This window comes from Cobetia sp. 10Alg 146 (assembly GCF_029846385.1).
GTDB lineage: Bacteria > Pseudomonadota > Gammaproteobacteria > Pseudomonadales > Halomonadaceae > Cobetia > Cobetia marina.
Map to the genome: position 1 here is coordinate 57,672 of NZ_JARWKT010000005.1, position 228,379 is coordinate 286,050.

At 63.0% G+C, this 228,379-nt stretch carries 206 protein-coding genes, 2 other RNA genes and 1 pseudogene (2 of these 209 only partly in view); 100 read left to right on the forward strand and 109 right to left on the reverse strand.

Features of this window, described 5'->3' with window-relative positions; genetic code table 11:
• Positions 1 to 677, reverse strand: the 5' portion of a protein-coding gene (rph, locus tag QD172_RS10295) for a ribonuclease PH (RefSeq protein ID WP_077379897.1). The gene continues 70 nt to the left of window position 1, outside the view; the window shows 677 of its 747 coding nt (coding positions 1–677); its start codon is at positions 675 to 677; the stop codon falls past the left edge of the window.
• 198 nt (positions 678 to 875) lie between these two features.
• Here rph and QD172_RS10300 point away from each other — a divergent pair, with 198 nt between their 5' ends.
• The 3 genes from QD172_RS10300 (at position 876) to QD172_RS10310 (ending at position 3,149) form a co-directional block, all read left to right on the forward strand.
• Positions 876 to 1,739, forward strand: a complete 864-nt coding sequence (locus QD172_RS10300) for a YicC/YloC family endoribonuclease (RefSeq protein WP_077379895.1) — start codon at positions 876 to 878, stop codon at positions 1,737 to 1,739.
• Positions 1,740 to 1,763: 24 nt separating this feature from the next.
• Positions 1,764 to 2,621 (forward strand): DUF3883 domain-containing protein, encoded by an 858-nt coding sequence (locus tag QD172_RS10305; protein WP_176493848.1) that lies wholly within the window; start codon positions 1,764 to 1,766, stop codon positions 2,619 to 2,621.
• A 99-nt stretch (positions 2,622 to 2,720) separates the two neighbouring features.
• Positions 2,721 to 3,149, forward strand: coding sequence for an organic hydroperoxide resistance protein (locus QD172_RS10310; protein WP_279855715.1), 429 nt, complete (start codon positions 2,721 to 2,723; stop codon positions 3,147 to 3,149).
• Positions 3,150 to 3,245: 96 nt separating this feature from the next.
• On the opposite strand, the gene QD172_RS10315 is transcribed toward QD172_RS10310, so the two are convergent.
• Entirely contained in the window at positions 3,246 to 4,826 is a 1,581-nt protein-coding gene (locus tag QD172_RS10315) for a BCCT family transporter (RefSeq protein ID WP_077379885.1), read from the reverse strand.
• 341 nt (positions 4,827 to 5,167) lie between these two features.
• Positions 5,168 to 6,745, reverse strand: a complete 1,578-nt coding sequence (locus QD172_RS10320; RefSeq protein ID WP_279855717.1) for a BCCT family transporter — start codon at positions 6,743 to 6,745, stop codon at positions 5,168 to 5,170.
• A 294-nt stretch (positions 6,746 to 7,039) separates the two neighbouring features.
• On the opposite strand from QD172_RS10320, the gene QD172_RS10325 reads away from it, so the two are divergent.
• Positions 7,040 to 8,041 (forward strand): GlxA family transcriptional regulator, encoded by a 1,002-nt coding sequence (locus tag QD172_RS10325; RefSeq protein ID WP_255304485.1) that lies wholly within the window; start codon positions 7,040 to 7,042, stop codon positions 8,039 to 8,041.
• 115 nt (positions 8,042 to 8,156) lie between these two features.
• Here QD172_RS10325 and QD172_RS10330 read toward each other — a convergent pair whose 3' ends face one another.
• Positions 8,157 to 9,344, reverse strand: coding sequence for an MFS transporter (locus tag QD172_RS10330; protein WP_077379879.1), 1,188 nt, complete (start codon positions 9,342 to 9,344; stop codon positions 8,157 to 8,159).
• Between the two features lie 546 nt (positions 9,345 to 9,890).
• Between QD172_RS10330 and gmk the strand changes: the two genes are divergently transcribed.
• The 4 genes from gmk (at position 9,891) to QD172_RS10350 (ending at position 14,020) form a co-directional block, all read left to right on the forward strand.
• Positions 9,891 to 10,547: a guanylate kinase gene (gene gmk, locus QD172_RS10335; protein ID WP_077380016.1), complete on the forward strand. Its 657-nt coding sequence runs from the start codon at positions 9,891 to 9,893 to the stop codon at positions 10,545 to 10,547.
• Positions 10,548 to 10,893: 346 nt separating this feature from the next.
• On the forward strand, positions 10,894 to 11,145 hold the full coding sequence (gene rpoZ / locus QD172_RS10340) for a DNA-directed RNA polymerase subunit omega (RefSeq protein WP_077379876.1): 252 nt from the start codon (positions 10,894 to 10,896) through the stop codon (positions 11,143 to 11,145).
• Positions 11,146 to 11,256: 111 nt separating this feature from the next.
• On the forward strand, positions 11,257 to 13,422 hold the full coding sequence (locus QD172_RS10345; RefSeq protein ID WP_077379874.1) for a bifunctional (p)ppGpp synthetase/guanosine-3',5'-bis(diphosphate) 3'-pyrophosphohydrolase: 2,166 nt from the start codon (positions 11,257 to 11,259) through the stop codon (positions 13,420 to 13,422).
• Between the two features lie 208 nt (positions 13,423 to 13,630).
• Entirely contained in the window at positions 13,631 to 14,020 is a 390-nt protein-coding gene (locus QD172_RS10350; protein WP_077379872.1) for a RidA family protein, read from the forward strand.
• Between the two features lie 214 nt (positions 14,021 to 14,234).
• Here QD172_RS10350 and QD172_RS10355 read toward each other — a convergent pair whose 3' ends face one another.
• Positions 14,235 to 15,122: an NAD-dependent epimerase/dehydratase family protein gene (locus QD172_RS10355; RefSeq protein WP_077379870.1), complete on the reverse strand. Its 888-nt coding sequence runs from the start codon at positions 15,120 to 15,122 to the stop codon at positions 14,235 to 14,237.
• Between the two features lie 71 nt (positions 15,123 to 15,193).
• Between QD172_RS10355 and QD172_RS10360 the strand changes: the two genes are divergently transcribed.
• Entirely contained in the window at positions 15,194 to 16,159 is a 966-nt protein-coding gene (locus tag QD172_RS10360; protein WP_077379868.1) for a hydrogen peroxide-inducible genes activator, read from the forward strand.
• Positions 16,156 to 18,297 (forward strand): ATP-dependent DNA helicase RecG, encoded by a 2,142-nt coding sequence (gene recG / locus QD172_RS10365; RefSeq protein WP_077379866.1) that lies wholly within the window; start codon positions 16,156 to 16,158, stop codon positions 18,295 to 18,297. The genes QD172_RS10360 and recG overlap by 4 nt, the downstream gene beginning before the upstream one ends.
• An 80-nt stretch (positions 18,298 to 18,377) precedes the next feature.
• Here the strand turns inward: recG and yccS are convergent, their stop codons facing one another.
• Positions 18,378 to 20,630 carry a YccS family putative transporter gene (gene yccS, locus QD172_RS10370; protein WP_136939522.1) on the reverse strand — a complete coding sequence of 751 codons (2,253 nt, stop codon included), beginning with the start codon at positions 20,628 to 20,630 and terminating at the stop codon, positions 18,378 to 18,380.
• 202 nt (positions 20,631 to 20,832) lie between these two features.
• Here yccS and QD172_RS10375 point away from each other — a divergent pair, with 202 nt between their 5' ends.
• Positions 20,833 to 21,249 carry a DUF2780 domain-containing protein gene (locus tag QD172_RS10375; protein WP_077379862.1) on the forward strand — a complete coding sequence of 139 codons (417 nt, stop codon included), beginning with the start codon at positions 20,833 to 20,835 and terminating at the stop codon, positions 21,247 to 21,249.
• An 83-nt stretch (positions 21,250 to 21,332) separates the two neighbouring features.
• On the opposite strand, the gene QD172_RS10380 is transcribed toward QD172_RS10375, so the two are convergent.
• The 3 genes from QD172_RS10380 to QD172_RS10390 form a co-directional block, all read right to left on the reverse strand.
• Positions 21,333 to 21,689 carry a hypothetical protein gene (locus tag QD172_RS10380; protein WP_077379860.1) on the reverse strand — a complete coding sequence of 119 codons (357 nt, stop codon included), beginning with the start codon at positions 21,687 to 21,689 and terminating at the stop codon, positions 21,333 to 21,335.
• A 178-nt stretch (positions 21,690 to 21,867) separates the two neighbouring features.
• A complete protein-coding gene (locus QD172_RS10385) occupies positions 21,868 to 22,143 on the reverse strand; it encodes an HU family DNA-binding protein (RefSeq protein ID WP_024952843.1) in 276 nt (91 codons plus the stop codon).
• A gap of 274 nt (positions 22,144 to 22,417) precedes the next feature.
• Entirely contained in the window at positions 22,418 to 23,602 is a 1,185-nt protein-coding gene (locus tag QD172_RS10390) for an FAD-dependent oxidoreductase (protein WP_279855719.1), read from the reverse strand.
• 79 nt (positions 23,603 to 23,681) lie between these two features.
• Here QD172_RS10390 and QD172_RS10395 point away from each other — a divergent pair, with 79 nt between their 5' ends.
• The 4 genes from QD172_RS10395 to phoR all read left to right on the forward strand — a co-directional run bounded on the left by QD172_RS10395 (position 23,682) and on the right by phoR (position 27,533).
• Complete coding sequence (locus QD172_RS10395; RefSeq protein WP_271302765.1) at positions 23,682 to 24,401, forward strand: chorismate lyase; 720 nt, start codon at positions 23,682 to 23,684, stop codon at positions 24,399 to 24,401.
• Positions 24,402 to 24,431: 30 nt separating this feature from the next.
• A complete protein-coding gene (ubiA, locus tag QD172_RS10400) occupies positions 24,432 to 25,313 on the forward strand; it encodes a 4-hydroxybenzoate octaprenyltransferase (RefSeq protein WP_176493844.1) in 882 nt (293 codons plus the stop codon).
• A 227-nt stretch (positions 25,314 to 25,540) separates the two neighbouring features.
• Positions 25,541 to 26,230: a phosphate regulon transcriptional regulator PhoB gene (gene phoB / locus QD172_RS10405; RefSeq protein WP_077379851.1), complete on the forward strand. Its 690-nt coding sequence runs from the start codon at positions 25,541 to 25,543 to the stop codon at positions 26,228 to 26,230.
• A gap of 7 nt (positions 26,231 to 26,237) precedes the next feature.
• Complete coding sequence (phoR, locus tag QD172_RS10410) at positions 26,238 to 27,533, forward strand: phosphate regulon sensor histidine kinase PhoR (RefSeq protein WP_279855721.1); 1,296 nt, start codon at positions 26,238 to 26,240, stop codon at positions 27,531 to 27,533.
• Between the two features lie 105 nt (positions 27,534 to 27,638).
• On the opposite strand, the gene cysZ is transcribed toward phoR, so the two are convergent.
• The 6 genes from cysZ to QD172_RS10440 form a co-directional block, all read right to left on the reverse strand.
• Entirely contained in the window at positions 27,639 to 28,367 is a 729-nt protein-coding gene (cysZ, locus tag QD172_RS10415) for a sulfate transporter CysZ (protein WP_084207711.1), read from the reverse strand.
• A gap of 186 nt (positions 28,368 to 28,553) precedes the next feature.
• Entirely contained in the window at positions 28,554 to 29,279 is a 726-nt protein-coding gene (phoU, locus tag QD172_RS10420; protein WP_077379844.1) for a phosphate signaling complex protein PhoU, read from the reverse strand.
• A 256-nt stretch (positions 29,280 to 29,535) separates the two neighbouring features.
• Entirely contained in the window at positions 29,536 to 30,381 is an 846-nt protein-coding gene (gene pstB, locus QD172_RS10425) for a phosphate ABC transporter ATP-binding protein PstB (RefSeq protein WP_077379842.1), read from the reverse strand.
• The gene (gene pstA / locus QD172_RS10430) at positions 30,378 to 32,177 is read right to left on the reverse strand and encodes a phosphate ABC transporter permease PstA (protein ID WP_084207710.1); all 1,800 of its coding nucleotides are present in this window, start codon (positions 32,175 to 32,177) and stop codon (positions 30,378 to 30,380) included. The genes pstB and pstA overlap by 4 nt, the downstream gene beginning before the upstream one ends.
• Positions 32,174 to 34,204, reverse strand: a complete 2,031-nt coding sequence (locus tag QD172_RS10435) for an ABC transporter permease subunit (RefSeq protein ID WP_279855722.1) — start codon at positions 34,202 to 34,204, stop codon at positions 32,174 to 32,176. The genes pstA and QD172_RS10435 overlap by 4 nt, the downstream gene beginning before the upstream one ends.
• Before the next feature lie 139 nt (positions 34,205 to 34,343).
• Entirely contained in the window at positions 34,344 to 35,342 is a 999-nt protein-coding gene (locus QD172_RS10440; protein WP_077379835.1) for a phosphate ABC transporter substrate-binding protein, read from the reverse strand.
• Between the two features lie 367 nt (positions 35,343 to 35,709).
• On the opposite strand from QD172_RS10440, the gene QD172_RS10445 reads away from it, so the two are divergent.
• Positions 35,710 to 36,135 (forward strand): acyl-CoA thioesterase, encoded by a 426-nt coding sequence (locus QD172_RS10445; RefSeq protein WP_077379833.1) that lies wholly within the window; start codon positions 35,710 to 35,712, stop codon positions 36,133 to 36,135.
• Between the two features lie 139 nt (positions 36,136 to 36,274).
• Here the strand turns inward: QD172_RS10445 and QD172_RS10450 are convergent, their stop codons facing one another.
• From QD172_RS10450 to hexR, 3 genes are all read right to left on the reverse strand, one after another.
• Complete coding sequence (locus QD172_RS10450) at positions 36,275 to 37,375, reverse strand: TRAP transporter substrate-binding protein (protein ID WP_279855723.1); 1,101 nt, start codon at positions 37,373 to 37,375, stop codon at positions 36,275 to 36,277.
• A 192-nt stretch (positions 37,376 to 37,567) separates the two neighbouring features.
• Entirely contained in the window at positions 37,568 to 39,790 is a 2,223-nt protein-coding gene (uvrD, locus tag QD172_RS10455; protein WP_136939512.1) for a DNA helicase II, read from the reverse strand.
• Positions 39,791 to 39,934: 144 nt separating this feature from the next.
• Positions 39,935 to 40,801, reverse strand: coding sequence for a transcriptional regulator HexR (hexR, locus tag QD172_RS10460; protein ID WP_043331730.1), 867 nt, complete (start codon positions 40,799 to 40,801; stop codon positions 39,935 to 39,937).
• A 166-nt stretch (positions 40,802 to 40,967) separates the two neighbouring features.
• Here hexR and QD172_RS10465 point away from each other — a divergent pair, with 166 nt between their 5' ends.
• Entirely contained in the window at positions 40,968 to 41,186 is a 219-nt protein-coding gene (locus tag QD172_RS10465; RefSeq protein ID WP_077379827.1) for a hypothetical protein, read from the forward strand.
• A gap of 483 nt (positions 41,187 to 41,669) precedes the next feature.
• On the opposite strand, the gene QD172_RS10470 is transcribed toward QD172_RS10465, so the two are convergent.
• Complete coding sequence (locus tag QD172_RS10470; protein ID WP_077379825.1) at positions 41,670 to 43,037, reverse strand: sodium-dependent transporter; 1,368 nt, start codon at positions 43,035 to 43,037, stop codon at positions 41,670 to 41,672.
• A gap of 401 nt (positions 43,038 to 43,438) precedes the next feature.
• Positions 43,439 to 44,266 (reverse strand): DUF72 domain-containing protein, encoded by an 828-nt coding sequence (locus QD172_RS10475; protein WP_279855724.1) that lies wholly within the window; start codon positions 44,264 to 44,266, stop codon positions 43,439 to 43,441.
• Positions 44,267 to 44,599: 333 nt separating this feature from the next.
• Here QD172_RS10475 and QD172_RS10480 point away from each other — a divergent pair, with 333 nt between their 5' ends.
• Positions 44,600 to 45,292, forward strand: a complete 693-nt coding sequence (locus QD172_RS10480) for a YitT family protein (RefSeq protein ID WP_191236412.1) — start codon at positions 44,600 to 44,602, stop codon at positions 45,290 to 45,292.
• Here QD172_RS10480 and rluF read toward each other — a convergent pair.
• The 22 genes from rluF to argC form a co-directional block, all read right to left on the reverse strand.
• Positions 45,289 to 46,548, reverse strand: a complete 1,260-nt coding sequence (rluF, locus tag QD172_RS10485; protein WP_279855727.1) for a 23S rRNA pseudouridine(2604) synthase RluF — start codon at positions 46,546 to 46,548, stop codon at positions 45,289 to 45,291. The two genes, QD172_RS10480 and rluF, sit on opposite strands and share 4 nt — an antisense overlap.
• 163 nt (positions 46,549 to 46,711) lie before the next feature.
• Complete coding sequence (glmS, locus tag QD172_RS10490; RefSeq protein WP_077379814.1) at positions 46,712 to 48,559, reverse strand: glutamine--fructose-6-phosphate transaminase (isomerizing); 1,848 nt, start codon at positions 48,557 to 48,559, stop codon at positions 46,712 to 46,714.
• Positions 48,560 to 48,570: 11 nt separating this feature from the next.
• The gene (locus tag QD172_RS10495) at positions 48,571 to 49,350 is read right to left on the reverse strand and encodes a DeoR family transcriptional regulator (protein WP_077379812.1); all 780 of its coding nucleotides are present in this window, start codon (positions 49,348 to 49,350) and stop codon (positions 48,571 to 48,573) included.
• A 208-nt stretch (positions 49,351 to 49,558) separates the two neighbouring features.
• The gene (glmU, locus tag QD172_RS10500) at positions 49,559 to 50,929 is read right to left on the reverse strand and encodes a bifunctional UDP-N-acetylglucosamine diphosphorylase/glucosamine-1-phosphate N-acetyltransferase GlmU (protein ID WP_279855729.1); all 1,371 of its coding nucleotides are present in this window, start codon (positions 50,927 to 50,929) and stop codon (positions 49,559 to 49,561) included.
• A 326-nt stretch (positions 50,930 to 51,255) separates the two neighbouring features.
• Entirely contained in the window at positions 51,256 to 51,678 is a 423-nt protein-coding gene (locus QD172_RS10505) for a F0F1 ATP synthase subunit epsilon (protein ID WP_054556360.1), read from the reverse strand.
• A 29-nt stretch (positions 51,679 to 51,707) separates the two neighbouring features.
• The gene (gene atpD / locus QD172_RS10510; RefSeq protein WP_077379807.1) at positions 51,708 to 53,081 is read right to left on the reverse strand and encodes a F0F1 ATP synthase subunit beta; all 1,374 of its coding nucleotides are present in this window, start codon (positions 53,079 to 53,081) and stop codon (positions 51,708 to 51,710) included.
• Between the two features lie 56 nt (positions 53,082 to 53,137).
• A complete protein-coding gene (gene atpG / locus QD172_RS10515) occupies positions 53,138 to 54,004 on the reverse strand; it encodes a F0F1 ATP synthase subunit gamma (RefSeq protein ID WP_065392631.1) in 867 nt (288 codons plus the stop codon).
• 67 nt (positions 54,005 to 54,071) lie between these two features.
• Positions 54,072 to 55,616 (reverse strand): F0F1 ATP synthase subunit alpha, encoded by a 1,545-nt coding sequence (gene atpA / locus QD172_RS10520; protein ID WP_065392630.1) that lies wholly within the window; start codon positions 55,614 to 55,616, stop codon positions 54,072 to 54,074.
• Between the two features lie 16 nt (positions 55,617 to 55,632).
• Complete coding sequence (locus QD172_RS10525) at positions 55,633 to 56,175, reverse strand: F0F1 ATP synthase subunit delta (protein ID WP_077379805.1); 543 nt, start codon at positions 56,173 to 56,175, stop codon at positions 55,633 to 55,635.
• Between the two features lie 13 nt (positions 56,176 to 56,188).
• Complete coding sequence (locus QD172_RS10530) at positions 56,189 to 56,659, reverse strand: F0F1 ATP synthase subunit B (protein WP_065392628.1); 471 nt, start codon at positions 56,657 to 56,659, stop codon at positions 56,189 to 56,191.
• A 64-nt stretch (positions 56,660 to 56,723) separates the two neighbouring features.
• Entirely contained in the window at positions 56,724 to 56,972 is a 249-nt protein-coding gene (gene atpE, locus QD172_RS10535; protein ID WP_011508579.1) for a F0F1 ATP synthase subunit C, read from the reverse strand.
• A 100-nt stretch (positions 56,973 to 57,072) separates the two neighbouring features.
• Positions 57,073 to 57,936 carry a F0F1 ATP synthase subunit A gene (atpB, locus tag QD172_RS10540; RefSeq protein ID WP_077379803.1) on the reverse strand — a complete coding sequence of 288 codons (864 nt, stop codon included), beginning with the start codon at positions 57,934 to 57,936 and terminating at the stop codon, positions 57,073 to 57,075.
• Positions 57,937 to 57,945: 9 nt separating this feature from the next.
• Positions 57,946 to 58,350 (reverse strand): ATP synthase subunit I, encoded by a 405-nt coding sequence (locus QD172_RS10545; protein WP_077380014.1) that lies wholly within the window; start codon positions 58,348 to 58,350, stop codon positions 57,946 to 57,948.
• Positions 58,351 to 58,742: 392 nt separating this feature from the next.
• Complete coding sequence (locus tag QD172_RS10550) at positions 58,743 to 59,708, reverse strand: ParB/RepB/Spo0J family partition protein (RefSeq protein WP_084209564.1); 966 nt, start codon at positions 59,706 to 59,708, stop codon at positions 58,743 to 58,745.
• Positions 59,709 to 59,726: 18 nt separating this feature from the next.
• Positions 59,727 to 60,494 (reverse strand): ParA family protein, encoded by a 768-nt coding sequence (locus tag QD172_RS10555; RefSeq protein WP_077379799.1) that lies wholly within the window; start codon positions 60,492 to 60,494, stop codon positions 59,727 to 59,729.
• 148 nt (positions 60,495 to 60,642) lie between these two features.
• The gene (rsmG, locus tag QD172_RS10560; RefSeq protein ID WP_279855730.1) at positions 60,643 to 61,293 is read right to left on the reverse strand and encodes a 16S rRNA (guanine(527)-N(7))-methyltransferase RsmG; all 651 of its coding nucleotides are present in this window, start codon (positions 61,291 to 61,293) and stop codon (positions 60,643 to 60,645) included.
• A complete protein-coding gene (mnmG, locus tag QD172_RS10565) occupies positions 61,290 to 63,212 on the reverse strand; it encodes a tRNA uridine-5-carboxymethylaminomethyl(34) synthesis enzyme MnmG (RefSeq protein ID WP_077379795.1) in 1,923 nt (640 codons plus the stop codon). Before mnmG ends, rsmG begins: the two co-directional genes overlap by 4 nt.
• 1,389 nt (positions 63,213 to 64,601) lie before the next feature.
• Positions 64,602 to 65,348 carry an amino acid ABC transporter ATP-binding protein gene (locus tag QD172_RS10570; protein ID WP_077379793.1) on the reverse strand — a complete coding sequence of 249 codons (747 nt, stop codon included), beginning with the start codon at positions 65,346 to 65,348 and terminating at the stop codon, positions 64,602 to 64,604.
• Positions 65,349 to 65,442: 94 nt separating this feature from the next.
• The gene (locus QD172_RS10575; protein ID WP_084209562.1) at positions 65,443 to 66,114 is read right to left on the reverse strand and encodes an amino acid ABC transporter permease; all 672 of its coding nucleotides are present in this window, start codon (positions 66,112 to 66,114) and stop codon (positions 65,443 to 65,445) included.
• A gap of 157 nt (positions 66,115 to 66,271) precedes the next feature.
• Positions 66,272 to 66,979: a transporter substrate-binding domain-containing protein gene (locus tag QD172_RS10580; RefSeq protein ID WP_279855804.1), complete on the reverse strand. Its 708-nt coding sequence runs from the start codon at positions 66,977 to 66,979 to the stop codon at positions 66,272 to 66,274.
• Between the two features lie 260 nt (positions 66,980 to 67,239).
• Positions 67,240 to 67,593, reverse strand: coding sequence for an iron-sulfur cluster insertion protein ErpA (gene erpA / locus QD172_RS10585; RefSeq protein ID WP_077379786.1), 354 nt, complete (start codon positions 67,591 to 67,593; stop codon positions 67,240 to 67,242).
• A 146-nt stretch (positions 67,594 to 67,739) separates the two neighbouring features.
• A complete protein-coding gene (gene argC / locus QD172_RS10590; RefSeq protein WP_077379784.1) occupies positions 67,740 to 68,783 on the reverse strand; it encodes an N-acetyl-gamma-glutamyl-phosphate reductase in 1,044 nt (347 codons plus the stop codon).
• A 254-nt stretch (positions 68,784 to 69,037) separates the two neighbouring features.
• Between argC and QD172_RS10595 the strand changes: the two genes are divergently transcribed.
• The 6 genes from QD172_RS10595 to QD172_RS10620 all read left to right on the forward strand — a co-directional run bounded on the left by QD172_RS10595 (position 69,038) and on the right by QD172_RS10620 (position 76,045).
• The gene (locus QD172_RS10595; RefSeq protein ID WP_103751499.1) at positions 69,038 to 70,789 is read left to right on the forward strand and encodes a chloride channel protein; all 1,752 of its coding nucleotides are present in this window, start codon (positions 69,038 to 69,040) and stop codon (positions 70,787 to 70,789) included.
• A gap of 189 nt (positions 70,790 to 70,978) precedes the next feature.
• Entirely contained in the window at positions 70,979 to 71,410 is a 432-nt protein-coding gene (gene hemJ, locus QD172_RS10600) for a protoporphyrinogen oxidase HemJ (RefSeq protein ID WP_084209561.1), read from the forward strand.
• 14 nt (positions 71,411 to 71,424) lie between these two features.
• Complete coding sequence (locus tag QD172_RS10605) at positions 71,425 to 72,264, forward strand: hydroxymethylpyrimidine/phosphomethylpyrimidine kinase (protein WP_279855733.1); 840 nt, start codon at positions 71,425 to 71,427, stop codon at positions 72,262 to 72,264.
• A 251-nt stretch (positions 72,265 to 72,515) separates the two neighbouring features.
• Positions 72,516 to 73,808, forward strand: a complete 1,293-nt coding sequence (gene hemL, locus QD172_RS10610; RefSeq protein ID WP_077379776.1) for a glutamate-1-semialdehyde 2,1-aminomutase — start codon at positions 72,516 to 72,518, stop codon at positions 73,806 to 73,808.
• Positions 73,809 to 73,936: 128 nt separating this feature from the next.
• A complete protein-coding gene (locus QD172_RS10615; RefSeq protein WP_240499628.1) occupies positions 73,937 to 75,514 on the forward strand; it encodes a bifunctional aminoglycoside phosphotransferase/ATP-binding protein in 1,578 nt (525 codons plus the stop codon).
• 120 nt (positions 75,515 to 75,634) lie between these two features.
• Entirely contained in the window at positions 75,635 to 76,045 is a 411-nt protein-coding gene (locus QD172_RS10620) for a hypothetical protein (RefSeq protein ID WP_077379774.1), read from the forward strand.
• Between the two features lie 149 nt (positions 76,046 to 76,194).
• Here QD172_RS10620 and QD172_RS10625 read toward each other — a convergent pair whose 3' ends face one another.
• The 7 genes from QD172_RS10625 to QD172_RS10655 form a co-directional block, all read right to left on the reverse strand.
• Positions 76,195 to 77,301 (reverse strand): hypothetical protein, encoded by a 1,107-nt coding sequence (locus QD172_RS10625; RefSeq protein ID WP_084209559.1) that lies wholly within the window; start codon positions 77,299 to 77,301, stop codon positions 76,195 to 76,197.
• 266 nt (positions 77,302 to 77,567) lie between these two features.
• Positions 77,568 to 78,056, reverse strand: coding sequence for a hypothetical protein (locus QD172_RS10630; RefSeq protein ID WP_077379769.1), 489 nt, complete (start codon positions 78,054 to 78,056; stop codon positions 77,568 to 77,570).
• A 356-nt stretch (positions 78,057 to 78,412) separates the two neighbouring features.
• Positions 78,413 to 79,249, reverse strand: a complete 837-nt coding sequence (locus QD172_RS10635; RefSeq protein WP_077379767.1) for a CsgG/HfaB family protein — start codon at positions 79,247 to 79,249, stop codon at positions 78,413 to 78,415.
• Positions 79,250 to 79,276: 27 nt separating this feature from the next.
• Complete coding sequence (locus tag QD172_RS10640; protein ID WP_077379765.1) at positions 79,277 to 79,690, reverse strand: curli assembly protein CsgF; 414 nt, start codon at positions 79,688 to 79,690, stop codon at positions 79,277 to 79,279.
• A gap of 78 nt (positions 79,691 to 79,768) precedes the next feature.
• A complete protein-coding gene (locus QD172_RS10645) occupies positions 79,769 to 80,272 on the reverse strand; it encodes a CsgE family curli-type amyloid fiber assembly protein (protein ID WP_077379763.1) in 504 nt (167 codons plus the stop codon).
• An 11-nt stretch (positions 80,273 to 80,283) separates the two neighbouring features.
• Entirely contained in the window at positions 80,284 to 80,967 is a 684-nt protein-coding gene (locus QD172_RS10650; RefSeq protein ID WP_077379761.1) for a LuxR C-terminal-related transcriptional regulator, read from the reverse strand.
• Between the two features lie 582 nt (positions 80,968 to 81,549).
• The gene (locus tag QD172_RS10655; protein WP_279855735.1) at positions 81,550 to 82,200 is read right to left on the reverse strand and encodes a LuxR C-terminal-related transcriptional regulator; all 651 of its coding nucleotides are present in this window, start codon (positions 82,198 to 82,200) and stop codon (positions 81,550 to 81,552) included.
• A gap of 482 nt (positions 82,201 to 82,682) precedes the next feature.
• Here QD172_RS10655 and rdgB point away from each other — a divergent pair, with 482 nt between their 5' ends.
• The 4 genes from rdgB to rlmJ all read left to right on the forward strand — a co-directional run bounded on the left by rdgB (position 82,683) and on the right by rlmJ (position 87,124).
• Entirely contained in the window at positions 82,683 to 83,303 is a 621-nt protein-coding gene (rdgB, locus tag QD172_RS10660; RefSeq protein ID WP_279855736.1) for an RdgB/HAM1 family non-canonical purine NTP pyrophosphatase, read from the forward strand.
• Positions 83,303 to 84,502 (forward strand): radical SAM family heme chaperone HemW, encoded by a 1,200-nt coding sequence (gene hemW, locus QD172_RS10665; protein ID WP_279855737.1) that lies wholly within the window; start codon positions 83,303 to 83,305, stop codon positions 84,500 to 84,502. The genes rdgB and hemW overlap by 1 nt, the downstream gene beginning before the upstream one ends.
• A gap of 84 nt (positions 84,503 to 84,586) precedes the next feature.
• Positions 84,587 to 85,249, forward strand: coding sequence for an OmpA family protein (locus tag QD172_RS10670; RefSeq protein WP_077379755.1), 663 nt, complete (start codon positions 84,587 to 84,589; stop codon positions 85,247 to 85,249).
• Between the two features lie 240 nt (positions 85,250 to 85,489).
• A complete protein-coding gene (rlmJ, locus tag QD172_RS10675; protein WP_279855739.1) occupies positions 85,490 to 87,124 on the forward strand; it encodes a 23S rRNA (adenine(2030)-N(6))-methyltransferase RlmJ in 1,635 nt (544 codons plus the stop codon).
• A gap of 134 nt (positions 87,125 to 87,258) precedes the next feature.
• Here the strand turns inward: rlmJ and QD172_RS10680 are convergent, their stop codons facing one another.
• The 6 genes from QD172_RS10680 to rpmH all read right to left on the reverse strand — a co-directional run bounded on the left by QD172_RS10680 (position 87,259) and on the right by rpmH (position 95,087).
• Complete coding sequence (locus QD172_RS10680; protein WP_279855740.1) at positions 87,259 to 89,103, reverse strand: ABC transporter transmembrane domain-containing protein; 1,845 nt, start codon at positions 89,101 to 89,103, stop codon at positions 87,259 to 87,261.
• Complete coding sequence (locus tag QD172_RS10685) at positions 89,100 to 90,998, reverse strand: ABC transporter transmembrane domain-containing protein (protein ID WP_279855741.1); 1,899 nt, start codon at positions 90,996 to 90,998, stop codon at positions 89,100 to 89,102. Before QD172_RS10685 ends, QD172_RS10680 begins: the two co-directional genes overlap by 4 nt.
• 136 nt (positions 90,999 to 91,134) lie before the next feature.
• Complete coding sequence (gene mnmE / locus QD172_RS10690) at positions 91,135 to 92,553, reverse strand: tRNA uridine-5-carboxymethylaminomethyl(34) synthesis GTPase MnmE (protein ID WP_279855742.1); 1,419 nt, start codon at positions 92,551 to 92,553, stop codon at positions 91,135 to 91,137.
• 215 nt (positions 92,554 to 92,768) lie between these two features.
• The gene (gene yidC / locus QD172_RS10695; protein ID WP_077379744.1) at positions 92,769 to 94,433 is read right to left on the reverse strand and encodes a membrane protein insertase YidC; all 1,665 of its coding nucleotides are present in this window, start codon (positions 94,431 to 94,433) and stop codon (positions 92,769 to 92,771) included.
• Positions 94,434 to 94,551: 118 nt separating this feature from the next.
• Entirely contained in the window at positions 94,552 to 94,941 is a 390-nt protein-coding gene (gene rnpA / locus QD172_RS10700) for a ribonuclease P protein component (RefSeq protein ID WP_077379742.1), read from the reverse strand.
• Between the two features lie 11 nt (positions 94,942 to 94,952).
• Complete coding sequence (gene rpmH / locus QD172_RS10705) at positions 94,953 to 95,087, reverse strand: 50S ribosomal protein L34 (RefSeq protein WP_043331656.1); 135 nt, start codon at positions 95,085 to 95,087, stop codon at positions 94,953 to 94,955.
• 839 nt (positions 95,088 to 95,926) lie between these two features.
• On the opposite strand from rpmH, the gene dnaA reads away from it, so the two are divergent.
• The 4 genes from dnaA to gyrB all read left to right on the forward strand — a co-directional run bounded on the left by dnaA (position 95,927) and on the right by gyrB (position 102,413).
• A complete protein-coding gene (dnaA, locus tag QD172_RS10710) occupies positions 95,927 to 97,414 on the forward strand; it encodes a chromosomal replication initiator protein DnaA (protein ID WP_077379738.1) in 1,488 nt (495 codons plus the stop codon).
• 148 nt (positions 97,415 to 97,562) lie between these two features.
• Entirely contained in the window at positions 97,563 to 98,666 is a 1,104-nt protein-coding gene (gene dnaN, locus QD172_RS10715; RefSeq protein WP_077379736.1) for a DNA polymerase III subunit beta, read from the forward strand.
• A 224-nt stretch (positions 98,667 to 98,890) separates the two neighbouring features.
• Positions 98,891 to 99,976: a DNA replication/repair protein RecF gene (gene recF / locus QD172_RS10720; RefSeq protein ID WP_084209550.1), complete on the forward strand. Its 1,086-nt coding sequence runs from the start codon at positions 98,891 to 98,893 to the stop codon at positions 99,974 to 99,976.
• A 19-nt stretch (positions 99,977 to 99,995) separates the two neighbouring features.
• Positions 99,996 to 102,413: a DNA topoisomerase (ATP-hydrolyzing) subunit B gene (gyrB, locus tag QD172_RS10725; RefSeq protein ID WP_084209549.1), complete on the forward strand. Its 2,418-nt coding sequence runs from the start codon at positions 99,996 to 99,998 to the stop codon at positions 102,411 to 102,413.
• 149 nt (positions 102,414 to 102,562) lie between these two features.
• Here gyrB and QD172_RS10730 read toward each other — a convergent pair whose 3' ends face one another.
• From QD172_RS10730 to glyQ, 5 genes are all read right to left on the reverse strand, one after another.
• Positions 102,563 to 103,492 carry an alpha/beta fold hydrolase gene (locus QD172_RS10730; RefSeq protein WP_279855744.1) on the reverse strand — a complete coding sequence of 310 codons (930 nt, stop codon included), beginning with the start codon at positions 103,490 to 103,492 and terminating at the stop codon, positions 102,563 to 102,565.
• 156 nt (positions 103,493 to 103,648) lie between these two features.
• The gene (luxS, locus tag QD172_RS10735; RefSeq protein ID WP_077379728.1) at positions 103,649 to 104,161 is read right to left on the reverse strand and encodes an S-ribosylhomocysteine lyase; all 513 of its coding nucleotides are present in this window, start codon (positions 104,159 to 104,161) and stop codon (positions 103,649 to 103,651) included.
• Between the two features lie 138 nt (positions 104,162 to 104,299).
• On the reverse strand, positions 104,300 to 104,929 hold the full coding sequence (gene gmhB / locus QD172_RS10740; protein ID WP_077379725.1) for a D-glycero-beta-D-manno-heptose 1,7-bisphosphate 7-phosphatase: 630 nt from the start codon (positions 104,927 to 104,929) through the stop codon (positions 104,300 to 104,302).
• 377 nt (positions 104,930 to 105,306) lie between these two features.
• Positions 105,307 to 107,376 (reverse strand): glycine--tRNA ligase subunit beta, encoded by a 2,070-nt coding sequence (gene glyS / locus QD172_RS10745; protein WP_279855746.1) that lies wholly within the window; start codon positions 107,374 to 107,376, stop codon positions 105,307 to 105,309.
• The gene (gene glyQ, locus QD172_RS10750; protein ID WP_103751491.1) at positions 107,373 to 108,335 is read right to left on the reverse strand and encodes a glycine--tRNA ligase subunit alpha; all 963 of its coding nucleotides are present in this window, start codon (positions 108,333 to 108,335) and stop codon (positions 107,373 to 107,375) included. The genes glyS and glyQ overlap by 4 nt, the downstream gene beginning before the upstream one ends.
• 170 nt (positions 108,336 to 108,505) lie before the next feature.
• Between glyQ and rfaD the strand changes: the two genes are divergently transcribed.
• From rfaD to QD172_RS10765, 3 genes are all read left to right on the forward strand, one after another.
• Complete coding sequence (gene rfaD, locus QD172_RS10755; RefSeq protein WP_077379721.1) at positions 108,506 to 109,462, forward strand: ADP-glyceromanno-heptose 6-epimerase; 957 nt, start codon at positions 108,506 to 108,508, stop codon at positions 109,460 to 109,462.
• A gap of 138 nt (positions 109,463 to 109,600) precedes the next feature.
• Positions 109,601 to 110,620, forward strand: coding sequence for a lipopolysaccharide heptosyltransferase II (gene waaF, locus QD172_RS10760; protein WP_271302748.1), 1,020 nt, complete (start codon positions 109,601 to 109,603; stop codon positions 110,618 to 110,620).
• 2 nt (positions 110,621 to 110,622) lie between these two features.
• A complete protein-coding gene (locus tag QD172_RS10765) occupies positions 110,623 to 111,528 on the forward strand; it encodes a hypothetical protein (protein WP_279855748.1) in 906 nt (301 codons plus the stop codon).
• 149 nt (positions 111,529 to 111,677) lie between these two features.
• Here the strand turns inward: QD172_RS10765 and QD172_RS10770 are convergent, their stop codons facing one another.
• From QD172_RS10770 to QD172_RS10780, 3 genes are all read right to left on the reverse strand, one after another.
• Positions 111,678 to 112,811: a glycosyltransferase family 4 protein gene (locus tag QD172_RS10770; RefSeq protein ID WP_279855749.1), complete on the reverse strand. Its 1,134-nt coding sequence runs from the start codon at positions 112,809 to 112,811 to the stop codon at positions 111,678 to 111,680.
• A gap of 2 nt (positions 112,812 to 112,813) precedes the next feature.
• On the reverse strand, positions 112,814 to 113,671 hold the full coding sequence (locus QD172_RS10775) for a glycosyltransferase family 2 protein (RefSeq protein ID WP_077379712.1): 858 nt from the start codon (positions 113,669 to 113,671) through the stop codon (positions 112,814 to 112,816).
• Between the two features lie 156 nt (positions 113,672 to 113,827).
• Positions 113,828 to 114,616 (reverse strand): 3-deoxy-D-manno-octulosonic acid kinase, encoded by a 789-nt coding sequence (locus tag QD172_RS10780; protein ID WP_279855750.1) that lies wholly within the window; start codon positions 114,614 to 114,616, stop codon positions 113,828 to 113,830.
• Between QD172_RS10780 and QD172_RS10785 the strand changes: the two genes are divergently transcribed.
• The 3 genes from QD172_RS10785 to waaA are packed head-to-tail and all read left to right on the forward strand — an operon-like array spanning position 114,615 to position 118,533.
• Positions 114,615 to 115,778, forward strand: coding sequence for a glycosyltransferase family 9 protein (locus QD172_RS10785; protein WP_279855752.1), 1,164 nt, complete (start codon positions 114,615 to 114,617; stop codon positions 115,776 to 115,778). The two genes, QD172_RS10780 and QD172_RS10785, sit on opposite strands and share 2 nt — an antisense overlap.
• The gene (gene hldE / locus QD172_RS10790; RefSeq protein ID WP_191236429.1) at positions 115,778 to 117,208 is read left to right on the forward strand and encodes a bifunctional D-glycero-beta-D-manno-heptose-7-phosphate kinase/D-glycero-beta-D-manno-heptose 1-phosphate adenylyltransferase HldE; all 1,431 of its coding nucleotides are present in this window, start codon (positions 115,778 to 115,780) and stop codon (positions 117,206 to 117,208) included. The genes QD172_RS10785 and hldE overlap by 1 nt, the downstream gene beginning before the upstream one ends.
• A 2-nt stretch (positions 117,209 to 117,210) precedes the next feature.
• A complete protein-coding gene (gene waaA, locus QD172_RS10795) occupies positions 117,211 to 118,533 on the forward strand; it encodes a lipid IV(A) 3-deoxy-D-manno-octulosonic acid transferase (RefSeq protein WP_279855753.1) in 1,323 nt (440 codons plus the stop codon).
• Between the two features lie 177 nt (positions 118,534 to 118,710).
• On the opposite strand, the gene QD172_RS10800 is transcribed toward waaA, so the two are convergent.
• Positions 118,711 to 119,487, reverse strand: coding sequence for a DeoR/GlpR family DNA-binding transcription regulator (locus tag QD172_RS10800; protein ID WP_077379702.1), 777 nt, complete (start codon positions 119,485 to 119,487; stop codon positions 118,711 to 118,713).
• A gap of 307 nt (positions 119,488 to 119,794) precedes the next feature.
• On the opposite strand from QD172_RS10800, the gene QD172_RS10805 reads away from it, so the two are divergent.
• Both QD172_RS10805 and QD172_RS10810 read left to right on the forward strand, forming a co-directional pair.
• The gene (locus QD172_RS10805) at positions 119,795 to 121,063 is read left to right on the forward strand and encodes a NupC/NupG family nucleoside CNT transporter (protein ID WP_077379699.1); all 1,269 of its coding nucleotides are present in this window, start codon (positions 119,795 to 119,797) and stop codon (positions 121,061 to 121,063) included.
• 279 nt (positions 121,064 to 121,342) lie between these two features.
• A complete protein-coding gene (locus QD172_RS10810) occupies positions 121,343 to 122,197 on the forward strand; it encodes an outer membrane protein OmpK (RefSeq protein ID WP_077379697.1) in 855 nt (284 codons plus the stop codon).
• A gap of 119 nt (positions 122,198 to 122,316) precedes the next feature.
• Here QD172_RS10810 and QD172_RS10815 read toward each other — a convergent pair whose 3' ends face one another.
• Both QD172_RS10815 and rpiA read right to left on the reverse strand, forming a co-directional pair.
• A complete protein-coding gene (locus QD172_RS10815; RefSeq protein WP_279855754.1) occupies positions 122,317 to 123,024 on the reverse strand; it encodes a DUF3157 family protein in 708 nt (235 codons plus the stop codon).
• A 13-nt stretch (positions 123,025 to 123,037) separates the two neighbouring features.
• A complete protein-coding gene (gene rpiA / locus QD172_RS10820) occupies positions 123,038 to 123,709 on the reverse strand; it encodes a ribose-5-phosphate isomerase RpiA (RefSeq protein ID WP_279855755.1) in 672 nt (223 codons plus the stop codon).
• A 256-nt stretch (positions 123,710 to 123,965) separates the two neighbouring features.
• On the opposite strand from rpiA, the pseudogene ilvA reads away from it, so the two are divergent.
• Positions 123,966 to 125,501, forward strand: a pseudogene (gene ilvA, locus QD172_RS10825) (threonine ammonia-lyase, biosynthetic); the annotation flags it as partial.
• A gap of 681 nt (positions 125,502 to 126,182) precedes the next feature.
• On the opposite strand, the gene QD172_RS10830 reads toward ilvA, so the two are convergent.
• The 3 genes from QD172_RS10830 to QD172_RS10840 form a co-directional block, all read right to left on the reverse strand.
• Positions 126,183 to 126,911 (reverse strand): 5-formyltetrahydrofolate cyclo-ligase, encoded by a 729-nt coding sequence (locus tag QD172_RS10830; protein ID WP_136939481.1) that lies wholly within the window; start codon positions 126,909 to 126,911, stop codon positions 126,183 to 126,185.
• A gap of 22 nt (positions 126,912 to 126,933) precedes the next feature.
• A non-coding RNA gene (gene ssrS / locus QD172_RS10835) (6S RNA) lies at positions 126,934 to 127,116 on the reverse strand.
• Between the two features lie 88 nt (positions 127,117 to 127,204).
• Complete coding sequence (locus QD172_RS10840; RefSeq protein WP_077379686.1) at positions 127,205 to 127,567, reverse strand: cell division protein ZapA; 363 nt, start codon at positions 127,565 to 127,567, stop codon at positions 127,205 to 127,207.
• 259 nt (positions 127,568 to 127,826) lie between these two features.
• Between QD172_RS10840 and QD172_RS10845 the strand changes: the two genes are divergently transcribed.
• From QD172_RS10845 to QD172_RS10860, 4 genes are all read left to right on the forward strand, one after another.
• Positions 127,827 to 128,468 (forward strand): UPF0149 family protein, encoded by a 642-nt coding sequence (locus tag QD172_RS10845; protein WP_077379685.1) that lies wholly within the window; start codon positions 127,827 to 127,829, stop codon positions 128,466 to 128,468.
• Positions 128,469 to 128,623: 155 nt separating this feature from the next.
• Positions 128,624 to 129,964 carry a Xaa-Pro aminopeptidase gene (pepP, locus tag QD172_RS10850; protein ID WP_141391859.1) on the forward strand — a complete coding sequence of 447 codons (1,341 nt, stop codon included), beginning with the start codon at positions 128,624 to 128,626 and terminating at the stop codon, positions 129,962 to 129,964.
• 4 nt (positions 129,965 to 129,968) lie between these two features.
• Complete coding sequence (gene ubiH / locus QD172_RS10855; RefSeq protein WP_077379683.1) at positions 129,969 to 131,216, forward strand: 2-octaprenyl-6-methoxyphenyl hydroxylase; 1,248 nt, start codon at positions 129,969 to 129,971, stop codon at positions 131,214 to 131,216.
• A gap of 157 nt (positions 131,217 to 131,373) precedes the next feature.
• Positions 131,374 to 132,702, forward strand: coding sequence for a UbiH/UbiF/VisC/COQ6 family ubiquinone biosynthesis hydroxylase (locus tag QD172_RS10860; RefSeq protein ID WP_279855757.1), 1,329 nt, complete (start codon positions 131,374 to 131,376; stop codon positions 132,700 to 132,702).
• A 139-nt stretch (positions 132,703 to 132,841) separates the two neighbouring features.
• On the opposite strand, the gene QD172_RS10865 is transcribed toward QD172_RS10860, so the two are convergent.
• The 3 genes from QD172_RS10865 to gpmI all read right to left on the reverse strand — a co-directional run bounded on the left by QD172_RS10865 (position 132,842) and on the right by gpmI (position 137,253).
• Complete coding sequence (locus tag QD172_RS10865; RefSeq protein ID WP_279855758.1) at positions 132,842 to 134,239, reverse strand: S41 family peptidase; 1,398 nt, start codon at positions 134,237 to 134,239, stop codon at positions 132,842 to 132,844.
• A 169-nt stretch (positions 134,240 to 134,408) separates the two neighbouring features.
• The gene (locus QD172_RS10870) at positions 134,409 to 135,698 is read right to left on the reverse strand and encodes a peptidoglycan DD-metalloendopeptidase family protein (RefSeq protein WP_279855760.1); all 1,290 of its coding nucleotides are present in this window, start codon (positions 135,696 to 135,698) and stop codon (positions 134,409 to 134,411) included.
• Positions 135,691 to 137,253, reverse strand: coding sequence for a 2,3-bisphosphoglycerate-independent phosphoglycerate mutase (gene gpmI, locus QD172_RS10875; protein WP_084209532.1), 1,563 nt, complete (start codon positions 137,251 to 137,253; stop codon positions 135,691 to 135,693). The genes QD172_RS10870 and gpmI overlap by 8 nt, the downstream gene beginning before the upstream one ends.
• A 457-nt stretch (positions 137,254 to 137,710) precedes the next feature.
• On the opposite strand from gpmI, the gene QD172_RS10880 reads away from it, so the two are divergent.
• The 11 genes from QD172_RS10880 to QD172_RS10930 all read left to right on the forward strand — a co-directional run bounded on the left by QD172_RS10880 (position 137,711) and on the right by QD172_RS10930 (position 146,292).
• Positions 137,711 to 138,130: a rhodanese-like domain-containing protein gene (locus tag QD172_RS10880; protein ID WP_077379673.1), complete on the forward strand. Its 420-nt coding sequence runs from the start codon at positions 137,711 to 137,713 to the stop codon at positions 138,128 to 138,130.
• A gap of 64 nt (positions 138,131 to 138,194) precedes the next feature.
• Positions 138,195 to 138,707 carry a protein-export chaperone SecB gene (gene secB / locus QD172_RS10885; RefSeq protein ID WP_279855761.1) on the forward strand — a complete coding sequence of 171 codons (513 nt, stop codon included), beginning with the start codon at positions 138,195 to 138,197 and terminating at the stop codon, positions 138,705 to 138,707.
• A 200-nt stretch (positions 138,708 to 138,907) separates the two neighbouring features.
• A complete protein-coding gene (locus tag QD172_RS10890) occupies positions 138,908 to 139,654 on the forward strand; it encodes a 16S rRNA (uracil(1498)-N(3))-methyltransferase (RefSeq protein ID WP_141391831.1) in 747 nt (248 codons plus the stop codon).
• A 203-nt stretch (positions 139,655 to 139,857) separates the two neighbouring features.
• A complete protein-coding gene (gene gshB / locus QD172_RS10895; RefSeq protein ID WP_077379666.1) occupies positions 139,858 to 140,829 on the forward strand; it encodes a glutathione synthase in 972 nt (323 codons plus the stop codon).
• A 111-nt stretch (positions 140,830 to 140,940) separates the two neighbouring features.
• Positions 140,941 to 141,846, forward strand: a complete 906-nt coding sequence (locus tag QD172_RS10900; RefSeq protein ID WP_077379664.1) for a TonB family protein — start codon at positions 140,941 to 140,943, stop codon at positions 141,844 to 141,846.
• 15 nt (positions 141,847 to 141,861) lie between these two features.
• Entirely contained in the window at positions 141,862 to 142,419 is a 558-nt protein-coding gene (locus QD172_RS10905; protein ID WP_077379662.1) for a YqgE/AlgH family protein, read from the forward strand.
• The gene (gene ruvX, locus QD172_RS10910; RefSeq protein ID WP_077379660.1) at positions 142,412 to 142,867 is read left to right on the forward strand and encodes a Holliday junction resolvase RuvX; all 456 of its coding nucleotides are present in this window, start codon (positions 142,412 to 142,414) and stop codon (positions 142,865 to 142,867) included. Before QD172_RS10905 ends, ruvX begins: the two co-directional genes overlap by 8 nt.
• Positions 142,868 to 142,949: 82 nt before the next feature.
• On the forward strand, positions 142,950 to 143,498 hold the full coding sequence (gene pyrR / locus QD172_RS10915) for a bifunctional pyr operon transcriptional regulator/uracil phosphoribosyltransferase PyrR (RefSeq protein WP_127736567.1): 549 nt from the start codon (positions 142,950 to 142,952) through the stop codon (positions 143,496 to 143,498).
• Positions 143,495 to 144,547 (forward strand): aspartate carbamoyltransferase catalytic subunit, encoded by a 1,053-nt coding sequence (locus QD172_RS10920; RefSeq protein ID WP_077379658.1) that lies wholly within the window; start codon positions 143,495 to 143,497, stop codon positions 144,545 to 144,547. Before pyrR ends, QD172_RS10920 begins: the two co-directional genes overlap by 4 nt.
• On the forward strand, positions 144,544 to 145,809 hold the full coding sequence (locus QD172_RS10925) for a dihydroorotase (protein WP_084209528.1): 1,266 nt from the start codon (positions 144,544 to 144,546) through the stop codon (positions 145,807 to 145,809). The genes QD172_RS10920 and QD172_RS10925 overlap by 4 nt, the downstream gene beginning before the upstream one ends.
• 297 nt (positions 145,810 to 146,106) lie before the next feature.
• On the forward strand, positions 146,107 to 146,292 hold the full coding sequence (locus tag QD172_RS10930) for a 4-oxalocrotonate tautomerase family protein (protein ID WP_136939473.1): 186 nt from the start codon (positions 146,107 to 146,109) through the stop codon (positions 146,290 to 146,292).
• Between the two features lie 237 nt (positions 146,293 to 146,529).
• Here the strand turns inward: QD172_RS10930 and serA are convergent, their stop codons facing one another.
• The gene (gene serA, locus QD172_RS10935) at positions 146,530 to 147,780 is read right to left on the reverse strand and encodes a phosphoglycerate dehydrogenase (RefSeq protein WP_077379652.1); all 1,251 of its coding nucleotides are present in this window, start codon (positions 147,778 to 147,780) and stop codon (positions 146,530 to 146,532) included.
• Between the two features lie 312 nt (positions 147,781 to 148,092).
• On the opposite strand from serA, the gene xseB reads away from it, so the two are divergent.
• The 5 genes from xseB (at position 148,093) to QD172_RS10960 (ending at position 153,962) form a co-directional block, all read left to right on the forward strand.
• Positions 148,093 to 148,377, forward strand: a complete 285-nt coding sequence (xseB, locus tag QD172_RS10940; RefSeq protein ID WP_077379650.1) for an exodeoxyribonuclease VII small subunit — start codon at positions 148,093 to 148,095, stop codon at positions 148,375 to 148,377.
• The gene (locus tag QD172_RS10945) at positions 148,377 to 149,303 is read left to right on the forward strand and encodes a farnesyl diphosphate synthase (protein ID WP_167593069.1); all 927 of its coding nucleotides are present in this window, start codon (positions 148,377 to 148,379) and stop codon (positions 149,301 to 149,303) included. The genes xseB and QD172_RS10945 overlap by 1 nt, the downstream gene beginning before the upstream one ends.
• A 12-nt stretch (positions 149,304 to 149,315) precedes the next feature.
• Complete coding sequence (gene dxs, locus QD172_RS10950) at positions 149,316 to 151,238, forward strand: 1-deoxy-D-xylulose-5-phosphate synthase (RefSeq protein ID WP_279855763.1); 1,923 nt, start codon at positions 149,316 to 149,318, stop codon at positions 151,236 to 151,238.
• Positions 151,239 to 151,426: 188 nt separating this feature from the next.
• Positions 151,427 to 152,050 carry a glutathione S-transferase family protein gene (locus QD172_RS10955; protein ID WP_176493810.1) on the forward strand — a complete coding sequence of 208 codons (624 nt, stop codon included), beginning with the start codon at positions 151,427 to 151,429 and terminating at the stop codon, positions 152,048 to 152,050.
• 607 nt (positions 152,051 to 152,657) lie between these two features.
• Positions 152,658 to 153,962, forward strand: a complete 1,305-nt coding sequence (locus QD172_RS10960) for a DUF4172 domain-containing protein (RefSeq protein ID WP_176493809.1) — start codon at positions 152,658 to 152,660, stop codon at positions 153,960 to 153,962.
• A 154-nt stretch (positions 153,963 to 154,116) separates the two neighbouring features.
• Here QD172_RS10960 and QD172_RS10965 read toward each other — a convergent pair whose 3' ends face one another.
• Positions 154,117 to 154,815, reverse strand: coding sequence for a hemolysin III family protein (locus QD172_RS10965; RefSeq protein WP_279855764.1), 699 nt, complete (start codon positions 154,813 to 154,815; stop codon positions 154,117 to 154,119).
• A 135-nt stretch (positions 154,816 to 154,950) separates the two neighbouring features.
• On the reverse strand, positions 154,951 to 155,586 hold the full coding sequence (gene ribA, locus QD172_RS10970) for a GTP cyclohydrolase II (RefSeq protein WP_077379640.1): 636 nt from the start codon (positions 155,584 to 155,586) through the stop codon (positions 154,951 to 154,953).
• Between the two features lie 339 nt (positions 155,587 to 155,925).
• Between ribA and hemE the strand changes: the two genes are divergently transcribed.
• The 7 genes from hemE (at position 155,926) to QD172_RS11005 (ending at position 163,375) form a co-directional block, all read left to right on the forward strand.
• On the forward strand, positions 155,926 to 157,023 hold the full coding sequence (gene hemE, locus QD172_RS10975; RefSeq protein ID WP_077380000.1) for a uroporphyrinogen decarboxylase: 1,098 nt from the start codon (positions 155,926 to 155,928) through the stop codon (positions 157,021 to 157,023).
• 56 nt (positions 157,024 to 157,079) lie between these two features.
• A complete protein-coding gene (locus tag QD172_RS10980; RefSeq protein ID WP_279855767.1) occupies positions 157,080 to 157,451 on the forward strand; it encodes a VanZ family protein in 372 nt (123 codons plus the stop codon).
• Positions 157,452 to 157,710: 259 nt separating this feature from the next.
• A complete protein-coding gene (gene speE / locus QD172_RS10985; protein ID WP_077379636.1) occupies positions 157,711 to 158,574 on the forward strand; it encodes a polyamine aminopropyltransferase in 864 nt (287 codons plus the stop codon).
• Between the two features lie 413 nt (positions 158,575 to 158,987).
• Positions 158,988 to 160,013: an amino acid ABC transporter substrate-binding protein gene (locus QD172_RS10990; protein ID WP_077379634.1), complete on the forward strand. Its 1,026-nt coding sequence runs from the start codon at positions 158,988 to 158,990 to the stop codon at positions 160,011 to 160,013.
• Between the two features lie 229 nt (positions 160,014 to 160,242).
• Positions 160,243 to 161,433 carry an amino acid ABC transporter permease gene (locus tag QD172_RS10995; protein ID WP_136939467.1) on the forward strand — a complete coding sequence of 397 codons (1,191 nt, stop codon included), beginning with the start codon at positions 160,243 to 160,245 and terminating at the stop codon, positions 161,431 to 161,433.
• 10 nt (positions 161,434 to 161,443) lie between these two features.
• Positions 161,444 to 162,568 carry an amino acid ABC transporter permease gene (locus QD172_RS11000; protein WP_279855768.1) on the forward strand — a complete coding sequence of 375 codons (1,125 nt, stop codon included), beginning with the start codon at positions 161,444 to 161,446 and terminating at the stop codon, positions 162,566 to 162,568.
• A 78-nt stretch (positions 162,569 to 162,646) separates the two neighbouring features.
• Positions 162,647 to 163,375: an amino acid ABC transporter ATP-binding protein gene (locus QD172_RS11005; protein ID WP_043331784.1), complete on the forward strand. Its 729-nt coding sequence runs from the start codon at positions 162,647 to 162,649 to the stop codon at positions 163,373 to 163,375.
• 144 nt (positions 163,376 to 163,519) lie between these two features.
• Here QD172_RS11005 and QD172_RS11010 read toward each other — a convergent pair whose 3' ends face one another.
• Positions 163,520 to 164,056, reverse strand: a complete 537-nt coding sequence (locus tag QD172_RS11010) for a hypothetical protein (RefSeq protein WP_077379628.1) — start codon at positions 164,054 to 164,056, stop codon at positions 163,520 to 163,522.
• Positions 164,057 to 164,346: 290 nt separating this feature from the next.
• Between QD172_RS11010 and QD172_RS11015 the strand changes: the two genes are divergently transcribed.
• A complete protein-coding gene (locus QD172_RS11015) occupies positions 164,347 to 164,775 on the forward strand; it encodes a host attachment protein (RefSeq protein ID WP_077379624.1) in 429 nt (142 codons plus the stop codon).
• Positions 164,776 to 164,922: 147 nt separating this feature from the next.
• Here QD172_RS11015 and QD172_RS11020 read toward each other — a convergent pair whose 3' ends face one another.
• Positions 164,923 to 165,870 (reverse strand): LysR family transcriptional regulator, encoded by a 948-nt coding sequence (locus tag QD172_RS11020; protein WP_084209519.1) that lies wholly within the window; start codon positions 165,868 to 165,870, stop codon positions 164,923 to 164,925.
• Positions 165,871 to 166,151: 281 nt separating this feature from the next.
• On the opposite strand from QD172_RS11020, the gene QD172_RS11025 reads away from it, so the two are divergent.
• A complete protein-coding gene (locus tag QD172_RS11025) occupies positions 166,152 to 166,928 on the forward strand; it encodes a ferredoxin--NADP reductase (RefSeq protein WP_077379620.1) in 777 nt (258 codons plus the stop codon).
• A gap of 206 nt (positions 166,929 to 167,134) precedes the next feature.
• On the opposite strand, the gene glnK is transcribed toward QD172_RS11025, so the two are convergent.
• The 3 genes from glnK to QD172_RS11040 all read right to left on the reverse strand — a co-directional run bounded on the left by glnK (position 167,135) and on the right by QD172_RS11040 (position 169,242).
• Positions 167,135 to 167,473, reverse strand: coding sequence for a P-II family nitrogen regulator (gene glnK / locus QD172_RS11030; protein WP_024951507.1), 339 nt, complete (start codon positions 167,471 to 167,473; stop codon positions 167,135 to 167,137).
• A gap of 150 nt (positions 167,474 to 167,623) precedes the next feature.
• Positions 167,624 to 168,871 (reverse strand): ammonium transporter, encoded by a 1,248-nt coding sequence (locus QD172_RS11035; protein ID WP_077379618.1) that lies wholly within the window; start codon positions 168,869 to 168,871, stop codon positions 167,624 to 167,626.
• 32 nt (positions 168,872 to 168,903) lie between these two features.
• A complete protein-coding gene (locus QD172_RS11040) occupies positions 168,904 to 169,242 on the reverse strand; it encodes a P-II family nitrogen regulator (protein WP_065392452.1) in 339 nt (112 codons plus the stop codon).
• A 437-nt stretch (positions 169,243 to 169,679) separates the two neighbouring features.
• On the opposite strand from QD172_RS11040, the gene QD172_RS11045 reads away from it, so the two are divergent.
• Positions 169,680 to 170,054: an accessory factor UbiK family protein gene (locus tag QD172_RS11045; protein WP_077379616.1), complete on the forward strand. Its 375-nt coding sequence runs from the start codon at positions 169,680 to 169,682 to the stop codon at positions 170,052 to 170,054.
• A gap of 85 nt (positions 170,055 to 170,139) precedes the next feature.
• On the opposite strand, the gene QD172_RS11050 is transcribed toward QD172_RS11045, so the two are convergent.
• The gene (locus QD172_RS11050; protein ID WP_077379614.1) at positions 170,140 to 170,418 is read right to left on the reverse strand and encodes a hypothetical protein; all 279 of its coding nucleotides are present in this window, start codon (positions 170,416 to 170,418) and stop codon (positions 170,140 to 170,142) included.
• 204 nt (positions 170,419 to 170,622) lie between these two features.
• On the opposite strand from QD172_RS11050, the gene QD172_RS11055 reads away from it, so the two are divergent.
• The 3 genes from QD172_RS11055 to QD172_RS11065 all read left to right on the forward strand — a co-directional run bounded on the left by QD172_RS11055 (position 170,623) and on the right by QD172_RS11065 (position 173,117).
• Positions 170,623 to 170,781 carry a hypothetical protein gene (locus tag QD172_RS11055; RefSeq protein ID WP_279855770.1) on the forward strand — a complete coding sequence of 53 codons (159 nt, stop codon included), beginning with the start codon at positions 170,623 to 170,625 and terminating at the stop codon, positions 170,779 to 170,781.
• 163 nt (positions 170,782 to 170,944) lie between these two features.
• On the forward strand, positions 170,945 to 171,226 hold the full coding sequence (locus QD172_RS11060; RefSeq protein ID WP_279855771.1) for a hypothetical protein: 282 nt from the start codon (positions 170,945 to 170,947) through the stop codon (positions 171,224 to 171,226).
• 352 nt (positions 171,227 to 171,578) lie between these two features.
• Entirely contained in the window at positions 171,579 to 173,117 is a 1,539-nt protein-coding gene (locus tag QD172_RS11065; RefSeq protein ID WP_084209516.1) for a YifB family Mg chelatase-like AAA ATPase, read from the forward strand.
• A 28-nt stretch (positions 173,118 to 173,145) separates the two neighbouring features.
• Here QD172_RS11065 and QD172_RS11070 read toward each other — a convergent pair whose 3' ends face one another.
• The 4 genes from QD172_RS11070 to QD172_RS11085 form a co-directional block, all read right to left on the reverse strand.
• Positions 173,146 to 174,177: a DUF4105 domain-containing protein gene (locus tag QD172_RS11070; RefSeq protein WP_279855772.1), complete on the reverse strand. Its 1,032-nt coding sequence runs from the start codon at positions 174,175 to 174,177 to the stop codon at positions 173,146 to 173,148.
• A gap of 10 nt (positions 174,178 to 174,187) precedes the next feature.
• A complete protein-coding gene (locus tag QD172_RS11075) occupies positions 174,188 to 175,339 on the reverse strand; it encodes a histidinol-phosphate transaminase (RefSeq protein WP_191236444.1) in 1,152 nt (383 codons plus the stop codon).
• Positions 175,340 to 175,427: 88 nt separating this feature from the next.
• Positions 175,428 to 175,958 carry a hypothetical protein gene (locus QD172_RS11080; RefSeq protein WP_279855773.1) on the reverse strand — a complete coding sequence of 177 codons (531 nt, stop codon included), beginning with the start codon at positions 175,956 to 175,958 and terminating at the stop codon, positions 175,428 to 175,430.
• Positions 175,946 to 176,956 (reverse strand): alpha/beta hydrolase, encoded by a 1,011-nt coding sequence (locus tag QD172_RS11085; RefSeq protein ID WP_279855774.1) that lies wholly within the window; start codon positions 176,954 to 176,956, stop codon positions 175,946 to 175,948. The genes QD172_RS11080 and QD172_RS11085 overlap by 13 nt, the downstream gene beginning before the upstream one ends.
• Before the next feature lie 282 nt (positions 176,957 to 177,238).
• On the opposite strand from QD172_RS11085, the gene QD172_RS11090 reads away from it, so the two are divergent.
• Both QD172_RS11090 and QD172_RS11095 read left to right on the forward strand, forming a co-directional pair.
• A complete protein-coding gene (locus tag QD172_RS11090) occupies positions 177,239 to 179,419 on the forward strand; it encodes a malate synthase G (RefSeq protein WP_279855776.1) in 2,181 nt (726 codons plus the stop codon).
• Positions 179,420 to 179,698: 279 nt separating this feature from the next.
• Positions 179,699 to 180,115, forward strand: a complete 417-nt coding sequence (locus QD172_RS11095) for a PaaI family thioesterase (RefSeq protein WP_077379595.1) — start codon at positions 179,699 to 179,701, stop codon at positions 180,113 to 180,115.
• A 27-nt stretch (positions 180,116 to 180,142) separates the two neighbouring features.
• Here the strand turns inward: QD172_RS11095 and QD172_RS11100 are convergent, their stop codons facing one another.
• Positions 180,143 to 180,562, reverse strand: coding sequence for a DUF423 domain-containing protein (locus QD172_RS11100; RefSeq protein WP_084209510.1), 420 nt, complete (start codon positions 180,560 to 180,562; stop codon positions 180,143 to 180,145).
• Between the two features lie 115 nt (positions 180,563 to 180,677).
• Between QD172_RS11100 and thiS the strand changes: the two genes are divergently transcribed.
• The 4 genes from thiS (at position 180,678) to QD172_RS11120 (ending at position 183,702) form a co-directional block, all read left to right on the forward strand.
• The gene (thiS, locus tag QD172_RS11105; RefSeq protein ID WP_077379591.1) at positions 180,678 to 180,878 is read left to right on the forward strand and encodes a sulfur carrier protein ThiS; all 201 of its coding nucleotides are present in this window, start codon (positions 180,678 to 180,680) and stop codon (positions 180,876 to 180,878) included.
• 67 nt (positions 180,879 to 180,945) lie between these two features.
• Entirely contained in the window at positions 180,946 to 181,779 is an 834-nt protein-coding gene (locus QD172_RS11110; protein WP_077379589.1) for a thiazole synthase, read from the forward strand.
• Positions 181,780 to 181,840: 61 nt separating this feature from the next.
• Positions 181,841 to 182,665 (forward strand): tRNA (guanosine(46)-N7)-methyltransferase TrmB, encoded by an 825-nt coding sequence (gene trmB / locus QD172_RS11115; RefSeq protein ID WP_279855778.1) that lies wholly within the window; start codon positions 181,841 to 181,843, stop codon positions 182,663 to 182,665.
• 128 nt (positions 182,666 to 182,793) lie between these two features.
• A complete protein-coding gene (locus QD172_RS11120) occupies positions 182,794 to 183,702 on the forward strand; it encodes a putative RNA methyltransferase (protein WP_240704346.1) in 909 nt (302 codons plus the stop codon).
• Between the two features lie 240 nt (positions 183,703 to 183,942).
• Here QD172_RS11120 and QD172_RS11125 read toward each other — a convergent pair whose 3' ends face one another.
• Positions 183,943 to 184,872: an AEC family transporter gene (locus tag QD172_RS11125; protein ID WP_077379585.1), complete on the reverse strand. Its 930-nt coding sequence runs from the start codon at positions 184,870 to 184,872 to the stop codon at positions 183,943 to 183,945.
• Positions 184,873 to 185,100: 228 nt separating this feature from the next.
• On the opposite strand from QD172_RS11125, the gene QD172_RS11130 reads away from it, so the two are divergent.
• Together QD172_RS11130 and QD172_RS11135 are read left to right on the forward strand one after the other, a co-directional pair.
• On the forward strand, positions 185,101 to 185,694 hold the full coding sequence (locus tag QD172_RS11130; protein ID WP_077379583.1) for a hypothetical protein: 594 nt from the start codon (positions 185,101 to 185,103) through the stop codon (positions 185,692 to 185,694).
• A gap of 58 nt (positions 185,695 to 185,752) precedes the next feature.
• Positions 185,753 to 186,412: an SCO family protein gene (locus tag QD172_RS11135; protein WP_176493802.1), complete on the forward strand. Its 660-nt coding sequence runs from the start codon at positions 185,753 to 185,755 to the stop codon at positions 186,410 to 186,412.
• Positions 186,413 to 186,836: 424 nt separating this feature from the next.
• On the opposite strand, the gene QD172_RS11140 is transcribed toward QD172_RS11135, so the two are convergent.
• The gene (locus QD172_RS11140; protein ID WP_077379579.1) at positions 186,837 to 187,544 is read right to left on the reverse strand and encodes an FKBP-type peptidyl-prolyl cis-trans isomerase; all 708 of its coding nucleotides are present in this window, start codon (positions 187,542 to 187,544) and stop codon (positions 186,837 to 186,839) included.
• Between the two features lie 133 nt (positions 187,545 to 187,677).
• The gene (locus tag QD172_RS11145; RefSeq protein ID WP_279855779.1) at positions 187,678 to 188,283 is read right to left on the reverse strand and encodes a TIGR02444 family protein; all 606 of its coding nucleotides are present in this window, start codon (positions 188,281 to 188,283) and stop codon (positions 187,678 to 187,680) included.
• Between the two features lie 128 nt (positions 188,284 to 188,411).
• Between QD172_RS11145 and QD172_RS11150 the strand changes: the two genes are divergently transcribed.
• Both QD172_RS11150 and QD172_RS11155 read left to right on the forward strand, forming a co-directional pair.
• Positions 188,412 to 190,346, forward strand: coding sequence for an ATP-binding cassette domain-containing protein (locus tag QD172_RS11150; RefSeq protein WP_084209506.1), 1,935 nt, complete (start codon positions 188,412 to 188,414; stop codon positions 190,344 to 190,346).
• Positions 190,347 to 190,349: 3 nt separating this feature from the next.
• Positions 190,350 to 191,138: a pseudouridine synthase gene (locus QD172_RS11155; RefSeq protein ID WP_279855780.1), complete on the forward strand. Its 789-nt coding sequence runs from the start codon at positions 190,350 to 190,352 to the stop codon at positions 191,136 to 191,138.
• 10 nt (positions 191,139 to 191,148) lie between these two features.
• Here the strand turns inward: QD172_RS11155 and QD172_RS11160 are convergent, their stop codons facing one another.
• Complete coding sequence (locus QD172_RS11160) at positions 191,149 to 192,366, reverse strand: patatin-like phospholipase family protein (RefSeq protein ID WP_279855781.1); 1,218 nt, start codon at positions 192,364 to 192,366, stop codon at positions 191,149 to 191,151.
• A 205-nt stretch (positions 192,367 to 192,571) separates the two neighbouring features.
• On the reverse strand, positions 192,572 to 193,003 hold the full coding sequence (locus QD172_RS11165) for a YqaA family protein (RefSeq protein ID WP_136939553.1): 432 nt from the start codon (positions 193,001 to 193,003) through the stop codon (positions 192,572 to 192,574).
• Between the two features lie 138 nt (positions 193,004 to 193,141).
• Here QD172_RS11165 and thiD point away from each other — a divergent pair, with 138 nt between their 5' ends.
• Entirely contained in the window at positions 193,142 to 193,942 is an 801-nt protein-coding gene (thiD, locus tag QD172_RS11170; protein ID WP_077379570.1) for a bifunctional hydroxymethylpyrimidine kinase/phosphomethylpyrimidine kinase, read from the forward strand.
• Between the two features lie 169 nt (positions 193,943 to 194,111).
• On the forward strand, positions 194,112 to 194,642 hold the full coding sequence (locus tag QD172_RS11175) for a chalcone isomerase family protein (protein ID WP_258038368.1): 531 nt from the start codon (positions 194,112 to 194,114) through the stop codon (positions 194,640 to 194,642).
• A 160-nt stretch (positions 194,643 to 194,802) separates the two neighbouring features.
• Here QD172_RS11175 and dctP read toward each other — a convergent pair whose 3' ends face one another.
• Positions 194,803 to 195,894 (reverse strand): TRAP transporter substrate-binding protein DctP, encoded by a 1,092-nt coding sequence (gene dctP / locus QD172_RS11180; protein WP_217493015.1) that lies wholly within the window; start codon positions 195,892 to 195,894, stop codon positions 194,803 to 194,805.
• A 444-nt stretch (positions 195,895 to 196,338) separates the two neighbouring features.
• Between dctP and QD172_RS11185 the strand changes: the two genes are divergently transcribed.
• The 3 genes from QD172_RS11185 (at position 196,339) to dtd (ending at position 198,969) form a co-directional block, all read left to right on the forward strand.
• On the forward strand, positions 196,339 to 197,001 hold the full coding sequence (locus QD172_RS11185; protein ID WP_077379568.1) for a TRAP transporter small permease: 663 nt from the start codon (positions 196,339 to 196,341) through the stop codon (positions 196,999 to 197,001).
• A 124-nt stretch (positions 197,002 to 197,125) separates the two neighbouring features.
• On the forward strand, positions 197,126 to 198,400 hold the full coding sequence (locus QD172_RS11190) for a TRAP transporter large permease (protein ID WP_077379566.1): 1,275 nt from the start codon (positions 197,126 to 197,128) through the stop codon (positions 198,398 to 198,400).
• A gap of 119 nt (positions 198,401 to 198,519) precedes the next feature.
• Positions 198,520 to 198,969: a D-aminoacyl-tRNA deacylase gene (gene dtd, locus QD172_RS11195; protein WP_279855783.1), complete on the forward strand. Its 450-nt coding sequence runs from the start codon at positions 198,520 to 198,522 to the stop codon at positions 198,967 to 198,969.
• A 106-nt stretch (positions 198,970 to 199,075) separates the two neighbouring features.
• Here the strand turns inward: dtd and QD172_RS11200 are convergent, their stop codons facing one another.
• From QD172_RS11200 to QD172_RS11225, 6 genes are all read right to left on the reverse strand, one after another.
• On the reverse strand, positions 199,076 to 200,122 hold the full coding sequence (locus QD172_RS11200) for a TRAP transporter substrate-binding protein (protein WP_240499768.1): 1,047 nt from the start codon (positions 200,120 to 200,122) through the stop codon (positions 199,076 to 199,078).
• A gap of 251 nt (positions 200,123 to 200,373) precedes the next feature.
• On the reverse strand, positions 200,374 to 201,780 hold the full coding sequence (locus QD172_RS11205; protein WP_077379560.1) for a TRAP transporter large permease subunit: 1,407 nt from the start codon (positions 201,778 to 201,780) through the stop codon (positions 200,374 to 200,376).
• A complete protein-coding gene (locus QD172_RS11210; RefSeq protein ID WP_084209503.1) occupies positions 201,780 to 202,349 on the reverse strand; it encodes a TRAP transporter small permease subunit in 570 nt (189 codons plus the stop codon). Before QD172_RS11210 ends, QD172_RS11205 begins: the two co-directional genes overlap by 1 nt.
• A gap of 503 nt (positions 202,350 to 202,852) precedes the next feature.
• Positions 202,853 to 203,590 (reverse strand): endonuclease/exonuclease/phosphatase family protein, encoded by a 738-nt coding sequence (locus tag QD172_RS11215; RefSeq protein ID WP_240499767.1) that lies wholly within the window; start codon positions 203,588 to 203,590, stop codon positions 202,853 to 202,855.
• Positions 203,591 to 203,688: 98 nt separating this feature from the next.
• Entirely contained in the window at positions 203,689 to 204,333 is a 645-nt protein-coding gene (locus QD172_RS11220) for a thiol:disulfide interchange protein DsbA/DsbL (protein ID WP_279855785.1), read from the reverse strand.
• A 261-nt stretch (positions 204,334 to 204,594) separates the two neighbouring features.
• On the reverse strand, positions 204,595 to 205,278 hold the full coding sequence (locus QD172_RS11225) for a c-type cytochrome (RefSeq protein ID WP_255304480.1): 684 nt from the start codon (positions 205,276 to 205,278) through the stop codon (positions 204,595 to 204,597).
• A gap of 314 nt (positions 205,279 to 205,592) precedes the next feature.
• On the opposite strand from QD172_RS11225, the gene yihA reads away from it, so the two are divergent.
• Positions 205,593 to 206,282, forward strand: a complete 690-nt coding sequence (gene yihA, locus QD172_RS11230) for a ribosome biogenesis GTP-binding protein YihA/YsxC (protein WP_077379554.1) — start codon at positions 205,593 to 205,595, stop codon at positions 206,280 to 206,282.
• Between the two features lie 164 nt (positions 206,283 to 206,446).
• Here the strand turns inward: yihA and QD172_RS11235 are convergent, their stop codons facing one another.
• From QD172_RS11235 to argH, 8 genes are all read right to left on the reverse strand, one after another.
• On the reverse strand, positions 206,447 to 206,896 hold the full coding sequence (locus QD172_RS11235) for a hypothetical protein (protein ID WP_279855786.1): 450 nt from the start codon (positions 206,894 to 206,896) through the stop codon (positions 206,447 to 206,449).
• A 222-nt stretch (positions 206,897 to 207,118) separates the two neighbouring features.
• Positions 207,119 to 207,841: an HAD family hydrolase gene (locus QD172_RS11240; protein WP_077379550.1), complete on the reverse strand. Its 723-nt coding sequence runs from the start codon at positions 207,839 to 207,841 to the stop codon at positions 207,119 to 207,121.
• The gene (locus QD172_RS11245) at positions 207,841 to 208,899 is read right to left on the reverse strand and encodes a tyrosine recombinase XerC (protein ID WP_279855787.1); all 1,059 of its coding nucleotides are present in this window, start codon (positions 208,897 to 208,899) and stop codon (positions 207,841 to 207,843) included. Before QD172_RS11245 ends, QD172_RS11240 begins: the two co-directional genes overlap by 1 nt.
• Positions 208,896 to 209,687 carry a DUF484 family protein gene (locus QD172_RS11250; RefSeq protein WP_077379546.1) on the reverse strand — a complete coding sequence of 264 codons (792 nt, stop codon included), beginning with the start codon at positions 209,685 to 209,687 and terminating at the stop codon, positions 208,896 to 208,898. Before QD172_RS11250 ends, QD172_RS11245 begins: the two co-directional genes overlap by 4 nt.
• A 70-nt stretch (positions 209,688 to 209,757) precedes the next feature.
• Positions 209,758 to 210,588, reverse strand: coding sequence for a diaminopimelate epimerase (gene dapF / locus QD172_RS11255; RefSeq protein ID WP_279855788.1), 831 nt, complete (start codon positions 210,586 to 210,588; stop codon positions 209,758 to 209,760).
• Complete coding sequence (gene lysA / locus QD172_RS11260) at positions 210,588 to 211,859, reverse strand: diaminopimelate decarboxylase (protein WP_279855789.1); 1,272 nt, start codon at positions 211,857 to 211,859, stop codon at positions 210,588 to 210,590. Before lysA ends, dapF begins: the two co-directional genes overlap by 1 nt.
• A gap of 59 nt (positions 211,860 to 211,918) precedes the next feature.
• Complete coding sequence (locus QD172_RS11265; protein ID WP_279855790.1) at positions 211,919 to 212,140, reverse strand: lipoprotein; 222 nt, start codon at positions 212,138 to 212,140, stop codon at positions 211,919 to 211,921.
• A gap of 80 nt (positions 212,141 to 212,220) precedes the next feature.
• Entirely contained in the window at positions 212,221 to 213,615 is a 1,395-nt protein-coding gene (argH, locus tag QD172_RS11270; RefSeq protein ID WP_077379988.1) for an argininosuccinate lyase, read from the reverse strand.
• Positions 213,616 to 213,897: 282 nt separating this feature from the next.
• Here argH and hemC point away from each other — a divergent pair, with 282 nt between their 5' ends.
• The 5 genes from hemC (at position 213,898) to QD172_RS11295 (ending at position 219,551) form a co-directional block, all read left to right on the forward strand.
• The gene (gene hemC / locus QD172_RS11275) at positions 213,898 to 214,845 is read left to right on the forward strand and encodes a hydroxymethylbilane synthase (protein ID WP_279855791.1); all 948 of its coding nucleotides are present in this window, start codon (positions 213,898 to 213,900) and stop codon (positions 214,843 to 214,845) included.
• 34 nt (positions 214,846 to 214,879) lie between these two features.
• Positions 214,880 to 215,773 carry a uroporphyrinogen-III synthase gene (locus QD172_RS11280; RefSeq protein WP_279855792.1) on the forward strand — a complete coding sequence of 298 codons (894 nt, stop codon included), beginning with the start codon at positions 214,880 to 214,882 and terminating at the stop codon, positions 215,771 to 215,773.
• Positions 215,774 to 217,339: a uroporphyrinogen-III C-methyltransferase gene (locus tag QD172_RS11285; protein WP_176503550.1), complete on the forward strand. Its 1,566-nt coding sequence runs from the start codon at positions 215,774 to 215,776 to the stop codon at positions 217,337 to 217,339.
• A complete protein-coding gene (locus tag QD172_RS11290; RefSeq protein ID WP_077379537.1) occupies positions 217,336 to 218,559 on the forward strand; it encodes a heme biosynthesis HemY N-terminal domain-containing protein in 1,224 nt (407 codons plus the stop codon). Before QD172_RS11285 ends, QD172_RS11290 begins: the two co-directional genes overlap by 4 nt.
• A gap of 407 nt (positions 218,560 to 218,966) precedes the next feature.
• Positions 218,967 to 219,551, forward strand: a complete 585-nt coding sequence (locus tag QD172_RS11295) for a DUF2780 domain-containing protein (protein WP_077379535.1) — start codon at positions 218,967 to 218,969, stop codon at positions 219,549 to 219,551.
• A 139-nt stretch (positions 219,552 to 219,690) separates the two neighbouring features.
• On the opposite strand, the gene ybiO is transcribed toward QD172_RS11295, so the two are convergent.
• Positions 219,691 to 222,150: a mechanosensitive channel protein gene (ybiO, locus tag QD172_RS11300; protein WP_170877489.1), complete on the reverse strand. Its 2,460-nt coding sequence runs from the start codon at positions 222,148 to 222,150 to the stop codon at positions 219,691 to 219,693.
• A 427-nt stretch (positions 222,151 to 222,577) separates the two neighbouring features.
• On the opposite strand from ybiO, the gene QD172_RS11305 reads away from it, so the two are divergent.
• The 4 genes from QD172_RS11305 (at position 222,578) to QD172_RS11320 (ending at position 226,804) form a co-directional block, all read left to right on the forward strand.
• Positions 222,578 to 223,534, forward strand: coding sequence for an ABC transporter substrate-binding protein (locus QD172_RS11305; protein WP_077379531.1), 957 nt, complete (start codon positions 222,578 to 222,580; stop codon positions 223,532 to 223,534).
• A gap of 155 nt (positions 223,535 to 223,689) precedes the next feature.
• Entirely contained in the window at positions 223,690 to 224,658 is a 969-nt protein-coding gene (locus QD172_RS11310) for an iron ABC transporter permease (protein ID WP_279855806.1), read from the forward strand.
• Between the two features lie 49 nt (positions 224,659 to 224,707).
• A complete protein-coding gene (locus tag QD172_RS11315) occupies positions 224,708 to 225,811 on the forward strand; it encodes an iron ABC transporter permease (RefSeq protein WP_077379528.1) in 1,104 nt (367 codons plus the stop codon).
• A gap of 132 nt (positions 225,812 to 225,943) precedes the next feature.
• Complete coding sequence (locus QD172_RS11320) at positions 225,944 to 226,804, forward strand: ABC transporter ATP-binding protein (RefSeq protein ID WP_279855793.1); 861 nt, start codon at positions 225,944 to 225,946, stop codon at positions 226,802 to 226,804.
• A gap of 87 nt (positions 226,805 to 226,891) precedes the next feature.
• On the opposite strand, the gene ssrA is transcribed toward QD172_RS11320, so the two are convergent.
• Together ssrA and smpB are read right to left on the reverse strand one after the other, a co-directional pair.
• Positions 226,892 to 227,246, reverse strand: a transfer-messenger RNA (tmRNA) gene (ssrA, locus tag QD172_RS11325).
• A gap of 181 nt (positions 227,247 to 227,427) precedes the next feature.
• Complete coding sequence (gene smpB / locus QD172_RS11330) at positions 227,428 to 227,904, reverse strand: SsrA-binding protein SmpB (protein ID WP_077379524.1); 477 nt, start codon at positions 227,902 to 227,904, stop codon at positions 227,428 to 227,430.
• Positions 227,905 to 228,066: 162 nt separating this feature from the next.
• Here smpB and QD172_RS11335 point away from each other — a divergent pair, with 162 nt between their 5' ends.
• Positions 228,067 to 228,379, forward strand: the 5' portion of a protein-coding gene (locus tag QD172_RS11335) for a type II toxin-antitoxin system RatA family toxin (RefSeq protein WP_077379522.1). The gene runs 125 nt beyond the window's last position; only the first 313 of its 438 coding nucleotides appear in the window; it begins with the start codon at positions 228,067 to 228,069; the stop codon falls past the right edge of the window.

A 228,379-nucleotide genomic window follows, 5' to 3' on the forward strand; every position in this document is an offset into this window, starting at 1 on the left:
AGATCCAGCAGCGCGTTGAGCTCGGCGCGATCAAAGGCTGCGCCTTCGGCCGTGCCCTGCACCTCGATCAGCCCCTTGCCTTCCGCCATCACCACGTTCATGTCGGTATCGGCCTTGCTGTCTTCCGGATAGTCGAGATCCGTGACCGGCACGCCCTTGTAGATACCGACGGACACGGCGCTGACCAGACTCACCAGCGGGTCCGTCTTGATCTTGCGCTCACGCTGCAGGCCCTGCAGCGCATCGACCAGCGCCACACAGCCACCGGTGATCGCCGCGGTACGCGTGCCGCCATCGGCCTGCAGCACATCGCAGTCGATGGTGATGGTGTATTCGCCCAGCTTCTTGAGGTCCACCGCAGCGCGCAGCGCACGGCCGATCAGACGCTGGATCTCCACCGTACGGCCACCCTGCTTGCCACGCGCCGCCTCACGATCACTGCGGGTGTGGGTCGCCCGCGGCAGCATGCCATATTCGGCGGTCAGCCAGCCCTTGCCGGAACCGCGCAGCCAGCGCGGCACGCCCGCCACGACAGAGGCGGTGCACAGTACGCGGGTATCCCCGAACTCCACCAGCACCGAGCCCTCGGCGTGACGAGTGAACTCACGGGTCAGGCGGATCTCGCGCGGCTGCTCCGGGGTGCGGCCACTGGGGCGGATCACGTTGGCTTCGCTCATGGGGATTCCTTTGTTGCAGTCTTCGGGAGGCCAGAGTCTACACGCCACGCCCACGGGCGACGACCTTCACCGCACACCGGGCCGCCCGCCCGAGAGCACTGGGCGCTCAAGAGCGGCGAGCGTACACTTCAAGACAATCATCACGGACGCTTCATGCTCCGCCCCTTCTTCCCGACTGCCAACCGACAGGAGCACGTCATGGTCCACAGCATGACCGCCTTCAGCCGCCAGACCCATGAAGCCGACTACGGCACCCTGACACTGGAACTGCGCTCGGTGAATCAGCGTTATCTGGAACCGCACTTCCGCCTGCCCGACAGCCTGCGCGAACTCGAAAGCGCCTTCCGCGAAGGCCTGCGCAAGCGCCTCAATCGCGGCAAGGTCGAACTCTCGCTGCGCTTTGACGCCGAAGCCGGTGCCGACAGCCTCGCCGTCGATGCCAGACGCCTTGGCGAACTCAGTCGCGTGCTCGCCGAAGTCGGCCAGCACTGCCCGGACGCCCCTCAGCCCTCACGCCTCGCCCTGCTCGACTATCCCGGCGTACTGGTACGCGAAGGTGCCGATCAGGAGCGCATCAAGGCCGATGCCTTGAGTCTGTTCAAGCGCGCGCTGGACGAGCACATCGAAGGCCGCGCCCGCGAAGGCGAACGCCTCGCCGAACTCATCACCGCTCGCCTCGACAGCGTCGACAGCCACGTCGCCGAAGTCCGCCGCCTGATGCCGGACATCCTCGCCCGACAGCGTGAAACCCTGCTCGCCCGCCTCGAGGAAGTCCGCGCCACCCTCGACCCGCAACGCCTGGAAGCCGAACTGACCCTGATGGCCCAGAAGGCCGATGTCGATGAAGAACTCGACCGCCTCGACACCCACGTCAGCGAAGTCCGTCGTCAGCTCACCCAGAAGGGCCCCATCGGCCGCCGCCTCGACTTCCTGATGCAGGAACTCAACCGCGAAGCCAACACCCTCTCTTCCAAATCCGTCGTCGCCGACACCACCCGCTGCGCCGTCGAGCTCAAGGTGCTGATCGAACAGATGCGTGAGCAGATTCAGAATATCGAGTGATATCCCGCCAAAGGAGTTAGCCGGATGAGCAGACCCGAACCATGGAGTGGTGAAGAAGTCACAGCGATTGTCGAAACGTACAAGAAGATGCTGGTTGCAGAACTGTGTGGCCAGCATTACGTGAAAACAGACCACAATCGTGAGCTAGCCGAGAAATTAAATAATCGCTCAAAGGCTTCTATCGAATTTAAGCATCAAAACATCAGTGCCGTGCTACGAGATGCTGACTGCCCCTATATCAATGGCTACAAGCCGATGAGTAACTATCAGGGCATGCTGGTCGATGTTGTTGAGCGCCACCTACTTCGTACTGAGCTATTCGATCAGGCAGCACGCAATGCAGCAGACCGGCCAGTCATTGATGCGCCGGCCCCAAGAGATATTTCCATCATTGTCACACCGCCGGAATCTAAAACACCTCAGACCAGCGTGCAGGAAGCCAAACAGCGTTACACGACGCCCACGCCGGTTAAGCGCGACTACTTGGCACGAGAAGCCCGCAACCATGCACTAGGGAGTGCTGGCGAGCGCTTTGTGGTGGCCTTTGAAAAGATGCGCCTTAGAAAAGAAGGCCTGACATCGCTAGCCGAGAAGGTCGAGCATGTGGCGGAAACCCAGGGCGATGGCTTGGGCTATGACGTCCTATCCTTTGATGCGGATGGACGAGAGCGCTGGATCGAGGTGAAGACGACGGCATTCGCCAAAGAGTGCGCTTTTTTCATCACGCCAAATGAACTCAAATGCTCGCAAGCCAATCCTGAGCACTACCATCTTTTCCGCATCTTTAGCTTCTTAACCCAACCCAACATGTACTGCTTGAGGGGGGATCTTTACCCGCAATTGACGCTCAATCCGCAAAGCTATCGCGCACACCTACTGTGAATGGCTGGCTCCCGTGTCCTAGCAATTGAAACTCTGCCCGACAGGCGCCATCTTGTCTGCATCCCTCAGCTGAGGGCATTTCCGCTCAAGGAGTCAGGCATGTCTATCGAACAAGTGCTGTACCGTGCAGAAGCCACTACCACTGGGGGTCGTGAGGGCAAGTCGCGTTCTTCCGATGGTGCGCTGGATGTCACCCTGAGCACACCGAAGGAGCTGGGCGGTGGTGGCGGTGAAGGCACCAACCCGGAGCAGCTGTTCGCGGCGGGTTACTCTGCCTGCTTCATCGGTGCCATGAAGCACGTGGCCAGCACTGACGGCGTGACGCTGCCGGAAGACCTGGAGATCACCGGCAAGGTTGGCATCGGCCAGATTCCGGCTGGTTTCGGTATCGAAGTCGAGCTGGATATCAGCCTGCCGGGCATGGACAAGTCCGAGGCGGATGCGCTGGTCGAGAAGGCTCATCAGGTGTGCCCTTACTCCAACGCGACGCGTGGCAACATCGATGTGACGCTGAACGTCAGCGTGTGATGACTGGCGACTGATCGCCAGACACGAAAACGCCGCCCCTCGGGGCGGCGTTTTTGATGGTGCGACACGCTCATTGCTCTCGAGCGTGCGAGCCGATCAGACGCCCTGCTCACGCGCCATGCGGCGGGCAATCAGCGGAGCGTTCCACAGGCTGGGCAGCAGAATCAGTGACACCGGCACGGCGGTGACGACGATGAAGGATTGCAGCGCATTGATGCCGCCATCGCCCATCGAGATCAGCAGCGCCGCGACCACACCCATCATCAGGCTCCAGAACACGCGCACGCCGCGCGGCGGGTTGTCATGGCCGCTCATCACCATCGAGACGGCATAGGTCATCGAGTCACCGGTGGTGGCGACGAACAGCGTGGTCAGCACCAGGAACAACACCGAGATGGTGAAGCCGAACGGCAGCTGCTGGGTGATGGCGATCAGTGCTGCCGGCAGGTTGAAGCCGGTGAACGGGCCGGAGACGCTGCCCGGATTGCTCAGCTCGAACGCCAGTCCGCTGCCACCGATGATGGTGAACCACAGGCAGGTGACCAGTGGCGAGATGACCGCGATCAACAGCACCATCTGACGCAGGGTACGGCCACGCGAGATGCGCGCGACGAACATCGCCATCAGCGGACCATAGCCGATGAACCAGCCCCAGAAGAACAGCGTCCAGCCATTCAGCCAGCCATCGTCAGCACGGAAGGTGGACATGGAGACGAAGTCGCCGACGTAGCGCACCAGCCCTTGCGGGAAGGCATCCAGCAGGAAGCCGGTCGGGCCCATGATCAGGATGAACAGCAACAGCGCGCCGCCGAGCAGGACGTTGGTGCTGCTCAGGAACTGGATGCCACGGGTTACGCCGCTCACCGCTGACAGGGTGTAGATGACGGTCAGCACGAGCAGCAGGGTGAGCTGGGTCGCGTAGGTATCGGGGATGCCGAACAGCGCATTGAGGCCATAGCTGACCTGCAGGCCGAGGAAGCCGATGGGGCCGACGGTACCGGCGACCACCGCCAGCACGCAGCAGGCATCCACCAGTGCGCCGACGGGGCCACGCATGACGCGGTCGCCGAACAGCGGGTAGAGCAGCGTGCGCGGCTTGAGCGGTAGGCCCTTCTCGTAGTGCAGGTACATGAAGATGATGCCGGTCAGGCTGCCGAGCATCGCCCAGGCCAGGAAGCCCCAGTGCATGAAGCTCTGCGCCAGCGCGTTGTAGGCGGCATCGGCGTTGCCCGTCGGGGCATCGGCGCCGAACACCGGCGGCGGCGAGGTGAAGTGAGCGATCGGCTCGGCCGCTGCCCAGAAGACACCACCGCCCGCCAGCAGCGTGCACAGGATGATGGCCATCCAGCGCAGCGTCGAGATATCCGGCGCGGCGAGTCCGCCCATGCGCACCCGTCCGGTGCGGCCGATGGTCAGCACGATGGCGATGACGAAGGTCGCCAGCATCAGCGCTTGCCAGTAGGCACCGAAGTAGTGGGTCGAGACACCGAAGGCACTCTGGATGAGCGCGGAGACACCGTCGAGATCGACCAGTGCGGCGATGGCGAACAGCGCCAGCACGCCACCACTGATGATGAAGACAGGCCAGTCGATACCTTGCGGGGAGTGTGCGGAATCAGCGGGGGGAGTTACCGGTGTGGCGGAGCCGGACGAAACAGTCCGGGAAGAATCCGTCATTAGTCAGCCTCTGGGCATGATCTGAGTGACGGTGCAGTGTATCAGTCGAGACAGAAGGAAATAGGCGATAAGCGGTTGTTTTTACACCTATGTAACGCGACGTATCATCAAGCCTACAGCCGTTTTACATTCTTGGCGCGCCGTAACAAGACGCATCCTTCGAGTCGTGCCCCTTCGCGCCGCTTGTGCCCTCACTCCCTCTCCTCATGAAGACGCCGCCCTGGAGGGCGGCGTCTTCTTTCTCGTCATCGGATGACATGGCCCTGCTCATCCTGCCGGGCGAATCATGTCGGGCGAACCATGTCAGCCAAGGTCATGACGGCCAAGGTCATGAGGATGAATCAGAGTCCTTGCTCGCGGGCCATCCTGCGCGCGATGCCGGGCGCATTCCACAGGCTCGGCAACAGGATCAGCGAGACCGGTACGGCGGTGACGACGATGAAGGATTGCAGCGCATTGATGCCGCCACCGCCCATCGAGATCAGCAAGGCTGCCACCACGCCCATGATCAGACTCCAGAACACGCGCACGCTGCGTGGCGGGTCGTCGTGCCCACTCATCACCATCGAGATGGCATACGTCATCGAGTCGCCAGTGGTGGCCACGAACAATGCCGACAGAATCAGGAACATCACGGACATGATGAAACCGAACGGCAGCTGCTGGGTGATGGCGATCAAGGCCGCCGACAGGTTGAAGCCGGTGAACGGGCCGGACACGCTGCCGGGATCGGCCAGCTCGAAGGCCAGGCCGCTGCCACCGAGAATGGTGAACCACACGCAGGTCGCCAGCGGCGACAGGAGAGTGATCAACCACACCATCTGGCGCAGCGTGCGGCCTCGCGAGATACGCGCGACCAGCATCGCCATCAGGGGTCCGAAACCGATGAACCAGCCCCAGAAGAACAGCGTCCAGCTGTTCAGCCACCCAGTGTCCGCGCGAAAGACCGCCATCGGCGCGATGTGTTTCAGGTAGTCCACCATGCCCAGCGGGAAGGCCTTGAGGAGGAATTCCGTCGGTCCCATGATCAGGATGAACAGCAACATCGCGCCGCCGATCAGCACATTGGCGCTGCTCAGGAATTGAATGCCGCGCATGACACCACTCACCGCTGACAGGGTGTAGACGGCGGTCAACATGGCCAACAGCACCAGTTGCGTCGTGTAGGTGTCGGGAATGCCGAACAGCGCGTTGAGCCCGAAGCTGAGCTGGATGCCGAGAAAGCCCACTGGCCCCACGGTGCCCGCGATGACCGCCAGCACGCAGCAGGCGTCCACCAGCGCTCCCGCAGGTCCACGCATCACCCGGTCGCCGAACAGCGGATAGAGCAGCGTGCGCGGCTTGAGCGGCAGGCCCTTCTCATAGTGGAGGTGCATGAAGACCACGCCGGTCAGGCTGCCCAGAACCGCCCAGCCGAGAAATCCCCAGTGCATGAAGCTCTGCGCCAGCGCGTTGTAGGCAGCATCGAGATTGCCCACGGCGGCGTCCGGGCCGAACACCGGCGGCGGCGAGGTGAAGTGGGCGATCGGCTCCGCCGCTGCCCAGAAGACGCCACCCCCCGCCAGCAATGTGCACAGGATGGTCGCCATCCAGCGCGGCGTGGAAATGTCCGGCGTGTCCAGGCCACCCAGCACCACCCGTCCCGTGCGACCGAACGTCATGCCGATGGCGACAAGGAAGGTGGCGATCATCAGCGCCTGCCAATAGGCACCGAAGTAGGCGGTCGAGAGATCGAAGGCATGCTGGATGAGCGACGAGACGCCCTCGAGATTGACCAGTGCGGCGATCACGAACACCGCCATCACGCCACCGCTGAGGAGGAAGACGGGCCAGTCGAGGCCCCGGGAGGAAGCGCGGGAAGGGGTAGGGGCTGCTGAAGTTGCGGCGCCGGACGAAAGGGTCCGGGTGGTATCCGTCATTTATCTGCCTCTGGGCATGGTCTGATTAGCCGGGCAGTCTATCAGCCACACCCTTGGCATCGCTGTGACAAGTCCATGATTTTACTGCTGTGTTACGCGAAGTATCACCAAGCCCACAGCGGCATTACATTCTGCCCAACACAAGGACACCGGATTGCCACTCGCCGTGCCTGCCAACTCCTGAGAGGATGAAGCTGACACGTGAGGCATTGCCTGCCCCGCCCCCTCCTTCATCCGCGATAGTGCTCCCTCGATACCATGACATCGCCTCGCCGCCGTGATTTCACCCCCTCGATGAAACTGCGCAACCAGCGCCTGCTTCAGGACGTGACCTGCTCCCGGAGCGCACCGCTCGATGTGGCCTTCGTGCTGCTGGAGCACTTCTCCCTCCCCGCCTTCACCTCCGGGCTGGATGCGCTGGTGACTGCCAATCTGCTCCGTGACGATCCCTTCTATCGCCTGCACACCTGTGGCCTGAACGATGGCAGCGTACGCAGCGATCTGGGCATCGACATCATGCCCGGCCTGACGCTTGCCGAGCTGGACCCCGCCCAGTGCGATCTGCTGATCGTGTGCGGAGGCTATCGCGTGATGCTGGAAGAGATCCCGAAGCTCAACGACCTGCTGCGCCGTGCCGCCCAGCAGGGCTGTCGCCTGGGCAGTCTGTGGAACGGCAGCTACTTCCTGGCCTCGGCCGGGGTGATGGAGGGCCATCGTTGCACCATTCACCCCGAGAACGCGGCGCTGTTCAGCGAGACCTTCCCCGCGCTCGAGCTGTCCCGAGCCCCGCTGGTCGTCGAGGAAGCGCGTCTCAGCAGCGCCAGCGCCGCCAGTGCGCTGGACATGATGCTGGAAGGCATGCGTCAGCGTCACGGAGAGGATCTGGCGCGCAGCGTCGAGGAGATTCTGGCCTGCGAGCGCCCGGCCACGCCCAGTCCGTGGCATGTCGAGCAGACGCTGCCCGCACCGGACAGTCACCTTCCCGAGGCACTGCGCTCCATCCTGGAGTTGATGAGCAGCAACCTCGAGGAGCCGCTGAGCATGACCGACATCTCGCACTGCGTCTCCCTGTCGCGGCGCCAGATAGAGCGGCTTTTCACGCGACATCTGGATACCACGCCATCTCGCCATTATCTGGAGATGCGCCTGACACGCGCCCGCCAGCTGCTGACCCAGGGCAATGCCAGCATCACCGATGTCACCGTGGCCTGCGGCTTCGTCAGCACCACACATTTCAGTCACTGCTTCCGGGATTACTTCGGCATGTCACCGACGCGCGCTCGCCAGAGATGCTGACAGTCCCTTGCCACTGATGAGCCCCAGAAACGCAGAACGCCGCCCCGAAGGGCGGCGTTCTGCGTTGCGACGTCTTGTGCTCACGGGGCTTTCACGGCCTCGCTTCATGCCCACATCAGGCGGAAGCCGTCTGCAGCTCGCGGCGCTCATGGCGCTGCCCGAGCAGGAAGACGATCAAGCCGGCGATGGCCATGGCCACCCCGACCAGGCCGATGGAGGAGTGGGACGGGCCATACGCGAAGGCCAGGCCACCACACCAGGCGCCCAGCGCATTGGCGATGTTGAAGGCCGCATGATTGAGGGTCGCCGCCATGGTCTGGGCGTCTTCCGCCACATCCATCAGGCGCATCTGCAGCGCCGGTGCCAGGCCGATGCCCGTGCCGACCAGCCCGACGAACAGGATACCGCTCCAGACACCGTCGGCGGCGAAGTAGAAGCCACCCTGTACCAGCGCGCTCCAGATCAGCACGGCAGGAATGGTGCGCATCAGGTCGATGTCCGCAGCACGGCTGCCGATCAGGTTGCCGATGATGGTGCCTACCCCGAAGACGGCCAGCACCATCGGCACCAGATTCTGGGACAGTCCGGCCTGGACGTTGAGCGTCTCCACCGCATAGCTGTAGACACTGAACATGCCGCCGAAACCGATGCAGGCGATGCCGAGGGTATAGAGCACCCGCGGCTTGATCAGCGCGGCCAGCTCGGTCAGCGGCGTCGCGTTCTGATTGCCTGCCTGATAGGGCACGAAACCACGCACCAGCACGGCCGTCGCCAGCGCCAGCAGGCCGACGAGGAGGAACGCGGAATGCCAACCGAACAGACTGCCGAACCAGGTCGCCGCTGGCGCCCCGATGAGAATCGCCACCGTCAGCCCCATCATCACGCGCCCGACGGCACGGCCACGCTCGCCGGCGGGAGCAGCATCCGCCGCCACCAGTGCGGCCACCCCCAGATAGACGCCATGCGGCAGCCCCGCGATGAAGCGCAGCGCGGCGAAGCTGGTCAGTGAGGGGGCCATCAGGCTGGCCACGTTGCTGAGCGCGAACAGCAGCATCAGGCCGATCAACAGGCCACGCCGCGGCAGGCGTGCGCCAAGCGCCGAGATCAGCGGAGCTCCGACCACCACCCCCATCGCATAGGCGCTGATGGCATAGCCGACCTGCTGGGATGACACCTGAAAGTCCGCGGCGATGTTGGGCATCAGCCCCATGATCACGAATTCGGTAGTGCCGATGGCAAAGGCACCGAGTGCCAGCGCCAGTTCGGCGATGCGCGGATGGCGCGCAACGGGGGAGGCAGACATGTCAGGGTCTCCTGAAACTTGAAAGGGGATATCACCCGTGTCCGTGCTCATCCGCAGCACCGCTGACAGGTGCAGGCCACGGATAGCATTGCCTGCGCATGGCTGGCGCTACGCAAGGCAAAAGACCGCGCGCCATTCATCATCTGCCAGGAAGGCGGGAATGAATGGCGCGCGGGACAGGTAACAGGTGATGCGCTCGTGCGTGGCGTCTCTCTTGGACGCCTGCTGCACGTCATGGCGCTGCTCTATCGTCTGGCATACGGTATGTGGCACCCCCCCCTCAAGTTGCCTTGGGCGAGGCGTCAGCAAACCGTGCGATCCCTCATGGGGCCGAGCCGACTCGCGGGCTGGCCGATGCTTGAGCGATCAATGAAATATACGACCATTGTTGCAGATAACGCCACGCCGGCCCAACCGATTCATCACGACAACTGTGGTGCCGGAAGTGCAACATCGGTACATGACACCGTCATGTCTGCCTGCAGCCCAAGCAGGGGTGAGTGTGCGATAATGCGCCGATTCAGCGACAGCAAGCGGATCCCTTCCATGTCTTCGACATCATCAGCACCCTCCACTGCCGCCAGCAACGCCCGTGGCACTCTCTACATCATTTCCGCGCCCTCCGGCGCCGGCAAGACCACACTGGTCAAGGCATTGCTGGAGCGCATGGACGGCATCGGCGTATCCGTCTCGCACACCACCCGCGGCCAGCGCCCGGGCGAGCAGGATGCCGTCAACTACCACTTCGTGGATGTCGATCACTTCAAGACGATGATCGAGCAGGGCGACTTCTTCGAGCACGCCCAGGTCTTCGACAACTTCTATGGCACCTCGCGTCCGGCGGTCGAAGCTCGCTTGAGCAAGGGCGAGGACGTCATCCTCGAGATCGACTGGCAAGGCGCCCAGCAGGTACGCGCCCAGGTGCCGGAAGCCGTCTCCATCTTCATCCTGCCGCCGTCGCGTGAAGCGCTTCTCGAGCGTCTGTCCGGCCGCGGTACCGATGGGGAAGACGTCATCGCCCGGCGCATGCGTGACGCCGTCAGCGAGATGTCCCACTACGACGAATACGACCTGATCGTCATCAACGATGATTTTACTCAGGCATTGGACGAGCTGTGCAGTCTGATCACCGCCGAGCGCGCACGGCGCCCGCGCGTCCAGGCGCGCCATGCCGCATTGCTGGACTCCCTGCTCGCCGGATGACGCCCGTGCACGAACTCCAGGCATGACAAGGACTTGTTGCGGCCTACGGTGCTGATCATGCGCGCTCTGGTCGCTTACGCCGCCGAGAGCGCGCCATGTCGCGTCACCGGATAGCGCCCTACTTGTCACGCCACAAGGGCGTCGAGTAGACTCGATTCCCTTTCAGAATCATTGGCCGCTGCGCTGTCTCGCCCCTGGCGGGCTGGCGCAGCGGCATTGTGCTTGCGTCGTGTGCGAGATACTGTCAGATGATCAGGGTATGCGGCCCCTAGCGGTCGCGGCACTCTGCGCTGATTACACGCCGACAGCGAACCCCCGAATATCCCGCTATTGAAGGTGCACTGCCATGGCCCGCGTAACCGTAGAAGATTGCCTCGAGAACGTCGACAACCGCTTCCAGCTGGTGATGATCTCCACTCGTCGTGCCCGTCAGCTGTCACGTGGCAGCCGCAACGCCCAACTGCCGTGGGAAAACGACAAGCCGACCGTGCTGGCCCTGCGCGAAGTGGCGGCGGGTCTGGTCAACCGCGACATCCTGAATGAGCCGGTCGAAGCTCCGATCCAGCGCAAGCCGGTGCTGCCGCAGATCGAGGACTGAGCCCCGGCTCTCCCTCTCCTGTACGTGTGCTGATCCGCACCTCCAACGTCGCGCCATCATGGCCATCACGCGGGGTGCGGGCCCGGAACCACCTTGAGCCAAGGCCGCTGAATGTTCACGATCGATGACCTGGCAGACCGCCTGGGCGGTTATCTTCCCGAGGAAGAGATCCGTCAGGTTAGGCGCGCCTTCTATTACGCCGAGCAGGCCCACGATGGCCAGCGCAGGCGTTCCGGTGAACCCTATGTGACCCACCCGCTGGCGGTGGCGAACATTCTCGCCAACATGCACATGGACCATCAGAGCCTGATGGCGGCCATGCTGCACGATGTCATCGAAGACACCAGCGTGACCTTCGAGGCACTGGCCGGCCAGTTCGGCGAGCCGGTGGCCTTGCTGGTCGATGGCGTCTCGAAGCTGACCCAGATCACCTTCGAGGACAAGGCCGTCGCTCAGGCCGAGAACTTCCAGAAGATGGTGCTGGCGATGTCCCAGGACATCCGCGTCATCATCGTCAAACTGGCCGACCGTCTCCACAACATGCGTACCCTCGGTGCCCTGCGCCCCGAGAAGAAGCGGCGCATCGCCCGTGAGACGCTCGAGATCTACGCCCGCGTCGCCAACCGCCTCGGTATCAACACCATCCGTGTCGAACTGGAAGATCTGTCCTTCCAGGCGCTGCACCCGATGCGCTCCGAACGCATCAAGCGTGCCGTCACCGCCGCGCGAGGCAATCGTCGTACCCTGATGCGCGAGATCCAGGCCAGCCTGCAGAACGCGCTGGAGCGCGATCAGCTGCCCGGCTCGGTGATCGGCCGTCAGAAGCATCTGCTGTCCATCTACCGCAAGATGCGTGACCAGCAGAAGCCCTTCAATGAACTGATGGACGTGTTCGGCTTCCGCATCATCACTGATGACGTGGACAGCTGCTATCGCATCCTCGGCGTGGTGCACAATCTCTACAAGCCGGTACCGGGTCGCTTCAAGGATTACATCGCGATCCCCAAGGCCAATGGCTACCAGAGTCTGCACACCACGCTGTTCGGCATGAACGGCATGCCCATCGAGGTGCAGATCCGCACCCGCGAGATGGAAGCGATGGCCAACAACGGCATCGCGGCCCACTGGCTGTACAAGGCCGGGCAGACCGACCGTCCCATCGGCGCGGGCAGCCACGCGCGTGCCCGCGAGTGGGTACGCGGCCTGCTCGAGATGCAACGCCATGCCGGCAACTCGCTGGAATTCATCGAGCACGTCAAGAACGACCTGTTCCCCGATGATACCTACGTGTTCACCCCCAAGGGCGACATCATGGAGCTGCCGCGCGGTGCGACGGCGGTCGATTTCGCCTATGCGGTGCACACCGATGTCGGCAACAGCTGCATCGCCTGTCGCATCGATCGTCATCTGGCGCCGCTATCCTCGCCACTGGAGAGCGGTCAGACCGTCGAGGTCATCACCGCACCGGGTGCCAAGCCCAACCTGGCGTGGCTCAACTTCGTCACCACCGCCAAGGCGCGTTCCGCCATTCGCCACTACCTCAAGCATCAGCAGCGCAGCGAGTCCGTGGCATTGGGCCAGCGCCTGCTGATCAAGGCACTCGCCGGCCTGGACATCACCCTCGAACAGCTGCCGCCCCAGCGCCTGGATACCCTGGCGGCGGAGCTTGAGCTGGAAGGCGGGCGTGATGATCTGCTCGAGTCCATCGGTCTCGGTACCCGCGCCGCCTACAGCGTGGCGCAGAGCCTGCTGAACGACAGGATGAGTCCCGCGGCACAGCAGCCCAAGTTCTCGGCCAAGGATGGCAACGTCCAGCCGGAGGACAGTGGCATCGGGCCGATGCAGGTCAGTGGCGGCGACAGCATGGTCACCAGCTATGCACGCTGCTGCCACCCGCTGCCGGGAGAGCCCATCATGGGCCACCTGTCAGCCGGCAAGGGCCTGGTGGTCCATCGTCAGGAATGCAGCAATCTGACCGAGCTGGCCAGCGATCCGGAGCGTGTCTTCCCGCTGACCTGGGCCGAGCAGATCGAAGGCGACTTCACCGTCGCCCTGCGCATCGAAGCCCAGACCCAGCGCGGGCTGATCGCCGAGCTGGCCGAACTCGTCACCGACGCGGAAGCCAATATCGAACGCATCGGTATCGAGGAGCGCGACGCACACCTGGCCATCGTCAATCTGACCCTGGCGGTACGTGATCGCATTCATCTGGCACGCATCATCAAGCGCATGCGCAACCTGTTGCACGTGGAGCGCATTACCCGCGTCATCAGTTGATCGGATTCAAGGCCGCGTCGTTCGCCACCGGCGGGCGGCGCGGTTTTCGTTTTTGGGACTTCCGCAAGGTCGTCCATGGACACAACGGGCCTCTGCCCGACACCTCGCCGAGACAGGCGAGCAGCGCACTCACAAACACAATCGCAATTCACTGTCACAAGGCAACTGGCACAAGACCAGTAGGAAAGACAGTCACAAGGAGCACAACATGAGCAATCGCGCGATCATCAACACCGACAAGGCACCCGCTGCCATCGGGCCGTACTCCCAGGCCATCAAGGCGGGCAACACCGTCTATCTCTCCGGCCAGATTCCGCTGGACCCGCAGACGATGGAAGTCGTCGAAGGCGGTATCGAGGCGCAGGCGCGTCAGGTGTTCACCAACCTGAGCGCCGTGTGTGAAGAGGCCGCCGGCAGCCTGGGCGACATCGTCAAGCTCAACCTCTACCTGACGGACCTCGATGACTTCGCTCGCGTCAACGCGGTGATGGAAGAGTTCTTCAGCGCGCCCTTCCCGGCGCGTGCCGCCGTCGGCGTCAAGGCACTGCCCAAGGGCGTGGCCTTCGAAGCCGAGGGCGTGATGGTCATCGGCGACTGATCACGGTGGATCTTGCCGCCTGATCTGCCGAAACGTCTGACCTGCTGAAACGTGGTCTGCTGAAACGACAGTGCCCGCCCCGGAAACCCGGGGCGGGCACTGTCAGTTATCGGGCCAGGCAGCCCTAGCTCCTCCCGGCGTCTCGACTTGTCCACAGCCGGTCAGGATGCGTCACGCGCGACCTCCTGTGGACAAGTCAATCGCCGTGCGGCGCTCAGCGTCCGGAAAGCTCGCTCTCCGGTACCGTCACGCCATGCTCCTTGAGCACCTCGGCATAGCCCTCGCGGAAGGTCGGGTAACGGAAGCGATAGCCACTCTCGAGCAGCAGCGCATTGCCGCAGCGCTTGCTGGAGCGACGCCGCAGCGGCGACTGGATCACCTCGGTGGATTCGACCTTGAGCTGACGTGCCAACCACGCCATCACCTCGTGCAGCGGTGCGCCATCACAATCGGTGGCCAGATAGATCGGCTCGACCGGCTTGCCCTCGAGACTCAGTGCGATGAGGTGCGCCAGCACCCCCGCGCAGTCGTCACGATGAATGCGGTTGGAGTAGAGTGGCGGATTGCTGGCGGCGATGCGCCCATCGCGCGCCTGACGGATCAGCATGTCGCGGCCCGGCCCGTAGATACCGGAGAAGCGCACCACGGTGCCATTGAGCGAGGAGTCGAGCAGGACCTGCTCGCCTTCCCGCATCAGCTGCCCCGAGAAGCTGGTGGCGTCGGTGGGGGACTGCTCGTCGACCTCTTCGCCTTCCTTCTGGGCGTAGACGGAGGTCGAGGACACGAAGAATACGCGTGTCGGCGGGTTGGCACGCGATTCCAGCTCCGCGACCAGCGCACGAATGCCATCGACGTAGGCGGCCCGATAGGCGTCTTCGTCGAAGTGGTCAGCGCTCAGCACGTGTACCACGGTGTCGGCATCTGGCAAGCTGGCCAGAGCACCTTCCGCGGTGATGTCCAGTGCCAGCGTCTCGATACCGAGATCCGCCAGCCTGGACACATCGCGTCTGACACCGATGACGTGCTGATCGGCCTTGAGCAGCTCGCGCGCCAGCGCGCTGCCAACGTCGCCACAACCGAGGATGAGACTCGTCTTCTTCACCTTTGCCGTGCTCCTTGGTAAAACGAATCGGTACCCACCGCATCCCAGGATGCCAGTTCCGGGCAGGAATCATGACTCTAACAGAACTCCGCTACATCGTAACCTTGGCCCAGGAGCGTCATTTCGGACGCGCCGCAGAGCGCTGCTTCGTCTCGCAGCCGACCCTGTCGGTGGCCGTCAAGAAGCTGGAAGAGGAGCTGGGAGTCGCACTGTTCGAGCGTTCCAAGTCCACCGTACAGGTCACACCGCTCGGCGAGAAGATCGTTCAGCAGGCCCAGCGCGTGCTGGAACAGTCCAGCGTGATCAAGGAGCTGGCCAATGCCGGCAAGGATCAGCTCTCCAGCCCGTTGCGCATCGGCGCCATCTATACCATTGGACCTTACCTGTTTCCGCATCTGGTGCCGGAACTGACGCGGCGTGCGCCGAAGATGCCGCTCTACATCGAGGAAGGCATGACCGGCGATCTGCGCCGCAAGCTCAGAAACGGTGAGCTGGACATCATCATCGTGGCGCTGCCCTTCACCGAGACCGACGTGCTGACCAAGACGCTCTACGAAGAACCCTTCGAGGTGCTGTTGCCATCGGGTCACGCGCTGCTCGAACAGGACAGCATCGCCAAGGAGCAATTGATCAATGAGCGTCTGCTGATGCTGGGCGAGGGCCACTGCTTCCGTGATCAGATTCTCGAGGCGTGTCCGGCCATCGGCCATCAGATCAACAATCCCGAGAATACCCTGATCGCCGAGGGGGGCTCGCTGGAGACCATTCGTCACATGGTCGCCTCAGGCCTCGGTATCACCGTGCTGCCCTACTCGGCCACCGGTACCGGCCATTACGAGAGCGGCGTGCTCGAGACACGTCCCTTCAAGGACCCCGCCCCCAGCCGCAGCGTGGCCCTGGCATGGCGTGCCAGCTTCCCGCGCCCCAAGGCGATTGACGTGATCAGCCAGGCGATCGCCGAGTGCTCGACCCGCGCCCGCCAGAGCAACGAGAACGGCATGCAGGGTTCCGCTTCCCAGAGCCACGAACCGGCATGAGCAGGGCGGGCACGGACGCCTCATCTGCCGGGCCCGCCAGCGCCGGTGTCTTTGCCACCGGCGCGCTGGCGCAACCGCTGGACAGCCTGAGCGGGGTCGGCCCCGCGCTGAGCGAGAAGCTGTCGCGGCTGGGACTGGAGCGCGTGGCGGACCTGCTCTTCCACCTGCCGCTGCGTTATCAGGACAGGACTCGCGTCACCCCCATCGGCACGCTCAAGAGCGGCATGGAGGCGGTGGTGGAAGGCGAGGTGACAGCCTGCGACATCGTCAAGGGTCGCCGGCGCAGCCTGCTGGTGCGCCTGCGCGATGGCAGCGGCATCCTCAGTCTGCGCTTCTTCCACTTCTCTCCCGCCCAGCAACAGCAGTTCCAGCGTGGCCACAGCGTGCGCTGCTTCGGCGAGGCGCGTGCCGGGGCCACCGGTCTCGAGATCTATCATCCGGAATACCGTCTGCTCGGTCAGGGCGCGGCCCCGGTAGAAGACCACCTCACCCCCATCTATCCGGCCACCGAAGGACTCAATCAGGCGCGCCTGCGCGGCTTGATCGGCCAGGCCCTCAAGCAGCTCGAGGAGACGCCCCATGAGCTGCCGGACCTGATCCCCGAGGCCCTGCGCGCACGCTTTCGCCTGCCCGGGGTGATCGAGTGCCTGCGTTTCCTGCATGAGCCGCCGCCGGATGCGCCCGTCGATCAGATGAGCGACGGCGTGCATCCCAGTCAGCGGCGTCTCGCCCAGGAAGAGCTGCTCGCCCATCAGCTGAGCCTGCGGCAGGTGCGAGCGCGCATCCAGCAGGATGGCGCCCCCTCGTTGAGCGCCAGCGGTGGCCTGAGCACCCGCTTTCTTGCCCAGTTGCCCTTCTCGCTGACCGGCGCCCAACGCCGTGTGCTGGATGAGGTACGCCGTGACCTGGCGCGCGAAGTGCCGATGCTGCGCCTGGTGCAGGGCGACGTGGGCTCGGGCAAGACGGTGGTAGCGGCAATGGCGGCCCTGATCGCCATCGGTGGCGGCTGTCAGGCCGCCTTGATGGCCCCCACCGAGATTCTCGCCGAGCAGCACTATCGCAACTTCCGCGAATGGCTGGAGCCGCTGGGCATCGAGGTCGCGTGGCTGGCCGGCAAGCTCAAGGGCAAGGCGCGGCTGGATGCCAAGGCGGCCATCGCCGATGGCCGGGCACGCATGGTGGTCGGGACTCACGCGCTGTTCCAGGCCGACGTGACCTTCCAGCGCCTGGGGCTGGCAATCGTCGATGAGCAGCATCGCTTCGGCGTGCATCAGCGCCTCGCCTTGCGCGAAAAGGGCGAGGCCGGCGGCCTGACCCCCCATCAGCTGATCATGACCGCCACGCCGATCCCGCGCACTCTGGCGATGAGCGCCTACGCGGATCTCGATCTCTCGGTGATCGACGAGCTTCCCCCGGGACGTACCCCGGTGCAGACCGTGGCAGTGGCCGACCCGCGGCGCCCCGAGGTGGTCGAGCGCATTCGCGCCGCCTGCGCCGAGGGTCGTCAGGCCTATTGGGTATGCACGCTGATCGAGGAATCCGAGGTGATGACCTGTCAGGCCGCCGAGGTGACGCGTGACGAGCTGACCGAGGCGTTGCCGGAGCTGTCCATCGGTCTGGTGCACGGCCGCATGAAGGCGGCCGAGAAGGCCGAGGTGATGGCGGCGTTCAAGGAAGGCGAACATGACCTGCTGGTGGCCACCACGGTGATCGAGGTCGGGGTCGATGTGCCGAATGCCAGCCTGATGGTGATCGACAACCCCGAGCGTCTCGGCCTGTCGCAGCTGCACCAGCTACGCGGGCGTGTCGGGCGTGGCAGTACCGAGAGCTTCTGCGTGCTGCTCTATCATCCGCCGCTCTCTCAGCACTCCAGGCAACGCCTGGCGGTGATGCGCGAGACCACCGACGGCTTCAAGATCGCCGAGAAGGACCTGGAGCTGCGCGGGCCCGGCGAAGTGCTGGGCACGCGTCAGACGGGACTGGCGGGGATGAAGATCGCCGATCTCGAGCGTGACAGTGACCTGATCGCCCCGACTACCACCCTGGCCGACGCCATTCTCACTGAGGCCCCCCAGGCCGCGGAGCCCCTGATCCGCCGCTGGCTGGGGGAGGCGGCTGGCCAATACGGCGCCGTCTGAGCGCCCTGCCCATCTGTCCCCCAACGCACTCGTTCACCTGGCCACTCGTTCACCTGGCCACTTGCCAGCCGCGCCAGCCCTCAGCTGGCGCGGCTGGCCTTGATCAGCTGGGTGCCGGCACTTTCCAGCGGCTGCAACAGCCGCAGCACCAGAATCAGCTGTGACAGCGCCAGGCGCCCGGTGGTGGACTCGACCTGCTCGATCTCGGCCTCCAGCGCCGCGATCTCATGATCGCTTTCCAGCGTGAGGGTGATCTCGCCGCCCGCCTCCAGCTGCTCACCCAATGCCGTCAGCTGCTGGCTCAGGCGCTCGCCATGGCGCAACAGCGTCTCGATGCCGCTGCTGGCGGACGAGGTGGATTCCAGTTCGCCACGATGCGCCGCCAATGCCGACAGATACCCCAGCGCGGTATGGGCATGGAGCAGGAAGCCGAAGCCCGGCTCCACGTCACGCCGGAAATGGCCCGGCTCCTTGCGCGCCGTCGCCAGCAGGCTCGAGAAGGCGGCGTCGGCATTGTGGGCATTGCGCCGCGCCAGGCGATAGGCCAGGTCATCGCGCTTGCCGTGGCGATACTGGGACAGCACCTCCCCCAGATAGCGCCCGCTGGTCTTGAGGCTGACACCGGCCTGACGATAGAGCTTGCGGCCCTGCCAGTCCGGCAGGATCAACACCACGGAAAGCCCCGCCAGCAGGCCACCGACCAGCGTATCGAACAGTCGCGGCCAGATGAGATCGAAGCCATCACCGACCTGGTTGAAGCAGGCCAGCACCATCAGGGTGATGGCCGCCGTCGCCAGGGTGTAGCGTGACCCGCGCGTGGCGAAGAACAGCACCCCCGCGACCACGGCGATGCCGGCCTGGAGGGTGGGGGCCGGGAACAGGCTGATCAGCGCCCAGCCGGCCAGCAGACCGATCAAGGTACCGACGATGCGCTGAGCCAGGGTGCGCCGGGTATCGCCGAAGCTGGGCCGGCAGACGAACAGCCCCGTCAGCAGAATCCAGTAGCCCTGGGTCGGGTGGACCGCCAGCAGCACGCCATAGCCGGCCACCAGGGTCGCGGTCAGGCGCAGTGAATGACGGAAGATCGGCGAGCGCGGGGTCAGATGGCTGCGAATGCGCTCGAGCATGTCCCGCGTGCCGTGAGGCGAGCGATCCAGCAGGCTGTTGTCGCTTTCACTGCTGCTGGCTTCCAGATCGCCGAGTCGCTCGATCTGCCCTTCGATCAACCGCAGGTTGCCCGCCAGCGCCTCCAACGCCTGCATCAGATGACGCCATTCAGGCCGATGCTGCTGCTTGAGATACTCGAGCGAGGCGTTGAGGTCTTCCAGCGCCTGCTGGCTGTCACTGGCCTCGAAGGGCTGACGCATCAGCAGCGCCCGGCCCAGCCCCTTGCAGGCGCCGCCCTGCTGCTCCAGCAGGCGCTGACAGCGGAACAGGATATCGTGGTGGAAGAAGGCATCACTGAGCTGGCCATAGGGGTAATGGCTCGAACTGGCCCGCTCATGAAGATCCTGGGCGATGAAGTAGAGCCGCAGGTAGCGATCCAGCTTGCTGGTGTCGCGCCGCCCGGCGAGACGCCGGAAAACCATCTCCTTGGTCTGGTTGAGCGCCACGACCACGCGACCATTCTGCTCCGCCAGCGCCAGACGACGCGCCGAGCGATCCACGTTGCGCAGTGGCTCGAACAGCTGAGCCTTGAGAATCAGATAGCGGCCCAGTTCACGGTAGAGGGTCGCCATGCTGTGCTTGAGCGGCTGACGCGAGAACAGCGCGCACCACAATACCGACAGCAGGCCATACCAGGTCGCGCCGATCACCAGCAGCAACGGCTGGACCAGATTGATGCCCAGTCCCGGCTCACGCAGCCACTCGGGCAGGCTGCGTTCCAGCAGCGCGATCTGCCCATCGCCATGCTGCTGCTCGAGACTGATCATGGTGTACACGGCCAGAATCAGCGAGGCGCGGGCGATGGCCCCGTAGCGGGCATCGATCGCCGCCAGCATCGGCAAGGTGAAGGTGGCCAGCGCCAGGCCGATCACGAAGGGCAGCGGCATGCCGAACAGCAGCTCCACCGAGACGGCGGCGATGCTGAAGCAGGCCAGTGTCATGCCCAACGCGCGCAGTCGCCCGCGCCAATGGTCATCCGTTTCCGCCAGTCCCGAGGCAATCACGCCGAGAAACAGCGGGATCACCAGCGCCATCTCGTCCAGCCAGAACCCTACCGCCATCACACCGCCCAGCGCGATGAGCATGCGCAGCGAATAGCTGAAGGCATCCAGCGTCCACAGTCGACGCAGGGAGTGGATGAGCGAGTGTTGCAGGGAGCGTGTCATGAAGTGTTCCGTGACCAGGGCGCGAGCAGCGCATTAGACTTTAGATTTATGCCGCTAGCATACCACCCTGTTCTGCCGTGTCCGATAGCTCCGGCTCACACAAGCGTTGGCAAGCGCTTCAGGCGCCAAACTCTCCGTCCGTGCCACTCTACCCACTCATGCTACCCACTCATGCCTACCCCGGATTTCATGGAGAATACCGATGCACCCACTCATCGAACGTGTCACTGGCGCCCTCGGGCTGTCACCGGAGATTGCCGAACAGGCGGTCGGCCTCATTCTCAAGTTCGTGCGTGAACAGGGCCCGGATGGGCCGGCGGCATCACTGCTGGGGGCCATTCCGGGCGCCGAAGGGTTGATCGGCAGCGCTGGCGAGGAAGCCGCCGAGTCCGGGGGCGGTGGCCTCATGGGCGGCCTGATGGGGGCGGTCAGTGCATTCACCGGAGGCAGCGGAGGGGGAGCACTGGAGCTGGGCCAGAAGCTGATGGGACTGGACCTGAACATGGATCAGGCACGTGGCGTGGCCGATGAGACGCTGAGCTATGCGCGCGAGCAAGCCGGCGATGGTGTGGTCGACCAGGTCATCGAGGGCATCCCGGGCCTCAAGCATCTGCTGTGACACCTTGCGTGCCCTCACGAAAAACGCCCCGCTGAGCAGATCAGCGGGGCGTTTTTTTCGGTCACTACGGCATGGCCGTCGGTTCAGCGAATCCGCTTGAGCAATGACTGCAGACGATTGAGCTGGGCGGAATCCCCGACCAGACGCACGCGCTGCTCCATCATGCCATTCAAGAAGGCCTTGGGAGACGGCTTGAGCAGGAAGGCCACCGCACTCTCAGCATCCGCGAAGCGCAGCTCAAGCTCCGTATCCACCGGCAGACCGGTGCCGGAGGTCACACCTTCCCGAGACATCCGATAATGACGCGCGATGCTCAGATCCTCCGTGGCAACGCCCCAATCCAGCGAACGCGTCTCGAGCTGAGCGCGAAATTCGGGGTCGCGCCGGAAGGCACGCTTGAGCAGCAGGCCCAGTACCCACAACAGCAACTTGAGCTTCATGGCGTCAATCCTTCCTTGAGAGGCGGCACGGTCAAGCGGTCAGCCGCGAACAGCCATCGATACCGTCCATGACAAAATGCCACCGGGCCCGAGTGGCGGAGCCGGTGGCATCGATACTGACATCGGGCAAGCATGGCGGGCCGCCACGCCAGCAGGGGCGCGGCGACATGGACCAGACTTACTTGGTCACCGCATCCTTCAATGACTTGCCCGGCTTGAAGGCCACTGTCTTGCTGGCCGGGATGGTCAGGGGTTTGCCTGTCTGGGGGTTCTTGCCGGTACGCGCTGCACGCTGACGCACCGTGAAGGAGCCAAAACCAATCAATGAAACATCGTTGCCCTTGGCGACCGTGTGGGTGATCTCGTCGAGAATCACGTTCAACACCTGACTAGCCTTGTCCTTGGACAGATCCGCACGCTCGGCGATGGCCGCAGCGAGTTCTGGCTTGCGCATGAAAAGCCCTCCTGGTTTGGCATTCTGCACGGGCGGCTCAGCCGCCGATTCATTGTTGTTCTTGCACGGATGTTGTTCTTGCACGGATGTTGCTGCACTTGCTGGCATTGCATGGCGCTTGGGCGATGCGATACCGGGTCCCCCTTTCACGGGGTGAACATCACCGGTAACACGTCGTCCCTGATTCTCGCCTGACGCTCTGTGACGGAAACTTAACTATCGTGCCTGACTACGCTGGCTTCAAGGGGTCTGCGACCATCGGCCATGGCATCGCCTAGCCTAGCAACGGCGGTGCCTGCCGCGCCAGCTCGACTTTCCTGCGAACGGAGGCGCCTGTCAACGCATATCCAATCAAGCGTTCGTTCGCATCGAGAGCGCGTGCATCGAGATCATCTCCCTCGCCCGTGATGTCCCAGCGCGCCACGGCCGTCCGAGGCGGGTAGGCCACGATGGGCAGCGCCGGTGTCTTGACCAGCACGGGCCAGGCCTTCCAGTCGAGCTCGACCGCCTCGCCGCACAGATTGGCGGCCAGCACCCGAGCCGCGGCCTGCAGGGGCTGCACGTACATGGCATTGACCCCTTCGACACTGGCGCAGTCTCCCAGCGCCCAGACATGCGGCCGGGAGGTCGCAAGGTGACGATCGACGCGGATGCCATCCCCGCCAGCACTCAATCCCGCGCCCTGTGCCAGCTTGATGCGTGGCGCGAGCCCCGTGGCCAGCAGCACCAGCGAGCCCTCCACCGCATGACCACTCTGCAGCACCACGCTGACAGGTGCCTGCGTTGCCTTGCCGGCGGTGATGGTCTCGACCATCTCGCCTTGCAGCCGACGCACGCCGATGGCATCGAAGGCCTTGCCAAGTCGCTGGCCGAGCGCCTGGGGAAGCAAGCCATCCAGCGGAGTGTCTTCCGCCGCGACCAGGGTGACCTCATGTCCTGCGGCTTTCAGGTCATTGGCGTATTCACACCCCACCAGACCGGCACCGACGATCACGACACGGCCACTCTCCCCCGCCTCACGCGCTGCCGTCAGCGTGGCGCTGAAGGCGGCGTAGTCATCGAGATCATTGATGCTCATCACGCGCGAGCCGACCGAGTCATCGATGGGGAAGGGTCGCCGCGGCGCGGCACCGAGTGCCAGCACCAGCTCGTCATAGGCCAGGCATTCCTCGCCCAGCCAGACCTGTCGCGCGTGGGTATCGATGCTCGTCACTCGCTGATGGGTGCGCAGCTCGGCGTCCAGTTCATCCACCAGGGCCACGGAGGTCTGCCGTGCCAATGCCCGGGCGCTCATGCCCTTGGCAAAGGCGGTGGACAGCAGAGGCTTGGCGTAATCGTGGCCACTGTCCTGACTGACCAGGATCAGTCGACTGTCCTTGTCACGCGAACGCAGGGCACGCGCCAGGCCAATGCCGGCCATGCCGGTGCCGATGATGACAAGGGTACGAGGGTCGCGCATGGCGCCATCTCCTGAGATCGATCCGAGAGGAAAAGAGGGTAGTCGGGCCCCAGCATACCAGCCTGCCACTGGCGCGGGCATGCTCACGCTGCAGGCCTTGCGGTTCGGGCGTGCTAGACTCGCCACTTGTCATCCTGACAGGGAATTCATCGTGGTCTGTCACTCCCACTCGGCAGCGTTTGCCGGCAAGATCGCCATCCGGGCCATGTCTCGCTCGGAACTCAGCACTCCCTGCGCTCACCAGAGAGCGATGGACTCGGCGGTCCGCCGCCACTGGCAGCCCGCCGCGAGCCTGCAAGGCGTCATGCCGGCCGGCTGGTGGCCATGGCTGTCCTCCAGCGACTCGCTGACCCAGCGTCTCGATCACGCCATGCGCATGCTCGATGGTCAGGGGCTGCGCGTGCGCCTGCTGCTGCAGGACACCGGCCCTGCCCGGCGGGATGAGGCGCGGATGCTGGGTATCGCGCCACGACGCCATGTCTGGCGGCGCGAAGTGGCCCTGTGTCATGGCGATGAGCCCTGGGTGATCGCGCGCTCGCTGGCGGCGCTGGACCTGGCCCATGGCCACCGTCTTTCGACGCTCGGCGAAGGCTCGCTGGGCCATTGGCTGTTCCGCCAGCCTGACCTGACCCGCAGCGCCATCGATGTCAGCCGGGCGCCACTGAGACTTGCCAGCACGCAGCCGCTGGCACGCACCGCCAGCCTGTGGATGCGCCGCTCGATGTTCTCGCACGGTCGCTTCCGGGTACTGGTCCAGGAAGGTTTCACCCCTCGGTTCCAGCACGCTCTGGAACTCTGATTCCCCACTGCCGTTCGATCAGGAGTCCTGATGTCAGCGTCATCCGCTTCCCGCCCGTCCAAACTGGCCGATTACCTCGCCCTGACTCGTCTGGACCGCCCCATCGGCACCTGGCTGCTGATGTGGCCGACCCTCTGGGCCCTGTGGCTGGCGGCCGATGGGCTACCGGACCGCGATACGCTGCTGATCTTCGTGGCTGGCGTCTATCTGATGCGTGCCGCCGGCTGCGTGATCAACGACTACGCGGATCGCCACTGGGACAAGCATGTCGAACGCACCCGGGATCGCCCGCTGACCTCAGGACGCATCACGGAGCGCGAGGCGCTGACCCTGTTCGGTGTGCTGGTCGCGGCCGCCTTCGTGCTGGTGTGCTTCACCAACCTGACCACGGTGCTGCTGTCGATCGTCGCCGTGCTGCTGGCGGCCAGCTATCCGTTCATGAAGCGCTTCCATCATCTGCCGCAGGTGGTGCTGGGTGCCGCCTTCGGCTGGGCGATTCCGATGGCCTTCGCGGCGACGCTTGAGGAGGTGCCGACCTATGGCTGGTGGCTGTTCGCGGCCAACCTGATGTGGACGGTGGCCTACGACACCGCCTATGCGATGGTCGATCGCAATGACGATCTCAAGGTCGGCATCAAGTCCACCGCCGTCCTGTTCGGCCGCGCCGACAAGCTGATGATCGGTCTGCTGCAGCTGGGCATGCTGGCGGTGTTGATCGGCATCGGCCTGCACCTGGCGCTGGGCATCTTCTACTGGCTGGGGCTGGCCGCGGCGGCCGTGACCTTCGTCTGGCAGCAGCGCCTGATTCGCGAGCGGGAGCGTGGCCCCTGCTTCCAGGCATTTCTCAACAACCACTGGTCCGGCCTGCTGATCTTCGCGGGCATCGCGCTGGCGACCTGGCCAGCTGCCTGACCCCTCTTTCCGGCCAACGGGCCCGAGTCCTCATCCGGTCTGCCAGCGACCTTCCTCGTGCGGCGAGGCGTGACATTCACGCCTTGAGAGAGTTGAGGGACTCGCTGGCAAGCCGGGCGGCAAGCTGCCAAGCTGGCGATTGTCATCTCACTGTCATATAAGCAGGTTGTAATCGTCATCGACTTGTCATTCTGGCGCGTGCGCCGACTGCTGCATGGGATCTAGCGATGAGCTCCAAGACCGTACTGATTGTCGACGACGAATCCTCGATACGCGAGATGATCGCCGTCGCCCTGGAAATGGCGGATTACCGCGTGCTGGAGGCCGACAATGCCCAGGACGCCCACGCCATCGTCGTCGATGAAAAGCCCGATCTGCTGTTGCTGGACTGGATGATGCCCGGCACCAGCGGGCTGGAACTGGCGCGCCGCCTCAAGCGTGACGAGACCACCGCGGAGCTGCCGATCATCCTGCTCACCGCCAAGGGCGAGGAAGACAACAAGATCCAGGGGCTCGAGGCCGGGGCGGACGATTACATCACCAAGCCCTTCTCGCCACGCGAGCTGGTGGCACGCCTCAAGGCCGTGCTGCGCCGCACCACGCCCAAGGGCGTCGAGGAGTCGGTGGAAGTCGAGGGTCTGATGCTCGACCCCGCCAGCCACCGCGTGACCGCACACGGCAACTCCCTGGAGGTCGGCCCCACCGAATACCGCCTGCTGCAGTTCTTCATGACCCATCAGGAGCGCGCCTACACCCGCAGCCAGCTGCTGGATCAGGTCTGGGGCGGCAATGTCTATGTCGAGGAGCGCACCGTGGACGTGCACATTCGTCGTCTGCGCAAGGCGCTGGGCGAGGGGCATCAGCACTTGATCCAGACCGTCCGCGGTACCGGTTATCGCTTCAGCGCCCAGGCCTGAGACGCGGATGCGCTACTGGACGAACGAGCTATGGCGGCTGGGCTATCTGGCGGGCGGCTTCGGGCTGGTCGGCGGACTGCTCGGCCTGCTGGGCTGGGGCCTGGCGCTGGGGCTGGCGCTGTACCTGTTCGTCCATCTCAAGCATCTCAAGAGCCTCTACACCTGGCTGATCACCAACCCCCATGAAGAGCCGCCGCCCGGCGATGGCGTCTGGGGGGATCTGCTCGATCGTCTGTATCGCTACCAGAAGGGTCAGCGTCAGGCACAGGAGCGACTGCGCAGCATCCTCAATCGCATCCAGGAATCCTCGGAAGCGATGCGCGATGGCCTGGTGATGCTCGACAACCACGGCGACATGGAGTGGTGGAACAGCGCTGCCGAGCAGTTGATCGGCCTCAAGGCCAGTCACGACCGCGGCCAGCACGTCACCAACTATCTGCGTGACCCCGTGTTCATCGATTACTTCAATCGTCTGGCCTATCGTGAGCCGCTGACCCTGCAATCGCCGCTCTCCGACAACCTGACCCTGCAGATCTCCATCACCCTGTTCGGTGACAACGAGCGCCTGGTGATGGTGCGCGATGTCACCCGTCTCTACCGTCTCGAGGAAATGCGCCGCGATTTCGTGGCCAATGTCTCCCATGAGCTGCGCACGCCGCTGACGGTACTGGCCGGCTACCTCGAGACCTATTCCGACTATGCCGATGACCTGCCCCCGCGCTGGCAGCGTGGCCTGGGACAGATGCAGAGTCAGACCGACCGCATGCAGCACCTCGTCGAGGATCTGCTGACCCTGTCGCGCCTGGAGACCGACGAGCTGTCGGGCGAAGGACGTCGCATCGACATGGCGCAGCTGCTGACGCGTATCCGGGAAGATGCCGAAGGCCTCTCGAAGGAGCGGCATGTCATCACGGTGGAGGTCGAGCCCGGACTGGCCCTGATGGGTGAGGAGCAGGAGCTGAGAAGCGCGATCTCGAATCTGGTTTTCAATGCGGTGCGTTACACGCCGGAAGACTGCCACATCACGCTGCGCTGCCAGAGCACCAGCGAGGGCGTGATGGTCGAGGTGGAGGATGACGGTGACGGCATTGATCCCGTGCATCTACCGCGCCTGACGGAGCGCTTCTATCGCATCGACAAGGGACGCAGCACCGCCACTGGTGGCACCGGGCTGGGGCTGGCCATCGTCAAGCATGTGCTGATCCGCCATCAGGGCCGCCTGGAGATCGACAGCCTGCCCGGCGAGGGCGCACGCTTCCGTTGTCATTTCCCGGTGGAACGCCGCTGCGCGACGACTGCCTGACGGTTGCAGCCCCACTGACACGAACGCCCCGCCGCGCCCTCTGCATGAGGTCACGGCGGGGCGTCGTGGTATCTGCGTTCGTCAACGCTCGCGATAAAGCCTGGCTCAGCGGCGCGGGGCAGGCAGCTGTCGGTAGTGGCTCTGCCACATCAGGACGGCACCCGCCACGGCCCCGGGAATGAACAGCAGGTTGGCCAAGGGCACCAGCGTCAGCACGAACACGGCACCACCGAAGGTCAGTGACGGCCACCAGCGCGCCTTGAGACGCTGCTTCATGTCACCGAAGCTGACCTGATGGTTGTCCATCGGATAGTCCAGATACTGGATCGCCATGCTCCAGGCCGAGAACAGCCCCCACAGCAGCGGTGAGAGCAGATTCAGGCCCGGAATGAAGCCGAGAATGAACAGCGCGATCATGCGGGGAATGAAGTAACCCAGTTTGGCCATCTCGCGCCCCAGCGAGTCGATCCCGATCTTCACCAGGCCACGCTCATCCTCGATCAGGGTGCCATCCAGACGATGCTCGACCTTCTCGGCCAGAATGCCGTAGAACGGCGCCGCGATCAGATTGGTCACCAGGCTGAAGGTGAAGAACACCGCCAGCAACAGACTCAGCACCAGCACCGGCCAGATCAACCAGCTCAGCCATTCCAGCCAGCTGGGTACCTTGAGCATCCAGTAATCGATCCAGCCCTCGAACTGGCTGAACAACAGCCACAGCGTGGCACTGTAGAGCACCAGGTTGATCGCCAGTGGTACGAACACGAAACGGCGTAGCCCGGGGGTATAGACCATGCGGGTCCCGCGGACCAGCGCCGATACGGCATCAATCATGCGACGTCCTCGTCATTTCGTGAAAGGCGGCTGCCCTCGGGCGGCCGGAGCCACACCCTAGCACTACCACCCGTCCCACGCAGCTGTCGGCGCATCGAATGGCAGACGCCCCGCGCTCCGTCGGCGGGACAGAGGCGGGGCGTCATCGGCAGACAGGCGTCAGGCCCCGGGGAAGGGGACTGCACGTCAGGGCTTGTCGAGATCCTGCGGCTGGAGGTCATGGGTGTCGGTGTGACGCACGTCCACGCCCTTGACCAGGAAGATGACGTACTCGGCGAGGTTGTCGGCGTGATCCCCGATACGCTCCAGCGCACGCAGAATCCACATCACGTTGAGCACCGGGGTGATCTGGCGCGCGTCTTCCATCATGAAGGTCATCAGCGAACGCATCGCGCTCTGGTATTCCAGGTCCACCGAGGCGTCCTCACGCAGGACCTTGAGCGCCAGATCCGTGTCGAAGCGGGCGAAGGCGGTCAGCGAGTCACGCACCATGCTGCGCACATGCTGACTGAGGTGACGAACCTCGACCATGCCACGCGGGCTCTGGCCGTTCTCGACCAGCGAGATGGCATTGCGCGCGATCTTGCTGGACTCGTCACCGATGCGCTCCAGATCGGAGGTGGCGCGAATCACGGCCAGCACCAGACGCAGGTCAGAGGCCGCCGGCTGACGGCGCGCCAGCACGCGGGTGCACTCGTCGTCGATCTTCAGCTGCATGTCGTTGACGGCCTTGTCATTGTCACGCACGCGTGTCGCCGTCTCGCTGTCACCCTCCAGCAGGGCCGTGACGGCATCCTGCAGCTGCTTCTCCACCAGACCGCCCATGGCCAGCAGGTGTGTCTTCAGCGCATCCAGCTCGTGATTGAACTGCTGGGATATGTGCTTGCCGTGCGAATCGCTGGTGATATCCATTACCCTCTCCCGGGAAGTCATCCGCCGAGGCAGGCGGTCTCTGACATGTGGCATTGATGTAGAAGCGCTGCAGCAGGGTCTGGCGCAGGCGGCTCCCTCCTAGCATGACGCCTCTTGATTGCAGTTATATTTCACTCGAGCGCCGGGACGCCAATCGAATCTCGCGCCGCGCTGAAATATCCACGACGCGATGGCCCATCCGCCAACGTCCCGCGCGAGACACGTGTCAGCCACCTGCAGTGCCGCTTCGGTGATCTCACCCGAAACGGCCGGTGATGTAGTCCTCGGTCTGGCGACGACGCGGGTTGGTGAACAGCTGATCGGTCGGGGCATATTCCACCAGCTGCCCTTCATGCAGAAAGGCCGTGGCATCCGAGACACGTGCTGCCTGCTGCATGTTGTGGGTGACGATGACCAACGTCAGGCGTGAGCGCAGCGAGCGGATCAGCTCCTCGATCTTGAGCGTCGAGATCGGATCCAGCGCCGAGGCTGGCTCATCCAGCAGCAGGACTTCCGGCTCCACCGCCAGCGTGCGCGCGATCACCAGGCGCTGCTGCTGGCCACCGGAAAGCCCCAGCGCGCTGTCGAACAGCCGGTCCTTCACTTCCTCCCACAGCGCCGCGGCCCGCAGACAGGATTCGACCTTGTCATCCAGATGGCGCTTGTCATTCTCGCCGACCAGCCGCAGCCCGAAGGCCACGTTCTCGTAGACCGACATCGGAAAGGGGTTGGGCGTCTGGAACACCATGCCGACGCGCCGGCGCAGCATGGGGACATCCACGCCCCGGGCATGGATGTCCTCGCCTTCCAGCCAGACCTTGCCGCTCAGGCGTGACTGCTCATCGAGATCGGTCATGCGATTGAAGGTGCGCAGCAGGCTCGACTTGCCACATCCCGAGGGGCCGATGAAAGCCGTCACGCGCTTGCGCGCGATGCGCAGGCTGATGTCGTCAAGCGCACGCCGTCGGTGACGCTCCTTGCCCACCTGCGCCTGATAATCGAGACACAGGTGGCGGGTTTCCAGGCACGTGTCCTGCGGATTGACGACCTCGGGATGCTGCGAGCTCGACTGGACGCTCTCACGTGCAGAGTCACGCTTCATTCGGTGGCTCCTTTGTAACGTTGTGCCAGCATGTGACGCAGGCGAATGGCACTCAGATTGAGGCACAGGATCACGACCACCAGCACCAGCGCGGTCGCGTAGACCAGCGGGCGACTGCTGAAGGCATCGCTGCTCTGGAAGGCCAGATCATAGACCTGATGGCCGAGGTGCATGAACTTGCGATCCAGATGCAGCCACGGGAAGCTGTCATCCAGCGGCAGGTCCGGTGCCAACTTGACCACGCCGACCAGCATCAAGGGCGCGACCTCGCCTGCCGCACGCGCCACCGCCAGAATCAGCCCGGTCATCAAGGCCGGAGATGCCGCGGGAATCACCACGCGCCTGAGGGTCTCGAAGCGCGTGGCACCCAGCGCCAGCGCGCCTTCGCGCAGGCGATGCGGCACCCGCGCCAGCCCCTCCTCCGTGGCCACGATCACCACCGGCAGCGTCAGCAGCGCCAGCGTCAGCGATGCCCACAGCAATCCACCGGTGCCGAAGGTGGGGGTCGGCAGACGCTCGGAAAAGAACAGTTCATCCAGGCCGGCCCCCAGCCCGTAGACGAAGAACCCCAGCCCGAAGACCCCATAGACGATGGAAGGCACGCCGGCGAGATTGCGCAGCGCGATGCGGGTCAGTCGCGTGAGACGCCCCTGATGCGCGACCTCGTGTAGATAGAGGGCCGCCATCACGCCGAAGGGCATCACCAGAATCGCCATCAGCACCACCATCAGCACGGTACCGAAGATGGCGGGCCAGATGCCGCCACTGCCTTCATTGGGCGAGCCGGAGACGAAGTCGCGAAAGCGCTCCAGCGTCAGCAACAGTCGTCCGCCAAAGCCCATGGCATTCGGCTGCCAGACATGGCGGATGTCATTCAGCGCGATGCGCCCCTCATGACCGCCATTGCCCCCGAGCAGCAGCTGGCCGGCGTCCAGGGCTCCCCGGAGGGCCAGCAGTTGCCCCTCACGGGTGATCAGTGCCTCGCGTGTCGTCTCGAGCTCCGCGATCAAGGAGGCATCCGCCTCGTCCTGCGTCGTGACAGGCCCTTGTCGAGCGGACAGTTGCTGCTGCAAGGCCAGCAGGCGCGCACTCAAGGCCTCGCTGTCAGCGCGCAGTGCCGCCAGCTGACGGCGCTGCCCCTCAAGCGCCGCCAACCGCGCATGCAGTGCCTCGGCATTCTGGTGCAGTGAAGGAGTCGGTGCCCCCGGGACCGCACTGTCGGAAGAGAGCTGCGGAGAATGATCCAGCTCACCGGTGAGCGGATCACTCAGCGCTCTGGCCATGCCATACAGCACTCGCCCGTCGCGCATTTCCAGCATCAGTGCCTGGCGAGGAAAGCGGATATTCTCCATCAGGGTATCCGGCAGCCACTGCCAGCTCGCCGAGGCCCCATCCTGAGAGGAGGTCTGCAGCAGCCACCAGCGCTGCGACTGTCGCTCACGTTGCTGATCACCGGTGTCCGCTGCCGAGGGACGCAGCTCCTCATGCATCAATTCGCCCAGCAGGTGACGGTTGTCCGCCGCTGGCTCGCCACGGGTGGTCTTGAGCGCCGTGACGCTCTGCCCCGGCTGGGTGGTGAGTTCGACCTCGACCAGCCGTGAGGGCCAGAAGTGACTGAGCGAGCCCACCACCAGCAGGCTGATCAGCCCCAGCACCAGTACCAGCGAGACACTGACCGCCATGGCATTCAGCCAGCCCCAGGGGCCACCATCACGCCAGTAACGTGCCAGACGCGCCGTCACAGGCTCACGAGGTCTGAGCAACGAGGACGGCGGTACCGCATCAGGACGACTCATCCCCAGCCTCCACGTTGCGGCGGCATGAAGCGCAGCCGCAGCACTTCCGCCAGCGTATTGACCACGAAGGTGAAGAGGAACAAGGCCAGCGCGGCAAGGAACAGCAGGCGGTAATGGCTGCTGCCGACCTCGGCTTCCGGCAACTCGATCGCCAGGGTCGCCGCCAGTGAGCGCACTCCCTCGAACAGGCTGGCATCCACCAGCGGCGTGTTGCCGGCGACCATCAACACGATCATCGTCTCGCCCACGGCGCGCCCCATGCCGATCATCATCGCGGAGAACAGCCCGACGGCGGCAGCCGGCAGGATCACGCGGCGCAGACTCTGCCAGGGCGTCGCCCCCAGTGCCGCGGACCCCGCCGCCAGTCCGCGAGGGACTGAGGACAGCGCATCCTCACTGAGCGTGAAGAGTGTCGGCATCACCGCCAGCCCCAGCGCCATGCCGGTCACCAGGGTATTGCGCTGGGCGTAATCGATGCCGTGATGGGCAAACAGCCATTGACGGATGTCGCCCTCGAACCACCAGGCTTCCAGTTGATGAGCCAGCGTCACATCCAGCCACAGCAGCAGCATCAACAGCGGCAACAGCCCGAAGGCGGCCATGTTTTCCGGCATCAGACTGCGCAGTGCGCGCGGCGACAGGGTCCACACGAAACCGGCCACCATGGTGCCCAGCGGAATCAGTACCAGCCCCAGCAGCACGGCCATCAATTCACGCTCGACGAAGGGCGCGACCACCAGCGCCGCGATGAAGCCGATCACCACCGTGGGCAAGGCCTCCATCATCTCCAGCATCGGCTTGATGCGCGCCCGCTGGCGCGGGGCCATGAAACAGGCCACATGGATGGCACAGCCCAGTCCCAACGGCACGGCAAACAGCAGGCCGACCAGCGCGACCTTGAGCGTCCCCCACATGATGGGTACCAGCGACAGGCGGGGTTCATGGGCACCGGTGCTCTCCAGCTGCCAGATCCAGGCCGGTGCGTCACGCCCCTCATACCAGACCTTGCCGAAGATCGCGCCAAGCCCCACGACCTGATGCGGATCACGGATCTCGAGACCCGCATAGGCCTGTTCAAGAGCCCCCAGACCACCTGCCACGGACGTTGGCCGTGCCAGCAGACGATGATCCGCCTGCTGGAAGCTCAACTCGACTCCTGCCGCCACCTGTGCGGGCGACAGCCAGTCCACCAGCTGCCGACGACGCTCGGCCGTGGCGAGATACAGCCCGAGTCGGCCATCCGCGTCGAGTGCCGCGAAGCCCAACCCATGATGTGCCGCGGCGATGGTTCTCACCGGGGCCGACAGGCCACTGTCGAAGTCTCCCGCCTTGATCAGCGGGCTGGCATGCGCGGGCAGCAGGTAATGACTCAGTCCACCGCCGGCATCCCCCAGGATCAGGCTCTTGCCGCCGCGCAGGACACTCAGGGCGGTGATCGGCTGGGCAGCATGCTCCTGCCGGCCCAGCTTGCGGGCCAGAGGTACCTGGCCGGCGGACGCATCGTTCAACTGCCATTGAGTGAAGGCATGCGGCCCTGCCGTGACCAGCAACTGCCCCTCCAGGGCCGAAAGGCTGGCCGGGCCGGGCAGCCATTGCTGCTGCCAGCTGCCTTGCGGCGTGGTCGAGGCCAGTCTTGCCAGCCACAGACGATCACCTTGTCGATCGGGCATGCGCAGCCATAGCTGCTGTCGGCTCTGCGTGAGGTGAGCCTGCCGATGATCCAGTCCCTCGGGTACCTGGAGGGAACTCGATCGACGCAGACCGTCATCGGTGCGCTGGATCAGCTGCAACCGGTTGCCGGCCAGCCACTCGATCCGCCACTCGTCCATGTCCGCGGCGCGAGTGTCCAATGCTCGAGATTCCAGTACCTGCGAGCTGCTCGGCGTCGTGCCGGGCGGTTTGAGCAGCGGCCATGACACGCTGATCAGATAGCCGAGCATCACCACCACCAGAGCCATCACGCCAAGACCGGCAACCGTCAGCCACAGGCTTGCCAGGCGATCGCGACGCAGACGGCGAGATTGCATTCGTGAGGCTTCAGCAGCAGCCGGCATGAATATTCACCACAAGAGAAGAAGCGCGCGGGGAGGGATCACTCCCGCGAGCGAAAGATGGGGTCTGCCTCAAGATTATGTCCATGAGATGACAGCGAGATGACAAGCGTACTCAGAGACCCTCGCCCTCATCCAGCCCCAGACGTTCACGCCACTGGTTCAGCTGATCGTCCGGCAACGGTACATAGCCTTCCCGCAGGATGGCCTGTTGTCCCTGACGCGACATGATCAACGACAGGAACGCCTGCTCCAATGACGGCAGCGGCTTGTCTGGCACGCGATTGACGTAGATGTACAGGGCGCGTGTCAGCGGGTAACGCCCGTCGCGGATACTGGCCCGACTCGGAAATATCGCCATGCTGCCGGCGTCACGACTCACCGACAGCTGTTTGACCATGGGAGATGAGGTGCTGAAGCTGGCGTAGCCGATCCCGCCCGGCGAGGAGCCCACGGCGCCGATGATCGACGCCGACCCCGGTTGCTCGCTCACGTCCAGCCGGAAGTCGCCGCCACACAGGGCGACACGCCGGAAGGCACCGTAGGTCCCGGAGGTGGCACTGCGCCCGAAGCGGCTGATCTGACGCTCAGCCCAGTCTCCCGACAGCCCCAGTTGCCCCCACCGATCGGCCCGCTGACTGCCACACTCATGACTGGCCGAGAAGATGGCATCGAGCTGCGCGATGCTGATCGTCTCCAGCGGATTGCGGCGATGTACGAGGATGCCCATGGCATCCAGCGCCACGGGGACTTCCAATGGCGGATACCCGAATGCCCGGATGAAGTCCTGGCGCTCCTGATCGCTCATCGGCCGCGACATCAGCCCCACCCGTGTGGTGCCGGCAATCAAGGCAGGCGGCGCCGTCGAGGACCCCGCTGCCTGCAACTGGACCCGCACCCCTGGATGGTAGCGACGCAGCTGAGCCGCCCACCGCGTCACCAGCACCGAGAGGGTATCGGAGCCCACGGCCGTCAGGTTGCCGACGACCCCCGGCACGGGGCGATATTCAGGTACCTCGGCAAACGCGGGCACGACCGGCATCAGCAGGCAGGCCAGCAACGCAAGGCGACTCGAGAGCCAACGGGGACGACGCAAGGATGCGATGAAGAACATGACGATTTCAGGCCTGAAAGATGAATGATGCGCTCATTGGCGGTGATGACTATCGCGTTGTTCCTTCAACCCCTGCCACTCCTTCAATACCACTTCCCTGCGTGAGGCTGTCTCACCAGCGGCATTGCTGCGCCGAGTATCCTTCATTGCAACGTTGAGGCACGAGACCATCATGCTGCAATGCAAGAAAATTCCCGCTGCAACGCCTGGCGAGAGAGGACATCCCTTCCACTGGCAGAGTAGGATACCGGACATGAGATGCCTTTCGTGAGCCACTGCCCGCTCGGGCTCTCCTTCCATCGCCACTAGGCAAACCATCGACGCCAGTGCACCCTGAAGACATAACAACAAGACAGCGAGTGACGACATGCAAGCCCTGGATGATGCCCCGGTGCCGAACGGCACGCTGACGCTCAAGCTGATCGCTCAGCGTCACGATACCAATCTTTATGGCGATATCAGCGGTGGCTGGTTGATGCATCGCATGGATGAGGCCTGCGAGCTGGCCGCCGGCCGTGTGGCCAACGGACGGACTGCCACCGTCGCCGTGGAGGGCCTCGACTTTCTCTCACCGGTGCGCGTCGGCTCGGTGGTCAATATCTTCACGCACGTCACGGAAGTCGGACGCAGCTCGGTACGGCTCACGGTCGAGGTCTGGATTCGGCCGCCTCAGGAGCGCAACCATCGTGCGCTGACCAAGGTGACCGAGGCCAACTACGTGATGGTGGCCCTGGACGACAATGGCCGAATCCGCGCGGTGCCGGAACAGGGCAACGACGAGGAAAGTGTCTGACGTGATGGACACCGCCATTCATGAAGAAGCCGCCCCGAGGGGCGGCTTCTTCATTTCCCACCAGAGCCCGCCTGACACTGCCTGACACCGCCTGACGAGCGAGTCGCGATGCCCCCACACACGGCGGCGGGCGGTCACTTCAGCTCTCGCCCAGCACCCGGGCACGCGCATCAAGGAAGCCCTGTTCACCGATGCGCGTCCAGGGGGCGACCTGCTGCTGGAAGGCACGGTAGGACTCGTAGACACGCCTGGCGTCCTCATCCTTGGCGATGAACTCGTCCAGCACCTCGTTGGACGCCTTGAACAGCGCCGCGTAGACATCCTGCGGAAATTCGCGCAGCTCAACGCCATGTTCCTCGACCAGCGAGGTCAGGGCGGTGGCATTGCGCAGCGCGAATTCATCCACCATCGCATGATTGGCAATCCTGGCTGCCTGGATCACCACCTGCTGGAGGTCTTCCGGCAACGCCTGCCAGGCCTCGAGATTGACGGTGCCTTCGAGAATGGCGGAGGGCTCGTTCCAGGCCGGGGAGTAGTAATACTTGGCCACCTGATGCAGACCGAAGGCCAGATCATTGTAGGGACCGACCCAGTCGGTGGCGTCGATCACACCGGTCTCCATCGCAGTGAAGATCTCGCTGCCCGGCAGATTCACCGCACTGGCACCGATACGGTTCATCACTTCACCCGCGAGCCCCGGCAGGCGGATCTTCAGGCCTTTCATGTCCGAGAGACTGTTCACTTCCTTGTTGAACCAGCCGGCCATCTGGGTGCCGGTATTGCCCACCGCCAGCGGCTTGAGGTTGTGACGCGCGTAGATCTCGTCCCACAGCTTCATGCCATCGCCGTGATACAGCCAGGCGTTGGTCTCGGTGGTATTCATGCCGAAGGGCACGGCGGTGAAGAACTGGGCGGCAGGTACCTTGCCCTTCCAGTAATAGGACGCCGAGTGGCCCATCTGGGCAGTCCCGGAAGACACGGCGTCGAAGACTTCCAGCGCCGGCACCATCTCACCGGCCCCATAGACCTTGACCTGAAGACGACCACCGGAAAGCTTCTCGATCAGACTGGCGAACTCATTGGCACCGGTGCCCAGCGCCGGGAAGTTCTTCGGCCAGGAGGTCACCATCTTCCAGTGGATGGTTTCCTCCTCGGCGGCATTGGCCGTGGAAACGAAAGGTGCAGCGGCGAGACCGGCAGCACCGGCCCCCAGAGCAGAGAGAAAACGGCGGCGTTGCATGGGGCGTTCCTTGTTCGAGTTGTGGGCAATGCATGACGCGGCATCAAGACAGCAGACTGTCTGTCACTATGCCGTGACCCATGGATGGCCCACAACTGCACCAAGGCCGTAGTGCCGCGCCCTTCTCCGCGCGACGTCTCTTGCCGGTACTTGGCCGCCAGCGCCTCGCGTCAGCGCCTGCTGTCTAGAGGGTCAGCTCAGCACTTCCAGCTTGGCGAAGCCCAGCACCAGCCACTTGTCGCCTTCGCCCTCGAAGCTGATCTGGACACGCGCGCGCTCGCCCTGGCCTTCGGCGTTGATGACCACGCCCTCGCCGAACAGCGGATGACGCACCAGGCTGCCGAGCGACAGCGCCGGCATGTCGCCATTGGCCTCGACACTCTCCTGACGCGGCCCGGAGGGGCGACGATTCGGCGTGGCACGCTGGGTCGAGACCGGACGCGAGACCTGGCCACGCAGGCGCACTTCCTCCAGCAGCTCTTCCGGCAGCTCACGCAGGAAGCGCGACGGTCGCTGGAAGGTCTCCTTGCCGTGCATGCGCCGCAGCTCGGCGTAGGTCAGGTAGAGGCGCTGCATGGCACGGGTGACACCGACGTAGCACAGGCGACGCTCTTCCTCGAGGCGCCCCGGCTCCTCCAGTGACATCTTGTGCGGGAACAGCCCTTCCTCGACCCCGGCGACGAACACCACCGGGAATTCGAGCCCCTTGGCGGAGTGCAGCGTCATCATCTGTACGCATTCCTCGCCTTCGGCGGCTTCATGATCACCGGCATCCAGCGCGGCTTCGGCGAGGAAGGGCTCCAGCGCCTCGGCCCCTTCGCTGGGGGCTTCCGGGTCCATGCGCTCGCCCTGACTGAAGGCACGACAGGCGTTGACCAGCTCGGCAAGGTTCTCGAGGCGCGCCTGACCCTTCTCGCCCTTCTCGGCGGCGTGGTGCTCGCGCAGGCCGGAGACGTGGATGACGTGTTCGACCAGCTCATGCAGCGCCATGCCGGCGGTGTCGTTGTCGAGGCCATCGATGATGTCGGCGAAGGCACGCACGGCGGTGGCGGCGCGCCCCTTGAGGGCGCCATCGGAAACTGCATCGCTCATCGCCTGCCACATGGTCAGGTTGCCGTAGCGCGCACGCTCGCGCAGCTGCTCGACGGTGCGCATGCCGATGCCACGCGCCGGCACGTTGATCACGCGCTCCAGGGCGGCATCGTCCTCGCGGTTGTTCATCAGGCGCAGGTAGGCGAGCGCGTTCTTGATCTCGAGACGCTCGTAGAAACGCTGCCCCCCGTAGATGCGATACGGCATGCCCTGGCGGATCAGCGTCTCCTCCAGCACGCGTGACTGGGCGTTGGAGCGATACAGGATCGCGATCTCGTCGCGACTGTAACCATGCTCATTGACCAGTTCGCGGATGGTATCGGCGATGTAGCGCGATTCGTCGATGTCGTTGAAGCCGGCATAGACCCGAATCCGCTCGCCACGGCCGCTGTCGGTCCACAGCTCCTTGCCCATGCGCCCGCCGTTGTGGCTGATCAGGGCGTTGGCAGCCTCCAGGATGGCGCTGGAGGAGCGGTAGTTCTGCTCCAGACGCACCACACGGGTATTGGCGAATTCCTCGGTGAAGCGCTGGATGTTCTCGACCCGCGCGCCACGCCAGCCGTAGATGGACTGGTCATCATCGCCGACCACGGTCATGCACTCGCGATCGCCGGCCAGCAGCTTCAGCCAGGCGTACTGCAGGGTATTGGTATCCTGGAACTCGTCGACAAGCAGGTGGGCGAAGCGCTCGCGGTAATGCGCCAGCAGGTGCGGTGTGTCACGCAGCAGCTCCAGCGAGCGCAGCAGCAGCTCACCGAAATCCACCAGCCCGCCACGCTCGCAAGCCAGCTGATAGAGCTCGTACATCTCGACCATCTTGCCCATGTAGGCGTCGCCGTGGGTCTGGACCTGATGGGCCCGCAGCCCCTCTTCCTTGCAGCCGGCGATGAAGTACTGGACCTGCTTGGGCGGCCAGCGCTCGTCATCGACGTTGTGCTCCTTGAGCAGCCGCTTGACCATGCGCAGCTGGTCATCGCTGTCGATGATCTGGAAGTGCTCGGGCAGACGCGCCTCCTGCCAGTGGGTGCGCAGCAGACGGTGACTGATGGAGTGGAAGGTGCCGACCCACATGTGGCGCAGACTGCTGCCATTGAGCGCCTCGAGACGCGTGCGCATCTCGCGGGAGGCCTTGTTGGTGAAGGTCACCGACAGGATGGCATAGGGCGAGAACTGGTATCGGTCCATCAACCAGGCGATGCGATGGACCAGCACGCGGGTCTTGCCGGAGCCGGCGCCCGCCAGTACCAGCATGTTGCCCGGCGGCGCGGACACGGCCTCACGCTGATGCGTGTTGAGGTGATCGAGGAGGGGCGATTCGGACATGCAGGGCTCACCACAGGGCAGAGAAGTCGAGGGGCGGGGCAGCGGGTCGGGGGCTGCCCCTGTTCAGGCATCCACCTTATCACAGCGGCCTGCCCTGCTCTTCCCTGCACGCGTCATCCCTGACAGGTGACGCTTTTAAGGCACTCAGTGCGTATCGAAGTCGTGATCATCGATGCGCAGGGTGGCAAGGCTCTTCTTGACCGCTTCCAGCTGCTCCTTGAGCTTGGGACCACGTGCCTTGGCGACCCCCACCGCCAGCGTATCGACGATCACCAGATGCGCGATGCGTGAGCTCATCGGCGTATAGATCTCGGTGTCTTCATGCACATCGATGTGCAGCGGCAGCGTGACTTCATCCGCCAGCGGCGAGCCGCTGGGACACAGGCCGATGACGGTCGCGCCGGCATCCCGTGCCAGACGCACGCTGGCGATCAGCGCCTTGGTGCGTCCGGTCTGGGAGATGGCGACCACCACGTCGCGCGGCCCCAGCGTCACCGCTGACATGTTCTGCATGTGCGGGTCGGTGTAGGCGGCAGTGGAGATCTGCAGACGAAAGAACTTGTGCTGGGCATCGTGGGCCACGGCACCCGAGGCGCCATAGCCGTAGAACTCGACCCGGCTGGCGGAGGCCAGCGAGTGGATGGCACGTGCGACGGCTTCGGCATCCAGACGGTCACGCACTGACAGCAGCGTGCCGATGGTGGAATCGAACAGGGAGTGAGAGAACTCCGCCACGCTGTCGGAGTCATTCATCGAGAACTGGGCGAACTGGGTGCCCGTGGCCAGGCGTTGCGCCAGCTGGAGCTTGAAGTCCTGGAAGCCGGCAAAGCCCATCGCACGACAGAAGCGCACTACCGTCGGTTCACTGACCGAGGATTCACTGGCCAGATCGACGATCCGCATGTGAATCACCTCCTCCGGATGGCGGAGGACGTAACGGGCAACCTTCTGTTCAGAGCGGCGGAAATTCTCCATCCGGCTCCTCAGGTCGTCGAAGATGGCATGACTCACGGCACACTCCTTGCAGACTTCATGGGCATGCCTGAGCTTACGACATCCCCCGGGGGGTGTCGCCATCACAGGCGGTCTATGGTCACAATTTTGTCAAGTGAGCTATAGTAAAACGGTGTGGCGCCAGTGAAAGCCCACATCCTTTGGATGCCATGGAGGTCGAATCATGCGTAATTCAGAGCAGGTAGATACGCTCAAGAACGAGCTTCTCGATATTTTCATGACCCTCGGTGCCGACGAACATCAGGCCCGCAAGAAACAAAGCGCAGTCCGCCACCTCCGCGCCAGACGCGGAATCGAAATGCACAACGAAATCAAGCGCCTGAGCGAGGATTTAAGCGACATCGAAGTGCTGGAAACGGAAAGCGATATCGATACCCACTGATTCTCGGGCGGGGAGCGATACGCCTCCCCGCCGAGCAGTCCCCCACCTCCCTGCCAGCTCAGGGACGAGGGCTTCTGTCTTCCTTGCCGCCATCTCTGATGAGCATGGTCAGCCCCCCTCGCGACATTTTCTTCTGCCTTCGGGCCCTCAGCCTTCATTTCCCTCTGCAATGACTCTGCCTTCTGCCGCGCGCTCGCCACGGTGTCACTCTCGATCATCCTTCATCTTCACCGATACTCTCTGCCTCATTGTCATGTCATCGCCCAGGACGATGCACCAACAGGGTGCAAGTACACACCGACATGAACGTGACGTCCGCCATCTCCCACACTGAGCATCGAGTCGCCGCCAGGGTGTCGTGCACGGGCCATCTCGGCCAGAAACGCAAGAGGCTCGCCGGATAGGCGAGCCTCTTGTCGTTCTTCAATGCCGTCAGATCCGTGCTGACAGAACATCAGGTCAGCCTGAAGAGTGGGGCCGGGATTACAGGCTGGAGGCGAAGACCACCACCACGCCGATCGGGGCGATGAAGCGCGCCACGAAGCTCCACAGCTTGAAGGCCGAGTCGCTCATGTTGAGCTGACTGCGCACTTCATCACGCCCCATGAACCAGCCGACGAAGACGATGGTCGCCAGGCCGGTCAGCGGCAGCATCAGCTTGCTGGTCGCGTAATCGAGCAGGTCGAAGATGGTCATGCCCTCGAACTTGGCGAACATGCCCAGCGGCGCCACATCACTCCACAGATTGAAGGACAGGATGGTGGCGATCCCCAGCAGCCAGGTCGCGATCCCCGCCACCCAGGCAGAGGCCACGCGTGACATCGGCGTCTTCTCTTCCAGCCATTCGACGATGGGTTCCAGCAGCGAGATGCCTGAGGTCCAGGCCGCGAAGACCAGCAGCACGAAGAACACCACGCCGAACACTTCTCCGCCCGGCATGTGGCCGAAGGCCAGCGGCAGGGTCTGGAAGATCAGGCCCGGGCCCGCAGCGGCGTCGAGACCATTGGAGAACACCACCGGGAAGATGGCCAGCCCCGCCAGCAGAGCGATGACGGTATCCAGCACCACCACGATCAGCGCGGTACGCCCGATGTTGACGTCATCGGAGAGATAGGAGCCGTAGGCCATCATGATGCCCATGCCCAGTGACAGGGTGAAGAAGGCATGCCCCATCGCCGCCAGCACGCCATCCTTGTCGAGCTTGGAGAAGTCCGGTGTCAGCAGCCAGGCAGCCGCTTCCGCGAAGCCATCAGTGGTCGCCGCATACCCGACCAGCATGACCAACATGACCGCCAGCAGCGGCATCAGGATCTTGGCGGCACGCTCCAGACCACCCGCGACGCCCCCGGCCACGACCAGGATCACCATCAGCATGAAGGCACTGTGCCAGGCCAGCAGGGTGGTCGGGTCGCCCAGCAGACCACCGAACAGACTGCCTGCCGTGTCAGAGGTCAGGCTTTCGAAGCTGCCACTGGCGGCGTCGGCGATGAAGGCCAGTGCCCAGCCACCGATGACACTGTAGAAGGACAGGATCAGATAGGCGCCGAGCACACCGGCCACCCCGATCAACACCCAGGCGGGGCTACGCTTGAGGCGCGCACTGATGTGACTCATGGTCGAGATCGGGTTCTTCTGTCCCAGGCGGCCCAGCAGCCACTCGGACATCAGGATCGGCAGACCGATCAACAGAATGCAGACCAGATAGACAAGAACGAAGGCACCGCCGCCGCTCTCACCGGTCATGTACGGGAATTTCCAGATGTTGCCCAGTCCGACGGAGGAACCGACGGCGGCCAGGGTGAAGGCCAGGCGAGAAGACCACTGAGCGTGGGAATGCGGTTTGGATGACATGTGAGTCCCTGATTCGTCGCGATGATGCCAGCCACGGGTAGCGGCCTGTGGCATCTTGTTGTGCTTGTTGCATCATGCTGGCGAGACGGAAGGATGAACCGTGGCCGACAGGATGGCGTCGCAGGATCACTGCTGTGGTGCATCTGGCCGTCATCATGGCCGGATAGGCCCGAATGACAGACAGACTGGTGTCGATAGACACGCCGGAATGGACACGCTGCCCGCCCCGGTAAATATCGCCGTGGTAATGACAATAGGTAGGTAAAGTTACTCGATTGACCCGATATCTACCAGCAAGCCACCCTCAGACCATCGCCTCACGATAGAAAACAGCGACTGAGGCCGGCAGGTCACTTCCCCCGTCCCGCAAGACACTGAAGCGCGACAGGCAGCGGATGACGCTAGAAGAGACGTCCTTGTCCTTCCCCGGGGAAGGCACCGATCAATGGACGATCAAGCCGCTCCAGCACCTGATTGGCCAGACGACGTGCCAAGTCCGGAGCCGCCTTGTTGTCAGGAGTATGCACAAACAGGAAAGGGCTTTTCCCCTGATTTATCCACAGGGAAAGGCGGTCCACCCAGGGCTGGAAGAAGGCCAGATTGGTCGCGTCGTCATGATGCCCGATGAAGCGGACCAGCGGTTGGCGCGCGCTGGAGAACACATGCAATGGGCGATGCGGCTTTTCCGAGCGTGCCACGGCAAGCCCTGGATGCGCGGTATCGGGGCCACTGAAGAGTGGACGGACATCCAGCATCACGCGATCGACTCCGTGACTTATCAACAAGCGATTCAACTGTCGTTCCACCGAGCCCTTGGCAAAGAAACTCGGGGCACGGGGCTCCACGACCCAATCAAGGCCAGCACCCTCGACATGCGCGAAGAATTGCGCAAGACGCGGGAGTACCTCCTCCCCCAGGTCGCGTGGCAGCTGGATCATGATCGGCCCCATGCGCGACTTAAGCGGCGCAAGCCGCGCCAGGAATTCCGCCAGCTCCTCCTCGATTCCCTGAAGCCTCAACTCATGGGTCAGTCGTCCCGGCAACTTGAAGCAGAAGCGGAAGTGCTCGGGCGCCTGGCGGGCCCAGCTGGCCACGGCGCTCTCCGGCGGCAGAGCATAGAAGCTGGTATTGCCTTCGACACAGTCGAAGACCTGCGCGTAATCCGCCAGATGCTCGCGCGGGCCACTGCCCGGCAGCAGGCTGCCGCGCCAGTCATCGTTGGCCCACATCGCGAGCCCGAGATGAAGATGCCCCGCCTCGCAAGCTCTGTCATGGCCCGCAGCGTGCGGAACATTCGTCTCCGTCGGTGCGGAGGATGCATGAAAATGGTGCATGAAGGCGCCATAGCTAGAGGAATGTGAGGGTCAAAGACCCAATACACCGAATAATATCGTCTGCTAGAGCGACGTAAGCACAATAAAAACTGTCATCACGGCGTGCTATGGTCCGCTTCCTGCATGAACCGTCACAGGCGAACCACCCCTCGCCGCGACATCGCTTTCTGCCCGCCACAAGCAGGTCGGAAGCCATCATTGTTGACTGCCCATACCCCGGAGCCTGTCATGACTGCTTTCCAACGACTCATCCTGCGTGCCAACGACAGCCGCTCCCGTGCGGCCAATGCCATCACGCTGCGTAGCCTGATCACGCTCTTCGAGGGCTGTCTGCTGGTGGCACTCGGCGTGCGCCTGCTGCAGGCCGGCGGCTTGCTGGTCAGTGGTACTGCCGGGATGTCATTGCTTGGCTCGGACCTGACGGGCTTGAGCTTCGGCAGTCTGTTCTTCCTGATCAACCTGCCCTTCTACGGGCTGGCCTGGAAGCAGCTGGGGCTCAACTTCACGCTGCGCACCCTGGGATGCGTCAGTCTTCTCTCGGTCCTGACGGATCTACTGGCGGTCAGTCTGCCGCTGGGCGACGTCAATCTGCCGGTGGTGGCGATTGCCGCAGGCCTGCTCATCGGGCTGGGGGTCACCCTGCTGTTTCGCGAGAACGCCTCCCTCGGCGGACTCAACATTCTCGCGCTGGATCTGGAGCGACGCTTCGCCATCCATGCAGGCCGCACGACTTTCGCCTTCGACCTGCTGCTGATCGCGCTCGCCGCACTGGTCTATCCCTGGCCGCAGGTCATCTGCTCGGCACTGGCGTTCGCCACGCTGTCCTTCGTACTGGGGCGCTACCACCGCCGCACGCCTCAAGGCTCAGATGCCAGCACCACCGCTCAAGACGATGGCAAGCAAGTGCAGGCAGCTCACTAGCGGCGACCACGCCCGCCATTGGAGCCGCCGCCGCCCTTGTACGACGGGCTCTTTCCCCCGGCACTTCTGCCGCCAGGATTCTTCTTGCCAAAGGTCGTGTTGCCAGAGGACTTGTTGCCAGCCCCCTTGCTCGCCGCATCGCGCTCATCGCGACGCTCTCCGGCCTTGCCACGCGTGCGTGGCTTGAGGCCGCTCGCGAGCTTGCCCGCGCCATTGGCGCTCTTGCTGCCCGGCTGGGAGCCGCCCTTGCCGGCGCTGCTGCGTTCCTGATTGCCACGAACGGACCTGGACTCATCGGTACGCTCCCGCCGCCCCGCCCCTTCCTGGCGAGCACCCGAGCGTTGGCCTGTCTTGGGCTGACCTGAGCCGCGCTGATCCGAGCTGCGCTGGCCCATGGCGCGCTTGCTGCTGTCCTCGCGCCGAGCACCACCACGCCGGCCGCTATCCGTATCCTGCGCGGCACGCTGATGGCGCGCGGCAGTCGCGTGCTGGGAAGGCGTCGGCGCCTCCGCCAGTCGTGAGGCCTCCTCGGTACCACTGGAGCCTTCGATCATTCGATGGATGTCGTCCATCTCCTTCTGGGTGAGATAGCGCCATTCGCCGATGCCCAGCCCGTCCAGGCTGACATTCATGATGCGCACCCGCTTGAGCTTGAAGACCTCATAGCCCAGCGCCTCGCACATGCGGCGAATCTGGCGATTGAGCCCCTGCGTCAGGATGATGCGGAACACATAGGTGGAAATCTGCTCGATGCGGCACGGCTGGGTGATGGTATCCAGAATCGGCACGCCGGCTGCCATGCGCTTGAGAAAGTCCGGGTTGATCGGCTTGTCGACCCGCACCACATATTCCTTCTCGTGGGCGTTGCCGGCCCGCAGGATCTTGTTGACGATGTCGCCGTCACTGGTCAGAAAGATCAGGCCATCGGAGGGCTTGTCGAGGCGACCGATCGGGAAGATCCGCTTGGGATGGCCGATGTAGTCGATGATGTTGCCTTCCACGTGGCGCTCGGTGGTACAGGTGATGCCCACCGGCTTGTTGAAGGCCAGATAGACCGCTTCCTGCTTGGCCTTCAACGGCTTGCCGTTGACCAGCACCTCATCGCCTGGCGCGACCTTGGTGCCCATCTCGGGGACGACACCATTGATGGTCACTCGCCCTTCGGCGATATGGCGATCCGCCTCGCGCCGCGAGCAGAAGCCCGTTTCGCTGATGAACTTGTTGAGGCGGGTGAGCGATGCGTCGCGATCAGTCATGGCAGGTCACGTGCGTGCGCCGGGCGATGAACGCGCAGCGGACGTAAGAGGATAAGAAGGCAGGCGCACAGGATACCAAAAACGGCAGCCCTGAGGCTGCCGTTGGCACGATGAGACTGAGCTCATCTGCTGCTGCGCCAGACATGACGCAGCCGTCTTGCAATCACTCGACCGTGACGCTCTTGGCCAGGTTGCGCGGCTGATCGACATCGGTGCCCTTGAGCACGGCGACATGGTAGGACAGCAGCTGCAGCGGCAGAGTGTAGAGAATCGGTGCCAGCACTTCGCTGACATGTGGCATGCGCAGCACGCGCACGCCTTCGCTCTCTTCGAGACTGATGTTCTCGTCAGCGAAGACGAACAACTCCCCGCCACGTGCACGCACTTCCTGCAGGTTCGACTTGAGCTTCTCGAGCAGCTCGTCGTTGGGTGCCACCGCGACCACCGGCATGTCGGCATCCACCAGCGCCAACGGGCCGTGCTTCAGCTCGCCCGCCGGATAGGCCTCGGCGTGGATATAGGAGATTTCCTTGAGCTTGAGCGCGCCTTCCAGCGCGATGGGGAACTGGGTGCCACGCCCGAGGAACAGCGCGTTGTGCTTGTCGGCGAAGGCCTCTGAGAGACGCTCGATCTCGCTGTCCATGGCCAGCGCCTTGGTGACCAGTGATGGCAGCTGACGCAGCTCACGCACCACCTCGGCTTCCCCGGCCTCATCGCCACCCCGCACGCGACGCAGCGACAGCGTCAGCAGCATCAGGCCGACCAGCTGGGTGGTGAAGGCCTTGGTGGAGGCGACGCCGATTTCCGGTCCGGCCATGGTCATCAGGCTGAGGTCCGATTCACGCACCAGCGAGCTGCCCGGGACGTTGCAGATCGCCAGACTGCCGAGGAAGCCGCCCAGCGACTGGGCATAGCGCAGTGCGGACAGCGTGTCGGCGGTCTCGCCGGACTGGGACAGGGTGACGAACAGGGTGCCATCGGCCACCACCACCGGACGGTAGCGGAACTCGGAGGCGACCTCGACCGCCGCCGGAATGCCGGCCAGACGCTCGATCCAGTAACGCGCCACCATGCCGGCGTGGTAGCTGGTACCACAGGCGACGATCTGCACCTGCTTGACCTGACGGAAGAGGTTTTCCGCCTCGCTGCCGAAGCTGCGCACCAGCACGTGATCACCGTTCAGGCGACCTTCCAGCGTGGCGGCCAGCACACGGGACTGCTCGTGGATTTCCTTGAGCATGAAGTGGCGATAGTCACCCTTGGAGGCGGCATCCTGCGCGTGCTCGAAGGTCTGGACCGGGCGCTCGTTGGCCTCGGTGATCAGACGCTCGCCCTGCTCGAAGATCTCGATCTGCTCGGCGGTCATGCGCACCAGATCGCCTTCCTTGAGATAGATGAAGCGATCGGTGACCTGCAGCAGCGCCAGCTGATCGGAGGCCAGGAAGTGCTCGTCGATCCCGACACCGATCACCAGCGGGCTGCCCTGACGCGCGCCGATCAGCACGTCCGGCTGGGCACGATGCACCACGCCCAGCGCGAAGGCGCCATCTAGCAGGGCGACGGCCTTCTGGACGGCGGTCAGCAGGTCCTGGCTCAGGGTGTATTCACGCGCCAGCAGGTGGGCGACCACCTCGGTGTCGGTCTCGGAGGTGAAGACATACCCCTGACCTTGCAGCTCGCGCTTGAGCGTCTCGTAATTCTCGATGATGCCGTTGTGGACCACGGCCAGGCTGTCACCGGACTGGTGCGGGTGAGCATTGGCTTCACTCGGCGCCCCATGCGTGGCCCAGCGAGTGTGAGCGATACCCACGCGTCCCTTGAGCGGTGATTCTTCGAGACGCTCCTGCAACGCCGCGACCTTGCCCAGCGCACGCACGCGATTCAAGCGGCCCTCTTCGGACAGCACGGCCATGCCGGCACTGTCATAGCCACGGTATTCGAGGCGGTGCAGACCCTCGAGCAGGATGTTCTGGACGTTACGACTGGCGACGGCGCCTACGATGCCACACATGAGCAATCTCCTTATGCTGTTGCTGGCGCCACGAGCGGGGCGATCAACACCTCGACTCCATGAGCGCGAATCTGGTCACGCGCAGCATCAGGCAACGCGTCATCGGTTATCAGGGTACTGATGCTGGACCAGGCCAGCTCCAGGTTGGGAATGCGACGGCCCAGCTTGTGGGATTCCGCCATCACCACGACTTCTCGCGACACCTCGGCCATCACGCGTGACAGGCCGATCAGCTCATTGAAGGTGGTAGTGCCACGTTCGAGGTCCAGACCATCCGCGCCGAGGAAGACCTGGTCGAAGTCGTAACTGCGCAGCACCTGCTCCGCCACCTGTCCCTGGAAGGAATCGGAGTGCGGATCCCAGGTACCACCGGTCATCAGCAATACCGGCTCGTTTTCCAGCTCGCGAATGGCATTGGCCACGCTCAGCGAGTTGGTCATCACGATCAGGTCATCACGCCCCTTGAGCTCGGGGATCAGCACCACCGTGGTGGTACCGCTGTCGATGATGATGCGCTGATGGGCGCCGATACGGCTGGCTGCCAGGCGGGCGATGGCCTGCTTGGCGGCACTGACCGGTTCGTCATGCACCAGCAGTTCACGCGGCATGGCCACGGCGCCGCCGTAGCGCCTGAGCAGCAGGCCGCTCTTCTCGAGAAAGGCCAGATCCTTGCGGATGGTGACCTCGGAAGTGGCGAGTTCCCGCGCCAGTGCCTCGACACTGACTTCACCGTCACGTCCCAGTTGTTCGAGGATCTGGTGACGCCGTTGTGGTGTCAGACGCTTGGACATCAGGGCCCCCTATAAAGTTTCGAAACGAAAGATAAGTGAGGCATAACGAAACATCAAGTGAAAGACGAGACAGGATGAGACGATTCATTCCTGCACGCCGTTCCACAGAGCTGACCGCGATGACAAAACGGGGAGACACCTGTCGGTGCCTCCCCGTTTCTGATGCCCACCTTCACTCACCAGCAAGCATCGCGACTGAAGATGCCGTTCACTTCTTGGTCGGACGCGGCCATTCCGGCTTGTCGATACGCTTGCCACGCGCCACGCTCAACGCACCTTCGGCGACATCGCGGCTCAGGGTCGAGCCAGCGCCCACGGTGGCACCCGCACCGATCTTGAGCGGCGCCACCAGCGCGGAGTTGGAGCCGATGAAGGCATTGTCGCCAATTTCGGTTCGGAACTTGTTGGCACCGTCATAATTGCAGGTGATGGTGCCGGCACCGACGTTGACTGCCTCACCGAGGGTGGCATCACCGACATAGCTCAGGTGATTGATCTTGGCGTTCACGCCCACCTGGGCATTCTTGGTCTCGACGAAGTTGCCGATGCGCGCGCCGCGCGCCAGTTCGGTTCCAGGACGCAGACGGGCGAAGGGCCCGATATTGTTGTCACCTTCCAATACCGCACCATCGATGACGCTATGCGGCGCGATGTTGGCGCCGGCACCGATGGTGGCATTGCGGATCACGCAGTGGGCGCCGATGACCACGTCATCTCCGAGACTCACTTCGCCCTCGAAGACACAACCGACGTCGATGCTGATATCGGTACCGATGGACAGCTTGCCGCGCACGTCGATGCGCGCCGGGTCCGCCAGGCTGGCACCTTCGGTCATCAGGCGGTTGGCCTCACGACGCTGGAAGGCGCGCTCGAGATCGGCCAGCTGCAGACGATTGTTGACGCCCTGCACTTCCTCGACCGCCGCCGGCTGGGCGGTGGCGATGTTGACACCTTCGCTGGCCGCCATGGCGATGATGTCGGTCAGGTAGTACTCGCCCTGGGCGTTGTCGGCGGACAGCGCCGGCAGCCAGCGCTTGAGCTGGGCACCGGTGGTGGCGAGGATACCGGTGTTGCCTTCCTGGATGGCCAGCTGCTCCGGCGTGGCATCCTTGTGCTCGACGATGGCGCTGACGCGACCTTCGCTATCGCGCACGATACGGCCATAGCCTGTCGGGTCTTCCAGAATCACCGTCAGCAGGCCCAGAGTCTGCTCACTGACTTCGGCCAGCAGCGCCTCGAGGGTCTCGCGACGAATCAGCGGCACATCGCCATACAGGATCAGCACCTTGCCATCGCCGATGGCTTCCAGTGACTGGGCCACGGCGTGACCGGTGCCCTTCTGCTCTGCCTGAACGGCAAAGCTCGCGCCGGTGTCGGCCAGCTGCTGCTGCACACGCTCACCACCATGACCGATGACGACATTCAGATGCGCACCGTCCAGGCCTGCAGCGGTGTCAGCCACATGACGCACCATCGCCTTGCCTGCCAACGGGTGCAGCACCTTCGGCAATTTGGAACGCATGCGGGTGCCCTGGCCTGCGGCAAGAATGACGACGTCGGTACGCTCTGCACTGCTCATCGGTGAACTCCTGTAGAAAGCGGGTCTTCATACCTGAAGCCCCTGAAAATAATGGCGCCATCATAGCAGCTGAACCCTGAGCTGCCAGTGACGAGGTTTACCCACGGCCCTGTCGCCGAGAACAGACCCGCGAAAGCATCAGTCGCCCGCAAGACACCTGAGCCATCTCTCCGATGGGCTCGGCACCCTTCCTGATGAGCCCGGTCAGTCCCCGGCGTCACAGGAACGACCTTCGATGGCTAGAGGCATCAGTCCTCTCGGGCATAAAAAAAGGCGACCCGAAGGTCGCCTCTTTCCTGTCACTGGCCGTCATGGCCCAGTGCATCTCAGCGCGTGTGACGACGCATCTGCTGCACGGTGCGCAGCTTGGCCATCGCCTCGGCCAGTTCGGCCGTGGCGCGTGAGTATTCCAGTTCGGAAGCCTGATCGTTCATGGCCTTCAAGGCCACTTCCTTGGCTTCCTGGGCTGCCGCCTCATCCAGATCGTCGGCACGTACTGCGGTGTCGGCGAGGACTGAAACGAGGTTCGGCTGCACTTCGAGGAATCCACCACTGACGTAGTAGATTTCCTCGGCCCCACCCTGACGCTGAACGCGAATCGGGCCGGGTTGCAGCTCGGTCAGCAGCGGTGCGTGACCCGGCATGATGCCGAGGTCACCTTCGCTGCCGGCAGCCACGAGACGCTCGACCAGGCCGGAAAAGATGCCTTTCTCAGCGCTGACGATGTCGCAATGGACGCTCATAGCCATACCTGTTTCCTCATGCCTGAACAGGGAAATTACATGCCCTTGGCTTTCTCGACAGCTTCGTCGATGGTGCCGACCATGTAGAACGCCTGCTCCGGCAGTGCGTCATATTCGCCGTCCAGGATACCCTGGAAGCCGCGGATGGTGTCCTTGAGGGACACGTACTTGCCCGGCGCGCCGGTGAAGATTTCCGCCACGAAGAACGGCTGTGACAGGAAGCGCTGGATCTTGCGCGCACGTGCCACGGTCTGCTTGTCTTCGTCAGACAGCTCGTCCATCCCGAGGATGGCGATGATGTCCTTCAGCTCCTTGTAGCGCTGCAACACACCCTGAACGTTACGGGCAGTGTTGTAGTGCTCCTCGCCGACGACCAGCGGGTCGAGCTGACGAGAGGTGGAGTCGAGCGGGTCAACGGCCGGATAGATACCCAGCTCGGCAATCTGACGAGACAGTACGACAGTCGCGTCAAGGTGCGAGAAGGTGGTCGCCGGAGACGGGTCGGTCAAGTCATCCGCGGGGACGTAGACGGCCTGCACGGAAGTGATCGAGCCGGTCTTGGTAGAAGTGATGCGCTCCTGCAGGACGCCCATCTCTTCCGCCAGTGTCGGCTGATAACCCACCGCGGACGGCATACGACCCAGCAGTGCGGACACTTCCGTCCCTGCCAGGGTGTAACGATAGATGTTGTCGACGAACAGCAGAACGTCACGACCTTCGTCACGGAACTTCTCGGCGATGGTCAGGCCGGTCAGTGCCACGCGCAGACGGTTGCCGGGCGGCTCGTTCATCTGACCGTAGACCAGGGCAACCTTGTCGAGAACGTTGGATTCCTTCATTTCGTGGAAGAAATCGTTACCTTCACGAGTACGCTCACCCACGCCCGCGAACACGGAGTAACCGCTGTGCTCGGTGGCGATGTTACGGATCAGCTCCATCATGTTGACGGTCTTGCCGACACCGGCGCCGCCGAACAGGCCGACCTTGCCGCCCTTGGCGAACGGGCAGACCAGGTCGATGACCTTGATGCCGGTTTCCAGCAGCTCGTTTGATGCTGCCTGTTCCGCGAAGCTCGGGGCTGCACGGTGGATCGGCATGTGCTCATCCGCACCCACGTCACCCGCTTCATCGATCGGCTGACCCAGCACGTTCATGATGCGACCCAGAGTCGCCGTGCCGACCGGCACGGAGATCGGAGCACCAGTGCTCTCAACTGCGAGACTGCGCTTGAGGCCTTCGGTCGAACCCATTGCGATAGTACGGACCACGCCGTCGCCCAGCTGCTGCTGGACTTCGAGTACGGTCTCGCTATCGGCGACGTTCAGGGCGTCGTAGACCTTGGGCACTGCGTCCCGCGGAAACTCGACGTCAATCACCGCGCCGATGATTTGTACGATACGTCCGCTCATTCCTGGTTCCTCTTAAACCTGCGATTGAAACCTGCTTGCCTGTTGCCACGCTGTCATCAGACGGCGGCGGCACCGGATACGATCTCGGAGATTTCCTGAGTGATCGCTGCCTGGCGGGCCTTGTTGTAGACCAGCTGGAGGTCGTCGATCAGGTCGCCGGCGTTATCGGTCGCACTCTTCATTGCGATCATTCGCGCTGCCTGTTCGCAGGCGATGTTCTCGACCACGGCCTGATAGACCTGGGCCTCGACATAGCGCTTGAGCAGCTTGTCGAGCAACGAGACGGCATCCGGCTCATACAGGTAGTCCCATGTAGTGGGACCGGTTTCTTCGTCGTTCTGATCAGCTTCGAGAGGAAGCAGCTGACGCACGACCGGCTTCTGCGTCATGGTGTTGACGAACTCGTTGAACACCACGTACAGACGGTCGAGGCTGCCCTCGTCGAATGCGTCCAGCATGGCCTTGACGCTACCGATCAGATCCTGGGTACCCGGGGAATCCCCGAGACCGGACTTGGCGGCAAGCAGGTTGCCACCGTAGTTGCGGAAGAAGGTACCGGCCTTGGAGCCGAGGGCACAGAAGTCCACCTCGACACCCTGGTCGCGCCAGCTCTTCGCATGCTTGGTGACAGCCTTGAACAGATTGGCGTTCAGGCCACCACACAGGCCGCGATCACTGGAGACCACGATATAACCGACACGCTTCACATCGCGTTCCATCAGATACGGATGGCGATATTCCGGGTTGGCCCGGGCGATGTGTCCTACAACCTTGCGGATCTGATGGGCATAAGGCTGGCTGGCCGCCATGCGATCCTGCGCTTTACGCATCTTCGACGCAGCCACCATTTCCATGGCGCTGGTGATCTTTTGCGTATTTTTGATGCTCCCGATCTGGGAGCGAATCTCTTTTGCAGCTGCCATAGCGATCTGCCTTATTCATGCCACCCGAAGGGAAACGACAAGGCCCGGACTGGCCGGGCCATGTCACTTACCAGCTCTGGGTCGCCTTGAACTTCTCGACGCCAGCCTTGAGACCATTCTTGATCTCGTCATCGTAGCCGCCGGACTGATTGATCTTGTCCAGAAGATCCGCGTGCTCGGAGCGCATGTAGTCAAGCAGCGCTTTCTCGAAGCCCAGCACCTTGGCGACTTCGACGTCGTCCAGGTAGCCTTCGTTGGCCGCGAACAGCGAGATCGCCATGTCGGCCACGGACATCGGAGAGTACTGCTTCTGCTTCATGAGCTCGGTGACACGCTGACCGTGCTCGAGCTGCTTGCGGGTCGCTTCGTCCAGATCGGAGGCGAACTGCGAGAAGGCTGCCAGTTCACGGTACTGAGCCAGTGCCAGACGCACACCACCACCCAACTTCTTGATGATCTTGGTCTGGGCAGCACCACCGACACGGGAAACAGACAGACCCGCGTTGATGGACGGACGGATACCGGAGTTGAACAGGCTGGTCTCGAGGAAGATCTGACCGTCGGTGATGGAGATCACGTTGGTCGGAACGAACGCGGAGACGTCGCCACCCTGGGTCTCGATGATCGGCAGCGCGGTCAGGGAGCCGGTCTTGCCTTTCACTTCACCCTTGGTGAACTGCTCGACATAATCGGCGTTGACGCGTGCAGAACGCTCAAGCAGACGGGAGTGGAGATAGAAGACATCACCCGGGTAGGCTTCACGGCCCGGCGGACGCTTGAGCAGCAGGGAGATCTGACGATACGCCCATGCCTGCTTGGTCAGATCGTCATAGACGATCATCGCGTCTTCGCCGCGGTCGCGGAAGTACTCGCCCATGGTGCAACCGGCGTACGGTGCCAGGAACAGCATGGCAGCCGGGTCGGAGGCACCAGCCGCGACGATGATGGTGTGTTCCATCGCGCCGTGCTCTTCGAGCTTGCGCACGACGTTGGCGATGGTGGACTGCTTCTGGCCGACGGCGACGTAGACGCAGGTAATGCCCTTGCCCTTCTGATTGATGATGGCATCAATCGCGATGGCGGACTTACCGATCTGGCGGTCACCGATGATCAGCTCACGCTGACCACGGCCGATCGGCACCATGGCATCGATGGACTTCAGACCAGTCTGCACCGGCTGGTCGACCGGCTCACGGGCGATGACGCCCGGAGCGACCTTCTCGACCGCGTCAGTCAGCTTGGCGTCGATCGGGCCTTTGCCGTCAATCGGGTTACCCAGAGCATCGACCACACGGCCGACCATTTCCGGACCCACCGGCACTTCGAGAATGCGACCGGTGCACTGCGCGGTCATGCCTTCTTCGAGTTGCAGGTAGTCGCCCAGGACGACAGCGCCGACGCTATCACGCTCAAGGTTGAGCGCCATACCAAAGACGCCACCCGGGAATTCAATCATCTCACCGAACATGACGTCTGCGAGGCCGTGGATCTGCACGATGCCGTCGGAGACGCTGACGATGGTGCCCTGATTACGGGCTTCGGATGCGACGTCAAGCTTTTCGATACGCTGCTTGATGATGTCGCTGATCTCGGAAGGATTCAGTTGCTGCATGCCATGTCCCTCGGACTCAGGAGTTCAGTGCTTCGGAAAGCCGGGCCAGCTTGCCGCGCACGGAGCCGTCAATGACGGTATCTCCGGCACGGATGATGACGCCGCCGAGCAGCGTACTATCCACCTGAGTGGTAATGGAGATGTCGCGGTTCAGACGCTTGCGCAGGGCGGTGGCGAGCTTCTCTTCCTGCTCGCTTTCCAGTGCAAAGGCAGACACCAGGGTCACCTCGACACGCTGTTCCTGCTCGGCCTTCTGGGCCTCGAACAATTCGGCCACGGAGGGCAGGGCCGCGAGGCGGTCCTGCTCACCGAGAGTCCGGATGAAGTTGCGTGCGTTGTCGTCCAACGCGTCGCCGCACACGTCAATGAAGGTGTCGACCTTGTGCTCGGTAGAGAGCTTCGGGTTGTCGAGCACCGCCTTGACGGTCGCGTCGACAGCGACGTTCGCCGCTGTCGACAACATTCCGGACCAGGCCTCTAGCGCCTGCTGGCCGCGTGCAAACTCGAACGCCGCCTTGGCGTACGGGCGAGCCGCGGTGGAGGTAGACGTTTCAGCCATGGAATCAGTCTCCTCAGAGCTCAGCAGCGAGTTTGTCAATCAGCTCGCGGTGCTTGGCTTCGTCGATGGAGGATTCCAGGATGCGCTCTGCACCGATCACTGCCAGAGATGCGACCTGACCACGGAGCTCGTCCTTGGCCTGGTTGATCTCCTGGGTGATCTCTGCGCGCGCCTGAGCGACCATGCGCTCGCCTTCGGCACGGGCAGCTTCACGAGCTTCCTCGATCATCTGGTTGGAACGCTTGTGCGCCTGCTCAATGATGCTTGCTGCTTCTTCCTTGCTTTCCCGCAGTGTCTCGCTGGCTTTTTCCTGCGCCAGTTCGAGGTCACGGGTAGCACGGCTGGCAGCATCCAGACCATCTGCAATCTTCTTCTGACGTTCTGCCAGAGCCTGTGTGACCGGCGGCCAGACATACTTCATGCAGAAGAAAACGAAGACCGCAAAGGCGATGGCCTGACCAATCAGGGTTAAGTTCAGATTCACGCCAGCACCTCTCGCTTCACGATTGTTGGGTCATAAACACGGTTGGCCTGTGGCCAGCCGATGTTTAACCGACAAACGGGTTGGCGAAGGTGAAGAACAGCGCGATACCGACACCGATCATGGTCACGGCATCCAGCAGACCAGCGACGATGAACATCTTGACCTGCAGCTGCGGGATCATTTCCGGCTGACGCGCGGCGCCTTCCAGGAACTTGCCACCGAGGATACCGAAACCGATGGCGGTGCCCAGGGCGCCCAGACCGATCAGCAGGGAGACGGCGATAGCGGTCATGCCAAGAACTTGTGCTTCCATTGTGGAACTCCAGTTTTAGTCAAGTTTAAGTCAAGGGTTGAGGGTGTGAGCAGAGCTCGGAAATCTTGCCCCGCGCCACGAATGGCACGGGGCGGGTACATCAGTGATCTTCGCTGGCCATGCTCAGATAGACGATGGTCAGCATCATGAAGATGAATGCCTGCAAGGTGATGACCAGGATATGGAAGACTGCCCACGGGAAGTGGAGCGGCAGCTGCCAGATACCGACCAGCGAGATCAGAATGAAGATCAACTCGCCTGCATACATGTTACCGAACAGACGCAGCGCCAGAGAGATCGGCTTGGCGATCAGCGTCACGAATTCAAGCAGGAAGTTGACCGGGATCAGCGCGATCTGTGCCAGCTTGTTCGGGGTATTGAACGGGTGCAGCGTCAGTTCGGCCACGAAGCCCTTGAGGCCCTTGACGCGAATGGAGTAGAAGATGATCAGCGCGAACACGGACAGTGACATGCCCAGTGTGGCGTTGATGTCGGTGGACGGTACCACCTTGAAGAACACGTGAGCCGGATCGGCGCCGAACATCTCGCCAACCTTGGCAGCAACGCCCGGCAGCCAGTCGACGGGGACCAGGTCCATCAGGTTCATCAGGAAGATCCAGCAGAAGATCGTCAGCGACAGCGGCGCGATCAAGCGGGAACGACCGTGGAAGGTCTCCTTGACGGACTGATCGACGAACTCGACCATCAGCTCGACGAAGTTCTGCAGACCACTCGGCACGCCGGTGGTCGCGGACTTGGCGACCTTGCGGAACAGGCACAGGAAGATCAGACCCAGCCCGATGGACCAGCCCATGGTGTCCAGATGGATGGCCCAGAAGCCCATGTCGGAGGCTTCCTGGGCACTGTGCGCCATGGACCACCCGTGTTCGGGGTGGTTACCGAACGTCAGATTCTGCAGGTGGTGCTGAATATATTCGGAGGGACTCGGGTTGGTGCCTGCCATTACTCTGCCTCAGGTTCGTGTGTACGGTGTTCGCTTCACCAGCCAGGGGCCCAGCCAGTGAACCGCCATTGCCGCCACGTAAGCGCAAAAAAATAAAGCGGGGTTTGAGGGCGGCACTGCAATGAAGAAGAATGCAAACAATACGGCCGTCAAACCGAACTTACCGGCCTCAGCCTGATAGAAGGCCTTGACCATCGCCTGGGCGTAACGTGCACCCGTCACGCGCAATGAACGCCAGGCAAAGAACAGGTTGGGCAGCAGGCAGACCAGGCCACCACACAGGGCAGACAATGCCGCGCCGCTTCCCTTGCTCACCCAGGACAGGAGTACGGCACACAGAATCACCAGCGCCTGGCCCCAGAGAAGTCGCGCGACCTGAGGGCGTCGCAAGGCAGCGGGTGTCGTCTTGTGCATCGTGAACCTGTCCATCGCAGTGATGACTCTCGCCAATCCCTGTCACTGCGCATCCTGCAGCCGGGGAGCAAACTCGCCGGATTATAGGGGAGCGCCGCATCGCCATCAACCAAACTGCCGGCTAAATTCCTTGATCTTTCGCAAGCTTACGACCAAAGCCTCACCATCTTGCGTGAAACAGATGACAGTTGGCTTACGTTGACAGTCGCTTGCGATGCAGGCGACGTAGGGTTGCGCCTATCACAACCCGCCGTCAAGACGATCTTGCCGCTCCGGTCAGAGAAACGCACTTCATGGCCCTGCGACAATGCGTCACAGGGCCACGAAAACGACCAGAGAAGCACGGAAAGGCTCAATGTCAGCCGATCACCTGCACCGAAGGCACGCCATGCCTAGTGGATATGACCGAGAATGCCATCCAGCTCATCCAGGCTGGTATAGGAGATGGTGACCTTGCCCTTGCCGCTCTTGCCATGACGGATATTGACCGCCGCCCCCAACTGCTCTGACAGCCGGGTCTCCAGGCGCTGGATGTCCGCATCTGGCCTGGGCGCGGAAGGCTTGGTCTGCTCTCCTTTCTGCACGCTTTTCACCAGCGCCTCCGTCTGGCGCACGGTCAGCTCACGCTCGACCACCTCATGAGCCAGCTTGCGCTGACGTGCAGGACTGAGCCCGATCAGGGTACGGGCATGGCCCATGTCCAGCTCACCGCGTTCCAGCAGTGTCTGCACTTCCTGGTCCAGCGTCAGCAGACGCAACAGGTTGGCCACTTGCGCACGTGAGCGACCGACGGCATCCCCGACCTGCTGCTGAGTCAGTTCGAACTCGTCGAGCAGGCGCTTGAGCGCCATGGCCTCTTCGACCGGATTGAGATTTTCGCGCTGGATGTTCTCGATCAGCGCCAGAGCCAGCGCGATCTCGTCACTGATGCCTTCCCGGATGACGGCCGGAATGGTGTCCAGTTCCGCCAGCTGAGACGCCCGCCACCGCCGTTCACCCGCGATGATCTCGTAACGTCCTTCCGCGATGGGCCGCACCACGATGGGCTGCATGACCCCCTGGGCGCGAATGGAATCCGCCAGTTCTTCCAGCGCTTCCGGCTGGATGTCACGCCGCGGCTGGTACTTGCCACGTTGCAACTGCCCCAGTGGCAGGCGCTCGAGACGCTCGCCGGACAGCACGGCTGCCTCGGCCCCGGTATCCGTCGCACCACCAGCGGCATTCCCGCCGTCGGGCGACAAGGCGTCAGTCGTGGCCGCCGGCAGGGCGCCTTCGGCATCAGATTCGGCATGGCGGCGGCGATTGCCAGCGCCGATCAGGGCATCCAGGCCCCTTCCCAGGGCACGCTTACGCGTCATGGACCTTCCTCGGTGAAGTTACAGCGAGAGACGACGAATCAATTCCTTGGCGAGCACGCGATAGGCCTGGCTGCCACGCGAAAGACGCGCGTACTTGGTGACCGGCAGACCATGGCTCGGCGCTTCGGCCACCCGCACGTTGCGTGGAATGGTGGCCTTGATCAGGGTATCGCCAAAGTAATCGGAAAGTTGCTTGCTGACATCGCGGGTCAGACTGTTGCGGGCGTCGTACATGGTGCGCACGATCCCGAACACGTCGAGGGCCGGATTCACGTTGCCCTGTATCTGCTCGACGGTATCCAGCAGCGCTGACAGGCCTTCCAGAGCATAGAACTCGCACTGAAGGGGAATCAGGACGCCATGGGCGGCGGTCAGGGCATTGACGGTCAGCATGTTGAGCGAGGGCGGGCAGTCGATCAGCACCACGTCGTATTCCGAGGCGATCGGGGCGAGTGCCTCGGCAAGACGCCGCTCGCGCCCTTCGACATCCAGCAGGTCGACTTCGGCGGCCGTGAGATCGCCATTGCCCGGCAACAGGGCATAGCCGGCATCCGGGCAGTCGAGAATCACGTCGCTGGCCCGCAGTTCACCCAGCAGCACGTCCAGCACGCTGCCTTCCAGGTCATGCTTGTCGATGCCACTGCCCATGGTGGCGTGGCCCTGGGGGTCGAGGTCGATCAGCAATACGCGGCGATCGAGCGCCGCCAGCGAAGCGGCGAGATTGACGGCTGTCGTGGTCTTGCCGACACCACCTTTCTGGTTGGTCAGCGCGATGATCTTGGTCACGAGCGACTTCCTTGGTTCCTTGAGAAGCGGGGCCTTTGGCACCAGCCGCATGCTCACGAGGGCAGATCATGGATCTGCCCCCCCAGAGCCTCAGGCTGCCTGCCTTTTGCGCCCGGCACAATCCCTGCACGCGCCGCGAGACGAGCGGTCAGTCGCGTTTCAAGCGCAGAAGGTGACGTTCACCTTCTTCTCCCGGGACACACAGTCTGAGCGTCTCGACCAGCGAGACACCCGCCGGCAACCGTGCGATCTCGTCATTGGGGATGCGACCTTTCATCGCCAGCCATTCGCCGCCTTCTGCCAGTACGGCGCCTGACAGATTGACGAAGGCGTCGGTATCGGCGAAGGCCCGCGAGATAATCTGCTCGAAGGGCGCGCCATCATAGGCTTCGATACGCACCTGAGTCGGGCTCAGGTTGTTCAGGCCCAGCTCGTGGCCGGCCTGAATCTGGAAACGCACCTTCTTGCCATTCGAATCCAGCGGTACGACAGCGATGTCGGGACGCATGATCGCGATCACGAGACTCGGCAGGCCCGGGCCGGCACCGACGTCCAGCAGGCGTGGCCCGCTGATGTGGGGCAGCACGCTGAGGCTATCCAGCAGATGGCGCGTCACCATCGCCTCCGGCTCACGTACCGCGGTGAGGTTATAGGCGCGATTCCACTTGTGCAACAGCACCAGCAGCGTCATCAGCTGCGCATGCTGCTCATCACTCAGCGCCACTCCCATGGCGCTGGCACCGCGACTGAGCAACTGGGCGCAACACGCACGCTGCGTCTCGTTGAGCGTCTGACTCATTGCGCGACTCCCGTGTCAGCCGTATCGGTATCTGCTGGAGTCTCCGCCTTGATCAACTGCCGTTTCTTCAAGTGAATCAACAGGATGGAAACCGCTGCTGGCGTGACACCGGAAATGCGGCCTGCCTGGGCAAGCGTCGCCGGGCGCGCTTCATTGAGCTTCTGCTTGATCTCGTTGGACAGGCCATCGACGGAGTCGTAATCGAGACTGGCCGGCAATTCGGTGTGCTCATGACGACGCAGGCGGTCGATCTCTTCCTGCTGACGCTGGATGTAGCCCGCGTACTTGGCGGTGATCTGCACCTGCTCGGCGATGCGCCAGTCGTCGACTCCTTCCCCTTTCAGGCCTGCCACATCCGGATACTCGAGCTCCGGACGCTTGAGCAGCTCCATCAGGCTGGCTTCACGCTTGAGCGGTGAGCTGAGCTTATCGCTCAGCGGGGCCAGCTCCGGGCTCTTCGGCGTCAGCCAGGTGCTTTGCAGACGAGCGGTCTCGCGCTCGATCGCTTCGCGCTTCTGCTCGAACGCCGCCCAGCGCGCGTCATCGATCAAGCCGAGTTCGCGGCCCTTGGCAGTCAGACGCAGATCCGCATTGTCCTCGCGCAGCAGCAGACGATATTCGGCACGTGAGGTGAACATGCGATACGGCTCGCGAGTGCCGAGGGTGATCAGGTCATCGACCATCACGCCGGTGTAGGCCTCGTCGCGCAGCGGATGCCAGGCCTCGTCGTCAGTGGCGCGCAAGGCGGCGTTGACGCCTGCCAGCAGGCCCTGGGCACCGGCTTCTTCATAGCCGGTGGTGCCGTTGATCTGACCGGCGAAGTACAGATTCTTGATGAAACGCGTCTCCAGGGAGTGATGCAGGTCCTGGGGATTGAAGAAGTCGTACTCGATGGCGTAGCCGGGACGCGTGATGTGCGCGTTTTCCATGCCACGAATCGAGCGTACCACCTCGAGCTGCGTATCGAAGGGCAGCGAGGTGGAGATGCCATTGGGGTACAGCTCATGGGTATTCAGGCCTTCCGGCTCGATGAAGACCTGGTGGCTGTTCTTGTCGGCGAAGCGATGCACCTTGTCCTCGATGGACGGGCAGTAACGCGGCCCGATGCCATCGATGACGCCGGAGTACATCGGCGAGCGATCGAGATTGGCGAAGATGATCTCGTGAGTGCGCTCGTTGGTATGCGTGATGAAGCAGTTGACCTGCTCCGGATGCATTTCCCGACTGCCCATGTAGGACATCACCGGGCGCGGTGCGTCACCCGGCTGAGCTTCCATCTTGCTGAAATCGACGCTCTTGGCATCGATGCGCGGCGGGGTACCGGTCTTGAGCCGATCAACCCGGAATGGCAGCTCGCGCAGACGTGACGCCAGGCCGTTGGCGGGCGGATCCCCGGCACGTCCACCGGCATGGTGATCCAGGCCGATATGAATCACGCCACCGAGGAAGGTCCCGGTCGCCAGCACCACCGTGGTGGCGTGGAAACGGATGCCGGTCTGGGTGACGACACCCCGTACGGTCTCGCCTTCGACGATCAGGTCTTCCGCACCCTGCTGGAACAGCGTCAGGTTCGGCTGGTTCTCCAGCACGTTGCGAATCGCCGCCTTGTACAGCGCCCGGTCGGCCTGTGCTCGAGTGGCACGTACCGCCGGGCCCTTGCGGGCATTCAGCGTGCGGAACTGGATACCCGCCATGTCGGTTGCCAGGCCCATGGCACCGCCCAGCGCATCGATCTCCTTGACCAGATGGCTCTTGCCGATCCCACCGATGGCGGGATTGCAGGACATCTGCCCCAGGGTCTCGATGTTATGGGTCAGCAGCAGGGTCTGACGGCCCATGCGGGCAGCCGCCAGTGCGGCTTCCGTACCGGCATGACCGCCGCCGATGACGATCACGTCAAAGCGGTTCGGGTAATCCACGTTGGCACCTCGGGGTATCACGAAACTTGGATGAAGCGCTGTTCGCATGGTGGCGAATCAGGCAAATCGGCCAGACACGACGATGACTCGATGTCTGGATGAATCCGGGACTGACGAACGTCATGGCGAAGACAAGGCGCCGCAGACGGCATGAGCTCGACCCGATGGGGAGCCTGCAAGCCAATCGAATGACGTTCGGGCCGCACAGTATAAACCGCCTGTGGGTAAGCGTCAGGAGTTTTCCACAGTGCCATGGCAGGACGTGCCATGCAGTGGACTCGCGGATGTTTCTCTCAGGGCATCAATCACGACAGTGAGTCGAGCCCGTGTCGAGTGTGTGTGGCGTAGGGGATTTTCCCGAGGACTGGGTCGGATCGTCTTGCCGTTCGTTATCCCGAACACCTTGGAAAGTGAGCTTCCTCGAACCCGGTCTTTCGGGGTGTCCGAACGTCCTTCGGGTTTCCGGATAACAAGATTATATAAAGAAAAGAAAAAGGGGTTCTGTTGATGTTGTAACTACTGTTGTGGACAAAATCAGTGGGAAATCGACTTTATCTCTTAAAAATCAGTATCTTACGATGTTGATATAGTTGGGGAGAAAATGCGTGCTACCTGAGGACGCCACCGGTGGCTTCCTGTGGATGAAACACCGCCTTGTCCACAAGCCCAGTTATCCTCGTTTTCATACCGTGCTGGTACCGGACTTTTCTGCCCTGCTGTGCACAAGTGGCCAGTTTACCCACAACCCCTAGTGCTGCAAGGGCTAACGTACAGAAGGCCGCGGATGATGCCGCAAAATGTCCACAGAGGCAAATCGTCTTCACCTCGACACGCCAACTCTGTAGATAGTACGGGGATAAGCCGTGAGTGGATGGCTACGCTGCCCAGCAGTGGTGCCCTGAGAGATACGATGATACTGCTGTGGATAGTTGTTGGCGTGATTGAGGCTTGCATACCGGTGCCTGGCCGGCCAGACGACTCATGGGCTGACATCAGGCGTGTGTTATCACCAGCCACGGCCCCTTGCAGGTGATGTTTCGAGCGCCTTTCGCGTCAGGACATGCGGTGTCAAAGACCGGCCCTTCGGCGACTGATGAAGTGAATCGAGAGCCTCAGCGAGGCTGGGGGCGTGACGTGAGAGGCAGCCAGGGCGGGGCGAATCATCTGATTTCATTGCATGAAAAAAGCGCGAAATCGTCAGTCGAGATCGAAAAACTTCATTTCGAATGCCAGAATTCCCGTCATTCGGGCCACAACAGACACGTCTATTGCCAGGTGATGCTCTGGATTGGCCAGGAATTGCCTCTTCACTGCGTGGCATTCGGGCAAAAAAAAGCCCCGACCTGACGGTCGGGGCTTGGCCTCTCTCAAGAGGTGGTAGCGGGGGAGTCAGTGCTTGAGGACGCGTGCCAGGAAGCTCTGGGTGCGCGGATGACGAGGGGTGTCGAAGACCTCGCTCGGAGTGCCTTCCTCGACGATGCTGCCCTGGTGGACGAAGACGACGCGATCCGCGACTTCACGCGCGAAGCTCATCTCATGCGTGACGATCATCATCGTCATGCCGTCGCGTGCCAGCTCACGCATCACGTCCAGCACCTCCCCGATCATCTCGGGGTCCAGTGCGGAGGTGGGCTCATCGAACAGCATCAAGCGGGGTTCCATCGCCAGTGAGCGGGCGATGGCGACGCGTTGCTGCTGGCCGCCTGACAGCTGGCCGGGGTACTTGTCGGCCTGCTCGAGAATATTGACCCGCTCGAGCAGCGTGTCGGCCTGTCGCTCGGCGGTCGCCCGGTCACTGCCGCGCACCTTGATGGGGGCCAGGCTGACGTTGTCACGTACCTTCATGTGCGGAAAGAGATTGAACTGCTGGAAGACCATGCCGACTTCGGTGCGAATCGTCTTCAGCGCTCGGTGGCTCTTGCCGTGGGGGATCAAGGACTGTCCGTCCACTTCGATGCTGCCGCCCTGGAACTCCTCGAGGCCATTAACGCAGCGGATCAGCGTCGACTTGCCGGAACCACTGGCGCCGATGATCACCACCACTTCCCCCTGGGCGACCTCGAGATCGATGTCCTTGAGCACATGCAGGCTGCCGAAGTGCTTGTTGATCTTTTGCATGTTCACGATGGCGGTCATCAGGCGCTCCTGGCCGGCGCGAAGGGCTGGCTGATCGGGAAAGAGGAAGAGGGTGTCAGCGCGGTTGTCGCCTGGTGGGAAAGCACGGTAGAGATCATTGGCCCACCAGTCCGCGACGCTCCAGCATCCGTAGCCCGAAGGACAGGCTCAGCGTGATGACGAGGTAGAGCATGGCGACCATGAAGTAGGTTTCCAGCGCGTTGAAGGTGGTGGCAATGTAGATCTGGCCCTGACGGACCAGCTCACCGACACCGATCACCGAGAACAGCGAGGTGTCCTTGATGGACACGATCCCCTGATTGCCGAGCGCCGGGATCATGCGACGCAGTGCCTGCGGCCAGATGATGTAGCGGAAGGTCTGGGGGGTGGAAAGGCCCAGTGACAGTCCGGCCTCGCGTTGCCCGCGCGCGATGGACTGCACGCCACCACGCACGATCTCGGAGATATAGGCCGCGGAATTGAGGGCGATGGCAGCGATACCGGCGGTCAGGGCATCGATGGGCCCCCCGATGATCTGCGGCAGACCATAGAAGATGAACAGGACCTGCACCAGCACGGGCGTGCCGCGGAAGATCTCGATGTAGGCGGTGGCGACCCAGCGCAGTATCCGGCTGGGGGAGAGGCTCAGCAGGCCGAACAGGATGCCGAGCATGAAGCCGATGGCCAGGCCACCGAAGGAAATGGCGAGGGTCCAGGGGATCCCCTCGAGCAGGTACGGCACGGAGGAAATCGCCGCCTGCCAGTCAAACTGGAATTGAACGTCCACGTGGGGCTCCTTGGCACCATCATCTCGCGCCTCAGGACATGGTGAGGGGGAGCTCGTCAGGACAGACGCCACGGCCATTGGCATGCCGTGGCGTCCGGATGGCAGAAATCATGGTTCGTGGTGAAGAAGGCGTCAGAGAACTCTGGCGAGGATGGCGTTATTCGCTGTCGCTCGGCAGGGCGCCGAACCACTTCTGATAGATCTCGGCGTAGCTGCCATCGGACTTCATCTCGGCCAGTGCCTTGTTGGCGGCGTCGGTCCACTCACTGCCCTCGGTGAAGGCGATGCCGTACTGCTGACCTTCATAGAGCGGGCCCACTGTCTTCACGCGACCGTTGCCCTTGGTCTTGGCGAAGTAGCCGACATTGGGAGCGTCATAGAAGACGGCATCGACGCTGCCGGACATCAGTGCCATGTACATGTCGGCGCTGCCGGGATAGGGCGTGATGGTGGAGTCTTCCAGATTGACGGTGAGATAGTCATAGCTGGTGGAGCCGATCTTGGTGCCGATCTTCTTGCCTTCCAGCCCCTCGATGCCCTCGATGTCGCCATTGTTGGCCGCGGTCAGGATCCGCAGGCCGGAGTCGTAATAGGGGTCGGTGAAGTCGACGATCTTCTCGCGGGCCTCGGTGATGGTGATGCCGGCGATGGCGACATCGACGCTGCCGGTCTGTACGGCCGGGATGATGCCATTGAAGTCCATGGTCTTGAGATCGATATCGAAACCGGCGCGCTCACCGATGGCGTTGAGGATGTCGATATCGAAGCCGACCATCTTGCCGCTTTCCTGATCGAGCATCTCGAAAGGCACGAAGCTCGGGTCAGTCGCGGCCTTGAGGGTGACGGCATGGGCGGCACTGGCCATCAGGGTGGCGGCCGCGAGACCGGACAGCGAGGCCAGCAGGTGGGATCTACGCATTTTACATGCCTCTTTATATTTAGATTTTAGGATGTAGTGCGTTTTCAGAGTGACGAGAGCACAAGATCCCGTCAAGTCTGCGAGCGCCGCCATGCGGCGGGTTGGCATTCGCAACCTGCTGAGATGGCGAAAAAAAATCGCCCCCTATCGGAAACCGATAGGGGGCGATCAGGTGGCGGCATCGCGCCGGATGTCATGCTGCGCCGTCAGACCATGAAGGACGAACCACAGCCACAGGTGCTGGTGGCATTCGGGTTCTGGATCAGGAAACGCGCCCCGGCCAGACCTTCCTCGTAGTCGATCGTCGAGCCGACCAGATACTGGTAGGACAGCGGGTCGATCACGACCGCGGCTTCGCCCAGCTCGACCACGGTGTCGTCCTCAGCCATGTCGGTGGCGATATCGAAACCGTACTGGAAGCCGGAACAACCACCGCCAGTGACGTAGACCCTGAGACGCAGCTCCGGGTTGGCTTCTTCCGCGCGCAGCGCAGCGATCCGGGCCTTGGCGCTCTCGGATAGATACAGCGGCGTGGGGATGAAGCTTTGTGCTTCGCTCATGCGGGCCTCCTCGAAGGAGTCGGAGGCCGGGCGCTGAAAACAGCGCCCGGCACGGTATAGAGAACGGAATGCTGCCTATTATCCCTATATCCGAGCAAAAGGGTCAACTTTGTCTGACGTGCTGCCTTGCTGGCGACGCTGGCGGCTCAGGGCATCATCGCCGGCGCCCCGATGCCGGTCATCTCATCCAGGCCGAACATCAGGTTGAGGTTCTGGATGGCCTGACCTGATGCGCCCTTGACCAGATTGTCGATCACCGACAGCACGACCAGGGTGTCGCCATTGCCCGGACGATGCAGGGCGATGCGGCACAGGTTGGTGCCACGCACGCTGCGGGTCTCCGGATGGCTGCCCAGCGGCATGACATCGACGGCGGGGTGATCGGCGTAACGCTGCTCGAACAGCGCCTGCAGATCTTCCAGCGTACCGCTGAAGCCGCTCAGGCGCGGATAGAGAGTGGAGTGGATGCCACGGATCATCGGCGTCAGGTGCGGGACGAAGGTGAGGCCGACCGCGCTGCCTGCTGCCATGTCCAGCCCCTGGGTGATTTCCGGCAGGTGACGGTGACCGGAGGCGCCGTAGGCCTTCATGGACTCGCCGGCTTCACACAGCAGCGAGCCAACCTTGGCACCGCGACCGGCCCCGGAAACGGCGGACTTGCAGTCGGCGATGATGTTGTCGGTCTCGATCAGGCCGGCTTCCAGCAGCGGAATGAGCCCCAGTTGCACGGAGGTCGGGTAGCAGCCCGGCACCGCGATCAGACGGGCTTCACGGATGGCGTCGCGATTGACTTCCGGCAGGCCGTAGACGGCTTCGCCGAGCAGTTCCGGTGCACCATGCGGCTGGCCATACCATTCGGCCCAGACGTCGGCGTCCTTGATGCGGAAGTCTGCGGACAGGTCGATCACGCGGGTGCCACGGGCCAGAAGGTCGCCGGCCAGCGCATGAGCGACGCCATGCGGCGTGGCGAAGAACACGGCGTCACAGGCTGCCAGCACCTCGGCATCCGGCTCGCTGAACGCGAGGGTGTCGTAGTGGCCGCGCAGATTGGGGTACATCTCGTCGACACGCACGCCCTTCTCGCTGCGTGAGGTGATCACGGTCACTTCCACCTGCGGGTGGCTGGCCAGCAACCTGAGGAGCTCCACTCCGGTGTAACCGGTGCCGCCGACGATACCTACCTTGATCATGCTGCCTCCCCGCTTTCGAGCGGTGTCCTGTTGATACGAATGTGACTCGTGTGTCCGGCTTGCTGATGCGACCTTTTGCGGCCTGTGCGCGAGACAGGCGTTGCGCCATGCTGTGCCGAGGTTGTCGGATTGTGCACGGTCGCGACGGTGCGCAATCGATATGATACACAGGTGTCAGGCGGGCAGTAATGTGCTGCCGACATGGATGTTCATCGTCATCGTCAGTGCCTTTCAAGGAGTCGTGAGTGTCACGCCTGTCGCGCCCGCATCTGCCTCGTCCCAGTCTCGACAATTTCCGGCGCAAGCTGGCGGCGGTCGATGCCCTTCCCCAGCTGTGTCTGCTGGGACTGATCGCTGGCCTGCTGACCGGCTCGTTGATGGTCGGTTTCCGACTGTTGCTGAGCGCGGGGGCACTCGGCTTCATGCCGGATGACAGCCCGGAAAACTTCGAGGGCCTGGCGCCCTGGGTGCGCGCGTCATTGCCCTTGCTGGCCGTGCTGGTGATCGGCATCGTGCTCGGTCGTCAGCATCCTGCTCAGCGCAAGCTTGGCATCGGTCATGTCATCGAACGCCTGACCTACCATCAGGGCAAGATGCCGCTGCGTGCCTGGCTCAACCAGATCGTGGTCGGGGTCGTGAGCGTGCTGGGTGGCCTGTCCGCCGGACGTGAAGGACCGGCCATCCACCTCGGGGCTGGCGCTTCCAGCTGGGTCGGAGAGCGTCTCAAGCTGCCCAACAACAGTCTGCGAGTGCTGGTTGCCTGTGGCACGGCAGCGGGCATTTCCGCCTCCTTCAATACGCCGATCGCCGGTGTCATCTTCGCCATGGAAGTGGTGATGATGGAGTACACCCTGACAGGCTTCATGCCGGTGATTCTGGCTTCGACCGCGGGTGCGGTCGTCTCGCAGCTCGTCTATGGCGCCGAACCGGCGTTTGCGGTGCCTTCTCTGCTATTGCACTCGCTGCTGGATCTCCCCTGGGTCGTGATCACGGCACTGGTGATCGGGCTGCTGGCGGGAGGGTTCGTGCACCTGGCCCGGCAGCAGGAGCGTGCCGCGCGTCTGACATGGTCAGGACGGATGGCACTGGTGGGGCTCTCGACGGCCGCCGTGGCCTGGTGGTACCCGCAGGTGCAGGGAATCGGCTATGACAGCCTCGCCCAGCTGCTCGACGGTCAGCTGGCGCTGGATGTGCTGCTGGCGCTGGTCATCGGCAAGCTGATGCTGTCGGCGATATGCGTCGCCTGTGGAGTGCCCATCGGCATCATCGGCCCCGTCGTGGTGGCCGGTGCTGCCGCGGGTGCCCTGATGGGCATGCTGGGCGGCTGGATCTTGCCGGACCAGGCCTCGGACATCGCGCTCTACGCCCTGCTCGGCATGGCGGCGATGATGGGGGCAGTGCTTCAGGCTCCGCTGGCGGCGCTGATGGCACTGCTCGAACTGACGCATTCTCCCAATATCATCCTGCCCGGCATGCTGGCCGTGGTAGTGGCGGGGCTGACCTGCCGCCAGCTGTGCCATTGCCAGGGATTCTTCATCTCGACGCTGACGGCGCAGGGCTTGCACCCGCTTCAGCAACCCTTGATGCAGGCGCTTTCCCGAGTCGCGGTGCCGGCGGTGATGGAGCGCTCCGTGGTCAGCGTGCCGCGGCGCATCACTCGTGAGCGTGCCCGCGCCCTGCTCGAGAGCAAGCCTGTCTGGCTGGTGGTCACGCGCTCGACGCCGGAAAAGCCGATGGTGGCGCTGCCGGCGGCGGATCTGGTGCGTGTGCTGATGGATGAGCACTGGCGAGAGCAGGAAGCGCTCGACCTGCTCGAGATCCCCGCTCAGCGTCTGGATCTCGCCCCGATCCATCTGCAGGCAACGCTGTCGGAAGCCTATGAGCGGCTGCTGCCGAGCAATGTCGATGCGCTCTATGTGGAGCACACCACGGCCCCGATGATTCGCAAGATTTCAGGTATCATCACGCGTGATGCAATAGAGAGCTACTATCGATACAAGCCGTGAAAGGGGCGATCTCGACCCGAGCGTGGTTCAGGTCGTCGGTATCGGCGCTCGACACCCGGCAGGGCTTCGGGATGTGACCGGATACCGCATGTGCCCGGCGCTGCGAACATGGCACCTTGTCGGCCTGTCGAGATGAGTGACACTGCCCCTTTCCTTGTATCTTCCGCCCCTGACTGACGGAGTTTCCCCATGTATCTGTGGATCAAGGCGTTCCATCTGATTGCCGTGGTGTGCTGGTTTGCCGCCCTGTTCTATCTTCCGCGTCTTTACGTCTATCACGCCCAGGCGCGTGATGCCGGCGACATCAAGGCCATCGAGTACTTCAAGACCATGGAGCGCAAGCTCTACCGCGGCATCATGATGCCGTCGATGATCGCGACCCTGGTGCTGGGCATCTGGCTGCTGGCACTGGTGCCGAGCTTCATGAGCATGGGCTGGATGCACCTCAAGCTGGCCATGGTCGTGCTGCTGGTCGGCTATCACCATGCCTGTGGGCTGTACCTGAAGCAGTTCGCTGCCGATACCTGCAAGCGAACCTCACGCTACTTCCGCTTCTTCAATGAAGTACCGGTACTGATGCTGGTGGTGATCGTCATCTGCGTCATCGTCAAACCGTTCTGAGAGCCAGCGCTGCCATGACTGAGTGCCCAGCAAGACTGCCCTGTGTTCTGGTGCTGGCGGGACATGACCCCAGCGGCGGCGCGGGTCTGATCGCCGACAGTGAGGCGATTCGGGCCGGTGGTGGCTGGGCGCTGACGGTGCCGACGGCGCTGACGGTACAGAATTCCAGCAATGTCCAGGCAGTGATGGCGCAGTCAGGCGAGTCGATTCTGGCGATGGCGCATGCCCTGCTCGATGATTTTCGGCCTCGGGCGCTCAAGATCGGGCTTCTCGCCAGTCACGAAGCGCTGATGGCGACGGTCACGCTGATCGATGAACTTCGCCAGCGCTGGCCCGGGCTTCCGATGGTATGGGACCCGGTGCTCAAGGCCGGCGGAGGCCATGAGCTCTCCAGTGAAGCGCTGATCCAGCAGGCGCGCGAGATGCTGCTGGCGCGGGTGGATGTCATCACGCCCAATCGTGGCGAGCTTGCGCGTCTGGCAGCCTGTCCTGCGGGTGCCGGCGAGAATGAGCTCGCCGAGCGCTTGCTGATGGAAGGTGCAGGCGCCGTGCTGGTCACCGGGACTGACCCCCTGGATCATGATGACGCCTCGCTCTCTGAGCCATCCGTCACCCATCGTCTCTATCGTCGCAAGCATCGCAGGCTGTCTCTGGACTGTCCGCGGCTGCCGGGCAGCTTCCATGGCAGTGGCTGCACTCTCGCCTCGCATCTGGCCGTGCGCCTGGCTCGTGGCATGTCGCTGGAACCGGCATGGCGTGCGGCACAGCAGGCGACCTGGCAGAGTCTGGTCGCTGGCCGGGAGCGCGAGCTCAAAGGCCTTGCGCCCGAAGCCCAGCAGCTGCCCTGGCGCTAGCGGTCCTGCTTCTTTCATGCCGGCTTCCAGGCACTGCCGCGGCTGCATCCTGCCCGTGAGTCGCGTTAAGCTGTCGCCATCAAGCGCATCAGGTTATCCACAACGGCTGATGTCTCGCGGCTGGGTGCTCCCATCCTCGGCAGTTGTGGATAACGCGATGTCTCGTTTATCCACACCGTCTTGAGTCATCAACGACTCTTTCCCATTTTTCGCGGCCGTCGTGCCGCACCGTGTCCCTCAAGAGGTATGTCATGACCACGTCCGCTGCCCAGTTCGAACGCGCCAGCCGTCACATTCCCGGTGGCGTCAATTCGCCGGTTCGCGCCTTCAAGGGACTGCATCGTCCGCCGGTGTTCATCGATCATGCCAAGGCCGCCTATCTCTTCGATGTCGAAGACAAGCGCTATATCGATTACGTCGGTTCCTGGGGACCGATGATCACCGGCCATGCCGATGAAGACGTGCTCAACGCCGTGCGTGAGCGACTCGAGAGCGGTCTGTCCTTCGGTGCGCCCACCGAGATCGAATCCGAGATGGCCGAGCTGATCTGCGAGATGCTGCCAAGTCTCGACATGGTGCGCATGACCAACTCCGGCACCGAAGCCACCATGTCGGCGATCCGCCTGGCGCGTGGTTTCACCGGTCGCGACAAGATCGTCAAGTTCGAAGGCAACTACCATGGCCACTCGGACTCGCTGCTGGTCAAGGCCGGCTCCGGCGCCTTGACCCATGGCGAGCCCAGCTCCCCGGGCGTGCCGGCCTCGCTCGCCGAGCACACCATCACGCTGGACTACAACGACGCCGAAGGTGTGCGCCGTTGCTTCGCCGAGCTGGGTGATCAGATCGCCTGCATCATCGTCGAGCCGGTGGCCGGCAACATGAATTGCATTCCGCCGGTGCCGGGCTTCCTGGAGAGCCTGCGTGAAGTGTGTGATGCCCATGGCAGCGTGCTGATCCTCGATGAGGTGATGACGGGCTTCCGTGTCGCGCTGGGTGGCGCTCAGGCGCATTACAACATCACGCCGGACCTGACCTGCCTGGGCAAGATCGTCGGCGGCGGCATGCCGGTGGGCGCCTTCGGTGGCAAGCGCGAGATCATGCATCATCTCTCGCCGCTGGGCCCCGTCTACCAGGCGGGCACCCTGGCCGGCAATCCGCTGGCGATGGCTGCCGGGGTCGCGCTGCTGCGCAAGCTCCAGGCACCGGGCTTCCATGCCGAGCTGACCCGCAAGGTCGAGATGCTGTGTGACGGCCTTGAGAGTCGTGCCAAGGCCGCCGGCATCGCCGCGATCACCCAGCGGGCAGGTGGCATGTTCGGACTGTTCTTCACGGATCAGTCTGCGGTCACCGATTTCCAGTCTGCCACGCGTTGCCGCCAGGAGGACTTCGCGACCTTCTTCAACGGCATGCTGGCAGAGGGAGTCTATCTGGCGCCGTCAGCCTATGAGGCAGGTTTCATGTCCGCCGCCCACAGCGACGAGGATATCCAGGCCACTCTGGAGGCTGCCGAGCGCGTCTTTGCGCAGATGGCAGCCTCGGCCTGAGTCGGTCAGACGGTAGAAGCCGGTATCGACCCGCTCGGCAGGCTGCCGGGCGGGCTGCCATCCGGTACACTTGCCGCCAACGATAGCGATTGCGCTAATGACCCTATAGCCAGCTTGCCTTAGCGGAGATGACCTTGAGCCAGGCCCTGATTCGAGCCCTTCACACCGCCGATTGCTTCGATCACCCCGTGAAGGATATCGAAGTGCACGAGACGCACATCTCGTGGATCGTGCTGACCGGCGACTACGCCTACAAGATCAAGAAGCCGCTGGATTTCGGCAGCTTCCTGGATTTCTCCACGCTGGAGCGTCGCAAGCACCTGTGTGAACAGGAGGTGCGCCTCAACCGCCGTCTGGCACCGACGCTCTATCTGGATACCGTGCCGATTTCCGGTACGCCGGAGGCGCCACGCATCAATGATGAGAGTGCCGTCTTCGAGTATGCGGTGAAGATGCGTCAGTTCTCCAACCGGCACCTGTTCAGCGCCTTGCAGGCCAGCGGTGAGCTGTCGCTGGAGCTGCTGGACGACCTGGTCGATCAGCTGGTGGCCTTCCACGAGCAGGCTGAACGCATCCAGGGTGACAGTGATCTTGGCAGCCCGCAGATGGTCAGCCGTACCATCGACAATGAGTTCACGTTGATTCGCCCGCGCCTCGAAGAGGAGGCTGCGCTCAAGCGTCTGGCGCTGTTGCAGGAGTGGACGGAAGAGACCTTCCAGCGTCTCCAACCGGAATTCGAGCGTCGTTGGCAGGAAGGCTTCGTGCGCGAGACCCATGGCGACATCCATCTGGGCAACGCCGTACGTCACGAAGGCCGAGCCTTGCTCTTTGATGGTATCGAGTTCAATGAAGAGCTGCGCTGGAACGATGTCGGCTGTGATCTGGCCTTCCTGGTGATGGATCTGGAAGCCCGCGATGAGCCGGCCTTCGCCCATCACGCCCTGAATCGTTACCTGGAGCTTTCGGGTGATTACTCGCTGGTGCGTCTGCTGCCGTACTACAAGATCTATCGCGCGCTGATTCGGGCCAAGGTCGCGATGATTCGCTATCACCAGCCGGAGTTGAGTGACGCGGATCGTCTCGACGTGATGGCGGAGTATGAGCGCTATATCGAGCTGGCGGAGCGCTACAGCGAGATCCGCTTCCCGTACATGATCATCGGCGTGGGGGTCTCCGGTAGCGGCAAGAGTCGCTTCACCGAAGAAATGGTGCGTGAGCTGGGGGGTGTGCGCATCCGCAGCGATGTCGAGCGCAAGCGTCTGTATGGCTTTGCCGCGGATGCCGACACCGGCTCGGGTCTCAATGGTGGCATCTATACGCCGCAGGCGACGCATGCGACCTACGAGCGGCTGTCGAATCTGTCAGCCACCCTGCTGGAATCGGGAATCCCCGTGTGCATCGATGCCACCTGCCTGAAGAAATCACAGCGTGATCGTCTGCGTCACGAGGCAGAAGCCCGTGGCCTGCCCGTGCTGATGATCAGCTTCGAGGCCGATGAGGAGACGCTGCGCAGGCGCATCGTCAAGCGCAGTCAGCGTAGTGGCGAGGCGTCCGAGGCGGGGCTTGAGGTGCTGGACAAGCAATTGGCCAATCGTGAGCCGTTCGCTCCTGAGGAGCATGGTCAACTGATCCATATCGACACGACAGCGCCCAACGCTAACGTAACGTTGGCACGCTTGATCCGCGAGCAGCTTAGACTGCACTGAGCCCAACGACATGCTGAAAGGAGCATGGCGAGTGATCGTCATGCTCCTTTCATTTTTGGCAAATGCTTGCACGAATCCCCGATCTGCATTTGAGAACCCTGCATCAGATAAGGAAATACCATGCGTCATAATCTTGCACCTACCGCTGCCGTCGCCATCAGCCTTGCACTGCTCGCCGGTTGCTCAAGTCAGCCTTCCACGGCGGATCTGATGCGGGGGCAGGCAGAGGAAGCCAAGGCTGTCGCCCAGGTGCGCGATCAACTGGCCGACCAGTGGGAAGAGGGCAAGTCACTGGTCGCGGCAGGTGAGAAACAGATCGTCAGTGGTGAAGATCTCGTCGATGATGGAGAAGCCAATATTCGCAAGGGCCAGGCCTTGATCGAAAAGGGCAACAAGCAGATCAAGAAAGGCAAGGGCCGTATCACCAGTGGCAACAAGCAGGTCGCCCAGGGTCGCAAGATGGTGGATGAGAGCCTCTCGACCTATCGCCAGTCTTTCCCGGAACAGTCCGTGACACTGGAAAAGAAGTAACCCGCCATCGCGATAATCATTTCGCAGCTGATACTGGAAGGCCGCTGACATTCGTGTCGGCGGCCTTTTTCTTTGATGCCATCACCAGAGCTTAAAGACGAAAAACCCCGCTTGCGCGGGGTTCTGTAAGACATCTTGGCTGGGCGTGATCAGTACTGCATCACGCTCGCCACGTTGCCACCGCCGGTCTGGGTCACGCTGGCCGTGTTCATCGCACCGGACTGCACGACGTGAGCACGGTTGGCGACGAAGCTCAGGATGCCACCTGCCTGCTGAAGGACTTCGGAGCTGTGGCCAGAGCCAGTCTGTTGGACGCGGGCGTGATCGTTGTAGCCAGTCTGGGTGATCAGAGAGTCACTGTTGGTACCACCTTGCTCGACGATGGCGTAGTTGGAATATCCGCTCTGACTGTTGATGGCCAGATTCTCGCTTCCCGTCTGGCTGATGTCGGAGTACTGCAGCATGTCTGACTGAGTCACCCGCGCAGTGTTGTTCGCATTGCTCTGATTGACGAGCGAGTCATGGGAGCTGCCGTCCTGAGTGACTCGTGCGACTTGATTTGCACCGGCCTGGGTGACGGTTGAATCGATACGTGAGCCGGTCTGGGTCACGACGGCAAGGCCCAGTTCACCGGTCTGTGAAACCGTGGAGTTGTTGAAGCGTCCTTCCTGAGTGACACGTGCACGGTTGTACTCACCGGTCTGCATCACATCCGAGGCGTGCTGGTAGCCGGTCTGGGACACCCGGGCAATCGCATAACTGCCTTGCTGAGTGGCCATGGAATCATTGAATACCCCTGTCTGTGTCACGACCAGAGTATTTTCACGCCCTGCCGGCGAGCCGCTGGCACCCTGCCAGGATTCAGAGTGGTTGGCAAAACCATCCTGGGTGACGCGGGTGAGGTGCTTGTAGCTCTTCTGGTTCAGGTCAACGGAATTGTAGGCACCCGTCTGATTGACGATACCGGTATTGGTGCTGCTGTACTGCTGTGATTTTACCTTGTTGGCACCCCCCAGCTGATTGACGCGAATCGTATGATTGACGCCGTTCTGATAGGTGTTGGCCTTGTTGAAAGCCCCTGTCTGGTCAATATCACTGTCATGTGAGCTGTTGAGCGAGCCGCCATCTCGAGACGTCTGACCTACCTTGGCCTTGTTCATGAAGCCGGTCTGGTCGACATCCGACGTGTTGTTGTCTGCCATGGCGTGAGAAGAGATGGCGATGGCAGCAGCGAGAAGGCTGATTTGAATCTTCATGGTAAGTTCCCTTGTATTGATATTGGTGTCTTCTGTTTTTTATTATGTATTACGTGTGATGCGTCCCCATGGCATGACGGAGATCATGCCGATACTGCTCGGTTGGCGCCGTACTTCAGCGCCGTGATATCAGAGGTTGGTAATGTCATCAATCCAGCGTTGAAGGTGACATTCCCATTGAATTCGATGCCTTTGTTTCCGGCGTTTTATTCTCGTCTGTTCATTTTCAGCGCATGCACTCGAGAGCGTGATGAACTCAATCAGGTTCATTGTTGAATGACCTGGACCTGCATACGGCCACGTGCATGCTGGATGATGCTGACGGGCACCTGACTGCTGCCCTGTTGAAGCAGCATCGCGCCTCCCCCCAGTCCGGTCTGCTGAATCAGCGCGGACTGGGAGATGCCCTGTTGCGCGATCAAGGCATCATGACCCTGGCCTTGCTGGAGTATGTTTGCCTCATTCAGGGTGCCATCTTGCAGGATATAGGCGCTGTTTCCGCTTCCCTGCTGCACACTGATCGCCGTATTCATGACGCCTTGCTGGGCGATCATCGAGACGTTGGCCAATCCATGTTGAGAGAGAGTTGCCTCATTGCGGAAGCCATGCTGAGCAATGTCGGCGACGGAGCGGGATGACTCCAGTTCTGAACGGATCGCCAGGTCGCCCGCCATGGCAAGCAAGCTGAAGGTGGAAGCTGCGAATAATAATCCTGCCTGAGATAATCTCTGTCGCGGCTTGCTATCCAGACTCATGGTATCGACCTGTTTTGATCACGTTACTGATGGACTTACTATTGATCTTTACAGGAGCTGGTGCCATCAGCTGTTTTGAGGGTTATGAGAGTGAGAAGAGACTGTCTTTTATCGTCAATCTTGAGGAGGGAGTTAGTGAGTAATAATGGTGTCATTCCCAACAGAATGATGAGGTGGCTCGCTTCGCGAAGACTCAGACCATTAATACTTAAGAAATTCACTTTAATCTCATGTAATGTCAGGTGTTGTTTTTCTCAATCGTATCAATATGTTCAATGATATATAAAAAAGGCACCCTATAGAGGGTGCCTTTCATTACAGAAGAGCCAGCCGGATATTGAGTGTCTTCGCTCGCGTTACAGCATTGGCGTGGGCGCCTGGAGATAACTCATCAGTTCCGACTTCTGCATGTCCGCCGGGTCTGCCAAGGCCCATAGCTGGCGCTCCACCCCTTGAGCAATCAGGTGAATGACAGCGGCCTCGATGGCCGACATCACGGCTAGCTGGACTGGCTCATTGTTGGTATAGCCTGTCTCCATTTCCAGCAATCGACTGAAATCGATGAAGCGATAGACGCCCGCTCGAAGCTCGCGAGAGTAGATCGTCTTGCTGGTATTGACGTTGGCGATGACCTGGCCGGTGGTGATATCCACTGCGCGCAGATTCACGGTCACCTGGTCGACCTGATACTGACCCGATGCCCCGATACCGAAGTACTCTGCCCCAGAGCCACCTGTCCTGACATTGGAATCAAAGGCGATGATGCCGCCTTCGAAAAGCAGGTTGGCTGCCTGCAATGCCTCAATATCTCCCTGGCCGGTTCTCTCCAGATTGGCCCGGATGATCTTGCGTTCCGTGAGCAGGTTCTGCAGGCCGACACGCTCCAGAGGAATGAACCAGCCGGAGTCGGAGAGAGCGGCACTCAGCATGGCCGCCCCTCCCTGGGTCACTGCCGTGGAGAAGGTACTGGCCGGAGCCGGTCGGTACTGGCCTGTCTGGTCCCGGAAATCGTAGATGGCGACGGGAATTCGCCCGGCTGGTGGCGGGAGATTGATCAGATCGTTGTAGGTGGTGGTTCTTGGCATCAAGGTGCTGGGCATCCCTGCCAGCCCCTCGGTATGCGCCACCATGGGAGCACAGCCCGCAAGCGCCAGGCCGGTCACGGCCATCAGCGAGGTAAGCATCTTCTTCATTCGCGATACCCTTCATCAGAAGTCGTGTCAGAACGCATTGCCTGAGGTGCCAAGATTGATGACGGTCGTTTCTCCGGTCGCACGATCCAGCACCTGCATGGAGAAACCGCCATTGCCGTTACTGACGACCTCGACACGCAACTGGGCGCTGTCGATCACGCTGGTACGGCCTGGCTCACTGGTATCGACGGCATCGGTGATGGCGTCGGAGACCAGGCTGTTGCGAAGGTCACTGATGAAGAGTTCTGTCTCTGAAAGACTGTCGAACGAGTAGGCATCGGGGTCCTCATGGGTATCCTGTGCCTGGGCCTTGCTGAGCAGATAGCTGCCATTGAGAGGGTTGCCGCCGAAACTTGGATTGACGGGCTGATAGATGAGTTCGCCGGCATATAGCGGCATCGCCGATAACAGCAACGACACCGCGAGTGTCTGATGCTTCATGATGTTCCCCTGTTCCCTTGCACATTGTCAGGGTCTTCGTGATCGAAGCCCTTTTATTATGGATTCAACCTGTGCTTTTCAGAATTCATCGCCCGCCATGTCCGGGTCGTCCTGGAGTGCTTCCAGCACCTTGCGACGCAGGAACTGGTTGGAGACGGTGGTAACGGCTGAGCTTGCGTAGAGGTCGACGTCATTCACTCTCGGGGGCAGGGTCGCCTCATAGAGAACGGTATTGCCCTCCGTGATCCAGATGAGGCTGCCCCAGCGTGCCGAAGGACGCTCGTGAATACTCAGAGAGGTGTTTCTCAGGGCTGGACTATCAAGGCGTTGCTGGCTGAATTGACGATAGAAGGTCTTGCCGATCATCGTCATGGTGCGATCTATCATCACCCCGTTCAGGCCATCACTGAGTCTGGCGCGAGGCCGCTGGATGGCGACCCCATCGTGGCCATCCGCCCGGGCCCCGCTGCCTTCGCTGGCAACCGAGACTTCTGGTTTCACCGCCTCCGGCGCTGATTGCGCGGAGGCATGCGACATCAGGGAAAGTGCCAGTCCCCATGCAAAGGCATGGTGGACAACCATGCCTGCGGCGCTCACGACATCTGTGCTCGACGAGCGATACGCGGTGTGCGTGATACCGGCATGGCAAGGTTCTGGCGAGCCCAGTTCATGGCCTGGATGCGATTGTGCACCTTGATCTTGCGGAAGATGTTGTAGAGGTGTGACTTGACCGTATGTTCGCTGACGAACAGCTGGTCTGCTATCTCGGTATTGGAGGCACCCGTGCCCAGCAGGCCGATGATCTCTACCTCGCGCTGCGTCAGACCGCAGACGGGGCGATAGGCGTTCAGCTGCTGACGACGGTAGAAGTCCAGCAAGCGAGTCATCAGCGGGCGGGACATCCACATGTCGCCTTCCAGCAATTTCGCGATTCCCTTGCTGATCAGCGACAGACTGTCCTGACGATAGAAGACACCCTGCAGGTGCGTGCTGACCAGCAGGCTTGCGGCCTCTTCCTCATCACTGATGTTGATCGCTGCCAGCTCGGCACTGGCATCCTGACTGGCATCAGCATCCCAGCGTTGCATCGTGGTCTCGTCGACGTGGTCGGTATCGAGAAGCACGATCGTCCTGTCTGCCTGCCCTGGGGTGTAATCCTCGTCGGGGCTTGCGGAAGCCACCTGACACTCAAGCTGCTGGCGAATGTAATCCATGAACAGCGCTGACTGCGGATTGCAGTCAGTCACCAGCAGCACCATTGCATTCCCTGTAATCATGGTGCGAGACCTCTGAGTTGTCTTACCGATTTTCTTGGCGGAGCCATTGCGAAAGTGGTTGGAGATGTTGCTGTGACGAGTGGCACTCCTCTGCGTCGGGCATTACGCATCGGGCACCCCTTTATATTTGCCTGATAGGCACGATAAGGCAACCTATATTCAGCACTTGCTAAACTATTAGATTTGTTATTGCTAAATTTGATATGGCGGATTCTGGAAAATAACAACGAAAACAGCACCTAATCCATGATAGGGGTATCTGTCGCCTGACCTTCATCCTGGTGAGTGCAATAAAAACCAGACCATTGCGCTTTTAGGGTTAGGGCTTCTGTTGGTACGAAGGTACCACAAGTCTGGTACCTTAGTGCATCGCTTCCATATCGTTGTGTAATAGGCCTTGTCTTTTTGTAACTGAAGGGTGCGGCCGTGACTGAAAAGCGACGCACTCTGCCAGGATTTCAGAACTAGATCACTCGAATGGAGTGCTTACTACCTGCAAGAGCCCTGCAGGAGTGCTGGTAGTCACTGTGTGATGCGTCGGTCTGGCCTACGCCAGTCGCTCGTATCAGATCGCCCCGAATTTCAGGTTTCCGGGTTCGGTGATCGATGGGGGGCGTGCTGCGGGAGGTAGAGATTGAGATGCTCGTGCGCCCACTCGATGGCCTGATGCCGGTTGTGAACCCTGATTTTACGAAAGATATTATATAAATGAGACTTTACCGTGTGCTGACTGAGGTTCAAACGTTGAGCAATATCGACATTACTCTGTCGAGTGGCGATCAGGGATAATATTTCCAGTTCCCTTTGCGTCAATCCCATGACAGGTTGGAAGGCGATCTGTTGTTGTTGACGATAATGACGAATCAGCGATTGCATTAATTTTCGCGATAACCATATCTCCTCGTCCAGCATCGCCTTTATACCCTGACTTATCTGAGAAAGATTATCATGTCGGTAGAAGATGCCGTTCAAGGGAACATGCAAAAGCAGGGCGATGGCAGCGTCCTCATGCTCGACATTGAATGCGGCTGACCTGGAAAGCGAGCTCCAGTGGGTCATCTTCGCCAGGTCGCATTGTGCGCTGTCGATCAGCACCAGATTCGGCGTGACAGGCGTGTCGGCCTCCCTGTCGCAGGCTTCCACGGAGCATTGAAGCTGTTCATGCAGATAATCGACAAACAGCTCAGTCTGTGGAGACAAGGCGGTCACGAACAGGACTTTGGTCGTTTGCATGGGGCACTCCTGTCGTGGTGTCAGAACCTGATGGAACGGTGACAGACCGAAGGATGTAGTGCTTGCCAGGTCAGCGAGTCATCACTCTCAGTCTAGACAAGCGTGATGAGGCGATGCCGTCCTTGGATAGTGCCAGATGGCATAAGAATCTCTCCTTGTTATTCTTTGGATTAGCCCTTTGGGATCAGTGGGTTGGGAGGAGCCCTGGGAAGGTGTCAGTCTTGGTGGGTAACAGGCATAGTGAAATCCCGTGTTGGGATGAGTGGAGATTGGTAAGCCATCGAGCATCCGGGGGCAGACGAGCTCAAGTGAGCCGGGTGATTTTCGTGAGGCTTCAATACCAGTTTGCTCAGTCAGAATGAAAGCTGCCCCGCGTGTACCTATCGGACTCACACGATAGAATGTGTCTTGTACCCTCTGCCTGTTTTCATGATGTTCTCGCAGGGTCGCACGTTTCTTCTGACACCACCCCGGAGATGTTCATGTCTGCCTCATCACTTGTGCTGGCCAGCGGCAATGCTGGCAAGCTGCGGGAATTCGCTCGCTTGCTGGCTCCACTGGGTATTGCCCCGATTCCTCAGAGCCAGCTGGGTGTCAGTGATGCCGAAGAGACCGGGTTGACCTTCGTCGAGAATGCCTTGATCAAGGCGCGTCATGCCGCCGCCATCACCGGACTTCCGGCGCTGGCCGATGATTCGGGGATCGAGGTCGATGCGCTGGACGGCGAGCCCGGTATCTACTCGGCACGTTTCGCCTCGCGTCGTCAGCAAGGCCAGGGAGATCAGGACAACAATGCGGCCTTGCTGTCAGCGCTGGAAGGTGTGCCGGAGGATGCGCGTACGGCGCGCTACTGGTGTGTGCTGGTCTACCTTCGGCATGCGGCAGACCCTGTCCCCATCATCGTGCAGGCCAGCTGGGAGGGCCGGGTGCTGACCGCTCCGAGTGGTGATGGCGGTTTCGGCTATGACCCCCTCTTCTGGTTGCCAGAGCAGGGCATGAGTGCGGCACAGCTTGAGGCATCCACCAAGAATCGACTCAGTCACCGGGGCCGTGCCATGCAACAGCTGCTTCAAGCATTGACCGCTGCAAGTGAGAGCGCTTGATGTCCGTCGAGTCGTTGCCGCCGTTATCCCTCTATATTCATGTGCCGTGGTGCGTGCGCAAATGTCCTTACTGTGATTTCAACTCCCACGGTGTGGGCCGCGATGCCCATCTACCGGAAGTGGAGTACATCACGGCACTGCTGGCGGATCTGGACCAGGATCTCCAATGCCTCCAGGGGCAGCCTGAGCGTGAACTGCAAAGCATCTTCATCGGTGGCGGGACCCCGAGCCTGCTGAGCGGGCAGGCCTACCAGCGGCTGTTCGATGGCATTCGCGAGCGCGTGGCACTGTCCGAGGGATGCGAGATCACGCTGGAGGCCAATCCCGGCACGCTGGAACAAGGCCGCTTCGCTGCCTATCGCGCTGCCGGCATCAATCGGCTGTCCATCGGGGTACAGACCTTCCAGCCGGAACAGCTCAGCGTACTGGGGCGTATCCACTCCGCACAGGAGGCCGAACGGGCGGTTGCCAGCGCACGTGCTGCCGGTTTCGACAACTTCAACATCGACCTGATGCATGGCCTGCCGGGGCAGACATTGGAAACGGCGCTGGATGACATCCAGCGCGCACTGGCTCTCAAGCCCACTCATCTCTCGTGGTATCAACTGACGCTGGAGCCCAATACCGAGTTCTACTCGCGCCCCCCGGTGCTGCCGGAAGATGATCTGCTGTGGGACATTCAGGATCATGGTCACGAGATGCTGGAGAGCGGCGGATTCCGTCGCTATGAAATTTCCGCCTACGCCCTTGAGGGGCGAGGGGCACGCCACAACCTGAACTACTGGAAATTCGGAGATTATCTCGGCATCGGTGCGGGCGCGCACGGCAAGCTGACGCTGGCGAAGACGGACAGCAGCGGGAACTTCGCTGGCGAGCTGCAGCTCCAGCGACGCTGGAAGAGCCGGCAGCCCCAGGCCTATCTGCGTCGCATGCAGGACCCGCGTGGCTTCATTGCCGGTCAGCAGGAGATCGCCCCGGAAGAGCTGGCACTCGAGTTCATGATGAATGCGCTGCGTCTGACGGATGGCGTCAGCTTCGAGGAGATGCGCCGCACGACCGGGCTTGAGCGCGAGGCCTTGGAGCCGGGGCTGAGTCTGGCGCGCGCGCGCGGGCTTATCGTTGAGGATGACGCGCTGTTGCGTGCCTCGCCGCAGGGCTTATTGTTCCTCAATGACCTGCTGGCCATGTTCGACACCTGAACGATCAGGCATGATCACACCAGAATGTGGCACTACGCCGATGTCGTCTTGCCATCCATGAGAGTGAAGATAGGGAGCGTTACCATGAAGAAGTCCGTACTCCTGGCCCTGCCGCTGGCAGCTGCCGTCGCGATGGCGGGTTGCACCACGACCAACCCGTATACCAATGAGCAGCAGACCTCCAGTACGGCCAAGGGTGCCGGTATCGGGGCTGTCGTTGGTGCCATCGCCGGGGCGACCAAGAGTGGCAACCATCGTCTCGACAAGGCGCTGATCGGCGCGGCAGCCGGCGCGGCAGCCGGTGGTGGCATCGGGTATTACATGGATGTCCAGGAAGCCAAGCTGCGTGATCAGCTGCAGGGCACCGGCGTCAGCGTGACCCGTGTCGGCGATCAGATCATCCTCAACATGCCGTCCAACGTCACCTTCGGTTCCGATTCCAGCACTCTGTCCGGCCAGATTCAGCCGGTCATGGATGGTGTGATCACGGTCCTCAAGGAATATGACGAGACTCGCGTCAACATCGCGGGCTATACCGATTCCACCGGTGCCAGCAACTACAACCAGAATCTGTCCGAGCTGCGTGCCCAGGCGGTCGGCAACTATCTGGCCAGTGGTGGCATCGCCTTCAATCGTCTGAACATGCGTGGTTATGGCGAAGCCAGCCCGGTGGCATCGAATGATACCCAGTCCGGTCGTGCACAGAACCGTCGCGTCGAGATCACTCTGACGCCGCTGGAAAGCTGAGTCTCAGCCAGCTGTCCTGACGGCAGCGGGTCGCATCGATGTTTCAGACAAGGCCTGCGCTTCGGCGTGGGCCTTGTCGTCTGTGAAGGACGGCTTTTGGGGTGACAAGTGACCATCTCTGCTATCCTTCAGCCCCTTCAGCGGTCTTCATCCATCGGTCACTTTGGCTGAAGCCACCGCCCCCAGATTTCTGTCCAGCCGGCATCATGCCGCTGACATCGCCGTATCAAGGAGGCGCATTTGCTCGCCTATCAGCACGCCTATCACGCCGGCAACTTCGCCGATCTCCACAAACACCTGCTGGCCAATACGCTCGCCGAGCATCTATTACGTAAAGAGTCGCCTGTTACGTTCATCGATACCCATGCCGGACGCGGCTGGTATCCCCTGGCGGCACGTGAAACAGAGCAATTGCGCGAGTATGAGCAGGGCGTGTTGCCAGTGTGGCAGATGCGCGATCGCTGGCTGACGGACGCGGGCGAACCTGCCCCGGGTGCAACGGACAAGCCGCTGGCACGCTGGTTGGCCAGGCTGGCCGACATGCAGCCCGAGAGTGGCAAGGGAGCGCCGTCCACGTTGAGCGTCTATCCCGGTTCGCCCTGGTGGTTGAGCCAGGCGTTGCGTCAGGGGGACAGGCTGCTGGCGTATGAACTGCATCCGGGTGAGATCTACCACTTCGACCAGGCGCCGGTGCAGCGTGACAGTCTTGGCAAGGTGATGCGCCGCCAGCAGGACGGGCTGTCTGGCCTGTTGGCAGCAGTGCCGGTCACCACGCCGCGTGTCGCGGTGCTGATCGACCCCAGTTACGAGCTCAAGAACGATTACCGTGATGTGGCGGATGTCGTGGTCGAGACGCTGCGCAAGTCTCGCCATGCCACCATCATGATCTGGTATCCGCTGCTGCCGGCCGGCCGTCAACATGACCTGCTCGAGCGCCTCAAGAAGCAGTCGCCCGCGCCGATGTGGCGCAGCGAGCTGGTGATTGACTCGCCCGAGGGCGATCACGGCATGTATGGCTCTGGCATGCTGGTGATCAATCCTCCGTGGCAGTTCGATCGTCAGTTCTCTGCTGCCATGCAGGAGGTGGTCGAGGTGCTCAAGGGCGCATTGCCGGCTCCGCAGTCCGTTGCCGTCGAGCACAAGGGCCTGTGGTGGTTGTCGGAAGAGGTCGCACGAGCGCGCAGCGAACCCAAGCCGATGCCGCGCGAGCGGCTGCTGGCGCTGCGCAAGCTCAACCAGAAGGTTAAGCGCGACGCCGACGTGGAAGTGACTCAGGCCAAGCCCAAGCGTGAGAAGCTCAAGCGCGGAGAAGGCTGGGCCAAGCCGCGCGTCCGCAATGACAGCGCGACGCCCAAGGCCAAGGGCAAGCGTCATTCCGCGACGGCCAAGCCGAAGACCAGCATCAAGGCGCAGATCAAGGACCAGATGCATGGGCATTCCGCCCCCAGTGAGAAGCGGGTCAGCGAAAAGCCCGCCGAGCGCAAGTCGACGTCACGCCCCGAGCCGGCACAACCGCGTGGCAAGGGCGAGATGGCGGGCAAGGCTGCAGGCAAGGATTCTGCCAGCTGGAGCGACTGGTCTTCCAGCATGCCGGGCAAGGGGCGCCGTGAAGGCTCCACTCGCGTCAGCAAGCGCAGTACGCCGGCGATTGGTCGCGATGGTCAGGTCAATTCTTCCAGCACCACCAAGTTGCCCAGGAAGTATGCCGCCAGGCAGCGTCCTGAAGACACCAGCGACGTCGGCAAGCCGCTGGATGCCCGTGAGGCGCGTGCCCTGCGTGAGAAGCAGGAACACAATGCCATGAAGGGCAAGGCGACCAAGGGAAGCCCCGACAAGGGGCAGGGCAGCAAGCCGCGCGGTCCGCGCAAGCCCTGAAGGTCGGCGTGAGCTGAAGGCGGAAGCCTGAGTGGCAGGCTTCGCAGAACAGACGCCCCCACAGGCGAAGCCTGTGGGGGCGTCTTGCGTGATCCAGTTCATGTTCACATGAATGATCAAGGCGACGCCTCGCGTCAGTGGGGAATATCTTCCTGCCACAGGCGCTGGTAGAGGCCGGGCGTCGTCATCAATTCTTCGTGTGACCCCAACTGCGTGATGCGCCCCTGTTCCAGCACCAGCAATCGATCTGCGTCCCGCACCGTGGCCAGACGATGTGCCACCACGATCAGGGTCACCTCGCCGCGCAACTCCTGCAGCGCCTGCTGCAGCAGCGCCTCGGTATGGCTGTCGATGCTGGCGGTGGCCTCATCCAGCAGCAGGACGCGTGGGGTGGCCACCAGAGCACGGCCGAGCGCCAGCAACTGCCGCTCCCCGGTGGAAAGGCTCAGGCCTCGCTCGCCCAGCAGCGTGTCGAGGCCCTCCGGCAGTCCGCGGATCAGCGGCGTCAGGTGTGCCTTGTCCAGCACCATGTCCAGCCGTGAATCGCTGATCTCGCGTCCCAGCAGCAGGTTGTCGCGCAATGTCGTGGCACGGATGAAGGGCTCCTGGGGAACGATGGCGATGGCCGCTGCGCGTTGGTGTGCTGACCACTCTCCCAGTGGCCGTCCATCCAGCCGGAGTTGCTCGCGGTGAGCCGGGCGCTGACCACTGAGCAGGTCGAGCAGGGTGGACTTGCCACTGCCGGTCGGACCGACGACCCCCAGAAATTCACCACTTTCGATCGTGAGCGTGATGCCATCCAGCGCAGAGGTTTCTGCTCCCTGGTGCCAGTGGGTCAGATGCTCGAGCTGATAGTGACCACTCGCCAACGTCGTGATGGCATCTGTCTCGCTCGCTCGTGCTGACGCCGGCGTGGAGGAGGGGGCAGCCTTTGCCCCGGACTCCGTCATCGTCCCCGCCGCTTCCCCTTCCCGCGGAGTCTCCAGCACTTCTTCCAGACGTCCGGCGGCTACCAGCGCTGACTGGAAGACCTGCAGGCGTTGGGTAATCTCGATCAGCGGTTCGCTGATGCGCCCCAGCCAGGCGATGAAGGCATACAGCACGCCCAGCTCAGCGCCTCCGCCCAGTTCACGCAGCCCGAAGACCGCGACCAGTGTCAGCGTGATCAGCATGGCCATCAGGTCGATGGCGGAACGTAGCAACAGGCCCGAGACGCGTACCGTGCGCATGCGCGCTGAATATTGCGCGAGATTGAGGCGATGATAGCGCTCGCCGAAGCGCGTCGTCTGGTGGCTGGCCTGCAGGACACTCATCCCGCCGATCGCCTCGGCGATACGTGCATTCTGAAAGGCGCGCAGTCGGCGTACTTCACTGGCAGCACGACCGGAGAAACGCTGATAGAGCCAGATCAATCCGACGGAAAGCGGAATCAGTGCCATCGCGATGAGCGCGAGGGTGCCATCCATCAACGCCATGGCCGATAGTATGCCAATCAGCAGCACCACGTTGCCGACCAGCGTGGCCAGCACTCCGACATACAGCTCCTTCAGGGACTCGGTATCGTTGGTCACGCGTGCCACCAGTTCACCGGCCGCCAGAGTATCCAATGTCGTCAGTGGCTGATGGAGCAGGTGAGTGAAGACTCGCTCACGCAGATCGCGCACGCTGGCGAGGGCCAGGCGTGCGAAGCGCAGTTGCTGCAGATAGCGCCCGGCGGCTGCCCCACCCTGGGTGATCAGGTACAGACCCATCAGCCCTGCCAGCGCCTCGGGGGCCAGATTGCCGGGAATCAGGTGCTCATCCAGGTAACGCTGTGTCAGCCACGGGCCGAGGACGTCCAACGCCGTGGCAACGATCAGGATCGATAGCGCGCGCAGGACATCCCCCAGGCGCTGCCTCAGCGGTTGCCACAGCAGTATCAGGCGGCGACGGCTGAGCAGGCGTGATGTCACGGGAGCCTCGGATTGCGTGTGACTCATGAGCGCACTCCCTGCGGTGCATCGCTGTCCCGGTCTGCCTGCTGGGCCTGCCAGAGTCGCCAGTAGGCGCCACGTGCCTCGAGCAGCGTCTGGTGATTGCCCTGTTCGAGAATGCGCCCGTCCTCGAGGACCAGAATGCGCTGACAGCGCTGGACGGCTGACAGACGATGACTATTGATGATCAGCGTGCGCCGTCGTCCCTGGCGCTCAGAGTGTTGCAGACGTGCCAGCGTGGTCAGCAGGGTGCGCTCGGTGACCTGATCCACGGCGGACAGGGTGTCATCCAGCAGCAGGATGGGAGCCTCGGTGAGCAGACTGCGCGCCAGTGCCAAGCGTTGACGCTGACCGCCGGAGAGCGTGATGCCACGCTCGCCGATCATGGTATCGAGCCCGGCGGGAAGACGCGCGAGATCATTGTCGAAGGCGGCGGCGCTCAACGCCTGGTGTATCTGCGCATGGCTGGCCTCGGGACACGCGAGGGCGACATTGTCGGCCACCGAGAGCGCAAACAGGAAGGGATCCTGCGGGACGAGCGAGAACTGGCCACGCCATGCGTGAAGTGTGTACTCACTTGCGGGGTGACCTCCCAGTGTCAGCGTTCCCTGGTCGTCTGACAGCGGCCAGCTGCGAGACAGCAGGCGCAGTAGCGTGGACTTTCCGCTGCCGGTTGCACCGACGATTCCCAGGCTTTCCCCTGCCGCCACCTCAAGCGAGATCGGACCAAGAGCACGCTGCTGGCTTCCGGGGTAGTGGAATTCCTTGATCTCAAGGCGGAGTGAGTGGTCGCTCACTTCATCCCGTGTGCCGGTATCCTGCAGCGCTTCCGGGGCCGCATGGAAGATGGCTAGGCGACGAGCGGCCGCCGCACCACGCTGCAGGATGTTCAGGCACCAGCCGAGCGCGAACATCGGCCAGATCAACTGGGCGAGATAGAGCGAGAAGCTGGTCAGTTGTCCAAGCGTGATGGCCTCCTGGAGATAGCGCCAGCTGCCGATGCCCAGCGTCAACAAGGTGGCCATCGAGAGCGAGAGAAACACCACTGGGCTGAAGGCGGCCTCGAGTGTCTGGACGTGATAATCCACGCGTTCGGCGGCCGCGGCGCGTTTCGAGAAGGCGCGGGCTTCGTCATCGAGCAGCGCATGACTCCTGAGCATGCGAATGCCGGCGAAGGCTTCCTGGGTCTGGTCGTTGAGGTCCGAGAAGCGTTCTAGCGATTCGCGAAAACGCAGTCCGATACGTCGGGAGATTCGGGCAAAGGCCCAGGCCATGAAGGGGAACGGCAGCAAGGCAAGCAATGTCAGCGGCACATCGATCGCGAACAGCATGATGCCCAGCACCAGTACGAAGGTCATGGCGCCATCGACGCTGGACAGCACACCTTCTGCGGCGGCCATCTCCACGGCATCGATGTCCTGACTGGCGTGCGCCATCAGGTCTCCGGTGCGATGACGCTGATAGAAGCCGGGGTCCAGGCGTGTCAGCTTGGCGTGAAAGGCATCACGCTGCTCCGTCCCCAGCCGATAGGCGGTCCCGAACAGCGCCACGCGCCAGGCATAGCGCAGGGCGTAGAGCGCGAGGCCCGCTGCCACCAGCCACCACAGGCGGGTCAGCAGGGCATCATGATCCAGACTGCCATCACGCAGGGCATCGATGGTGGCGCCAATGGCCCACGGCAGCAGCAGATTCAGCCCCGCGACCCCGATCAGGAACACGATGGCCAGCAGGTAGCGGGGCCAGTGGCGGGTGAAGAAATCGAGCAGCAGGTGTCGCAACGGGGCCTCGGGAAGAGGCCCTGTGCTCAGCTCGGCGGCGGGGTTCGGCGGGAGTGAGGTGCTGGAGTCACGGGATTCGCGATGGGAATCCTGCGGCCTTTTCGATGTTGCGCGTCCCGCCATGTCGACTCCCTGTCTGCCCCTGCCCATCTTCGCCACTCGGAGATGTTCGGCAGAGGCAGTATAACGAGAGTCTGTCCGCCAGACGCAAGCGCTGGCGGCGGGAGGCTTTCGGGAGGAGAAGGTCAGTCCGGCGGGATCACTTGCCGATGCAGAAGCTGCCGAAGATTTCCCCCAGCAGATCATCGGCCGAGAATTCCCCGGTGATCTCGGACAGCGCCATCTGGGCAGCACGCAGGTCTTCGGCCAGCAGCTCCCCCGCCGCGGCGCCAAGCAGCTGGGCCTCACCGTTGTCGAGAGACTCGCCGGCACGCTCCAGCGCATCCAGGTGACGGCGGCGGGCGCTGAAGCGACCTTCGGCCGTGCCGGTGAAGCCCATGATTTCCTTGAGGTGATCACGCAAGGCATCCAGGCCCTGATTGTCGCGCGCCGAGATGCGCACCACGCTGGCCTGATGACGTGCCTGCTCGGCATCGCCATCCTCGATGGCAGTGACGTTGGTCAACCCAGGCGTCTCGCCGCTGGTGTCGATCTTGTTGCGGACCAGCGTCAGGCGAGACGGATCCGGCAGGCGTGCGACGAATTCCGGCCAGATCTCCATCGGGTCGGTGGCTGGTGTGGTCGCGGCATCGACCAGCAACAGGACGCGATCCGCCTTCTCGATCTCGTCCCAGGCGCGCTGCACGCCGATGCGCTCGACGGCATCCGGGGTGTCTCGCAGGCCGGCGGTATCGATGACATGCAGTGGCATGCCATCGAGGTGGATGTGCTCACGTAGCACGTCGCGCGTGGTGCCTTCGATGTCGGTGACGATGGCGGTGTCCTGCTCAGTCAGCGCATTGAGCAGGCTCGACTTGCCGGCATTGGGGCGGCCGGCGATCACCACCGTCATGCCCTCGCGCATCAGGGCACCCTGGTTGGCGGCGGCGCGCACGCCCATCAGCTCGGCCTTGACCTCATTGAGGCGCGCCGCGACATGCCCGTCGGCCAGGAAGTCGATTTCCTCTTCCGGGAAATCGATGGCGGCCTCGACGTAGATGCGCAGCTCGATCAGGCGCTGTACCAGCGCACTGACACGCGTCGAGAACTCGCCCTTGAGCGAACGCAGCGCATTCTCGGCCGCCGCGCGTGAGCTGGCATCGATCAGGTCGGCGATGGCTTCGGCCTGGGCGAGATCCAGCTTGTCGTTCAGGAAGGCACGCTCACTGAACTCACCGGGGCGTGCCAGGCGTGCGCCCAGCTGCACGCAGCGCTCCAGCAGCAGATCCATGATCACCGGGCCACCATGCCCCTGCAGTTCCAGCACATCCTCGCCGGTGAAGGAATTCGGGCCCTTGAAGTAGAGCGCGATGCCTTCGTCGAGGGCGATGGGGTTGCCCTGGGTGTCCAGTCCCATGAACGGGCCATAGTGGGCATGACGCGGCGGGGGGCACTGGCCCAGCATGGCCTGGGCGATGGCCTGGCAGGCCGGCCCGGAGACACGGATGATGCCGACGCCACCACGGCCGGGCGGAGAGGCCAGTGCCGCGATGGAGTCAGGCTGGTAGGCGGTAGACATGCAGAAACCTCGGGCACGAAGCCGGAATGAAGGTGTAGGGGATGGGCGCTATTGTCGCGGCTGACGCCCCGCGACAGCAAGCGAGGGTGTGTCCGGAAGCATCAGCTGGCAGCAGGGCGGTCACGATCGCTCGAGAAAACAGAGGCCTGAAACGCCACGACCCCCGCCAGAGGCGAGGGTCGTGGGTGAGTCATGTCAGGCGAACCTGAAAGGCATCATGCGCCTTTCTTGGTCGGCTCGGCATTCTCGATCTGACGGGTGATGACGTACTGCTGAGCGATCGACAGCGTGTTGTTGACGATCCAGTACAGCACCAGACCAGCCGGGAACCACAGGAAGAAGAAGGTGAAGACGATGGGCAGCATCTTCATGATCTTCGCCTGGGTGGGGTCCGGAGGCGTCGGGTTCAGCAGCTGCTGGATGAACATCGTGAGACCCATGACGATGGGCAGGATGAACAGCGGATCCTTCACGGAAAGATCCTGAATCCACAGCATGAACGGCGCGTGACGCAGTTCGACGGACTCCATCAGCATCCAGTAAAGGGCGATGAAGACCGGCATCTGGATCACGATCGGCAGACAGCCGCCCAGCGGATTGATCTTCTCCGTCTGGTAGAACTTCATCATCTCCTGGGAGACCTTCTGGCGGTCGCTGCCGTACTTCTCCTTGATTCGCTGCATCTCGGGGCCCATCTTGCGCATCTTGGCCATCGAGCGGTATGCGGTCGCGGAAAGCGGGAACAGCACGACCTTCACCAGCACGGTCAGCAGGATGATGGAGGCACCCCAGTTGCCGACCAGCGCGTGGATGTGCTCCAGCAGCCAGAACAGCGGATTGGCCAGGAACCACAGCCAACCGAAGTCGACCACCAGTTCCAGATAGGGCGCGGTCGCTTCCAGCTGGTCCTGATCCTTCGGTCCGACGTACAGGGTGGCACCGAGCTCAGCCTGCTGACCGGCCGCGACCTGAGTGGTCGGGCTGGCGAAGGCCGCCACGTTGCGGTTCTGCTTGTCGACGCTGGTGTAGTACAGATTCTTCTGATTGTCAGCCGGCACCCAGGCAGACACGAAGTAGTGCTGGATCATGGAGACCCAGCCACCCTGGATGTCGACATTCTTGAAGCTGCCGTCCTGGATATCTTCGAAATCCACCTTCTGGTAGTGGTTCTCTTCTGACGAGAAGGCCGCACCCAGATAGGACTTCATGCCCATGCCGCCACCGGTGGACGGATCGGCACTGTTGTCGCGAGCCAGCTGACCGATGAAGCGTGCACCGACCGGTTGCTGGGACTGGTTGTCCAGCAGATAGTCAACCTTGAGCTGGTAGCTGTCCTTGCTGACGGTGAAGCGCTTGATGATCGCGACGCCGTTGACGTCGGCCTTCAGGTCCACCTGCAGGCTATCGTCATTCTCGCCCATGAGGTAGCTGTTGCTATCGGCGGAGAAGGCGATACGTCCCTTGTGACCATCCAGCTGCAGGCCGGACTTGGCCACGTAGCTGCGTGACTGATTGTCAGACAGCAGGACGAAGGGAGCTTCAGAGGTGTTGTTCTGCTTGTGCTCGAGCAGGGCGGCATAGACGACGTCGCCACCCTGCGGGTCGATACGCAGGTCCAGCACGTCGCTCTTGACTTCGATCAGGCTGTTGCTCGGAGTACTGGTCGCACTGTCCGGCGTTGCAAGACCGGTATCGCCGCTGGAAGCATTGCTGCTGCTCGGAGCCTCAAGGCCCTGGGCAGTGGCGTTGGCAGCCTGAGAGGCCACCTGGGGAGCCTGTGTCTCTGCAGCGGGCTGGTCGTAATCCTTGTTCCACTGGACGACCAGCAGATAGGCGACAACCGCAAGCGGAATCACGAGGAGTAATCGTTTGACATCCATTGTGTATACCCGGTGGAGGGTGAATCAATCTGGCGGGAGTCAGATGAGTCCGGGTACGAACGGTGGGGCGCATAACGAAAAAAACGCCACATGCCGGACGCACCGGAGAGGTGTCGCGTCAGGCAGGTGGCGTTGACTTGGCCGCTTTCAGACGTCTGGCATCCTTCTCCAGACGAGCCCACATGCCGTCAAGCTGGCGATGCAGTGTCTCGTTGTCCAGCTCATTCACACCTCGCTTGGCCAATACGACGATGTCGACGGCCGGAAGGCGATGCTGGCGGAGGCGAATGGATTCGCGTGTCAGACGTTTGAGGCGGTTGCGATCTACGGCACGGCGCACGTTCTTCTTGCTGAACACCAACCCCAGGCGGGCATGTCCCAGGTCGTTCGGACACGCCAGAGCCAGAAGCCCCTTGCCGTGTACCTTGAGGGTGGTGTGATCGAAGACGTGCCGGTAATCCCCGGCAGTCAGCAAGCGAAGCTGCCGGGGAAATCCCTGACGGGACATCCGGGCCTCGATCAGGCGCTCAGACGCTTACGGCCTTTCGCACGACGACGCTGGATGACCTCACGGCCACCTTTGGTCGCCATACGAGCACGGAAACCGTGTGTGCGCTTGCGCTTCAGGACGCTCGGCTGAAATGTGCGTTTCATAGCTGCTTCTTCCCACGTGGTTGTTTGGAAAAGGTCAACGAATGTTGCCCTGTATCCACATGAGGACAGGGCAGATTGGTCAGGGGCAGGGATTCTAGTGAATCTGCAAGTCGCTTGCAATGTCGCGTGAGAAGTTGTCCACAGCCGTTTCCCGACATTTCACTGCTGATTCGTGCCACGCCGCCCGTCAGCTGGCGTTTCTCACGGCTATCGAGCCAGCCACGGAGCACGTGTGCAGGGCCAAAAAAATCCTTGTCGAGAAAGGAGAGGAGAAACTGCGCCTCATGCTGACCGAGGGGAAGACTTGCGAAGGGGGGGCGGCGACTCGTGCATCGGGTCCCGCTCTTTCGGGGGATAGCCCCTGCCTCCCGGGCTGTCTTGCCCGACCAGCGAATGACAGATTCGCGGCAGGAAAGCACCGGTGGATAACCTTGCCTGTGCGTGCGTCGCCACCTCCTCGAGAGGGAAAGCGCATTCCCGAGCAAGGCCCTCGCTATTATTGCTACAGAAAGGTAGTTCTGAATATACAGTAACTATAAAGGAGGGAAGATTCTGTGGATAACCTGTTTTTGTCGAAGAAGTTCAATCTACTGCCCTCAGGATATCCCTGATGATAAAGGGTGAAGAACCTGAGTTCAGCCTGTGCATGACACTGTGCATAAGTATCGCCTTATCCCCAGCGTTCCAGATGGCCTCCATCACTCCCCAGAATGTCCAGATGGCAGAAGAATCTTGATACCCAGGTTGTCCACAGTGGATTTCCCTGCCGATGTCGTGTGGATAACTCGTGGCTTGGCCTATACAATGGCCGCCCCTTTGATCACTGGATGTGAGGTCGCGTGTCGCTCGCACTTTGGCAACAATGTCTTGACGCCCTGCAAGACGAGCTGAATTCACAGCAGTTCAACACCTGGGTTCGTCCCTTGCAGGCTGAGGAAGGTGACGGCGGAGAGCTGTGCCTGCTCGCCCCCAATCGCTTCGTACGCGACTGGGTCAATGACAAGTACCTCAAGCGGATTCATGAGCTTCTGCGTGAGCTTGCTCCGGGCAAGCCGCCCAAGGTCGAGCTCAGCGTGGGAAGCCGCCGCACGGTCTCCAATCCGCGGCCAGAGGGGGCATCGACTTCATCGGTGTCCGCTCAGGCCCCTGCGCCCGGCCAGATGCCGAGCCCGCGTGCGCCGTCAGTGCATACGCCCCCGCGTGGCAATTACGCAGAAGAGCGTGAGATGGCGGGTGACGGTGCGCAGGAGGCGGCACCGCGTCGCAATGCGCGGCAGGTGCAGGTAGAAGGCAGCCTCAAGCATTCCAGTGGCTTGAATCCGAACTTCACCTTCGAAACCTTCGTCGAAGGCAAGTCCAACCAGCTGGCGCGTGCCGCCTCCCGTCAGGTCTCCGAGAACCCGGGTGGCGCCTACAACCCGCTGTTCCTCTATGGTGGCGTCGGTCTGGGCAAGACCCACCTGATGCATGCGGTGGGCAACCATCTGGCCAAGCAGGGTGGCGAGAATGCCAAGGTGGTCTATCTGCACTCCGAGCGCTTCGTGGCTGACATGGTCAAGGCGCTGCAGCTCAATGCCATCAATGACTTCAAGCGTTTCTACCGCTCGGTGGATGCGCTGTTGATCGATGACATCCAGTTCTTTGCCGGCAAGGAGCGTTCTCAGGAAGAGTTCTTCCATACCTTCAATGCCTTGCTGGAAGGGGGGCAGCAGATGATCCTGACCTCGGATCGCTATCCGAAGGAGATCAATGGTGTCGAAGAGCGCCTGAAGTCCCGCTTCGGTTGGGGGCTGACAGTGGCCATCGAGCCGCCGGAGCTTGAGACTCGTGTCGCGATCCTGATGAAGAAGGCGGACCAGGCGAAGGTCGACCTGCCTCATGATGCCGCCTTCTTCATTGCCCAGAAGATCCGTTCCAACGTGCGTGAGCTCGAGGGTGCCCTGAAAAAGGTCATCGCGGACTCCCATTTCATGGGGCGTGCGATCAACCAGGACTTCATCCGTGAATCCCTGAAGGATCTGCTGGCATTGCAGGACAAGCAGGTGGGTGTGGACAATATCCAGCGCACCGTGGCCGAGTATTACAAGATCAAGATTTCCGATCTGCATTCCAAGCGTCGCTCGCGCTCGGTGGCACGTCCGCGTCAGGTCGCCATGGCACTTGCCAAGGAGCTGACCAATCACAGCTTGCCGGAAATCGGCGATGCCTTCGGTGGACGCGACCACACGACAGTGCTGCATGCCTGCCGCAAGGTGGCCTCACTGCGCGAAGAGAACGCCGACATTCGCGAAGACTACAAGAATCTGCTGCGTCTTCTGACCAGCTGATTCAGTTGCCACGCAGCGCCGAGAGGGTGAGGTCAACCTGTCCGGCGCTTAGTGCACCGGGCCCTGTCGTGCGACGGCCCGGAATATTTGATGAGTGTGTGCTGGTCACCGGCAAGCACTTCTCCCGTTTCCAGAGAGTGGAGTCTCCATGAAATTTGCCATTTCGCGTGAAGCCCTGCTGCGCCCGCTGTCCCTGGTGGCGGGTGTGGTCGAGCGTCGTCAAACCCTGCCGGTGCTGTCCAACGTGTTGCTGGAGGTGTCTGATCAGCAACTGTCATTGACGGGGACCGACCTGGAGGTCGAGCTGATCGGGCGTGTCGAGCCCAGCCGTGTCGATGAGCCGGGTTCCGCGACGGTACCAGCGCGCAAGTTGATGGATATCTGCAAGTCGCTGCCGGAAGGCAGCGAGATCATCCTGGCGCTCGAGGAAGGCCGTGCCATCCTGCGCAGTGGTCGTTCGCGCTTCACGCTCTCGACGCTGCCGGTCGCGGAATTCCCCAACATCGATGATGGTCAGGGTGATATCACCATCAGCCTGCCGCGCGGCACGCTCAAGCATCTGATCGATGCCACCTCCTTTGCCATGGCGCAGCAGGATGTCCGTTATTATCTCAACGGCATGCTGCTGGAACTGACCAGCAATCTGGTGCGCACCGTGGCCACTGATGGACACCGCCTGGCGGTATGTGAGCAGGCCGCTGACATCAGTGTTGCCGAGTCCCAGAAGCTGATCATTCCCCGCAAAGGCATTCTGGAACTGACGCGTCTGCTGGACGGCAGCAATGAGCCGCTGACGCTCACCGTCAGCGGGACTCACGTCCGGGCGCAGACCGGCGACTTCACCTTCACTTCCAAGCTGGTGGACGGCAAGTTCCCGGATTACGAGCGTGTCGTGCCGCGTGGCGGTGACAAGGTCATCGTGGCGGAGCGTGCCGAGCTGCGACAGGTACTGTCACGTACCGCGATTCTTTCCAACGAGAAGTATCGTGGTGTCCGCCTGTACCTGGAGGCCGGCAATCTGCGCGTGCTGGCCAACAACCCGGAGCAGGAAGAAGCTGAAGAGAACATCGCACTGGATTATCAAGGCGGTGGTCTGGAGATCGGCTTCAATGTCGGCTACCTGATCGACGTTCTGGGCGTGCTGGATTCGGATCGTGTCCAGTTGACGCTTTCCGATGCCAACAGCTCCGCACTGCTGGAAGAGCCGGGCGGCGGTGATGCGCGTTACGTAGTCATGCCGATGCGTCTGTAATAGTGTAAAATCGTTAAAAATCATGCGCTTGATTCGTAATCGGCGCAAAGTATTCGCGAATTTCTTCAACACATGACTGACGACACCCGCCATCCTCTCCCGTGAGGTGGCGGGTGTCGTCACATTCAGGGCCAAGAGGTGATGGCACGGCAAGCATCGTGTCGATCACAGGTTGAACGTGCATATCGTCTTCGTTTTCTTCATTTGTCCTGACTGAGGTCGCCATGGCGCTTGAACGTCTGCAATTCCAGAACCTGCGTAACCTTGCGCCTGTCGATATCGCGCCGGGTCCGAGGGTCAACCTGGTGAGCGGCGCCAACGGCAGCGGGAAATCGAGCCTGCTGGAAGGTGTGCATGTGCTGGGACTGGCACGTTCCTTCCGCACCCACAAGCTAAAGCATGCCATCGCGCACGATATGCCCGGCATGACGCTGTTCGGTCGGTTGGCAGGGGATCCCCCTCGCCCGCTGGGAGTGCGCCGTGAGCAGGCTGCAGATGGCCTCGAGATGCGACTGGATGGAGAAAAGGTCGAGCGTGTGGCGCAGCTGGCGCAGGCGCTTCCCTTGCAGCTGATCAATCCGGATGCATTCCGGCTGCTGGAAGGCTCTCCATCGGCACGCCGCGAGTTTCTCGATTGGGGCGTGTTTCACGTGAAACATGATTTCTTCGATGTCTGGCAGCGGGTTCGCCGTGCGCTCAAACATCGGAACGCGTTACTCAGACATGGTAAGATGGACGTTCAGGCATTGAACGTCTGGGATCGTGAGTTTGCTCATTGGAGTGAGCGTCTCGATGCCCTGCGCATGGAATATATGCAAGCGTTGGCCCCCCTGTTTCAGGCAACTCTCGCTGAGCTGATCGAGCTGCCGGATCTCAGTCTGCGTTATCAACGTGGCTGGGATGCGAAGCGCTCTCTAGGAGAGGTGCTGGCAGCAGGGCGTGACAGCGATAGCCACATGGGGTTTACCCAGACCGGACCGCAGCGCGCTGATCTACGCATTCGTCTCGGGCGCCGCCCTGCGGTAGAGGTGCTGTCCCGTGGCCAGCAGAAATTGGTCGTCAGCGCACTCAAGCTGGCCCAGGGGCGGTTGCTTGAGGAAATGAACGGACGTACCTGTGTTTATCTGATCGACGACCTGCCGGCAGAACTGGATGGCGAACATCGCCGTCTCTTCTGCCAGTTGCTGGCCAGCCTCGAGTGTCAGGTCTTCGTGACCTGTGTCGAACCCGAAGCATTGGATCGGGTCTGGCTGCCGGGCACGGATGTCAGAATGTTTCACGTGGAACACGGGCGACTGCACACGGAATGACTTCACGACGGAGAAGCCAATGAGCGAACAGGCTTACGACTCATCGAGCATCAAGGTCCTCAAGGGCCTGGATGCCGTACGCAAGCGCCCCGGGATGTACATCGGCGATACCGATGATGGCACGGGGCTGCATCACATGGTGTTCGAGCTGGTGGATAATTCCATCGACGAGGCGCTGGCAGGGCACTGTAGCGAAGTCCGCGTGGTCATCCACGCCGATGAGTCGGTCTCCGTCAGCGACAACGGCCGTGGCGTGCCGACCGAGATTCATGAGGAAGAGGGCGTCAGCGCAGCTGAGGTCATCATGACGGTGCTGCATGCTGGTGGTAAGTTCGATGACAATTCCTACAAGGTCTCCGGCGGCCTGCATGGCGTTGGCGTATCCGTCGTCAACGCGCTGTCCGAAGAGCTGAAGCTGACCATCTGGCGTCAGGGCAAGGTCCATGAGCAGATCTATCGTCACGGCGTGCCAGAGGCCCCGTTGGCAGTGGTCGGCAACACCGAGAAGTCCGGCACCCTGGTGCGCTTCAAGCCCTCACCGCTGACGTTCGGCAACATCGCGTTTCACTACGAGATTCTGGCCAAGCGTCTGCGGGAACTCTCCTTCCTGAATTCAGGTGTGGCGATTCGTCTGATCGACGAGCGTAGCGGCAAGGAAGAGCTCTTCCACTATGAGGGGGGTCTCAAGGCGTTCGTGGATCACCTCAACACCAACAAGGCAGCCTTGAATCCGGTGTTCCATTTTGAAATGGAGCGCGAGGACGGTATCGGTGTCGAGGTGGCGATGCAGTGGAATGATGCTTTCTCCGAGAACATCTTCTGCTACACCAACAATATCCCTCAGCGGGATGGCGGAACTCACCTGGCGGGCTTCCGTGCAGCCTTGACCCGTACCCTCAACAGCTACATCGAGGCGGAAGGGCTGCTCAAGAAGTCCAAGGTCGGCACCACCGGGGATGATGCTCGTGAAGGCCTGACCGCGATCATCTCGGTCAAGGTGCCGGATCCGAAGTTCTCCTCGCAGACCAAGGACAAGCTGGTGTCCTCCGAGGTCAAGACAGCGGTTGAGCAGGAAATGGGCCGTCTGTTCTCCGAGTACCTGATCGAGAAGCCCAACGAAGCCAAGGCCATCGTCAACAAGATGCTGGATGCGGCACGTGCGCGTGAAGCGGCCCGCAAGGCGCGTGACATGACGCGTCGCAAGGGTGCACTGGATATCGCGGGGCTGCCGGGCAAGCTGGCTGATTGCCAGGAGAAGGACCCGAGTCTTTCCGAACTGTATCTGGTCGAGGGTGATTCTGCCGGCGGTTCCGCCAAGCAGGGTCGTGATCGTCGTACCCAGGCGATCCTGCCGCTGAAGGGCAAGATTCTCAACGTCGAGAAGGCGCGCTTCGACAAGATGCTGTCATCTGCAGAAGTCGGCACGCTGATCACGGCGCTGGGCTGCGGTATTGGTCGGGAGGAGTTCAATCCTGACAAGCTGCGTTACCACTCCGTGATCATCATGACGGATGCTGACGTCGATGGTTCGCACATTCGTACGCTGCTGTTGACCTTCTTCTTCCGTCAGATGCCGGAGCTGATCGAGCGTGGTCATATCTTCATCGCGCAGCCACCGCTCTACAAGATCAAGCGTGGCAAGCACGAGCAGTATCTGAAGGATGAGCAGGCGCTTCAGGATTACCTGACAGCCACGGCGCTGGACGGCGGCAAGCTGCACGTCAATGCCGATGCGCCGGGTATCGCTGGCGCTCAGCTCGAAGCACTGGTCAATCAGTATCGCGGCGTGATGAAGCGTATCGATCGTCTGGCGCGCGTCTATCCGTCTGCCGTGCTGCGCAAGATCGTGCACGCCCCGCATCTGGATGAGTCGGCACTGAAGGATGAAGCCATGGTGCAGGGCTGGATCGATGGTCTCCAGAAGGAAATGGATGACCTGATCGCCTATGAGGGCGGCCCGCACTACAGCTTCAGCCTCAGCCATGACAGTGAGCGCAACCTCTATCTGCCGGCAGTCACACTGACGGCGCACGGTGTCAGCAGTGACTATCTGTGGGACGTCGATTTCTTCAAGTCCGCGGACTACCGTGAGATCAGCGAGCTGGGCTCCATGCTGGAAGGCTTGCTGGAGGCGGGCAGCTATGTCTCACGCGGTGAGCGCAAGAAGGAGGTCGTCACCTTCTACGAGGCACTTGACTGGCTGATGAAGGAAGCGGCGCGTGGTTTCAGCATCCAGCGCTACAAGGGGCTGGGAGAAATGAATCCGGATCAGTTGTGGGAAACCACCATGGATCCGGAATCACGCCGCATGCTGCGTGTGACGGTCGAAGACGCGATCGGTGCCGATCAGATGTTCAACACCCTGATGGGAGATGAGGTCGAGCCGCGTCGTGACTTCATCGAGCGCTTCGCCCTGGTGGCCAATCTCGACGTCTGATGTCGTGATCGTCGTCAGCTGAAAAAAGCCCTGATCCTTGATCAGGGCTTTTTTATGCCTTGCTGCCAGAGCTGGAGCGTGTAGAAGGCGGCACAAAGGAGAAATGAGAAAGGGAAGAGGGGGATGACAGAATGAGGCCCGGGGCCGTCTCAGGCTGCCGGATCGCTTGTCAGCCATTCAGCGATACGCTCTGCCGTGACGGTTGCCGTCGCCAGCCCCAGATGATCCACGTCCTCGAGTATCGTGACGTGCGCGGCGGGATGTTGCGGCTGCAGGCATTCCTCGAGTCGGTCGGCGTGAAACGCCTCATCCTGATCACCGATCAATGCCAGCAAGGGCACGTGATGCCGTGACAGAGTCTCGAGATCTCGTTGGTAATGGCGAGGATTGAGGCCTGTCATCAAGCGCCAGGAGTAAGCGCTCGTGGTGTTGGCATCGCGATATTCAGCGGGAATGTTGAAGGTGAGTACCTCGAGATGATCCAGGCGATGGATGGACAGCTTGTTCAAGAGCATGCATGTCAGCATGCGTGCTATCCGCGGTTGTGCCCAGCGGGAATCGCGACGCATGTTGGGAGCGAGGTGATCCAGATAGGGAGCCAGCAGAATGAGGCCAGCCAGCGGGATGCCGGCAAGCCCGTGTTCCAGAGCGGATGCCGCGAACCGCAGTGCCAGGCCGCCTCCCGCAGAGTGCCCGGCGATCCACAAGCTGGCGTCAGCGGGGAGGTCCAGTGAGCGGATCAGATCTTCAAGATCCTCCTCGAGCTGCAGCGGGTGATCGATATCGCCGCGCCGGTCAGGCGTCGGGCCATGGCCACGCAAGTCAGGCGTATGGACGTGATACCCCTCAGTGGCCAGATGCGTTGCCAGTGAGGCGAGGTAGCGACTGTCAGCACTGGAACCATGCAGCAGGATGAGGTGTGTCGTGATCGCTGGAATGCGCGTCGGGTGGTAGTGACGACAGCCCAGGCTGCTGCCATCGCGACAGCGGTAGGGGACGAGTTCATTCGGTGCTGACCACGCTTCCTTGTCTGCCAGGAAAGTCGTGAAATCAAAGGCATGGCTGTTGGAATCGGGCATTCGCGTCACTCGCTCGGGATGTTGTGGCATGAAAAAAGCCCGCTATCTGATCAGGTCAGATAGCGGGCTTTTTCGTTCAAGGACCCGGCGCACTCGACAGGCTGATCAAGTCCGGTGCCTCAAGGCTTGGTATCTCAAGACTTGGTGTCTCAAGACTCAATGCGCCTGATTGAGGAAACCTTCGTCCAGCTTCAGCTCATCATTGCGATTGATGCCGATATCGCGTGACAGGATGTTGCTGGCGATCTGCTTGGCTTCTTCCAGAGAATGCATCTGTGCAGTACCGCACTGATAGACGTTGAGCTCCGGAATCTCTTCCTGGCGTGCGACGTTCAACACGTCCTGCATGGCGGCAGACCAGGCAGCGGCAACCCGGGCTTCGTCCGGCTCACCGATCAGGCTCATGTAGAAGCCGGTACGGCAACCCATCGGCGAGATGTCGATGATCTCGACGCCATCACCATTGAGGTGCTCGCGCATGAAGCCGGCGAACAGATGTTCCAGCGTGTGAATGCCCTTCTCGGAGAGAATCTCTTCATTCGGTACGCAGAAACGCAGATCAAAGACGGTGATGTTGTCGCCCTTGGGGGTTCCCATCTTCTTGGCCACGCGCACGGCAGGGGCTTTCATGATGGTGTGGTCGACTGTGAAGCTATCCAGCAGTGGCATACGAGGCCTCCAGCATGAGGGAGTGAGATGGGCAGGCCGTTGCCTGCCCGGATTCATGTCTGAAGGGTAGCATATCGCCGCTATTGAATAGAGGGGCAAGCACATGCCGGCGCAGGGAGTGCGCGCGGCATGTGTGTCTCACAGATAGCTCTCGGCAGCGGCTTCACAGCTCACGCAGCGGCGCTGGGACTTTCCCGGCTCACCATCCGACATGGCATGGTTGAGCTCGCCATCCAGCAGGCGGTTGGTGAAGTCGGCCAGGTTGGCGACCACCAGCACGTCCTTGAGGCCCTCGCCATCGGCCAGTGTCTTCTGGCCCTTGCCGGTCATCACCAGCGCGGCGCGACAGCCGGCCTTCTGGCCAGCGACCAGATCGCGCAGACTGTCGCCCAGCATCCAGGCGCCTTCGAAGTCCGGAATCTGCAGAGCGTCCTGAATCTGGTGCAGCAGGCCGGGTTCCGGCTTGCGGCAATCACAGCCATCATCCGGGCCATGCGGGCAGTAGGCGATGTGGGCGATATCGCCACCGGCTTCCTTCACCAGCTGCATCATCTTGGCGTGCATCTGGTCGAGTTCCCGGTGACCGAAGTGGCCGCGAGCGATGCCGGACTGATTGGTCGCGACGGCCACGGTATAGCCCGCTCGCGTCAGGCGAGCGATGGCCTGAATGGAGGTGGGGTATTCGATCCACTCCTCGGCATTCTTGACGAAGGCATCGGAGTCTTCATTGATGACACCATCACGGTCGAGCACGATCAGTTTTTGCATGGTCAACTCTTCACCTCAGGGCAGTCAGGGGCGTCAGCCGGGCTGCTTGTCAGGGGGTCGCCGCTTTGCCTGGGAAATTGTGAGCCAAGTCACAAGATGACGCTCGCACGGGGATTGGGCAAATGGCGCCGAGTGACCGAAGAGCGTGGGTGCGACAGGCTGTCACGCTTTTCGAACACTGTTTCTATACTGGATTCTAGTGCGACCTAGGTAGGGGATCAAGGCAGAATTTGTGACATCGCGGCCACATTGCGTGTAATCCTGTCACGCAATACGTCATTTCAAGGAGGCTGGATGCAAAAGAACCCCGCCGTGGCGGGGTTCTTTTGCAGAGACTGCCATTTACCGATGTCGGGGACACCGTGGGCCGGCAGCCCTTATTGGGTCAGCAGGCTGATGTCGGCCACACCCATGAACAGGCCTTGCAGACTGGCCAGCATCGCCAGGCGATTGGCGCGCACGGCGGCATCGTCGGCGTTGACCATGACCTGATCGAAGAAGGCATCGACCGGCTCGCGCAGGCTGGCCAGCGTATCGAGGGCTTCCTGGTAGCGTGCCGCCGCGAACAGCGGTGCCACTTCCGCGCCACGTGCCTTGAGGGCCTCTGCCAGTGCCTGCTCGGCCGGCTCACTCAACAGGCTCGTGTCCACCTCGGTGCGGCCATCGTGCTCGGCCTTGGCGAGGATGTTAGAGACGCGCTTGTTGGCGGCTGCCAGAGCGGCGGCTTCCGGGCGTTCGCCGAAGGCGTGCACGGCACGCAGACGACGCGCGAAGTCCAGCGGGTTGCTGATCTTCAGGGTACGCACGGCCAGGTACAGTTCGGCACCCATGCCCTCGTCATTGGCCCAGGCGCGGAAGCGATCGAGCATGTACTCGAGCACGTCCTCGACCAGTCCTTCAGCCTTGGGCAGGTCACGATGCTGCTCGGCGCTGACGGTCAGCAGCTCGCGCAGGTCGAGGTCCAGTTCGCCCTTGATCAGGATGTTGAGCACCCCGATGGTGGCACGACGCAGCGCGAACGGGTCCTTGGCGCCGGTCGGACGCTGACCGATACCGAAGATGCCGGTCAGGGTGTCGAGACGGTCCGCCAGGGCGATCGCCATGCCGGCCTTGGTCGTGGGGATCGCATCGCCGGCGAAGCGCGGCAGATACTGTTCTTCCAGTGCGAGAGCGACGGTGGCATCTTCGCCATCGTGACGGGCGTAGTAGTGGCCCATGATGCCCTGCAGTTCCGGGAACTCCAGCACCATCTCGGTGACCAGGTCGGTCTTGGCCAGCTGTGCGGCGCGAGCGGCGTGCTCGACATCGGCACCGATGCGCTCCGCGATGTGGCGGGCCACGGCTTCGCTGCGACGGGCCTTGTCGGCCATGCTGCCCAGCTTCTGTTGGAAGACGACGCTCTCGAGCTTCTCGCGACGCGATTCCAGCGTGCTGCGCAGGTCGGTCTCGTAGAAGAAGGCGGCATCGCCCAGACGCGGACGAATCACCTTCTCGTTACCGGAGATGACCTGTTGCGGGTCCTTGCTCTCGATATTGGAGATGGTGATGAAGGCCGGCTTGAGCTTGCCGTCGTTGTCCAGCAGGTGGAAGTACTTCTGGTTGGCCTTCATGGAGGAGATCAGACACTCCGCCGGCACTTCCAGGAAGCGCTCATCGAAGGTGCCCGTCAGTGCGACCGGCCATTCCACGAGACCGTTGACCTCGTTGAGGAGGGCTTCCTCGATGACGGCATTGGCGCCATAGACTTCCGCCTCGGCCTGGACCTGTTCGCGGATGCGCTCACGGCGTACTTCACGGTTGGCCAGCACGCGGGCATCTTCCAGCGCGTCGAGGTAGTCCTCGGCGTGCGCCAGCGTGATGGCCTGCGGGGCATGGAAGCGATGACCGAAGGTGGTGCGGCCTGCCTCGAGGCCCAGCACGCTGGCCTCGATCACTTCGCTGCCGTAGAGCGCGACCAGCCAATGCACTGGACGAGAGAATTCGATGCGTGAGGCACCCCAGCGCATGTTCTTCGGCACCGGCAGGCGGGCGACGACCTGTTCCAGCATGGCCGGCAGCAGGGCGGAAAGATGCTCGCCCGGCTGGGTATGACGATAGCCGAGCCAGGTGCCCTTGTCGGTTTCCAGCTCGATCAGATCACTGACCTCGACACCGCAGGAGCGAGCGAAGCCCTGCACGGCGCGGGTCGGCTCACCATCCTTGAAGGCCGCAGCCTTGGCCGGTCCACGCTTCTCGATCTCGCGGTCCGGTTGACGCTCGGCCAGCGACTCGATCATCACTGCCAGACGACGTGGTGTGGCGTAGGCGCGGACCTGACCGAAGGCGACTTCGGCCTCACGCAGGCCATCGGCCAGGCCATTGGCCAGGCCGTCGGCGAGTGCATCGATGGCACCCGGCGGCAGTTCTTCGCAGCCCAGTTCGATCAGCAGGGTATTCACGGAGGTCATGCTGACGCGTCTCCCTCGGTAGTGGTGTCATCGGCGGCGAGCAGCTCGTCACGCAGTGCCTGTGGTGCCAGCGGGAAGCCAGCGGCCTTGCGCGAGTCGTAATAGGCGTGGGCCACGTCGCGGGCGAGGGTGCGCACGCGCAGGATGTAACGCTGACGCTCGGTGACGGAGATGGCGTGACGCGCATCCAGCAGGTTGAAGGTGTGGGAGGCCTTCAGCACCTGCTCATAGGCCGGCAGCGGCAGGTTGGCCGCCAGCAGCTTCTGACATTCGCTCTCGCAGTGATCGAAGGCAGCGAACAGCTCCGGCACGGCAGCGTGCTCGAAGTTGTAGGCGGACTGCTCCTTCTCGTTCTGCAGGAAGACATCGCCGTAGGTGACCACGGAGCCGTCCGGTGCGGTGGTCCAGATCAGGTCGTAGACGCTGTCCACGTCCTGGAGGTACATCGCGATGCGCTCGAGACCGTAGGTCAGCTCGCCGGTGACCGGGAAGCACTCGATGCCGCCTGCCTGCTGGAAGTAGGTGAACTGGGTCACTTCCATGCCGTTGAGCCACATTTCCCAGCCAAGTCCCCAGGCGCCCAGCGTCGGGGATTCCCAGTTGTCCTCGACGAAGCGGATGTCGTGGACCAGCGGGTCAATGCCCAGACGCTCCAGCGAGCCCAGATAGAGCTCCTGCAGGTTGGCCGGTGACGGCTTCATCACCACCTGGAACTGGTAGTAGTGCTGCAGGCGATTGGGATTTTCGCCGTAGCGGCCGTCGGTGGGACGGCGGGAAGGCTGCACATACGCAGCGTTCCAGGTTTCAGGACCGATGGAGCGCAGGAAGGTCGCCGGGTGGAAAGTCCCCGCGCCAACCTCCATATCCAATGGCTGCAGGATGATGCAACCCTGTTCGGCCCAGTATTGCTGCAGGGCCAGAATCAGGCCCTGGAAGGTTTTCACGTCTGGCTGTGTCATTGGTGAAGCCCGTTGGCCCATGAATTCGAGAACTGCCAAGTATACAATCCCCGCTTATCGGGTTATAGGCCGCAGACGTAACCGAGTGCGTGCCATTTCCAAATTCTGATGCGTCGCGTCCCTGCACGCGCGTATTGCCTACAAGCCTCTGAGAGGCTCTGGGAGCTCAAATGATCGTCGTTACCGGAGGCGCCGGCTTCATCGGTGCCAATATCGTCAAGGCACTCAATGATCGCGGCCGTACCGATATCCTGGTGGTGGATGACCTGAGTGACGGCACCAAGTTCGTCAATCTGGCGGATCTGACCATTGCCGACTATCTCGACAAGGACGATTTCCTGATTCGCGTCCAGTCGAGCCTGATGGGGGAGTATGCCGAGCTGCCGAAGATCGAGGCGATCTTCCACGAGGGCGCCTGCTCCGATACCACCGAGTGGGACGGCCAGTTCATGCTCGAGAACAACTTCGAGTACTCCAAGGTGCTGCTCAACTTCTGTGAGGCGAATCAGATTCCCTTCCTCTACGCGAGCTCCGCGGCGACCTATGGCGACAGCCAGGTCTTCAAGGAAACACCGGAGTTCGAAGGGCCGCTCAACGTCTACGGCTACTCCAAGCTGCTGTTCGACCAGCATGTGCGCCAGCGTTGGGACAGCCTGACCACCCAGGTGGTCGGCTTCCGCTATTTCAATGTCTATGGCCCGCGTGAGCAGCACAAGGGCAAGATGGCCAGCGTCGCCTACCACCATCACACCCAGGTGAAGGCGGGCGAGAACCCGAAGCTGTTCGGCGCCTACGATGGCTATGAAGCCGGCATGCAGAGCCGTGACTTCGTCTACGTCGGTGATGTGGTCGACGTCAATCTGTGGTTCCTCGATCACCCGGAAGCCTCCGGCATCTTCAACCTGGGCACCGGCCGTGCCGAGCCGTTCAAGGCGATCGCCGAGACCGTCATCGAGTACTACGAGAAGGGCGAGATCGAGTACATCGACTTCCCGGAAAACCTCAAGGGCCGCTACCAGAGCTTCACGCGTGCCGACATCGGCAAGCTGCGCAAGGCCGGCTGCAACGTCGAGTTCAAGACCGTTGCCCAGGGCACTCGCGCCTATCTCGAATGGCTGAATCGCTGAGTCTGAGCACGTGTGGACTGAGCTCGTGTGGACTGAGGGTGAGCGCGTGTGGAATGAGCATGGGCGCCTGCATCGCAAGTGCGATGGGGCAGGGCAAGCGCATCCGCAAAGAGGGTTGGCCGTGAAGAGGAGCAAGGCATGAGTGAGCGCATTCTGGTGGTCGGGCCCAGCTGGGTCGGCGACATGGTGATGGCGCAGAGCCTGTTCATGACGTTGAAGCAGCGCTCGCCCGGCTGCCGGATCAGTGTGCTGGCGCCCGCCTGGTCGCAACCGATCATCGAGCGCATGCCCGAGGTCGAGGAAGCGCTGGCACTGCCGGCGGGGCATGGCGACTTCGCCCTCAAGGCGCGCTGGCGACTGGGGCGCTCGCTGCGCGGGCGTTTCGATCGCGCCATCGTGCTGCCGCGCTCCTGGAAGTCGGCGCTGGTGCCATTCTTCGCGCGTATTCCAGTGCGGGTCGGCTTCACCGGTGAGCAGCGCCACGGCCTGCTCACCGAGTGCCGCAAGCTCGACAAGTCGATTCTCGATCAGACCGTCAAGCGCTTCACCTCACTGGGCTTGCCGCTGGACGAGTCCAACCCGCCGCAGCGCATCCCCGAACCCTGTCTCGTCACCGACAGCGCCAATCAGCGGCGTCTGCGCGAGGCGCTGGGCCTGAGTGCGCCACCGGCCCCCATCATCGGCATGATGCCGGGCGCGGAATACGGGCCGGCCAAGCAGTGGCCACTGGCGCACTTTCGCGAGCTTGCCGAGTCACTGACGCAGGCCGGGGCGGAGGTGCGTATCTTTGGCGGTCCCAAGGATGTGGCGGCCGGTGAGGAGATTGCCCAGGGGCTGGCCGGCGTCCACAACCTGTGTGGCAAGACGCGACTGGCGGATGCGGTGGATCTGATCGCCGAGTGTCGGGAAGTGGTCAGCAATGATTCCGGCCTGATGCATGTGGCGGCCGCGGTAGGGGCCCGTATCCAGGGCATCTACGGCTCCTCGTCACCACATTACACGCCACCGCTGACGGCCAATCGCGAGATTCACTGGCTGGCGCTGGAGTGCTCACCGTGTTTCAAGCGCGTCTGTCCGTTGGGGCATACCAACTGCCTGAATCACATCGCGCCTGAGCGATTGCTGACGGCGATCGCGCTGGATGAGGATGAGCGGTGAGCTTGCCGAAGAATCGTACGACGGATGATCTGATCCATCCGCGGATGCGCGGGGCGATGACGCGTGCACAGCGTATCGAGGCGTGGCGTGCCTGGTGTGAGCAGCACCTGGTACTGCCGTTCAGCCGGGCATGGCTGGTGCGCTGGTGCCGGCATCGCTCGCGCCATCAGGGGCTTGAGCAGCGTGGCTTGCCGCGACATGCCGTGGAAGACGTGATGGGACCAGAGGCGCTGACACTGTGGATCAATCCGCGTGAACTGGTGCGCGACGTCAACTTCGGGCGTGACAAGCGCAAGCGGCCTTCCTCGAATGCTTTCATCTGGGAGGGTGACTGGGACCTGCGGCGTGGCGCCTTCCGCTTCGGCTCTCGCTCGCGCCTGATGCGTGACCTGATCGAGCATGGTGATGATCTGACGGTGACCGAGCGTTATCAGCAGCTCAAGGCCTTGCTGGAGGCGGGCAAGCCCTGGGCATCGCCGCGTGATGGCCTGCTGATGGACAGTGAGGAACAGATTCTCGGTTACCTGCGCTGTTATCGCGGTTATCTGCAGGACATGGCCGCCAATGGCTTCCGCCAGGGCATCACCAAGGATGAGATGGGCGTCGCGGTGACGCGTGATGGCCGTCTGCTCAAGATCAATCGTGGCCTGCATCGCCTGGCGATGGCGCAGCAGGTGGGAGTGCCCCGCGTGCCTGTCGTCATCAAGGCGGTACATCGTGAGTTCTGGGACAAGGTGACCGCCGGTACCGAAGGTGATGAGGCTCTGCGGCGTCTGCAGGCTGCGCTGCAAGAGTGTCGTCCCGAAAGCGAACCCGGCCCGCTGGACCCCAAGACCTATCCCGTGCTGGGAGTGGATGAGGGGTGGCCGGATCTGCGTGGACTCGAGGATACAAATTCCGGCAGTTGAGCCGATAACCTGTTGTTTATAAAAACGAAAAAGCCCTGTTTCATCGTGATGTTTCACATGAAACAGGGCTTTTTCGTTCTCTCTGTTCGAGCGACAGCAGGTACTTGGGCGACAGGTACCTGGGATAGATGCCTGAGGCGAGAAGCGGTCTAGCGTGCCAGCCGCTGATAAAGCCCCAGATAGGCCTCGCCCATGGCGCTGGGGGTGAAGCGAGTCAGATGCGCCCGCGCGCCCGCGACCAGCCGCTCCCGACGTGGTGCATCAGCGACGAGTGCCACGATGGCGGCAGCCAGCGCGGGTGCATTGCCGGTGGGCACCAGCACGCCGGTGGCATCGTCATGCACGATATCGGGGATGCCATCCACCTCGCTTGCGATGATCGGTACGCCGTGGTCCATCACGTCGAGCAGGATCGAGCCAAGTCCTTCATTGCGTGACGGGAAGGCGAACAGATCGAAGGCTTCCAGATAGTCGCCGACATTGGTGTGGAAGCCCTCCCAGACAAGATTGTCCAGATCGGCGCTCTCCGCCTTGAAGGCGGCCTCATCCTCTCCCGCGCCCAGGCAGACGAACAGCAGCTGCGGGTGACTGTCGCGCAGCTGACGGGCCGCCTCGATCAGCACTCGCTGGCCCTTGTGGCGGTCCACCAGCGCACCGACATGCCCGACGACGAAGCGACCCCCAGCGGGCGTATTGCCGAAGCGCTCCCGCAGTCTGTCCACGGCTGTCTCATCGCTGGGCAGGTGGGCGAGGGTGCTGGGAATCAGAGCCGTCTCCCCCCACTGGCGCTCACGCAGGTGTGACTCGATCACCGAGGAAATCGCCACCCGGCAGACGGCGGCGCGATAGGTCAGACGATTGAACCACTTGTCCTTCACCGGCTGAGGCACCCGGCGGGTCAGCAGATAAGGCGTGCCGGTGAGGCGCTGATGCAGCCACGCCCAGTGCACGGCCTTGGCTTCGTGAGCATGCACGATATCGGCGCGCGGCTGACCGAGATGGCCCTTGAAGCGCCCGTGGATCTCGATCACGTCCACCGTGACGGGCAACTCGAGCGTCGCCAGTTCGGTGATCAAGGGCGAGCCTTGCAGGCACACCAGCGACTGACGGATGGGCGTACCAGGCTCGCCGTTCTCTCCCGGGCTGGCGCGTCGCGCCAGGTCCGCGATCAGGTTGAGCGTCTGGCGCTCACCGCCGCGAAAGCCGCGGGCCAGATTGACGTGGCGCACGTGCAGCGGCCGAGACGAAGCTTGCGACGCCGCCTGCTCACAAGCAGAGGTCATGGTCACCATACCTTGTTGAAGTCTTCCGCCTCACGCACCTTGGCGTCGCGCTGGAATTCCAGCAGCTTGGCGTATTTCAGGTAGGCATTGACGCTGGCGGACAGCGCCACCGAGAAGCCATCGACGCCATCGCGGAAGCCGGCCTGGAAGACGAACTTGCGCATGAAGGCATTGCTGGCATGCAGGAAGGGCGTGAAGGCATTGGCGCGTTTTCCCTTCTGATACATGATCTTGGCGGCGCGATTCGAGAAGCGGCCACTGGCCTTGACGAACAGCTCACCCAGATTGGCGAAGCTGTAATGCTCAAGGTCCGCATCCAGCTCGCAGGGGTGGCTGGCCTGAACGGAGCTGTGCTGGCGCGAATCGCGGAAGGCGAGCTTCTCGCGGTCATACAGGCGCAGGCAGTAGTCGGGATACCAGCCGGCATGGCGCACCCAGCGTGAGCCGATGAAGTTGCGACGGCGTAGCGCGAAGCCATCGTGGGGCGTGCTGTCGAGTGCCAGTTCCCGGATGGCGCTGACGGCGCCGTCGGTCAGGCGTTCATCGGCGTCCAGTGACAGCACCCAGCGGTGGCTGGCATGGCTCGGTCCGACGTTCTTCTGCGGCCCGTCGCCCAGATAGGGCTGGTCGATCACCACGGCGCCCATGGCGCGCGCCAGCTCGCAGGTGGCATCCGTGGAGCCGGAATCGACCACGATCAGCTCATCGCAGACCTGGGCCAGCGAGCGCAGGCAATCCTCGATGTTGTGGGCTTCATTGAGAGTGATGACGCAGCCGGTGATGGGCACGGCGGTGCGCAGCTTGCCATCGGAAGGAGGGGCGGTCGGGGTGACGGCCGGGACCTCGTCGCTCGGATTCATGACGGTCTCTGTCTTGAGAGCGCCTGGCTCACGTGTGTGACAGGCGCCGATGGGACGCAGTGGCAGGCGGGAATCGGATGATGCGCCTGCCGACGATTCATGTCGCTATCGTACACTGCATGGGCACCGATGCCTGCAGGGCGATACGCTGAAGCGTCAGGCGTGATAGGCGCTGCGAATGGCGGCCAGGCACGCGGCATGGTGCCTCGGCGTGAAGCGCGCCAGCGAGCGCCCCAGGCGTGAGAGGTTGTTCTCGCGCCAGCGTGCGTCGGCGGGAGCCTCGTCATGCAGCTGGCAGCGATCGAGATCGATCACGTAGACGCGTCCGCCTTCATCGACCAGCAGGTTGCGTGCATTGAGATCGACATGCTCGAGCCCGGCGTCATGTACGGCGCGAATAGCGCGGCCTGTCGTCTCCAGCACTGCCAGCAGGGATCCGGGCAGCTCGGCCCCGGCAGGCAGGCGCTGTGCTTCGAGGGCGATCAGATCATCGGCGAAGGCGCGCGCGCCGGGAATCAGTACCGTGATCAGGGCGGCCTCGTAGCTCAGGCCATGCCGCCATACGCAGGCGCCGACAGGCTCTGGCACTGGCAGCCCCTGGCGATGCAGCGTTTCCGTCAGGCGTAGCTCGGCGAAGGCGCGGGTGCGCTCAAGGCCGGTGTAGAGGTAGCGCTGACTGGCGAGCTTCGCGATCAGGCCACCACGTCGATAGGGGCGCAGCGCCCAGCGTTGAGCCGGGGCGCCAGTGGCATGGACGGGGTGCAGCTCAGCGGGCAAACGACAGACATCGAGGAACAGACTCGCCCCGCGCCCCGGTGCTTCGCCGGTCACGGCGCCGTGTTCGCGCCAGAACGATGGCATGAACCAGTCCGGCGTCATTTGTGGCGCTGTTTCGCCATCATATAGAATGTGGGCATTCTCATTTCGGAAAACTGCCATCCGCATGAAGCATCCTCTCCCTGCCCAGCCCGCACATATCTGCGTGCTCCGGCTCTCCGCTCTCGGCGATGTCTGCAATCTTGTGCCAACGGTACGCGCCTTGCAGCGTCAGTGGCCTGAGGCCCGCATTACCTGGATCGTCGGCAAGGGGGAGCACAGTCTACTGTCCGGCCTGACCGGGGTCGAGTTCGTGGTCTACGACAAGTCCACCGGCCTTGCGGGCATGCGCGCCATCTGGCGTCAGCTCAAGGACACGCACTTCGATGTGCTGTTGCACATGCAGCAGGCGCTGCGGGCCAGCGCTCTGTCGTTGGGCCTCAAGGCCCGAGTGCGCATCGGTTACGACCGTGCGCGCGCCAAGGACTGGCAGTACCTCTTTACCTCCCATCAGCTGGCCCCGCGCGAGCGCGCTCACGTGCTGGAGTCGTTCATGGACTTCGCACGTGCCCTGGGTGTCGAGGACTGCCGGCTCGACTGGCGTCTCGATGTGCCGCCCGAGGCCTATGGTGAGGCGGCGCGCGTGACCGGTGAGGCGCCCTATCTCGTCATCAGTCCGTGTGCCAATCCGCGCCTGCGCAACTTCCGCAACTGGTCGGCCGAGGGCTATGCGGCGGTCGTCGATCATGCCTGGCAGCAATACGGCATCCGCAGCGTGATGACCGGCGGCGGCAGCCCGCAGGAACGCGAGATGGGCGCGCGCATCAAGGCGCTGGTCAGTGAAGGCGCGGTCATCGATGCCATCGGTGGTACCTCGCTCAAGGGCCTGCTGGCGCTGATCGATCGCGCCGTCGCGGTGATCGCGCCGGACTCCGGCCCCGTGCATATGGGCAATGCGCTCAATACACCGGTGATCGGCCTGTACGCCACCACCAACCCCGAGCGTGCGGCGCCCTATTGCTGGCAGCATCTGGTGGTCAATCGCTATCCGGATGCGGTGGAAACCTATCTGCACAAGCAGATGGACGAGATCCACTGGGGCCAGCGCGTACGCCATCAGGACGCCATGAGCCTGATCCGCGCCGAGGATGTCATCGCGCGCCTCGGTGAGCTGCTGGCGGACACCGATGGCGTCATTCGCGGCCAGAGTTGCGAACGTCTGCCGGTCGCGGCTGTCTCGTCTACTGACACCTCTTCTTCTGAATTTCCCTCTGCACGCGGAGACGCCTGATGAAGCTTGATCTGACTGCGCTTGAACAGGCTCGCCTGCTGGTCGTGGGTGATGTGATGCTCGACCGCTACTGGCACGGCGGCACCTCACGCATCTCGCCGGAAGCCCCGGTGCCGGTGGTGCGCGTCGGCGAGAGTGAAGACCGCCCGGGCGGTGCCGCCAACGTCGCGCTCAACATCGCGTCGCTCGGTGCGCATGCCACCCTCGCCGGTGTGGTCGGTCAGGATGACAACGCCGCCATCCTGACCCGCGCACTGGAAAACGCCAATGTCATCACGCGCTTCCAGGCCAGTGACAGCGTGCCGACCATCACCAAGCTGCGCGTGATGAGCCGCAATCAGCAGCTGCTGCGCCTCGATTTCGAGGAGCCGCTGCACGAGGTGGATACCAGCGCGCTGGTGCGCCAGGTCGAGGCCGAGCTGGGGGCCAGCGGCGTGATGATTCTCTCCGACTACGGCAAGGGCTCGCTGAATCAGGTCGAGGTGCTGATCGCCGCGGCGCGCGCGGCGGGCAAGCGCGTGCTGGTCGACCCCAAGGGCAGTGATTTCTCGCGCTATCGTGGCGCCAGCATCATCACGCCCAATCTGACCGAATTCGAGACCATCGTCGGGCCATGCCGCAGCGATGAGGAACTGGCCGAGAAGGGCGAGGCGCTGCGTGCCGAGCTCGAGCTGGAAGCCCTGCTGGTGACGCGTAGCGAGAAGGGCATGACCCTGATCCGCGAGGGCCATCAGCCGCTGCATCTGCCGACGCATGCGCGTGAGGTCTATGACGTCACCGGTGCCGGTGACACCGTGATCGGCGTGCTGGGTCTGGCGCTGGCGGCTGGCCATGCCTTCCCGGAAGCCGTGATGCTGGCCAATCTGGCCGCAGGCCTCGTCGTCGCCAAGCCGGGCACCGCGACCCTGTCGGTCGCCGAGCTCTACACCGCACTGCATGGTGACAAGCTGGCGGAATTCGGCGTGATCCAGGAATCCGCGCTCATCCCGGCAGTGAAGGCCGCTCAGGCACGCGGCGAGCGCGTGGTGATGACCAATGGCTGCTTCGACATCCTGCATGCCGGTCATGTGGCCTACCTGCAGGAGGCGGCACGTCAGGGCGACCGTCTGATCGTGGCGGTCAACGACGATGCCTCGGTGGCACGCCTCAAGGGGCCGACGCGTCCGATCAACCCGGTACTGCGTCGCATGCAGGTGCTGGCGGGCCTCGGCGCGGTCGCCTGGGTCGTGCCCTTCAGCGAAGACACCCCGGCACGCCTGATCGAGGCCGTGCTGCCGGATGTGCTGGTCAAGGGCGGTGACTATCGTCCCGAAGAGATCGCCGGGGGCGAGGCGGTGATCGCCAACGGTGGCGAGGTGCGTGTGCTCGGTTTCGAGGATGGCGTCTCCACCACGGCGATGATCGCCACCATTCTCGATCGCGAGGACTAGGCGTGAGCCTTGCCCGTGGCCTCTACAGCACCGCACTGACCCTGCTGTCTCCCCTCATCTGGCAGCGGGTCTGGCGCGAACACGATGATCGGCACTCGCGCCTGGAGCGGCTGGGCATCCTCCCTGCCACGCCTGCCGCCATGCCGGACCGCGAGCGCCCCATCTGGCTGCATGCGGCCTCGCTGGGCGAGATGGTCATGATGGCCAGCGCCATCGAGGCGCTGCGGCGCCGCTATCCCCTTCGCCCGCTGATCGTGACTACCATGACCGCGACGGGGGCTGCCCAGGCGGCTCGCCTGTTGCACACGCCTGAGGGAACGCCCGAGCTTGCCCCTGCGCGGCATCATTATCTGCCACTGGACTTTCCCTGCAGCGCACGTCGCTTCGTGTCTCGCCTGCGGCCGGCCCTGGTCGTGCTGGTGGAAACCGAGCTGTGGCCGAATCTGATCGCAAGCTGTGCGCGCCAGGGGATACCCGTGAGCGTGGTCAATGCGCGGCTGTCACCGCGCGCCTTCACGCGCTACCGCAAGGTCGGGGCCTTGATGCGCGAGACGTTGTCGCAGGTGAGCGCGCTGACGGCCAAGGCGCCGGAAGATCTCGAGCGTTTCATCGCGCTTGGGCTTCCTGCGGCGCGGGGGAAGACGGTCGGTTCACTCAAGTTCGAGCTCGAGATATCGCCACAGGCCGTCGCGGCAGGCAAGGGACTGCGCGAGCAGTTCCAGGGGCGGCGGGTCTGGATCGCCGCCTCGACACACGAGGGGGAAGATGCCCTGATGCTGGACGCCCACGCAGCCGTGCGTGCTCGGCATCCTGATGCCTTGCTGCTGCTGGTGCCGCGCCATCCGCAACGCTTCGAGACTGTCGCCGCACAGAGTGCGAGCTGGTGTGAGTCACGCGGGGAAACCTGCCTGCGTCGCAGCCACATGCATGCGGAAAGCCGCCTCGAGAAGAGCCGTCTGTCGGTGCTGGTCGGCGATAGCCTGGGCGAGCTGCTCGCCCTGTATGCGGCGAGCGATGTCGCCTTCATCGGCGGCAGCCTAGTGCCCATCGGCGGGCATAATCTGCTCGAACCGGCCGCGCTTGGGCTGCCACTGTTGAGTGGCCCATCGCTTGAGAACTTCAGTGAGATCGCCGAGGTGATGACGGCGGAAGGAGCTCTGCAGGTCGTCGATGATGCCGAGGCGCTGGCCGAGGCCGTCAACACCCTGCTGGAAGATGAATCGCAGCGCCAACGGGCAGGGCAGGCGGCGCGTGAACGGGTAGCCCGCAATCGCGGGGCGCTGGCAGGGACACTGCAGCAGCTGGAAGACCTGTTGCCGAGCTGAGCCGACGAGAGACGGAGGTGATCTCGCCATGCCGGTTTCGGTCGTGGGGGATGCACGCCACTGGGGCATCAATGGGAAGATCATGCGCAGAAACGCCGCACCATCGTGCGGCGTTTCTGCGTATGGACCTCGCGTGGGGCGAGGTCAGTGCTCACTCACCGAAGCGCAGGCCCTGTCTCAGCACTCGATGAGCTGCGCCGTCACGCCCATGTCGGCATCCAGACCCTCCAGGCAATCGCGCGCTGCAGCGCTGGCATTGCTGATCACCACATCGAAGCTTTCCAGTGGCGCGATGAAGGCTGGGCGTACCATCTCGAACTTGCGGGCATCGATGATCAGAAAGCGCTGCATGGCGCTTTCCAGCGCGGCCTGCTTGGCCGCCACCTCATGAAAGTGGAAGCAGCTGACGCCGCGCTCGGCGTGCACGCCACCGGCCGAGAGAAATGCCTTGTTGATGCCCAGACGGCGAATGGCTTCCGGCATGTCGGTGGCGGTAAAGGACTGGGTGGCCGGATGAAACAGTCCGCCCAGCATGACCAGTCGCACGCCGGGCAGGTGGCCGACGGCATTGGCGACATTCAGGGCGCAGGTCACCAGGGTCAGTGTCATCTGACGGTCCAGTGCCGCGGCCAGGTGGACCAGGGTCGTCCCGCAATCCACGTACAGGGTATCGCCGTCCTCGATGTGACTGGCCAGTCGCTGGCACAACGCTTGCTTGATAGGAGCGCTGGCATCGATCTCGCGGTCGAGACGATAGACGCTGCTGGCGGAAGATTCCGCCAGCAGCAGGCGTCCCCCCAGTATCTCCAACAGCCCGTTGCTGTGAGTGACATCACGACGAATCGTCATCTCGGACACGCCGCAGAGCTGCGCGGCGTCGCTGAGCTGCAGTGGGCTGCCCTCGCGCAGGATGGCCTGCAAGCGGTCAAGGCGTGCAGCGCTTTGGTTGTTCATGCGGCAGGGTCCTTTTTTGCCGATGGCGGTGAGAAAGCGTTGGAGAAGCCAACATGCCCTCGGGTCATGGTGTGATGATAACTCACTGACTGGCAGGGATTACTTTTCTCGCGTGAGAGATCCGCGCGGGCGTTGCAGGAAAGCAAGGCCCGAATCGCTCAAGCGTTTGCATTGACTCCTTGGTCAGTTTGTGACTCTTTTAACATGCTGAGAAAAAATCATAACACCGTGTCCCGTTGAGAATCGCGGCGACATCGCGCACAAGCGCATTCCATAACAAGCACAAGAACACATCAGGACCTTCCCAATGAATCCCCTCATGAGTCTGGTCGGGATGGCATCGCTCATCCTCATCGCCGTGGCGTTGTCATCGAATCGACGCGCCATCCGCCTGCGCACCGTCGGGGGTGCCTTTGCCATCCAGTTGGCCATCGGTGCCTTCGTGCTCTACACCTCCTTCGGCCAGGGTGTGCTGGCCGGTGTCTCAGGCGCCGTCAGTCAGGTCGTCAATTATGCCGATCAAGGCATCAGCTTCCTGTTCGGCAGTCTGGCCAATCCGGGCAGCGGTGTCGGCTTCATCTTCGCCATCAAGGTGCTGCCGATCATCATCTTCTTCTCGTCGCTGATCGCGGTGCTCTACTACCTCGGCATCATGCAGTGGGTGATTCGCCTGCTGGGGGGCGGCCTGCAGCGCGTGCTGGGAACGTCGCGCACTGAATCCCTCTCCGCGACCGCCAACATCTTCGTCGGACAGACGGAGGCACCGCTGGTGGTCAAGCCCTATCTGGCGAGCATGACGCGTTCCGAGCTGTTCGCCGTGATGTGTGGTGGTCTGGCATCCGTCGCCGGCTCCGTACTGGGTGGCTACGCGGCGCTGGGCATCCCGATGGAGTATCTGGTGGCGGCGTCCTTCATGGCAGCGCCCGGCGGCTTGCTGTTCGCCAAGCTTCTGTTCCCGGAGACTGACAAGCCGGATGACTCGATCGCCGTGGCGGATGCCTCGCTCAAGGATGACGACGCACCGTCCAACGTGCTGGACGCTGCGGCATCCGGTGCGTCTTCCGGCCTGAAACTGGCCGCCAATGTCGGCGCGATGCTGCTGGCCTTCATCGCCTTGATCGGGCTGATCAACGGCATTCTCGGTGGTGTCGGCGGCTGGTTCGGCATGGACACCCTGAGTCTCGACATGATTCTCGGCTGGCTCTTCGCGCCGTTGGCCTTCCTGCTGGGCGTGCCATGGAGCGAGGCGACGCTGGCGGGGTCCTTCATCGGTCAGAAGCTGGTGGTGAACGAGTTCGTCGCCTACATCAATCTGGCGCCCTACCTGAGTGGCGACAGTCTCGTGGCTGCCACGGGTGCGGTGATGACGCCCTACACCATGGCCGTGCTGTCCTTCGCGCTGTGCGGCTTCGCCAACCTGTCGTCCATCGCCATTCTGCTCGGCGGGTTGGGCAGCCTGGCCCCGACGCGCCGGCATGAGATCGCCAGTCTGGGTCTCAAGGCGGTACTGGCCGGTACGCTTTCCAATCTGATGTCGGCGGCGATCGCCGGCTTCTTCCTGGCGCTGGCGGCCTGATCGGGATGTCGCCCATCTCACAGTGGATGGGCGATTCGAAGAGGTGTCGCCTTCGGTGTGTAAATGTTCACAAACCGGTCGTTGGTGACAGGGAAATCCGCCAAACGTCGCCCTATCGTTTTTGCGAGGAAGTGCTAACATCGCGCCCTTTGCAAATCCGGCGCAGCCCGACGACGAAGCGGGCGGCATGGGGCGACGCTGATGGCAGACGTCGTTCATGACGGGCAATAACCACAACAATTCAGAACAGTTGATTACTCAAGACAGGATCATTTCGCGATGACTATGCTCAAGACCGTCGCGGCCAGTGCACTGGCCGCCACTACCCTCCTGACGGCTGCCGCGCCAGCCCAGGCCACCGATTTCAATGGCGACATCCACGCCAATGACTACAAGTGGCTGACCTTCAATCTGATGCGCAGCGAGGACAACCGTCTGCCGTTCCGCAACAGTGAAGATACCTATCTGGAAATGGAATTCGGTGGCCGTTCGGGCATCGTCGATCTCTACGGCTATGTCGATTTCTTCGACATCTTCGATGACAGCTCGGATGACCTCAATGGCGGCGACAACTTCTTCGCCAAGCTGGCCCCGCGCTTCTCGCTGGACGCCATGACCGGTCACGACCTGTCCTTCGGCCCGGTGGACGAGCTTTACATCGCCACCGTCACCAACATCGGTGACAACGGCGCATTCGGCGGTCTGTGGGAGCACTATGTCGGTCTGGGCAGCGATGTGCAGGTGCCATGGTTCGGCAAGATGGGCTTCAACCTCTACGCCCGCTACGTGCGTGAGAACTACGGCGGTGAAGACGAGAGCAAGTGGGACGGCTACATGGCGTCCACCAACTGGTTCAAGCCGTTCGTCAACTTCGAGGACGGTAGCTTCATCGCCTATCAGGGCTATCTGGACTACAAGTTCGATGCCGATGAAGTGGGCAGCCAGGACGGTCGCAGCATCAACAGCATGGAGTGGTTCAACGGCATCTACTACCACACCCAGCGTTTCGCGGTGGGTTACGGCCTGAAGTACTACAACAACATGGCGTTCTTCACCGATGGCTCCACCGCCACCGGCGTGCGTCAGGACACCACCGGCTTCGGCAACTACTTCAGCATCAACTACAAGTTCTGATCGCCGCTTCGCTCTCGATGAGCGACCGGCGCGCAAACAGAAACGGGAAGCCCTTCAGGGCTTCCCGTTTTTCGTCTGGCTGCTCTGGCGTCTGACACCTGGAAGCTGACATATGGTGATCAGCGGAACTCGACCTCGCTGACTTCCACGCGCACCAGCTGGCGGGACCAGCTGTCGTCCGGCAGGGCGATGCGCACGCTGCGTCCCTCACGGGTCTGGCCGGGGCGCAGGTAGGTCTCGGGCAGCCGATACTCGCCGACCCACAGCGGCGCCTCGCGCGTCGCCAGCAGACGGCCATCGTCGCCATAAAGACGCAGTCTTGCCCGGGTGGCGATGACGTTCTGCCCGGCGGTGTTCTGGATCTCGAAGCGCAGCACGGCGTCGCCATCGTCGATGTCCACGGCGGTCAGTCGTGCGACGACCCCATCACGATGTCCCTCGCTCAGCAGCGTCGGATTGGCCAGTGCGCTGGCATTGAGGCGTGCCTGGGCCGGAGCCGGAGCCGGGGCAGAGACGTTGGCGCGGGCCGGCACTGGTTGCCCTGCATCGCCAGCGGCAGGCGTATTCGCGGGTACCACCGGCAGGGCGGACGAGGTGGGTATCGTCGCGCTGCCGAGCGTCGAGCGTGGGCTCTGCTCGTCGGAGACTTCCAGCAGATACTCCCAGCTGTGGTCCGGCTTGAGCAGCACCTTGACGCCACTATCCAGCGTGATGGTCGTCGGAGAGCTGATCGGCAGGCTGTCTGCCATCAGCACCGGGCTGAGCAGGGCACCGGCCAGAAGCGACAGGCCTCGGGTGCCAAGGTGGCGCGTGATCTTCCATGTCATCAGGCGAGCCTCCTCAGGCAGTGATGCGCTCGACACCTGTCTCGAGACCGACCAGCAGCGCATCGGCGCCACGGGCGGCGAACAGACCATTGGTGACGACGCCGACGATGGCATTGATGCGGGCTTCCATGGTGATCGGGTCTTCGATCAGGAAGTTGTAGCAATCGAGGATGCGGTTGCCGTTGTCCGTCAGCACGCCTTCACGATAGACCGGGTCCGCGCCCAGCTTGACCAGTTCGCGCGCGACGTAGGAACGTGCCATCGGAATGACTTCCACCGGCAGCGGGAAGCCACCGAGGATGTCGACCTGCTTCGAGCCATCGGCGATGCATACGAAACGCTCAGCGCAGGCCGCGACGATCTTCTCGCGGGTCAGCGCCGCACCACCGCCCTTGATCATCGCCAGACGCGGATCGATCTCGTCGGCACCATCCACGTACACCGGCACGGTGCCCACATGGTTGAGCTCGTAGACGTCGATGCCGTGGCCCTTGAGGCGCTGGGCAGTGGCTTCGGAGCTGGCGACGGCGCCGGCAAAGTCGTGGCGAACCTCCGCCAGAGCATCGATGAACAGGTTGGCGGTGGAGCCGGTGCCGACGCCGATGATGGTGTCGCGGTTCAGCAGCGGGCGGATCTCATCAAGGGCAGCGCGGGCCACGGCTTGCTTCAGCTCATCCTGGGTCATGTCATACCTCGGGTCGGTGGGGCAGGGGTGGAGAGTGGCGGTCATCGCGTCGGCAAGGGAGCCTGGCGCGTATCCCGACGTGTCTGTGCCTCATGCTGTTGCACGGCAACCAGAAGCGCAGACAGGAAGCGAGTCGGGCGACGCAACGCGAGAAAACGCCACATTATAACGGCAAACGTCGCGATGGCGCTGGACGCTCTCGCCGGCGGTCTGATAACAATGGGGGTTCGGTCGCACCCATGCGGCCCGCGCTGCGACACATCAGGACATTCCTATAATGCTCGAACACTACGTCAAGAAAATCCTGTCGGCTCGTGTCTATGAAGCCGCCCATGAAACCCCGCTCTCGTCAGCCCCGATGCTGTCACGTCGTTTCAGCAACCAGATCTTCATCAAGCGGGAAGACCTGCAGCCCGTCTACTCCTTCAAGATTCGCGGCGCCTACAACAAGATGGCGCAGCTGAGCGATGAGCAGAAGGCCTGTGGCGTGATTGCCGCCTCGGCGGGCAACCATGCCCAGGGACTGGCGATGGCAGCCAAGCTGATGGGCGTGAAGGCCGTCATCGTCATGCCGCGCATCACGCCGGAGATCAAGGTGCAGGCGGTACGTGAACGCGGCGCACGCGTGGTGCTCAAGGGTGATGCCTTTCCCGAGGCGCTCGCGCATGCCCAGGCATTGATGCAAGAACATGGCTACACCTTCATTCCGCCCTTCGATGACCCGGACGTGATCGCCGGGCAGGGGACGGTGGGCATGGAGATCCTGCGTCAGCACCCGGGCAAGATCGATGCGATCTTCGTGCCGGTGGGCGGCGGTGGCCTGATTGCCGGTGTCGCGGCCTACGTGAAGTATCTGCGTCCGGACATTCGTGTCATCGGTGTCGAGGCTGAGGATGCGGCCTGCCTCAAGGCGGCCATGGAGGCCGGCGAGCGTGTGGTGCTGGACCAGGTCGGCGTGTTCGCCGAGGGGGTGGCCGTGGCGCAGATCGGCGAGGCGCCGTTCGAGATCATCCGCCATACCGTCGATGAAGTGATCACCGTCAATACCGATGAGATGTGCGCGGCGGTCAAGGATATCTTCGAGGACACGCGCGCCGTGTCAGAGACCAGCGGCGCTCTGTCGCTGGCGGGCCTCAAGAAGTACATCCAGCAGACTGGCGCGGAAGGGCAGACGCTGGTCTGCATCAACTCCGGGGCCAATACCAACTTCGATCGCCTGCAGCATATTGCCGAGCGCACCGAGCTCGGCGAGCAGCGGGAAGCCATTCTGGCGGTCACCTTGCCGGAGCGCCCCGGGGCCTACAAGCAGTTCTGCAAGGTGATCGGCAAGCGCATGGTCACCGAGTTCAACTACCGCTATGCCAATCCGGAGGAGGCGCACGTCTTCGTCGGTGTCCAGGTCAAGCCGGGCGGGGAAGACCGCGCAGCGGTGGTCGAGAAGCTGCGTGAGGCGGGCTACGCGGTGGAGGATCTCACCGACAACGAGCTGGCCAAGCTGCACACGCGTCATCTGGTCGGGGGGCGCACCAGCAGCGACCTCGAGGAGGAGGTCTATCGCTTCGAGTTCCCGGAACGTCCTGGTGCCCTGATGAACTTCCTGACCCATCTGCCTGCGGACTGGAACATCTCGCTGTTCCACTATCGCAATCACGGCGCGTCCCATGGGCGAGTCCTGATCGGCATGCAGGTGCCCAATGGGGATCGCGCCGAGGTCGAGAAGTATTTCGCGGAGATCGGCTATCGCTTCTGGAAGGAAAGCGACAATCCGGCCTATCGCCTTTTCCTGTCATGATGTCGGCCATGCCTCGCCTGCCTGGATGAGGTCGCTCTGAATCAAGTGGGCATCAGGCGGATGGCATTCATGATTGGCAGTATGAAAAAGCCCCTGTTCTCGTCTGAGAGCAGGGGCTTTTCTCGTCATGATGGTGAATGGCATGACTGATGACTTGTACTCAGGTGGGGCGTCAGAGATATCGAACGTTGTTTTCCCTCCAGGCCTTGCCAGCCCTCGCCTGCAGCGCGAAATGCAAGCGTGGAAAAACGTTCATTCATACGGCTGCATGGTGATTGTCATACGCAGGTCAGATGCCTATCATCGTGGGCACTGTCAGGAAGACAGTCATCGACAACCGTCACGCGAAAGCCACTGACGATATAAGAAGAAGCCCGCTCTCATGAAACGCAAGCCCGATCTGGTCATGGCCCTGGTATTCATTTTCGGGATTGGTGTCGTCGCCACCGGCTACGCCCAGACCGTCATGGGTTCCTGAATCGTGCACTGCCGCCTTCGGGCGGCAGTGGCGTTTTCAGAGGGAGAGTCGTTCTCGCGCTCTGCCTTTCTGCCCCCCTGCCCCCCTTTCCCTCCCGCTCTTCTCCTTGATCTCCAGGCACGTCTGCTCCCCCTCAAGTCCGAGCACGCCCGCGACATGCTGGCGCCGTTGACCGCCCGTGCGTGACTGCCCCTGCGTGAGCATCATGACGATGCGTTCCCATGCCTGCGGCCTGGGCGCACGATCTCGCGATCACTGACGATGGCATCCAGCGGTATGTCCCAGGCTTGTACCGGCAAGGCCGGCACCTTCTGACAGTGATGGGCGAGGCCGATCAACCTCGGTCTTGGCCCGGCGCGACGGGTGAAGGCGAAGCTGCGGTCATAGAAACCGCCCCCCATGCCGATCCGTGCGCCAGCCTCATCGAACCCCACCAGCGGCATCAGCACGATATCCAATGCCCAGGCCGGCAGGCGTCGGCCCTTGTGGGCTCCGAAGCGCGTGTCAGGTTCGGCGATGCCGAAGCGATTGCTCACCAGTGGGGTATGGTCGTCGTAGCGGACGAACCAGAGTGAGTTGACCGCGAAGGGTCGCAGGACCGGTAGATAGACGCGTGCTCCCCGACGTTGCAGCCATCGGCACAGACGGGTGGCGTCGATCTCGCCATCATTGGGCAGGTACAGGGCGATGTCCCGGGCACGCAGCAGTTCCGGCAGACGCTTCAGTCGTCGCAACAGGGCCTGCTCGGCATTACGGCGCTCGGGGGCTGTCAACTGGCGTCGCCGTTGGCGTAGCAAGCGTCTCAGGGCGCGGCGATCCGCAGTGGGGTGATCAAGCTCGCTGGACAATGGCCAGAGCGTGACATCACGTGAAAGCGAGGGAGGCGAATAGTGATTCGCGAGGGCGGCGCGAGCCGCAGGGGGTTTGAGCATGCCTGACATTCTCCGTCAGACAGGGTTCTCCAAGGTGCCGGTGTTACCGGGGGCCCTTGAACCCAGCGGTTCAAGGTGGGTAGTCCCGCGCAGCGCATCAGGCTTTCCGACGCACGGACATGCACACAGCACTGCGCAGTGGACTCCCTGGGAATAGCTTATAAGCTCGAGGGACATCGGCAACTGTCGTACACCCCAGAGAACTCCTTCAGTCTACCAAACCCCGTCTGCCGGCCCAAGGCTTAATCCTGTCGGGAACAGACTGTTGCTGAAATTTATCAGTTGTTTGATTCTCAAGCGTTTTTTGCTTCATCAGCACGCGCCTTCGCACGTTGGACAGACTCGGCTGGTACCTGCTTGAGGGCCGCATCCAGCTGGCGATCCAGCGCCGTGAGGCGTGTCTCGAAATCCTGCTGCATGGCGCGTTCGCTGTCGCGGCTGTTGATCAGTTCGTGAGAGATGTTGAGCGCGGCCATCAGGGCGACCTTGTCGGCACTGATGGTATTGCCACGTTGCTGGATGCCTTGCATGGCGAGATCCAGGTAGGCCGCCGCACGGGTCAAGCCATCTTCCTCGCCGGGTTGGCAGCTGACGGTATAGCTGCGGCCGAGCAGGCTGATCTCGGTGGTATTGCGGGGAGTCGTGGAGTCGCTCATGTCAGTCCTCTCGGGCCATGTCCGGCGTCGTCCTGATTGACGGCGGCGTCCTTGACTGGGCGTCACCTCGCAGTGAGGACGGCAAGCCAGAAGGAGGGCCAGTGCGGTAAGATGGGGGCATTCTCGAGCCACTATAGAGAGCCGCTTCTGGAGGGTCAACGCGCTGCGCAGTGCGGCTGTCACCCAGCATGGCGCTCAGGGTTCGAGCGGTAATCGTCGATTGCCGATGCCTTTCTCACCGACTCAATGGACCCGCACCATGGCCATCATCAACGATACCTTCGACTTCTCTCTCGTCGCGGACCAGTTCCTGGTTCACGGCAGCCTGAACAACCCTTCCTTCCTTGATGGACAGCTGGTCGCTGCCCTGGCGATGGATGACATCAGCGCGGAAGACTGGTTGAGCCGCGTCTGTGCCGCATTGGGAGTGGAGCAACCGGCCACCCGTGAAGCGGGCGAGGTGTTTCTCAGCTGGCGCACGCGCAACCAGGAGCGCCTGGCGGCCAGCGAGATGAGCTTCGAGCCGCTGTTGCCGGACGACATGTTCTCCCTGGCCGAGCGTGGCCAGAGCCTGCGTGAGTGGACGCTGGGCTTCCAGGAAGAGCTGGCAGGCGTCGATGGCGAGGTCCGCAAGGGCTGGAGCCAGGCATTGCGTGATGCGCTGAGCGATGTCGAGGCCATCTCGAGCGGTCTGGCCAACGCCGAGGACCTGGATGACGACAATGCCGAGGACGAGGCGGATCTGTTCGCGCTGGCCGACCACGTGCGCATGGCGGCCCTGCTGCTGTATACCGAGCAGCACCCGGGCAACCCGGACGTCGAGAAGCCCAGTGACGATCAGTTGCCGGAAGGCGGACTTGAAGGCAGTCTCGGGGTCAGCTCGCGCAACGACACTCACTGAGTGAGGCAGATTGCCGCTCGCAATACCCGGCGGCCGACCCCATTTCGGGAAGGATTGTCCCTTCGGGAGCCTCGTCCTTTCCCGCCACATTCTGATTCGTGTCGGGCAGGCCATGACATGCCTGCCCGACACGGACCCCGACGGAGAACGCCATGATCGTCCCTGAAATCCTGCCTGCGCCGGCGGCGCTGACTGCTGATGACTTCTCGGCGCGTCGCCAGCGTCTGATGACGCAGCTGCCTCGTGATGCCGCGGTACTGGTGTTGTCGTCCGGCCTGGCGCAGCGCAACCGTGACAGTGAGTTCACCTTCCGTCAGAACAGTGACTTTCATTACCTGACCGGCTGGCCGGAACCGGAAGCGGCATTGTTGCTGTTGCCGGGGCGCGCGGAAGGCGAGAGCGTACTGTTCTGTCAGGAAAAGGATCCGCTGGCGGAAGCCTGGACCGGTATCCGTATCGGTGCCGAAGGGGCCGTGACGCAGGCGGGATTCGACCAGGCCTTCACCAATGATCAGCGTGAGGATGTCATGGCCGGTCTGCTGGATGGCCGTGGGCGTCTCTTCGTGCTGTTCGAGGACGACGAGGCTCTGGCGCTGGCGCAATCGCTGCGCGAGGAGCTGGCCGCGGCCGTGCGTCGTGGTGCCCGCCCGCCGGTCGCCTTTGAAGACCTCGCCCCGCTGTTGCATGAGCAGCGCCTGATCAAGGATGAGCGTGAGCTGGCGCTGATGCGTCACGCGGCGGAGATTTCCGCTCGCGCCCACATCCGTGCCATGCGGGCCAGCCGCCCCGGGCTGCACGAGTATCATCTGCAGGCCGAGATCGAGCATGAATTCCAGTGGCAGGGCGCCCCGGCACCCGCGTATACCAGCATCGTCGGTGGTGGCGTGAATGCCTGCGTGCTCCATTACATCGAGAACCGTGCTCCGCTGATCGATGGCGAGCTGGTGCTGATCGATGCTGGCGCGGAGTACGCACTCTATGCCGGCGACATCACCCGTACCTTCCCCGTCAATGGCCACTTCAGCGAGCCCCAGAAGCGTCTCTACGAGATCGTGCTCAAGGCCCAGGAACGTGCAGTGGCCGCCGTGGTGCCGGGAGCGACGTTGGTGGGCATTCACCAACAGGTGGTGCATGACCTGACCGCCGGCCTCGTCGAACTGGGCCTGCTGCAAGGTGAAGTGGAGGCGTTGATCGCCGATGAGGCCTATCGCCGCTTCTATCTGCACTCCACCTCGCACTGGCTGGGACTGGATGTGCACGATGTCGGCAGTTACCGCGAGAACGGTGAGCCGCGTCCGTTGCTGCCCGGCATGGTGCTGACGGTCGAGCCGGGGCTTTATGTGCCGGACGCCAGTGACATTCCAGCCGAGTATCGGGGGATCGGGATTCGCATCGAGGACGATGTGGTGGTCACCGCGGACGGGCACGAAGTGCTGAGCGCCACGGTTCCCAAATCCGTCGAGGCCATCGAGGCACTGATGCGCGAAGGAGCCTGACATCATGAGTGAGCCAGCGGCAGCATCCCCGGTAACGTCTGCGCCGGAGCGATTCGATGTCGTCATCATCGGTGGTGGCCTGGTGGGCGCGAGCCTGGCCTGTGCCCTTGCACCCTTGATGAACGGGCAGCAGGAGGATGGGCTGCGCGTGGCGGTGGTCGAGGCCAACCCCTTGCCTCCCGCGGAGGATACCGGGCGTTTCCAGCCCAGTTTCGATGCGCGAGCCAGTGCCATCGCTGCCGGTTCACGCCAGCGCTTCATCGCCTTCGGGCTGTGGGAGGCGATGCGTGAGCACGCCACGCCGATTCGTACCATCCATGTCAGCGAGCGCGGCCATCTCGGGGCCACACGCATGCGGGCCGAGGAACTGGGGGTTCCCGCGCTGGGGCATGTGATCCCCAATGCCTGGATGGGGCGCGTGCTCCATCGGCGTCTGGCGGAACTGCCGCTGACCTGGTACTGCCCGGCACGCGTGGCGCAGATCAGCGTCAGCGCGCAGGGGCACCGCCTGCTGCTGGAGGATGGCCGCCTGATCGAGGCGGGACTGACCGTATTGGCAGATGGCGGGCGCTCGGGGCTCAAGGAGCGTCTCGGCATCCATAGCGAGACGCATGCCTACGAACAACAGGCGCTGATCGCCACCGTCGAGATGAGCCAGCCCCACGCGGGGGTGGCCTATGAGCGTTTCACCAGCGAAGGACCGATGGCGCTGCTGCCGCTGGGTGGCCGCCGAATGGAGTTGATCTGGACACGTTCTCCCGACGAGACGGCTGCGCTGATGGACATGCCGGAGCCCGAGTTTCTCAAGGCGCTTCAGGCTGCCTTCGGCGAGCGGGCCGGCCGTTTCCGGCGGGTCGGGCAGCGCCATGCCTATCCCCTGTCGTTGATACGTGCCAGCGAGGGGACACGTCCCGGACTTGCGGTGCTCGGCAATGCCGCTCACTCGCTGCATCCGGTGGCAGGGCAGGGCTTCAATCTGGCGCTGCGTGGCGTGACGGATCTGGTGGCCGCCATCGCGGCGGGACAGGCACGTGGTGATGCCGCTGGCGATGTCAGCGTGCTGAGTGATTTCGAGTCGCGGCGCGGTGCGGACCGCGACAATGTCGTGCTGTTCAGTGATGGCTTGATCCGCCTGTTCGGCGTCGAAAGTCGTTGGCTGGGGCATGCTCGGGCGGCAGGGCTGATCGGTCTGAATCTGGTGTCACCGCTCAAGCGCCTGCTGGCAAGGCGCTCGATGGGCATTGAGCGCTAGGCGTAGCGAGTACTTGCCAACGGGCCAAGCGATGTCGTGAGTTGCGCCACAGGCTTGCGCCCCAGGGTGGTGTCGATGAGTGACCAAATCGCCGCCGGATTCACGAGACTCTCGCCAGGAGAGCGACGCGCGACAGGCGTCATACAAGGGAGCAGGCATGAACGAGCATCGGAGATTGGATGCACCGCATGAGGTGGATGTCGCCATCGTGGGCGCCGGTATCGTCGGCGCCACGCTGGCGCTGCTGTTGGGGCAGGGCGGCCTGCGCGTCCTTCTGATCGAGGGTCGCGAGGGCATCGTCGACTGGCAGCCGGCGCTGGCACCGGAGCCGCGTGTCAGTGCGCTGACACCGGTTTCGCGTCAATTGCTCAGCGGCCTGGGGGTCTGGAAGGACATCGCACAGAGTCGTCTGATGCCCTATACCGGCATGCAGGTCTGGGATGCCGAAGGCAATGGCGAGATAGGCTTCAGTGCCGAGCAAAGCGGCGTGTCGGAGCTTGGGCACATCGTCGAGAATCGGGTCACTCAGGCCGCGCTTGAGCAAGCGATTTCCCGGTGTCCCTCGATCACGCGCCGTTATGGTGTCCGGGTCAGCGGTCTGGGATTGCCCAGGACGGGGTCAGCCTCGGTGGTAAGTGCTTACCAACTTGAGGGGGGCGAGGCAGCAAGCCTGACACTGAGCGACGGTAGCAGCGTCGCGGCGGGGCTGGTGGTGGCGGCTGACGGGGCGCGTTCCCGTCTGCGCGAGCTGGCGGGAATCGAGACCCGTGAGCACGATACCGGCCAGGTGGCGTTGGTCACCACGGTGCGCACGGCGCATTCGCATCAGGGCGTCGCCCGCCAGCGCTTTCTGCCCACCGGGCCGCTGGCCTTCCTGCCGCTGGCGGTCAATTCCGCCCTGGCACATCCCGAGGGCGAGGCATCCGGCGCCCAGCGCCATTGCTCCATCGTCTGGTCCACCACTCCGCAGGAAGCCGAGCGCCTGCTGGCATTGCCCGAGACGGACTTCTGTCATGAGCTCGAAGCAGCCTTCGAGGGAAAGCTCGGCACGGTGGAATACAGTGCCGAACGCTTCAGCTTCCCGTTGCATCAACGTCATGCGCAGGAGTATGTGCTGCCGGGGCTGGCGCTGGTGGGGGATGCCGCGCATGCCATTCACCCGCTGGCGGGGCAGGGGGTCAATCTTGGCCTGATGGATGTCGCCGTGCTGGCGGAAGAACTGCTGGCTGGACACCGCCGCGGCGTGGCACTGGGCGATGAGCGCTGGTTGAAGCGCTATCGTCGACGCCGGCGCAGCGACAATGCCGTGATGCTGAAGATGATGGATGGCTTCCGCCTGCTGTTCGGCAGCCGGAAGCCGGGGGTACGCCTGGTGCGTAACCTGGGACTTGGCTGGGTGGATGGCAGCGTCGAGCTCAAGCGCCTGCTGATGCGCCAGGCGATGGGGGAGCGTGGGGAGTTGCCGGAGAGCTGCCGACCACGGTGACAGTGAGCGCTCACCTCTGGGCGTGACAGTTAGCACGACGACAGGCCAGGCGGGAGATGGCAGACCTGCCGATTGGCGCGCGAAAGACGACACGACCCCGCCAGTTGGCGGGGTCGTGTCGTTTGCGGCGAAAGAGAGACTATTGCTCCGAGGTGGCGGGAAGCGTGGCCTTGAGAGCGGCGCTGCGACCCAGCACGTTCATGCCCTTGAGCAGGTTGAGTGCTTCCCCCAGCTGGTAATCACTTTCGGCGACCACCGGGCTGTCCGGTGCCTTGCTGGAAGGCGTCGATGAGTCGCCATTGGCATTGTCGAGACGTCCGTCGAGATCCGCCTCGCGCACGCTGAAATCACGCCGCGTGTCGCGCTCCAGTCGTCCGCGCACCACCTCGACATCCGGGCGGATGCCCTCTGCCTGGATCGAGCGCCCGTTGGGCGTGAAGTAGAGAGCCGTGGTCAACTTGAGGCCGTCGCCGTTGCCCAGTGGCATCACGTTCTGTACCGAGCCCTTGCCGAAGCTCTCGGTGCCCATGATGATGGCGCGGCGCTGGTCCTGCAGGGCACCTGAGACGATTTCCGCGGCGGAGGCCGTCCCGCCGTTGATCAATACCACCAGCGGCGTATCACCGGCCGGTGTCTCGGCTCTGGCCGAGAAGGACAGCTCGCTGTCCGGCAGGCGCCCCTCGGTATAGACGATGCGGCCGCTCGTGAGGAAGAGGTCGCTTATCTCGACGGCCGCTGACAGCAGCCCCCCGGGGTTGTTGCGCAGATCCAGCACCAGACCCTTCAGCGCGACATCGCCGCTTTCCTCGCGCAGCTCCGTAAGGGCGCGTTTCGCCTCATCGCCCGTCGCGCTCTGGAACTGGCTGACGCGCAGGTAGCCATATCCCGGCTCCAGCAGGCGCTGACTGACACTGCTGCTCTTGATGATGGCCCGCTTGAGCACGACCTCGCGGGGCATGTCGGCGCCTTCCGAGAGTACCAGCAGGCGAATGGTCGATCCTTCCTCGCCACGCATCAGCTTGACGGATTCCGTCATCGACAGACCCTCCATCGGCGTATCGTCGATCTTGAGGATCACGTCACGTGGTTGGAGGCCGGCACGTGAGGCCGGGGTGTCGTCGATGGGGGCGATGATGGTCAGCTGGCCATCCTCCTCCATGCCGACCTCGATGCCGATACCGCCGAATTCCCCATCGGTGTTCTCGCGCAGGTCCTGCCAGTCATCCTGATCCAGATACGCCGAGTGCGGGTCCAGCCCTGCCAGCATGCCACGCATGGCATTCTTGAGCAGCGTGCGGTCATCCACTTCATCCACATAGGTGCGCTTGATGCGCTCGAAGACTTCGGCAAAGGTGCGCAGTTCCTCCAGCGGCAGGCCATTGGCCGATTCGCTGGAGGAGGCAGGCGTGGCTCCCTGCCGCGCATCTTCAGCATGGGCCGGCACTCCGCCGCCCAGCAGAACAAGGCTCAGCGGCACGCTGACCGCCAGCTGACGCAGGCGACGCGGGGCAGGACGGAATGACGACGATGCGGACATGCGATTTCCTTCTCGACGGAGACTGGCTCGACTGATGCCGAAGCGCCTGGCAGTTCAGCCAGAGGGGAAGAGGCGACCCCGACGCTCGCAGTCACGGATGACTGCGAGCATATCCCGCCCGGGTACCTGCCGCCTAGCCTGTCGCCATGTTGCGCCATGGCTGACTGGCTCAGCGGCTCGACAGCCAGCGTTGCGGGTTGACGGGCTTGCCGGCGCGGCGTACTTCGAAATACAGCGCGGCACCGTCACGGCCACCACTGCTGCCGACACTGCCCAGCTGCTGGCCGCGTGACAGGCTGTCACCGGGGCCGACGCTGAAGCTTGCCAGATGTGCGTAGAGCGTCAGCACGTTGTCGCCGTGGTCGATGATCAACAGGTTGCCGTAGCCGCGCATCCAGTCCGCGAAGACGACACGACCGGCATGCGGCGCCGTCACAGGCGTGCCCTGGGACGCCTGGATCAGCACGCCATCACGATTGACGCCTTCTCCCCCGCCATAGGCCGAGATGACCCGCCCGGGGGCCGGCCAGTCCATCTTGCCCATCGCACGCGTGATGCGTGTCCTGGGGGGCGGGGCACTCTTGATGGCCTTGAGGCGCTTCTCGAGCGTCTGGATCATCTGGTTGGCATGGGCGCGGTCCTGATCCAGCTCGGCGATCTTCGCCTCATGGCTGGCATAGCGGGCATCCAGGGTGCGCAGCAGAGCGGCGCGCTCATTCTGCTGGGCCATCAGTTTGCTGGCTTGCTGCTTGAGGCCTTGCTGCACCTCCTCCAGTCGTGTCTGGCGTGCCAGCAGACTGGCGCGGGTACTGGCCAGTGAGGCATCCAGTCTGGCGAGGCGCTCAAGCGCCTGCCGGCGCGAATCGCTCAAGTGATTCAGATAGACCTGCAGGCGTTCGAGACGCGCCGGATCATCCTGATTGAGCAGCAGCTTCAATTCGGGTTGGCGACCCAGCCGATACAGGGCGGCCATCTCCTCGGCCACGGCAGCCTTCTGCGCCGTCTGCTGCTGGATGAGGGTCTCACGCTGGCGCGTGAGCCTGGTCAGTTGCTGCGTGATGTCGTCGCGCTCATCCTCGAGTCTGCCGGTCTGCTGGCGAGTCTCGTTGAGCTGGCGCTCGATCTTCTCCAGGCCATTGCGCGTATCGCTGCGCCGCGCGGCAGTGGCCTTCAGCTCGCCCTGCATCGCCTGTATCTCGTGTTTGAGACGCTTGAGGTCGGCTTCGGAGGCTTGCTTCTTCTGGGTCAGGGTCGCGCTGCTGTCCGCGGCCAGTGCCGAGGAGGGGGCCAGCAGCGGAGTCATGAGCAGCAGGCAGGCAGACAGCACAACGCCGGAGACAGGGCTCCGGCGTTTGAAGAATCGGTAGCGCCTGCCCGGTCCGGATGCCAGATAGGCATCCGGACCGGGGGAGGCGCCGGGCACGCCACTCGGCGCGCCCTGCAAGGGGCTATCAGGCACCGGCATAATCGACCAGCACGTTGCCGTCCATTTCCTCGGGGACCGCCTGCCCCATCATGGTCAGCAGGGTCGGGGCGAGGTCACACAGGCGTCCTTCGGAGGCCAGCTTGACGTCACGCTGGGTGACGTAGATCAGCGGCACTTCAAAGGTGGTGTGTGCCGTCTGCGGGTTGCCGGTCTCCGGGTGCACCATCTGCTCGGCATTGCCGTGGTCCGCGGTGATCAGGCATTCGCCACCGACCTTCTCCAGCGCCTCGACCACGCGGCCGACGCAGCCATCCAGATATTCGATCGCCTTGACGGCCGCATCGAACTTGCCGGTGTGTCCGACCATGTCGCCATTGGCGTAATTGCAGACGATCAGATCATAGCGGCCGGATTCGATGGCCTCGACCAGCTTGTCGGTGACCTCCCCGGCGCTCATCTCCGGCTTCTCGTCGTAGGTCTTCACGTCCTGCGGCGAGGGCACGAGGATGCGGGTCTCGCCCTCGAATTCGTCTTCGCGGCCGCCGGAGAAGAAGAAGGTCACGTGGGCGTACTTCTCCGTCTCGGCGATACGCAGCTGAGTGAGGCCACGATTGGAGACCACTTCCCCCAGGGTATTGGGCAGGTCGGAGGGCGGGAAGGCAGCCGGCGCCGGAATGTCGGCGGCGTACTGGGTCAGCATCACCAGACCGTCATGGGCCAGCTTGGGCGGCGTGCGCTCGAAGCCGGAGAAGTCCGGCTCGACGAAGGCGCGGGTCAGCTCGCGGGCACGGTCGGCACGGAAGTTCAGGAACAGGGCAGCATCGCCTTCCTGCATGGGGACGGCGTCGCCGATACGCGTGGCGCTGACGAATTCGTCGGTCTCGTCACGCTCGTAGGCGGCGGCAAGTCCTTCCACGCCGCTGGCGGCTTCGTGGAGGCCCTGCCCTTCGGCGATCACGCGATATGCCTGTTCGACACGGTCCCAGCGGTTGTCACGGTCCATCGCGAAGTAGCGACCGACGAGGGTGGCGACACGGCCTTCCTCGAGTCCGAGACCTGCCAGGTGTTCATCGGCACGCGCGATGGATGCCTCGGCGCTCTTGGGCGCGGTGTCGCGGCCATCGAGAATCGCGTGGAGGTAGATGCGCTTGGCGCCCCGCTCGGCGGCCAGATCGGCCATGGCGAGGATGTGGTCTTCATGGGAGTGCACGCCCCCGGGAGACAGCAGGCCGATCAGGTGCACGGCACGGCCAGCCGCGATGGCGGCATCGAGAGGCGCGGTCAGGACGGTGTTGTCCTTGAGGGCATTCTCGCGCACGGCCTTGGTGATGCGGGTGAAGTCCTGGTAGACGATGCGCCCGGCCCCCAGGTTCATGTGCCCGACCTCGGAATTGCCCATCTGGCCATCCGGCAGGCCGACATGGCCACCGTCGGTATGGATCAGATCGCTGGGATACTGCTGGCGCAGGCGATCCATGACCGGCGTGTTGGCGGCAAGAATGGCGTTGTCCTTCTCTTCCTCGCTGTGGCCGTAGCCATCGAGAATGATGAGGGCGACGGGACGCGGACCTTGTGCTTGAGCTGCCATGACTTCCTCGCTGTGATGACGAATGAATCCTCTGGAGCAGGACGGCAGGGGCAATCGCGCAGGGTGGCTGTCAGGCGATCACGTGCCTGTCATGTCCCGCGGGCATCCTCTGCCGTCTTCCTCATCCGGTGCGTTCACCGCTTGCTGCACGGGTGAGGCAAGATGTAGTGATAAAACTACCTGCTCATTCTGACCTCTATTAGAGAGGCGGTAAGGTGCCGAGTGCAAGTGCTGGAAGCGTATCGGCAAGATTGGATTCCCCTATCGCGGGCAAGTTCAGTGCGTCCCCGTGGCGCAGGCGAGGGCAGGGCGGCGTTACGCCTTTTTGATGCCATGTCGTGGGCATTCATGGCAGGGGCTCTCATGTATAATGCTGGCTCCGTTACCTCGGGTAGCGGTCTATTTCCTTTGCCGCGTACGTACCGGCATGCACGTCACAGCGGAGTTAGCCCGTCTCATGATCGAACAGCTGCTTCAGTTCGCGCAGAATCATCCCTTGCTGGTGGGCGCCTTCGTCGCCCTGCTGGTCGCCCTCATCGTCATGGAAACCATGCGTGGCAACCACGGGGTCAGCGTCAGCGAGGCCACGCGACTGGTCAATCGCGAAGAGGGTGTCTTCATCGACATCCGCGACAGCAAGGAATACAAGGCCGGCCACATCGCCGGTGCCGTCAATGTTCCCAGCAGTCAGCTTGCCAGCGCGACCACGCCGCTGGACAAGTACAAGGACCGTCCGGTGATCATCGTCTGCAAGCATGGTCAGACCGCTGGACCGCTGGTGGCGCGCCTGGAGAAGGCCGGCTTCAAGCAGGCGGTCAAGCTCAAGGGTGGCATGGGTCAGTGGGAAGCCGACAGTCTGCCGGTCGTGACTCGCTGAGCGACCTGCGGGAAGCAGGCCGATGGCCCAACAATAATTCTCCGTACATTCAAGGATATGTCTCATGGCTGAAGAACAGAACGCACAGGCGGCACAGGGTGCCCAGGGTGCCGAACAGGCTCAGGATCAGCTCCAGTTCGCCCTGCAGCGCATCTATGTGAAGGACGTGTCCTTCGAAGCGCCGAATTCTCCGGCGGTCTTCTCCCAGCCGTTCCAGCCGAAGGTCAGCCTGGAACTGGATACCGAGCACCAGCAGGTCGGTGAAGAGCTCTTCGAGGTGTCCATCAAGGTCACCGCCCAGGTCTCCAACGGTGAAGATCAGACCACCGCCTTCCTGGCCGAGGTCGAGCAGGCCGGTCTGTTCCGCATCGCCGGTCTGTCCGCCGAGCAGCTGGATCACACCCTGGGGGCCTTCTGCCCGAACGTGCTGTTCCCGTACGCGCGTGAAGCCGTCGACAATCTGGTCAATCGTGGCAGCTTCCCTCCGCTGATGCTGGCACCGGTCAACTTCGAAGCCATGTACGCTCAGCGCAAGCAGCGTGAAGCGCAACAGGCGGGTGAAGCCACCGCTCACTGATCCGTGAGACGGCCAGCAATGGCCGTGAGATGGCAATGACAGTGACGGGCCCCAGTGGCCCGTCACTGCGTTGGTGGCCACCATGATGGCCGTGCTTTCCTGAACCTATTTCTCTTTCCCTTTCCCTTTCATCTCCGTGTCGGCGTGCTGAGTGTCTCTCACGGCGCTGCCGCGCGGCGCATTGCTCGCGAGACTTTCCCATGGCCATTCGTCTGCACTGTCCCGATCTTGATCTCCATGTCAGCGCCGGGGCGACCTTTGCACTGCCCGAGGGGCCTGCACGCCATCTCGGTCTGGTGTTGCGGGCCCGGGTGGGCAGCGAAGCACAGCTGTTCGATGGACACGGGCAGGAAGTGCGCGTGTCGCTCGAGGAGGTGTCCCGCAAGGGGGTCAGCGTGCGGGTGATCGAGGCGGTCGCCAATGACAGCGAGTCGCCACTGGCAGTGCATCTGGGCCAGGCGATCTCCAAGGGCGATCGCATGGATTACGCCATCCAGAAGGCCTGTGAGCTCGGGGTCGCTGCCATCACCCCGCTTTACACCGCGCGTGGCGACGTCAAGCTCAAGGGCGAGCGCGCCGACAAGAAACTCGCGCATTGGCAGGGCGTGGCGGCAAGCGCCTGTGAGCAGTGCGGTCGCAGCGTGGTGCCGGTGGTGCATGCGCCGATTTCCATGGCCCAGTGGCTGGATGAGCGCGATGAGCCACTTCGCCTGATATTGCAGCCGGGCGGTGCCGAGGCGCTGAATGCCGCCGAGAGCGAGGGCGGCGTGACGCGTGCCAGCCTGCTGATCGGCCCTGAGGGCGGCTTCACGCCGGAAGAGGTCACCCAGGCGGCTGGCGCGGGGTGTGACGTCCTGGGGCTGGGCCCACGGATACTGCGTACCGAGACGGCGCCGGTGGTCGCGCTGACGCTGTTGCAGCAGCGCTTCGGCGATCTGCCGCGCTAGGCAGGATGACACCAGCATTGTTGAAGCCCCGGCAACACTGCGTGAGGCCTTGAGCGTCCTCATGTCAGTGGTGGGCAGCGTGGTGCTGCTGCATACTTGTCCCATCTTCCCGCGCAACCCGTTTCGGGGTATCGCGCCGGGTAACATCCGCTTTTCTCATTGCCGGCCGGCTGGGTCGGCAGTGTCGTCAGAAGGTTGCCTCGATGACTGCTCGCAAGCTCAAGATCGGCGTGGTGATGGACCCGATGTCCAGCGTCACCTACAAGAAGGACACCACCCTGGCCATGCTGTGGGCCGCCGCCCAGCGTGGCTGGTCGTTGCATTACCTGGAGCAGGAAGATCTCTATCTCGAGAATGGCCGTGCGATGGGGCGGATGCGGGATCTCGAGGTCTATCGGGATCCTGATCACTTCTATCAGCTGGGCGAGGTCGTCGCGACGCCGCTGGCCGAGCTTGACGTGATTCTGATGCGCAAGGACCCGCCCGTCGACGAGCACTTCCTGAACGCGGTCCACCTGCTGGGCTTCGCTGAACGTGAAGGCGTGCTGGTCGTCAACCCGACGGCCGCGCTGTTGACCTGCAACGAGAAGCTGTTCGCGCAGCAGTTCACCCAGTGCATTCCGCCGACGACCGTCTCGGCCAATGACAAGGTGTTGCGCGCCTTCCACGCGGAGCATGGCAATGTCATCTTCAAGCCGCTCGATGGCATGGGCGGCAGCGGTATCTTCCACGTCGCCGAAGATGGTCGCAATCTGGGATCGGTAATCGAGCAGCTGACCCTGCGTGGCCAGCGTCAGATCATGGCACAGCGTTACGTGCCGGAGATCAGTGCCGGCGATACCCGCATCCTGCTGGTCGATGGTGAGCCGGTGCCGTTCGGTCTGGCGCGCATTCCCAGCGCCGGAGAAACGCGTGGCAATCTGGCGGCTGGAGGACGTGGTGAGTCGCGTGAGCTGACGGATCGCGATTACTGGCTGGTCGAGCAGGTCAAGCCGGTGGTGAAGTCGCTGGGACTGATGTTCGTCGGTCTGGACGTGATCGGGGATTACATCACCGAGATCAACGTCACCAGCCCGACCTGCGTGCGTGAAATCGATGACCAGCGCGGTACGGACATCGCCGGGCTGCTGATGGATGCCATCGAGGCACGCCTCACGGCGCAGCAGTCCGCTTGATTGCCGCCGTCAATGGCGTCGGTGGCGTCAGATGGCGGCCAGCAAGTTCGCAGTAAACGGCAGGGATGCCGAAGCTGACACGACAGCGGTTTCGCAGACAGGGAGTGGGGCATGGCAGCACCCGTCGAGTGGTGGGGAGTCAACCATAGCGTGACCGATCCGATCACCTACGTGCCGGTGACCCGGATGCATCGTCGCGTGGTGGCCTGGGGCGCAGCACTGGGGGTGCATGCGGTAGTCGGCTGGTGGCTGCTGGGGAGTGGCCTGATGGTGCCCCCTCAGGTGCCGCCATTGCCTGACCCGGTGATGCTCGACGTCACGCTGGTCAGCCAGGCCAGCTCACGTGCCGTCACATCGGATGTCGTCGCCGAGCAGGATCAGCAGGCCAGTGGAAGCGGCCGTGAGGCGGCGGTGCAAGCCGGGCCAGCCAGTCAGACGCCCCCCCGGGCGGGTGAGCAGAGAGCTCCCGTCAGCGGCGAGGCCCCGGTGCCCGAGGCAGCTGCCGTGCCCCTGGTGTTGCCGGAGCGCATCCCGGAGGTCATCGCGACCCGCAATGATTCGCCACAGCAGGTCTCGCATTCCGAGATCCTGCCGGATACGCCGGACAATGAGCAGGAAGCCATCGAGCAGGATGTCGGGGCGATCCAGGCCTCGGGCCAGACTCGCGAGGTGGCCGGTGATGTGGCCTCGCGCAAGGCGGCCCGCGCCTCGGCGCGGGCTCGCTACATCAATGACTGGACCGGCACGGTGCAGTCCTTCGGCAATCTCCACTATCCCGCGCCCGCCAATCTGAGCGGGGAGCTGCGCATTCGTGCCGTCGTGTTGCCCAGCGGTCAGCTTGAGTACGCGGAAGTGTTACAATCCTCGGGACATGCCGAGCTCGACCAGGCGGCTCTGGATACGGTCTATGGCGCGGCCCCCTATGCTCCCTTCGATGAGAGTCTCAGGGGCATGAGCCAACTGACCATCACCCGCATCTGGCGATTCGGCCCCGGCAACGATTCTGGCGCGCCCTGACGCCTCGGGAGGACCATGCAAAGTCTGCGAGACCATTTCCTGCTGGCGATGCCTCATCTCGATGATGACAACTTTTCCGGCTCGCTGAGTTACCTTTGTGATCACGATGAAAAGGGCACCTTGGGTGTCATCGTCAACAAGCCCATCAAGCTGACCATGCGTGGTCTGTTCGAGCAGCTCGAGATCGCGGCGGACAGCTGCGAGTGCCTGGAAGACGTCGTCTATTATGGCGGCCCCGTGCACAAGGACCGCGGCTTCATCCTGCACCGTGGCCAGGCCGCGGAATGGGATTCCAGCCTGCAGGTGACGGATGAGCTGGCCCTTACGACCTCGCTGGATATTCTCAAGGCGATCGCCGACAACAAGGGGCCGGAAGATTTCATGGTCTGCCTCGGCTGTGCTGGCTGGGAGCCTGACCAGCTGACGAATGAGCTCAAGGAGAACAGTTGGCTGATCGTCGAAGGCGACAGCGGCATTCTCTTTGATGCCGACAGCGAGTCGCGCCTTGATGCAGCGGCCCGCAAGCTGGGTGTGAACATGAGCCTGATGTCACGGGAGATCGGGCATGGCTGAGCGGGTCGTCAGCCGGACGGTACTGGCCTTCGATTTCGGTACGCGCCGTATCGGGGTGGCAGTGGGCACCGAGATGCTGGGCACGGCCTCACCGCTGGTGCCCCTGCACGTGCGTGACGGCATCCCGGACTGGAATGTGGTCACTCGTCTGATCGAGGAGTGGCAGCCGGATCTGTTCGTGGTGGGATTGCCACTGGAGCTGGACGGCACCGAAAGCCTGATGTGCAGCCGTGCCCGCAAGTTTGGCAAGCGTCTGTACGGCCGATATGGCAAGCCGCTGGAGATGTGGGATGAGCGTGGTTCTACCAAGGCGGCCAAGGGGCTGGCACGTGAACGCGGTCACCGCGGCAACTATCGTGATGATGGCGTGGATGGCCTCGCCGCTCAGCTGATACTCGAGAGCTGGTTTGCAAGCCAGCGAGGCGAGGGCGACCTTGTCGGTTACTGAATACCCCACCCGCTTCCTTCACGGAAGCGGGTTTTTTTTGTCTGTCTGCCGCCGCTGGCGGAAGTATGAGGATGCGATACCCATGCAACATTCCGAGGTACACGACGACCACGAGACGCTGCCCGATGTGGAAGCGCTTCTCGAGGCGATGACCGAAGAGCTCGAGTTGTTGTTCGAGCGTCGTGAGATCGAGCGTGAGCGGCTGATTCCTGTCGGCATTCATACCGGCGGGGTATGGATTGCCCAGGCACTGCGTGAGCGTCTGGGGCTCAGCGAAGCGTTGGCGACGCTGGACATCGGTTTCTGGCGAGATGATTTCGGGCACAAGGGGTTGCCGGACGCCGGCAAGGGCTCACAGCTGCCGGATATCGAGAATCGCGATCTTCTGCTGGTCGACGATGTGTTGATGAGTGGCCGCACCGTGCGTGCTGCGCTCAATGAACTGTTCGATTACGGGCGTCCACGACGCGTATTGCTGGCCTGTCTGCTGGAGCTGCCGGGGCGTGAACTGCCGGTTCAGCCGGATGCGCTGGGCGCCAGTCTGGCCCTGGCGCCCGGCAAGCGCATCAAGCTGGAAGGGCCGGATGCCTTGCGTCTGACGTTGGTGGATACCGGGGAGAGTGCGGCATGAACCTGTTCGATCTCACCCAGGCCAGCGCAGAGGTGCGTGCGGCCTCCCCGTCCCAGGTCCAGCTTGACGAGCAGGGGCGTCTGCGCCACTTCCTGGATATCGAAGGCTTGCCGCGTGCAGTCCTGACCGAGATTCTCGACACGGCGGATCACTTCCGCGGCATCGGTGATGCGGAGGTCAAGAAGGTGCCTCTGCTGCGGGGGCGTACGGTGGCCAATCTGTTCTTCGAGAACTCCACGCGTACCCGGGCCACCTTCGAGCTCGCCGCCAAGCGCCTGTCGGCGGATGTGCTCAACCTGGACATCAAGACGTCTTCCGCAGCCAAGGGCGAGTCACTGATGGACACGCTGGTCAATCTCGAGGCCATGCAGGCGGATGCCTTCGTGGTGCGCCATGGTGACTCGGGCGCGGCGCACTTCATCGCCAGCCAGATCACGCCCCATGTGGCGATCATCAACGCCGGTGACGGGCGTCATGCCCACCCGACCCAGGCGATGCTCGACATGCTGACCATTCGTCGCCACAAGGGTGATTTTGCCAACCTGCGCGTCGCCATCGTCGGTGACATCCTGCATTCGAGAGTCGCGCGCTCGCAGATTCTGGCACTCAACACCCTGGGGGCAGCCGAGGTGCGTGTCGTGGCCCCCAGGACACTGCTGCCCGTGGGCGTCGAGACATTGGGCTGCCAGGTGTTCACCGAGCTTGAAGCCGGGCTCAAGGATGTCGATGTCGTCATCATGTTGCGTCTGCAGAAGGAGCGCATGGATGGCGCGCTGCTGCCCTCGGAGTCGGAATACTATCGTCGCTACGGCCTGACCCGCGAAAGCCTCGCCCACGCGCATCCTGAGGCGGTAGTGATGCATCCGGGACCCATCAATCGAGGTGTCGAGATCGAGTCCGCCGTCGCGGATGGTCCGCGCTCGCTGATCCTCGATCAGGTCACCAATGGCATCGCCGTCCGGATGGCGGTGCTGTCGATGGCGGTATCAGGCCAGATGAAGGCGCGCGCTGAGCGCAGAAATGAACGTTCTCGAGGAGCTGGAGCATGAAACTCAGCCTCATCAATGCTCGGGTCATCGACCCCTCCAGTGGCCGCGATGGCCAGTATGACCTGCACCTCGAAGAGGGACGTCTGGTCGCGATCGGTGCGCCACCGCGTGGCTTCGTCGCGGATGAGCAGCAGGATCTCTCGGGCAAGCTTGTCGTGCCGGCCTTCGCTGACCTGGGGGCCCATCTGCGTGATCCCGGACCGCGCTACAAGGGCAGTCTTGCCAGTGAATCGGCCGCGGCACTGGCAGGGGGATACAGCGTCATCCTGCCTCGTCCGGATACCAGTCCGGTGCTCGACAGTGCCTCTCACGTGCGCACCCTGCTTGATCGCGCTCGCGATGTGGCTGGTGTCAGGGTGGCCCCCCTGGGAGCGCTGACCCAGGGGCTGGAAGGGGAGCTGCTCGCCAACATGGCCGCACTCAAGTCCGCCGGTTGTGTCGCCTTGACCAACCTGCGCAGGCCGATCCGTGATCTTGGTGTGCTGCGACGTTGTCTGGAATATGCACGCACCTTCGATATCACGGTGGTCTTCCAGGCACAGGAAGCCACCTTGGCGGGGCAGGGATGTGCGCACGAGGGGGCCATCGCGTCACGCCTCGGATTGGCGGGAATTCCCGAATCGGCAGAGACCATCGCGCTGACTCAATGGCTGCTGCTGATCGAGCAGACCGGCGTTAGGGCGCATGTCTCGCTGCTTTCCAGTGCTCGCGCGGTGGAGCTGGTACGTGATGCCAAGGCCCGAGGGCTGGATATTACCGCGGATGTCTCGATCGCCCAGTTGCATTGGACCGATGAGCAGCTGGAAGGCTTTGATGCCAACTTCCATCTTCAGCCGCCTCTGCGCAGTGCCGATGATCGTGAGGCACTTCGTGCCGCTGTCGCGGATGGCACCATCGATGCGATCGTCAGTGACCACCTGCCACATGAGGCGGCCGCGAAATGTGCGCCTTTCGCGGTCTCCGAGCCCGGCATGACCAGTCTGGAAACCGTGCTGCCGCTTGGGCTGGCGCTGGTCAAGGCCGAGATGATCAAGCTGCCGCGCCTGATCGAGACCCTGACGTTCAGCGCCCGGCGCTTCGGGCTCAAGGGGGGCATGCTGAAGGAAGGTGAGTATTGTGATCTCGCGGTGATTGATATGGAGCAGAAATGGCGTGTCTCCAGCGAGACGCTGGCAAGTGCTGGACATAATACGCCACTGCTCGGCATGCAGTTGACCGGGCGTGTCGAACGCGTGCTGTTGGGCGATACGCGCTACGCTTGAAAGATGTTTCACGTGGAACATCCATGCTTCACCAGGAGGCCGGTCTCTTGAGGTCAGTCTCTGGGTGGCTGGTTACAACTTGCTGATAAGTCAGCGATTTCATGGCTTGTGGTGCTGGGGAGCTATTGGTTGCTTCGCAGAGAAGCCAGTGCCGACCTGGGCAACATGTCCGCCACGATCAGCAGATGTTTCACGTGGAACATCGATGCCCGGCATCACGCCACATGGCCAGCATGTCGTTGCGCGAGCCTCGAGTGCTGGAAAAGAGAATGTTGGAATATATAGGAAGTCGAAAGCATGCCCATGATTCGTGCGGAATTCATCAGCGGCAAGACAGAGGCACAGAAACGGGAACTGGTCGAAGCCTTGACCCGTGAGACGGCTCGCGTACTGGAGGTGCGCAAGGAGTCGGTATGGGTCGTACTGCAGGAAGTCGAGCCGGAAAACTGGGCGGTTGCGGGTACGCCATTGTCAGACCGCTGAGTGCAATGGCCGCGATGGTCACTGCTGTTCACAAGCGTTGTGCCGTGACACAAGTGATTGAATATATTTGGTTTTACCAAAAAATCGAAGATGTTCCACGTGAAACAGTCAGTGCGTCATCACCTCTCTGTTCCGAGTCGTATTGAAAAAAACGCCGCAGCCTGATGGCTGCGGCGTTCTTGTATCAGCGACATCCCCACGGCCATGGTTCCGTCACTGTGACGTGCACTGTCGGATTCACCCTTCGAAATCAGCTTCCGAGTAGAGAGTACGAATGCGCAGCGTATGGTCGACGGTCTTGAGGGCCTCGAGTGCCTTCTTGCCGTAGGCCTTGTCGACATCGATGACCACGTAACCGACGGTATTGTTGGTCTGCAGGTACTGGCCGGAAATGTTGATGCCTTCCTCGGACAGTACGCGGTTGATGTGAGACATCACGCCCGGCACGTTGTCGTGGATGTGCAGCAGACGGTGCTTCTCCGGGTGGGCCGGCAGCGCGACCTCCGGGAAGTTGACGGAGCCGATGGTGGTGCCGTTGTCGGAGTAGGTCACCAGCTTCTCCGCCACTTCCACGCCAATGTTTTCCTGAGCTTCCATGGTGGAACCACCCACGTGCGGCGTCAGAATGACATTGTCGAACTCGCGAAGCGGGGAGACGAACTCTTCACCATTGCCTTTCGGTTCGACCGGGAAGACGTCGATGGCCGCGCCCAGCAGCTTGCCGCTGGAGAGGGCTTCGGCGAGGTCCTCGATCACCACGGTGGTACCGCGAGCGGCGTTGATGAAGACACTGTTCTGCTTCATCAGCGCGAACTGCTGCTTGCCCATCATCCACTTGGTGGAGGGGATTTCCGGGACGTGCAGGGTGACGATGTCAGCGCGCGCCAGCAGTTCTTCCAGGCTTGCCACCTGGCGGGCATTGCCCATGCCCAGCTTGGTGACCGCATCGTAGTAGATGACATCCAGACCGAGAGACTCGCTCAGTACGGACAGCTGCGAGCCGATGCTGCCGTAGCCGACGATGCCCAGTGTCTTGCCCCGGACTTCATGGCTGTTCTTGGCAGTTTTCATCCACTGGCCACGGTGCGCCTTGGCGCTCTTTTCCGGCACGCCACGCATCAGCATGATCGCTTCTGCCAGTACCAGCTCAGCGACGGAGCGGGTATTGGAGTAGGGCGCATTGAAGACCGGGATGCCGCGCTTGAGTGCAGCTTCCAGGTCGACCTGATTGGTGCCGATGCAGAAGCAGCCGATGGCGGTGAGCTTCTCGGCAGCGCTGATCACGCGCTCGTTGAGCTGGGTGCGGGAGCGGATGCCGATGAAGTGCACATCACGGATCTTCTCGATCAGTTCGTCCTCGGCGAGCGAGGTCTGAAGCAGCTCGATGTTGGTGTAACCCGCGTTGAGGAAGTTATCCACGGCGGATTGGTGGACACCCTCGAGCAATAGAATCTTGATCTTGCTCTTGTCCAGGGACGTCTTGGCCATTGTCGAATCAACCCTCTCGCCGGTCATGCCGACGTTTCTGTTCGTTTGGTCTTTTTCATGTCCTGCTGGCGTGTCACGCCTTTAGAAAATGCCAGAAAAACAGCGGGGCGTGCTGTCAACAGGGGGGCAAAGAATATCACAGCTGGTGCGGGCCCCGGTTGAAATGTCCAATCGGTCAGCATGAAAAATGCACAGCTTGAAACGAGTGGTCACGCCGGTGTCGGGTGGGCAGCGTCACAGGGCCCATCAGGTTATACTGGCATATCACATGGACATCCCGGGTTCAGCCCGGTCTGATCAGCGAGAGCACTCATGGCCGAACAGGAAGCGCCGCAGGATTTCGCCGCCACCCTTGCGCGTCTCGAGGGATTGGTGACGCAACTGGAAGCCGGCGACATGTCGCTGGAAGCGTCATTGGGCGCTTTCGAGGAGGGAGTGCGTCTGGCACGTGAAGCACAACGACGGCTCGACGACGCCGAGCTGCGTCTGCAGGCCTTGGTCGAAGGGCCTGATGGCACGCTGGTGTCCACTGCATTCGAAGCGCCCGAGATGCCCGGCAGTTCCGTCGGTGCAGGGGATGAGGAGAACGATTGGTGATGTCAGGTGCATCGACGACGCAAGCCATGCCGTCCGCGCAGGCAAGCGAATTGATTCGTGGTGGGCAGGCGCGTAGCGAGGCCGTGCTCGAGGCATTGCTCAGTCCGGCGGGGGCGGTCAGTGATCGGCTGGAAGAGGCCATGCGTTACAGCGTGCTGGGAGGTGGCAAGCGACTGCGGCCTGTCCTGCTGTACGCTGCCGGACGTGCGCTGGGAGGCGATGAGGACGAGGCAGGGCGTGCAGCGCTGGATGCCACTGCGGCCGCTCTGGAGCTTGTCCATGCCTATTCACTGGTTCACGATGACCTGCCGGCGATGGATGACGACGACCTGCGCCGTGGCCAGCCCACCGTCCATCGCGCCTTCGATGAGGCGACCGCGATTCTGGCGGGCGATGCTCTGCTGAGCCTGGCCTTCGAGGTCATTGCCGATACCGCACATGCGAGAACGCCAGCCCTGATACGCACCCTCGCGGAGGCTTCCGGTCGACGTGGCATGGTGGCGGGGCAGGCGCTGGATCTCGAGGCGGTGGGGCAGTTCCGAGAGGTCGAGGCGCTGTCACGCATGCACGCCTACAAGACTGGCGCGCTGATTCGCTCGGCTGTTCGTCTTGGCGGGCTGGTGGCGGTCGAGGAATCGGATTCGCGTCTTGAGGCTCTCGAGCGCTACGCTTCTGCCATCGGCCTGGCTTTCCAGATTCAGGATGACATCCTGGATGTGACCGGCGATACCGCCACGCTGGGCAAGACTGCCGGTGCGGATGCTGCACGCGACAAGCCGACCTACCCGTCATTGCTTGGCCTGGAAGGAGCCCGAACCCGGGCAGGTCAGTTATTGGACGAGGCCCTGGATGCCCTGGCACCGCTGGGAGAGGCCGCAGAGCCTCTCGCGGTGCTGGCGCGCTACATGATCGAGCGAGACCACTGATTCCTGACGCCTATGAAGCTGTTTGACGAGATACCTGAGGCGCGCCCCGCGACGCCATTGCTCGATGCGGTCGAGACACCAGACGCACTGCGGGCCATGAGTCCGGCACAGCTGCGCCAGCTGGCCGATGAATTGCGCGCCTTCCTGCTTTACAGCGTCGGCTGCACCGGGGGGCACTTCGGTGCCGGCCTCGGTGTCGTCGAGCTGACGGTTGCCCTGCATCATGCGCTGGAAACCCCGCGTGATCGCCTGGTGTGGGATGTCGGTCATCAGGCCTATCCCCACAAGATCCTGACCGGCCGGCGCGACGCCATGCACAGCATGCGTCAATACAACGGCCTGTCTGCCTTCCCCAAGCGCGCCGAGAGTGACTACGACACCTTCGGGGTGGGGCATTCCAGCACCTCGATCAGCGCCGCGCTGGGCATGGCACTGGGCGCGCGTACCGCGGGAGAATCCCGTCGCGCCTGTGCGGTGATCGGTGATGGCGCCCTGACGGCCGGCATGGCCTTCGAGGCGCTGGCGCATGCCGGGCACGTCAAGGCCAACCTGCTGGTCGTGCTCAACGACAACGAGATGTCGATCTCGGAAAATGTCGGCGGTCTGGCGAGCTATCTGGCGCGTATCCTGGCCAGCAAGCCCTATACCCAGATGCGCGCCAACGGCAAGAAACTGCTGTCGCCGCTCCCGGGGGCGCTGGAACTTGCCAAGCGTACCGAAGAGCACATGAAGGGCTTCATCAGCCCGGCGACGTTGTTCGAGGAGATGGGCTTCAATTACATCGGTCCCATCGATGGGCATGATCTGCCGACGCTGGTCCAGACACTGCGCAACATGCGCGATCTCGAGGGCCCGCAGTTCCTGCATGTGGTGACGCGCAAGGGCAAGGGCTTCCTGCCGGCCGAGCGCGACCCCATCGGCTACCACGCGATCACCAAGCTGGAGAAGGCCTCGTCGGAGCAGGCGCGGCAGGCGCCTTCCGTGACGGATGCACCGGCACCCAGGCCGCAGAAGTACTGCAGCGTCTTCGGCAACTGGATCTGTGATGCCGCCGCGGCTGACCCTCGTGTCATCGGTGTCACGCCTGCCATGCGGGAAGGCTCGGATCTGGTGCGTTTCTCGAAGGAATATCCTGATCGCTACTACGATGTCGCCATCGCGGAGCAGCATGCCGTGACGGTGGCGGCCGGCATGGCCTGTGAAGGCATGAAGCCGGTGGTGGCGATCTATTCCACCTTCCTGCAGCGTGGCTATGATCAGTTGATCCATGATGTCGCGGTACAGAAGCTGGATGTCACCTTTGCCATCGATCGCGCGGGACTGGTGGGTGAGGATGGACCGACCCACCACGGCAGCCTCGACATGTCCTTCCTGCGTTGCGTGCCGGAGCTGGTGGTGATGGCGCCGGCGGACGAGAGCGAGTGTCGTGGCATGTTGAGTGCGGCGCTGGCACATCCCGGTCCGGCGGCCGTGCGTTATCCGCGTGGCACCGGACCCGGCGTCGCCACGGGCCATGACCTGACGCCACTGACGATCGGCAAGGGCGAATATCGTCGTCGCATCATTGCCAGTCCCGACGTGCGTATTGCCATCGTTGCCGTAGGCAGCATGAACACGCCGGTGGCGGAGGTCGCCGAGGCGCTGGACGCGACCCACTTCAATCTGCGCTCCATCAAGCCGCTGGATCGCGAGGCCCTGCTGGAGATCGCCGACGAGCATGACCTGGTCGTCACGGTGGAAGAGAATGCCGTGGCCGGCGGTGCGGGTGCCGGCGTGGCAGAGCTCTACCTGAATGCCGGTCTCGCGCAGCCGATGCTGCTGCTGGGGCTGCCGGATGACTTCGTCGAGCATGGCAAGCCGGTAGAGCTGCTGCGTGATTGCGGGCTGGATGCGGCTGGCATTCGCGCCAGTATCGAAGGGCGTCTCGCACGCTGAAGTCGCCACCTGGCTCACAGGAACGCCTGTGGATGATTCGAACATTCGAGTTGTCCACAGGCGTTTTTTCTTGCGTGAAAAACGCGCCTGATGCGCCGCACTCTGCTGGCATGATCGACGCTGGCGCGCCATGCTGGGACGGACTGCCGATCCCCTTTTCGCAATGTTGCCAAGGAACGCCCGCCACGATGCTGACTCTCTACAGCTACCCCAATTCCCGCTCACTGCGCGTCGCCTGGACGCTGGAAGAGCTGGAACTCGACTATCGGATCCACAGCCTCGATCTCAAGGCGGGAGAAGGACGCAGCCCCGAGTATCTGGCCATTCATCCCGACGGCAAGGCGCCCGCCATCGTCGAGGGGGAGTTGGTACTGTTTGAATCCAGTGCCATCTGTCGCTATCTCGCCGCCCGTGAAGGCCGCCTGATACCGTCTTCGCTGGAAGGTCAGGCGCAGCTAGACCAGTGGCTTAGCTTTCTGACCACCGAACTTGAGCAGCCGCTGTGGACGCTCGCCAAGCACACCTTCGCATTGCCGGAAGAACGACGCTGTGAAGACGTGAAGCAGACCGCGCAGTGGGAATTCCAGCGTGCATTGGGAGCGCTCCAGCGCCGCTTCGAGGGACAGGGCTGGTTGTTGGGCGACGACTTCACCCTCGCTGATCTTTTCCTCGCTCAGGTATTGGGCTGGGCCCACAAGGCGCAGCAGCCGATCCCCTCGTCGCTTGCGCGCTGGATGCAGGAAGTTCTTGCGCGTCCGGCCTGCGCACGGGCGCGTGAGCGTGAGGCCCAGGCTGCCGCCAATCGCCCCTGACACATATGAGACATCCACATCGAGAGATGCCTCTCGCTCTGTCACAGCCATGAAATGAGGCGCGTGAGACAAGGCCTCTGAAAGCTCGCACAAGCGCCAAGGCGCCACCCTGATATCAGGGTGGCGCCTTTTTTGTTTCCAGGCCTCAGGCGGGCTCTCCGGGCGTTCTGTCGCGTCCAAAATCGTGGGGCCAGGCGAAGCCTCACGACAGCGGGGCGGGCCACGTACAGCGGGTGGGGCTGCAGGCGAGGTCGCGGCGTCCGAGACCTGTCAGGCGTCATCCGCGCTGCCGGAGTGGCGGTTGATCCGATCTTGAGCGCTTTTCGTATTTAAATGTGATGCGTAATTATCAATATAACATTGAGTTGATTGGTTATTGATCGGTCGTGAGGTCTGAGAGGGCCAGGGAGTCCGGTGCAGCCGCTAAAACGCCATGTGAATCAGTCGCTTGCCTATGACGTGGCGATTGTCAGACATGAATTTGAGTAAAAGTTGATCGGATATCGCAATAAATGATTCTTTCGCATCATTTATTGATTCGATATATCGTTAATTGCGAATCCTCGTGGTATGATTTGCACAGAAACCTCAATGGGGATAACGACTTATGTGGATCTGGCAGCAGCCTGACTGGCCGCAGGGACGACTGGCGATCACGCCGCTGTTGAGCGAGATGAGCGCAACGCAGGCGGTGATGTCACCGTTGGTGGCGCAAGGGCAGCAATTGAAGGCTCGCCAACGTCTGCGCCTCGAAGCCACCTTGCTCAGTGAAGAGATGGAGGCCTGTGCCCGCCTGTCCGGCGTGGTATTTGGCAGGGCCGCATTGCGCGATGCCCTTTACCAGGCATTGGGGCTGGAATCCGGACAGCTGGAGGCGCCCCGTGGGCAGGTGCCGGGGATTGATGTCTTCGTGGATGTCATGCTCGAAGTGGTGCGGACGGCCTTCCAGCCGCTGGCGCGTGAGCAGGTACTGGAATGGCATCGCCGGCTGGGCCCCTTCCTGCCGCGCAGCAGTGGTCAGCGTCTCGGTGAATGGCGTGATGGGCCCCATGAAGCGGTCAGCGGACGTTATGGCCTCAAGCGATTGCGCTACCGAGCGCCTGGCATGACCGGTGATGAACTTGCGGATGAGCTGGAGCGTTTCTGGCAGCGTCTGGAAGAGGAGGAGCCGGAGGCTGGCAATCCCGGAGTGATCAACGCCCTCAGACTGCATGCCCACTGGCAGGCGCTCTCACCACTGGCGCTGGGCAACGGGTTGATCGGACGCTTGCTGCTGACTCGCTGGTTGACGCGCGTCGATACGCTGGCGGCATTGCAGCAGCAGGGAGAGTGGACGGGGCAGGTGGCGAAACACTGGGAAGCAGAGGCGTTGGAGCAGCTCTGCTGGCGTCGCCAGACATTGTTCACGGTGGTGGCGGAGCGTCAGGAGGAGCTGCGTGAGCTCGAACAGCATTGTCTTGGTACGCCGGGCACCTCGCCGAGTGGGCAAGCGCTTCCACCTGAGCTCAACCGTGCCTTGAATGGCGATGCGGCCGATGAGGTGCTGCCGGGCGACATGAATGCCTGGGTCGCGTGGTGGCTGAGACAGCTGCGCGATGGCGGACGACGGACGGCATCCCACTACCTGAGAGTGCAGCGTGCCGAGCGCCTGTGGATGGAACATGCCAGAACGCCACTGAATTCCCGTCAGCGCGAACTGGTGTTGACCCTGCTGGAGCGTGATGACGACGAGGGTATCGGGCGTGCGGAGTATCGCGCGCTTGTCGAGACCTCAGACCCGACGGCAGCGCGAGATCTCGCCGATCTGACCGCCAAGCAGGTGCTGGAAAGCTATGGTGTCGGGCGCGGCACGCGCTATCGGCTGCCGGTCTTCGCGCCGCAGGAAGACAGCGCCGTGAGAAACGAGTCCTGAAAAGCGCGTCTTGAAGGCGCGCCTTGAAAGCGGAAACATCGCGAAAAAAAGCGGGAAGGGTCATGACGACCTTTCCCGCTTTTTTTCATCTGGCTTGCCAGTGCTCTCAAGTCAGTGCTCTCAAGCCAGTGTGCTCAAGAGAGCCGGCCTCGTGTCAGACCTCATACGGCAGCACACCTGTGTAGATCGCGAAGAAGTGGCAGGTGCTGCCGCCGAGCACGAACAGATGCCAGATGGCGTGGTGATAGCGCAGGCGTGTCATCAGGAAGAAGATGACGCCCAGAGTATAGGTGATGCCTCCGGCCACCAGCAGGATGAGCCCCGTCTCGGAGAGCTGCTCGACCAGCAGGGGTAACGCGAACACGATCAGCCAGCCCATCAATAGATAGACGGTGACGCGCAGCGCACTGAAACGCGCTGGCCAGCGCAGCTTGAGAAAGATGCCGCCCAGCGCGAGGGACCAGATGATGGCAAACAGTGTCCAGCCTGTCGGACCCCGCAGATTGACCAGCAGAAAGGGGGTATAGGTGCCAGCGATGAGCAGATAGATGGCGCAGTGGTCCATCAACTGGAAAGCGGACTTGAGGCGTGGGTGGCGGATGCCATGATAGAGCGTCGAGGCAGCGTAGAGCGCGACCAGGGTGATGCCATAGAGGCTGATGCTGATGATCTTCCAGGGATCGGCCTCTGCCGCCAGACAGGCCATCACGATCAGCACCACGGTGCCGATGAGTCCCATGACAGCGCCGAGACCGTGGCTGGCACTATGTAGCCATTCTTCAAACCGGGTATAGAGAGCGGGACGTGACGATGTCTCGGAAGACGATGTCGGTGAGGGAGAGGGCTTGCGCATGGTGATGTCTCCGGCGCGGATTCCTCTCAAGCCTACTCTCTATAGGATGACGCCGTCATGTCACGCTCTTTCGCCGCCTTCATGGGCTCTCGATGGGCGGGAGCACATCAGTGCCCCCCTCCCGCATCTCGATCTCTACTCGCTGCGCTCGATATCCACGTCGCTGGCGTGGGTGAAGTCATCGAGTGCCATCATGTGGCCAAGCTTGCCGGCCTTGGTCGAGAGGTATTGCTCGTTGTGCGGGTTCAGACCGGTGGTGATCGGCTGACGCTCGCTGATGGTGACGCCATCGCGGGTGAGCGCATCGACCTTGCGCGGGTTGTTGGTCATCAGCTTGAGGGTGCTGACCCCGAGATGCTCCAGCATCGGGACGCAGATATCGTAGCGGCGCATGTCAGCGCCGAAGCCCAGGCGCTCATTGGCTTCGACGGTATCGGCACCGCCATCCTGCAGCTCATAGGCGCGAATCTTGTTGAGCAGGCCGATGCCGCGCCCTTCCTGACGCAGGTAGAGCAGCACGCCACGCCCTTCGGCGGCAATGCGCTTGAGCGCTTCCTGCAGCTGATAGCCGCAGTCACAGCGCATGGAGAAGAGGGCGTCGCCGGTCAGGCACTCGGAATGCACACGGCCCAGCACCGGGGCACCGTCATCGATGTCACCCAAGGTCAGAGCGATGTGGTCCTTGCCGGTGGTTTCGTCCTCGAAACCGTGCATGGTGAAGGTCGCCCAGGGGGTTGGCAGCCGCGAGGCGGCGATGAATCGAATGGTCACTGTTCACCTCGAACGCCCGAACAATCGCCGGGCTGAAAAAGCACGGGCATGCGGGGACTCGGCAATGTCTCGATGAGTGATTCACGTCATTGGCGGCCAGCATGCAATCATCAGGCGAGTTTACCAGTCTGAAGCGTGCGACTCATCGCCTGCGATGGAAAAGCGTTGTTGCCGACACCACCACAATCCGTGGAAGCACTTCAGGAGGAGAGGCCGGGCGGGTGTCTGGGCGGAAAGCGAGGGGAAAGCCAATGCATTTGTTGCATCGTCGCGATGGGCGGGATTTTGCTCAGGCTCTGGTAGAATGCCGGGACATTCCCGAGCTGATGTGTGATTCCGATGACCCTGAAGAATGATCGCTTCCTGCGCGCGCTGGCCCGTCAGCCGGTTGACCGTACCCCTGTCTGGATGATGCGCCAGGCGGGCCGTTATCTGCCGGAATACCGTGAAATCCGCGGTCAGGCCGGTGGCTTCATGGACCTGTGCATGGACACCGCGCGTGCCTGCGAGGTGACGCTGCAGCCGCTGGAGCGTTTCCCGCTCGATGCCGCCATTCTGTTCTCCGACATCCTGACCATCCCGGATGCCATGGGCCTCGGGCTTTACTTCGAGACAGGTGAAGGTCCGAAATTCCGCAAGACGGTGCGCACCGCCGCGGAAATCGAGGCGCTGAGCGTTCCGAACGTCGAGCGTGATCTCGATTACGTCATGCGTGCCGTCTCGACCATCCGCCGCGAGCTGAACGGTCGCGTACCGCTGATCGGTTTCTCCGGCAGTCCCTGGACGCTGGCGACCTATATGGTCGAGGGCGGTTCCAGCAAGGACTTCCGCCATGTGAAAGGCCTGATGTATTCCAGCCCCGAAGCCATGCATCAGTTGCTCGACACCCTCGCTCAGGCCGTCACCGATTACCTGAACGCCCAGATCGCGGCGGGTGCCCAGGCAGTGCAGATCTTCGATACCTGGGGCGGCACCCTGTCCACACCGGCCTATCTCGAGTTCTCGCTGCGTTACATGGAGCAGATTGTCGCTGGCCTCAAGCCTGACAGCGAAGGCAATCGCGTGCCGGTGATCCTGTTCACCAAGAATGGCGGCCAGTGGCTCGAGCACATCGCCGCCAGCGGTTGTGACGGTGTCGGGCTGGACTGGACCACCGAGATGTCGGATGCGCGCGCGCGCGTCGGCCATCGCGTGGCCTTGCAGGGCAATCTGGACCCGAATGCGCTGTTCGGCACTCCCGCCGCGATTCGTGCCGAAGTCGGCCGCATTCTCGATAGCTACGGTCAGGGGCCTGGCCACATCTTCAACCTGGGGCATGGCATCAGCCAGTTCACTGACCCGGGCAACGTCAATGCTCTGATGGACGCGCTGCATGAGCTGAGCCCCGCCTATCATCAGGATGACACCGCCAACGCCACGCCGCTGGCGCGCGATTGAACCATGTCACTGATGGCTGACAGCCCCGCCGTGTCTTTCATGGCGGGGTATCACGCATGACGCCGCTGGCGCAGCGCCTCGCGCCGAGGCGAGGCTGGGCGTGCGTGGCACTGTTCTGCCTGCTGCTGATCCTGTTCGGCACGCTCTCGCCGGGTGAGCCTCACCCGGAGCAGACCTTCCCCTGGGACAAGCTGCAGCATTTCTCCGCCTTCGCCTTGCTGGCACTGACCACGCGGCTGGCCGGGTTGAGCAGTCTTGTCATCCTGCCCGCCTTGCTGCTGCTGGGCGTTGGCATCGAGGGGCTGCAGCTGGTGATTCCCTATCGTGGGGCAGAAGTGCTGGATGCGCTGGCGGATTTCCTCGGCATTCTTGCCGGGCTTGGCTGCCACCTGGGCGGACGTCTGATGGTGCGCCTGAGCCGCCTGTGACGGGCCTCTACCCGCCAGAAGAGGCCTGGCGGGTGAGTCGTTGGTCATCGCGCGTCAACCCCAGTGCCTCGAGATCGTGCACAAGCTCTTTCCACTCCGCGTGTCTTTGGCTATGGTGCTGCGCCTGAGTCCTGTTGATTGATCAGGACTGCATCGCCCGATGACGCGTGCGTCGATGATTCAGGCCTTGAGGGTCTGATGTCCCGTCCTCTTATTCATACCTTGATATCCGACTCCGATATCCCTTGTGAGGGTTCTCATGACCGAACATCTCGATGGCTCCTGGTTCACCGAAATCTTCGACCGCCACGGCAGCGCCTTCTCGCTCAAGGTCAGTCACAAGCTGCATGACGAGCAGACGCCTTATCAGCACCTTGAGGTCTATGCCACCGAGACCTACGGCAATCTGATGGTGCTGGACGGCTGCGTGATGCTGACCGACCGCGACAACTTCCTCTATCACGAGATGATGTCGCATCCGGCGCTGTTCACCCACGCGGCCCCCAAGCGTGTCGTCATCATCGGGGGGGGCGACTGTGGCACCCTGCGTGAGGTGCTCAAGCACCCGGGCGTGGAGAAGGTCACCCAGATCGACATCGATCCGGCGGTCACGCGGGCTTCCGAGCAGTTCTTCCCGGCACTGGTCGAGTCCAATGATGACCCGCGTGCCGAGCTGCTGTTCGAGGATGGCGTCAAGTGGGTCGACAACTGCCCGGACGAGAGCATCGACGTGCTGATCGTCGATTCCACGGATCCGGTCGGTCCGGCGGAAGGTCTGTTCAAGACCGACTTCCTCAAGCGCTGCCACCGTATCCTCAAGCAGGGGGGGGTGATGGTGCAGCAAAGCGAGTCGCCGCTGTATCACACCGACTCCATCATCAAGGACCTGCGCAACGACATGGGCGAAGCGGGCTTCGACAGCGTCGCGACCCTGCCGTTCCCGCAGCCGGTATACCCGTCCGGCTGGTGGAGCTGCACCCTGGCGGGCAAGGGATGTGACGTGAAGTCCTTCCGTGAGGAAGACGCGGCTGCGGCCAGCTTCGCGCGCGATTTCTATACCGTGGAAGGCCATCGTGCCGCCCTGGTACTGCCTCCCTTCATGCAGCGTCTGCTGGAAGACTGAGTCATCCAGAAGCGCATCGGGGCGTGAAGAATGCGTTTCAGTGCGCGGTAGCGTTGAGTCAGGGGGGCTGCGACATTGGTCGCAACTCCCCAGACCGGAGCGCAGGAAAGTTCAAGATCGGCCGTTTCGTCATGAAACGGCCGTTTTTATTTTGCACCGATATGAAGCGAACGAGGCGTCAGACGCCACTATCTGCACGCTTGTCTCGCCATATGATCGACGGTCGGCATCGGGAGGTTTGGCCGTTTTCACTGCCGTTCGGCTGTTTTTTCAGCGTTGAACGCAGCGGATCACACGATAGGCGGAAATTGGAACGGAGCTTGCTATTGTCGAGGGGTGCCATGCACAGCATTGCACCATCACCGTCTCGGGGTGTTTCCGAGCGGATTCCAGACATACGCGAGGGATTCAAGATGCATAACAACAAGAAGCCACTGCTGATCGCTAGCGCCGCCCTCCTGGCTGCCTCGGTAGCCAGTGGTGCCAGTGCCGCGACTCTGGATAGCGTCAAGGAAAAGGGCTTTGTCCAGTGTGGTGTCAGCACCGGTCTGCCGGGCTTCTCGGCGCCGGATGACGCCGGCAACTGGCAGGGCCTGGATGTCGATGTCTGCCGTGGTGTCGCGGCGGCTGTGCTGGGTGATGCCAGCAAGGTGCGCTACGTCCCGCTGACGGCCAAGGAACGCTTCACCGCGCTGCAGTCCGGTGAAATCGATGTCCTGTCGCGCAACACCACCTGGACCGCCACGCGTGACACGTCTCTGGGCCTCAACTTCGCCGGCGTGAACTATTACGACGGCCAGGGCTTCATGGTCAGCAAGGACCTGGGGGTCTCCAGTGCCAAGGAGCTGGATGGCGCGGCGGTCTGTATCCAGTCCGGTACCACCACCGAGCTGAACCTGGCGGATTACTTCCGCCTCAACGAGATGTCCTTCGAGCCGGTCGTCTTCGACACCTCCGACCAGACCGTCAAGGGCTTCGAAGCGGGCCGCTGTGACGTCCTGACCTCCGACCAGTCCCAGCTCTACGCCCTGCGCATCAAGCTCTCCGATCCGGCGTCCGCCATGGTACTGCCGGAAGTCATCTCCAAGGAGCCGCTGGGCCCCGTCGTCCGTCAGGGCGATGACCAGTGGTTCAACATCGTCAAATGGACCCTGTTCGCTCAGATCAACGCCGAAGAGATGGGGCTGACCTCCGACAACATCGAAGCCAAGAAGTCGGATACCAATCCCAATGTCGCGCGTCTGGTCGGTGCCGATGGCAACTACGGCGAAGCCATGGGGCTGCCGGCTGACTGGGCCTATCAGGTCATCAAGCAGGTGGGCAACTACGGGCAGATGTTCGAGCGCAATGTCGGCACTGGTTCCGCTCTGGGGATCGAGCGTGGTCTGAACGCGCTGTGGACCGACGGCGGCGTCCAGTACGCACCGCCCGTTCGCTGATGCCTCGGCTCGCCTGGAGGTCCAGCGCGAGCCGGGTGAACCGTGACGCAGGCTGAGCAAGGACGCTGGCCAGGGAGAAGTGGCCATACGGTCATTTCCCCTGGCCAGCGTCGTGAGGGGCTTGGTCTGTTCCCCGTGATCCTTTCCTCGAGTGCCGAGAGATAACTGATCTGCCGTTCGATAGGGCGGCAGGCGGAAGTCGCATAGCTTTCCGGCGGAGATTGCCTGTATGACACAACCTGCTTCTCGCCCGCCGGCCACGGTCAAGCCGCCATTCTGGCGTGACCCGGCCAAGCGAGCACTGATCTTCCAACTTCTGATGCTGGCAGGCGTGTTCGGCGTGTTGGCGATCATCGTCAGCAATACCCTGACCAACCTCGAAAGCCGTGGCATCACCACCGGCTTTGCCTTCCTGGACAACACCGCAGGCTTTGGCATTCTGCAAAGTCTGATCGACTATTCCGAGCAGTCCACCTATGGCGATACCTTCATCGTCGGTCTGCTCAACACTCTGCTGGTATCCGCACTGGGCGTCATCGCGGCCACCGTGATTGGCTTCATCATGGGGATCGCCCGTCTTTCCCCCAACTGGCTGATCTCGCGGCTGGCGGCGGTCTACATCGAAGTCTTCCGCAACATTCCCCTGCTGCTGCAGATATTCTTCTGGTACTTCGCCGTTCTTCGCACTCTGCCGAGTCCGCGAGGTTCGCTGTCGCTGGGCGAGGCCTTCTTCCTCAACGTGCGCGGTCTGTTCGTGCCGGCACCGATCACCTCCAGCGGCTTCTCGGTGGTGATTGCCGTGTTCGTGCTGGCCGTCGTCGCCAGCGGCATCTTCAGCTACTGGAACCGCCAGCGTCAGGCCCGTACCGGTCAGCGCTTGCCGGCGGGCTGGATCTCGCTCGGTCTGATCATCGTGGCGCCGCTGCTGGCCTACTTCGCGATGGGCATGCCGCTGAGCTGGGAGCTGCCGGAACTCAAGGGCTTCAACTTCCGTGGCGGCATTACGGTCGTTCCCGAGTTCCTCGCCCTGTGGGTCGCGCTGTCGGTCTACACCGCGGCGTTCATTGCCGAGATCGTGCGTTCCGGCATCGAGGCGGTACCGCACGGCCAGACGGAAGCCTCACGGGCGCTGTCGCTGACCGGTGGCATGACGCTGCGCCTCGTGGTGGTGCCACAGGCACTGCGCGTCATCATCCCGCCGCTGACCAGCCAGTACCTGAACCTGATCAAGAACTCGTCGCTGGCCACGGCCATCGGCTATCCCGATCTGGTCTCGGTCTTCGCGGGTACCACGCTCAACCAGACGGGTCAGGCCATCGAGGTGATCGCCATGACGATGCTGGTGTATCTGACCATCAGTCTGCTGGTCTCCATGTTCATGAACTGGTTCAACGCCCGCATGGCGTTGGTCGAGCGCTGAGGGTCTGCCCATGTCGATTGAAAAGACCCTGTCACGGGTTACCGAGAAGATGATCGATTCCCGCCCGGCGCCAAGCGACAGCATCGGTGCGGTGGCCTGGCTGCGAGCCAATCTGTTCGCCGGACCGATCAATACGCTGTTCACGCTGTTCGCGCTGTATCTGGTCTACCTGCTGGTGGTGCCCAGCCTGCAGTGGGCACTGATCGGTGCCAGCTGGAGTGGCACCTCACGAGAGGACTGCACGGGGGAGGGCGCCTGCTGGGTGTTCATCAGTGCGCGTCTCGATCAGTTCATCTACGGCTTCTACCCGAGCGAGGAAACCTGGCGGGTCGATATCGTCTTCGCCGTCTTTGCGGCGCTGATCGCCTGGCTGGCGATACCGAAACTGCCGGCCAAGGGCTGGGTCGCCATCGTCACGCTGGCGGTCTTCCCCTTCATCGCCTACTTCCTGCTGCATGGTGGCAGCTTCGGCCTCGAGATCGTCGGTACCCATGAGTGGGGCGGTCTGATGCTGACACTGGTACTGGCGGTGGTGGGCATCGTGGCGGCACTGCCGCTGGGGATCCTGCTGGCGCTGGGGCGTCGCTCCGAGATGCCGATCGTGAAGAGCATCTGCGTGGTGTTCATCGAGTTCTGGCGCGGTGTGCCGCTCATCACGGTGCTGTTCATGGCCTCGGTGATGCTGCCGCTGTTCGTGCCCGGTGAGGTCAATCTCGACAAGCTGGTGCGCGCGCTGATCGGCATCACCCTGTTCCAGAGTGCCTACATGGCGGAAGTGGTGCGTGGTGGCCTGCAGGCGATCCCGAAAGGGCAGACCGAGGCCGGCATGGCGCTGGGGCTGGGCTACTGGCGCAACATGGGGCTGATCGTGCTGCCCCAGGCGCTCAAGATGATGATCCCCGGCATCGTCAACACCTTCATCGCCCTGTTCAAGGACACCTCGCTGGTACTGATCATCGGGCTCTTCGATCTGCTCGCCATCGTGCAGGCCGGTCTCGCCGACCCCAAATGGCTGGGCTACTCCATCGAGGGCTATGCCTTCGTGGCACTGGTCTTCTGGGTCTTCTGCTTCAGCATGTCGCGCTACAGCCAGTATCTCGAGCGCCTGCTGCATACCGGTCACAAGAAGCGCTGATCACGGCGCCAAGGAATCTTCATCATGACAACGACAACATCCGCCTCGCAGGGCAACACCGGTGCCGATGAGCGCCCGATGATCGAGCTCAAGGGTCTCAACAAGTGGTACGGCGACTTCCACGTGCTGCGTGACATCAACCTGAGCGTGCGCAAGGGCGAACGTATCGTTATCTGCGGGCCTTCAGGGTCCGGCAAGTCGACGATGATCCGCTGCATCAACCATCTCGAGGAGCATCAGGAAGGCGATATCGTGGTCAACGGCATGCCGCTGACCCAGGACATCAAGCAGATCGAGGCGATCCGTCGCAACGTCGGCATGGTCTTCCAGCACTTCAATCTGTTCCCGCATCTGACGGTGCTGGAGAACTGCTGTCTGGCGCCGATCTGGGTACAGAAGCGGCCACGCCGCGAGGCGGAAGCCGAAGCCATGAAGTACCTGGAGCGGGTGCGCATCGCCGATCAGGCCCACAAGTTCCCGGGGCAGCTGTCCGGTGGCCAGCAGCAGCGTGTCGCGATCGCACGCTCGCTGTGTCTGAGCCCGGAGGTGATGCTGTTCGATGAGCCGACGTCGGCGCTGGACCCGGAGATGATCAAGGAAGTGCTGGATGTCATGGTCGAGCTGGCCAATGAAGGCATGACCATGCTGTGCGTGACCCACGAGATGGGCTTCGCCAAGACGGTGGCGGATCGTGTCATCTTCATGGATCAGGGGCAGATCATCGAAGAGAACGCGCCGGAGCCGTTCTTCAACAATCCGCAGTCCGAGCGGACCCAGCTGTTCCTCAGCCAGATACTGGGGCATTGAGGCCACGGACTGATCGGATGAGGTGAGCCGCAGAAAAGACAACGCCCTGTGTGATGACAATCACGCAGGGCGTTTTCGTATGTCTTCCACAAGGGCGTCAGTGAGTGCTTGCTTCGCCCTAGCGTCACCCATCGTGACATGTCATCAGAGGCTGGGCTCCGTCCTGCGTGCCTCGGTGCTGCTAGTGTCCGGAAGCTCATCGTCGCCGCCCAGGCTCGGTTCCTGCGGCTTGGCGGCGGCCTTGGACGATGCTTCGGCAGGCGTCGGTGCCGCCGGTGTAGCAGCTGATGCCTCTTCGCCCTCGCGCGGCCAGGTGACACTGCGCGGCTTGCCGACCCAGCTGTCGTCATCGTCATGCACGGCAGGGCGACGTGAGATGGAGCGCGTGACAAGTGCGGCTGCATCCAACGAGTGGTTGGCGCCACGTACGCTCATCACGTGATGCGGTGCCATCAACAGCTCGAACAGCAGACGCGTGAGAACGAAGGCCAGCAGGAAACCGCCGACACCCTGAGACAGGACTGGCCATTGTGCCAGCAGTGAATTGTCCGGCCCGATGGGCGTCAGGTGCTGCAGCGTCCAACCGGTAGCCGCGACCAGAAGGCCCAGCTGAATCGACAGGTGAGCGGTGACCAGCACACGGCGGGGCAGTGGGCGGCGCATCAGGATCAGATCGCGCATCGAGACATCTCCGGAACAGAGCAAAAGAGTGAGAGGGCGAGAAAGAGGGCAGAGCGGGCCCTGTGTGCAGCGGATGTTAGCACGCACTTCGCCAGCCGCGTCATGTCCGGGAGTGGCGACGGCCATGTCGTCATGTCGGCGATTCTCCTCGCTTGGGTATGGAAAAATTACCCCCACAGTCCGACAAGGGTTGAATGTTCACTCCGCTGCCAGCATGTCCCCTGATGAACGCAGAAGATGATCGTCAATATCTGATCAACGACGCCTCACGAGAGACAGGGAGTGTGTAAATGGTTACTTACATCGTTGCTGCTGATGCCGCCCGCGCTCGTATCTTTGCCCGTGCTGCCGGCAAGGTCACTGAAGTGGACAGCCTCGTACATCCTGAAAGCCGTCAGCATACCGGTGACTTGAGAACCGGTGGCAAGGGCGAGTCCAGTGGCGGGCACGGTAGCCTGCATCAGACGGGAGATGATGGCGCGACCTCGGACAAGCATCAGGACTTCTTCGCCAAGGAAGTGGCGCAATATCTCAAGCAGGCGGCCAACGACGGCAAGTTTGATCAGCTGATCATCGCTGCCGCACCCAAGTTCCTCGGTGCGCTGCGTGACAAGCTCGACAAGCCGGTGGCCAAGCTGGTCAGCGAGACCGTCGACAAGGATCTCTCCCATGAGAGTGCCGACGACATCAAGCAGCGCTTCACTGGCCTGAATCACTGAAGTCGGTGACATGACAGCAGGGCGTTACACGGCCTGCTGAATCTGAAAGCACCGTCAGCGGACTCGCTGGCGGTGCTTGTGCGTTGGCGTCATGCAATATGGAGGGTAAGTGAGTGCTTGCGTACCTGCGGCCATGCTGCTTCATGGTCACGGTACCTGATGCATCTCGATCTCGTCGCTGCGTGAGGCGGAGCCACTCAGGGTGCGGCAGCTCGTCACGAACTCGCGCATGGCCTGGGTAATGAAGCGGTCGCGATGATGGACGAAGCGATAGGCGCGAGTCAGTTCCAGCCATGGGGTAGGCAGCTCGACCAGGCTACCGCGCCGGAAGGCGTCTCGTAGCGCCAGTCGTGAAACGCAGCCGATCCCCAGGCCAGCCTCCACCGCGCGCTTTATCCCCTCGGTGTGCTCCAGTTCCATCATGATGTCGAGTCGCTGGGCCACGCTGTCCGAGGGGCTCTCGAGGTGTGGGCGCAGTGCCTGTTCGAAGGTGCTGCGGGTGCCAGAGCCCCGTTCACGCATGATCCAGCGCGCCTCCAGCAGACGTGCGAGCGTCAACTCTCCTCGGGCCAGAGGATGCGAGGGAGCGCAGAAGATGCTCAGGCGATCACTTACCCAGTGCGTGGCTTCCAGCAATGGGTGCTCCACCTCGCCTTCCACCAGCCCGATATCGAGCTCGAAATGCGCTAGCTTCTCGATCAGCTGGTGGGTGTTGAGGACATGCAGCTCCACACGGCTGGCCGGATGATGCTCGAGGAAGCTGCCGACGATCTGGGGCGCCAGGTAGTTGCCGATGGTCAGGGTGGCGCCGATTTCCAGTGAACCGGTGGCATCCTGCTGGCCGAGCAGCTGCTCGAGTTCTTCCGCCTGATCCAGCAAGGCGATGGCCTTGGGAAGCAGTTCGCGGCCAAGGCCATTGAGGCGCAGGCGTTTGCCATGCCGGTCGAACAGGCGACAGTCGAACTGGCGCTCCAGTTCGGCCAAGGCCGTGCTGGCGGCGGACTGTGACATCGCGAGGCTTTCGGCTGCCAGCGAGACGTTGTCGTGGCGTGCCACGGCAACGAAGACCGCCAGTTGTCGCAGGCTGTAACGCATTCCGCCTCCTTGTGCATGCAGGCAGTGTCGAGAGGAGCTCGCTGGCCAGCGCAACACCCGGTTCGCGCTGCAATGTGAAGCAGGCCATTGCCGGGCTTGTAATGCGATTCATTCGCAATCAATATTGATAGTCTGGATAACCTATATCCAGATAAACCATTTAACGCATAACCCAACAGTGACTACAATCGCTGCATAGTTCATTGGGTCATAAGCTGTTATTTGCTTATTCCATAATAGAATACTTGATTTCAAGGGGCGCGACCCCGGGAGGCCACCAGGTGAGCAGTCTGACCACTACCGAAGTCATCGACGTCCATCATTGGAACGACTCGCTGTTCAGCTTCCGCACCCAGCGGGAAGACAGCCTGCGCTTCAAGAATGGCCAGTTCGTGATGATCGGCCTGGAAGTCGAAGGCAAGCCGCTGATGCGCGCCTACTCGATCGCCAGCCCGAACTACGAAGAGCATCTGGAGTTCTTCTCCATCAAGGTGCAGGACGGCCCGCTGACCTCGCGCCTTCAGCACCTCAAGCCGGGTGACCAGATCATGGTCTCGCGCAAGCCCACCGGAACGCTGGTGCTGGACGATCTGCTGCCGGGCGAGAATCTTTACCTGTTCTCCACCGGAACTGGCCTGGCGCCCTTCCTGAGCGTGATTCAGGACCCGGAGACCTATGAGCGCTATGACAAGATCATCCTGATGCACGGCGTGCGCCATGTCTCCGAGCTGGCCTATGCCGACATGATCGCGGAAGAGCTGCCCAAGCACGAGTATCTTGGGGAAGAGATCGCCGAGAAGCTGATCTACTACCCGACCGTGACGCGCGAGGAGTTCCGCAACCAGGGCCGCATCACGGATCTGGTCGAGAATGGCAAGCTGTTCGAGGACATCGGCCTGCCGCCGCTGGACCCGAAGCGTGACCGCGCGATGATCTGCGGCTCGCCGGCGATGCTCGACGATATCAGCGCCATGCTGGATGCCCGTGGCTTCGCCATCTCGCCGAAGATGGGTGTGCCGGGTGACTATGTGATCGAGCGTGCCTTTGTCGAGAAGTGAGCGTGTTGAGAAGTGAGCGTGTCGAGAAGTGAGCGTGTCGAGACGTAAGCATGTCGAGAAGTGATGCCCTGAGCATGAACCACGAGCATCACGCATGAACGGCACGTGCTGAAACGAAAAAACCGCAGGCCAATGGCCTGCGGTTTTTTGTGTGCTCATGTCACCCGTCGGGGCAGCACGTCATCGCCAGGGCTTGCGCCAGGGGCTTAGACGGCGTCCTTGCCGGTCTCGCCGGTACGGATGCGAATGACCTGCTCCAGCGGCGAGACGAAGATCTTGCCGTCGCCGATCTTGCCGGTGTTGGCGACATTGGTGATCGCCTCGATCACGGAATCGATCATGGCGTCATCCACGGCGACCTCGAGCTTCACCTTGGGAAGGAAGTCGACCACATACTCGGCACCCCGATACAGCTCCGTGTGGCCCTTCTGGCGGCCAAAACCCTTGACCTCGGTCACGGTGATACCCTGGACGCCAATCTCGGACAGGGATTCGCGTACGTCGTCGAGCTTGAATGGCTTGATGATGGCAGTGACCAGTTTCATCGTCTCTCTCCTTGGGTGATGGTGCGGGTGGCGTTGCTGCTCGCCACGCCAGCCCCTATTGCTCAAGCATACACCGCTTATCCGGTCAGGAAAAAAGACTCCCGCCAGGTGGCGGGAGTCTTTGGGTGTCGCGTGAGTCTCGATCCTTGATTACTTGCGGCTGGAGGTGAATTCCGGATACGCCTCCATGCCACATTCCGCCAGATCGACGCCTTCGTACTCTTCCTCTTCGCTGACGCGCAGTCCCATGATGGTCTTGATGACCAGCCAGACCACGAAGCTTGCGATGAATACCCAGGCGAAGATGGACACGGCGCCCAGCAGCTGTGCGGAGAAGGTGGCATCGTCATTGGTCAGCGGCACTGCCATCAGACCCCAGAGACCGACTACACCGTGGACGGAGATGGCACCGACCGGGTCGTCGAGCTTGAGCTTGTCGAGGCCGACGATGGAGAACACCACCAGCAGGCCACCGACGGCGCCGATCAGGGTGGCAGCACCGACACTCGGTGCCAGCGGACCAGCGGTGATGGCGACCAGGCCAGCCAGGGCGCCGTTGAGGGCCATGGTCAGGTCAGCCTTGCGGAACCACAGGCGGGCGAGGATCAGGGCAGCGATGACACCCCCGCAGGCAGCGGCGTTGGTGTTGACGAAGACCTGAGCGACCGCGTTGGCTTCATCGATGTTGGACAGCACCAGCTCGGAGCCGCCGTTGAAGCCCAGCCATCCCAGCCACAGGATGAAGGTGCCCAGGGTCGCCAGCGGCAGGTTGGAGCCCGGGATGGCGTTGATCTCACCGTTCTTGCCGTACTTGCCCTTGCGAGCCCCCAGCAGCAGCACGCCAGCCAGTGCGGCGGAAGCGCCTGCCATGTGCACGATGCCGGAGCCGGCGAAGTCACTGAAGCCCGCTTCGCTCAGGAAGCCGCCACCCCAGGTCCAGTAACCCTGGACCGGGTAGATGACGCCCGTCATGACCACGGCGAAGGCCAGGAAGGCCCACAGCTTCATGCGCTCGGCGACTGCACCGGAGACGATGGACATGGCGGTCGCCACGAACACCACCTGGAAGAAGAAGTCGGAACGCGCGCTGTAGTAGATGTCGCCACCGGAAGCGAGCGCTTCCTCAGCGGTATTCTCGGCGCCGATCAAGAAGCCCAGGCTCGGCAGGAAGCCGCCTTCGGCGCTTGAGTACATGATGTGGTAACCGACCACCATGTACATGGTGCAGGCGATGGCGAACAGCGCCACGTTCTTGGTCAGGATCTCGGTAGTGTTCTTGGCGCGTACCAGGCCAGCTTCCAGCATGGCAAAGCCGGCAGCCATCCACAGCACCAGGGCGCCACAGACCAGGAAATAGAAGGTATCAAGTGCGTACTTGACCTCGATGATCTCGTTCATGCGGGATTCTCCTTTATTATTGTGCGCGGGGCTCAGACAGCATCGGCGCCGCGTTCACCGGTACGGATACGGATCACGTCATCCAGCGGGGTGACGAACAGCTTGCCGTCGCCGATCTTGCCGCTGTTGGCTGCCTGGGTGATGGCGTCCAGCACCGTTTCCACACTGCTGTCATCAACAGCTACTTCAATCTTGACCTTGGGAAGGAAGTCGACGACATACTCGGCGCCGCGATACAGCTCGGTGTGGCCCTTCTGTCGCCCGAAGCCCTTCACTTCCGTGACCGTGATGCCTTGCACGCCGTTGTCGGCCAGCGCTTCACGCACGTCGTCCAGCTTGAAGGGTTTGATGATGGCGGTGATCAGTTTCATGTGCTGCCCCCGTTTGCTACCGCAATGATCTGTCATGTTGAGTGCGGCCAATCAGACACTGCTGGTGGCCTGTTCCTGACAAGTGCATCGCACGAGGTATGCCATGAGGTTAAAAAATCTTTAAATTCATCTAGTTGTGCTGAGGGAAAAAGCAGCTCCGCAGCAAGGCCAAAAATGACGGCAAGGAGAACGCCATGGCGATGCACCGCTTTGGTGCCTGAATTGCGGCTTTCGAGGTAGGAGATAGCGCTAATATGGTGCACAAGGGCCGGTGCCTGCCGTCGGTTGCGAGAGATTCGGGGTCGAGACATGCGTCAGGCCAGCGGGTTGCGTATCCTTGCAACATGACATGATGTCCCCCACGTTTCGGGGAGATCCTTTTCTCTGACCGACAGCCCCATGATGGGCCCGTCGGCTTGCAATGGCTGAGGTGGAGCATGTTCAAGAACGACGTCATCGGGCGTATGGCCCAGCAGATCGGTGAGCGCCTCCAGGACGCCTCGCACGGCCCGGAAGAGCTGCAGAAGTCCGTACAGGGCGTGATGCGCAGCGCCTTTGATCGCATGGAACTGGTGTCGCGCGAGGACTTCGACATCATGATGGATGTGCTGACGCGGACTCGCGGGCGTGTGGAGTCGCTGGAGAAGCAGGTCATCGCACTTGAGGCGCTGCTGGAGAAGCAGGGACTGGTGGCGGGTGCTGCGTCGACCACCGAGCCTGCCGTGGCGGTGGACGATGAGGGAGAGGCCGCGCTGGCAAAGCGGGAAGCCGCCAGCCACGCCGAGGAGATCGAGCGTCAACGCGACGCCTGAATGGCATGCTGCCAAAAAAACCGCCACACCCGTCGAGGTGTGGCGGTTTTTTTGTGTCCGTCGCATGAGGCGGGTGCCGGGCAGGTCAGACCGTCTGTGGACGAGATCCCATCAACCAGCGAACCAGGCCCACCAGAGATGCCACGATCCAGAACACCTCGATCACGAAGCTGGCGAGATTGAAGTTGATGCACAGGCTGATCAACAAGAGGATCGCCCCGCTCAGATTCATGAGGTTATAGGCCAGGCTGCGTGCATCGAGCCTGCCAATCTGCAGCAGAAAGAAGGCACCGACCACCAGAGAGGTGCCGAGCATGCCGATGATGTCCGCCATGGGTGCCAGCGAGGCAAGCATGTCTTGCATGAGGTGTTACTCCTGAAACAAGCCGAAGTCGTCCTGAATGGCTGGCCCTTTCCGTGGGTTGGACGATTCTCTGCCACCCTTGGGTGGCCTCCTTGAGACAGCTTGGCGGTTGTATCAGCAGGGCCGAGACAACCGATCAAATATACCAGCAGTCCCCCTCTTGAGGCACTCCTGTAGCGCCTGGAGTACCGCCTTGTATGTTCCATGAGCACTCTTCTGGTGCAGGCCCGAGGGCTGGTGATCCGTCAGGTGCTCCATGTCGCCAACTTCGTGAAATATCTGCTAGAACGCGCGCTATTTCATGGAAAAAGCCGGTTGATGGGCTATTTTCAACGTTCAGTCCGCATGAATGTCTCGAGCTGAGCAGACACGGCAGTCAGTCCGGCGCATCGATGGAGGCTGGCATTTGGTGGGGCCTGCGTGACTCTCGGGAAAGGCACTCCCTTCCCCCGCGCCTCTTCTCTTGAGCCCAGCCTCCTGAGTCATGCCAGGGCGTTTCTCCATTCACTTCTTCATGAACATCTCCGTGAACTACTTCGTGAAGTTCTTCATGAAGCTCTTCATGAAATTCATGCCGCGATGTCGACGGGAAACGCTGCCGTTGGTTCATCGTGCGGGTGCCTTGCCCGTTCTGGGTGACGATATTGCCTCTCTGCCGCCTGTTTCGCCGGTCTGGCCGGGTGCTGGAGGAGGGCTGATGTCGCCCTCAAGTGTTGATTCAGAGTGTAATGCGTCACGCTTCGATGAGGTGGTGCGGCTCGGTGTCCATATCGATAGGGTTTGGCGTTGCCAGATGATGGATATTTGAGCGCTGGGAAATGCCCTGTCGAGGGGTTTATGTAATTTTATCCACGGTCGGTATTTTCATTACGTATCCAGTAATTCTAGGGGTTAGTGGCGTAATGAAAATTATGAAACGGGTGGCTCGAATCGCTGATAATACCGTTGCGGTGCAGTGAGGACATGCCGTGTCCGGCAGCGCGAGTGACATTTGAGGAGTGCCGCATCGCCAAGCGTTGAGTCGTGTGCACGCTGGCAGGTATGAGATTTGCCATGCTGGAGGAGATGGCACCGGTATCGTGCCCTCGCGCTCATGGCAGGCGGGTGCCTGCTCCGATTGCGCCGTGCAGCAGAGAGGCGGCATCACGCAGGGAAGACTCATGTCATTGGCAATGTTGCGCACGCGCGCATCTCTTGGTCTTGAAGCCCCGGAGGTGCAGGTAGAGGTACACCTCTCCAACGGGCTGCCGGGGCTCTCCATCGTTGGCTTGCCGGAAGCGGCGGTGAAGGAAAGTCGTGAGCGAGTGCGCAGCGCATTGCTCAATGCAGGCTTCGAGTTTCCAGCGCGCCGAATCACCCTCAATCTGGCCCCGGCTGACCTGCCCAAGGAGGGTGGGCGCTTTGATCTGCCGATCGCACTGGGCATCCTGGTGGCATCCGGTCAGGTGCCGGAAGAGGCCGTGGCGCAGATCGAGTGTCTGGGCGAGTTGGCACTCGATGGCAGCATTCGCTCCGTTACTGGCGTGCTGCCTGCTGCGCTCTGCTGTCGCAAGGCCGGGCGCACCCTGGTGGTGCCGCGTGGCAATGCCGATGAGGCCGCGCTGGCGGAACAGCTGGATGTGCTGTCCGTGGGCCATCTGCTGGAGTTGGTGGCGCACCTTCTCGGGCGTGAGAGGATCATGCCGCATGTCTGTTCCGTCACTCCTCAGGCGCGACTCCCGGAGCCGGACCTGAGCGAGGTGCGTGGCCAGCATCAGGCGCGGCGTGCGCTGGAGATTGCCGCTGCGGGAGGCCACAACCTGCTGTTCGCGGGGCCGCCGGGTACGGGCAAGACGATGCTGGCCAGTCGCCTCTCCGGCATTCTGCCGCCGCTGGGGGAGGCCGAGGCCCTGGAAGTCGCGGCGGTACGCTCGGTCTGCGGGATGCCGATCATGGAGCGCTGGGGCCAGCGGCCCTTCCGGGCGCCGCATCATACCGCCAGTGGTGTCGCGCTGGTCGGGGGTGGCTCCAGACCGCGTCCGGGAGAGGTGTCGCTGGCCCATCATGGCGTGCTGTTTCTGGACGAGCTGGCGGAATTTGATCGTGGTGTGCTGGAAGTGATGCGTGAGCCGCTGGAGAGCGGCCGCATCCTCATCTCGCGTGCCAGCCACCAGCGGCGCTTCCCGGCACGTTTCCAGCTGGTGGCGGCGATGAACCCCTGCCCGTGCGGCTATCTTGGTGACAGCCGTCGCAACTGCAGTTGCACGCCGGCCCAGATCCAGCGCTATCAGGCGCGCCTGTCTGGCCCGCTGCTGGACCGTATCGATCTGCAGGTCGAGGTACCGGGACTGCCTGCTGAGGAGCTGACGTCCGCGACCCCCGGTGAGGCCTCGGACGCAGTGCGCGAACGGGTGCTGGCAGCCCGCGCTCGTCAATTGGCCCGCGGCGGGCTCAATGCCCATCTCGACACCCATGCCCTGGAAGCCGCCTGCCAGCTGGAGGACGGCGAGCGTCAGTGGCTGGCCGGCGTGCTGTCGCGTCTCAATCTCTCGGCGCGTGCCTATCACCGGGTCTTGCGTGTCGCGCTGACGTTGAGCGATCTCATTGCGCAGGATGGCGTGCAGCGGCCCCAGCTGATGGAAGCCATCGGCTATCGTCAGCTGGACCGCATGATGGGGAGAGACCCGGCCCGCCCGGGAGCGGAACAGCGCAGCGCCTGAGCACTGCCTGTTGGGCCGCGTCGCCCGTTCAGAAGGACGGGCTGTCCGCGCCGGGGATGCCCTCACGGATCAGGCGCGAGAAGTCGCCGTCCGGGTGCTCGTCGGCGGCGATGGCGGCAGGGTTGATCAGACTTCTGGCCTTGAGCTCGGCGAAGGGCGCGGCGTCACTGAGGGCATCCTGGTCCGCGACATATTCCGGCAGATAGCCGGAGAGCAGCAGTCGATAGTCCAGCGGCAGGCCGTCGGTGAGGCGCGTCATCATTGCGTAGACGAGGGTGGTGCAGTTGCTGGTGGCGGTGTTGTAGAAGCGTGGCTGAGTGCGCAATGTCTCGGCTTCGTCGACGTAGGCCAGCAGCAATTCGCGGATCAGTTCGCGCGGCATCTGCACCCGATAGAGATGCACCTGCTCCCCGCGCACGTTGCTGCGCACGCGGATGATGTCGCGCTCGTCAGCGGCGATCACCGCCAGTTCGTACTCCTTGAACATCCCGCCCAGTGTCGAGAAGGCTTCGTCACGCTCCTTGCGGATTTCCACCGAGAAGGCCAGATGGCGTCCATCGGCGAAACCGAAGCTGACCAGCGTATGAGCGATCTGCGGCCCCATCCAGTGACTGGTCAACAGATCCACCGAGGTCAGTTGATCCAGAGGATAGTCCCGACTCTCCCAGCGCGGCGTGTAATCCTCAGGCGTGCGCCACTCGAAGTTGCGCACCTGTTCGAGGTGCAGGATGTCATCTTGGCTGACGCTCCCCTCGACCAGATGTTCGACCTCCGGTGCCCAGTCGCGGTCCGCCCGCGGGGTGATGCTGTTCCACCAGCCGAGGCTGGCGACCAACAGCATCAGGTAGCTGCCCGTCAGTCGCCAGCGAATCGCATGGAGTTGCGGCCACCACAGCGCAATGACACAGATGAGGCTCAGCGCACCCGCGAGGACGGCCAGTGTCGCGCGAAGCCCCTCCGGTCCCGGCAGGCGGAACCACAGGGCAGGCATCAGCCACAGGCTCGCCCCCAGCAAGGCAAGGCTGGTGACGCTGCGGAGCACGATGCTGGTCAGGCTCATCGGCCGGCACTCATGCGCGATTCTCTTCGACGATGGCCTGCTCGAGACGCGCCAGTCGACCCGGCACCAGGCTGTCCTCCAGGGTCGAGATGCGCAGGATATGGCCGAGCGCCGGGTGAGGGGAGCGGGTGATCAGCACGCCCTGCGCCATCAGTTGCTGCTGAACCTGAGCGGCCCGCTCGGCGCTCTTGAGGCGCACGCAGAGGAAGTTGGTGGCACTGGGGAGGACGTCAGCCCCCAGCGAGCGTAGGTGCTCGGCAAGCTGATCACGACACTGGATGACCGCGGCGACGTGAGTCGCGGCTTCTTCGGGATGCTCCAGCAGCAGCTCGCCGGCTGCCAGTGCCGGCGCGCTGACGGCATAGTGGATCCGAACCTTGGTCAGAAGGGCGAGATCCTCACGCTCGGCGATCATGAAGCCGAGACGCAGGCCCGCCAGTCCATAAGCCTTGGAGAAGGTGCGCAGCCGGAAGGTACGAGCCATCGGGGCATTGTCGGCCTGCGCCGCATCGGGGCGGAAGTCGTGATAGGCCTCGTCCAGCAGCAGGCTGCAGTCCGCTGGGAGCGCATCACGCAGTGCTCGGACATCCTCATCCGAGTGCAGGTGCCCGCTGGGGTTGTCCGGGTTGGCGAGATAGACGACACGGGCCGCATGCTGACTTGCCGCCGCAGCGAGTGCGGCGAGATCCGGTGCCAGCTGGGCGAAATGGAGGGCATCATCAGAGGCATGGGCTTCGGTATATGGCACTTCAATGACCTCAGCACCGAGACCGCGCGCAAAGTACGCCAGTGTGGGGTAGGTGCCGGCACTGGTGATCACGCGCTCTCCCGCACAGATGGTGGCGCGCATCACCAGCGCCAGCAGGCTGTCGGCGCCGGCGTCGACCAGCAGCGTCTCGTAGGCGACGCCCAGGCGCTCGGCCAGTTGATGGCGCAGTTGCCAGGCATCGGCGTCCGCGTAGCTGCGGCTCAGGTCTGCCAGGGCATGGCCCAGCTCGCCGCCGAGTACCGCGTGGGGCATGTCGAGCCCTTCATTGGAGCCGTACTGATGCGGCAGCGCATGCCCCAGTCTGCGTTCCAGCGCCTTGATGCCGGGGAACGGGTTGTGCGGTCCCTCCTGATAAAGGTGGGCCAGGAAACGGCGGGGAGTGGCGGTAGTCATCTTGGCTCCAGAGGCGGTAACGGATGACGCCGGGAGGCAGGAGGTGGCCATGCGGCGTCAGAGAGTGAGTCGAGGAGACAGTGGGCGCTCAGGAGGCAGGTCGCGCACTGGCAAGGGCGTCAAGCGCCGCCTGATCGAAGGCGCCGCTGAGCGTGAATGTCCGGGTCTGCTGGCGCTCCGCGCTGAGACGGCGCACCAGCTCCAGTGTCAGCTGGTAGGGCTGCAGGGTGCGGTCGGAGAGCCTCAGGGGGCCACCGCTGGTATCCAGGCGTGCCACGAGGCGCCATTGCAGGCTGTCGATGCCGGGGCGATCGTTGCTCCAGTTGAGCACCTGCGGGCCATCCTTGAGCGCCAGCAGGGCACGTGTCAGCGCTTCATTGAGTGCGCCGGGCTGCACCTCGAGACTGGTATCCACTTCAGGAGGTGCCAGCAGCAGGACCTGCTCGCCCAGTGGCGGGGTCCAGCTCTGCTCATCCAGCAGGCGGGCAGCACTCTGGCCCAGGCCGTAGATGGGGTCGCGCTCCGCGCGTGGCACCTGATCCAGTCCCATGCAGCCGGTCAGACCGGTGATCAACATCAGGCTCGCCAATGTTTGCAGCCCGCGACTCATTCGTGACATGCCGGGGCGCCTCCCCTGTCATCAGGGACCTCAAGTTCCGGGCGCGGCGACAGCGCATCGAGGAAGGCATCCAGCTCGGCGAACAAGGCCGTGCGAATCGGCTCGGCCTCATTGACCAGATGATGCTGCGCCTCGGGGTGGCGATGAATCCGCGCGTTGGGGAACTTGCTGGCCAGCACGTCGAGATTCCACTGCCAGTCCACCGTGGTGTCCTGTTCGCCCTGCAGTATCAGGGTGGGTAGCGAGCAGGGCGGGAGGGCCTGCAGGCGTGGAATCCAGGCGCGCATGGCCGAGACCCACTTCACGGCGAGTCGATCCGCCTGAAGCGGGTCGTTGGTGCTCAGGAACTCGTAGAACGCCGCGTCATTGGTATTCGCGCGGTACTTGCGCGGAATGGAGTCGATGAAGGGGCGCGCCATGCTATGCAGCCAGCGGGACTGCGGCCACCCCCAGGGGCGGACCAGCGGGGCGAGCAGCGCGATTCCCTGCCAGCGCGAGTCACTGCCACGCATCAGGGCGTCGGTGGCCAGCACGGAGCCGCCGGTGCTCTGACCGATCCCGAACCAGGGATGCGGCGCCAGGTCGTGGACTTCCAGGTACTCCTGAAACGCCTGCAGGCAGCCGACATAGTCACCGAAGTCATCGATGGAAGCCGGCTCGCCGGAGGACAGGCCATGCCCCGGCAGGTCCCACAGCGCGACCTGCCAGCCCTGCTTCAGCAGGTGGGCCAGCAGGTGACGATACAGCGCGAGGTGATCGAAATATCCATGCACCACGAAGATGGTGCCGCGCGGACTCGGGGGAGTCCACAGCTGTGCCCACAGGCGAAAATCGCCAGCATCGAGGTGTCCGGCATGTACGGTGACATGTGCGCTGCGCAGTTCATCCAGGCCATAGTGGCTCAGGTAACAGGCCAGCGGGCTGGTCGTCTGACCGGGCAGACACTCAGGCAGACGAATGAAAGGGCCATAATCGAGCAGTGCGCTGAAGTCGGGCATGGTGATCTCCATAATGCTGCCATGCTAGCGGCTGGAGCTGTCGTGAGCCATAGGAAAAAACAGTGTTTCTTCATACAAGGGCTGCGTGTCGCGAACTGCCAGCATTCGTCATGCCATTTCCAGAACACGGTAATCCGGTTTCAGCCTCTTGTTCATTGGTCAAAGCCCCGCTTCCGCCAGCCACGGCATCGGGTATGGTGAAGTGATCCACAACCGCCCGGCAGATGATTCATTCCACGTACGGTTCGTCAGTTGATATTCGTTTCCAGGGAGAGCACACGCATGACCGATCGCATTCAACTTGAACGTCTGGCCATTGATGCCGGACTGCACCGCTTCATCGAGGAGGAAGCGTTGCCCGGTTCCGGTATCGCCTCGGCCGACTTCTGGTCCGGCGTCGATGCGTTGCTGCACGAGCTGGCGCCACGCAATCGCGAGCTGCTGGAAACGCGCGAACAGCTGCAGGCCAGCATCGACCAGTGGCACCGTGAGCATCCCGGCAAGGTCGAACTGCCCGCCTACAAGGCCTTCCTGAAGGAGATCGGCTACCTGGAAGACGAGCCGGCCAGTGTCGAGGCCACCACCGCCAACGTGGACAGCGAGATCTGCCAACAGGCAGGACCGCAGCTGGTCGTGCCGGTGATGAATGCCCGTTACGCCCTGAACGCCGCCAATGCGCGCTGGGGCTCACTCTATGACGCCCTCTACGGCACCGACGCGATCAGTGATGACGATGGCGCCGAGCGCGGCAAGGACTACAACCCGGTGCGGGGTGCCAAGGTGGTGGCCTACGCACGTCAGGTGCTGGATACCATCGCGCCGCTGGCTGGCGGTACGCACCATGACAGCGAGGGGTACTCCATTCGTGACGGCCACCTGCTGGTGCGGGTCGGCGGACGTGACCTGAGCCTCAAGTCGCCGGAACGCTTCCTCGGCTATCGCGGCGACGAAAGCGCGCCAAGCGCGATCATCTTCGCGCACAACGGGCTGCACGCGGAGCTCGTGATCGATGCCGAGCACCCCATCGGCAAGACCGACCCCGCCAACGTCAGTGACCTGATCATGGAGGCTGCGCTCTCCACCATCATGGACTGCGAGGACTCGGTGGCCGCGGTGGATGCCGACGACAAGGTGGCCGTCTATCGCAACTGGCTGGGCCTGATGAAGGGCGATCTGACCGAGACGCTGGAGAAGAAGGGTCGCCAGATGACGCGCAGGCTGAACGCGGACCGTGAATACACCGGCGCCGATGGCACCACCCGCGTGCTGCATGGTCGCTCGTTGATGCTGATCCGCAACGTGGGCCATCTGATGACCAACCCGGCCATCCTGCTGGAAGATGGCAGCGAGGCGCCGGAAGGCATCATGGATGCCATCTTCACCAGTCTGATCGCGCTGCACGATCTCAAGGGTGACAAGGACAGCCGTGGCGGTATCTGCAACTCGCGCACCGGCTCCGTCTACATCGTCAAGCCCAAGATGCACGGTCCGTCCGAGGTCGCCTTCGCTGACGAGCTGTTCTCGCGTGTCGAGCAGCTGCTGGGCCTGCCGGACTCCACGCTCAAGATGGGCATCATGGACGAGGAGCGTCGTACCACCGTCAACCTCAAGGCCTGCATCGCCGCGGCCAGCTCCCGTGTGGCCTTCATCAATACCGGCTTCCTGGATCGCACCGGTGACGAGATGCACACCTCGATGGAAGCTGGTCCGATGCTGCGCAAGGGCGACATGAAGGGGGCGGCCTGGATTCAGGCCTACGAGAAGTGGAACGTGGATATTGGGCTGGAATGCGGTCTGCGGGGGCGCGCCCAGATCGGCAAGGGCATGTGGGCGATGCCGGACCTGATGGCGGCGATGCTGGAGCAGAAGATCGGCCATCCCCGCGCCGGTGCCAATACCGCCTGGGTCCCGTCACCGACCGCGGCCGTGCTGCATGCGCTGCATTATCACCAGGTCTCGGTGAAGGACGTGCAACATGACCTGCTCAGTCGCCCGCGCGCCAGTCTCGATGACCTGCTGACCATTCCGCTGGAGCTTGATCCCCAGTGGAGTGCCGAGGAGATCCAGGCCGAGCTGGACAACAACGCCCAGGGGATTCTCGGCTATGTGGTGCGCTGGATCGATCACGGCACCGGTTGCTCCAAGGTGCCGGACATTCACGATGTCGGCCTGATGGAAGACCGCGCCACGCTGCGCATCTCCAGCCAGCACATCGCCAACTGGCTGCATCATGGCATCGTCGACAACGCCCAGGTGCAGGACACGCTGGAGCGCATGGCGGGCGTGGTGGATCGTCAGAACGCTGCGGACCCCAGCTATCAGGCGATGACGGCGGATCTCGAGGGCTCCATCGCCTTCCAGGCTGCCTGCGAGCTGGTGTTCCAGGGACGAGTGCAGCCGAGTGGCTATACCGAGCCGGTACTGCATCGCCGCCGCCTCGAGAAGAAGCAGCAGGCTCACTGAGGCAGCGTCAGCGCTGCGCCATGAGCGTGGCACTGCGGATGCGGATCTTGGACATGCACGACGGCGGCTCTCGAGCCGTCGTCGTGCTTTCTGGCGATGCCATATTTCCCGAGGCGGCATTTGACGCTAGCCTTGCCCCCAGTAGCGCGCAACCGTACGATCAGCGCCCGCTCAGCCACTGCAGCGCCTGAAACGCGATGGTGTGGCGATCCCTGGTCACCACGCCTGTGCGTGTCGGTGCCACCAATCTGTCGTAGTCATCCTGTCGAGGAGAACGTCATGCCCGTCATGCACGCTGCTGCCATCGAGGACTTTCTCGATGATGTCTTCCCCCAGCGCCTGGGCACCATAGAAGCCGTGGGGGATGGCTGGGCCACCATGGGACTGGCCATCGAGGACGAGCATCTGCGTCCCGGAGGCAGCGTCTCCGGTCCGGCGATGATGGCGTTGGCCGATGTCTGTCTGTATGTCGCGATCCTGGGGGAGATCGGCCCGGAGCCGATGGCCGTGACCAGTGATCTCAACATCCATTTCCTGCGCCGTGCCCGCGGTGACCGGGATCTGATGGCCACCGCACGCCTCCGCAAGCTCGGGCGGCGTCTCGCCGTGGGCGAGATCGAACTGTTCAGCCATGGCGACACGGACCCGGTCGCTCTCGTGACCGCAACCTATGCCTTGCCGGATCGCGATGACTAGCGGCAGGTGGTGGGGGGGATCGCCCCGCTACAGCTTGTTGGCATCCTTTTCCTCGCTGCCGCGCTGACGCCAGCCGGTGACGGCCAGGCTCAGCCAGCCTGCGATCAGCAGCAAGCCACCGATGGGCGTGATGATGCCCAGCTGGGTGCGCGCCGTGGTGGCCAGCGCATACAGTGAACCGGAAAACAGCAGCATCCCGGCCGCCCACAGCCCCAGCGTCAGCATCTGTCCGCGCAGGGGCTGCACCGAGCGCCAGGCCAGCACGCCGACCGCCGCCAGCACGTGCCACATCTGATAGCGCACGCCGGTCTCGAAGACGCGCAGCATGTCCGCGCTCAGAGTGCCGCGCAGGCCATGACTGGCGAAGGCGCCCAGCGCGATGGTGGACATGCCGGCCAGGCCCATGGCCAGCCACCAGTGGCGGGAGTGGGAGTCGTTGTGACGCATAGAGAGAAAATTCCTTGAGGGCAGGTGGCGAGGGCATATCGTACCGACGATGTTGTGCCTACGCCTGTCCACGTAAAGCCGCTACAATGGCGGCCTCTTTTCGCGGGAGGACAGCATGCAGATACAGCTAAACGGTGAAGATCATGTGGTGGCGGATGCCATGACAGTCGCCGCTCTGGTCGAGAGTCTCGGACTTCAGGGCCGCCGCCTGGCAGTCGAGCGCAACGAGGACATCGTGCCACGTAGCGCTCACGCCGACACCCTTCTGCAGGCCGGTGATCGCATCGAGATCGTCCACGCCATCGGTGGTGGTTGAACGTCCCGTTGCCAGGGTCGATAGCTTTCACTTCACGCTCGCTCACGTCCAGCTCGATGAGGTCATCATGACAGACAGTTCTGCCCAGACGCTTAACGCCCCCGTCACCCAGGTCGCCGGTGACAGTCCGCTGGTCGTCGCCGGTCGCGAGTTCTCCTCGCGCCTGCTGGTCGGCACCGGCAAGTACAAGGACATGGATGAGACCCGTTCCGCCATCGAGACCTCCGGCGCGGAAGTGGTCACCTTCGCGGTGCGTCGCACCAATCTGGGCCAGAATGCCGATGAGCCGAATCTGCTCGACGTGCTGTCGCCCAGTCGCTATACCTTCCTGCCCAATACCGCCGGTTGCTACAACGCGCGTGACGCGGTGCGTACCTGCAAGCTGGCGCGTGAACTGCTGGATGGCCACAATCTGGTCAAGCTGGAAGTGCTGGGCGATCAGGACACGCTGTATCCCAATATCGTCGAGACCCTCAAGGCCGCCGAGGAGCTGGTCGCCGATGGCTTCGACGTGATGGTGTATACCTCCGACGACCCCATCGTCGCCCGTCAGCTCGAGGAAATCGGCTGCTGCGCCATCATGCCGCTGGGCTCGCTGATCGGCTCCGGCCTCGGCATCCTCAACCCGCATACCCTGTCGCTGATCATCGAGCGCGCCAACGTGCCGGTGCTGGTGGATGCCGGGCTGGGCACGGCGTCCGAGGCGGCCTTCGCGATGGAGCTCGGCTGTGATGGCGTGCTGATGAACAGCGCCATCGCCCATGCTCGCCAACCGCTGCTGATGGCGGACGCCATGCGCCAGGCCGTGATCTCCGGCCGTGGTGCCTTCCTGGCAGGGCGCATGCCGACTCGCCTGACGGCGCGCGCTTCCTCGCCGGGTGCCGGCCTGATCACCGGCTGACCTCCTGAATTATTCGAATCCGATGCTCGCGCATCGCTCATGCAAAGACCAAGATGACCCCATGACTGACGAGACTTCCAAGCCGCAGGACGACACGTCCACTCCTGCTCCTGCTGACGATGCGCAGCAAGAGAGCGTGCAGAACGAGAGCGTGCAGAACGAAAGCGCGCAAGCGACCCCTTCCGTGGCGGATGAAGCCGTCGCCCGCAAGCGTGGCATCAAGAGCTACGTGATCCGCGGTGGGCGCATGACACAGGCCCAGACCCGCGGGCTCGAAGAGGTCTTCCCGCGCCTTGGCCTGCGTCACGAGCAGGGCGAGCTGGACCTCGAGGCGCTGTTCGGTCGCCGTGCGCCGCTGGTGATCGAGGTCGGCTTCGGCATGGGCAAGTCGCTGTGCGAGCAGGCTCAGGCCAATCCGGGCACCGACTTCATCGGGATCGAGGTGCATGCCCCGGGTGTCGGCAAGCTGCTGGATGATGTCGACAAGCTGGGTCTGACCAATCTGCGCGTCTATCGTCACGATGCATTGGAAGTGCTGGCTGACTGCGTGCCGGCGGGGTGTGCCGATACCTTCCAGCTGTTCTTCCCGGACCCGTGGCCGAAGAAGAAACACCACAAGCGTCGCATCGTGCAGCCGGCCTTCGTCGAGCTGGTGCGTCGTGTGCTCAAGCCGGGCGGTCACTTCCACATGGCCACCGACTGGGAGAACTACGCCGAGGCCATGGCCGAAGAGATGGCCGAGGCACCGGGCTTCGTCAACACGGCTCCGGCCGAGAGCGCCCCCTATGTGCCGCGTCCGGATTTCCGTCCGCTGACCAAGTTCGAGCAGCGCGGCGAGCGCCTCGGTCACGGCGTGTGGGACCTGATCTTCGTCAAGCAGGACTGATTCGCGCCTCGTGCGCAGTGGCGGCATCATCACGATGCTGCATCGCGGCCGCCTTCGGGTGGCCGCTTGCGTCTGAGACCCGCCGCTTTTGCCTTTCTCTTCCCACCTTGTCCCGAGAGCTGATGACCATGACGACGCCCACCCCTGAGCCGGCTGACCGGCCGACCATGACGCCACTGACGACCCTGACCTGCCCACTGGATGCCCAGCGGCTGATGCGAGATGGCCAGAGCTGGTGCTGCGCCGATGGTCATCGCTTCGATATCGCGCGTCAGGGGCACGTCAATCTGCTGCCGGTGCAGCGCAAGCGCAGTCTGGACCCCGGCGACAGCAAGGCGATGGTCAGCGCTCGCCAGCGGCTGTTCGCCCTCGGCGGCTATCAGCCTCTCGCCTCGGCGCTGGCACGACGAGTGCTGGCGCTGGCAGGGCAGGCAAGTGCGCTGGCCGTGCTGGATGCCGGCTGTGGGGAAGGCTTCTATCTGCGTCAGCTGGCAGGCGCTGCCGATGAGCAGCGGCGCTCGCTGACGGCGGCGGGACTGGATATCTCCAAGCACGCGGTGCTGGCGGCAGCGAAGCAGTCACGCGATGCCGCCTGGCTGGTGGGCACCAACGCGGCACTGCCGTTGGAAGACGCCTGTGTGGATGTGGTGATCTGCGCCTTCGGCTTCCCCGTCTGGCAGGAGTTCGCTCGTGTCCTCAAGCCCGGGGGCCATGTGGTGCTGCTGGAGGCGGGAGCCGAGCACCTGCTGGCGTTGCGCAGAATTCTCTACCGGGAGCTGAAGCCCGCGCGTGGCGAGGCCGGGGTGATGGCCGCTGAAGCCGCAGGTTTCGTGGTGGAGGGGGAGGTCGAGCATCTGCATGCAGGGCTTTCATTGACCAGCAATGAGCAGATCCGGGATCTGCTGACCATGACCCCGCATCTGTATCGTGCCGAGCGTGATGGTCTGGCACGAGCCGAAGCCATGACGGCCTTGGCGGTCGAGCTGCACGCGGAACTGAGAGTGTTCACGCGCGAGGAGGCACAAGGCGCGGCGTAAATAGAAATTCTTCGCATTTGGCTTGCAAAAGCAAATGAGAATGATTATCTTGTCTGTGCGGTGTCCGGGCAGACATCGCAGGGCGCAAGCCCATCCGCGGCGGCGGAGTCAGGCCCCCGCTGCGGAGTTTCTCCTCATCAAGCTAGTCACGGTCTTGGGCATCCTCATCTGGGATGCCCTTTTTCTTGTGTGCGGTTCATGCCGAGAGCCCTCAGGTCGCGAGCCGCGACGGAGCCTTCGTCAGGTCGCCAGCCACAGGGGCAGGGTCAACATCGCCAGCAGCGTCTGCGCGGTGATCAGCGCCGCCATCAGTTCGGCATTGCCACCCAGCTGGCGCGCCAGGATGTAGGCTGACGTAGCAGTGGGCAGCGCGGCAAACAGGATGGCGACATCGCGTGCCACGCCAGTCAGGCCAACGCCGGCGCACAGCCCCACCACCAATGCCGGCATCGCCAGCAGCTTCAGCAGACTCGCCAGCCATGCCACGCTGCCACTGTTCATCAGTACTCGTGGTCGCAGCGCCACGCCTACCGCCACCAATCCCAGTGGCAACGCCGCGCGCCCCAGCAATGTCAGCGCATCGCCGCTCCAGCCCGGCAGGCCGATGCCGCTGAGATTGAGCGCCGTTCCCGCCAGACAGGCCAGCACCAGAGGGTTGCGGGTCAGCGCCTTGAGTGAGCGCAGCAGTCCGCCGTCACCCAGAGTGCCGGCGCCGATGAACGCCAATACGCACAGCAGGTTGGCCGCTGGCACCATCAGGGCCAGCGCCACCGCCGCGACGGTCGCACCGGCACTGCCATGCAGCGCTGCCGCGCCGGCCACGCCGACGTAGCTGTTGAAGCGGATGCTGCCCTGGAAGAGTGAGGTGAAGGACGCGGCATCGCCCAGCTGGCGGCTCAGCCAGTCGGGGGCATGACGCCACCCCAGCCACAGCGCGGCAGCGAACAGCAGCATCGAGCCCAGCATCACGCAGGCCAGAGGGATGACCGGGACGCTGGCCATGTCAGCGCGCGCCAGGGTGGACATCAGCATGGCAGGGAACAGCACGTAATAGATGAGGCGTTCCAGCTCGCTCCAGAACCCCTCGCCCGGGAAGCGCTTCCAGCCCAGCAAGGCGCCCGCGACGATGAGCAGGAAGAGAGGACCGAGCGCCTGTTGTACACTTGCCATTCTGTCTCCTGGGCGTGCTCACGGTGCGGATGGGGCGTCGTGGCCAAGAACGTCTCGTGCCTCGACGTGACACGATGTCTCGGCGGCTGCGCCCACCGGGGGGCCTGATAAGCTTGTCATGAGTGGCTCACCTGCGCATTCATTCATGTGTCTTAACCTGTCGACCTGTTTGCCACGCGACTGTCTCCTCCTGTTCCGGCGTGCTGCCGGATTGTCATCGGAACCGCCATGTATCGCGCCGAAGAAGAAAATGCCCGCCCGCCCTTGCTCAACCTGCTGATCATGGTGACGCTGCTCACCATCGTCGTATCGCTCTATTACCTGATCGACTACTACCTTGTACGTGACGGCAGCAACGGCAAGGTCACCTGGTTCGCCCCCAACCAGTCCTGCGAACTCAGCCATGCGCCCTGCAGTGCCGAGCTGGGGCGCTTCGGGCGTATCACGCTCGCACTCGATGGTGACATCAGCCCGCTGACGCCGCTGGGTATCCGGGTGATCACTGAAGATGTGGCACCCGAGGGCGTGGAGGTCGATTTCATCGGTCGCCACATGGACATGGGGGTCAAGCGCAGTCTGCTGACCACCCGGGATGCGCCGACGCAGGCACGTCAGCACTGGTCGGGGGAAGGACAGCTCGGTTTCTGCAGCAGTGCCACCATGGCATGGCGAGCACAGGTGATCGTGACCACTGAACGTGGCCGCCTGGGCAGCTGGTTCGACTTTGACAGCCATCCGCCTGCCTCCACAGCGGAGCAGCTCGAAAGCTCGGTCAACCAGCTGTTCTCCCCTGACGAAAGAAGCGTCCGGCGAGACAGCTAGCGCGCGGCGAGGCGTGAGGCGTCTGACCGGCAGGCCACCACTGACAAGGAGTCCAGGCATGCAGGAGGAGAACAGGCAGACCCTGCGCTGGCTGATGCTGGGCGTGGTGGGTGTCGTGGCACTGGTGGGGGCGGGGGTGACATGGCAGGCCCTTCACCGACCGTCGGCGCCGGTGTCCGGCATGCAGGCGTGGGCGAGCCTTGGCGGGCCCATCCAGTTGACATCGGCACGGGGCGACTTCCGGCTCGCCGAGGTCAGCATGGGGGAGGCCGCACCACCGGATGCCACGCCGGTGGTGGCACTCTATTTCGGCTATACCCAATGTCCGGATGTCTGCCCGATGACGCTGGCGGCCCTGCGCCAGGTGCTGACCGAGTTGCCGGCGTCGGCGGCCGCTCGCGTGGTACCGGTGCTTGTCTCTCTGGACCCTGAGCGTGATACGCCAGCACGTCTTGCCACCTATGCCGGGCACTTTGGTCCGCGTTTCATCGGGGTCACGGGCAGCGATACCGAACTGGCCGAGATCGCGCGTCGCTACGGGGTCAGTCATCGGCGTGTCGATGCCCCGGATTCCGCGCTGGGCTATACCGTGGATCATGGTGCGGCGCTGTATCTCGTCTCCGCGCAGGGGCGCATCTACGATCGCATTCCCTTCACGCCAGGCGCGGCCGGCATTCGGGCCGGCCTGACTCGCGTGCTGAGCGAGACCGCTCCCTGACGTCTCCTTGTCGTGCTGTCATGTGCGTCTCGGACACGAGGGAAATACACATTGTCCACAAGTTGGCAAGAGCCTGTGACGAGAATTGTGGATAATCATTCCGCCATCTTTCAGCAACCTGCTGTTTTTGAAGGCAGACTTTTGTATTTCAACAAAATCAACAAGTTAAGGCGTACATTGCCGATTTCGGGAGTCAGTGTTCACTTTGCCGCCACCCCTGACGGCCGCTGAGTTGCCATGTATCACGGCCGGTTGTCAACCTGTGGTCAATAGCTTCCCCACAGAATTATCCACAGGCAGATCGCTCACCTGGAGGCCCGTTTCACGCTGCCTGTCCCGTCGCGGGATGCCTCCTGCACAATGAAAAAGCCGCCCCTGAGGGCGGCTTTTTCTTGGCTGACGGTGCGCATTCGCGTGTCAGGGATTACTTCGCGGCATCTGCCTTGGTCACGTCGAGCAGCTCGACCTTGAAGGTCAGCGTCTCGTTCGGGCCGATCGGGCCGCCAGTGCCAGCCTTGCCGTAGGCGAGGTCGGCCGGGATGTAGAGCATCCAGGTATCCCCGACGCTCATTTCCTGCAGCGCTTCCTGCCAGCCCTTGATGACCTGGTTGACCTTGAAGCTGACCGGCTCGCCACGCTGGTAGGAGCTGTCGAAGACGGTGCCGTCCAGCAGCTTGCCTTCATAGTTCACCTTGACGGTGTCTTCCGCGTCCGGGCTCTCGCCGTCACCGGATTTCAGCACCTTGTACTGCAGGCCGGAATCCAGGGTCTTCACGCCATCCTGCTTGGCGTTCTCGGCGAGGAACTTGTCACCGGCCGCCTTGTTGTCGGCCGCCTGCTGTTCGGCCATCTGCTGCTGCTCTTCCATCTTCTTCTGCTGGAACTTCGAGAGCGCATCGGCAATTTCCTGATCGCTCATCTTCATGTCGCCCTTGGCATAGACGTCACGCACGGCTTGCGTGAAGGCATCCAGGTCAAGATCAGTGATGTCCTGAGACAGGCTCTTGCCCAGTGTCGCACCGATGCCGTAGCTGAGCTGTGCCTGGTCGTCAGAGAGGCTGTCGTCGGCGGCAAAGCTGAACGGGGTAACCAGGAGGGCGCCGAGCGCGACGGCACTAACCAGCTGTTTCATGAAAACTCCTTCAGGATGGGATGGGCCTGAGACGGGCCCGAAACGCATATGCGGCACGCAGCGTGGCATGACCATGCTGATGCTCCGGTGCTACTGGGACTCTAACAGTCGCGTACAAGTTCCGCATCTGCCATTAGGGTTGAGACGAGCTTCGCCCGGCGCGGCTCGTGGCCAGCAGGTGCAGGGCACGTGCGATGCTGTCGTCGCCCTCGTCGAGCGACGCCTGACCGGTAAGCTGTCGCAGCGACTGCAGGAAGGCGCGTCGGGGGTCATGGCATGACATGAAAGGTGACGTGGGAGCATGGGCCGGAGGGCTGAGGGCTTCCAGGCGTGCCAGCGCTTCCTGCTCCGCCGACAGTTCACAGGCTTTCAATTGCTGATACAGCGTTTCCAGCCGGCGTGTGGTGGTCGCGCTTCGCGTGTCGGTTGGCTCCATCAGGTGCTGCTTGAGCTGTCGGCGACGCTCGCGCAGTGTCACGGTCATCCCGCGTTGCCAGTCACGCACCTCACCGAGCATCAGGCACGGCGAGGCGTCCAGCGCCACACCGCGTGCGGCCAGCCAGTGAATCCATAGAAGCTCGCAGACATCGAGACCGGCCTCGTCCTGCAACAGCAGACAGGCACTCATCACGTCAGTCGGCCCTGCGCCATCTTCCTGGTCGTAGGGCAGGCCCTGAGGAGCAGGCTGTGCGTAGAGGGACAGCGCGTAGTCCCACAATCCGGTAGAATGTGCGCCCATCAAGTCGGCTTTCCTGTGGTTCATGGCGGTCAAGCCTGTGGTTCACGGCGGTCATGCCTGTGGTTCACGGCGGTCATGCATGCTGCGCGCGGGAGCCGACGCCCCCGGATTTTCTGATCGAGGTTGTCATGATTGCACTGCGCCAGCTCGCCCTGCAACGCGGCGGAGCCCCGCTGATCGACGAAGCGGACCTGACGTTGCATGCCGGTCACAAGGCGGGCATCGTCGGCCCCAACGGGGCCGGCAAGTCCAGCCTGTTCGGGCTGATTCTCGGTGAGCTGATCCCCGACAGCGGCAGCGTCTCGCTGGCCGGTGGCGTGCGGGTCGCGCACATGGCACAGGAAATCGATGCGCTGGAGCGCCCGATCGTCGACTACGTCATGGACGGGGATCACGCGCTGCGCGAGACGGAGCGGGCTCTGGCCGCCGCCGAAGAAAGCGGCGAGCATCAGCGTCAGGCCGAGCTGCACGCTCACTTCGACACCCTCGATGGCTACACCGCGCGTGCGCGTGCCGAGCAGCTGCTGGTCGGGCTCGGTTTCCGCCAGGCCCAGCTCAGTCAGCCGCTGGCGGCCTTCTCGGGGGGCTGGCGGATGCGGGCCAATCTGGCGCGCACCCTCTTCACGCCGTCTGACCTGCTGCTGCTGGATGAGCCGACCAACCACCTGGATCTCGATGCGCTGCTGTGGCTGGAACAATGGCTGGCACGCTACCCCGGCGCGCTGCTGCTGATCTCCCACGACCGTGACTTCCTCGATGCGGTGTGTGATCACATCATCCACTTCGATCGTCGCAAGCTGGTGGTCTACAAGGGCAACTACAGCCGCTTCGAGCGAACGCGTTCCGAGCGCCTGGTGCGTGAGCAGGCCGAGCACGAGAAGACCATGGCGCGTCGCGCCGAGATCGAGGACTTCGTGCGTCGCTTCAAGGCCAAGGCCACCAAGGCACGCCAGGCCCAGAGTCGCCTGAAGATGCTGGAGCGCATGGAGGAGACGGCAGCGGTGAAGGCCGATTCGCCGTTCCACTTCACGATTCCCTGCTCTGACAAGATCTCCCATCCGCTGCTGGGACTGGACCGTGCGGTGATCGGCTATCCCGGTCAGCCGCCGCAGCTGTCCGGGGTGCGCTTCTCGCTGCTGCCGGGCCAGCGCATCGGCCTGCTCGGCCCCAACGGCGCGGGCAAGTCGACCCTGATCAAGGCGCTCACCGGTGAACTGGCTCTGGTCGAAGGCCAGCGCACCGCCGGCGAGCATCTGGCCATCGGCTACTTCGCCCAGCACCAGGTCGATGGGCTCGACCTGACCTCGACTCCCTTCAATCATGTGCTGCGTCTCTCGCCGGGGGCCGGGGATCTGGAGATCCGCACCTTCCTCGGCAGCTTCGGCTTCCATGGGGATGAAGTGTACGCTTCGGTGGAATCGTTCTCCGGTGGCGAGAAGGCACGCCTGGCGCTGTCGCTGATCGCGTGGCAGAAGCCCAATCTGCTGCTGCTGGATGAGCCGACCAACCACCTGGATCTCGACATGCGCGAGGCGCTCACCGATGCGCTGGCGACCTTCGAAGGCACCGTGATTCTGGTCTCCCACGACCGTCACCTGCTGCGCGCCTGCGTGGATGAATTCTGGTGCATCGCCGATGGCCGCGTGACGCCCTTCGATGGCGATCTTGACGACTATCGTGCCTGGCTCAAGGCGCGGGTCGAGGGCGAGCGGCGTGAGGCGCGCGCCCAGAAGGATGCCGAGGCTGGCAGCGAGGGCACGCGCACGCCGGACCGCAAGGAAGCGCGTCGTCAGGCCGCCGAGCTGCGCGAGAAGCTGCGCCCGCTCAAGAAGCTCAGCGACAAGGCCGAGCAGAAGATGAGCAAGGCGCAGGGGGAGCTGGACAAGGTCGAGGAAGCGCTGGGCGATGCCACGCTCTATGAGGCGGACCGCAAGAGCGAACTGACCCGGCTGCTGGCCAGTCAGGGCGAGATCAAGGGACGTCTCGAGGACGCCGAAGCCGAATGGTTCGAGGCCCAGGAAGCGCTGGAAGAGATGGAAGCCCAGCTCAAGGCGGCGGACTGAAGCATGCGGCTGGATCGCTGGCTGACGCGCCAGCCGCAGCTCAATCGCCGCCTGGCGTTGCGTGCGCTGGCGGCGGGGCGTGTGCGGATCAATGGCCAGACGGTCCGCGATCCGCTGCACGAGGTCGGTCCCTTCGATGCCATCGCGCTGACAGCCGATACGCTGGCGGACAATGACGCGACGCCAGGCGAGATACGCCTGCAGGCGCCACGTCGTCCACGCCATGTGCTGCTCAACAAGCCTGCCGGGGTCGTGACGGCCTGTCATGACCCCGAACATCCCACCGTCATCGATGTGCTGCGCGATTCGCTTGAATCACGTGGAGAGGATGACGGCTGGCTCGAGGAAATCCATCACGTCGGACGACTGGATCGCGCCACGACCGGTGCCTTGCTGCTGACCAATGACGGTGATGTCTCGTCACGCATCAGCGATGCCGGACTGGATGGGCCCGCCAAGCGCTACCGCATGGGGCTGGAGCAACCGCTGTCGGAGGCGGCGCAGGCCGAGGCGATCTCGCGGGTGGCGCAGGGCGTCCTGCTCGCCAATGACGCTCGGCCGACGCTGCCCGCGCGGCTCGAGTTTCTGGCCGCGGACGAGGCGCGCCTGACGCTGCACGAAGGGCGCCACCATCACGTCAAGCGACTGTGGCGCACTCTGGGCAATCGCGTGGTGTGGCTGCACCGCGAGTCGGTGGCGGGGCTGAGTGTCGCCGGACTCGCGGTGGGGGACTGGCGGGAGCTGACGCGTGACGAGTGCCTGCGGCTCGGCGCGGCGCTGGCACATGAGTGAGGCCGCTGCCTCAGCGGCCGCTGGCCTGGCTCGGCAGACCCTCCTCTTCGCTCTCCGTCGGGGGGACATCCGGGGCTGACAGGCTGATCAGCTCACCCCGCGAGTTGCGGGTGAAGTTGCGGACGATGACCCCGATGTTGCGCGGCAGGGGATCGAACTGCTCGCAGCGGTTCAGCACCTCATGCATGTCCCCATAGCCGCTGCGACGACGTGAATCGATGGTCGCACGCGAGAAATCGATATCCTTGAGTGAGGTCTCGTCGGGGCGGGCCGCCGCCAGCAGACGCACGACATTGATGGACGGTTGCTGGGTCATGGCCAGAATGTCGTGTATTTCCTGAGACTGGCGCAGGTCTTCCGGCAGCAGGTCGGCCAAGTGCTCCAGGCCCATGCGCAGTGCCTGATTCTCTTCCATCAGATGCAGATGCTCACCGGCGCGGCTGGAGTACTGGATGTCCTTTTCGCGTAGCTGGGCTTCCTGCAAGGTTTCCGGCACCTTCCCGTAGGCGCTCCACAGGTCGATGACGTAGCAGTTGACGATCGTCTCGCTGTGCGCGCGCTCCGACAGCACCCAGCTGATCGGCGTGTTGGAGTAGAGGCCGCCATCCCAGTAGGCCTGACCGTCGATCCACACCGGCGGGAATGCCGGCGGCAGGGCACCACTGGCCAGTATGTGGCGGTGATCCAGCGCCTCTTGTGACGAATCGAAGTAACGCAATGCGCCGCTGCCGATATTGACCGCCCCGACCGATAGCCGCACGTTCTCCGGGTGACGGGCGTCGAGGCGCTCGAAGTCCACCAGGCGATTGAGGGTGTCTCCCAGCGGTTCGGTGTCGTAGAGACTGGGCGGTTCGCCGAAGAAGCTCTGCCAGATGGGAACTGTCCACAGGGGGCGCGGACGGAAGAAGCCCGGGATACCCCACAGCATGGCGGAGGAGCGCGCGACGCTGCGCTCCCAGGGGTGGAAGGCCGGCCCGAGGCTGTTGGCCGGTTGCGCGATGCCATACCAGAACGCTTCGAGGGCCTTGAGGCGCTCGCCATCCGGATTGCCCGCGATCAGTGCGCCATTGATGGCACCGACCGAGGTCCCGACGACCCAATCGGGCTGGATGCCGGCCTCTGCCAGTGCCTCGAACACGCCGATCTGGTAGGCGCCAAGGGCACCGCCGCCTTGCAGGACCAGAATATTGAGCGCGTCAGCGCAGAAGTCGCAGGATGTATCACGCATGAAACCTTCTCCTTTCCGGTAGCGCCACGCTGATGGCCTGCACGGCCTCGGCTACCTGATTGGCAGGTGATCGGCTTGTGGCAATGAAAGCGAACACGAATTGTGCAGTGCAGCATAGCAGCTGTCAGCATAGCACGCTCCTGTGGCTCCTGTGGCTCCTGTGGCTCGTGCATGGGCGGCCTGTGCGCGTGGCCTGACGGGTGATTCACGTACACCAGGGGGTCAGCCAGTGGTCCGCGATCACCAGCAGCAGGGCGTAGCGGCCGCCCTTGGCGACCAGGATCAACAGCACGCTCTTCCACCAGGGCAGGCGGAAGACGCCTGCCAGCACCGTCAAGGGGTCACCGATCACGGGTGCCCAGCTGAGCAGCAGGCTCCAGGCACCGATGCGGCGATACCACAGCGTGCCGCGCGCCAGCGCTCGCCGCGAGACCGGGAACCAGCGACGAGTCCGCAGACGCCGTGCACCGCGTCCCAGGGCGACATTGATCAGGCTGCCCAGCGTGTTGCCAAGCGTTGCGGCAAGCCATAGCGCCCATGGGGCGACCCCCTCGCACCACAGCCCCGCCAATGCGGCTTCCGACCCGCCCGGCAGCAGCGTGGCGCTGGCCAGTGCTATCAGGCCCAGCGACAGCAGGGCGACCACGTCATCCATGCCGCGATTTTCCTGATCCGCAGGGGCCGAGCCGAGGGTGAGGCAGCTGGGTGGCTTTCTTCCCCTCGCCGCTCGGGTATGCTGTTGGCAAATTCATGTCATTTTCCGGGAGTCTCGTGCATGCATATTCCGTGCGTCCTGACGATTGCCGGCTCAGACCCATCGGGCGGGGCCGGCATTCAGGCGGATCTCAAGACATTCTCCGCGCTGGGGGCGTATGGAGCCAGCGTGATCACGGCACTGACCGCCCAGAATACCTGTGGCGTGCGCAGCGTCGAGCCGGTGTCGTGCGCCTTCATCGGAGCACAGCTGGATGCCGTGCTGGATGATCTCGATATCATCGCCATCAAGATCGGCATGGTCGCGGACCCGGCCGTCGTGGAGCTGCTGGCGGACAGGCTCCGTCAGCGTCGCCCGCGCTGGATCGTGCTCGACCCGGTGCTGGTGGCCAAGAGCGGCGATGCGCTGGTCAATGACGCGGCCATCCAGGCGGTGGCAGAGCATCTGGTGCCATTGGCGGACATCATCACGCCCAACCTGCATGAAGCGGCGGTGCTGCTGGGCGAGCGCCGTCTGATCGGGCGGGAGGACATGCCTCAGGTCGCGCGTGAGTTGCGCGCACGCGGTGCCAATGCTGTTCTGATCAAGGGGGGCGCACTGGAGGGCCAGGCCTGCGATGACCTGCTGGTCAGTGATGCCGGTGAGCAATGGCTGTGCGCGCCACGGATCGAGACCGACAACCTGCACGGCACCGGCTGCTCGATGTCCTCGGCGATCACGGCGCGCCTGGCGCAGGGGCTGTCACTGACGAGAGCCGTGGAGGAATCGCGGGAATGGCTGCTGGGGGCGCTGCGTGCCTCGGATCAGCTGAATGTCGGCAAGGGGCGTGGCCCCGTGCACCACTTTCACGCACTCTGGTGAGACCGTGCGTCGCGAGAGCCTGAGCTGACCCCTCGCGCGTGAGAGGAACGCCTCCCTGTCACTTCCTTGAAGAGTCGATGCCATGTCCCGCTCCCGGATTCGCCTGCCCTTGCCAAGGGCTTTCTCGTCTCGGTGGTTGCGCACCAGCCTGATGGCTGGAGTGCTTGCCATGCTTCCCTCCTGGGCGTTTGCCGCCGAGATACAGGGAGTGACCTTCGCGGATCAGGCCGAGACGCAAGGCGGCCAGCCGCTTGAGCTGATCGGTACCGGGCTGTTTACCTATCTGGTATGGGACGCCTACGTCGGTGGCTATTATCAGGATGCCCGGCGGCCGCGGCCTGCACCACTCAGCGATGTCTCGCGACGTCTGGTGCTGGAGTATTTCCATGCCATCGAGGCGGCTGACTTCGCCAAGGCGACCACCAGGGGCGTGCGCCAGAATCTTTCCGAAGCGAATTTCGCGGCGATCGAGGCGGAGCTGTCGCGCTTCAATGCAGCCTATCGGGACGTGTCGCCGGGAGATCGCTATGCGCTGGAATGGCAGGCAGAGGAGGGTGGCAAGGGACGGCTGACGCTGGCGCTCAACGATACCTTGCTCTTCGAGAGCGCTTCGCTGGCATTGGCCAACGGGGTGTTCGCGATCTGGCTTGGCGACTCCCCCGCGCGCGACGACTTTCGTTCACAACTGCTGGGGCGTTAGCCGTCAGCCTCTGAACTTCCGGGCGGCTCGCGCCCATGGCGAGCCCTGCCTCATCAAGACGCCCCTGCCGGTTACCCGGCAGGGGCGTCTTGTCATCTGACACGGCCATCGTTGCCGTCAGGAAGGTCTCCCGTGGCAACTCGCTGGCCAATGCTGCGGCTTACTTGGCTTCTGCCGCCTTGATGTCGGCCTGCAGCGTGTCGAGGATCTTGCTGCCGCGCTCGCCGGCCTGCTCCCGGAAGACCTCCCAGCCTTTCTCGCCGACCGGACGGAAGGCTTCACGCTGCTCGTCGTTCAGCGTGATGATCTTGATGTCGCTGTCCTGCTTGATCTTCTCGAGACGGTCCGCGTTGTACTCTTCCTGCTTCTCGAAGATATACGGGCGCATCTCGTTGGTGACCTTGTCGAGCATCTGCTGCTGCTCGTCATCCAGACCGGAATAGAAATCGCTGGAGGCCACCAGCGTGGTGATGAACTGCGCCTGCTTGGCCTGGATCATGTAGTCCTGAACTTCATAGAAGCTCATTTCCTGAATGGCGAACACCGGGTTCACCTGGCCGTCTATCTGCCCCAGCTGCAGGCCGGAATAGACTTCCGAATACGGCAGCGGCGTCGGGTTGGCGCCATAGGCGCGATAGCTCTCCACCAGAATCGGTGACGTCATGGTGCGAATCTTGAAGCCTTTCATGTCCTCAGGCGTCTCGATGTCACGGTTGCCGGTCCAGACCATCCAGCCTTCCGGAATCACGCCCAGCAGCTGAAGGTTCTGCTCGGTGTAGGCCTCGGACAGCATGTCGATGGCCTTGGAGTTGCCGAGCACCTCTTCATTGACGGCGTTGTCGTCGGAGAACAGGAAGTGCAGCGTGAAGACGCCTGATTCAGGAATCACCGAGGCCAGGTGACCCGGTGACGCAAAGGTCAGCTGGATGGCGTCGCTCTGCACCAGTTCGGTGAGCTGTGAGGAGGTACCCAGCGCGCCGTAGGGGTAGATCTCGACATCGATGTCACCGCCGGAGGCCTCTTCGATGCGTTTCTTGAATTCCTGAGCGTAGGCATCCTGCACGCTGCCGGAGACTTCCTCCAGTGCGAAACGCCAGGTGTCAGCCTGTACGCCCGCGGAGGCCAGTGCCGCCATGCCGAGGCCGGCCGTGAGGGCGCCTCCCTTGAGGAGCGCGGCAAGACGAGAAAGGTGAACAGGAGTTCTGGGCGTCTCGCGATTCTGCTCGGGTGACGGGTTCCATTGCATCGTCATCTTGTTCTCCTTGTGTGATTTCCATCAGCGCCGGGTGGTATGGGGCGAACCCGGCGTGCAACTTGCATCATTTAGATAATATTGCCATTCTTAATATAATAAAAAAATTACCAAATCGGATAGTGTGATTAGAATTTATTATGAATAGGCTGAGCCTGTCCGCATGAGATTCTGGTACTCGATGACTCCTGCTCCGGGTCGGTGGCATGCCCTGCCAGATGGCTCGGTAGAGGCAGTCCGCGTGCTGGTTCGTAGTGTCGCTAATAAAGGGCACCGTCAATAAAGCTAGATCATGACTCACCAAAGTGAAAATCACGGCGGTGTCTCGGAAAATTTCAATGGATCGTACTGGCAAATTCAGACGGCGTGGCGCAAATCGCTGTGCTTGCGTCGCCTGACAGAAAGCCTGCCTGGCAGGAAGCCACATCAACAGGAAGCCGCTTCATGAATTCGCCCCCCTCCAAGTCTCCCCCCGCTGATGAGACCCGGCCCACCCCGGCCGAGGCACAAGGCGCTCAGGATCCCCTCGCACATCTGCCTGCACCGCTGCGCCGCCTGGCGGCGATATTCGAACGCGGTGATCAGGGCCTGGCACACGTCGAGCGCTGGCTGATCGCGCTGTGCGTGCTGGGCATGGCGACGGCCAGTATCGCCAATGTGATCGGGCGCAACGTCTTCAACTACAGCCTGCCGTTCACCGAAGAGCTGATGCAGATCCTGCAGCTGTGGCTGACCTTTCTCGGCATCAGCTACGGCGCGCGCGCCGGACGCCATATCCGCGTGACGGCACTGCTGGACTTCATGCCGCCGTGGTTGCGCAAGGTGCTGTTGATCGCCGGACAGGTCATCACCTGTGCGCTGCTGGCCTACCTGGCCTGGCTGGCGGTGGATTATCTGCAGAGCCTGGCCAGGTCAGGGCGTGTCACGCCGTCGCTGCGCTGGTCGCTGGCGGCACTCTATGCCGTGGTCCCGCTGGGGCTGGCGCTGGGCGCCCTCCAGTATCTGATGGCGATTCTGCGCAATCTGCTGGCACAAGGTGCCTGGCTGTCGTGGCGTACGGCGGAGATAGACGAGAACGAGGAAGTCGACGGCAGCGGTGCGCTCTAGCACGTCTCTTCCACTTCGGATGCGAGCCTGTGGCGCGGGAGTGAAGGCAAGAGATGCCTTGGCTGATGCGTGTTGCAGGGCTCGTGATTGATCACACTACATTGACCCAGGGACGGAAGCTGCGATGTGGATTCTGCTCGTGATGGTGGGGCTGCTGTTGCTTGGGGTACCCATGATGGTGCCATTGAGTGTCGGCACCTTCTTCTTGTTGTTCAGCGATTTCCCTTTTCTCAAGCCAGAGCTGGTGATCCAGCAGATGATCGGTGGCCTGCAGCCGGTGGTACTGACGGCGGTCCCCATGTTCATTCTGGCGGCCGATATCATGCTCAAGGGCTCCACCGCCCAGCGTCTGCTGGATGTGGTCGAGCGTTTCGTCGGCCACTGGCGTGGCGGTCTGCCGGTGACCACCGCGCTGGGCTGTACCCTGTTCGGCGCGGTGTCCGGCTCCACCCAGGCCACAGTGGTCGCGATGGGGCGCCCGCTGCGCCCGCGGCTGCTGGAAGCCGGCTACAGCGACAAGTTCACCATCGCGTTGATCATCAATGCCTCTGACATCGCGCTGCTGATTCCGCCGTCCATCGGCATGATCATCTATGGCGTCGCGACCGGTACCTCGGTGGGGGATCTGTTCATCGCCGGTATCGGTCCGGGGCTGATGATCCTGGTGCTGTTCTCGCTCTACTGCATGTGGAAGTCGTGGAAGCTGGGCATCGCGCCGCAGCCCAAGGCGGACTGGCCTGCGCGCCTCAAGGCATTGAAGCGCGCCAGTCTGCCCGCCGGCTTCCCGGTGATCATCATCGGCGGCATCTACTCGGGAATGTTCTCGCCGACGGAGGCCGCCACGGTCTCGGTGATCTATGCGCTGATTCTCGAGATGCTCATCTACCGTGGCGTCACGCTCAAGGACCTGCCCGGCGTGGCCTTCTCCACCGGTCTGATCACCGCGGTGGTATTCATTCTGGTGGCGGCGGGCGCCGGCTTCTCGTGGATGATCTCGTTCGCCAAGATCCCGGATGCCATTCTCGGCGGGTACATCCCGTACCTGTCAGAACACGCCCTGGCGCTGCTGGCGGTGATCGCGGTGGCCTATTTCGTCGGTTGCATGTTCGTCGATCCCATCGTGGTGATCCTGATTCTGGCGCCGGTATTTGCCCCGGCCGTCGATGCCGCCGGACTGGACCCGGTGCTGGTCGGTACCCTCGTCACCCTGCAGGCGGCGATCGGTTCGGCGACGCCACCCTTCGGCTGTGACATCTTCACGGCGGTGGCGGTGTTCCGGAAGCCTTACATGGAGGTCATCCGTGGCACGCCACCCTTCATTGCCCTGCTGTTGCTGGCGACTGTGCTGCTGATGCTGTTCCCGCAGATCGCGCTCTTCCTGCCCGGCCTGGCCAGCTAGCCACCGATACGGCTCGTTGGACATGCGCATCACGAACGCCCCGCAGACTCGGCCTGCGGGGCGTTCGCGTCTGGTATGCTCCTGCTCATCATCATTCATCTCTTGAAGGAGCAAGTGGCATGCGAGCATTGATCCAGCGCGTCACCCAGGCACAGGTCGTGGTGGAGAACGAGACGGTCGGCGCCATCGCGGGCGGTCTGCTGGTGCTGGTGGGGGTCGAGAAGGGCGATGATGAGGCGCGCGTCGACAAGCTGCTGCACAAGCTGCTGCACTACCGTGTCTTTGGCGACGAGAACGACAAGATGAATCTCAACGTCCAGCAGGCGGGTGGCAGTCTGCTGCTGGTCTCGCAGTTCACGCTGGCGGCGGACACCGGCAGTGGCATGCGTCCCAGTTTCTCCTCGGCAGCGCCGCCGGCGGAAGGCGAGCGGTTGTTCGCGTATCTGGTCGACAAGGCGCGTGAACGCGGGGAGGAGCTTGGCGTGGGAATCGAGACCGGACGCTTCGGGGCCAACATGCAGGTCTCGCTGCTCAATGACGGGCCGGTGACCTTCCTGCTCGAGAGCTGATCGCGTAGACCCAAAAAAGCCGCTCCCATGGGAGCGGCCGCAAGCATTGGATGACAGGCCTGCGCCGTCTCGCGCGGGAGAGCGGCGCAGGTAAAGCAGGGACTCGTTACTGAATGCCTTCCGGATTACGGGCGTTCAGGAAGGCCTGTTCGGAGACTTCGTGCCACTTCTCGACCTTGCCTTCGAAGGTGGTGTAGGACTCGTAGATGCGGCCTGCCAGCTCATTGGAGTCGCCAAGCTTCTTGACCACTTCGCCTGACAGTTCACGTGCCTTGTCGAGCACGTCCTGCGGATAGCGACGCAGCTCGACCTTGTGCTCGTTGAGCAGTGTCTCGAGGGCATCGTTGTTGCGCGCGGTGTACTCGTCGAGCATGTCCTGGTTCACGTCACGTACCGCGGAGCGCAGGATGGCCTGCAGGTCCTTGGGCAGCTCGGCCATGGCGTCGTCATTGACGATGGCCTCGAAGGTGACGGTCGGCTCGTGCCAGCCCGGATAGTAGTAGTACTTGGCGGCCTGATAGAGACCGAAGGCCAGGTCGTTGTACGGCCCGATCCATTCGGTGGCATCGATGGCACCGGACTGCAGCGAGGTGAAGATCTCGCCGCCCGGCATGCTGACGGTCGCCACGCCCATCTGCTGCATGACATCGCCACCCAGCCCCGGCATGCGCATCTTCAGGCCGTCGAGATCGGCAACCGAGTTGATCTCCTTGTTGAACCAGCCGCCCATCTGCACGCCCGAGGCACCACCGGCCATGACTTCGACACCGAACTTGTCATAGACCTCGTTCCAGAGCTCCAGACCCCCGCCGTAATGCAGCCAGGCGTTCATTTCCTGTGCGGTCATGCCGAAGGGGACGGCGGCGAAGAACTGGGCTTCCGGCGCCTTGCCTTTCCAGTAGTAGGAGGCCGAGTGGCCGATCTGCGCCGTACCGGAAGAGACGGTATCGAGCACCTCGAAGCCCGGCACCAGCTGTCCGGCGCCGTAGACCTTGATCTTGAGGCGTCCATCAGACATCTCATCGACGAGACGCGCGAGGCGCTCGGGACCCTGGCCTACGCCCGGGAAGTTCTTCGGCCACGAGGTGACCATCTTCCAGGTGTAGGTATCCGCGGCATTGGCGATGGCCGGCAGGGTGCCCATGGCGGTCATGGTGCCGACGGCGATGCCGAAGGCGAGTTTGTTGAGTTGCATGGCATGCTCCTTGAAGTGCCCGATTGTTGTTGTGCACCGGTCAGGGACCGGCGCTGGGCAAGAGGTGGGCCGCGAACGGCTCCCGTGCATCTGCATGAGCCGACTGGCGGCTCTCCCATCAGCTGGCGGGGCGAGCCCCGCCAATTCAGTTGCTGCTCTGTATTTGTTCTGTCCGTGTTCTGTTCTTGTACTGTCTCGTCAGTCGTGGCCTAGAACTGGGCCGGCAGCCAGGTGGCCAGGCCCGGGAAGGCGGCCAGCGCCCCCAGCATGCACAGCTGGATCAGGATGAACGGAATGACGCCCTTGTAGATCTGCTTGGTGCTGACTTCCTTGGGCGCGACGCCGCGCAGATAGAACAGCGCGAAACCGAAGGGCGGCGTCAGGAAGGAAGTCTGCAGGTTGATGGCGATCATGATGCCCAGCCAGATCGGGTCGAGGCCCATGGCCAGCAGCACCGGGCCGACGATCGGCACCACCACGAAGGTGATCTCGATGAAGTCGAGGATGAAGCCGAGCAGGAAGATCACCAGCATCACCACCAGGGTGGCACCGATGACGCCACCGGGCATGTTCTCGAAGATCTCGGTGACGACCTCTTCGCCGCCGAAACCACGGAACACCAGCGAGAACAGCGCCGCACCGATCAGGATCAGGAAGACCATCGTGGTGACGTTGGTGGTGGAGCGCACGACTTCCGTCAGCGTCTTGAAGCTCAGCTTGCGGTTGGCGACGGCCAGCATCAGCGCGCCGAAGGCACCCACGGCGGAGGCTTCTGTCGGCGTGGCCAGTCCGCCGAGAATCGAGCCCAGCACGCAGACGATCAGCACGATCGGCGGCACCAGTCCCTTGAGGAGCAGCCAGCCGATGCCACCGGTGTGGCCCAGCTCCTTCATCAGCGCGTCACGGTCCACGGCCGGCGCCTTCTCGGGCTTGAGCCAGGCGATGATGGCGATGTAGACGATATAGGCGACCACCAGAATCAGGCCCGGCACCAGGGCGCCGATGAACAGGTCGCCCACCGAGACGGTCTTCGGGCTCCAGATGCCCATCGACAATTGCGCCTGCTGATAGGCGGAAGACAGCACGTCGCCCAGCAGAACGAGTGCGATGGACGGCGGAATGATCTGTCCCAGGGTGCCGGTGGCACAGATGGCGCCAGTGGCGAGCGACGGGTCATAGCCACGCTTGAGCATGGTGGGCAGTGACAGCAGGCCCATGGTCACGACGGTCGCGCCGACGATACCGGTGGAGGCCGCCAGCAACATGCCGACGATGGTCACGGAGATGCCCAGGCCGCCACGCAGTGAGCCGAACATCAATGCCATGGCGTCGAGCAGCGTCTCGGCGACCTTCGACTTTTCCAGCAGCACGCCCATCAACACGAACAATGGCACGGCCAGCAACGTCTGATTGGTCATGGTGCCGTAGAGGCGATTGGGCATCGCCGACAGGAAGCTGGCATCGAATACGCCCTGGGTAATGCCCAGCGCGTCCAGCCCCATGCCGAGCCCGGCGAAGGCCAGCGCGGTACCGGCAAGCGACAGCGCCACCGGATAGCCCAGCATGAGAACGACACAGATACACACGAACAGCAGCAGCGGCATGATCTCGAGCATTACACCAGCTCCTCATCGTGATCAGGGGTGTCATCGCTCGCATGCGGCGACGGCAGCCGCCCGCACAGGAACAGGAGGTGGCGACCAGCTTCAGCGACACCTTGCAGCATCATCAGGATGGCGACCGCGGGGATCAGGCTCTTGAGCAGATAGACGCCAGGCAGGCCACCGGATTCGGGGGAGGCTTCCTTGATGCTCCACGAGTCGCCGACATAACCCAGGCTCGAGAGCAGGATGAAGATCATCACCGGGAACAGCAGGAACAGGGTGCCGCCGAGGTCGATCCACGACTTCCCGCGATGGGACATGCGCTGGTAGAAGATATCCACGCGGACATGGTTGTCATGCTTGAGCGTGTAGCTGGCAGCGAGCAGGAAGACGGTCGCGTGCATGTACATCACGGATTCCTGCATCGGAATGCTGTTGATGTTGAAGGCGTAGCGCAGCATCACGATGGCGAATTCGACCAGCATCATGATGACGACCAGCCAGGACACGCAGCGTCCCAGCCCTTCGGTCATGCGGTCGAGCCCTGTGAGCCAGCCGGGGGTAGAGGCAGTGGCAGACATGGAATCCCCTTGGCCTGCGGGTAGCAGGTGATATTTGTTGGCGTTGTTGTTGCCGAGTCTGGCGTTGCGTGTGCCGTCATCGTAGTCGGGGCGATCTCGTGTGCACGCTGACGATCGTCACATCAGTTCAGGCTTTGCTCATGTTGTAGCTTTGATGAGACGTCGGCAATCCGGCAATCGTCGTTTCAGACAACGCTATTCCACGCTGGTGGATGGCAGATACCAGTGAGGCCATGCAGGCTCTCGGCAGTCATCAGCGTTGCTTTCACGATTAATCCACGCCCTCGGACAGGCCAAGAGTAGCGAGTGGCTGGCCAGTGACAAATGGATCATTGGTCTGACAGGCGAGATATATCTTTCGATTCAGTCACTTGGATTGAAAAATCCATACAGGACGGGAACGGGAAGGTGGCAATCAAGGTGACGGACAGGCGGGTCCCGGCGGATATCGAGGGTGATATCCAGGCACCCGTGAGAGGACTGAGAATTGAGGTGAGGGCGTGTCAGGCCAGACCAAGCGCCTTCTGACAGGCCACGGGGAGGTGCACTTCCACCGCAAGAGGCAGATGGTCGGAGAAGAGGTGGGACAGGGTGCTGGGGTGCTCGATGTGCAGGGTGGAGGAGGCCAGAATATGGTCCAGACCCCGCCGTGGCTGCCAGGCAGGATAGCTGTTGATCGCCTTGCTGGGCCGCGAGTCGAGCGCCTCGCAGAATCCCTTGTGCTGGCGCAGTTGTGCCAGGGTGCAGTTCAGGTCGCCCATCACGATGACGTGCTTGAGCGGTGCGATCAGCTCTCCGAGATAATCGAGCTGCTTGCGCTGGATTCGCGCGCCAAGTGCTAGATGCGTGACGAAGACATGCAGTGCATGCTCCCCCTCGCCGAAGCGAGCATGGATGGCGCCGCGTCCCGGCAGGGTGCCGGGCAGGCTGTGCTCTTCGAGATGGCTGATCGGCAGGCGCGACAACAGGCCGTTGCTGTGCTGTGCCAGCCGGCCGAGGTTGCGATTGAGCTGCTGATAGCGATGCGGGAAGTGAGCCGTCTCGGCCAGCGCGTCCACCTGATTGACGTTGCCGGAGCGGAAGCTGCCGCCGTCGACTTCCTGCAGCCCGACGATGTCGTAAGGCGTGATGGCCCCGGCAATCAGTTCCAGGCGGCGGTGGCGCTTGGGATGTGGCAGCAGATGTTGCCAACCGCGGGTGACATAGTGATGCCACGCCGCGGTATGGATACCGACCTGCATGTTGAAGGTCAGCAGACGCAGCGGCGAACCCGACAATCCATGCCCGGTATCATCCGCTGCGTCGGCGGCCACTGGGGAGTCGTCAGCGGCCTCTGCCATCAGGCGGCGTCCTTGTCGCCAGCCTTCTCTTCACGCACCTGCTCGACCAGCTCATCGGTGATCTTGAGCATGTTCTTGAGCGAGCCAGCCGTGCTCGGAGAGACGACATAGCGACCGTCGACGATCAGTGCGGGGACACCCATGATCTTGTAGGCGCGCATCTGTGCGTGTGCCTGATTGACCTGGCTCTTCACGCCGAAGGAGGTCAGGGACTTCTCGGCGTCTTCTTCGCTGACACCGTAGTCGCTGTAGAAGGCGGCGATGTCTTCCGGGTCGGTGAGACGCTGGTGGTCCTTGTGGATGGCATCGAAGAAGGCCTTGTGGGTCTGATCGAGAATGCCCAGATCCTTGGCGGCATAGAAGGCATAGGCGTGCTTGACCCAGTCCTGCCCCATGGTGGCCGGCAGACGATGGAAGGTCACGTCACCGGGCAGCCCATCGACCCAGGGCTCGAGGCTGGATTCCAGTGCGTAGCAGTGCGGGCAGCCATACCAGAATGCCTCGACCACTTCGACGTTGCCGGCCGGTGCATCGGTCTTCACCGGTTCGTCGAGTACCTGATAGTCCTTGCCAGCTTCAGCGGCGAACACGCTTGCTGACAGGCCAAGGCCCGCCACCAGAGTCAGTAGGGGTTTCCACTTCATGGAACATCTCCATCGGGTTGAGGCATGCCCGGGCATGAGACCCGGCAACATTAGTGATGCATCGAGTATGCGTGTCAGCCACCACCGCTGTCGAGACTGCCGGGCGGGACACGGCGGATCACTGTCTGGCCAGCCTAGCGTGACAAGGTTGACCGCTGGATGAACGCCGTTCGACCACGTTGCCGTGCAGAGCACGCCACGCCGTGCCGGAGCCGGTCGCCATCGCAGATGTCATACGTGACATCAGCCTGACTGGATGCCTCAGCGCAGGCCGTGAAGATACTCGGCGACCTGCTGCATGTCGCTGTCACTCATGCGTGCGGCGATGCTGCTCATGATGTCATTGGGGTCGTTGTCACGCGTGCCGTCACGAAAGGCCTTCAGCGAGGTGATGGTGTAGGCGGGGAATTGCCCAGCCAGCGCAGGATAGCCTGCTGAATCAATCCCCTCGCCGCGAGGGCCGTGGCAGGCGGTGCAGGCCGCGATACCTCGCTCAAGCGAGCCGGCCCGGTACAGCACCTCACCTGCTTTCGCGGCGTCGGGCTCTGCCTGGCCGCGGTTGGCGGGTTGCTCGGCATAATAGGCCGCGATATCGGCAATGTCCTGATCGCTCAGGGTGTCGGTGAGGCCTGCCATCTGGGGAACCGCGCGACGACCCTCGCGGATATCCGTGATCTGCTTGCGCAGATAATGGGCCTGCTGTCCGGCGAGGTGCGGGAAGGCGGAGGCTGGGGACACGCCCTGCGCGCCATGGCAGGCAGCACAGACGGCTGCCTTGGCCTGGCCGGCGCTGGCATCCGCGGTGATCTCGTCTGCGCCAGCGCGGGGCGAGAGGCCGAGCGCCAGCAGGGCGCTCAAGGTGGCGAAAATCGTCGTGGCAAGTACGCCCCAGCTCGAGCTCTGCGGCCCTTCACGGTGCTGCGGTGATCTCATCAGCTTGTTCATGTCACTGGTCCCTGTTTGCGCAAATCCCGCAGTGGAGTCATCCCGGCGCTGGTGGCAAGCATCACCCGAGGAGAAGTACGTCAGACGCCTCGCAGCCCGTGAGAGCTGGGTGGTACACTAGCGCATCATGAGCGTGATGCTTGTCATTTCGGCAGTATAGCGAATCCCCTTCAGGGCGCGTTAATGTGCCTGCCGCCTGCCTGTCGAGCTGACAGCGCCAGTGGTGCTCTATTCCGTTTCACCGGCCGTTTCTTCTGCTCTCACGTGATGTCGCGCGGGCGAGACGTCCGCCATCAACAGGTATTCAGATTCTCATGGCCGAGTCAGCCACTCCGTCCCCCAAGCTTCACTATCGTCAGGCACGCTTCTTGATCAGCGCCGCCACCCTGGCCCAATGCCCGACGGATGTCGGCGCCGAGGTGGCCTTTGCCGGTCGCTCCAACGCCGGAAAGTCGAGCGCCATCAATGCCCTGACGTCCCAGAAGGCGTTGGCGCGTACCTCCAAGACGCCTGGCCGCACTCAGCTGATCAACTATTTCACCATCGGTGAAACGGGCCGCCATCTGGTCGACCTGCCCGGCTATGGCTATGCCAAGGTGCCGGACAAGGTGAAGCGTGAGTGGCAGTCCCATCTGTCCAACTACCTGCGCAACCGCCAGTCGCTGCGCGGCCTGGTGCTGCTGATGGATGTGCGTCACCCGCTGTCCGAATTCGACCAGATGATGCTGGGCTGGGCCGATGAGGCACAGATGCCGGTGCATATCCTGCTGACCAAGGCGGACAAGCTGAAGCGTGGACCGGCAGCGGCGAGCCTCCAGAAGGTACGGCACGCCCTCAAGGAGTGGGAAGACCTCGTCACCGTGCAGCTGTTCTCGTCGCTCAAGTATTCGGGAGTCGAGCAGGTGCACGCCAAGCTCGATGAGTGGCTGGCGGACCCGGCGGTGATGGAAGGTGTCACGGAGGGTGAGGCCGATGAAGCCCCCCAGGACCCGTTCGACGACTGAGTCGTCCGTGTCATGACATGTGCTGCTGCATAAAAAGAGACGCCGGTCACCCTTGGGTGACCGGCGTCTCTTTTGTGGGGCATCCAGTTAAGGGGCGTCCAGATCTCTGTCCTGGCAAGCAGTCGGTCACCTGTGGCCGACCGCCTGTCACCGTTCATCACTGCTCACATGAACAGGCTGGGAGCGGTGTTTTCTGACAGCAGTCGCTGAGGGACCTGCGGCATCGCAGCCTGGCTCGCCCGCACCTCGAAACGTGTCAGGTGGCCACCCTGGGAGCTGTCGACAGGGGCATTCATGCTGCGTGCCCGTGGATCACCTCCCGACATGTCGATGATCGCTGCCGGTACCGAGGTCACGCCTCGCGTGGCGTTTTCCATGCTGGTTCGCGCACTGTAGACCGCCAGTACGATCAGCATGGCGCAGAGCACGACCTGTCCTGTGCCGATCAACACTCCCTGCCAGGCACTGGCATGCGGCAGGGCCAGCGGACCGGGATCCTGCTGGAATCTCTCGATGATGTCGGTGGCGTCGCGGGACTCGGCGTCGTCACTGATGGTGCGGGAATATTGCCAAGTCTGGCAGATGACACGCCGAGATGATGATTGAGTGCTCATGCTGTCCTCTCCAGTCGCGACGACATCGAACGTGAGTTCTCGGATGACCCTAGCAGGCCCGTGGAAGGCTGGGTCGTCAGGCACGAGAAACTTGTACAACAAATATGGTCTCCGCCATAAAGTTGTACAAGTTTTAATTTGTGTATCGCTTTTCTGGAACGTCAGTCTAGGTGACAGCAGGTAACCGACGGTCAGGTCTGGAGGGTCAGAAGCGCTGTCGTTTCATCGTGATGCATTCAGGTGCCGCAACAGTTCCGGAAGCTCCCGGACATGCGAGATGACATGGACTCCGGCGGGAACCGGCTCCGGCGCGCCACGCCCCTTCACGTCGATCCATGCCGCCTGCATGCCGAGACGTACTGCCGGCAGGGCATCCTCCTTCCATGAGTCGCCGACATGCAGCGTGGTGGAGGGGCGGCTGCCCAGACGTGCCATGGCGGCGAGGAAGGGGCGTGCATCCGGCTTGGGCGCCAGCCATTCGCCGGCGGCAATGCTGAACTCGAAATGATGGTCCAGCGCCAGGCGTGTCAGGTCGACATTGCCATTGGTGATGGCGCCGAGGCGGTAATGCCGGGCCAGTGAGTCGAGCAGCTCACTGGCTTCCGGGAAGGGCTGCAATTCGTGGCGCAATGCCAGGAAGCGTTCGACGGCCGCATGTGACCAGTGATGGGCCTCCTTTTCGCCATGGCCGGCATCGCGCAGCATGATGCGCATGGCTTCACGGCGCAGCCAGGTGAAGTCACCACGCCGCAAGGGGTGTTCCAGCCCGAGTGCCATGCGGCGACGGGTATATTCCTCGAGGGGAAAATCAGTGGCATGACCGATCTCACCGTCCAGCCAGGCGTAGTGTTCCGTCTCGGCGCGCTCCATGATCGGGCGATTGGCCCACAGGGTGTCATCGAGATCGAAGGTCAATGCGGTCAGCGAAGGCGTCGTTGCGGGCATCACAGGGGGTCATCCTTGAGCGGAACATCAGCAGGGGAGGCGGCGTCAATGTCAGCCGGCGTTGCCTCTTCTGGCCCACGCTGGCGACGTGCACGGGGGTGCGCCTGGTCGTAGGCGCTGGCCAGCTGTTGCCAGTCGAGTCGGGTATACACCTGGGTCGTGGAGAGATGGGCATGGCCCAGCAACTCCTGCACGGCGCGCAGATCGCCACTGGATTCCAGCAGATGGCTGGCGAAGGAATGGCGGAGTCGGTGGGGGTGCAGGTGCTCCGGCAGGCCGCGTGTCTTCGCTTGCGTCACCAGACGAAGCTGCACGCCGCGTTGTCCCAGCCGCTGGCCTCGCTGGCCGACGAACAGGGCAGTCTCGTCAGCAGGCGCGAGTTGGCCACGTACCTTCAGCCAGGCATCCAGCGCCTGACGCGCCCGCGAGCCGATGGGCAGCTGGCGAGGCTTGTTGCCCTTGCCGCGCACGCGCAGGCGGCGTATCTCCAGCATGTCGAGGTCGAGACTGACCAGTTCCGAGAGTCGCAGCCCCGAGCCGTAGAGCAGCTCCAGCATGGCCTGATCGCGGATCGCCAGTGGCGTGCCGTCGTGCGGGCAGTCGAGAAAGCGTGACAGGCTGTCGATGTCCACCGGGCGAGGCAGGTGGTCCGGCAGGCGCGGTGTCTGTACCAGGCCCGCCGGGTTGTGCGCCATAATGCCGTGATCGACCAGCCAGCCACAGAAACGACTGATCGCCGCGCGACGTCGGGCCAGTGAACGGGGGGCGAGCCCACGACTGCGTTCAGCGCCCAGGAAGCGACGCAGTGTCGGCACATCCAGGGCCTGCCAGTCTGCAGGAGACCGAGCGGTGGTGCTGGTGTCGGCATCCACCGTGGTCTCGGCCGGTGAGGGGCGCAACATGAAGTGGATCAGTGCCTCGAGATCGCGCTGATAGGCGCTCACGGTCGCCGCGCTGCTGTCCTGGGCAAGATGGGCGAGAAACTGCTGGCAAGGGCGGGTCAGCGCCTGGCGCCTCGCAGTGTCGAGGGAGTCATCCGGGAGGTCAGAGGCGCTCATCGCGCGGCCTGATCATCACGCGAGGCAGCGGAGTCTGACGTGTGACTCGTCGCATGACGCCCGAGGCAGCGCGCCAGCACATCGCCGAGATATTCGGGGAAGAGAGTGTCGAGTCCGGCACGGAACTGCTCGGCCTCGGCACTGGCGACCACCAGATAGCCCAGACATTCGCCACGGGTCAGACGCACGATGACGGCGGAGCCGCGCGTGGCATCTGCTTGGCTGGCCTCGACCAGATCGTGGCACTCCGCCCCCAGCGGCCAGTCATGGTCCGGCAGCAGGGCTTCCCAGCGCGTGCGTGGCATCGCCAGACAACGGCTGGCGCGGCCTTCGAGCAGGCGCTCGAATTGCTCGGCACGCGCATCATCGAGCACCTGACGCGGTGGCTGGGTCGCGGGGCCGGCGCCGCGCTGCCACAGGCAGACGGCGGCGATGTCGAACAGCTCGCTGAGACGGGTTGCCAGAGTCTCCGCGAGGGCATCATCCGATTCGGCATCCATCAGATCCAGCACGATCTGACGCAGTCGCTGATAGCGGCTTTCATTGTCGCGGGCGGTATTGAGCAGCTCCTCGAGACGCGCCTCGGCCTGCTCGGTACGTCCGCGCAGGTCATGCACCAGCCGCTCCAGCAGCGAGACGCTGCCACCGCGTGCTTCGGGGTGCGGCACGCGCAGCTGCTGGAGCAACCCTTCCCGACCCTCGAAGAAATCCGGATGCGTGGCCAGCCACTCGGCGACCCGGTCCGGGTCCAGCGTGCGCGGGCGACGTGAGGCGGATGGCTCGGCCATATGGCTCTCCTTGCGAGGGTTGGCGACGGGACGCCGGCGCTTCGCGCAGGCGTCCCCTGTCAGCGGCGGCTTACAGGATGATGCGGCCTTCGAAGACGGTCTCGGCAGGGCCGGTCATGAAGACAGGGTGACCTTCGCCGCCCCATTCGATGCTCAGGGTGCCGCCAGGCAGCGTGACATCGACAGGACTGGCGAGCAGGCCACGACGAATGCCGGAAGCGACGGCCGCACAGGCACCGGTGCCACAGGCCAGCGTCTCGCCGACGCCACGCTCGAAGACGCGCAGGCGCGCTTCGTGGGGCGAGACGACTTCCAGGAAGCCGGCATTGACGCGCCTGGGGAAGCGCGGATGCGCTTCGATCAGCGGACCGACCTCTCGTACCGGTGCCTCGTCGACGCTGTCGACCAGCAGCACCGCATGGGGGTTGCCCATCGAGACGACACCGATCTCCAGGGACTCGCCGCCGACCTCCAGCGCATGCACCGGCAGATCCGTCTCGGCCTCGAAGGGCAGCGCGGCGGGGGCGAAGCGCGGAGCACCCATGTCGACGCGGACTCGCCCGTCATCGGCCACCACCAGTGTCAGCGGGCCACCGGCGGTCTCGACGCGGATCTCGCGCTTGGTGGTCAGGCGCTGATTGAGCACGAAGCGCGCAAAGCAGCGGGCCCCGTTGCCGCAGTTCTCGACTTCGCTGCCATCGGCATTGTAGATGCGATAGCGGAAGTCCATGTCCGGGTCACGGGGTGGCTCGACCACCAGCAGCTGGTCGAAGCCGATACCGAAATTGCGATGCGAAAGCCGTTGGATATCGGCATCGCGCAGGCGGCCACGCTGGGAGATCAGGTCAATGACCATGAAGTCATTGCCCAGACCGTGCATCTTGGTGAAGTGCACCAGCATCAGTCATCACCTTCCGGCAGCAGTTGCTCACCGGTCCACAGTTCTTCCAGACGTTCGCGGCGACGCACCAGGTGCATCTGGTCGCCATCCACCATCACTTCGGCGGGACGACAGCGGCTGTTGTAGCTGGAGGCCATCACGAAGCCATAGGCGCCGGAGGAGCGAACGGCAAGCAGGTCGCCCGGCGCGATGGCCAGTTCGCGGTCCTTGCCCAGGAAGTCGCCTGTCTCGCAGACCGGGCCGACCACGTCGTAGCTGGCGCTTGCACGTGACTCGCGCGTGTCGACGGGCACGATGTTCTGCCACGCCTGATACAGCGACGGACGGATCAGGTCATTCATGCCGGCATCGATGATGGCGAAGTTCTTCTCTTCGCCGGGCTTGAGGTACTCGACACGCGTCAGCAGGACGCCGGCGTTGGCGGCGATGGAGCGACCCGGCTCGAACAGCAGTGTCATCTCGTTGCCATGCTCGTAGCGCGCCAGGCGTTCCAGCAGGGCGCTTGCGTAGGCGAAGGGCTCCGGCGGCGTCTCGTTCTGGTAGGGCACGCCGAGGCCGCCGCCGAGATCCAGATGCTCGATGATGATGCCGCGCTCGCGCAGGCGATCCAGCAGCACGAGCAGGCGCTCGAGGGAGTCGAGGAAGGGCGCCAGCTCGGTCAGCTGGGAGCCGATATGACAATCGACGCCTACCACCTTGACGTGCTCCATGGCGGCGGCGGTCTCGTAGACCTCCAGCGCCTGCTCGACCGGAATGCCGAACTTGTTGGCCTTGAGGCCGGTGGAGATGTACGGGTGGGTGCCGGCATCGACGTCCGGGTTGATGCGCAGCGACACCGGTGCGATACGCCCGAGGCGACCGGCGACGGCATTGAGGCGCTCAAGCTCGGGCAGCGATTCGACGTTGAAGCACTTGATGCCCAGCTCCAGCGCGCGCTGCATCTCGGCGACCTGCTTGGCGACGCCGGAGAACACGACCTTGGCGGGGTCTCCGCCGGCCTTGAGGACGCGCTCCAGCTCACCGGCGGAGACGATGTCGAAGCCGGCACCCAGACGTGCCAGCACGTTGAGCACCGCCAGGTTGGAGTTGGCCTTCACGGCGTAACAGATCAGATGCGGGTGGTCGCCCAGCGCATCCTGATAGGCCTTGAAGTGGCGCTCCAGCGTGGCACGGCTGTAGACGTAGCAAGGCGTGCCGAACTGCTCGGCCAGCGTGGCGAGAGAGGCGTCTTCGGCGTGCAGCACGCCATCCTGATATACGAAGTGATCCATGATCCGGCCTGCAAGATGTCGCGCCGGCGGGTATCACCCGCCGGAGATGTAAGGGGGGCTCAGGCGTCGCTGCCGGAAGTCTCGGTAGCGGCGGTGCGCTCTGTCTCGGCGGCAGCCGGTGCAGGGGCGGGTGCCTCGGCACGTTGACCGCCGGCATCGGCGTCCGCCGGCAGATACAGCGGGCCCTTCTGACCGCAGCCGGTCAGAAGGCCTGCACCCAGCAGCAGGCCTGCAAGGGTGCGAAGGGTATGACGGGCGGACTGGCTCATCAGATGACGCATCGGGCGGCCTCCTAGCAGCTGACGATGAAGCGGTGAGGGCCTGACGGTGCATTACACGGTCAGGCCCCGACTTGACGGTTTCAGGCGCGGCTGGTCAGCGCCTCACGTGCACGCTGCACGGCAGCACGCACCTGATTCGGCGCGGTGCCCCCGATGTGATTGCGCGCCGCGACGGAACCTTCCAGCGTGAGCACGTCGAAGACGTCCTGTTCGATGGTGTCGGAGAACTGCTTGAGTTCATCCAGCGTCATCTCGGACAGGTCACGCTTCTGCTCGATGCCGAAGGCGACGGACTTGCCGACGATCTCGTGGGCATCCCGGAAGGCGACACCCTTGCGCACCAGGTAATCCGCCAGATCAGTCGCGGTGGCGAAGCCCTTGCTGGCCGAGGCGTACATGTTGTCGGACTTGGCGCGGATCGCCGGAATCATGTCGGCGAAGGCGCGCAGGCTGCCGCGTACGGTATCGATGGTATCGAACAGCGGCTCCTTGTCTTCCTGATTGTCCTTGTTGTAGGCCAGCGGCTGGGACTTCATCAGGGTCAGCAGGCTCATCAGGTGGCCATAGACACGGCCGGTCTTGCCACGCACCAGTTCCGGCACGTCCGGGTTCTTCTTCTGCGGCATGATGGAGGAACCGGTGCAGAAGCGATCCGGCAGATCGATGAAGTCGAACTGGGCGCTGGTCCACAGCACCAGCTCTTCGCTCATGCGTGACAGGTGCATCATCAGCAGGCTGGCGAAGCTGGTGAATTCGATGGCGAAGTCACGGTCGCTGACGGAGTCGAGGCTGTTCTCGGTCGGACGATCGAAGCCGAGCAGCTCGGTGGTGACGTGGCGGTCGATGGGGAAGGTGGTACCGGCCAGCGCCGCGGCGCCCAGCGGCAGCACGTTCATGCGGGCACGGCAGTCACGCAGGCGGTCCTGGTCACGGGCGACCATTTCCTGCCACGCCAGCAGATGGTGGCCGAAGGTGACCGGCTGAGCGCTCTGCAGGTGAGTGAAGCCCGGCATGATGGTGTCGGCTTCCTGCTCGGCCAGGCCCAGCATGCCTTCCCGCAGACGCGTCAGCTCGGCGTCGATGACGTCGATCTCGTCGCGCAGGTAAAGGCGGATGTCGGTAGCCACCTGATCATTGCGTGAGCGACCGGTGTGCAGCTTCTTGCCGGTGTTGCCGATCTTGGCGGTCAGACGTGCCTCGATGTTCATGTGCACATCTTCCAGCGCGACGGACCACTCGAATTCGCCGCGAGCGATCTCTTCGCTGATCTCCTTCAGTCCTTCGATGATGGTGTCGCGCTCTTCCTCGCTCAGCACGCCGACGCCGGCCAGCATGGTGGCGTGGGCGATGGAGCCACGAATGTCGTGCTGCGCCATGCGCTGATCAAAATCGACGGACGCGGTGAAGCGGGCCACGAAGGCATCGGTCGGCTCGCTGAAGCGGCCGCCCCAGGACTGATTGGTAGATTCGCTCATCGGGATCTCGAATTGTGGTGACATGTCCAGAGTTCGGCGTCCGGTGCACGGTCGCGCAGCCGGTATCGTTGACCTTGGAGTGTACCAGACTCCGTCGGATGGGCGAGGGGGGCGCGCACCAAGATGCGTTGCGGCCAGGGAGGCGTGTCATCGTGACGCTTCCGGGGATTTTCCCCTTGGCCATCAGTGGCTTTATGATGACGGTATCCGGTGGCGGTCAATGTTGGCCGTCACGAACGTTTCGACTGTCGCGCCAGCGTCGCGCGTCCCAAGGAGAATGCCGTGTCCCGCCGTGAGACCCTGCGTATCGCGACCCGCAAGAGCCTGCTTGCCCTGTGGCAGGCTGAACACGTCAAGGCACGTCTGGAAGCCCTGCATCCCGGCTTGACGGTCGAGCTGGTGCCGATGTCCACGCGGGGCGACAAGATTCTCGACACGCCGTTGGCCAAGATCGGTGGCAAGGGCCTGTTCGTGAAGGAATTGGAAGAAGCCATGCTGGATGGCCGCGCCGACATCGCCGTGCACTCCATGAAGGACGTGCCGATGCATTTCCCGGACTCGCTGGGGTTGGCCGTAATTCTCGAGCGCCATGCGCCCACCGATGCGTTCGTCTCCAACGACCACGCCAACTTTGACGCGCTCCCCCGGGGGGCTCGCCTGGGCACCTCCAGCCTGCGTCGTGGCCTGCAGGCCAAGGCCGCCCGTCCGGATCTCGAGGTGCTCAGCCTGCGCGGCAATGTCCAGACGCGTCTCGGCAAGCTGGATGCCGGTGAGTTCGACGCCATCATCCTCGCCACCTCCGGCCTGCAGCGCCTCGAACTGGATGCACGCATCACCGCCGAGATGGACGCCGAGACCTGTCTGCCGGCCTGTGGACAAGGCGCGCTGGGTATCGAATGCAACCTGCAGGACGAGGAGATTCTCGCCCTGCTGGCGCCGCTGGCTCATGAAGACTCCAGTCGTTGCGTGCTGGCCGAGCGCGCCATGAATACGCATCTGGAAGGTGGCTGCCAGGTACCGATCGGTGGCTATGCCGTGCTGGAAGAGGGTGGCAGGCAGCTGTGGTTGCGGGCACTGGTCGGCAATCCCGATGGCAGCGTCATCCTGCGTGCCGAGGCGCGTGGTCCGGCCGATACGCCCGAAGCGCTGGGCATCGCCGTGGCGGAAGATCTGTTGCAGCAGGGGGCCGGCGAGATTCTGGCGGCGGTCTATGGCGATGCGCGTGACTGATGGCGCCCGCCATGCGGAGGTGGAGGGCCGGGCGATGCCTCGCGCGGCATCGAGTGCGCGGTCGTCTCTTGAAGTGCTGACGACGCGTCCGGGCTCGCGCGGTGCCGTGCTTGATGCGATGCTGAGAGACGTTGGCTGCGACGTGGAGTGCCTGAAGCTGATGGCGCTCGAGCCGCTGCCGCTGGAGCCCGCCGGGCGTCAGGCGATTCTCGACATCGACCTCTATCGAGGGGTGGTGGTCATCTCGCCTCAGGCCGCCGGCTACCTGGCGGACTGGCTGGAAGACTGGTGGCCGCAATTGCCCGAGGGGCTTGCCTTCTACGCGGTGGGCTCCGCGACGGCAGAGGTACTCCACTCACGCCTCGGCGTTCGGGTGAGAGTGCCGCCACACGCCACGCGTGGCGCACATGTCGAGGTGGTTGCCCCGGTCGGCACGACCAGCGAGGCCCTGCTCTCGCTGCCGTCCCTGCAGCAGCTTCAGGGGCAGCGCTGGCTGCTGGCGGCCGGAGAAGGCGGGCGCGCCCTGCTGGAGGACACCCTGGTGGCACGCGGTGCCCAGGTGACGCGTCTGGCGCTTTATCGACGCCTTCCGTTGGCTTTGTCCTCTCAACAGGCTGGCCGTCTGGCGGCGGGCGCGTATGATGCAATGGTGGTGACCAGCAATACGCTGCTTGAGGCGGTAGTGACCTCGGCAACGACGCGGACCTTGAACCAACCGCTAATCGTGTCGAGCAACCGTTTGGCTACACTGGCACACGCTCATGGGTTCGAGCGCGTGACGGTCGCCGCGGATGCCTCACCCGGGGCCCTGAGGCAGGCAGTGCTGGATGCCTGCGCCCCGACTCGCCATGCGAGAGAGACCGGCGCCACTGCGCCTGGTCCGCGCGAGGCCATCGATTCCCAAGAATCCGGAAAAGGGCAAGCGTAGATGAGCAACCGAGAACACGATCAGGAAGACCACGGCTCTGCCGGCACCACGCCAGGCAAGCCGAGCGACAAGGATGCTGCCGCTCGCGCATCAGATGCCTCTTCCGCTCCCGGCGAACACGCCGAAGACACTGCCTCTGGCCGCCCTGGCGCCGAGGCCTCCCGTTCGTCCTCCTCTTCCTCGTCATCCGCCACGGCTGACGCCCCACGTGAGCGACGCTCGCGTGGCGGGCGCAACCGTCGTGGACGGGGAAAGGGACAGGGCAGCTCCTCCTCTTCATCCTCCACTGCCAGCGAGTCCACGCCCGTGAGCCAGACTTCCGACGATAACGCCTCGACGCCTTCCGGCGCGAAATCTCCCTTCCCGAAGCAGACCGATACCGCGCCTGCCGCCGAGACGACCACTGCCTCGACGGCGTCCGGCAAGGGCGCTGCCTCAGGCAAGGGAGGGGCTTCAGACAAGAGCGGCGTGACGGGCAAGAGTGCCGGTGCCGCCGTGGGTGGCGCGGGAGGAGGCACGCCGCCGAGCGAGCCGCAGGGCAGCAAGAAGAGTGCTGCCGGCGGCATCGCACTGGTGCTGGTCATTCTTCTTGCCATCGTCGTCGCGGTACTGGCCTGGTTCGGCTGGCAGCGTCTGAACGCCCTGCCGGATGCCCAGGGCCTCGACAAGCAGGTCAGCGAATCCGTGACCCAGCAGGTCGGCCAGGTCGAGAGCAAGGTCGCCAGCCTGTCCGGCAAGCTCGACAAGAACGCGTCGCAGGTCAGTGATCTCGACAAGCGTCTGTCCGGCGAGAGCCAGCAGACCGAGCAGGCGCTCAACAAGGTGCTCGAGGAGCTCAGCAAGACCCAGCAGACCGATGCCCGCGACTGGCATTACGCGGAGGCCGAATACCTGCTGCGTCTCGCCAATCAGCGCCTGCAGCTGGAGCGTGACGTGAACGGTGCCGACGCACTGCTTGAGAACGCCGATGCGCGTATCGCGGAGGCGGACAACCCCGCCCTGCTGCCGGTTCGCAAGGCGATCCAGTCCGAGCTCGCCAGCCTCGACAGCGTGCCGCGTGTCGACCGCAGTGGCATCTACCTGGCGCTGCTCGCCGAGCAGGAACAGCTGGCGCGTCTGCCGCTCAAGCAGGACGTGGCCGAGATCGCCGCCAAGGTCGAGAACGACGCTCCGCCCACCGGCGGCTGGCAGCAGCAGCTGGCGCGCTTCGGCAATGAGCTGAAGAATCTGGTCACCGTGCGTCGTCACGATGAGGCGCTGGAAGCCCTGATCACGCCGGAGCAGGAATCCTATCTGCGCCAGAACGTGCGTCTGGTGCTCGAGCAGGCCCAGCTGGCGCTGCTCAAGGAAGAGCCGAAGCTGTATCAGGCGGCCATCGACAAGGCGATCACGCTGGTCAACGGCTACTACGATACCAAGACCGATGGCGTGCAGAATGCCGTCGCCAAGCTGGAAGACCTCAAGGGCAAGACCATCCGCCCGGAGCTTCCGGATATCTCCGCATCTCTCAACACGCTGCGTGAGCTGATCGAACGCCGCGCCCAGTCCGGGGGTGGTGAGGCATGAGAAAACTGATACTGCTGATCATCATCGGCCTGGCCATCGGTGCGCTGTTCGGTCAGCTGATGCAGTCGTTCCCCGGCTATTGGCTGATTCGTGTCGGTGATACCTCGGTCCAGACGTCCTTCTGGTTCGGGCTGGTGCTGTTGCTGGGCGCCTTCGTGGTGCTGCATTTCGGCCTGCGTCTGCTGTCGCGTTTCGCGCATCCGTTCTCGCGCCTCAAGGTGTGGAACAGCCGCACGCGCCATCGCAATGCCACTCGCAAGACCGTGCGTGGCCTGGTGGCACTGGCCGAAGGCCGCTGGAAGCGTGCTGAGAAGTCGCTGACCCATTCTGCGGAGGACTCCAGCACACCGCTGGTCAACTATCTGTCCGCAGCACTCGCTGCCCACTATCAGGGGCGTTTCGAGCAGGCGGATACGCTGCTCAAGCGTGCTCATGAGTCCACTCAGGGCTCCGAGAGTGCCGTGGGGCTGGTGCAGGCGCAGCTGATGCTGGATCGCCAGCAGCACGAGCAGGCACTCGCGACGCTGACGCGTCTCGACAAGCAGCTCGGCGAGCACCCGCAGGTCCTCAAACTGCTCAAGCAGGCGTATCTGGCGGTGAATGACTGGGATGGCCTGCGTCGCCTGATGCCGCGTCTCGACAAGCAGGACCTCATCTCGCCGGAAGAGAAGAAGGAACTGGAACAGCGCGCTTACGTGGCACTGATCCAGCAGGCCGCGCGCAATCCGGAAGACATCGAGCGCGTGCGCAACCTGTGGGCCGACATGCCGGACCACCTGCGCAGCGACGTGAATCTGGTCGCCCTGTATGCCGAGGCATTGATCGCCGGTGGGCAGGAAGGGCTGGCAGAGCGCCTGCTGCGTCACTCGCTGAAGGAATGCTGGGATTCACGTCTGGTGCTGCGCTATGGCCTGCTGGACGTGGATGCGCCGCGTCAGCTGGTGTATGCCGAGAAGTGGCTGCAGGAGCGTCCGAATGACCCGGACCTGCTGCTGTCGCTGGGTCGACTGGCATTGCGCAACGCCAACTGGGGCAAGGCGCAGGAGTATTTCGAGGCCAGTCAGCGTCAGCGTCCGAGCGGCACGGTGTGTGCCGAGCTGGCACGTCTGTTCGCCAACCTTGGCGAGCACAACAAGAGTCAGCTCTACTATCGCCAGAGCGTCGAGCTGCTGGATCGTTCACTGCCGGCGCTGCCGCAGCCCAGCAAGGACAACGCCTGATCGACGCCGCCCGTCGGGCGGCGCTGCACATTGTTTCCTCATTTCGCGAGAAGATGAAAAACTGCCGCCGGCCAGGTCTCTGGTCGGTGGACATTGGTTACTCTCCGGGTATCCGCGTTCATGCCATGGCGTGACGGGATACCCTTCTTTTTGCCTGTCAGATGGCGCTTTTCCCCCTCCGTGGTGGTGCGGGTCTGAGCCGGTAGCGGTCTCGGGCGGCCCTGCAAGACTCGGGGTTGCAGACCCTGCAACCGGCGATCCATGCCCGCCGTGGGGCGCTGGGCACCCATGGCGCTGGCTGTCGGCATTTCCTCCGTGCGATGATTCCGCGTGATGAATGATCTGCCGTCACGGCAGGCCATTCCTGAGCCTTGTTCGGCTTATCCCCAAGACATAATGGAGTCTGCATGTTGCAAAAGTCCCTGGCCCTGATGGGCGCCTCCGTACTGGCCGTGTCACTTGCCGGCTGTGCCGCTACCGGCAACAGCTCTTCCGGCAACACCGCCAGTTCCTCCAGCTCCTCCAGCTCCATGATGAGCCTGGCCAGCAGCATGCTGAGCAGCCAGACGGGCCAGTCCCTGCCGGCAGCCGACCTGATGTCCAGCCTGACCTCCCAGCTGGGCGTGTCTTCCACCCAGGCGCTGGGTGGCTCCGCTGCCATGCTGGCACTGGCTCAGTCCCAGCTGGGTTCCAGCGCGACCTCCGAGCTGTCCAGTGAAGTGCCGCAGCTGTCCAGCCTGACCAGCAGCAGCTCTCTCTCGACCCTGTCCAGCCTTGCCAGCCTGAGCGGCAATGACAATGCCACGGCATTGGCCAGCACCGTCGGCAATGTCGATGACAGTGCGTCTCTGGACAGCGCCTTCTCCGCGCTGGGCATGGACAGCAGCATGGTGTCCCAGTTCGCGCCGGTGCTGCTCAGCTACATGGGTGGCGAAGGTGTCAGCTCGACGCTGCTGAGCTCACTGTCTGGCCTGTGGGGCACCGGCTCCTGAGCCAGCCTCGCACATGAGGTGTGAGGCATCGGTTTACGCCCGCACATGAAAACGCCCCCGAGCCATTGGCTCGGGGGCGTTTTCGTTTCAGTCCGGCGCCCATCGCAGGCAGCCGTGTCGGGATACCCCGGGCGCGTGATCAGTCGCCGTCGGCATCCGGTTGGGTGGTCTGACGGATGCGCTGTTCCTCGGCATCCACGACTTCGCCGTCCTTGGTGGCATGGCGGGTCAGCGGGGTCTCCTCGCGACGCTGAGCCACCTTGGCGGCGGCCTCACGCTGCTCGGGAGTCTTCGGCTGACCGGCGGCGGAGCCATCGATCACGAACGGTTCGTGCATGGTGCGAACGTTGGCCGGCGGCGCACCACCGTCCTTGTCCTGACCGAAGTACATGGTCATGTGCGGGAACGGGATCTCGATGCCGGCGGCGTCGAAGTGCTGCTTCACGAGCTTGTTGTACTCGCGGCCGATGGCCCACTGGTTGCCCGGGCTGGTCTTGATCATCACACGGATGTTGACCGAGCTGTCGGCGAGCGACGAGACGCCAGCGATGGTGACCGGTTCGAGAATCTCCGCGCCATAACTGCTTTCCTGGAGTTCATCGAAGGCCGCACGCAGGTGCACGATGGCGTGATCGACGTTCTCGCGGTAGGAAATGCCGTACTCGCCGACATGGTAGGCGAAGTCACGCATGTAGTTGGAGACGGTATCCACCGAGGAGAACGGCACGATATGGAAGGTGCCGGACAGATCGCGGATGCCCACCGAGCGGATGGTCAGGCGTTCCGCCGTCCCGGTCACGCCACCGGCGGTGACCACGTCACCGGTGTTGATGGCATTCTCGAGCTGGATGAACACGCCGGTGATGATGTCCTGCACCATCTTCTGGGCCCCGAAACCGATCGCCAGACCGAGCACCCCGGCACCGGCCAGCAGCGGCGCGATGTCGATGCCGATCTCCGACAGCACGATCATCGCGGTGAAGACGATCATCGCGATGGCGATGGCATTGCGAAACAGTGCCAGCAGGGTTTCCACGCGTGAGGAGGGCTTGCCCTTGCCGGTATCCGGATTGAGCTTGTGCTCGATCAGGCTGGCGATGCCGACCCAGATCACGACCGCGAAGGCGAGGATGAACAGCACATGGAAGATGCGTGACAGCAGCAGGGCCCCGGCGTCCGTTGCCAGCCAGTCGCCAAGCGCCACGATGCTCCAGGCATTCAGCACCATGCCGACCACGACGACCAGGATGATGGCGCGCATGATGCGCAGCGCGGTCGGGATGTAGGAGTTGAGGCGCGTCTCCAGCATCGGCAGCTGACCACGCAGCTTGTCGGACACCTGGATGCGCTTGCCGATCAGCTGCGTCAGCACGCGAGACAGCAGTGCCCCGCCACCGATGGCGAGCAGCGTCTTGAGCGTCGCGGCCATCATGAATGGCAGCGCCTCTTCCGGTGTCGTCTGCGAGATGATGAACAGGGTCGCGAAGTAGGCCAGCGCGATCAGGTGCCAGGTACGCGCCAGAATGCGCAGGCAGACGGCGATGAAGGCATTGTGGGTCTCGCGGGCCTGATCGAGCAAGCGGTCACGCAGCAGAACACGGTTGCGGCTGATGACCACGATGGCCCAGATCAGCGCGATACCCATGATCAGCAGGCTGACGAAGCTGCCCACGGCCGGTGCCAGATTGTTGTTGATCATCGGTACCACGACGAGGATACCGTAGCCGATGAAGCCGGCGAGCAATGCCAGTGAGCGATTCCAGTAGCGGGCGACCTCATCTCGCATCGGCATCAGGCGCAGGCCCTGGTAGCCGGAGGAGAACAGCATGCGCATCAAGGCCTTGACCAGCTCGATCACCAGATAGGCATTCAGGAACATCGACTCGCGCTGTCCTATCACGCCCTGTTCGCCATAGGCGAAGATGGCCAGCAGATAGCCCCCCAGGAACGCCAGACCGATCACGGCCACATCGACGATCGCCGCGATGATCACTGCCATCAGGGTGCGCAGCAGCGGGCTGCGGTGCTGACCATCCAGCGACCATTGGCTGACGCGACTGAAGAGCGGATGTGCCAGCCGGCGCAGGACCAGGAACAGCCCGATGGTGGAGATGACCACCAGCCCCAGACTGATGGCTTCGGTCATGAAGCGCTCCCAGTCGATGCTGCTGGCATCTTCACTGCCGAGGCCGCTGAGCGTCTGGATCATGCGGTCCAGGGTCGCGGAAAGCTCTGCGACAAGCTCCTGGCTGATCTCGGCCAGCTGGCGGGACAGTGACGGTGAGTCCTCGCTCAGCGTGACTTCCGCCCCCGCCACCTCGGCTGCCTGTTCGCTCGTCTTGCTGTCCAGCTGGCGCAAGCCTTCAATCAGTGCTTCACGCTGGTCGGGGTCCTCGAGCAACGTCGCCAGACTCTCATAGGACGAACTGGCGGCGTCAGCATCGCTGGCGGGGGCGGCATGCGCCAGGCCACTGACGCTGAGGCACAGCATGATCGCCAGTGCCATCAGGCCCTGTAACCAGCCGGCACTCAGGCGCGAGGCGATCGATGACGTTGCGGTTTGCGCGGGAGGGGAGTGGGGGGGGATCGGGGTCGCCACTGATGGCTTCTCCTGTCTGGTGAATGTCGGATGGAGATGGAGTCGAGTCATGCGGGCTCCCTGAGGTGACTCGGAGGCACCCGGATAGCTGAGCGTCTGTGCCTTTTGGACATCGGCATGGCCACGTCATACGTCAGGCGCTGTCGATTGGATGTGGGAGCGTGATGTGCGCATCCCGCGCACGCACTCTCCTGTGTTATCGGGGCGATTGCAGGTAACCCAACCCCCGATGACGGTATGCGAGAGATTCTTCAGCGCCACAGCCTGCGGCAGCGCTGCGCATCCTTCAAGCCTTGCTCACCGGATTGTTGCAATGTCGCGTTGCAGGAACTGATGTGGCCCGATGGCTGGACAGGCGGTATTGTTGCGATCAATTATTATTACCATCCGATGTCGCCGCCCTGATATTCGCTCCCTGGAGAAACGAATGACCCACTCTTCCCATGTGTTTGCTGTTCCTGCCCTGTCCCGCCTGCGTCGTGGGCTGATGGCGTCACTGGCGGTCGTGTTGATGGGAGCCACGGTGTCTGCCGAGGCTCGTGAGGTCCAGACCGCCTATGGTGAACTGGAGCTCGAGGGCACTCCGCAGCGCGTGGTCACGCTCTATGAAGGGGCATTGGATGTGGCGGTCGCCAGCGAGGTGACGCCGCTGGGCGCGGTCACCACGCGCGGCGGTGATGGCGTGGCCAGCTATCTCCAATCTCGGGTGCCGGAGATCGAGATCGTCGGTACACCGCGAGAGTTCAATCTCGAGGCCATCGTGGCGCTCAAGCCGGACATGATTCTGGCTCCCCCGGGGCTGGACAAGGCGCAATATCAGCTGATGTCGCGTCTGGCGCCGACCATCGTGCCAGGCGGGGAGGCGCTCAGCCGGGAGGCCTGGAAGCAGCAGAGCCGAGTCTATGCCCTGGCGCTCGGGGAAGAGGCCGAAGCGGAGCTCGAGGCGCGTCTGGCCGCCATCGACGCTCACGCGGCGCGCCTGAAGGCCGAGATGACCACACCGCAGACTGCCAGCCTGGTGCGTCGCATGCCGGGTGGCCTGATGGCGATGTCCGATGAGCTGTTCGCGACCGGCTTGCTCGCCGCGACCGGCTATCAGCTGGTGGGCGGGGATCTGGTCAAGCCGGGGCGTCCGCACTCCGACCCGCTGAGCGATGAGAACATGGCGCGCATCGATGCCGACACACTCTTCCTGGCGACCCTGGATGATTCTTCTGAGGCTGCCGCTGACGCCCTGGCGAAGGAGCCGGCCTTCCAGCGTCTCGAGCACGCATCGCGTGACAGTCTGGTCGGCGTCAATGGTCAGTTGTGGACCAGTGCCAGTGGCCCGCTGGCGGCCGAGGCGCTGCTCAAGGACATCGAGCAGGCGCGCAGTGATGGGTAAGCGGGACTGGCCCGTCTCGACTCATCAGGCGTCATGCCGTCAGGTCGGGAGGCAGCATGGCGGCTGAAGGAGCGTCCTCACGGCCTGGCTCCCCACAGACAGCTCTTCGCCCGGCGACCCGCAAGGTCGCCGGGCGTCTGTCGTTGGGGCAGGTCATGCCAGTGGCGTGTCTGGCGGCGGTACTGGCCTGCCTGGCCAGTCTGTTGTGGGGCGCGGGAAATATCGGCCCTGCCCAGGCGTGGGCGGTATTGATGGGGCAGGGCAGCGAGGAGGCCCGCTTCGTGGTCACCGAGCTGCGTGCACCGCGTACCGTGATCGGCATCGCCGTGGGCATGATGCTGGCCTGCGGCGGCGCATTGATGCAGGTGGTCGCACGCAATCCCCTGGCGGAGCCGGGGCTGCTGGGTGTCAGCGCAGGCGCGGCCTTTGCCGTCGCCATCGCCCTGTTGCTGGGGATGGAGGCCGCAGGCCTGCATGTGCTGGTGGCTCAGGCTGGCGCCTTGCTGGGCTGCCTGTTCGTGATGAGCACGGTGCGGCTGAGTGGTGCACGCCAGGACCCCGTGCGCCTGGTACTGGCCGGTGCAGCGCTTTCCAGCCTGCTGGTGGCTCTCACGTCGCTGGTATTGCTGATCGACCAGCGCGCGGCAGACGAGATCCGTTTCTGGGTCATCGGCAGTCTGGCAGGGCGTTCGCTGGAGGCGCTGGGTGGCAGCCTGCCGAGCCTCATGCTCGCCCTCGCGTTGACGCTGTGGCTGGTCAGGCCGCTGGCGGCATTGGCGCTGGGAGAGGCGGTGGCCAGTGGACTTGGCCATCACCCGGGGCGCGTGCGCAAGCTGACGGTACTGGTGGTCGCGTTGCTGGTCGGGGCCGCCACGGCCCTCGCGGGGCCGATCGCCTTCGTGGGACTGGCCGTGCCTTATGTCGCGCGTGCGCTGTGTGGCGCGGATATCCGCCGCACCTTGTGGTTGTGCCTGCCGCTGGGCGTGGTGATGCTGGTGAGCGCCGACGTGGTCTCGCGTCTGCTCGTTCGTCCTTCCGAGTTGCCGCTGGGCGTGCTGACCACGCTGCTGGGCGCGCCGGTACTGATTGCCGTGGTGCGCGCTCGTCGCCTGCCGATTCTGTGAGTCAGGCTTCAATGCGCCGTTCTTCATGACAGATAACCCGGAAATGCCCATGTATCGCTCCGCTCCTTCTTCATCGGCCTCTTCTGATGCCGGGGTGCCTCGGCGCCAGGCATCATGCCCTGTCGCCACGGCACCGGCCGATACGTTCTGGTGGCGCTGCGGTCCCCTGTCGTTGCTGTGGCATCGGGCGCCATTGCTGGCCAACCTCGGTCTGCTGCTGGCACTGCTGAGTGCCTGCGTGGCCGCCTTGATGCTGGGCAGCGCGGGCCTGGGCCCCTACGCCGCCCTGAAGGCCGCGTTCGGCCATGGTGAATTCGCCGATGTCTTCGTGGTCCGGGAGCTGCGGCTGCCGAGACTGCTGGCCGGCCTCGGAACGGGCGCCGCCTTCTCGTTGGCTGGCTGTCTGATGCAGACACTGGCCAGCAACCGTCTCGCCACGCCGGGCATCATCGGCATCGACAATGGCGCGACCGCCTTTGCGGTTGCCTCCGTCGTCGGGCTCGGCGCCTCGCTGGCACCACCGGCGATGGCACTGAGTGGCGCCGTGGTCGCCACGGCGCTGGCCTTCGGGCTTTCCGGTGGCATCGGCACGCGCGGCTATCGCTTCCTGGTCGCGGGGATCGGCGTCGGGGCGCTGTTCGGTGCCGGCACCCAGTTGATGCTGGCGCGGGTGTCCATCGATGTCGCCAACAGCGCCTATCCGTGGACGGTGGGGAGCCTCAACGCACGGGATGCCTCCTCGCTCGAATGGCTGGGCATTGCCTTGCTGCTGGCGGTGCCGGCGGCGTTGTGGCTGGGGCGAGGGCTCAATACGCTGCGCTTTACCGATTCTGTCGCCATCGGACTTGGTCAGCATGTCGCCCGTGTGCGCATGGCGACGCTGTGGCTCTCGGTACTGCTGACGGCCGCCGCGGTGGCCGTGGCCGGCCCGGTGGGCATGGTGGCGCTGGTCGGTCCCGAGATCGCCCGCTACCTGTCGCGCCACAAGGGAGTGCCCTTGCTGGGTTCGGCATTGGCAGGGGCGCTGGTGATGGTGCTGGCGGACCTCGCGGGACGCACGTTGCTGTCACCTCTCGAGATTCCGGTCGGCATCGTGATGGCGGTGGTCGGCAGCCCCTATCTGCTGTGGATCCTGCTGCGCAGCCCGCGCTAGTCAGGCTGTCCTGTCCGGCCGATGCCCCCATTCATCGTGTGGCTGACATGTCTGCATCACTGACATGAGAGTCGCCCGCAGCCCTCGCGGACCAATCGGGTCACGAGGGTCATCGTTTCAGGAGAATGCGCCATGAGCGCTGAACATCATCCACGCTGCGGGGACGCCGTGGCCGCCACTCTCAAGGCCAGTGAGCTGTCGCTGGGGTATGGCAGCGGACAGCGGCATGTGGCCGTGATCGATGCGCTGACGCTGGCGCTGCCGGATGGCAAGGTGACGGCCATCGTCGGGCCCAACGGCTGTGGCAAGTCCACGCTGCTGGCCGGTCTGGCTCGCCTGCAGGCACCGCATGCCGGCGCGGTATTGCTGGAGGGCCAGGACATACGGCGTCTCGGGCGCCGTGATGTCGCGCAGCGCATCGCGTTGCTGCCCCAGGAGACGCACTCGCCGGAAGGCGTGACGGTGCATGAGCTGGTGCGCTTCGGTCGCCAGCCGCATCAGGGAGCCTTCCGTCAGTGGTCGCAGGAGGATCAGGAGGTGGTCTCGGCGGCGATCGCGGCCGCTGACATCGAGAGTCTGGCCGACCGTGAGCTGGCCTCCATGTCCGGTGGCCAGCGTCAGCGTGCCTGGATCGCGATGGCGCTGGCGCAGCAGACGCCGCTGCTGTTGCTGGATGAGCCGACCTCGGCGCTGGATCTCGGCCATCAGATCGAGGTCTTCGAACTGATCCAGCGGCTGGCCCACGAGGAAGGCAAGACCATCGTGATGGTGGTGCATGACCTGGCCAGTGCCTGTCGCTATGCCGACCACCTCGTGGCGATGCATGCGGGCAGCGTGGTCGCGGAAGGTCCGCCCTCCGAAGTGGTGACACCGGCGCTGGTGCGCAAGCTCTACGGTGTCGAATGCCGGCTGATTCCTGACCCCGAGACCGGTACCCCGCTGTTGATCGGCGTGCGGCGCACGAACGAGCGCCTGAGTGGCAGTGCTACCTGAGAGCGCCTGGCACGACTCGGCGCGTGGAATATCAGACAGCAGAAAACAAGAAGGCCTCCCCGAGGGGAGGCCTTCTTGTCACGGATATGGTGGAGGCGACGGGAGTCGAACCCGTGTCCGCCGGCACTCCGCCTTCGGCTCTACATGCTTAGTTTCATTATTTGATTTAACACGACTGCCGCCAATGAACAGGCTACAGCAATGCGATTCTCTGAGTTTTAATCTCGACCTTAGAGACGTCGGCCAAGACGATCCTGTTTATACGGGCTCGTTCTCAATCCACCTTGAACAGGCGCAACGGTATCATGAGCAGCTTATGCAGCTAGAGCGTAGTTGTCGTCGTTTGCGACTATATATTTGCAACGTTTTATTTACGAGATACGTTACGATCTCGGCATGCACCTCAGGGTTTGCCACCAGCGTCGAATGCCAGAACGCCCCCATAACAGTGTTACTGCTTGCTGCTTTGCTACGGTGTCATCATAACAGGTGGAGACTGTGCTACGCCAGTTCAAGGCCTCAGGAATTTTTTCTGGTCTGACAGTGATTTGCCGTGATTCAAAGCCCTTGTCTCCCACATCGCAACGGCGCAGGCGCGGCGCGTGATCATGGCGCTGACAGTCTCAGCGATCCCGCAGGATTCGTGCCTTCTGGCGATTCCAGTCACGGTCCTTCTCGGTGGCACGCTTGTCATGCATCTTCTTGCCTTCCACCAGCGCGATCTCGCATTTCACGATCGCGTTCTTCCAGTACAGCTTGATGGGGACGCAGGTGTGACCCTTGTCCTGGGTGCGCGAGAAGATGCGCGCGATCTGCTTCTTGTGCAGCAACAGCTTGCGCGTGCGTTGCGGGTCCGCCACCGCGTGGGTGTTGACCGTCTCCAGCGGATGGATATGACAGCCGAGCAGCCAAGCCTCACCGTTCTTGATCACGATGTAGGTGTCCGTCAGCTGGCCCTTGCCCGCCCGCAGCGCCTTGACCTCCCAGCCTGCCAGTACCAGCCCCGCCTCGAAGGCTTCCTCGATGTGGTATTCGTGGCGTGCCTTCTTGTTCTGGGCGATCAGGTTGCCGCCCTGTTGGGGTTTCTTTTTCTTGCCCATGTTGCCTCGTTTGTCGTGTGCTCCTGCCACTGCCCGACGGACAGCTGGCGCATCCTTCTGGATGGGGGGAGGCGTGTTACCATTCAAGGCCAGACGGCACTTCATGCGCCGGCCCATTGTTCATGATACGCAAGGCGCGTATCCAAGTCAGCGGAGAGCTAGATGCCTACGGTCAACCGGTCTGCCCTGGTTCGGCACTCGGCCCAGGCGATGTTCGATCTGGTCAATGATTTCGAGCGTTACCCCGAATTCCTGCCGGGCTGCAGTGATGCCCAGTTGCTTGAGCAGGATGACGCCCATCTGGTGGGCAGGCTGACTCTGTCCAAGGCGGGCATGGAGCAGAGCTTCGTGACCCGCAATGATCTGTTCGCCCCCCAGCGCATAGAGTTGAGTCTGGTCGACGGCCCTTTCAAGCGTCTCGAGGGACGCTGGCTGTTCACGCCGCTGAGCGAGGATGCCTGCAAGGTCTCGCTGG

Coding starts and splice junctions, on each gene's coding strand:
- QD172_RS10630 (WP_077379769.1), bottom strand. CDS start 78,056: ATGAGTCTGGATAGCAAGCCGCGACAGAGATTATCTCAGGCAGGATTA.
- QD172_RS11010 (WP_077379628.1), bottom strand. CDS start 164,056: ATGCGCGATCTGATCCTGATGCGCCGCCCACTGCCCCGCCGTGTGCTG.
- QD172_RS10645 (WP_077379763.1), bottom strand. CDS start 80,272: ATGGTTGTCCACCATGCCTTTGCATGGGGACTGGCACTTTCCCTGATG.
- QD172_RS11125 (WP_077379585.1), bottom strand. CDS start 184,872: ATGGCAAGTGTACAACAGGCGCTCGGTCCTCTCTTCCTGCTCATCGTC.
- phoB (WP_077379851.1), top strand. CDS start 25,541: ATGAGCTCCAAGACCGTACTGATTGTCGACGACGAATCCTCGATACGC.
- QD172_RS10880 (WP_077379673.1), top strand. CDS start 137,711: ATGATCGAACAGCTGCTTCAGTTCGCGCAGAATCATCCCTTGCTGGTG.
- QD172_RS11315 (WP_077379528.1), top strand. CDS start 224,708: ATGTATCGCTCCGCTCCTTCTTCATCGGCCTCTTCTGATGCCGGGGTG.
- rnpA (WP_077379742.1), bottom strand. CDS start 94,941: ATGTCCCGTCAGGGATTTCCCCGGCAGCTTCGCTTGCTGACTGCCGGG.
- QD172_RS11310 (WP_279855806.1), top strand. CDS start 223,690: ATGCCAGTGGCGTGTCTGGCGGCGGTACTGGCCTGCCTGGCCAGTCTG.
- QD172_RS10655 (WP_279855735.1), bottom strand. CDS start 82,200: ATGCAAACGACCAAAGTCCTGTTCGTGACCGCCTTGTCTCCACAGACT.
- QD172_RS10680 (WP_279855740.1), bottom strand. CDS start 89,103: ATGAGTCACACGCAATCCGAGGCTCCCGTGACATCACGCCTGCTCAGC.
- QD172_RS11215 (WP_240499767.1), bottom strand. CDS start 203,590: ATGCAGGTCGGTATCCATACCGCGGCGTGGCATCACTATGTCACCCGC.
- QD172_RS10310 (WP_279855715.1), top strand. CDS start 2,721: ATGTCTATCGAACAAGTGCTGTACCGTGCAGAAGCCACTACCACTGGG.
- xseB (WP_077379650.1), top strand. CDS start 148,093: ATGGCCGAACAGGAAGCGCCGCAGGATTTCGCCGCCACCCTTGCGCGT.
- QD172_RS11245 (WP_279855787.1), bottom strand. CDS start 208,899: ATGAGCGCCTCTGACCTCCCGGATGACTCCCTCGACACTGCGAGGCGC.
- waaF (WP_271302748.1), top strand. CDS start 109,601: ATGAGTGAGCGCATTCTGGTGGTCGGGCCCAGCTGGGTCGGCGACATG.
- ubiH (WP_077379683.1), top strand. CDS start 129,969: ATGAGTGAGCCAGCGGCAGCATCCCCGGTAACGTCTGCGCCGGAGCGA.
- QD172_RS10840 (WP_077379686.1), bottom strand. CDS start 127,567: ATGAGCGACTCCACGACTCCCCGCAATACCACCGAGATCAGCCTGCTC.
- hemL (WP_077379776.1), top strand. CDS start 72,516: ATGACCACGTCCGCTGCCCAGTTCGAACGCGCCAGCCGTCACATTCCC.
- QD172_RS11080 (WP_279855773.1), bottom strand. CDS start 175,958: ATGTCACGAATGAGTCGCGGGCTGCAAACATTGGCGAGCCTGATGTTG.
- QD172_RS11160 (WP_279855781.1), bottom strand. CDS start 192,366: ATGCGTGATACATCCTGCGACTTCTGCGCTGACGCGCTCAATATTCTG.
- glmS (WP_077379814.1), bottom strand. CDS start 48,559: ATGTGTGGCATCGTAGGCGCCGTCGCCAGTCGTAACGTCCAGAACATC.
- secB (WP_279855761.1), top strand. CDS start 138,195: ATGGCTGAAGAACAGAACGCACAGGCGGCACAGGGTGCCCAGGGTGCC.
- mnmE (WP_279855742.1), bottom strand. CDS start 92,553: ATGTCTACCGCCTACCAGCCTGACTCCATCGCGGCACTGGCCTCTCCG.
- dxs (WP_279855763.1), top strand. CDS start 149,316: ATGAAGCTGTTTGACGAGATACCTGAGGCGCGCCCCGCGACGCCATTG.
- QD172_RS10345 (WP_077379874.1), top strand. CDS start 11,257: ATGTTCACGATCGATGACCTGGCAGACCGCCTGGGCGGTTATCTTCCC.
- QD172_RS10670 (WP_077379755.1), top strand. CDS start 84,587: ATGAAGAAGTCCGTACTCCTGGCCCTGCCGCTGGCAGCTGCCGTCGCG.
- QD172_RS11050 (WP_077379614.1), bottom strand. CDS start 170,418: ATGCAAGACATGCTTGCCTCGCTGGCACCCATGGCGGACATCATCGGC.
- atpA (WP_065392630.1), bottom strand. CDS start 55,616: ATGCAGCAACTGAATCCTTCCGAGATCAGCGACATCATCAAGCAGCGT.
- QD172_RS11070 (WP_279855772.1), bottom strand. CDS start 174,177: ATGAGCCTGACCAGCATCGTGCTCCGCAGCGTCACCAGCCTTGCCTTG.
- QD172_RS11210 (WP_084209503.1), bottom strand. CDS start 202,349: ATGTCTGCCACTGCCTCTACCCCCGGCTGGCTCACAGGGCTCGACCGC.
- QD172_RS10960 (WP_176493809.1), top strand. CDS start 152,658: ATGTGGATCTGGCAGCAGCCTGACTGGCCGCAGGGACGACTGGCGATC.
- QD172_RS10775 (WP_077379712.1), bottom strand. CDS start 113,671: ATGAATCCGAGCGACGAGGTCCCGGCCGTCACCCCGACCGCCCCTCCT.
- QD172_RS10350 (WP_077379872.1), top strand. CDS start 13,631: ATGAGCAATCGCGCGATCATCAACACCGACAAGGCACCCGCTGCCATC.
- QD172_RS11200 (WP_240499768.1), bottom strand. CDS start 200,122: ATGACCGCCATGGGCACCCTGCCGGCCATCGCCAATGCCGCGGATACC.
- QD172_RS11065 (WP_084209516.1), top strand. CDS start 171,579: ATGTCATTGGCAATGTTGCGCACGCGCGCATCTCTTGGTCTTGAAGCC.
- serA (WP_077379652.1), bottom strand. CDS start 147,780: ATGGCCAAGACGTCCCTGGACAAGAGCAAGATCAAGATTCTATTGCTC.
- QD172_RS10525 (WP_077379805.1), bottom strand. CDS start 56,175: ATGGCTGAAACGTCTACCTCCACCGCGGCTCGCCCGTACGCCAAGGCG.
- QD172_RS11175 (WP_258038368.1), top strand. CDS start 194,112: ATGCTTCCCTCCTGGGCGTTTGCCGCCGAGATACAGGGAGTGACCTTC.
- QD172_RS11055 (WP_279855770.1), top strand. CDS start 170,623: ATGAGCACTCTTCTGGTGCAGGCCCGAGGGCTGGTGATCCGTCAGGTG.
- pyrR (WP_127736567.1), top strand. CDS start 142,950: ATGCAACATTCCGAGGTACACGACGACCACGAGACGCTGCCCGATGTG.
- QD172_RS10800 (WP_077379702.1), bottom strand. CDS start 119,487: ATGAACAACCAAAGCGCTGCACGCCTTGACCGCTTGCAGGCCATCCTG.
- recF (WP_084209550.1), top strand. CDS start 98,891: ATGGCGCTTGAACGTCTGCAATTCCAGAACCTGCGTAACCTTGCGCCT.
- rluF (WP_279855727.1), bottom strand. CDS start 46,548: ATGACTGATCGCGACGCATCGCTCACCCGCCTCAACAAGTTCATCAGC.
- glyS (WP_279855746.1), bottom strand. CDS start 107,376: ATGACCTCCGTGAATACCCTGCTGATCGAACTGGGCTGCGAAGAACTG.
- QD172_RS10570 (WP_077379793.1), bottom strand. CDS start 65,348: ATGACCGCCATCGTGAACATGCAAAAGATCAACAAGCACTTCGGCAGC.
- hldE (WP_191236429.1), top strand. CDS start 115,778: ATGAAGCTTGATCTGACTGCGCTTGAACAGGCTCGCCTGCTGGTCGTG.
- QD172_RS11040 (WP_065392452.1), bottom strand. CDS start 169,242: ATGAAACTGATCACCGCCATCATCAAACCCTTCAAGCTGGACGACGTG.
- QD172_RS11100 (WP_084209510.1), bottom strand. CDS start 180,562: ATGCGTCACAACGACTCCCACTCCCGCCACTGGTGGCTGGCCATGGGC.
- QD172_RS10360 (WP_077379868.1), top strand. CDS start 15,194: ATGACTCTAACAGAACTCCGCTACATCGTAACCTTGGCCCAGGAGCGT.
- thiD (WP_077379570.1), top strand. CDS start 193,142: ATGCATATTCCGTGCGTCCTGACGATTGCCGGCTCAGACCCATCGGGC.
- uvrD (WP_136939512.1), bottom strand. CDS start 39,790: ATGTCCGAATCGCCCCTCCTCGATCACCTCAACACGCATCAGCGTGAG.
- thiS (WP_077379591.1), top strand. CDS start 180,678: ATGCAGATACAGCTAAACGGTGAAGATCATGTGGTGGCGGATGCCATG.
- dnaN (WP_077379736.1), top strand. CDS start 97,563: ATGAAATTTGCCATTTCGCGTGAAGCCCTGCTGCGCCCGCTGTCCCTG.
- QD172_RS11000 (WP_279855768.1), top strand. CDS start 161,444: ATGTCGATTGAAAAGACCCTGTCACGGGTTACCGAGAAGATGATCGAT.
- QD172_RS10995 (WP_136939467.1), top strand. CDS start 160,243: ATGACACAACCTGCTTCTCGCCCGCCGGCCACGGTCAAGCCGCCATTC.
- rpoZ (WP_077379876.1), top strand. CDS start 10,894: ATGGCCCGCGTAACCGTAGAAGATTGCCTCGAGAACGTCGACAACCGC.
- QD172_RS11185 (WP_077379568.1), top strand. CDS start 196,339: ATGAATTCGCCCCCCTCCAAGTCTCCCCCCGCTGATGAGACCCGGCCC.
- QD172_RS11150 (WP_084209506.1), top strand. CDS start 188,412: ATGATTGCACTGCGCCAGCTCGCCCTGCAACGCGGCGGAGCCCCGCTG.
- hemJ (WP_084209561.1), top strand. CDS start 70,979: ATGTATCTGTGGATCAAGGCGTTCCATCTGATTGCCGTGGTGTGCTGG.
- QD172_RS10320 (WP_279855717.1), bottom strand. CDS start 6,745: ATGACGGATACCACCCGGACCCTTTCGTCCGGCGCCGCAACTTCAGCA.
- atpB (WP_077379803.1), bottom strand. CDS start 57,936: ATGGCAGGCACCAACCCGAGTCCCTCCGAATATATTCAGCACCACCTG.
- QD172_RS10615 (WP_240499628.1), top strand. CDS start 73,937: ATGACCTTGAGCCAGGCCCTGATTCGAGCCCTTCACACCGCCGATTGC.
- QD172_RS11295 (WP_077379535.1), top strand. CDS start 218,967: ATGTTGCAAAAGTCCCTGGCCCTGATGGGCGCCTCCGTACTGGCCGTG.
- QD172_RS11240 (WP_077379550.1), bottom strand. CDS start 207,841: ATGCCCGCAACGACGCCTTCGCTGACCGCATTGACCTTCGATCTCGAT.
- rfaD (WP_077379721.1), top strand. CDS start 108,506: ATGATCGTCGTTACCGGAGGCGCCGGCTTCATCGGTGCCAATATCGTC.
- ubiA (WP_176493844.1), top strand. CDS start 24,432: ATGTCAGCGTCATCCGCTTCCCGCCCGTCCAAACTGGCCGATTACCTC.
- rsmG (WP_279855730.1), bottom strand. CDS start 61,293: ATGAGTCAGACGCTCAACGAGACGCAGCGTGCGTGTTGCGCCCAGTTG.
- QD172_RS10730 (WP_279855744.1), bottom strand. CDS start 103,492: ATGCCCGATTCCAACAGCCATGCCTTTGATTTCACGACTTTCCTGGCA.
- hemW (WP_279855737.1), top strand. CDS start 83,303: ATGTCCGTCGAGTCGTTGCCGCCGTTATCCCTCTATATTCATGTGCCG.
- erpA (WP_077379786.1), bottom strand. CDS start 67,593: ATGAGCGAAGCACAAAGCTTCATCCCCACGCCGCTGTATCTATCCGAG.
- QD172_RS10390 (WP_279855719.1), bottom strand. CDS start 23,602: ATGCGCGACCCTCGTACCCTTGTCATCATCGGCACCGGCATGGCCGGC.
- lysA (WP_279855789.1), bottom strand. CDS start 211,859: ATGGATCACTTCGTATATCAGGATGGCGTGCTGCACGCCGAAGACGCC.
- atpE (WP_011508579.1), bottom strand. CDS start 56,972: ATGGAAGCACAAGTTCTTGGCATGACCGCTATCGCCGTCTCCCTGCTG.
- QD172_RS10650 (WP_077379761.1), bottom strand. CDS start 80,967: ATGATTACAGGGAATGCAATGGTGCTGCTGGTGACTGACTGCAATCCG.
- QD172_RS10480 (WP_191236412.1), top strand. CDS start 44,600: ATGACTGCTTTCCAACGACTCATCCTGCGTGCCAACGACAGCCGCTCC.
- gmhB (WP_077379725.1), bottom strand. CDS start 104,929: ATGCAAAAACTGATCGTGCTCGACCGTGATGGTGTCATCAATGAAGAC.
- QD172_RS11305 (WP_077379531.1), top strand. CDS start 222,578: ATGACCCACTCTTCCCATGTGTTTGCTGTTCCTGCCCTGTCCCGCCTG.
- QD172_RS10505 (WP_054556360.1), bottom strand. CDS start 51,678: ATGGCTATGAGCGTCCATTGCGACATCGTCAGCGCTGAGAAAGGCATC.
- QD172_RS10805 (WP_077379699.1), top strand. CDS start 119,795: ATGAATCCCCTCATGAGTCTGGTCGGGATGGCATCGCTCATCCTCATC.
- QD172_RS10770 (WP_279855749.1), bottom strand. CDS start 112,811: ATGACCTCTGCTTGTGAGCAGGCGGCGTCGCAAGCTTCGTCTCGGCCG.
- speE (WP_077379636.1), top strand. CDS start 157,711: ATGACCGAACATCTCGATGGCTCCTGGTTCACCGAAATCTTCGACCGC.
- QD172_RS11120 (WP_240704346.1), top strand. CDS start 182,794: ATGACGACGCCCACCCCTGAGCCGGCTGACCGGCCGACCATGACGCCA.
- QD172_RS10495 (WP_077379812.1), bottom strand. CDS start 49,350: ATGTCCAAGCGTCTGACACCACAACGGCGTCACCAGATCCTCGAACAA.
- rpiA (WP_279855755.1), bottom strand. CDS start 123,709: ATGACCCAGGATGAGCTGAAGCAAGCCGTGGCCCGCGCTGCCCTTGAT.
- QD172_RS10395 (WP_271302765.1), top strand. CDS start 23,682: ATGCTCACGCTGCAGGCCTTGCGGTTCGGGCGTGCTAGACTCGCCACT.
- yccS (WP_136939522.1), bottom strand. CDS start 20,630: ATGACACGCTCCCTGCAACACTCGCTCATCCACTCCCTGCGTCGACTG.
- dctP (WP_217493015.1), bottom strand. CDS start 195,894: ATGACGATGCAATGGAACCCGTCACCCGAGCAGAATCGCGAGACGCCC.
- QD172_RS10330 (WP_077379879.1), bottom strand. CDS start 9,344: ATGTCTGCCTCCCCCGTTGCGCGCCATCCGCGCATCGCCGAACTGGCG.
- QD172_RS10545 (WP_077380014.1), bottom strand. CDS start 58,350: ATGCACAAGACGACACCCGCTGCCTTGCGACGCCCTCAGGTCGCGCGA.
- gmk (WP_077380016.1), top strand. CDS start 9,891: ATGTCTTCGACATCATCAGCACCCTCCACTGCCGCCAGCAACGCCCGT.
- QD172_RS11130 (WP_077379583.1), top strand. CDS start 185,101: ATGTATCGCGCCGAAGAAGAAAATGCCCGCCCGCCCTTGCTCAACCTG.
- atpD (WP_077379807.1), bottom strand. CDS start 53,081: ATGAGCGGACGTATCGTACAAATCATCGGCGCGGTGATTGACGTCGAG.
- QD172_RS11085 (WP_279855774.1), bottom strand. CDS start 176,956: ATGCCCGACTTCAGCGCACTGCTCGATTATGGCCCTTTCATTCGTCTG.
- QD172_RS10830 (WP_136939481.1), bottom strand. CDS start 126,911: ATGCTCAAACCCCCTGCGGCTCGCGCCGCCCTCGCGAATCACTATTCG.
- QD172_RS11205 (WP_077379560.1), bottom strand. CDS start 201,780: ATGCTCGAGATCATGCCGCTGCTGCTGTTCGTGTGTATCTGTGTCGTT.
- QD172_RS11095 (WP_077379595.1), top strand. CDS start 179,699: ATGCCCGTCATGCACGCTGCTGCCATCGAGGACTTTCTCGATGATGTC.
- rpmH (WP_043331656.1), bottom strand. CDS start 95,087: ATGAAACGCACATTTCAGCCGAGCGTCCTGAAGCGCAAGCGCACACAC.
- QD172_RS11285 (WP_176503550.1), top strand. CDS start 215,774: ATGAGCAACCGAGAACACGATCAGGAAGACCACGGCTCTGCCGGCACC.
- glmU (WP_279855729.1), bottom strand. CDS start 50,929: ATGAGCAGTGCAGAGCGTACCGACGTCGTCATTCTTGCCGCAGGCCAG.
- gyrB (WP_084209549.1), top strand. CDS start 99,996: ATGAGCGAACAGGCTTACGACTCATCGAGCATCAAGGTCCTCAAGGGC.
- QD172_RS10780 (WP_279855750.1), bottom strand. CDS start 114,616: ATGCGGATGGCAGTTTTCCGAAATGAGAATGCCCACATTCTATATGAT.
- QD172_RS10785 (WP_279855752.1), top strand. CDS start 114,615: ATGAAGCATCCTCTCCCTGCCCAGCCCGCACATATCTGCGTGCTCCGG.
- QD172_RS10930 (WP_136939473.1), top strand. CDS start 146,107: ATGCCCATGATTCGTGCGGAATTCATCAGCGGCAAGACAGAGGCACAG.
- QD172_RS10315 (WP_077379885.1), bottom strand. CDS start 4,826: ATGACGGATTCTTCCCGGACTGTTTCGTCCGGCTCCGCCACACCGGTA.
- QD172_RS10620 (WP_077379774.1), top strand. CDS start 75,635: ATGCGTCATAATCTTGCACCTACCGCTGCCGTCGCCATCAGCCTTGCA.
- QD172_RS10845 (WP_077379685.1), top strand. CDS start 127,827: ATGGCCATCATCAACGATACCTTCGACTTCTCTCTCGTCGCGGACCAG.
- QD172_RS10445 (WP_077379833.1), top strand. CDS start 35,710: ATGCAAGCCCTGGATGATGCCCCGGTGCCGAACGGCACGCTGACGCTC.
- pstA (WP_084207710.1), bottom strand. CDS start 32,177: ATGAGTCGTCCTGATGCGGTACCGCCGTCCTCGTTGCTCAGACCTCGT.
- QD172_RS10325 (WP_255304485.1), top strand. CDS start 7,040: ATGAAACTGCGCAACCAGCGCCTGCTTCAGGACGTGACCTGCTCCCGG.
- QD172_RS11045 (WP_077379616.1), top strand. CDS start 169,680: ATGTTCAAGAACGACGTCATCGGGCGTATGGCCCAGCAGATCGGTGAG.
- QD172_RS10440 (WP_077379835.1), bottom strand. CDS start 35,342: ATGTTCTTCATCGCATCCTTGCGTCGTCCCCGTTGGCTCTCGAGTCGC.
- dtd (WP_279855783.1), top strand. CDS start 198,520: ATGCGAGCATTGATCCAGCGCGTCACCCAGGCACAGGTCGTGGTGGAG.
- phoR (WP_279855721.1), top strand. CDS start 26,238: ATGCGCTACTGGACGAACGAGCTATGGCGGCTGGGCTATCTGGCGGGC.
- QD172_RS10905 (WP_077379662.1), top strand. CDS start 141,862: ATGCAAAGTCTGCGAGACCATTTCCTGCTGGCGATGCCTCATCTCGAT.
- QD172_RS10470 (WP_077379825.1), bottom strand. CDS start 43,037: ATGTCATCCAAACCGCATTCCCACGCTCAGTGGTCTTCTCGCCTGGCC.
- yihA (WP_077379554.1), top strand. CDS start 205,593: ATGGCCGAGTCAGCCACTCCGTCCCCCAAGCTTCACTATCGTCAGGCA.
- QD172_RS11155 (WP_279855780.1), top strand. CDS start 190,350: ATGCGGCTGGATCGCTGGCTGACGCGCCAGCCGCAGCTCAATCGCCGC.
- argH (WP_077379988.1), bottom strand. CDS start 213,615: ATGAGCGAATCTACCAATCAGTCCTGGGGCGGCCGCTTCAGCGAGCCG.
- QD172_RS11265 (WP_279855790.1), bottom strand. CDS start 212,140: ATGCGTCATCTGATGAGCCAGTCCGCCCGTCATACCCTTCGCACCCTT.
- QD172_RS11020 (WP_084209519.1), bottom strand. CDS start 165,870: ATGCGTTACAGCCTGCGACAACTGGCGGTCTTCGTTGCCGTGGCACGC.
- QD172_RS11190 (WP_077379566.1), top strand. CDS start 197,126: ATGTGGATTCTGCTCGTGATGGTGGGGCTGCTGTTGCTTGGGGTACCC.
- rdgB (WP_279855736.1), top strand. CDS start 82,683: ATGTCTGCCTCATCACTTGTGCTGGCCAGCGGCAATGCTGGCAAGCTG.
- QD172_RS10635 (WP_077379767.1), bottom strand. CDS start 79,249: ATGAAGAAGATGCTTACCTCGCTGATGGCCGTGACCGGCCTGGCGCTT.
- yidC (WP_077379744.1), bottom strand. CDS start 94,433: ATGGATGTCAAACGATTACTCCTCGTGATTCCGCTTGCGGTTGTCGCC.
- QD172_RS10955 (WP_176493810.1), top strand. CDS start 151,427: ATGCTGACTCTCTACAGCTACCCCAATTCCCGCTCACTGCGCGTCGCC.
- QD172_RS11320 (WP_279855793.1), top strand. CDS start 225,944: ATGAGCGCTGAACATCATCCACGCTGCGGGGACGCCGTGGCCGCCACT.
- recG (WP_077379866.1), top strand. CDS start 16,156: ATGAGCAGGGCGGGCACGGACGCCTCATCTGCCGGGCCCGCCAGCGCC.
- QD172_RS11235 (WP_279855786.1), bottom strand. CDS start 206,896: ATGAGCACTCAATCATCATCTCGGCGTGTCATCTGCCAGACTTGGCAA.
- QD172_RS10550 (WP_084209564.1), bottom strand. CDS start 59,708: ATGACGCGTAAGCGTGCCCTGGGAAGGGGCCTGGATGCCCTGATCGGC.
- QD172_RS10920 (WP_077379658.1), top strand. CDS start 143,495: ATGAACCTGTTCGATCTCACCCAGGCCAGCGCAGAGGTGCGTGCGGCC.
- QD172_RS11145 (WP_279855779.1), bottom strand. CDS start 188,283: ATGGGCGCACATTCTACCGGATTGTGGGACTACGCGCTGTCCCTCTAC.
- dapF (WP_279855788.1), bottom strand. CDS start 210,588: ATGCTGGTGCACTTCACCAAGATGCACGGTCTGGGCAATGACTTCATG.
- QD172_RS10380 (WP_077379860.1), bottom strand. CDS start 21,689: ATGAAGCTCAAGTTGCTGTTGTGGGTACTGGGCCTGCTGCTCAAGCGT.
- QD172_RS10385 (WP_024952843.1), bottom strand. CDS start 22,143: ATGCGCAAGCCAGAACTCGCTGCGGCCATCGCCGAGCGTGCGGATCTG.
- QD172_RS10685 (WP_279855741.1), bottom strand. CDS start 90,998: ATGGCGGGACGCGCAACATCGAAAAGGCCGCAGGATTCCCATCGCGAA.
- cysZ (WP_084207711.1), bottom strand. CDS start 28,367: ATGATTGATGCCGTATCGGCGCTGGTCCGCGGGACCCGCATGGTCTAT.
- QD172_RS11290 (WP_077379537.1), top strand. CDS start 217,336: ATGAGAAAACTGATACTGCTGATCATCATCGGCCTGGCCATCGGTGCG.
- QD172_RS10475 (WP_279855724.1), bottom strand. CDS start 44,266: ATGTGGGCCAACGATGACTGGCGCGGCAGCCTGCTGCCGGGCAGTGGC.
- luxS (WP_077379728.1), bottom strand. CDS start 104,161: ATGCCACTGCTGGATAGCTTCACAGTCGACCACACCATCATGAAAGCC.
- QD172_RS10860 (WP_279855757.1), top strand. CDS start 131,374: ATGAACGAGCATCGGAGATTGGATGCACCGCATGAGGTGGATGTCGCC.
- QD172_RS10580 (WP_279855804.1), bottom strand. CDS start 66,979: ATGGCCAGTGCCGCCCATGCCGTCACCCTCAAGGCCGCGACTGACCCG.
- QD172_RS11035 (WP_077379618.1), bottom strand. CDS start 168,871: ATGAACGAGATCATCGAGGTCAAGTACGCACTTGATACCTTCTATTTC.
- QD172_RS11225 (WP_255304480.1), bottom strand. CDS start 205,278: ATGAACAAGCTGATGAGATCACCGCAGCACCGTGAAGGGCCGCAGAGC.
- trmB (WP_279855778.1), top strand. CDS start 181,841: ATGACTGACGAGACTTCCAAGCCGCAGGACGACACGTCCACTCCTGCT.
- QD172_RS10300 (WP_077379895.1), top strand. CDS start 876: ATGGTCCACAGCATGACCGCCTTCAGCCGCCAGACCCATGAAGCCGAC.
- QD172_RS11250 (WP_077379546.1), bottom strand. CDS start 209,687: ATGGCCGAGCCATCCGCCTCACGTCGCCCGCGCACGCTGGACCCGGAC.
- gshB (WP_077379666.1), top strand. CDS start 139,858: ATGACTGCTCGCAAGCTCAAGATCGGCGTGGTGATGGACCCGATGTCC.
- smpB (WP_077379524.1), bottom strand. CDS start 227,904: ATGGGCAAGAAAAAGAAACCCCAACAGGGCGGCAACCTGATCGCCCAG.
- QD172_RS10625 (WP_084209559.1), bottom strand. CDS start 77,301: ATGAAGATTCAAATCAGCCTTCTCGCTGCTGCCATCGCCATCTCTTCT.
- pstB (WP_077379842.1), bottom strand. CDS start 30,381: ATGAAGCGTGACTCTGCACGTGAGAGCGTCCAGTCGAGCTCGCAGCAT.
- QD172_RS10990 (WP_077379634.1), top strand. CDS start 158,988: ATGCATAACAACAAGAAGCCACTGCTGATCGCTAGCGCCGCCCTCCTG.
- QD172_RS11005 (WP_043331784.1), top strand. CDS start 162,647: ATGATCGAGCTCAAGGGTCTCAACAAGTGGTACGGCGACTTCCACGTG.
- QD172_RS10450 (WP_279855723.1), bottom strand. CDS start 37,375: ATGCAACGCCGCCGTTTTCTCTCTGCTCTGGGGGCCGGTGCTGCCGGT.
- QD172_RS10945 (WP_167593069.1), top strand. CDS start 148,377: ATGTCAGGTGCATCGACGACGCAAGCCATGCCGTCCGCGCAGGCAAGC.
- QD172_RS11140 (WP_077379579.1), bottom strand. CDS start 187,544: ATGAAACAGCTGGTTAGTGCCGTCGCGCTCGGCGCCCTCCTGGTTACC.
- QD172_RS10980 (WP_279855767.1), top strand. CDS start 157,080: ATGACGCCGCTGGCGCAGCGCCTCGCGCCGAGGCGAGGCTGGGCGTGC.
- argC (WP_077379784.1), bottom strand. CDS start 68,783: ATGATCAAGGTAGGTATCGTCGGCGGCACCGGTTACACCGGAGTGGAG.
- gpmI (WP_084209532.1), bottom strand. CDS start 137,253: ATGGCAGCTCAAGCACAAGGTCCGCGTCCCGTCGCCCTCATCATTCTC.
- QD172_RS11220 (WP_279855785.1), bottom strand. CDS start 204,333: ATGAAGTGGAAACCCCTACTGACTCTGGTGGCGGGCCTTGGCCTGTCA.
- QD172_RS11280 (WP_279855792.1), top strand. CDS start 214,880: ATGCCTCGCGCGGCATCGAGTGCGCGGTCGTCTCTTGAAGTGCTGACG.
- QD172_RS10965 (WP_279855764.1), bottom strand. CDS start 154,815: ATGCGCAAGCCCTCTCCCTCACCGACATCGTCTTCCGAGACATCGTCA.
- QD172_RS11110 (WP_077379589.1), top strand. CDS start 180,946: ATGACAGACAGTTCTGCCCAGACGCTTAACGCCCCCGTCACCCAGGTC.
- QD172_RS10605 (WP_279855733.1), top strand. CDS start 71,425: ATGACTGAGTGCCCAGCAAGACTGCCCTGTGTTCTGGTGCTGGCGGGA.
- phoU (WP_077379844.1), bottom strand. CDS start 29,279: ATGGATATCACCAGCGATTCGCACGGCAAGCACATATCCCAGCAGTTC.
- QD172_RS10465 (WP_077379827.1), top strand. CDS start 40,968: ATGCGTAATTCAGAGCAGGTAGATACGCTCAAGAACGAGCTTCTCGAT.
- QD172_RS10925 (WP_084209528.1), top strand. CDS start 144,544: ATGAAACTCAGCCTCATCAATGCTCGGGTCATCGACCCCTCCAGTGGC.
- QD172_RS10865 (WP_279855758.1), bottom strand. CDS start 134,239: ATGTCCGCATCGTCGTCATTCCGTCCTGCCCCGCGTCGCCTGCGTCAG.
- hemE (WP_077380000.1), top strand. CDS start 155,926: ATGACCCTGAAGAATGATCGCTTCCTGCGCGCGCTGGCCCGTCAGCCG.
- glnK (WP_024951507.1), bottom strand. CDS start 167,473: ATGAAACTGGTCACTGCCATCATCAAGCCATTCAAGCTCGACGACGTA.
- QD172_RS10810 (WP_077379697.1), top strand. CDS start 121,343: ATGACTATGCTCAAGACCGTCGCGGCCAGTGCACTGGCCGCCACTACC.
- QD172_RS11090 (WP_279855776.1), top strand. CDS start 177,239: ATGACCGATCGCATTCAACTTGAACGTCTGGCCATTGATGCCGGACTG.
- QD172_RS11015 (WP_077379624.1), top strand. CDS start 164,347: ATGGTTACTTACATCGTTGCTGCTGATGCCGCCCGCGCTCGTATCTTT.
- QD172_RS11075 (WP_191236444.1), bottom strand. CDS start 175,339: ATGACTACCGCCACTCCCCGCCGTTTCCTGGCCCACCTTTATCAGGAG.
- QD172_RS10305 (WP_176493848.1), top strand. CDS start 1,764: ATGAGCAGACCCGAACCATGGAGTGGTGAAGAAGTCACAGCGATTGTC.
- QD172_RS10435 (WP_279855722.1), bottom strand. CDS start 34,204: ATGCAATCTCGCCGTCTGCGTCGCGATCGCCTGGCAAGCCTGTGGCTG.
- QD172_RS11135 (WP_176493802.1), top strand. CDS start 185,753: ATGCAGGAGGAGAACAGGCAGACCCTGCGCTGGCTGATGCTGGGCGTG.
- QD172_RS10815 (WP_279855754.1), bottom strand. CDS start 123,024: ATGACATGGAAGATCACGCGCCACCTTGGCACCCGAGGCCTGTCGCTT.
- QD172_RS10890 (WP_141391831.1), top strand. CDS start 138,908: ATGGCCATTCGTCTGCACTGTCCCGATCTTGATCTCCATGTCAGCGCC.
- QD172_RS10375 (WP_077379862.1), top strand. CDS start 20,833: ATGCACCCACTCATCGAACGTGTCACTGGCGCCCTCGGGCTGTCACCG.
- atpG (WP_065392631.1), bottom strand. CDS start 54,004: ATGGCAGCTGCAAAAGAGATTCGCTCCCAGATCGGGAGCATCAAAAAT.
- glyQ (WP_103751491.1), bottom strand. CDS start 108,335: ATGACACAGCCAGACGTGAAAACCTTCCAGGGCCTGATTCTGGCCCTG.
- ruvX (WP_077379660.1), top strand. CDS start 142,412: ATGGCTGAGCGGGTCGTCAGCCGGACGGTACTGGCCTTCGATTTCGGT.
- QD172_RS10900 (WP_077379664.1), top strand. CDS start 140,941: ATGGCAGCACCCGTCGAGTGGTGGGGAGTCAACCATAGCGTGACCGAT.
- QD172_RS10640 (WP_077379765.1), bottom strand. CDS start 79,690: ATGAAGCATCAGACACTCGCGGTGTCGTTGCTGTTATCGGCGATGCCG.